General features: G+C 53.8%; 191 protein-coding genes, 7 tRNA genes, 3 rRNA genes and 3 pseudogenes (2 of these 204 running past the window's edge). 84 read left to right on the top strand and 120 right to left on the bottom strand.

Going from position 1 to position 230,686, the window contains the following annotated elements; translation table 11 throughout:
* From CA264_RS02245 to CA264_RS02235, 3 genes are all read left to right on the top strand, one after another.
* A protein-coding gene (locus CA264_RS02245; RefSeq protein ID WP_025604195.1) for a TonB-dependent receptor crosses the window boundary here: on the top strand, window positions 1-1,607 show its 3' portion. The gene continues 724 nt to the left of window position 1, outside the view; the window shows 1,607 of its 2,331 coding nt (coding positions 725-2,331); its start codon lies off the left edge, out of view; it ends in the stop codon at window positions 1,605-1,607.
* On the top strand, window positions 1,607-2,422 hold the full coding sequence (locus CA264_RS02240; RefSeq protein ID WP_025604193.1) for a DUF4249 domain-containing protein: 816 nt from the start codon (window positions 1,607-1,609) through the stop codon (window positions 2,420-2,422). The genes CA264_RS02245 and CA264_RS02240 overlap by 1 nt, the downstream gene beginning before the upstream one ends.
* A gap of 169 nt (window positions 2,423-2,591) precedes the next feature.
* Entirely contained in the window at window positions 2,592-3,371 is a 780-nt protein-coding gene (locus tag CA264_RS02235) for a CPBP family glutamic-type intramembrane protease (RefSeq protein WP_025604191.1), read from the top strand.
* A 253-nt stretch (window positions 3,372-3,624) separates the two neighbouring features.
* Here CA264_RS02235 and CA264_RS02230 read toward each other — a convergent pair whose 3' ends face one another.
* From CA264_RS02230 to CA264_RS02215, 4 genes are all read right to left on the bottom strand, one after another.
* On the bottom strand, window positions 3,625-4,440 hold the full coding sequence (locus CA264_RS02230) for a purine-nucleoside phosphorylase (RefSeq protein ID WP_025604189.1): 816 nt from the start codon (window positions 4,438-4,440) through the stop codon (window positions 3,625-3,627).
* A gap of 259 nt (window positions 4,441-4,699) precedes the next feature.
* Window positions 4,700-6,463 (bottom strand): signal peptide peptidase SppA, encoded by a 1,764-nt coding sequence (gene sppA / locus CA264_RS02225; RefSeq protein ID WP_025604188.1) that lies wholly within the window; start codon window positions 6,461-6,463, stop codon window positions 4,700-4,702.
* Window positions 6,464-6,808: 345 nt separating this feature from the next.
* Complete coding sequence (locus CA264_RS02220; RefSeq protein ID WP_025604186.1) at window positions 6,809-8,077, bottom strand: replication-associated recombination protein A; 1,269 nt, start codon at window positions 8,075-8,077, stop codon at window positions 6,809-6,811.
* A 146-nt stretch (window positions 8,078-8,223) separates the two neighbouring features.
* Window positions 8,224-9,378, bottom strand: a complete 1,155-nt coding sequence (locus tag CA264_RS02215) for an AI-2E family transporter (protein ID WP_025604185.1) — start codon at window positions 9,376-9,378, stop codon at window positions 8,224-8,226.
* Between the two features lie 73 nt (window positions 9,379-9,451).
* On the opposite strand from CA264_RS02215, the gene CA264_RS02210 reads away from it, so the two are divergent.
* Window positions 9,452-10,363: a DMT family transporter gene (locus CA264_RS02210; RefSeq protein ID WP_025604184.1), complete on the top strand. Its 912-nt coding sequence runs from the start codon at window positions 9,452-9,454 to the stop codon at window positions 10,361-10,363.
* Window positions 10,364-10,527: 164 nt separating this feature from the next.
* Here CA264_RS02210 and CA264_RS02205 read toward each other — a convergent pair whose 3' ends face one another.
* The 8 genes from CA264_RS02205 to lpdA form a co-directional block, all read right to left on the bottom strand.
* Window positions 10,528-11,883, bottom strand: coding sequence for a DEAD/DEAH box helicase (locus CA264_RS02205; RefSeq protein WP_025604183.1), 1,356 nt, complete (start codon window positions 11,881-11,883; stop codon window positions 10,528-10,530).
* 315 nt (window positions 11,884-12,198) lie between these two features.
* Entirely contained in the window at window positions 12,199-13,011 is an 813-nt protein-coding gene (ygiD, locus tag CA264_RS02200) for a 4,5-DOPA-extradiol-dioxygenase (protein ID WP_036775041.1), read from the bottom strand.
* A 2-nt stretch (window positions 13,012-13,013) separates the two neighbouring features.
* Complete coding sequence (locus CA264_RS02195; protein ID WP_036775039.1) at window positions 13,014-14,003, bottom strand: YpdA family putative bacillithiol disulfide reductase; 990 nt, start codon at window positions 14,001-14,003, stop codon at window positions 13,014-13,016.
* A gap of 89 nt (window positions 14,004-14,092) precedes the next feature.
* Window positions 14,093-14,617 carry a GNAT family N-acetyltransferase gene (locus CA264_RS02190; RefSeq protein ID WP_025604180.1) on the bottom strand — a complete coding sequence of 175 codons (525 nt, stop codon included), beginning with the start codon at window positions 14,615-14,617 and terminating at the stop codon, window positions 14,093-14,095.
* Between the two features lie 156 nt (window positions 14,618-14,773).
* Window positions 14,774-15,142, bottom strand: coding sequence for a response regulator transcription factor (locus tag CA264_RS02185; protein ID WP_025604179.1), 369 nt, complete (start codon window positions 15,140-15,142; stop codon window positions 14,774-14,776).
* A gap of 313 nt (window positions 15,143-15,455) precedes the next feature.
* Window positions 15,456-16,568: a fatty acid desaturase family protein gene (locus CA264_RS02180; RefSeq protein WP_025604178.1), complete on the bottom strand. Its 1,113-nt coding sequence runs from the start codon at window positions 16,566-16,568 to the stop codon at window positions 15,456-15,458.
* 320 nt (window positions 16,569-16,888) lie between these two features.
* On the bottom strand, window positions 16,889-17,653 hold the full coding sequence (locus tag CA264_RS02175) for a DUF3108 domain-containing protein (RefSeq protein WP_025604177.1): 765 nt from the start codon (window positions 17,651-17,653) through the stop codon (window positions 16,889-16,891).
* A 144-nt stretch (window positions 17,654-17,797) separates the two neighbouring features.
* Complete coding sequence (gene lpdA, locus CA264_RS02170) at window positions 17,798-19,192, bottom strand: dihydrolipoyl dehydrogenase (protein WP_025604176.1); 1,395 nt, start codon at window positions 19,190-19,192, stop codon at window positions 17,798-17,800.
* Between the two features lie 189 nt (window positions 19,193-19,381).
* Here lpdA and CA264_RS02165 point away from each other — a divergent pair, with 189 nt between their 5' ends.
* Entirely contained in the window at window positions 19,382-19,990 is a 609-nt protein-coding gene (locus CA264_RS02165) for a tetratricopeptide repeat protein (protein WP_025604175.1), read from the top strand.
* A 319-nt stretch (window positions 19,991-20,309) separates the two neighbouring features.
* Here CA264_RS02165 and CA264_RS02160 read toward each other — a convergent pair whose 3' ends face one another.
* Window positions 20,310-21,647 carry a peptidoglycan DD-metalloendopeptidase family protein gene (locus tag CA264_RS02160; RefSeq protein WP_025604174.1) on the bottom strand — a complete coding sequence of 446 codons (1,338 nt, stop codon included), beginning with the start codon at window positions 21,645-21,647 and terminating at the stop codon, window positions 20,310-20,312.
* 44 nt (window positions 21,648-21,691) lie between these two features.
* Entirely contained in the window at window positions 21,692-21,928 is a 237-nt protein-coding gene (locus CA264_RS02155; RefSeq protein WP_025604173.1) for a hypothetical protein, read from the bottom strand.
* On the opposite strand from CA264_RS02155, the gene fabG reads away from it, so the two are divergent.
* The 4 genes from fabG (at window position 21,927) to CA264_RS02135 (ending at window position 26,436) form a co-directional block, all read left to right on the top strand.
* Window positions 21,927-22,673, top strand: coding sequence for a 3-oxoacyl-[acyl-carrier-protein] reductase (gene fabG / locus CA264_RS02150; RefSeq protein ID WP_025604172.1), 747 nt, complete (start codon window positions 21,927-21,929; stop codon window positions 22,671-22,673). The two genes, CA264_RS02155 and fabG, sit on opposite strands and share 2 nt — an antisense overlap.
* A gap of 275 nt (window positions 22,674-22,948) precedes the next feature.
* Window positions 22,949-25,027 carry a vWA domain-containing protein gene (locus CA264_RS02145; RefSeq protein WP_025604171.1) on the top strand — a complete coding sequence of 693 codons (2,079 nt, stop codon included), beginning with the start codon at window positions 22,949-22,951 and terminating at the stop codon, window positions 25,025-25,027.
* A gap of 140 nt (window positions 25,028-25,167) precedes the next feature.
* A complete protein-coding gene (locus CA264_RS02140) occupies window positions 25,168-25,737 on the top strand; it encodes a GNAT family N-acetyltransferase (protein ID WP_036775035.1) in 570 nt (189 codons plus the stop codon).
* Window positions 25,738-25,761: 24 nt separating this feature from the next.
* Window positions 25,762-26,436, top strand: coding sequence for a pseudouridine synthase (locus CA264_RS02135; RefSeq protein WP_025604169.1), 675 nt, complete (start codon window positions 25,762-25,764; stop codon window positions 26,434-26,436).
* 255 nt (window positions 26,437-26,691) lie between these two features.
* Here CA264_RS02135 and CA264_RS02130 read toward each other — a convergent pair whose 3' ends face one another.
* Entirely contained in the window at window positions 26,692-27,231 is a 540-nt protein-coding gene (locus CA264_RS02130; protein WP_025604168.1) for an RBBP9/YdeN family alpha/beta hydrolase, read from the bottom strand.
* Between the two features lie 186 nt (window positions 27,232-27,417).
* On the opposite strand from CA264_RS02130, the gene CA264_RS02125 reads away from it, so the two are divergent.
* Window positions 27,418-27,975: a GNAT family N-acetyltransferase gene (locus CA264_RS02125; protein WP_036775034.1), complete on the top strand. Its 558-nt coding sequence runs from the start codon at window positions 27,418-27,420 to the stop codon at window positions 27,973-27,975.
* A 78-nt stretch (window positions 27,976-28,053) separates the two neighbouring features.
* Window positions 28,054-28,680 (top strand): L-threonylcarbamoyladenylate synthase, encoded by a 627-nt coding sequence (locus CA264_RS02120; protein ID WP_025604166.1) that lies wholly within the window; start codon window positions 28,054-28,056, stop codon window positions 28,678-28,680.
* Window positions 28,681-28,763: 83 nt separating this feature from the next.
* Here the strand turns inward: CA264_RS02120 and CA264_RS02115 are convergent, their stop codons facing one another.
* Window positions 28,764-29,684, bottom strand: a complete 921-nt coding sequence (locus tag CA264_RS02115) for a lysophospholipid acyltransferase family protein (RefSeq protein WP_051364287.1) — start codon at window positions 29,682-29,684, stop codon at window positions 28,764-28,766.
* Between the two features lie 254 nt (window positions 29,685-29,938).
* Between CA264_RS02115 and CA264_RS02110 the strand changes: the two genes are divergently transcribed.
* Both CA264_RS02110 and CA264_RS02105 read left to right on the top strand, forming a co-directional pair.
* Window positions 29,939-30,544: a WbqC family protein gene (locus tag CA264_RS02110; RefSeq protein ID WP_025604164.1), complete on the top strand. Its 606-nt coding sequence runs from the start codon at window positions 29,939-29,941 to the stop codon at window positions 30,542-30,544.
* Between the two features lie 119 nt (window positions 30,545-30,663).
* A complete protein-coding gene (locus CA264_RS02105) occupies window positions 30,664-33,261 on the top strand; it encodes an ATP-dependent Clp protease ATP-binding subunit (protein ID WP_025604163.1) in 2,598 nt (865 codons plus the stop codon).
* A 120-nt stretch (window positions 33,262-33,381) separates the two neighbouring features.
* On the opposite strand, the gene CA264_RS02100 is transcribed toward CA264_RS02105, so the two are convergent.
* Window positions 33,382-34,440, bottom strand: a complete 1,059-nt coding sequence (locus CA264_RS02100) for an AI-2E family transporter (RefSeq protein WP_025604162.1) — start codon at window positions 34,438-34,440, stop codon at window positions 33,382-33,384.
* Window positions 34,441-34,540: 100 nt separating this feature from the next.
* Between CA264_RS02100 and CA264_RS02095 the strand changes: the two genes are divergently transcribed.
* From CA264_RS02095 to priA, 6 genes are all read left to right on the top strand, one after another.
* The gene (locus CA264_RS02095; RefSeq protein ID WP_025604161.1) at window positions 34,541-35,839 is read left to right on the top strand and encodes a M20/M25/M40 family metallo-hydrolase; all 1,299 of its coding nucleotides are present in this window, start codon (window positions 34,541-34,543) and stop codon (window positions 35,837-35,839) included.
* 36 nt (window positions 35,840-35,875) lie between these two features.
* Window positions 35,876-36,823 (top strand): restriction endonuclease, encoded by a 948-nt coding sequence (locus CA264_RS02090; RefSeq protein ID WP_025604160.1) that lies wholly within the window; start codon window positions 35,876-35,878, stop codon window positions 36,821-36,823.
* Window positions 36,824-36,905: 82 nt separating this feature from the next.
* Window positions 36,906-37,274: a hypothetical protein gene (locus CA264_RS02085; protein WP_025604159.1), complete on the top strand. Its 369-nt coding sequence runs from the start codon at window positions 36,906-36,908 to the stop codon at window positions 37,272-37,274.
* A 68-nt stretch (window positions 37,275-37,342) separates the two neighbouring features.
* Entirely contained in the window at window positions 37,343-38,356 is a 1,014-nt protein-coding gene (locus CA264_RS02080; RefSeq protein WP_025604158.1) for a hypothetical protein, read from the top strand.
* Window positions 38,357-38,449: 93 nt separating this feature from the next.
* Window positions 38,450-39,481, top strand: a complete 1,032-nt coding sequence (locus tag CA264_RS02075) for an LLM class flavin-dependent oxidoreductase (RefSeq protein ID WP_025604157.1) — start codon at window positions 38,450-38,452, stop codon at window positions 39,479-39,481.
* 247 nt (window positions 39,482-39,728) lie between these two features.
* Window positions 39,729-42,260, top strand: coding sequence for a replication restart helicase PriA (gene priA / locus CA264_RS02065; protein WP_025604156.1), 2,532 nt, complete (start codon window positions 39,729-39,731; stop codon window positions 42,258-42,260).
* A 278-nt stretch (window positions 42,261-42,538) separates the two neighbouring features.
* On the opposite strand, the gene CA264_RS02060 is transcribed toward priA, so the two are convergent.
* The 4 genes from CA264_RS02060 to CA264_RS02045 form a co-directional block, all read right to left on the bottom strand.
* Entirely contained in the window at window positions 42,539-42,721 is a 183-nt protein-coding gene (locus CA264_RS02060; RefSeq protein ID WP_119570412.1) for a hypothetical protein, read from the bottom strand.
* A gap of 250 nt (window positions 42,722-42,971) precedes the next feature.
* Complete coding sequence (locus CA264_RS02055) at window positions 42,972-44,414, bottom strand: SLC13 family permease (protein ID WP_036775030.1); 1,443 nt, start codon at window positions 44,412-44,414, stop codon at window positions 42,972-42,974.
* Between the two features lie 76 nt (window positions 44,415-44,490).
* Entirely contained in the window at window positions 44,491-45,024 is a 534-nt protein-coding gene (locus CA264_RS02050; RefSeq protein WP_036775028.1) for a DinB family protein, read from the bottom strand.
* Window positions 45,025-45,336: 312 nt separating this feature from the next.
* Window positions 45,337-47,889 (bottom strand): M14 family metallopeptidase, encoded by a 2,553-nt coding sequence (locus CA264_RS02045; protein WP_036775121.1) that lies wholly within the window; start codon window positions 47,887-47,889, stop codon window positions 45,337-45,339.
* Window positions 47,890-48,341: 452 nt separating this feature from the next.
* Here CA264_RS02045 and CA264_RS02040 point away from each other — a divergent pair, with 452 nt between their 5' ends.
* Window positions 48,342-49,031 (top strand): TIGR02117 family protein, encoded by a 690-nt coding sequence (locus CA264_RS02040; protein WP_025604152.1) that lies wholly within the window; start codon window positions 48,342-48,344, stop codon window positions 49,029-49,031.
* 69 nt (window positions 49,032-49,100) lie between these two features.
* Here CA264_RS02040 and CA264_RS02035 read toward each other — a convergent pair whose 3' ends face one another.
* Together CA264_RS02035 and CA264_RS02030 are read right to left on the bottom strand one after the other, a co-directional pair.
* Entirely contained in the window at window positions 49,101-49,814 is a 714-nt protein-coding gene (locus CA264_RS02035) for a pirin family protein (RefSeq protein WP_025604151.1), read from the bottom strand.
* A 22-nt stretch (window positions 49,815-49,836) separates the two neighbouring features.
* Complete coding sequence (locus CA264_RS02030) at window positions 49,837-50,397, bottom strand: nitroreductase family protein (protein WP_237151162.1); 561 nt, start codon at window positions 50,395-50,397, stop codon at window positions 49,837-49,839.
* Between the two features lie 326 nt (window positions 50,398-50,723).
* Here CA264_RS02030 and hisC point away from each other — a divergent pair, with 326 nt between their 5' ends.
* Window positions 50,724-52,871 carry a histidinol-phosphate transaminase gene (gene hisC / locus CA264_RS02025; protein ID WP_025604149.1) on the top strand — a complete coding sequence of 716 codons (2,148 nt, stop codon included), beginning with the start codon at window positions 50,724-50,726 and terminating at the stop codon, window positions 52,869-52,871.
* Between the two features lie 144 nt (window positions 52,872-53,015).
* Complete coding sequence (gene thiL, locus CA264_RS02020; protein ID WP_025604148.1) at window positions 53,016-54,041, top strand: thiamine-phosphate kinase; 1,026 nt, start codon at window positions 53,016-53,018, stop codon at window positions 54,039-54,041.
* 161 nt (window positions 54,042-54,202) lie between these two features.
* Here thiL and CA264_RS02015 read toward each other — a convergent pair whose 3' ends face one another.
* Window positions 54,203-54,571, bottom strand: coding sequence for a hypothetical protein (locus CA264_RS02015; RefSeq protein ID WP_025604147.1), 369 nt, complete (start codon window positions 54,569-54,571; stop codon window positions 54,203-54,205).
* Between the two features lie 158 nt (window positions 54,572-54,729).
* Window positions 54,730-56,142, bottom strand: coding sequence for a 23S rRNA (uracil(1939)-C(5))-methyltransferase RlmD (gene rlmD / locus CA264_RS02010; protein ID WP_025604146.1), 1,413 nt, complete (start codon window positions 56,140-56,142; stop codon window positions 54,730-54,732).
* A gap of 150 nt (window positions 56,143-56,292) precedes the next feature.
* Here rlmD and CA264_RS02005 point away from each other — a divergent pair, with 150 nt between their 5' ends.
* A complete protein-coding gene (locus tag CA264_RS02005; protein WP_025604145.1) occupies window positions 56,293-57,102 on the top strand; it encodes an SDR family oxidoreductase in 810 nt (269 codons plus the stop codon).
* Window positions 57,103-57,206: 104 nt separating this feature from the next.
* Here the strand turns inward: CA264_RS02005 and CA264_RS02000 are convergent, their stop codons facing one another.
* Complete coding sequence (locus tag CA264_RS02000) at window positions 57,207-57,944, bottom strand: SH3 domain-containing protein (protein WP_025604144.1); 738 nt, start codon at window positions 57,942-57,944, stop codon at window positions 57,207-57,209.
* 73 nt (window positions 57,945-58,017) lie between these two features.
* Between CA264_RS02000 and CA264_RS01995 the strand changes: the two genes are divergently transcribed.
* The 3 genes from CA264_RS01995 to CA264_RS01985 all read left to right on the top strand — a co-directional run bounded on the left by CA264_RS01995 (window position 58,018) and on the right by CA264_RS01985 (window position 59,145).
* Window positions 58,018-58,090, top strand: a tRNA-Lys gene (locus CA264_RS01995).
* A 137-nt stretch (window positions 58,091-58,227) separates the two neighbouring features.
* Window positions 58,228-58,300 (top strand) — tRNA-Lys (locus CA264_RS01990).
* Between the two features lie 215 nt (window positions 58,301-58,515).
* Window positions 58,516-59,145, top strand: a complete 630-nt coding sequence (locus tag CA264_RS01985) for a DUF4403 family protein (protein WP_025604143.1) — start codon at window positions 58,516-58,518, stop codon at window positions 59,143-59,145.
* Between the two features lie 146 nt (window positions 59,146-59,291).
* On the opposite strand, the gene CA264_RS01980 is transcribed toward CA264_RS01985, so the two are convergent.
* Together CA264_RS01980 and CA264_RS01975 are read right to left on the bottom strand one after the other, a co-directional pair.
* The gene (locus CA264_RS01980; protein ID WP_025604142.1) at window positions 59,292-60,653 is read right to left on the bottom strand and encodes a hypothetical protein; all 1,362 of its coding nucleotides are present in this window, start codon (window positions 60,651-60,653) and stop codon (window positions 59,292-59,294) included.
* An 82-nt stretch (window positions 60,654-60,735) separates the two neighbouring features.
* Complete coding sequence (locus tag CA264_RS01975; RefSeq protein ID WP_025604141.1) at window positions 60,736-61,494, bottom strand: ABC transporter ATP-binding protein; 759 nt, start codon at window positions 61,492-61,494, stop codon at window positions 60,736-60,738.
* Between CA264_RS01975 and CA264_RS22330 the strand changes: the two genes are divergently transcribed.
* The gene (locus CA264_RS22330) at window positions 61,487-61,615 is read left to right on the top strand and encodes a hypothetical protein (protein WP_257791730.1); all 129 of its coding nucleotides are present in this window, start codon (window positions 61,487-61,489) and stop codon (window positions 61,613-61,615) included. The two genes, CA264_RS01975 and CA264_RS22330, sit on opposite strands and share 8 nt — an antisense overlap.
* A gap of 174 nt (window positions 61,616-61,789) precedes the next feature.
* Window positions 61,790-61,871: transfer RNA gene (locus CA264_RS01970), tRNA-Leu, on the top strand.
* 306 nt (window positions 61,872-62,177) lie between these two features.
* Here CA264_RS01970 and CA264_RS01965 read toward each other — a convergent pair.
* The 3 genes from CA264_RS01965 to CA264_RS01955 all read right to left on the bottom strand — a co-directional run bounded on the left by CA264_RS01965 (window position 62,178) and on the right by CA264_RS01955 (window position 65,866).
* Window positions 62,178-64,289 carry a ComEC/Rec2 family competence protein gene (locus CA264_RS01965; protein ID WP_025604140.1) on the bottom strand — a complete coding sequence of 704 codons (2,112 nt, stop codon included), beginning with the start codon at window positions 64,287-64,289 and terminating at the stop codon, window positions 62,178-62,180.
* Window positions 64,289-64,717 carry a GNAT family N-acetyltransferase gene (locus tag CA264_RS01960; RefSeq protein WP_025604139.1) on the bottom strand — a complete coding sequence of 143 codons (429 nt, stop codon included), beginning with the start codon at window positions 64,715-64,717 and terminating at the stop codon, window positions 64,289-64,291. Before CA264_RS01960 ends, CA264_RS01965 begins: the two co-directional genes overlap by 1 nt.
* Window positions 64,718-64,828: 111 nt before the next feature.
* A complete protein-coding gene (locus CA264_RS01955) occupies window positions 64,829-65,866 on the bottom strand; it encodes a PhoH family protein (protein ID WP_025604138.1) in 1,038 nt (345 codons plus the stop codon).
* A gap of 97 nt (window positions 65,867-65,963) precedes the next feature.
* Between CA264_RS01955 and CA264_RS01950 the strand changes: the two genes are divergently transcribed.
* Window positions 65,964-66,740 (top strand): SAM hydrolase/SAM-dependent halogenase family protein, encoded by a 777-nt coding sequence (locus CA264_RS01950; RefSeq protein ID WP_025604137.1) that lies wholly within the window; start codon window positions 65,964-65,966, stop codon window positions 66,738-66,740.
* A 146-nt stretch (window positions 66,741-66,886) separates the two neighbouring features.
* Window positions 66,887-67,177, top strand: coding sequence for a putative quinol monooxygenase (locus CA264_RS01945; protein WP_025604136.1), 291 nt, complete (start codon window positions 66,887-66,889; stop codon window positions 67,175-67,177).
* Window positions 67,178-67,346: 169 nt separating this feature from the next.
* Here CA264_RS01945 and CA264_RS21740 read toward each other — a convergent pair whose 3' ends face one another.
* Window positions 67,347-67,499 (bottom strand): hypothetical protein, encoded by a 153-nt coding sequence (locus tag CA264_RS21740; protein WP_157593616.1) that lies wholly within the window; start codon window positions 67,497-67,499, stop codon window positions 67,347-67,349.
* A gap of 304 nt (window positions 67,500-67,803) precedes the next feature.
* Window positions 67,804-68,442 carry a LuxR C-terminal-related transcriptional regulator gene (locus CA264_RS01940; RefSeq protein WP_025604134.1) on the bottom strand — a complete coding sequence of 213 codons (639 nt, stop codon included), beginning with the start codon at window positions 68,440-68,442 and terminating at the stop codon, window positions 67,804-67,806.
* Window positions 68,443-68,625: 183 nt separating this feature from the next.
* Here CA264_RS01940 and hscB point away from each other — a divergent pair, with 183 nt between their 5' ends.
* The 5 genes from hscB (at window position 68,626) to CA264_RS01915 (ending at window position 71,764) form a co-directional block, all read left to right on the top strand.
* The gene (gene hscB / locus CA264_RS01935; protein WP_025604133.1) at window positions 68,626-69,162 is read left to right on the top strand and encodes a Fe-S protein assembly co-chaperone HscB; all 537 of its coding nucleotides are present in this window, start codon (window positions 68,626-68,628) and stop codon (window positions 69,160-69,162) included.
* A gap of 11 nt (window positions 69,163-69,173) precedes the next feature.
* A tRNA-Leu gene (locus tag CA264_RS01930) sits at window positions 69,174-69,257 on the top strand.
* A 167-nt stretch (window positions 69,258-69,424) separates the two neighbouring features.
* Window positions 69,425-70,015 (top strand): DUF6932 family protein, encoded by a 591-nt coding sequence (locus tag CA264_RS01925; protein ID WP_157593615.1) that lies wholly within the window; start codon window positions 69,425-69,427, stop codon window positions 70,013-70,015.
* Window positions 70,012-70,923, top strand: a complete 912-nt coding sequence (locus CA264_RS01920; RefSeq protein WP_025604131.1) for a hypothetical protein — start codon at window positions 70,012-70,014, stop codon at window positions 70,921-70,923. Before CA264_RS01925 ends, CA264_RS01920 begins: the two co-directional genes overlap by 4 nt.
* A 292-nt stretch (window positions 70,924-71,215) precedes the next feature.
* A complete protein-coding gene (locus CA264_RS01915) occupies window positions 71,216-71,764 on the top strand; it encodes an REP-associated tyrosine transposase (protein WP_025604130.1) in 549 nt (182 codons plus the stop codon).
* A 227-nt stretch (window positions 71,765-71,991) separates the two neighbouring features.
* Here CA264_RS01915 and CA264_RS01910 read toward each other — a convergent pair whose 3' ends face one another.
* The 4 genes from CA264_RS01910 to CA264_RS01895 all read right to left on the bottom strand — a co-directional run bounded on the left by CA264_RS01910 (window position 71,992) and on the right by CA264_RS01895 (window position 76,462).
* The gene (locus CA264_RS01910) at window positions 71,992-73,836 is read right to left on the bottom strand and encodes a PLP-dependent aminotransferase family protein (RefSeq protein ID WP_025604129.1); all 1,845 of its coding nucleotides are present in this window, start codon (window positions 73,834-73,836) and stop codon (window positions 71,992-71,994) included.
* A gap of 470 nt (window positions 73,837-74,306) precedes the next feature.
* On the bottom strand, window positions 74,307-75,098 hold the full coding sequence (locus CA264_RS01905; RefSeq protein ID WP_025604128.1) for a YsnF/AvaK domain-containing protein: 792 nt from the start codon (window positions 75,096-75,098) through the stop codon (window positions 74,307-74,309).
* A 435-nt stretch (window positions 75,099-75,533) separates the two neighbouring features.
* The gene (locus CA264_RS01900; protein WP_025604127.1) at window positions 75,534-75,836 is read right to left on the bottom strand and encodes a hypothetical protein; all 303 of its coding nucleotides are present in this window, start codon (window positions 75,834-75,836) and stop codon (window positions 75,534-75,536) included.
* 170 nt (window positions 75,837-76,006) lie between these two features.
* Window positions 76,007-76,462, bottom strand: a complete 456-nt coding sequence (locus CA264_RS01895) for a hypothetical protein (protein WP_025604126.1) — start codon at window positions 76,460-76,462, stop codon at window positions 76,007-76,009.
* 219 nt (window positions 76,463-76,681) lie between these two features.
* On the opposite strand from CA264_RS01895, the gene CA264_RS01890 reads away from it, so the two are divergent.
* Complete coding sequence (locus tag CA264_RS01890) at window positions 76,682-78,877, top strand: M3 family metallopeptidase (protein ID WP_084196128.1); 2,196 nt, start codon at window positions 76,682-76,684, stop codon at window positions 78,875-78,877.
* Between the two features lie 93 nt (window positions 78,878-78,970).
* Here CA264_RS01890 and CA264_RS01885 read toward each other — a convergent pair whose 3' ends face one another.
* Both CA264_RS01885 and CA264_RS01880 read right to left on the bottom strand, forming a co-directional pair.
* On the bottom strand, window positions 78,971-79,426 hold the full coding sequence (locus tag CA264_RS01885) for a YybH family protein (protein ID WP_025604124.1): 456 nt from the start codon (window positions 79,424-79,426) through the stop codon (window positions 78,971-78,973).
* A gap of 86 nt (window positions 79,427-79,512) precedes the next feature.
* Window positions 79,513-80,076: a glycine zipper domain-containing protein gene (locus CA264_RS01880; protein ID WP_025604123.1), complete on the bottom strand. Its 564-nt coding sequence runs from the start codon at window positions 80,074-80,076 to the stop codon at window positions 79,513-79,515.
* 382 nt (window positions 80,077-80,458) lie between these two features.
* On the opposite strand from CA264_RS01880, the gene CA264_RS01875 reads away from it, so the two are divergent.
* Window positions 80,459-81,358: a YihY/virulence factor BrkB family protein gene (locus tag CA264_RS01875; protein ID WP_025604122.1), complete on the top strand. Its 900-nt coding sequence runs from the start codon at window positions 80,459-80,461 to the stop codon at window positions 81,356-81,358.
* A gap of 104 nt (window positions 81,359-81,462) precedes the next feature.
* Here CA264_RS01875 and CA264_RS01870 read toward each other — a convergent pair whose 3' ends face one another.
* On the bottom strand, window positions 81,463-81,999 hold the full coding sequence (locus CA264_RS01870; protein WP_025604121.1) for a YceI family protein: 537 nt from the start codon (window positions 81,997-81,999) through the stop codon (window positions 81,463-81,465).
* A 385-nt stretch (window positions 82,000-82,384) separates the two neighbouring features.
* Here CA264_RS01870 and CA264_RS01865 point away from each other — a divergent pair, with 385 nt between their 5' ends.
* From CA264_RS01865 to CA264_RS01840, 6 genes are all read left to right on the top strand, one after another.
* Window positions 82,385-83,290 carry a bestrophin family protein gene (locus CA264_RS01865; protein ID WP_025604120.1) on the top strand — a complete coding sequence of 302 codons (906 nt, stop codon included), beginning with the start codon at window positions 82,385-82,387 and terminating at the stop codon, window positions 83,288-83,290.
* A gap of 14 nt (window positions 83,291-83,304) precedes the next feature.
* On the top strand, window positions 83,305-83,931 hold the full coding sequence (locus tag CA264_RS01860; RefSeq protein WP_025604119.1) for a carbonic anhydrase family protein: 627 nt from the start codon (window positions 83,305-83,307) through the stop codon (window positions 83,929-83,931).
* A gap of 274 nt (window positions 83,932-84,205) precedes the next feature.
* Window positions 84,206-84,694, top strand: coding sequence for a DUF4168 domain-containing protein (locus tag CA264_RS01855; RefSeq protein ID WP_025604118.1), 489 nt, complete (start codon window positions 84,206-84,208; stop codon window positions 84,692-84,694).
* Window positions 84,695-84,888: 194 nt separating this feature from the next.
* Window positions 84,889-85,860, top strand: a complete 972-nt coding sequence (locus tag CA264_RS01850; RefSeq protein ID WP_025604117.1) for an aldo/keto reductase — start codon at window positions 84,889-84,891, stop codon at window positions 85,858-85,860.
* 106 nt (window positions 85,861-85,966) lie between these two features.
* The gene (locus CA264_RS01845) at window positions 85,967-87,025 is read left to right on the top strand and encodes an ArsO family NAD(P)H-dependent flavin-containing monooxygenase (protein WP_025604116.1); all 1,059 of its coding nucleotides are present in this window, start codon (window positions 85,967-85,969) and stop codon (window positions 87,023-87,025) included.
* Window positions 87,026-87,265: 240 nt separating this feature from the next.
* Window positions 87,266-87,715, top strand: a complete 450-nt coding sequence (locus CA264_RS01840; protein WP_025604115.1) for a GNAT family N-acetyltransferase — start codon at window positions 87,266-87,268, stop codon at window positions 87,713-87,715.
* Between the two features lie 126 nt (window positions 87,716-87,841).
* On the opposite strand, the gene CA264_RS01835 is transcribed toward CA264_RS01840, so the two are convergent.
* Entirely contained in the window at window positions 87,842-89,092 is a 1,251-nt protein-coding gene (locus tag CA264_RS01835) for a multidrug effflux MFS transporter (RefSeq protein WP_025604114.1), read from the bottom strand.
* Window positions 89,093-89,262: 170 nt separating this feature from the next.
* On the opposite strand from CA264_RS01835, the gene CA264_RS01830 reads away from it, so the two are divergent.
* From CA264_RS01830 to CA264_RS01815, 4 genes are all read left to right on the top strand, one after another.
* Window positions 89,263-89,514: a DUF3820 family protein gene (locus CA264_RS01830; RefSeq protein ID WP_025604113.1), complete on the top strand. Its 252-nt coding sequence runs from the start codon at window positions 89,263-89,265 to the stop codon at window positions 89,512-89,514.
* 185 nt (window positions 89,515-89,699) lie between these two features.
* The gene (locus CA264_RS01825; protein ID WP_025604112.1) at window positions 89,700-90,431 is read left to right on the top strand and encodes a carboxypeptidase-like regulatory domain-containing protein; all 732 of its coding nucleotides are present in this window, start codon (window positions 89,700-89,702) and stop codon (window positions 90,429-90,431) included.
* 2 nt (window positions 90,432-90,433) lie between these two features.
* Window positions 90,434-90,715 (top strand): GNAT family N-acetyltransferase, encoded by a 282-nt coding sequence (locus tag CA264_RS01820; RefSeq protein ID WP_025604111.1) that lies wholly within the window; start codon window positions 90,434-90,436, stop codon window positions 90,713-90,715.
* 16 nt (window positions 90,716-90,731) lie between these two features.
* Window positions 90,732-91,403, top strand: coding sequence for an outer membrane beta-barrel protein (locus CA264_RS01815; protein WP_025604110.1), 672 nt, complete (start codon window positions 90,732-90,734; stop codon window positions 91,401-91,403).
* 86 nt (window positions 91,404-91,489) lie between these two features.
* Here the strand turns inward: CA264_RS01815 and gnd are convergent, their stop codons facing one another.
* Together gnd and CA264_RS01805 are read right to left on the bottom strand one after the other, a co-directional pair.
* The gene (gene gnd, locus CA264_RS01810) at window positions 91,490-92,389 is read right to left on the bottom strand and encodes a phosphogluconate dehydrogenase (NAD(+)-dependent, decarboxylating) (RefSeq protein WP_025604109.1); all 900 of its coding nucleotides are present in this window, start codon (window positions 92,387-92,389) and stop codon (window positions 91,490-91,492) included.
* A gap of 38 nt (window positions 92,390-92,427) precedes the next feature.
* Entirely contained in the window at window positions 92,428-93,951 is a 1,524-nt protein-coding gene (locus tag CA264_RS01805) for a gluconokinase (RefSeq protein ID WP_025604108.1), read from the bottom strand.
* Between the two features lie 144 nt (window positions 93,952-94,095).
* On the opposite strand from CA264_RS01805, the gene CA264_RS01800 reads away from it, so the two are divergent.
* Window positions 94,096-94,413 carry a hypothetical protein gene (locus CA264_RS01800; protein WP_025604107.1) on the top strand — a complete coding sequence of 106 codons (318 nt, stop codon included), beginning with the start codon at window positions 94,096-94,098 and terminating at the stop codon, window positions 94,411-94,413.
* Window positions 94,414-94,891: 478 nt separating this feature from the next.
* Complete coding sequence (locus CA264_RS01790; RefSeq protein ID WP_025604105.1) at window positions 94,892-95,332, top strand: hypothetical protein; 441 nt, start codon at window positions 94,892-94,894, stop codon at window positions 95,330-95,332.
* A 45-nt stretch (window positions 95,333-95,377) separates the two neighbouring features.
* Here the strand turns inward: CA264_RS01790 and CA264_RS01785 are convergent, their stop codons facing one another.
* Both CA264_RS01785 and CA264_RS01780 read right to left on the bottom strand, forming a co-directional pair.
* The gene (locus CA264_RS01785; protein ID WP_162912050.1) at window positions 95,378-95,878 is read right to left on the bottom strand and encodes an META domain-containing protein; all 501 of its coding nucleotides are present in this window, start codon (window positions 95,876-95,878) and stop codon (window positions 95,378-95,380) included.
* A gap of 144 nt (window positions 95,879-96,022) precedes the next feature.
* A complete protein-coding gene (locus CA264_RS01780; RefSeq protein WP_025604103.1) occupies window positions 96,023-96,925 on the bottom strand; it encodes a hypothetical protein in 903 nt (300 codons plus the stop codon).
* A 283-nt stretch (window positions 96,926-97,208) separates the two neighbouring features.
* Between CA264_RS01780 and CA264_RS01775 the strand changes: the two genes are divergently transcribed.
* Together CA264_RS01775 and CA264_RS01770 are read left to right on the top strand one after the other, a co-directional pair.
* Entirely contained in the window at window positions 97,209-99,008 is a 1,800-nt protein-coding gene (locus tag CA264_RS01775; RefSeq protein WP_025604102.1) for a M61 family metallopeptidase, read from the top strand.
* Between the two features lie 115 nt (window positions 99,009-99,123).
* Window positions 99,124-100,194, top strand: coding sequence for an alkaline phosphatase D family protein (locus CA264_RS01770; protein WP_051364286.1), 1,071 nt, complete (start codon window positions 99,124-99,126; stop codon window positions 100,192-100,194).
* Window positions 100,195-100,502: 308 nt separating this feature from the next.
* Here the strand turns inward: CA264_RS01770 and CA264_RS01765 are convergent, their stop codons facing one another.
* Complete coding sequence (locus CA264_RS01765) at window positions 100,503-101,843, bottom strand: amidohydrolase family protein (RefSeq protein WP_025604100.1); 1,341 nt, start codon at window positions 101,841-101,843, stop codon at window positions 100,503-100,505.
* Between the two features lie 62 nt (window positions 101,844-101,905).
* Entirely contained in the window at window positions 101,906-104,929 is a 3,024-nt protein-coding gene (locus tag CA264_RS01760; protein WP_025604099.1) for an amidohydrolase family protein, read from the bottom strand.
* A 545-nt stretch (window positions 104,930-105,474) separates the two neighbouring features.
* Here CA264_RS01760 and CA264_RS01755 point away from each other — a divergent pair.
* On the top strand, window positions 105,475-106,422 hold the full coding sequence (locus CA264_RS01755) for a YeiH family protein (protein ID WP_025604098.1): 948 nt from the start codon (window positions 105,475-105,477) through the stop codon (window positions 106,420-106,422).
* A gap of 750 nt (window positions 106,423-107,172) precedes the next feature.
* Here CA264_RS01755 and CA264_RS01750 read toward each other — a convergent pair.
* The 13 genes from CA264_RS01750 to murI form a co-directional block, all read right to left on the bottom strand.
* Window positions 107,173-109,068, bottom strand: a complete 1,896-nt coding sequence (locus CA264_RS01750; RefSeq protein WP_025604097.1) for an amidophosphoribosyltransferase — start codon at window positions 109,066-109,068, stop codon at window positions 107,173-107,175.
* A gap of 8 nt (window positions 109,069-109,076) precedes the next feature.
* Window positions 109,077-110,582 carry an NADH-quinone oxidoreductase subunit N gene (locus tag CA264_RS01745; protein WP_025604096.1) on the bottom strand — a complete coding sequence of 502 codons (1,506 nt, stop codon included), beginning with the start codon at window positions 110,580-110,582 and terminating at the stop codon, window positions 109,077-109,079.
* Entirely contained in the window at window positions 110,583-112,325 is a 1,743-nt protein-coding gene (locus CA264_RS01740) for a complex I subunit 4 family protein (RefSeq protein ID WP_036775024.1), read from the bottom strand.
* 206 nt (window positions 112,326-112,531) lie between these two features.
* Window positions 112,532-114,703 (bottom strand): NADH-quinone oxidoreductase subunit L, encoded by a 2,172-nt coding sequence (gene nuoL, locus CA264_RS01735; protein ID WP_051364300.1) that lies wholly within the window; start codon window positions 114,701-114,703, stop codon window positions 112,532-112,534.
* Between the two features lie 120 nt (window positions 114,704-114,823).
* Entirely contained in the window at window positions 114,824-115,138 is a 315-nt protein-coding gene (gene nuoK, locus CA264_RS01730; RefSeq protein WP_025604093.1) for an NADH-quinone oxidoreductase subunit NuoK, read from the bottom strand.
* Window positions 115,139-115,140: 2 nt separating this feature from the next.
* A complete protein-coding gene (locus CA264_RS01725; protein ID WP_036775023.1) occupies window positions 115,141-115,668 on the bottom strand; it encodes an NADH-quinone oxidoreductase subunit J family protein in 528 nt (175 codons plus the stop codon).
* A 93-nt stretch (window positions 115,669-115,761) separates the two neighbouring features.
* Window positions 115,762-116,364: a 4Fe-4S binding protein gene (locus CA264_RS01720; RefSeq protein ID WP_025604091.1), complete on the bottom strand. Its 603-nt coding sequence runs from the start codon at window positions 116,362-116,364 to the stop codon at window positions 115,762-115,764.
* Between the two features lie 62 nt (window positions 116,365-116,426).
* Window positions 116,427-117,074 (bottom strand): NUDIX hydrolase, encoded by a 648-nt coding sequence (locus CA264_RS01715; RefSeq protein ID WP_025604090.1) that lies wholly within the window; start codon window positions 117,072-117,074, stop codon window positions 116,427-116,429.
* Between the two features lie 195 nt (window positions 117,075-117,269).
* Complete coding sequence (locus CA264_RS01710; RefSeq protein WP_025604089.1) at window positions 117,270-118,373, bottom strand: complex I subunit 1/NuoH family protein; 1,104 nt, start codon at window positions 118,371-118,373, stop codon at window positions 117,270-117,272.
* Window positions 118,374-118,530: 157 nt separating this feature from the next.
* Window positions 118,531-119,289, bottom strand: coding sequence for a type I methionyl aminopeptidase (gene map / locus CA264_RS01705; protein WP_025604088.1), 759 nt, complete (start codon window positions 119,287-119,289; stop codon window positions 118,531-118,533).
* 26 nt (window positions 119,290-119,315) lie between these two features.
* Window positions 119,316-120,494, bottom strand: a complete 1,179-nt coding sequence (locus CA264_RS01700; protein WP_051364285.1) for a glutathionylspermidine synthase family protein — start codon at window positions 120,492-120,494, stop codon at window positions 119,316-119,318.
* Between the two features lie 15 nt (window positions 120,495-120,509).
* Window positions 120,510-121,055, bottom strand: a complete 546-nt coding sequence (locus CA264_RS01695; protein WP_025604086.1) for a Cj0371 family chemotaxis-regulating polar lipoprotein — start codon at window positions 121,053-121,055, stop codon at window positions 120,510-120,512.
* A 206-nt stretch (window positions 121,056-121,261) separates the two neighbouring features.
* Window positions 121,262-122,077 (bottom strand): glutamate racemase, encoded by an 816-nt coding sequence (gene murI / locus CA264_RS01690; RefSeq protein ID WP_025604085.1) that lies wholly within the window; start codon window positions 122,075-122,077, stop codon window positions 121,262-121,264.
* 359 nt (window positions 122,078-122,436) lie between these two features.
* Here murI and CA264_RS01685 point away from each other — a divergent pair, with 359 nt between their 5' ends.
* The 4 genes from CA264_RS01685 to CA264_RS01670 all read left to right on the top strand — a co-directional run bounded on the left by CA264_RS01685 (window position 122,437) and on the right by CA264_RS01670 (window position 126,614).
* Window positions 122,437-122,940 carry an RDD family protein gene (locus CA264_RS01685; RefSeq protein ID WP_025604084.1) on the top strand — a complete coding sequence of 168 codons (504 nt, stop codon included), beginning with the start codon at window positions 122,437-122,439 and terminating at the stop codon, window positions 122,938-122,940.
* 89 nt (window positions 122,941-123,029) lie between these two features.
* Complete coding sequence (locus tag CA264_RS01680; protein WP_025604083.1) at window positions 123,030-123,419, top strand: SPW repeat protein; 390 nt, start codon at window positions 123,030-123,032, stop codon at window positions 123,417-123,419.
* 136 nt (window positions 123,420-123,555) lie between these two features.
* A complete protein-coding gene (locus CA264_RS01675; RefSeq protein WP_025604082.1) occupies window positions 123,556-125,433 on the top strand; it encodes an ABC-F family ATP-binding cassette domain-containing protein in 1,878 nt (625 codons plus the stop codon).
* A 419-nt stretch (window positions 125,434-125,852) separates the two neighbouring features.
* On the top strand, window positions 125,853-126,614 hold the full coding sequence (locus CA264_RS01670; RefSeq protein WP_257791738.1) for a phenylalanine 4-monooxygenase: 762 nt from the start codon (window positions 125,853-125,855) through the stop codon (window positions 126,612-126,614).
* Window positions 126,615-126,708: 94 nt separating this feature from the next.
* Here the strand turns inward: CA264_RS01670 and CA264_RS01665 are convergent, their stop codons facing one another.
* The 3 genes from CA264_RS01665 to CA264_RS01655 form a co-directional block, all read right to left on the bottom strand.
* Window positions 126,709-127,389, bottom strand: a complete 681-nt coding sequence (locus tag CA264_RS01665; protein ID WP_025604080.1) for a hypothetical protein — start codon at window positions 127,387-127,389, stop codon at window positions 126,709-126,711.
* A gap of 244 nt (window positions 127,390-127,633) precedes the next feature.
* Window positions 127,634-128,743, bottom strand: coding sequence for a CaiB/BaiF CoA transferase family protein (locus tag CA264_RS01660; RefSeq protein ID WP_025604079.1), 1,110 nt, complete (start codon window positions 128,741-128,743; stop codon window positions 127,634-127,636).
* Window positions 128,744-129,050: 307 nt separating this feature from the next.
* Window positions 129,051-129,806 (bottom strand): YebC/PmpR family DNA-binding transcriptional regulator, encoded by a 756-nt coding sequence (locus CA264_RS01655; protein ID WP_025604078.1) that lies wholly within the window; start codon window positions 129,804-129,806, stop codon window positions 129,051-129,053.
* Between the two features lie 651 nt (window positions 129,807-130,457).
* Between CA264_RS01655 and CA264_RS01645 the strand changes: the two genes are divergently transcribed.
* The 4 genes from CA264_RS01645 to CA264_RS01630 all read left to right on the top strand — a co-directional run bounded on the left by CA264_RS01645 (window position 130,458) and on the right by CA264_RS01630 (window position 136,567).
* The gene (locus CA264_RS01645) at window positions 130,458-131,930 is read left to right on the top strand and encodes a DEAD/DEAH box helicase (RefSeq protein ID WP_025604076.1); all 1,473 of its coding nucleotides are present in this window, start codon (window positions 130,458-130,460) and stop codon (window positions 131,928-131,930) included.
* A 253-nt stretch (window positions 131,931-132,183) separates the two neighbouring features.
* Window positions 132,184-132,795, top strand: coding sequence for a bifunctional nicotinamidase/pyrazinamidase (gene pncA / locus CA264_RS01640; RefSeq protein WP_025604075.1), 612 nt, complete (start codon window positions 132,184-132,186; stop codon window positions 132,793-132,795).
* Between the two features lie 335 nt (window positions 132,796-133,130).
* Window positions 133,131-135,587, top strand: coding sequence for a TonB-dependent receptor (locus tag CA264_RS01635; protein WP_025604074.1), 2,457 nt, complete (start codon window positions 133,131-133,133; stop codon window positions 135,585-135,587).
* A gap of 368 nt (window positions 135,588-135,955) precedes the next feature.
* Entirely contained in the window at window positions 135,956-136,567 is a 612-nt protein-coding gene (locus CA264_RS01630; RefSeq protein ID WP_025604073.1) for a hypothetical protein, read from the top strand.
* Between the two features lie 196 nt (window positions 136,568-136,763).
* Here CA264_RS01630 and CA264_RS01625 read toward each other — a convergent pair whose 3' ends face one another.
* From CA264_RS01625 to rocF, 4 genes are all read right to left on the bottom strand, one after another.
* Entirely contained in the window at window positions 136,764-137,657 is an 894-nt protein-coding gene (locus CA264_RS01625) for a 1,4-dihydroxy-2-naphthoate polyprenyltransferase (protein ID WP_025604072.1), read from the bottom strand.
* Window positions 137,658-137,816: 159 nt separating this feature from the next.
* Complete coding sequence (locus CA264_RS01620; protein ID WP_036775094.1) at window positions 137,817-138,320, bottom strand: glutathione peroxidase; 504 nt, start codon at window positions 138,318-138,320, stop codon at window positions 137,817-137,819.
* Window positions 138,321-138,506: 186 nt separating this feature from the next.
* A complete protein-coding gene (argS, locus tag CA264_RS01615; RefSeq protein ID WP_025604070.1) occupies window positions 138,507-140,297 on the bottom strand; it encodes an arginine--tRNA ligase in 1,791 nt (596 codons plus the stop codon).
* Window positions 140,298-141,269, bottom strand: a complete 972-nt coding sequence (gene rocF / locus CA264_RS01610) for an arginase (RefSeq protein WP_025604069.1) — start codon at window positions 141,267-141,269, stop codon at window positions 140,298-140,300.
* Between the two features lie 78 nt (window positions 141,270-141,347).
* On the opposite strand from rocF, the gene CA264_RS01605 reads away from it, so the two are divergent.
* Window positions 141,348-142,742, top strand: a complete 1,395-nt coding sequence (locus tag CA264_RS01605; protein ID WP_025604068.1) for a type III PLP-dependent enzyme domain-containing protein — start codon at window positions 141,348-141,350, stop codon at window positions 142,740-142,742.
* A 92-nt stretch (window positions 142,743-142,834) separates the two neighbouring features.
* Window positions 142,835-142,999 (top strand): hypothetical protein, encoded by a 165-nt coding sequence (locus tag CA264_RS01600; RefSeq protein ID WP_157593613.1) that lies wholly within the window; start codon window positions 142,835-142,837, stop codon window positions 142,997-142,999.
* A 127-nt stretch (window positions 143,000-143,126) separates the two neighbouring features.
* Here the strand turns inward: CA264_RS01600 and CA264_RS01595 are convergent, their stop codons facing one another.
* Together CA264_RS01595 and CA264_RS01585 are read right to left on the bottom strand one after the other, a co-directional pair.
* Entirely contained in the window at window positions 143,127-143,555 is a 429-nt protein-coding gene (locus CA264_RS01595) for a hypothetical protein (protein ID WP_157593612.1), read from the bottom strand.
* A gap of 457 nt (window positions 143,556-144,012) precedes the next feature.
* Window positions 144,013-144,534, bottom strand: coding sequence for a D-glycero-alpha-D-manno-heptose-1,7-bisphosphate 7-phosphatase (locus tag CA264_RS01585; protein WP_025604064.1), 522 nt, complete (start codon window positions 144,532-144,534; stop codon window positions 144,013-144,015).
* Window positions 144,535-144,675: 141 nt separating this feature from the next.
* On the opposite strand from CA264_RS01585, the gene hemG reads away from it, so the two are divergent.
* The 8 genes from hemG to CA264_RS01545 all read left to right on the top strand — a co-directional run bounded on the left by hemG (window position 144,676) and on the right by CA264_RS01545 (window position 153,244).
* A complete protein-coding gene (hemG, locus tag CA264_RS01580) occupies window positions 144,676-146,022 on the top strand; it encodes a protoporphyrinogen oxidase (RefSeq protein WP_025604063.1) in 1,347 nt (448 codons plus the stop codon).
* A gap of 17 nt (window positions 146,023-146,039) precedes the next feature.
* Window positions 146,040-146,774 (top strand): polyprenol monophosphomannose synthase, encoded by a 735-nt coding sequence (locus tag CA264_RS01575; protein WP_025604062.1) that lies wholly within the window; start codon window positions 146,040-146,042, stop codon window positions 146,772-146,774.
* Between the two features lie 223 nt (window positions 146,775-146,997).
* Window positions 146,998-147,939, top strand: coding sequence for a TerC family protein (locus CA264_RS01570; RefSeq protein WP_025604061.1), 942 nt, complete (start codon window positions 146,998-147,000; stop codon window positions 147,937-147,939).
* Between the two features lie 330 nt (window positions 147,940-148,269).
* On the top strand, window positions 148,270-149,376 hold the full coding sequence (locus CA264_RS01565; RefSeq protein WP_084196126.1) for a chorismate mutase: 1,107 nt from the start codon (window positions 148,270-148,272) through the stop codon (window positions 149,374-149,376).
* Between the two features lie 220 nt (window positions 149,377-149,596).
* The gene (locus CA264_RS01560; protein WP_025604059.1) at window positions 149,597-150,463 is read left to right on the top strand and encodes a prephenate dehydratase domain-containing protein; all 867 of its coding nucleotides are present in this window, start codon (window positions 149,597-149,599) and stop codon (window positions 150,461-150,463) included.
* Window positions 150,464-150,467: 4 nt separating this feature from the next.
* Window positions 150,468-151,649 carry a pyridoxal phosphate-dependent aminotransferase gene (locus CA264_RS01555; RefSeq protein WP_025604058.1) on the top strand — a complete coding sequence of 394 codons (1,182 nt, stop codon included), beginning with the start codon at window positions 150,468-150,470 and terminating at the stop codon, window positions 151,647-151,649.
* Window positions 151,650-151,651: 2 nt separating this feature from the next.
* Complete coding sequence (locus CA264_RS01550) at window positions 151,652-152,773, top strand: chorismate mutase (RefSeq protein WP_025604057.1); 1,122 nt, start codon at window positions 151,652-151,654, stop codon at window positions 152,771-152,773.
* 147 nt (window positions 152,774-152,920) lie between these two features.
* Window positions 152,921-153,244, top strand: a complete 324-nt coding sequence (locus tag CA264_RS01545) for a DUF3817 domain-containing protein (RefSeq protein WP_036775019.1) — start codon at window positions 152,921-152,923, stop codon at window positions 153,242-153,244.
* 713 nt (window positions 153,245-153,957) lie between these two features.
* On the opposite strand, the gene CA264_RS01535 is transcribed toward CA264_RS01545, so the two are convergent.
* A complete protein-coding gene (locus tag CA264_RS01535) occupies window positions 153,958-155,001 on the bottom strand; it encodes a bile acid:sodium symporter family protein (RefSeq protein WP_084196125.1) in 1,044 nt (347 codons plus the stop codon).
* Window positions 155,002-155,086: 85 nt separating this feature from the next.
* Window positions 155,087-157,069: a biosynthetic peptidoglycan transglycosylase gene (locus CA264_RS01530; RefSeq protein ID WP_025604053.1), complete on the bottom strand. Its 1,983-nt coding sequence runs from the start codon at window positions 157,067-157,069 to the stop codon at window positions 155,087-155,089.
* A 372-nt stretch (window positions 157,070-157,441) separates the two neighbouring features.
* Here CA264_RS01530 and purB point away from each other — a divergent pair, with 372 nt between their 5' ends.
* Both purB and CA264_RS01520 read left to right on the top strand, forming a co-directional pair.
* A complete protein-coding gene (purB, locus tag CA264_RS01525) occupies window positions 157,442-158,794 on the top strand; it encodes an adenylosuccinate lyase (RefSeq protein WP_025604052.1) in 1,353 nt (450 codons plus the stop codon).
* Window positions 158,795-159,090: 296 nt separating this feature from the next.
* The gene (locus CA264_RS01520; RefSeq protein ID WP_036775078.1) at window positions 159,091-160,266 is read left to right on the top strand and encodes a sensor histidine kinase; all 1,176 of its coding nucleotides are present in this window, start codon (window positions 159,091-159,093) and stop codon (window positions 160,264-160,266) included.
* A gap of 53 nt (window positions 160,267-160,319) precedes the next feature.
* On the opposite strand, the gene CA264_RS01515 is transcribed toward CA264_RS01520, so the two are convergent.
* The 18 genes and pseudogenes from CA264_RS01515 to CA264_RS01430 form a co-directional block, all read right to left on the bottom strand.
* A complete protein-coding gene (locus CA264_RS01515) occupies window positions 160,320-160,841 on the bottom strand; it encodes a GNAT family N-acetyltransferase (RefSeq protein ID WP_025604050.1) in 522 nt (173 codons plus the stop codon).
* Between the two features lie 46 nt (window positions 160,842-160,887).
* Window positions 160,888-161,427: a YceI family protein gene (locus tag CA264_RS01510; protein WP_025604049.1), complete on the bottom strand. Its 540-nt coding sequence runs from the start codon at window positions 161,425-161,427 to the stop codon at window positions 160,888-160,890.
* Window positions 161,428-161,534: 107 nt separating this feature from the next.
* The gene (locus CA264_RS01505; RefSeq protein ID WP_025604048.1) at window positions 161,535-162,683 is read right to left on the bottom strand and encodes a glycosyltransferase; all 1,149 of its coding nucleotides are present in this window, start codon (window positions 162,681-162,683) and stop codon (window positions 161,535-161,537) included.
* Complete coding sequence (locus CA264_RS01500; protein ID WP_025604047.1) at window positions 162,683-163,657, bottom strand: glycosyltransferase family 2 protein; 975 nt, start codon at window positions 163,655-163,657, stop codon at window positions 162,683-162,685. The genes CA264_RS01505 and CA264_RS01500 overlap by 1 nt, the downstream gene beginning before the upstream one ends.
* Window positions 163,658-163,660: 3 nt before the next feature.
* Window positions 163,661-164,179: a DUF4199 domain-containing protein gene (locus CA264_RS01495; protein WP_025604046.1), complete on the bottom strand. Its 519-nt coding sequence runs from the start codon at window positions 164,177-164,179 to the stop codon at window positions 163,661-163,663.
* Window positions 164,180-164,208: 29 nt separating this feature from the next.
* The gene (locus CA264_RS01490) at window positions 164,209-164,718 is read right to left on the bottom strand and encodes a DUF4199 domain-containing protein (protein ID WP_036775076.1); all 510 of its coding nucleotides are present in this window, start codon (window positions 164,716-164,718) and stop codon (window positions 164,209-164,211) included.
* A gap of 60 nt (window positions 164,719-164,778) precedes the next feature.
* Window positions 164,779-166,044 (bottom strand): dihydroorotase, encoded by a 1,266-nt coding sequence (locus CA264_RS01485; RefSeq protein ID WP_025604044.1) that lies wholly within the window; start codon window positions 166,042-166,044, stop codon window positions 164,779-164,781.
* Between the two features lies 1 nt (window position 166,045).
* Complete coding sequence (locus CA264_RS01480; protein WP_237151161.1) at window positions 166,046-167,749, bottom strand: COG1361 family protein; 1,704 nt, start codon at window positions 167,747-167,749, stop codon at window positions 166,046-166,048.
* Window positions 167,750-167,824: 75 nt separating this feature from the next.
* Window positions 167,825-168,052: pseudogene (locus tag CA264_RS22475) on the bottom strand (BatA domain-containing protein); the annotation flags it as partial.
* Between the two features lie 402 nt (window positions 168,053-168,454).
* Window positions 168,455-168,566: ribosomal RNA gene (gene rrf, locus CA264_RS01475) — 5S ribosomal RNA — on the bottom strand.
* Window positions 168,567-168,656: 90 nt separating this feature from the next.
* Window positions 168,657-171,548: ribosomal RNA gene (locus CA264_RS01470) — 23S ribosomal RNA — on the bottom strand.
* A 217-nt stretch (window positions 171,549-171,765) separates the two neighbouring features.
* A tRNA-Ala gene (locus CA264_RS01465) sits at window positions 171,766-171,839 on the bottom strand.
* Between the two features lie 13 nt (window positions 171,840-171,852).
* Window positions 171,853-171,926 (bottom strand) — tRNA-Ile (locus CA264_RS01460).
* A 100-nt stretch (window positions 171,927-172,026) separates the two neighbouring features.
* A 16S ribosomal RNA gene (locus CA264_RS01455) occupies window positions 172,027-173,548 on the bottom strand.
* The 16S, 23S and 5S rRNA genes sit together here with 2 tRNA genes alongside, the layout of an rRNA operon.
* 809 nt (window positions 173,549-174,357) lie before the next feature.
* Window positions 174,358-175,641 carry an adenylosuccinate synthase gene (locus CA264_RS01445; RefSeq protein WP_025604042.1) on the bottom strand — a complete coding sequence of 428 codons (1,284 nt, stop codon included), beginning with the start codon at window positions 175,639-175,641 and terminating at the stop codon, window positions 174,358-174,360.
* A gap of 8 nt (window positions 175,642-175,649) precedes the next feature.
* Window positions 175,650-176,000, bottom strand: a complete 351-nt coding sequence (locus CA264_RS01440; RefSeq protein WP_025604041.1) for an STAS domain-containing protein — start codon at window positions 175,998-176,000, stop codon at window positions 175,650-175,652.
* The gene (locus CA264_RS01435; RefSeq protein ID WP_025604040.1) at window positions 175,978-176,472 is read right to left on the bottom strand and encodes a Fur family transcriptional regulator; all 495 of its coding nucleotides are present in this window, start codon (window positions 176,470-176,472) and stop codon (window positions 175,978-175,980) included. The genes CA264_RS01440 and CA264_RS01435 overlap by 23 nt, the downstream gene beginning before the upstream one ends.
* Before the next feature lie 27 nt (window positions 176,473-176,499).
* Entirely contained in the window at window positions 176,500-178,692 is a 2,193-nt protein-coding gene (locus tag CA264_RS01430; RefSeq protein ID WP_025604039.1) for a RelA/SpoT family protein, read from the bottom strand.
* A gap of 248 nt (window positions 178,693-178,940) precedes the next feature.
* On the opposite strand from CA264_RS01430, the gene CA264_RS01425 reads away from it, so the two are divergent.
* The 4 genes from CA264_RS01425 (at window position 178,941) to clpX (ending at window position 182,792) form a co-directional block, all read left to right on the top strand.
* Window positions 178,941-179,022: transfer RNA gene (locus tag CA264_RS01425), tRNA-Leu, on the top strand.
* 82 nt (window positions 179,023-179,104) lie between these two features.
* The gene (tig, locus tag CA264_RS01420) at window positions 179,105-180,427 is read left to right on the top strand and encodes a trigger factor (protein WP_025604038.1); all 1,323 of its coding nucleotides are present in this window, start codon (window positions 179,105-179,107) and stop codon (window positions 180,425-180,427) included.
* A 91-nt stretch (window positions 180,428-180,518) separates the two neighbouring features.
* Window positions 180,519-181,217 carry a ClpP family protease gene (locus CA264_RS01415; protein ID WP_025604037.1) on the top strand — a complete coding sequence of 233 codons (699 nt, stop codon included), beginning with the start codon at window positions 180,519-180,521 and terminating at the stop codon, window positions 181,215-181,217.
* A 351-nt stretch (window positions 181,218-181,568) separates the two neighbouring features.
* On the top strand, window positions 181,569-182,792 hold the full coding sequence (gene clpX / locus CA264_RS01410) for an ATP-dependent Clp protease ATP-binding subunit ClpX (RefSeq protein WP_025604036.1): 1,224 nt from the start codon (window positions 181,569-181,571) through the stop codon (window positions 182,790-182,792).
* A 401-nt stretch (window positions 182,793-183,193) separates the two neighbouring features.
* Here clpX and lpxB read toward each other — a convergent pair whose 3' ends face one another.
* The 4 genes from lpxB to CA264_RS01390 all read right to left on the bottom strand — a co-directional run bounded on the left by lpxB (window position 183,194) and on the right by CA264_RS01390 (window position 186,709).
* Window positions 183,194-184,315 (bottom strand): lipid-A-disaccharide synthase, encoded by a 1,122-nt coding sequence (lpxB, locus tag CA264_RS01405; protein ID WP_025604035.1) that lies wholly within the window; start codon window positions 184,313-184,315, stop codon window positions 183,194-183,196.
* A 73-nt stretch (window positions 184,316-184,388) separates the two neighbouring features.
* Window positions 184,389-184,811, bottom strand: a complete 423-nt coding sequence (locus CA264_RS01400; RefSeq protein ID WP_025604034.1) for a 6-pyruvoyl trahydropterin synthase family protein — start codon at window positions 184,809-184,811, stop codon at window positions 184,389-184,391.
* Window positions 184,812-185,822, bottom strand: coding sequence for a FecCD family ABC transporter permease (locus tag CA264_RS01395; protein WP_237151160.1), 1,011 nt, complete (start codon window positions 185,820-185,822; stop codon window positions 184,812-184,814).
* Window positions 185,819-186,709, bottom strand: a complete 891-nt coding sequence (locus CA264_RS01390) for an ABC transporter substrate-binding protein (protein ID WP_237151159.1) — start codon at window positions 186,707-186,709, stop codon at window positions 185,819-185,821. The genes CA264_RS01395 and CA264_RS01390 overlap by 4 nt, the downstream gene beginning before the upstream one ends.
* A gap of 87 nt (window positions 186,710-186,796) precedes the next feature.
* On the opposite strand from CA264_RS01390, the gene rfaD reads away from it, so the two are divergent.
* Window positions 186,797-187,762, top strand: coding sequence for an ADP-glyceromanno-heptose 6-epimerase (gene rfaD, locus CA264_RS01385; protein WP_025604031.1), 966 nt, complete (start codon window positions 186,797-186,799; stop codon window positions 187,760-187,762).
* A gap of 27 nt (window positions 187,763-187,789) precedes the next feature.
* Here rfaD and CA264_RS01380 read toward each other — a convergent pair whose 3' ends face one another.
* The 20 genes from CA264_RS01380 to CA264_RS01285 form a co-directional block, all read right to left on the bottom strand.
* Window positions 187,790-188,260 carry a hypothetical protein gene (locus CA264_RS01380; RefSeq protein WP_157593611.1) on the bottom strand — a complete coding sequence of 157 codons (471 nt, stop codon included), beginning with the start codon at window positions 188,258-188,260 and terminating at the stop codon, window positions 187,790-187,792.
* Between the two features lie 138 nt (window positions 188,261-188,398).
* A complete protein-coding gene (locus CA264_RS01375; protein ID WP_051364281.1) occupies window positions 188,399-191,887 on the bottom strand; it encodes a hypothetical protein in 3,489 nt (1,162 codons plus the stop codon).
* Window positions 191,880-195,587 carry a sensor histidine kinase gene (locus tag CA264_RS01370; protein ID WP_237151158.1) on the bottom strand — a complete coding sequence of 1,236 codons (3,708 nt, stop codon included), beginning with the start codon at window positions 195,585-195,587 and terminating at the stop codon, window positions 191,880-191,882. The genes CA264_RS01375 and CA264_RS01370 overlap by 8 nt, the downstream gene beginning before the upstream one ends.
* Window positions 195,588-195,653: 66 nt before the next feature.
* Window positions 195,654-196,040: a DUF983 domain-containing protein gene (locus CA264_RS01365; RefSeq protein ID WP_071784560.1), complete on the bottom strand. Its 387-nt coding sequence runs from the start codon at window positions 196,038-196,040 to the stop codon at window positions 195,654-195,656.
* A complete protein-coding gene (locus CA264_RS01360) occupies window positions 196,037-196,303 on the bottom strand; it encodes a hypothetical protein (protein ID WP_025604026.1) in 267 nt (88 codons plus the stop codon). The genes CA264_RS01365 and CA264_RS01360 overlap by 4 nt, the downstream gene beginning before the upstream one ends.
* A 28-nt stretch (window positions 196,304-196,331) precedes the next feature.
* Complete coding sequence (locus CA264_RS01355) at window positions 196,332-196,886, bottom strand: DUF420 domain-containing protein (RefSeq protein ID WP_025604025.1); 555 nt, start codon at window positions 196,884-196,886, stop codon at window positions 196,332-196,334.
* Window positions 196,864-197,484, bottom strand: a complete 621-nt coding sequence (locus CA264_RS01350) for an SCO family protein (RefSeq protein WP_025604024.1) — start codon at window positions 197,482-197,484, stop codon at window positions 196,864-196,866. The genes CA264_RS01355 and CA264_RS01350 overlap by 23 nt, the downstream gene beginning before the upstream one ends.
* 56 nt (window positions 197,485-197,540) lie before the next feature.
* Window positions 197,541-197,885 carry a cytochrome C oxidase subunit IV family protein gene (locus CA264_RS01345; protein WP_025604023.1) on the bottom strand — a complete coding sequence of 115 codons (345 nt, stop codon included), beginning with the start codon at window positions 197,883-197,885 and terminating at the stop codon, window positions 197,541-197,543.
* Between the two features lie 81 nt (window positions 197,886-197,966).
* A complete protein-coding gene (locus CA264_RS01340; RefSeq protein WP_025604022.1) occupies window positions 197,967-198,713 on the bottom strand; it encodes a cytochrome c oxidase subunit 3 in 747 nt (248 codons plus the stop codon).
* A 23-nt stretch (window positions 198,714-198,736) separates the two neighbouring features.
* A complete protein-coding gene (locus CA264_RS01335; RefSeq protein ID WP_025604021.1) occupies window positions 198,737-199,321 on the bottom strand; it encodes a cytochrome c oxidase subunit 3 in 585 nt (194 codons plus the stop codon).
* Between the two features lie 8 nt (window positions 199,322-199,329).
* Window positions 199,330-200,184, bottom strand: coding sequence for a heme o synthase (cyoE, locus tag CA264_RS01330; protein ID WP_237151156.1), 855 nt, complete (start codon window positions 200,182-200,184; stop codon window positions 199,330-199,332).
* A 44-nt stretch (window positions 200,185-200,228) separates the two neighbouring features.
* Window positions 200,229-201,305, bottom strand: a complete 1,077-nt coding sequence (locus CA264_RS01325) for a COX15/CtaA family protein (RefSeq protein WP_025604019.1) — start codon at window positions 201,303-201,305, stop codon at window positions 200,229-200,231.
* Window positions 201,306-201,312: 7 nt separating this feature from the next.
* Window positions 201,313-203,139, bottom strand: a complete 1,827-nt coding sequence (locus CA264_RS01320; RefSeq protein ID WP_025604018.1) for a cytochrome c oxidase subunit I — start codon at window positions 203,137-203,139, stop codon at window positions 201,313-201,315.
* Window positions 203,140-203,158: 19 nt separating this feature from the next.
* Complete coding sequence (locus CA264_RS01315) at window positions 203,159-204,232, bottom strand: cytochrome c oxidase subunit II (RefSeq protein WP_025604017.1); 1,074 nt, start codon at window positions 204,230-204,232, stop codon at window positions 203,159-203,161.
* Window positions 204,233-204,256: 24 nt separating this feature from the next.
* Entirely contained in the window at window positions 204,257-205,528 is a 1,272-nt protein-coding gene (locus CA264_RS01310) for a hypothetical protein (RefSeq protein ID WP_025604016.1), read from the bottom strand.
* Window positions 205,529-205,552: 24 nt separating this feature from the next.
* Window positions 205,553-206,239, bottom strand: coding sequence for a c-type cytochrome (locus CA264_RS01305; protein WP_025604015.1), 687 nt, complete (start codon window positions 206,237-206,239; stop codon window positions 205,553-205,555).
* Entirely contained in the window at window positions 206,239-206,763 is a 525-nt protein-coding gene (locus CA264_RS01300) for a DUF3341 domain-containing protein (RefSeq protein WP_025604014.1), read from the bottom strand. The genes CA264_RS01305 and CA264_RS01300 overlap by 1 nt, the downstream gene beginning before the upstream one ends.
* Entirely contained in the window at window positions 206,756-208,198 is a 1,443-nt protein-coding gene (nrfD, locus tag CA264_RS01295) for an NrfD/PsrC family molybdoenzyme membrane anchor subunit (protein WP_025604013.1), read from the bottom strand. The genes CA264_RS01300 and nrfD overlap by 8 nt, the downstream gene beginning before the upstream one ends.
* A gap of 19 nt (window positions 208,199-208,217) precedes the next feature.
* On the bottom strand, window positions 208,218-211,208 hold the full coding sequence (locus CA264_RS01290) for a TAT-variant-translocated molybdopterin oxidoreductase (RefSeq protein ID WP_025604012.1): 2,991 nt from the start codon (window positions 211,206-211,208) through the stop codon (window positions 208,218-208,220).
* A gap of 45 nt (window positions 211,209-211,253) precedes the next feature.
* On the bottom strand, window positions 211,254-212,579 hold the full coding sequence (locus tag CA264_RS01285) for a c-type cytochrome (RefSeq protein ID WP_025604011.1): 1,326 nt from the start codon (window positions 212,577-212,579) through the stop codon (window positions 211,254-211,256).
* Between the two features lie 529 nt (window positions 212,580-213,108).
* Between CA264_RS01285 and rpsF the strand changes: the two genes are divergently transcribed.
* From rpsF to CA264_RS01250, 6 genes are all read left to right on the top strand, one after another.
* Window positions 213,109-213,477, top strand: coding sequence for a 30S ribosomal protein S6 (rpsF, locus tag CA264_RS01275; RefSeq protein ID WP_025604010.1), 369 nt, complete (start codon window positions 213,109-213,111; stop codon window positions 213,475-213,477).
* A complete protein-coding gene (gene rpsR / locus CA264_RS01270) occupies window positions 213,477-213,728 on the top strand; it encodes a 30S ribosomal protein S18 (protein ID WP_007652662.1) in 252 nt (83 codons plus the stop codon). The genes rpsF and rpsR overlap by 1 nt, the downstream gene beginning before the upstream one ends.
* A 12-nt stretch (window positions 213,729-213,740) precedes the next feature.
* Complete coding sequence (gene rplI, locus CA264_RS01265; RefSeq protein ID WP_025604009.1) at window positions 213,741-214,184, top strand: 50S ribosomal protein L9; 444 nt, start codon at window positions 213,741-213,743, stop codon at window positions 214,182-214,184.
* 99 nt (window positions 214,185-214,283) lie between these two features.
* A complete protein-coding gene (locus CA264_RS01260) occupies window positions 214,284-215,264 on the top strand; it encodes a GSCFA domain-containing protein (protein ID WP_025604008.1) in 981 nt (326 codons plus the stop codon).
* Window positions 215,265-215,491: 227 nt separating this feature from the next.
* Window positions 215,492-217,555, top strand: a complete 2,064-nt coding sequence (locus CA264_RS01255) for a thioredoxin domain-containing protein (RefSeq protein WP_025604007.1) — start codon at window positions 215,492-215,494, stop codon at window positions 217,553-217,555.
* Between the two features lie 177 nt (window positions 217,556-217,732).
* Complete coding sequence (locus CA264_RS01250) at window positions 217,733-221,032, top strand: amidohydrolase family protein (RefSeq protein WP_036774982.1); 3,300 nt, start codon at window positions 217,733-217,735, stop codon at window positions 221,030-221,032.
* Window positions 221,033-221,157: 125 nt separating this feature from the next.
* Here CA264_RS01250 and CA264_RS01245 read toward each other — a convergent pair whose 3' ends face one another.
* The 3 genes from CA264_RS01245 to CA264_RS01235 all read right to left on the bottom strand — a co-directional run bounded on the left by CA264_RS01245 (window position 221,158) and on the right by CA264_RS01235 (window position 224,383).
* The gene (locus CA264_RS01245) at window positions 221,158-222,339 is read right to left on the bottom strand and encodes a serine hydrolase domain-containing protein (RefSeq protein ID WP_025604005.1); all 1,182 of its coding nucleotides are present in this window, start codon (window positions 222,337-222,339) and stop codon (window positions 221,158-221,160) included.
* Between the two features lie 238 nt (window positions 222,340-222,577).
* Window positions 222,578-223,345: a tellurite resistance TerB family protein gene (locus tag CA264_RS01240; protein WP_025604004.1), complete on the bottom strand. Its 768-nt coding sequence runs from the start codon at window positions 223,343-223,345 to the stop codon at window positions 222,578-222,580.
* 90 nt (window positions 223,346-223,435) lie between these two features.
* Window positions 223,436-224,383, bottom strand: a complete 948-nt coding sequence (locus CA264_RS01235; RefSeq protein WP_025604003.1) for an NAD(P)-dependent alcohol dehydrogenase — start codon at window positions 224,381-224,383, stop codon at window positions 223,436-223,438.
* A gap of 448 nt (window positions 224,384-224,831) precedes the next feature.
* Here CA264_RS01235 and CA264_RS01225 point away from each other — a divergent pair, with 448 nt between their 5' ends.
* The gene (locus CA264_RS01225; protein ID WP_025604001.1) at window positions 224,832-226,721 is read left to right on the top strand and encodes a CocE/NonD family hydrolase; all 1,890 of its coding nucleotides are present in this window, start codon (window positions 224,832-224,834) and stop codon (window positions 226,719-226,721) included.
* A 172-nt stretch (window positions 226,722-226,893) separates the two neighbouring features.
* Here CA264_RS01225 and CA264_RS21735 read toward each other — a convergent pair whose 3' ends face one another.
* The 4 genes and pseudogenes from CA264_RS21735 to CA264_RS22465 form a co-directional block, all read right to left on the bottom strand.
* Window positions 226,894-227,625 carry a T9SS type A sorting domain-containing protein gene (locus CA264_RS21735; protein WP_162912049.1) on the bottom strand — a complete coding sequence of 244 codons (732 nt, stop codon included), beginning with the start codon at window positions 227,623-227,625 and terminating at the stop codon, window positions 226,894-226,896.
* A gap of 171 nt (window positions 227,626-227,796) precedes the next feature.
* Window positions 227,797-228,639: pseudogene (locus CA264_RS22470) on the bottom strand (immunoglobulin domain-containing protein); the annotation flags it as partial.
* A gap of 610 nt (window positions 228,640-229,249) precedes the next feature.
* Window positions 229,250-230,305 (bottom strand): T9SS type A sorting domain-containing protein, encoded by a 1,056-nt coding sequence (locus CA264_RS21730; RefSeq protein WP_211332060.1) that lies wholly within the window; start codon window positions 230,303-230,305, stop codon window positions 229,250-229,252.
* Between the two features lie 51 nt (window positions 230,306-230,356).
* Window positions 230,357-230,686 (bottom strand): annotated as a pseudogene (locus CA264_RS22465) (immunoglobulin domain-containing protein) (its annotated part continues 426 nt past the right edge of the window); the annotation flags it as partial.

Below are 230,686 nucleotides of genomic sequence, written 5' to 3'. Positions count from 1 at the left end.
CCAGGGGCGGGCTTGGGCTAATCTCCTCCCGCCTTACCGTAGATGGCCCTATTACCAAGGACAAGGGCACCTTCCTGGTGTCGGGCCGGCGAACGTACGTTGATATCTTTACACGCCAGATCAACCGCCTGAACGAGGATGATAAGGAGTACGACCCTATTCCGGACTACTACTTCTACGACCTGAACACCAGGCTGGACTACCCGCTGGGCGAGAAGGATGAGTTGACGCTAAGCGGCTATTACGGCCGCGATTTTTTTGGCTTCAACGACAGCGACTTCACCTTCGGCTTTGACTGGGGCAACAGCATGGCGAACTTGAGCTGGCGGCACAAGTTCAGCAAAAACCTGTTTGCCACCACCTCCGCGAGCACCACCGGCTACAAGTATAACATCAACAACAAAATCGATATTTTCAGCTTTAAGCTGACCTCTGCCATCCAGGACTATACGCTGAAGACAGACGTAGACTGGTTTCTGGAAGGAGGCCACAGCCTGAAGTTTGGGGCCCAGGCCACACGGCACTACTTCACGGTGGGGCGCCTCAACTTCGACTCCGATGACAACAGCCAGCGCTTCAGCTCCGGCAGCAAGCTTCAGGCGAGCGAGTTTGGCGTGTATGCCTCCGACGACTACGCCGTAAATGCCCTGCTCTCGTTTAACTACGGCCTGCGCTTCTCCGGCTTCTACAGCGACGGCAAACTTTACACCGGGCTGGAGCCTCGCGTTTCCGCCAAGTATAACTTCAGCGAAAGCAGCTCCTTTAAGGCCAGCTATGCCAACATGATGCAGTATGTGCACCTGGTGGCAAACTCCGGCGCATCGCTGCCTACCGATATCTGGTTTCCCTCTACCTCGCAGGTAAAGCCGCAGCGCTCACAGCAGGTTGCCCTGAGCTACAGCAAACTCTTCGGCAAAGGCAAGTACCTGCTCACTAACGAGGTGTACTACAAGTGGATGCATAACCAGATTGATTTCCGGGACGGGGCCAACCTGTTTGTGAACGACAGCCTCGAAAACGAGTTCCTGTTCGGCAAAGGCAGAAGCTACGGCACCGAGATATACCTGGAGAAGGTAAAGGGCAAGACAACCGGCTGGCTGGGCTACACCCTCTCCTGGACCTACCGCAAGTTCGACAGCGACAATGAACTGGACGAAATAAACGACGGCCGCTGGTTTCCGACCCGCTACGACCGCCGCCACGACATCAGCCTGGTGCTCATGCACCGGCTCAACAAGCGCCTGAGCCTTACCGGCGCCTTTGTGTACGGCACCGGCAATGCCTACTCGCTTCCGGTAGCCAGGTTCGCCTTTCAGGACGTGGAAGGCAAATCGGCCTCTGTGGTGCCTATTTACGAGGAGCGGAACACCTTCCGGCTACCGGCCAGCCACCGCCTGGACGTAGGGGCGGTACTCAAGCTGAAACCAAAGCGCGGCGAGGCTGACCTGACGTTCAGCGTGTACAATGTGTACAACCGCCGCAACCCCTATTTTGTGTACTTTGAACAGGTAAAGGACGCGAACGGAAAGGAGACGCTGGGCTTCCAGGGCAAGCAGGTGTCGCTGTTCCCGCTGGTTCCTTCGGTTACCTATAACTTTAAATTCTGATGAAGCTGAAGCGCTTTTTATACGCCTTGCTACTGCCTCTTTTGGCCCTGCTATCCGCCTGCGACATGGAGAAGGACATTGAGGTGGACCTACCCGACCACGCCCCTCAGTTAGTGGTGGAGTGTTACCTGGAGCCGGGGAAGCCGCTCCGGGCAACGGTGCTGGAGAGCTCCGGCTACTTTGACGAGCCTGTGCCGCCCCTGGTGCCCGATGCCCGGGTATACATCACGCACAACGGGCAGCGGGTTGAGCTGGAGTATAAACCGACGCTGGTCCAAAACACCGGCCGCTTTTACACCCATACTTCTGATGTTGTGATGGACGGCAAGCCCGGCGATATGTACAGCCTGGAAGTAGCCGACTCCAGGGGCAGGAAGCTCACAGGATTCACGACGGTGCTCAGCATCGTACCGATAGACGAGGTGGAGTGGAAGTTTAACGACAAAGACAAAGCCTACCTGGTCACCTCCTTTTACGACAACGGCAATACCGCAGACTATTACCGCTACATGACGCACATCGACAGCCTCAGCAACGGCTCAGACCGCGATTTTGCCACTTCGGACGAACTTAACAACGGTAAGCGTATTTCCTACGGATCGGCGTATAACTACGAGGAGGGCGACACGCTGATCGTAACACTGTACCATATCGAGAAACAGTACTATCAGTTTCTCTCCTCCATTTCAGACGCCAAGGATGCCAACGGCAACCCCTTTGCGCAGCCATCCAAGGTAAAGTCCTCTGTAGAGGGAGGCCTTGGCATCTTCACCAACATTGCCTTCGACCGGAAAACAGTGGTGCTGACCAAGTAAAGAAACAGACAAGTTCGTGCAGTAGCGGCAGCCGTATCCTATGGCTGCCGCTTTTTTTTACCCCCTCCCCAACCTATACCGCACCGGCGGAGTACGCTCAATAAAGTTGTTTTTATATAAAAAATTTATATATTTATATCTTATCACTTTGTGTAACACTACAGCTCCTATGAAAACACCATACTTTTATGCTGAGGCTCCGCCCTTTGTTCCGCCCCCTTCTGTTTCGGATACACTGAAAAGGCTTTGGCTTTTTGCCAGACACCCCCAGCCCGTACAGCGCGAGCAAAACGTGGTGGAGGTGAAACTGCCCCTGATCTTTCAGCTTTCGCTTATCGAACTGATGCTACAGAGCGTCTTGCTGTTGCTGCTCTCCACTGTGTACAACCTGCTGGACTTGCAGACAGACGGCCAATATATCCCTCAGGAGCTTCTTGACAGCACATCGTTTACGCTGCTCTTCGTGGCGGTGGTACTGGTGGGGCCGCTAAAGGAGGAGCTGATTTTCCGGCTGCCGCTGGTTTACTCAAAAGGCTTTCTGGCGGTGGCCCTGGCTGTGTTCCTGTTCAACTACGGCCCCACAGTTGCCACCGCAGCAGGTGCCGCCCCGCTGCACTTTTTGCTGGCAGCCCTGGCCCTGGTTACCCTGGCGGCAGTCTACCTCCGGTCGAGCAGCCTGCAGACAAGGGTGCACCTGCTTTGGAAGCGCCACTTCGGCCTTGTGTTTTACACTTCCTGCGTGCTGTTTGCGCTGCTGCACCTGGTTAACTACCAGAACATACACCTGCCGCTTTTCCTGGCTCTCCTGCTGGTGCTTCCAAAGTTTGTGGGAGGCTTCTTTCTGGGCTATACGCGCCTGCGCCTTGGGCTGGCGTGGGCTGTGGGGCAGCACATGTTTATCAACGCCATCGCGCTGCTGTTGCTATACGGGTACCTGTCCGGGCTGTAGGAGGCTCCTGGCCTGATTGAGTGCTTTGCACAGAAACCCGGGCCAGCGCTACCCCGCGTGCACCCGACGGTACAGCCTGAACCCCAACGGAGTCTGCTCGACTTGACCGCATAGTTAGCCGCTGCCCTGTGGGACAGCCAGCGGACCACGTTTTGCTTGGCCGAAGGAAAGCCTTTAGCCTAAAACAGCGAAAGCAGGGGCAAACCACCCCTGCTTTCGCTGTTTTACAATGTTCTGCTTGTGTTCTGCCCGCCTAGCTGCGGCGCACCAGCTCACGGATCATCAGCGTCATGCGCGGTTCGGCAATGGCGGCGGCCTCCAGGATATCGGCCAGCACGACTTTCTTCAGGCGGTCTGGCGTGCACATATCCGTAATAACCGACACGGCAAACACTGGCATGCCCATATGGCGGGCGGCAATTACCTCCGGCACCGTAGACATCCCCACGGCATCGGCCCCGATAACAGACAGGTACTTGTACTCTGCCGGCGTTTCCAGCATTGGCCCCGGCACGCTCACATAAACACCTTCGCGCACATCAAAGCCCGCATCTTCCGCAATAACCATGGCCTCACGCACCATGTGCTCGTCATACACATCGCTCATGTCCGGGAAACGCGGCCCCAGTTCGTCCAGGTTCTTGCCGATAAGCGGGTTGCTTGGCTGCAGGTTGATGTGGTCGGTGATAACCATCAGGTCTGACGTGTTGAAGCTTGGGTTCAGGCCACCGGCTGCGTTCGACACAAACAGTTTCTTCACGCCCATCAGCTTCATTACCCGCACCGGAAACACCACCTGCTCCATGCTGTAGCCCTCGTAGTAGTGGAAACGGCCCTGCATGACCACCACACGACGGCCCGCCAGGTGACCCAGGATCAGTTTGCCCGAGTGGCTCTCCACCGTGGATACCGGAAAGTTCGGGATTTCGGCGTACGAGATGGCGTGCTGCACCTCAAGATCGTTTACGAGCGCTCCCAAGCCGGTGCCCAGTATAATACCGAACTCCGGCGCAAAACCGCTTGTCAGCTGCTGTATATAGTTGGTTGTTTCCTGTAACTGCTGCATCATCTTTAAATAAGTGAATGTTGAATAACTGAATGAACGAATCACAAGCGGGTAGCCAGGTAGCCTAGCTGTTGAAGTACAGCAAAGGTTGTTCAGGCTGCCTACCCCGTGATTCACGTGCGGTAAAGTTGCGAAAAATAGCTTTCTGATAAAACAAAAACCGCTTTCGGGCAAAAGGCCCAAAAGCGGTTCGTTGTGTAGAGCGGTTACAGAAACAAACGTGTTCTGCTGCTCCAGAAATCAGTTTCTCAGAAACAATCTTTTATTCCACCACCAGCTCATACGGCATCCGGGCCTGTATGCCTTTTAGCGAGGAGGCTTTTTGGTAGAGCTTGTAGAACGGGTACAGCTCGCCAAGGTCTGCCTTAATGGCTTGCTCCTTGGCCTGTGTTCCCATGCCGCCTAACAGCTCCTCCATGAAAGACTTGCGGGCGGGCAGCTCCTTCAGGCGGTAGTCGTCCTCCACGCCAGCCTTTTTGGCAGCTATGGCCAGTGCCTCTTCCAGTCCGCCGAACGTATCCACCAGGTTGCGCTGCTTGGCCTCAATACCGGACCAAACACGGCCCGAGGCGTACTCCTTCAGCTGGTCCTGCGACATGTTGCGCCCTTTGGCAGCCTTCCCTGTAAAGGTCTCATACACCTGGTTAATCTGGTGCTGCATAATCTCCTTCTCCTGCTCCGTCATCGGGCGGGTGATGGTGGGCATGTCGGAGAACTTACCGGTGCTCACATGGTCCACCGTAATGCCCAGTTTCTCGTTCAGGAAGCCCTGCACATTCGGGATAACGCCGAACACGCCGATACTGCCTGTGATGGTGTTCGGGTGCGCCACAATCGTATCGCAGCCCATGGCGATGTAGTACCCCCCGGAGGCCGCCACATCAGACATAGAGGCAATAACCGGTTTCACTTCTTTGGTGAGCTGTATCTCCCGCCAGATAATGTCTGAGGCCAGCGCACTACCGCCCGGCGAGCTGATGCGCAGCACCACTGCCTTCACATCCTCATCCAGTCGGGCCTCGCGGATAGCGTCGGCAAAGCGGCGGCCGCCGATGCTGCTCTCATCACCCTCGCCGTCCACAATATCGCCCTCGGCATAGATCAGGGCAATGCGGTTTTTAGAGGTGCTGATTTCAGCCTCATGCCGCACTTTCTTATACTTGCTGAGCTGCACCAGCTCCAGCTTCTCGGCCTCCTCTACGCCTATTTTTTCCTTGATGTAGGAGATGGCTTCGTCGTAGTAACCAATGTCGGTGATCAGCTTATACTTCTTTGCGTCTATCGGGTCGCGCACCAGCAGGTTGTCCTGCACGTTTTCCAGCTCCTCGGGCGTAATGCCGCGTGAGGCCGCAATCTGCTTTAACTGATAGCCGTTGATGGAGTTGAGGAAGGAGTTCAGCTGCTCCCGGTTCGCCTCACTGGCCTTCTCCAGGAAGAACGGCTCCACGGCGCTTTTATAAGTACCTACTTTAAAGATCTGCGCCTCGATATTCAACTTGTCGAGCAGGCGCTTAAAGAAGAACAGCTCTGAGCTCATGCCGTTGAACTCCACCGTGCCCATGGGGTTCAGGTAAATTCTGTCGGCCACCGATGCCAGGTAATAGGCCTTTTCAGTGGAGAGGTCGGTGTAGGACACCACGAACTTGCCGGACTTCTTAAACTCGATCAGTTCGTTGCGGATTTCCTCCAGCTTGGCCATGCCAGCATCCACAAAGGTCATGTTCAGGAAAATACCTTCAATATCATCGTCGTTTTTAGCGCGGCGGATGGAAGCCTTGATCTGGTCCAGGCCATCGGTGCTGGAGAAGCCGCCGAAAGAAAAGCCCAACTCTGCAAAAGGATCCTCGGGGTCGCGCTCCGAGATAGGCTTATCCAGCTTTAGCTCCAGCACAGAGTTTGCGGCTACCTCAACCTCACCTTTGGAGGCCGTGCTGGCGGCAATGCCAACCAGCAGCAGAATGCCGATAAAAAAGAATATGAGCAGACCTACGATGGTGGCCAACACATATTTCAGGAAGTTTAGCATGTTATGTAAGGGTTTAAATTACTGTGTTATACTTCGGGAGCATCCAAGCCCCTCAGGCGCATGTGCCACACGTGCCGCCGGCGCTGCCGGAGCGCGCCTTCCGTAGAAGACGGGCATATGCTCTTACTCATCAAGCAAAAATATAGCTTAAAGTTCATCTCCTTCTTCCCTTCTCGACCAACCTCTACTTTTCCTATACAAAACGTATAAGACCGCTGCGTTCTGAGCCTCGAGTGCCGGATGATACAGCTATTGAAGCAAAGCTGAATTTTCGCTTTTTAACAACTCCGACAGACCACGAGCATCTCTAACAGCCCCAATAAACACAGGACTCTGGACGCAGCGTTAATAGTTATACTTCTTGCCCCACTGCGCCTGCAACTGCTTCAGCATCTCGTTTTCGCGCCCGTTTTTGCCCGGCTTGTAAAGAGCGGTGTGGCTTAGCTCCTGCGGCATAAACTCCTGCGGCACAAAGTTGCCCTCGTAGTCGTGGGCATACTTGTAGTTGTTGCCGTAGCCGATCTCCTTCATCAGCTTGGTGGGCGCGTTCCGGATGTGCAGCGGCACCGGCAGGTTTCCGGTCTGCTGCACCAGCGCCCGCGCCTGCTTGATGGCCTTGTACGAGGCATTGCTCTTAGGGGATGTTGCCAGGTAAACCGTGCATTGCGACAGGATGATTTCCGCCTCCGGATAGCCGATCATCTGCACCGCCTGAAAACAGGAGGTAGCCATGAGCAAAGCGTTGGAGTTCGCCAGGCCAATGTCCTCGGAGGCTGCAATCAACAGGCGGCGGGCGATAAACTTAGGGTCCTCGCCCCCCTCGATCATGCGGGCCAGCCAGTAAACAGCCGCATTGGGGTCGGAGCCCCGGATCGACTTTATGAAGGCCGACACCAGGTCGTAGTGCATCTCGCCGGACTTGTCGTACATGACGATGTTCTGCTGCGCCACCTGCTTCACCAGCTCATTGGTCACCACTACCTCCTCGGCTTTCACGCCTTCAGCCACAATCTCGAGCAGGTTCAGCAGCTTGCGGGCATCGCCGCCGGAGATGGTCAGCAGAGCCTCGTACTCCTGCACGCGCACTTTCCGGTGCTGCATCCACTCATCCTGCGCCAGCGCCTTATCCACCAGCTCTATCAGCTCATCCTTGGTCAGGTGCTTGAGAATGTACACCTGGCAGCGCGACAGCAAAGCCGATATCACCTCAAAGGAAGGGTTCTCGGTGGTAGCGCCAACCAAAGTCACCGTGCCTTTCTCTACGGCCCCCAGCAGCGCATCCTGCTGCGATTTGTTGAAGCGGTGGATCTCATCGATAAAGAGCACCGTGCCCTGCCGCTTCCTGGCCTGCTCTATTACCTCGCGGATGTCTTTTACACCCGAGTTGATGGCACTAAGGGCCACAAACGGAACTTTCATCTGGTTGGCGATGATGTTGGCCAGCGTGGTTTTGCCCACGCCGGGAGGGCCCCACAAAATCATACTTGGTATGACGCCGCCCTCTATGTAGCGGCGCAGGATGCCATTGGGGCCTACCAGGTGCTTTTGTCCGTAATACTGGTCGAGGTTATGCGGCCGCATGCGTTCGGCCAAAGGTATGTTCGGGTGAATCATTTCTTCTATACTTTCTCCGGAATCGGTTTAAGACAAAGCTACAAATTTGCGGGCAAAGAGCGGTATGCTGCGGCACCAATGCGCTGGCGGCCTCTGCGCCATACTTGCTGTTGGACTTGCCTCGCTGGCTGGCAGCCCGCGCCAGCTTACGGAGCACCGCCCTCCCCGGGTAGGCCGCCCTGGTTCTCCCACGTTAGCCCCTGCCTCGCCGCTTTGTCTTGCTCCCGGAGCGCGGGGTAGTTCATCGGGCTGTGCTCCGGCCGCTCGTCGCCGAAGAGCACGCCCCACTGCTTAAAGCGCTCGCTACGGTCGAAGATAACTTTCAGCACCGCAATAATGGGCAGCGACAGGAACATACCCGGTATACCGGCCACCTCCCCCGCCACCAGCACCCCTACAATGGCGGCAAGGGCGTTTATCTTCACTTTAGAGCCTACTATGCGCGGCATCAGGATGTTGTTGTCCAGGAACTGCACGGCGGCAATGGTACCGAGCACGACGATAATGGGCCACAGCTCAGCCGCCGAGGCCAGGGTAATCAGCACCCCGATCACGTTGCCCAGCAAAGCCCCCACGTACGGTATCAGGTTCAGGAAGGCAAAGATCACTCCGATAAGCAAAGCGTGCTTAATGCCGATGATCAGCAGGATACCGCCCAGCAGCACCGTCATATAGCTGACCTGGATGAGCAAGCCAAACAGGTAGCTTTTGATGATCACCTCCATTTCGCGCAAGGTCTCCCTCACCCGCCTGTAGTTCTTCGGCGGGAACCACAGAAACACGAAGCGCAGCAGCAGGTTCTTGTAAAACATAATCAGGAAGATGTAGATAGGCAACAGGCCCAGGAACACCAGCACCGAGGTAAGAGAAAGCGCCGCGCCGCTCAGCAGGCCGCCCGCGTAGCTGAGCAGCCTGTTGCTCTGGTCGCGGATAAGGGCCACCTGCTCTGCCGTGGAGTACGGCGTAAAGGAGCCCACCCATTCGCTCAGGTCGTTTAAGTGTTTTGTTACGTTCCGCTGGATGATCGGGAAGTCCCTCACCAAATCGCTTATCTGGGAGGAAAAGAACCAGACGATCAAGCCCATCACCAGTGCCAGCACCAGCAGGCTAATAGCTATCGCTACTGTTTCCGGCACTTTTCTGCTCGTGAAAAAACGGTAAATCGGCAGTAGCATAATGCTGATAAAGAACGCCATCAGCAAGGGGGCCAGTAAGCCGTTGGCCAGCACCACGACCCAGCCCAGGAAAAACAAGCCCATCACCTCTATTGACCTTCTGACAGTTAGGGGCATCTCACTCATACATCGCTTCGTTTATACTTTTTCTTTTTGTCCCTTATACGGAGCAGTCTGAATAAGCGCGTAACTTTGCCCTATGAGTAAACAAATACAGGTGCATGCGGCACTTTTTCTGGTAGCCCTGATCTACGGCAGCAACTACAGCATCGCCAAAGAGGTGATGCCCGCTTACGTGGGGCCCTTCGGACTGATTGTGATACGGGTGGTGTCGGCGGCTGTTTTCTTCGGTGTCTTCTCGAGGATGGTGACGAAGGAGCGGATTGTGGGCCGCGCCGATAACCTGCGGGTTATACTTTGCGGCGTAACAGGGGTGGCCGTAAACCAGCTTTGCTTCTTTGCGGGCCTTAACTTAACAGCCCCCATCAACGCGGCCCTGCTGATGGTGATTGTGCCGGTGGTGGTGCTTGTTTTCTCGGCCATCCTGCTGAAAGAGCGGGTGGGCAAACGCAAGGTCTCCGGTATTCTGCTTGCCTGCACCGGGGCACTGCTGCTGATCTACAACTCACGTGGCGAGAGCGCCACCGGCAACATCTGGGGCGATCTGCTCATCATTCTCAACGCCTCCTCCTTCGGCATGTACCTGGTGCTCGTAAAGCCCCTGATGCAGAAGTACAAGGCCATCACCATTGTGAGCCGCATCTTTACGGTGGGGGCCGTACTGGTGCTTCCGTTCGGTTTTCAGCAGCTTTTCACACCCGACTACAGCACCTTTCCGGTTTCGATCTGGGTGGCGATACTTTTCATGGTGTTTGCGGTGACGATTATCGCCTACCTGCTCAACACCTGGGCCCTGCGCTACGCCAACCCATCGTTGGTGGGCGCCTACATCTACCTGCAGCCGGTGATGGCCATACTTATAGCTGTAGGTGTAGGCAAAGATGTTTTTACTATTGAAAAGGGCCTGTACGCGCTGCTGATTTTTGCGGGGGTGTACCTGGTAAGCCGTACGAAGCAGAAAATACCGGCCAGGGCGGAGGCGGAAGTATAACCCACACCGCGCGTGTACCCCTACAGCTTATGCTCTCACAGGAGCTGCTCAGGTAACGGCCGCGATCCTACAAAACTGAACTACAGGCTCTGATGCGGGCAAACAAAAAGGTCCTGCCGGTTTAACCCGGGCAGGACCTTTTTTATCTTGTGCTTTTGCTAAGCTTAGGCGTTTGTTTTGGGTGCGCCGCTTCGGCTTCTGTTACCGTTGCTTCGGTTACCGCCTCCGTTACGCGGCCCTCCGGCCGGCCTGTTACGGTTTGCGCTTCCGGCGCTACCGCCACCTTCTCCAGAGGGTTTGTTGCCCCAGCGGCTACGGCCACCTCTGCCACCCTGCTTCTTCTGCTCTTTTACCGTGCTAGCTGCCTCGGCAAAATCCTTCGCGGTAAGCGGGTACGGGTGGTTATCGATAACCGGCACATTCTTGGAAATCAGCTTTTGGATGCTGGCCAGGTACGGCACCTCATCGGCACCGCAGAACGACAGCGCAATACCACTCGCTCCGGCACGGCCTGTACGACCGATGCGGTGCACGTAGGTCTCCGGCTCATTTGGCAGCTCATAGTTCACCACGTGGCTCAGGTCGTCCACGTCGATGCCTCGTGCGGCAATGTCCGTCGCCACCAGCACACGCGTTCTGCGCGACTTAAAGTTATCCAGGGCGCGCACACGGGCGTTCTGCGCTTTGTTACCGTGTATGGCTTCGGCTGTTACGCCAGCCTTGGCAATGTCTTTGGCTACGCGGTCAGCGCCACGCTTGGTGCGGGTAAACACCAGCACGCTCTCCATCTCCTCGTCTTTGAGCAGGTGCAGCAACAGCTTGCGCTTGTCCGGCCCCTTTACATAGTACACCGACTGTTGGATCGTGTTGGCTGTAGACGATACCGGCGTTACCTCTACCTTGGCAGGGTTCACCAGGATGGTATCGGACAGCTTCATGATTTCAGGCGCCATGGTAGCGGAGAAGAACAGCGACTGCTTTTGCTCCGGCAGTACTTTCAGCACCTTCTTCACATCGTTCACAAAACCCATGTCCAGCATACGGTCCGCCTCGTCCAGCACAAACAGCTCAATGTGCTGCAGGTGCACGTACTTCTGCGCCATCAGGTCGAGCAAGCGGCCCGGAGTGGCGATCAGAATGTCTACACCGGCGCGCAGGGCATCGGTCTGCTTCTTCTGCGGCACACCGCCGAAAATAACGGTATGCTTCAGGCCTGTGTGTTTGCCGTACGCTTCCATGCTGTCTCCGATCTGCAGCGCCAGCTCGCGCGTTGGCGTCAGGATCAGCGCTTTTATCTTGCGTGGCCCTTTCTCCGCTCCCTGCTTCTCGTGCAGCAACTGCAGAATGGGAATAGAGAAAGCCGCTGTTTTACCGGTACCCGTCTGGGCACAGCCTAGCAGGTCTTTCTTCTCAAGTATAAGCGGGATGGATTTGGCTTGGATGGGTGTTGGGGTGGTATATCCTTCTGTTTTAAGAGCTTTTAGGATTGGCTCAATCAAATTAAGATTCTCGAATGTCATCAAATGGTTTTTCTAATAAAACCGCGCAACACCTTGTGTGCTGCTTTCGCGGTGAGATGGCCGGAATTTGAGATAAATGCAGGATGAGCTGCAAAGAGGCCATTCCCGACCGGTGTTGTTTGTACTAACTCTTAAAACCCAACTATAGTTCTAAGGCGAAAAGTAAGATGCAAAGATAGAGCCAAGTTTGCTGCCATCCTAATACCTCCGTTTCGCCCCGCCCCTGCCCAGTTGTTGCTTTAACCGGTGGCTGTTCGCCCACCGCTTTTCCAGCTGCCTTAGCTTATGCGCCTGCCCGGGAAAAGCTGCGGCAGGCTACCCAATCCTTACAGAGGTCATAGAAATAGAGCCCAGCTGCAGCTTATCATTCAGGAACTGCACCTGCTCCTGCCCTTGCTGCAGGCCCAGGGTGTAGAGAAGCGGCAGGTAGTGCTCGGGAGTGGGAATGGCCAGCGAGGCCGCCTCTCCGAAGCGCTCATACCGGATCAGGGGCTGCGGGTCACCAGTAAGAATCTGCTGCTTTACCTGCTCGTTTATTTCGGTGGCCCAGCCAAACGCTTCGTCGGGCTTGTGCCAGTTAAGCGTGCGCAGGTTGTGCACGATGTTACCGCTGCCTATCACCAGCACCCCTTTGTGGCGCAACTGCGCCAGCTCCTGCGCCAGCTCGTAATGCCACTGCGCCGGCTTGGTATAGTCCAGGCTGAGCTGCAGCACCGGCACATCGGCCTCCGGGTAAATGTGCTTGAGCACGCTCCAGGTGCCGTGGTCGAGGCCCCAGTCATGGTCCAGGTGCAGTTCGGCTTTCTTGATGAGCTGCTGTAGCGCTGCGGCTGTTTCCGGGCTGCCCGGGGCATTGTACTGCACATCGAACAGCTGCTGCGGAAAACCATAGAAATCGTGGATGGTGCGGGGTTGCGACATGGCCGTCACGGCTGTGCCTTTCGTTTGCCAGTGCGCCGATACGCACAGGATCGCTTTTGGCTTGGCGATGCCTGCGGCCATACTTGCCCAGCCACGGGTAAACTCGTTTTCTTCCACGGCATTCATCGGGCTGCCGTGACCTATGAACAGCGCCGGCATTTTGGCCTCCTGCTGCGGCAACTGCTGTAATTTCTTCAGTACGTCCATGCCTATACCCTTTCTGCCTCCTGCTTTATATGGCGCACAATCTTCACGGCGTGCTCCCTGGAGTTCTCAATAAACCACACATGCGTATCCATCCCCCCGCAGATCACCCCGGCCAGGTACACGTTGGGCAGGTTTGTTTCCATCGTCTCCGGGTCATACTGCGGGTACCGTTTCTCGTCCTCCGTCAGATTCACACCCATCTGCTGCAGAAAGCTGAAGTCAGGCTGGTAGCCCGTCATGGCCAGCACAAAGTCATTCTCCAGCGTAAGCTTGCCTTCCGGCGTCTGGATGTCTACCTCGCGCCCGCGCACCTCGGTTATACTTGCGTTGAAGTATGCTTTTATCTCCCCTTCCTTGATGCGGTTCTCCAGGTCAGGCTTGGTCCAGTACTTTATACTTCCGAGCTCGGCCTGGCGCACCACCAGGGTCACGTCAGCGCCTTTGCGCCAGGTTTCCAGGGCCGCGTCGGCAGCAGAGTTGTTGGCTCCCACCACCACCACTTTCTGGCGGTAATAGTAATGGGGGTCAAAATAGTAGTGGCGCACCTTCGGCAGGTTTTCGCCGGGCACGTGCAGCAGGTTCGGGATACCATAGAACCCCACCGCCACCACCACATGGCGGGCGCGGTACTCGCCTTTACTGGTGCTGAGGCGGTAGAGGCCACCCTCCGGCTGCAGCCGCTCTACCGCCTCAAACAGGTGGATGTTCAGGGCGAACTTCTCGGCTACCCGGCGGTAGTACTCCAAGGCTTCGGCACGGGTCGGCTTGGCATTGAGCGAGGTAAAAGGAACACCGCCAATCTCCAGCCGCTCCGATGTGGAGAAGAAGGTCATGTTAAGCGGGTAGTTATAGATGGAGTTTACCAGGCAGCCTTTCTCCACGATCAGGTAGCTAAGCCCCGCCTTCTGCGCCTCCAGCCCCGCGGCCAGCCCAATAGGGCCAGCGCCGATGATTACTATATCGTATGTTGTATCCAAATTCTTCTTGTTCATGAGGTAGCACCGTATGTGCGCACCCTTACAACAGCAAGCGGATACGCAAAGTTTAGTGTAGGTACACTCATTATACCTGGGCAGCGCCTCTACAGCGCCAGCTTCATGATGTGCATGCCCCGGAACTCAGGCTTCATCTGCTCAAAGTCCAGTGTGTGCGTGCCGCACTTCGCAAAGCCGGCCTGCTCGTAAAAATCAACGGACTTGCTGCTGTCCATGGCCTTTAGCCAAACGACCTTCTTTCCCATTTGCAGCGCATACTCTTTTGCAAAGGCCACTGCTTCGCGGCCAATGCCTTTGCCGGAAGCCGCCTTGGTCAGGTAAAGGCGCTCCAGTTCCAGCGCCTCCTGCTCCGATGCCCCGCCCTCCAGCGCCTGGTGTATGTTGAGCTTCAGGTACCCAACCAGCTCTGCCTGATCATAAATCAGGAAAAAGGCTGTGTTCTCGTCTGCCAGCTCCCTCTGCAGGGCAGCATCGCTGAAGCAGCGGTCAATGTACCACATGCCACCGTCGTACCAGAGGTACAGGTAGTGGTCTCCGTAAGCGTTGATGGCGATATCCTGGAGTGTGTGCAGGTCTGCAATGGTGCAGGGTGTGATTCGTGTTGTATTCATCTTGATGTTTATCCTCCCGCAGGCTAATAGCAGGCTGCGTACAGGCACAAATTTACGCAAGCCAGCAGACACATGCGAAGCAATAACGAAAAAGGGCGAAGATATCCCTCTCCACCCTTTGCTCTAAAGCTGACAAGTACATTGCGCGGCCGCTGTTTACACCAGCTCCCCCTCCCGCAGTATCTCTTCCAGCAGCTCCTCCTCCACAGGCTTTACCAGAAACCTGACGACGTTGGGGTAGGCCTCGGAGCGCTGCCGGTCCAGCTCGCTGGTTGATGAGGTGAGGATGTAGACTTTCTGGCGCAGGTTCTGCTCCTGCATTTTCTCCAGAAAGCCCCAGCCGTCCAGCTCGGGCATGTTCAGGTCCAGGAAAACCACGTGCGGGTCCAGCTCCTGCAAGGCAGAAAAGGCCAGCAAAGGGTTCGTAAAGTCATGGACGACGCAGGCGGGGTCTACGTTCTTGATGGACGTCACCATGATGAAGTTAAAAATCTCCATATCGTCCACTAGCAGTATTTTTTTCATCTATTTCCTCTTATGCTCTACGTTTGGTTAAACCTGCGGCACACTTCCCCCTCTGTGCCCAGGCCATGTATAGTATCTGTTGTAAGACAGCGGCACCGGCCTCTTTCCACACTTTCCGGCCATAACGGCTTAAAGCAGGTGCAGGTGTAACTGCGTCACTTTATTAAACACTTTGAATATATAAAAATAAGGATATTTTTTAAGTACGTTGTGTTACAGCATTAAAATTTTATACTTGAAGCTGTAAAAAGCAAAAACGGCGAAAAGCATCCTTTTCGCCGTTTGCAGCTAAACCTACTTTATACTTTAGAGGTCAGGCAATTGCTTCGTTGATGTCAGGCAGCCGGCCAAAGCGGTGTAACGTGGCGATGTGGGAGCGCAGGGCCTGGCCAAACGTTTTGTTCTCCATGTAAGGTATGTTGTACTCTGCAGCCGTTTCACGCACAATGTCGGCAATGGCCGGGTAATGCACATGGCACACGCGCGGGAAGAGGTGGTGCTCGATCTGGAAGTTAAGCCCGCCCACATACCAGGACAGCCACTTGTTGCTGCGCGAGAAGTTAACGGTGGTATTCAGCTGATGGATCGCCCAGTCGTTCTCGATCGTGCCGCCTGCGGATGGCCGCGGATGGCTGGTGCCCTCCACCGTGTGGGCCAGCTGGAACACCACTGTCAGGATAATGCCCGCCACGAAATGCATGAGCAGGAAACCTGCCAGCACCTCTAAAAACGGAATCCCAAGCAGCCAGGTAGGCGCCACCAGCATCGTAAAGAAGTATACGACCTTCAGTACCACCATCTTCAGGAGCACCACCCTGTTCGCAGCGTCTGAGTTGGCATTTACGCCGTTCTTTTTAAAGAGGGCATACTGCACAAAGTCCTTCGCCACCACCCAGTAAAGCGTTAGCAAACCGTAGAACACAAACGCATACACCCACTGCAGCCGGTGATAGTACCTGACGTTGGTGTGCGGAGAGAAGCGCAGCACCAGCCGGTCCTGAATGTCCTCGTCCATCTCCACCACATTGGTATAGGTGTGGTGCAGGATGTTATGCTGCAGTTTCCAGTTAAAGGCAGAGCCCCCCACCAGGTTCAGGGAGTGGCCCATCAGGTAGTTTACAGTTCCGTTCGTGGAGTAGGCGCCATGGTTGGCATCATGCATCACACTCATGCCGATGCCGGCAAGGCAGAGCCCCATAAGCAGCCACAGCAGCATACTCAGCCAGACAGCGGGCTGAAGAACCAGCAGCAGCACAAACGGCAGGATGTACCCTCCCAGCAGCACGGCGCTCTTCACCACCATGGTGGCGTTGGCCGTTTTGGGGATGTTGTTTTCAATGAAATAGGCATCCACCCGCTTCCTCAGCGTCGGGAAAAACGAGCTCTTGTTTTTGTTTACAAACTTTACTTTGCCTTTTAGCTTCATACAAGGAGAAATATGCGTGTTCAGGAACTCACACGATGAGAGGAAAAATACCCAGGAGTGAATTGCAGGCAAACGACCTGCTGCGTTTGTTTCGGCACTGTTTGCGGTGCCCCGATGACCACGGAGCCCCCGTAGCACACTTTACTCTTACCTACCGCGTTACAAGATACCCTTTTATACGTAACTCCGGCTACACAACACAGCCTTCGCAACATATTTAACAAACAGGTAACAAATGAGAAGAGGTGCAGGGAAGCTTCCCTGCACCTCTTTGCCTCCGTTCTCGCACAGAGAGGCCGCTCCTGTGTACCCTGCCCCGCTTACAAATAGCTGCCGGCAGTTGTGCTGAGCTTTACTTTGTGGCGCACAACGCCGTTAAAGCTTTCCTCCATTTTGAGCACTTCGTGCTGCTTTTTGCTGATCCAGAACGTACTGTAGTCTCCCTTCTCCTGATCATAGTCGATGCGCAGTTTCCAGCAGTCGGTGTAGGTGTTGTGTGTGGCAGGGATTTTATCGGAGCCGATGACCTGATAGAGCCGCTTTTCGGGACCGGGCCTGCTGCCGGGGTGGTAGAAGTTGATGCTGTACACGGTATTGTCCTTCAGGGGCAGCACCTCGAAAAACTCCAGGTCCAGTTCCCAGTTAAACGCCTGTTCCGGCGAAGGCACCCGGAACCCCCTGAAGGCATTGTGGCGCGTGGTGTCGGAGCCAACGACCTGCCCCTGCCGAAACTCAAACGCTGCCGTGCCCCTAAAGGAGGTGCTGGTGTGGTACACCGGCCTAAAATCGCTTTCGCAGATAGAGAACACCCGGCGGTTGGCTGTGCTGTCGGCCCCGACCCAGCTTTGGCGCACCACCAGGCGCTCCTTGCCCTTATGGTGCTCGAAGCGCACATCGCGGTTCCACAGCGACTGGTGCAGCACAGCCGGGTTGTCGGGCTTTTGGATGGTGACCACGTACTGCCGCAGGCCGGGCTTCAGCTGGCGCATGCGCAGGTCGCCAGGTGTAACCTGCACTGTGTCGGGCTGGGCCCAGGCAAGGCCGACCAGCAGGCAGGCCCACGTTAAAAGGAGGTACTTTTTCATAGTGTATAGGTTTAGGTTTGTGGCCTTAGCGTATGCCGCGGCAACGCCACAGGCCACACAAAGCTCTCCCGAAAGCCCCATACAAAAAAGGGGTTGGCCGAATACTCGACCAACCCCCTCTATTTTTCGGCACCTTGCCCCTTACTACAGGTGGATCACCTCGTTGTAAGCAGCCGCAGTGGCCTCCATAATTGCTTCGCTCATGGTTGGGTGCGGGTGCACAGCCTTGATGATCTCGTGGCCGGTTGTCTCCAGTTTGCGGGCAACCACTACCTCTGCGATCATCTCGGTTACGTTGGCACCGATCATGTGCGCGCCCAGGAACTCGCCATACTTGGCATCAAAGATAACCTTGATGAAACCATCCTTCGCCCCGGCGGCACTTGCCTTGCCAGATGCAGAGAACGGGAACTTGCCAACTTTGATATCCAGGCCTTGCTCGCGTGCAGCCTTCTCGGTGAGGCCCACAGAGGCGATCTCCGGAGAGCAGTACGTACAGCCCGGGATGTTGCCGTAGTTAAGCGGCTCCGGATCCTGTCCGGCCATTTTCTCCACGCAGATGATACCCTCGGCAGAAGCCACGTGCGCCAGCGCAGGGCCCGGCACGATGTCACCGATGGCGTAGATGCCGTCCACGTTTGTTTTGTAGAACTCGTCTACCACTACGCGGCCTCTGTCTACCTTTATGCCCAGCTCTTCCAGGCCGATGTTCTCCAGGTTCGTCTGGATACCCACTGCAGAAAGCACTACCTCCGCTTCCAGCGTTTCCTCGCCTTTGGCGGTTTTCACTTTCACTTTGCAAACATCACCGCTCGTGTCCACCGACTCCACCGAAGAATCGGTCATGATGTTGATGCCTGTCTTGCGGAACGACTTCGACAGCTGGCGGGACACCTCTTCGTCCTCCACCGGCACGATGTTCGGCATGTACTCCACGATGGTTACTTTCGTGCCCATGGCGTTGTAGAAGTAGGCAAACTCCACCCCAATGGCGCCGGAGCCAACTACTACCATGCTCTCCGGCATCTTATCCAGCACCATTGCCTGGCGGTAGCCGATGATCTTCTTGCCGTCGATAGGCAGGTTCGGCAGCTCGCGGGAGCGGGCACCGGTGGCAACGATGATGTTCGTGGCCTCCACTGTGCTCTTCTTGCCTTCGGCATCCGTCACTTCAATTTTGCCTTTGGCAACCAGCTTGCCCGTGCCCATGATCGCATCGATCTTGTTTTTGCGGAACAGGAACTGGATGCCTTTGCTCATGCCGTCGGCCACGCCGCGGCTACGCTGAATCACTTTATCAAAATCAACCGAAGCCTCCCCTACCGTAATACCGTAGTCTGAGGCGTGGTTGATGTACTCAAACACATTTGCGCTTTTCAGCAGTGCCTTCGTCGGGATACAGCCCCAGTTCAGGCAGATGCCACCAAGCGACTCGCGCTCAATCACACCTACTTTCATACCTAGCTGCGACGCACGAATAGCGGCCACATAACCACCCGGGCCACTACCCAACACTACTAAATCGTATTTTGATGCCATAGTTTCTTTATTATAGTTGACAGACAAAATTAAACGATAATCCCAACTCTGCAAAACCCTCTGCCTTTGGCACTATGGCAAGAACAGCATTGGACCCTGCTGCACAAGCGCCACAAAAACGAAAAAATCCTTTTAAGACTGCCATGCTCTGCTGTACTTTACAGCCCCAAAGTATAACTACCAGTGCATATGCCTAAAATTTTACCCCTGTTCCTCTTTCTTTTCCTGGCCGTGAGCGCCTTTGCCCAGAAGTCGGCCAAGGATTTATTTTTGAGCGGGAACCAAAAGTTTATGGCTGGCAAGTACGCCGAAGCCATCCGCGACTACGACCAGGTACTGAAGCAGGAGCCCAAGCATGCCCCCACCCTCACCAACCGCGGTGTGGCCAAAGACCGCCAGAAAGACTACCGTGCCGCCATCGAGGACTTCACCAAAGCCATCGCGGCCGACCCCAAATACACAGAGGCTTACCTTAGCCGCGGCCTATCCAAGTATAACCTGAAGGACTACCGTGCCGCCTTGCTGGACTTTAACAAAGGGATTGAGCTTGACCCCAAAGACGCCAAGGCCTACAATAACCGCGGCCTGGTGCGCTACGGTTTGAAAGACTACCGCGGCGCCATCAACGACTATACCAAAGCCATACAGCTGGACGCCAGGTATGCCGAGGCCTATTACAACCGCGGCGCCCCCTGCTATAACCTCGGCGAAAAAGCCAATGCCTGCACCGACTGGACAAAGGCCAAGCAGCTTGGCATAAAGGAGGCAGGCCAGTACCTGGATAAATACTGCAAGTAACACCTGCTGACATAAAAAGGGGACCTGAAAGAGACGCAAGCCCATGCGTCTCTTTTCTTTTGCCCGGTAGCCGGCATCACCCGACCTGGTAAAACGGAGCTCACAGCAATGCTTTCAGGTTTCAGGCACTCGCAGGAGCTGCATACACTGTGAGTGGCAAACGAAACATTCCGAGGTATAAATTAAACAGAGCTGCCCCAACTCTATCCCCCTCAGCTAACAAATTGTCCGCTGCTGCCATTGGAGCTGGCTATCCTCAAAAAAGAAAAGGCGCTGGTAGCAGCGCCTTTTCTTTAAATCAAATGTTCACTAGTATAGTCTATGCATCTGTTGCTTGTTTTGATTTGCCCGTGGCTAAAAGTTCTTGCTTTACACTCTTTATGTCGATGGCCTGCATGCGGCGAACGGTCTCTTCTTTTACTGTGGCGAACCGGTCCAGGTTCTTTCTGCTAACAGGGTTGGCGGCGGGCAGCTTCACACGCAGCGCATCTACCTGGCGGCCATTCTTCCAGAAGCGGTAGCACAGGTGCGGGCCCGTTGCCAGACCGGTGCTGCCAACGTAGCCAATGGTTTGCCCCATGCGCACACGCGCGCCTTTGCGGATGCCCTTGGCGAACTTAGACATGTGCAGGTACTGTGTGGTGTAGGTCTTGTTGTGGCGCACCTTCACAAAATAGCCATTGCCACGGGTATAGCGGGCATCCACCACCACCCCATCGCCTACCGTACGGATGGGCGTGCCACGCGGCGCGGCAAAGTCGGTGCCCAGGTGGGCCTTGTAGCGCTTCTGAACCGGGTGGAAGCGGCGCTTGGAGAAGCGCGAGCTGATACGGCTATACTCCAGCGGCTCCTTCAGGAAAGCCCTTTTCAGGCTCTGCCCCTTTTCATCGTAGTAGCTCAGGCCGTTTCCTTCGTCGAAGCCAATGGCATAGATTTCCTCCCCTTCATGCTCAAACACGGCAGACTTCAGTTCGCCGTAGCCGATCGTCTGGCCGTTCACCACTTTCTCGTCGTAGATCAGCTTAAAGTTATCGCCGGGCTGGATGCGGTTCAGGTCGAGGCGCCAGGCATAGATGTCGGCGAACTTGTTTACGAGTTGCGGCGAGCCGCCGGCATCCACGATGCTCTCAAAAAGGGAACTGCGGATTTCACCGGCCAGGGTACGCTCCAGCACCTCTACCTTGCGTTTCTCCAGTGTCACGGCCAGGCTGTCGCGCAGGTCAAAGATCACGTACTCTACCTGGTTCGGCTCATAGATGAAGTAGTTGGCTGTCTGCGCCGAGTCGCGCTGGTGCAAGATCATGTAGTTGCGGCCCGAGGCAATGCGGCGTACATTAAAAACATCCTTCGCCTTCTGGGCCAGGTTGTGCACTGTCGTGGGGTCGATGTTGTACTGGGCCAGCAGCTGCGAGAGCACCTCGCCGCGCTCCACCGTTCCCTCCACAATCTCCAGCGAGTCGGTCGGGATACCGTAGACGACGGGGGCCGGCACATACTTTTCCTCGGTGCTTTCTGCTGCTGCGGAGGCAGCCGGGGTGTCGCTCTGCTCTTGGGCAAACAGCCTGCCCGGGTTAAAATCTAAGGTTTGCGCAGCCGTGATGCAGATAAACAACGACAACGCGATCAGGATGGCAAGTCCTTTACTGCGTTTCAACATGAGTTTAGGGTACCTTTGGTTAAAAATCGACACGAAAATAGGCTTTAACCGATAAAAATAAAAGCCATTTCCCACACAATAATCAGATTATAAATATGTTGCCATATATCCCCCGGAATCATACATAGTACAAACCCGTACTCCGCCCACCCGTTTGCTTCCATTTTACCTTTACCATACTTACCCCAAGGGCTTAAAAGGCAGCCGCTTCCGTTTAGTTTTGCAGCCTGTGTTTTCGCCGCCTTCGGATTATGAAAATCTTTTTTAACTTTGGCTCCCATGAAAGCATTAGAAGGAAAAGTAGCCCTGATCACCGGGGCATCAAAAGGAATAGGGCGCGCCATTGCACAGCAATTTGTGGAGATGGGCGCACAGGTAGCGTTCACCTACCTCTCGAGTGTAGAAAAAGGACAGGCGCTGGAGCAGGAGCTGGCAGCCGGTGGCGGCAAGGTAAAAGGCTACCGCTCCGATGCCTCTGACTACGCCCAGGCCGAGCAGCTGGTAGAAGACGTGGTAAAGGAGTTCGGTAAGATCGATGTGGTGGTGAACAACGCTGGCATCACCCGCGACGGCCTGCTGATGCGCATGAACGAGGAGCAGTGGGACGCCGTGATGAACGTGAACCTGAAATCCGTGTTTGCCGTGACCAAGGCGGCCACCAAGCACATGATGCGCGCCAAGAATGGCTCCATCATCAACATCACCTCGGTGGTGGGTATAAAGGGCAACGCCGGCCAGGCAAACTACGCGGCTTCCAAGGCTGGTATCATTGGCTTCACGAAGTCTGTGGCACTGGAGCTGGGCTCGCGCAACATCCGCTGCAACGCCATCGCCCCGGGCTTTATCGAAACAGAGATGACCGGCGAACTGGACCAGAAGGTGGTGGACGAGTGGCGCAAGGCGATTCCGCTGCGCCGCGGCGGCTCTCCGGAAGACGTGGCCAAAGCGGCCGTGTTCCTGGCCTCCGACAACGCAGCCTACATTACCGGGCAGGTGCTGCAGGTAGACGGCGGCATGCTGACTTAATTCTGCGTAACTGAATTCTGAATGAGTGAACTCTTGGTTTTCTGACATACAGACAACCAAGAATTCGTAATTCATACTTATAAAGGCCAGTGCGGCGGCGTTTTACGTTAGCAGCATTGGCCTTTTTGTTTTAACTTGGAGATGCTTGGCGCGAGCACCCGCTTGTGCCTGCCCACAGCCAGAGGCGGGCGCTCGCACTGCAGAGCCAGGAACCCGCACCCTTACACAATGTGTTGGCGTAAAGTAAACCTAAACTTTCTAACAGCTAGACTTTTTTGAATTCATTCCGCCTCATAACCACCGCCTCACCCTGGCTTATACTTGCCTGCCTGGCCGCCGGCGCCCTGTATGCGTGGCTGCTGTACAGCAAGCAGGCACCCTGGCCCAAGCCCCTAAACTATGCGCTGGCAGGGCTGCGGTTTGTGGTGGTAAGCCTGCTTTGTTTCTTGCTGATGGGGCCGCTGGTGCGGTACGTCTCCAACAAGACCGTGCCGCCTACCATTGTTTTCGCGCTGGATAACTCACAGTCGGTACAGCTTTTCTCAGACTCCGCCGCGCTGCGGGCCACGCAGCGGGAGCTGCAGATGGTACGGGAGCAGCTGGAGGCGCAGGGCTACCAGACAGCCGTGCAAACCCTTAGCCAAAGCCAGGCACAAAGTATAGCGGCAGTAGCCTACGGCGCAGAAACCACCAACCTGAGCCAGCTGCTGCAGCAGGTGCAGGATACCTACACAGACCAGAACCTGGCGGGCGTGGTGCTGCTCTCCGACGGCATCGTGAATCAAGGCACCTCCCCCACATACGCCAACTACGGCTTTACGCTGTACCCGGTGGCTGTGGGCGACACCGTACCGAAGCAGGATGTGCTGGTGGCCTCGCTCCGCTACAATAAGGTAAACTACAGCGGCAACCGCTTTCCCCTGGAAGTGGAGCTGCAGCACCAGGGCTTTGGCGGCAGAACCGTGAATGTGGTCCTTCAGGAGAACGGCAAGACCGTCGCCAGCAAGCAGGTGCTGCTAAAAGACAACCAGCCGATACAGCAGGTAGCGTTTCAGGTGCTGGCCAGCGGCCTTGGCAAGCGCCACTACGTAGTAAAGGCGGAGCCGCTGCAGGGGGAGTTCACTACTCTCAACAACACCAAACATGCGTACATCGATGTGGTGAAGGGCAAAATAAAAGTGCTTATTGCCGCCGCCGCCCCGCACCCGGATATCAAGGCCCTGCGCACGGCCATAGAATCGAACGAAAATTACGAAACGGTACTGTTTATACCCGGCGTACACGAGTTTAAGGAGGGGGATTACGATGTGGCGGTGCTGCACCAGCTGCCGGGCCGCATGGCGGGCGCCGAGCCCGCGCTCAACCTGGTGCGCCAGAAAAACCTGCCCGCCCTCTACATACTGGGCCCGCAAAGCGACCTGCCGAACTTCAACCGCCTCAACGTGGGCCTCAACATCATCAGCTCAGGCCAGACAGACGAAGTAACGGCTGTGGCCAACTCCGGCTTCGGCAACTTTCAGCTGCCCGAGCAGGCCAAGGAGCGCCTGCAGGAGTACCCGCCGGCGCGCGTGCCGTTCGGGGAGGTAAGGCTGGCCCCAAACACCGAGACCATACTTTACCAGCAGGTGGGCCGCGTGCGCACCGACAAACCGCTGCTGGCCGTGCAAACCTCCGGCGACAAGCGCAATGCCGTGCTGCTCGCCTCCGGCACCTGGCAATGGCGCCTGCAGGAGGCCGCCAACCACGAGCAGCCGCAGGTATACAACAAGCTCATCACAAACCTGGTGCAACTCCTCAGCGCGCCGCGCAACAAAAAGCGCCTGAACGTATACCCGGTGCAGACGGAGTACACCAGCTCCGAAGAAATCAGGTTTAACGCCGAAGCCTACAACGAAGCGCTGGAACCCATCTATGGGCAGAACATCACCCTCACGGTTTCCGGGGAGGACGAGGCCCAGCGGACCTTCACCTTCGCGAACGGCGAGAACCAAAGCGGCGTAAACATCGGCACGCTCCCCGGCGGTCGCTACACTTACACCGCCACCGCAAGTATAAACGGGCAGCGGCAAAAAGACGAAGGCGAGTTTGTGGTGGAGGAGCTGCAGCTGGAGGCGCTGAATGCCGTGGCAGACCACAACCTGCTCTTCCAGTTGGCCAGCAACACCGGCTCCAGGCTGTACTTCCCGGGCGAGCTGCGGCAGCTGGAGCAGGACATTCTGCAAGCCGATTATAAGAACGTGATCTACAGCCAGGAGGAGTTGAATGAGGTGGTGGACCTGAAGTGGCTCTTTTTCCTGCTGCTCGGCCTGATCTGTGTGGAGTGGTTTGTGCGCAAGTACAACGGCAGCTATTAACCAGCGGCCAGCCTTTAGTGGCTTTGCACCGCTGCAGTCTGCCCCGCCACCTGAACGCAAAGTATACCATAAACCCCGCCCCGGGGCAACCTGCAAGGGCGACAGAAGTATAAAACCAGCGCCGTTATACACCTGGAATCATGTTTAGCACCTCTCCCACCGTCCTCACCACCGAGCGCCTGCTCCTCCGCGAGCTGACGCCGGAGATCTTCAACCAGCTGTTCCTGACCAAAACCAGGCCCCAGATCATGGAGTACCTGCACCTGCGCAGCGATCAGGAGTTTGAGGACATGGAGGAGCGCTACACCAAAGGCTGGTCCTCCTTCTTCTCCACCTTCAAAGGCTTTCATTTGCTGGACCGGGAGACAAACCGAGTAATAGGCCAGTGCGACTACCACACCTGGGTGCCGGGCCACCGCCGCGCTGAGATCGGCTACACCATACTGGAGGATTCGTACAAAAACAAAGGGCTGATGACCGAAGCACTGGAAAGTATACTTAACTTTGGCTTTGAGCAGATGAACCTCTACCGCGTGGAGGCGTTGGTCTCTCCCAAGAACACAGCCTCCCAAAAGCTGGTAAAGCGTTTCGGCTTTCAGGAGGAAGGGCTGCTGCGCAAGCACTACCTCCTGAACGGGCGGCTGGAAGACGCCAGGGTGTTCTCCCTACTGAAGCCGGAGTTTGAGAAGTGGCAGCAAAAGCAAGTATAAACACACCTATTTACGACCCTTATTTTGAAATACATCATCGTTAACAAGCCTTACGAAGTACTCACCCAGTTTACCGATGAGGCCGGCCGCGCCACCTTGAAGGACTTTGTGCCGGTACCCGATATTTACCCCGTCGGCCGCCTCGACTACGACAGCGAGGGCCTCGTGCTTCTCACCGATGACAAGCAGCTGCAGCACCGCCTCTCAGACCCAAAGTTTAAGGTAGAGAAAACATACCTGGTGCAGGTAGACAACATCCCCACAGACGATGCCCTGACGCGCCTGCGCCTGGGCGTGCAGATCAAGGGCACCAAAACAGCCCCGGCTAAAGTACGCCTGCTAGAGGAGGCGCCACTTGTGTGGGAGCGTTCCAAGCCGGTCCGGTTCCGCAAGGAGATCCCGACGGCCTGGCTGGAGATCAGGATATCACAAGGCATGAACCGCCAGGTGCGCCGCATGACGGCGGCCGTAGGCTTCCCTACGCTGCGCCTGATCCGGCCAACGATAGGGCCGCTCAGCTTAGGCGACCTGCAACCAGGCGAGTACCGCGAACTGACACCAGAAGAAGTGCAGCAGCTGAAAGCCGCCAGGAAGGCAAGCACAGGCAGCAGCAGTAACACCAGAGGGAAGAACTTCGGCGGCGGCAGCAAAGGAAAGCGCAGTGGCGGGAAAGGCGGTTTCCGAAAGCAGATTAACTAACGGGCTGCTGCGGCACCGGCAGTAGCGGTCAGCTACACGAGGGTAGCTGATACTTGTACTTGACCGCTGCGCCCTCAACGGCAAGGTACCACCGCCCAGCAGAGTGACAGGGCATCAGGCCATACTTCTGCAGCTGGTTTGCTGTGAGAGCTTTTAACCGGCACATGCGCCCGGCAGTGCCCCAACACGGCGAGAGCTGGCGCAGCCACAGCAGCTGTAATTTAATGAACCACCGGCAGCTCCTAAAAAACTCCCTTATTGCCCCGTAAGGCCTTTTAGAAGCTCCAGCCCCTCGTTCCATCGGCCGTAGCCGGAAGAAGCGTTAATGTGCCCGGCCATGCCGATGTTCACGTAGCGGCTGCCCCAGGCCTCGGCCAACTGTTGCGCCCGTTGTGCAGACACATAAGGGTCGTTGCTGCTACTGACCACCATACTCCGGAAGGGCAGCCGCTCCATCGGGACCGGGGCAAAACCAGTGGCGCCCGCAGGGAAAGAAGCTGCCTCGGTATCGGCTGGGGCCACCAGCAGGGCTCCCTTTATCTTCAGGGGATGCTGCTGCGCCCAAAATGCCACCGCAATACACGCCAGGCTATGCGCCACCAGCACCACCTGCTCTGGCCGGTGCTGCTGCACGGTTTTGTCCAGCGTCTCTACCCACTCCTGCCTTACAGGCGCTTCCCAGTCGCGCTGCCGTACGCGTTCGAACTCCGGGTGCTGCTGCTGCCAAAGGGTCTGCCAGTGCTCGGGGCCAGAGTCTCCCAGGCCGGGTACAAGTATAACGGTGCTGTGCTGCATAAACTTTTCGTAGGTTGCCCCTACCTATACGTTATCTTTTGACTTCGGCTGCGCTGCCGCCGCCTGCCGGGGCCACTGCTTCGGTTCGGGGGTGGTGTGCTGCCGGGTCACTCTCTGCCCTGTGCCATTGGATGTGTGCCCCAGAGCCCTTATCTTGTATGCGTATTACGCTGTATTGATAAAACTATGAAAGACACACACGCACTGCTCCAGCTTCAGGTGGGGCCGGACCTGTACCTGCGCCGTGCCACGGTTGAAGATGCGCCGGACCTGTTCCAGATCATCGACCGCGACCGCCACTACCTACGCCAGTGGCTCCCCTTCATCGACTTCAGCCAGCAACTGGCAGACACCGAGAGTTACCTTAAATTCATCAGTGCGCCGGGCAACCGAACCGACCTTGTGTTTGTGATCGTGCACGAAGAGGAGGTGTGCGGCCTCATTGGGTTTAAGGACATCGACAACCTGAACAAGAAGCTGGAGATCGGCTATTGGCTGGCAGAGGGAAGGCAAGGCCACGGCATTATGCGCCGCGCCTGCCACACGCTGCTGCAGTATGCCTTCGAAAAGCTGCACATGAACAGGATAGAGATACGGGTAGGCGTGGGTAACAGCCGCAGCAGCAACATCCCCAAAAAGCTGGGTTTCACGCTGGAGGGAATAAAGCGCCAGGGCGAATACCTCAACGGCCGCTTCCATGACCTGGAAGTGTACAGCCTGCTGCGCGGGGAGTTCGGCGGCTAGCCCAGCAGCGGCATTTGTGAAACGCTTCTCCCCCTGAACCAGTATTGCTATCTTATATCAACAAATGAACATACGACTATGAGTAACGCAGCCTTCATCCAGATCCACCCCGAAACACCACAGGAACGCAAGATCAGGGAAGTGGCAGACATTCTCCGCAACGGGGGCGTCATCATCTACCCTACTGACACCATCTACGGGCTCGGTTGCGACATCCATAACGCCCGCGCCATTGAGCGTGTGTGCCAGATAAAGGGGGTGAAGCCCGACAAGGTGAACCTCTCCTTCATTTGCTCTGACCTTACCCACATTTCTGACTACGCCAAGGTAGACACGCCCACCTACAAAGTGATGAAGAAGGCGCTGCCCGGGCCGTTTACCTTTGTGCTCGACGCCACCAGCAACGTGCCCAAGTACGCCAGCGCCAAGAAGAAAACGGTCGGTATACGCGTGCCCGACAACAAAATTGCGCTGCAGTTGGTTAAGGAGCTGGGCAACCCCATCCTGTCTACCTCCATCCGCGATGAGGACGAGGTGCTGGAGTACAGCACCGACCCGGAGCTGATCTATGAGAAGTACAGAAACCTGGTGGATGCCGTGGTGGACGGCGGCTACGGCAATAACATTGCCTCTACCGTGGTGGATGTTACCAACAACTTCGAAGTGCTTCGCGAAGGCGCCGGCGACATTGAGCAGTACCTGTAATCAGTTATGAATTATTAGTACTGAACTATGAATTGTTAGTTTGAAAGTGGTTTAGGAAACATTACTCCATTAGCAACCTCAATTCATAATTCTTCACTGGCCGCAGGCTGTGGCCGCTTGTGCTTCCAGCGCTTGTGGGTCCAGAGGTAATCGGCGGGGGCGCGGCGGAGGGCGGCTTCCAGCTTTTGGGCGAAGGCAACGGTTATCGGGTGGTCTTCGGCCGCTACGGCTGGCTTCTGCTTCCCGTCGGTGATCTGCTCGAAGGTGAGGGCATAGTGGCCGCGGCTGGTACGCTTCACGTCCAGGAACAGCACCGGGTAGCCAAACCGCTCCGAGAGCTTTTCGGCACCGGTGTAGAACGGCGTGTCCTGGTGCATGAACTGGGTCCAGAAGGTAATCTCGCTGCGGAGGGGCGTCTGGTCGGAGAGCAGGGCCACCACGCGCGGCTGCCTGCGCTTGCTCACGAACTCCCGCAGGGTCTCCTTCATTTTGATGAGGTGGGCACCCAGGCGGCTGCGCGTGTGCCGCATAAACGCCTCGAAGAACGGGTTGTTCAGCGGCTTGTACACCCCCTCCGACGGAAAGCCAAAGGTAACGGCAGCGGCCGAGAGGCTCCACTCCCAGTTACCGACGTGCGAGCCAAGTATAAGCACGGGCGTGCCGGCCTCCACATAGCCGGCCAGCAGCTCCGGGTTGGTGAACTTCACGCGCCGCTGCATTTCGGAGCGGCTCATTCCGGCCAGGTGCAGGATCTCGACCACCACATCGGCGAACTGGCGGTAAAACGCTTTGGCTATACTTCGCAGCTCCGTTTCGCTCTTCTCCGGGAAGGCCATGCGCAGGTTCTGCAGCACCACCTTTTTGCGGTATCCCACTACGCGGTACATCAACAGGTACAGGAAATCTGCCAGCACGTATAAAACAGGCAGCGGCAAAGCAGCCAGCCCCTTCAGCAGCAGCCAAAGCGGGTAGTAAAGCGGCGGTATGTCTGTACTTTTCTTCATGGGCCCGGGGAGCAGCCGCAAAGGTACAATCTCTTGGAATTAAAAATTAATGAATTATGGAGTAGAAATTTGGCTGCCTCTACAGGGGCAAGGGACACACAGCAGAAAACAGGCCAGCCCGGCTGGTGCGCGTAATAAGTATGGCACATGCTTTCGCACTAATAAATAATTTCGATTATTTAGCGCCGGGGCACCTCTCCAGGCCAGCGTGCCCGTTTTATTATTTTGATTTCTAATTCCTAATTCAATACGGATTGATCCTCTTAACCGAAACCCAATACAACCCGCCAGTGGCTTTTTTCTGGCACGCTATTCGCTCTGAAAGTATACAAATAGAAGCTCATGAAAATTATATTAAACAAAGTTATCGCAATCGCTGCCACGTACTTACGGCGCAGGGCGTACAGCCGCTCAGCATCCCTGTACGCCATGGCAATAGCAAAATAAAAACACCTGTCACTGAGATTGAAATAGACTACAGCCAGAAATGGCAGCTGGTACACTGGCGCACCATCCAGGCCGCCTACGGGCGGGCCCCCTATTTTGAATTTTACAGCGACTACATCAAGGCCATTTACGAACGGCAGCCCAAATATTTATTTGAGCTGAACGTTGAACTTTTGAAGCTTTATCTTAAATTACTAAAACTGAGCAGGCCGCTGAATTTCACGGAGGTTTACCAGACAGAGGCCCCTGCCAACGTGCTGGATTTAAGAAATAGGATACATCCTAAAATCTATCCTGACAATTTGCACGTAAAACCATATACACAAGTATTTGGCAAACAATTTGCACCAGAGCTTAGTATAATTGACTTGTTGTTTACACAGGGGCCCGCGTCACTCTCATACCTTCAGTAACGGCGCAAAATAAGCTGAACAATTGCACCAAATAGCATGTTCTACAGTAGGCGCTTACTGTTAAGCCTCAATCAGTTATGTAATTTGATTTTTTACAGAATACACGGAGTATAGTATAAATGGAAGCAAAATTCTCAAACCGAGTAAAAGAGGTCATCTCGCTAAGCCGTGAGGAAGCAATCCGGCTCGGACATGACTACATCGGCACCGAACACCTGGTGCTGGGTATGATTCGGGAAGGAGAAGGTACGGCCGTTGCCCTGCTTAAGAAGCTTGGCGTTTCGATAGATGAGTTAAAGTACGCTTTAGAACAGGCTACACGAAATACCGCTTCTCAGAGCAGCAATATCACCGGCAGTATCCCGCTCACGAAGCAGACCGAGAAGGTGCTGAAGATTACGTACTTGGAGGCCAAAATCTTCAAGAGCGACATCATTGGCACAGAGCACCTCTTATTATCCATCCTGCGGGATGAAGACAATATTTCTTCACAAATTTTAGGGAAATTCAACGTGAACTACGAAGCAATAAGAGACTCCCTGGATTATCACAGCAATAATCCACTGGCGTCGTCAGACACCGATGACTCTGACGATTCCGACAAACTGTTTGGTAGCTCGTCGTCCCGCTCTGGCAGCAGCTCTAGCAAGAAACCCGGTGAGAAATCGCGCACCCCGGTGCTCGACAACTTTGGCCGCGACTTGACGAAACTGGCCGAGGATGATAAGCTAGACCCAATTGTTGGTCGTGAAAAAGAAATTGAGCGTGTGGCCCAGGTACTGAGCCGCCGCAAGAAAAATAACCCGATCCTGATCGGTGAGCCTGGTGTGGGTAAAACCGCCATTGCCGAGGGCCTGGCCCTGCGCATTGTGCAGAAAAAGGTTAGCCGCGTGCTCTTTAACAAGCGTGTGGTAACCCTGGACCTTGCCTCGCTGGTAGCCGGTACCAAGTACCGCGGCCAGTTTGAGGAGCGTATGAAGGCGGTAATGAACGAGTTGGAGAAGTCTCCGGACGTGATTCTGTTCATTGACGAGCTGCATACGATTGTGGGTGCCGGTGGCGCCTCTGGCTCCCTGGATGCCTCCAACATGTTCAAGCCTGCGCTTGCCCGTGGCGAGATCCAATGCATCGGTGCCACTACCCTGGATGAGTACCGCCAGTACATCGAGAAAGATGGCGCCTTGGCCCGTCGTTTCCAGATTGTAATGGTAGACCCTACCACGCCAGAGGAGACCATCGAGATCCTGAACAACATCAAGGACAAGTACCAGGACCACCACCATGTAAACTACACCGACAAGGCGATTGAAGCCTGCGTGAAGCTGTCGGACCGTTACATGAGCGACCGTTTCCTGCCGGACAAGGCGATTGACATTCTGGATGAGGCCGGTGCGCGTGTGCACATCAACAATATTGTGGTGCCGGATGACATCCTGAAGCTGGAAGAGCAGATCGAGAACATCAAGGTAGAGAAAAACCGCGTGGTGAAGAGCCAGAAGTACGAAGAGGCTGCCCAACTGCGCGACAAGGAGAAAAAACTCATCGACCAGCTCGACAGTGCCAAAAAGAACTGGGAAGAAGAGACCAAAAAGAAGCGCTACCAGGTAAAAGAGGAAAATGTGGCAGAAGTTATTGCCATGATGACAGGTATACCGGTGAAGCGTATCGCACAGAAAGAAGGCGTGAAACTTCTGAACATGGGCGAAGAGCTGAAAGGCAAAGTAATTGGCCAGGACAAAGCGATCGGCCAGTTGGTGAAAGCCATCCAGCGCACGCGCGTGGGTCTGAAAGATCCGAAGAAGCCGATCGGCTCATTCGTGTTCCTTGGCCCGACAGGTGTAGGTAAAACAGAGCTTGCCAAAGTACTGGCTACCTACCTGTTCGACAAAGAGGATTCGCTGGTGCGTATCGACATGAGTGAGTACATGGAGAAATTCAGTGTATCTCGCCTGGTGGGAGCGCCTCCGGGATATGTGGGCTACGAAGAAGGTGGCCAACTGACCGAGAAAATCCGCCGCAAGCCATACTCTGTGGTATTGCTGGATGAGATTGAGAAAGCGCACCCGGACGTGTACAACCTGCTCTTGCAAGTGCTGGACGATGGTATCCTGACAGACGGACTGGGCCGTAAGGTTGACTTCCGTAACACGATCATCATCATGACCTCGAACATCGGTGCCCGCGACTTGCAGGACTTTGGAGCCGGTATCGGTTTCATGTCGAAGAGCAAGCAGGAGAACGTGGACGACATCATGAAAGGCACTATCGCCAGCGCGTTGAAGAAGACGTTCTCTCCTGAGTTCCTGAACCGTTTGGACGATGTGATCGTGTTTAACTCGCTTAACCGTGAGGACATGCACAAAATCATCGAGCTGTCGCTCAGCAAGCTGTTTACACGTGTGGAGTCGCTTGGCTACACCATTGAACTGACGAAAGAGGCGAAAGACTTTGTGGCTGAGAAAGGCTACGACCCGAAGTATGGCGCCCGTCCGCTGAACCGCGCGATCCAGAAGTACATCGAGGACCCGATTGCCGAGGAGATTCTGAAGGCTGAGGTAAACCAGGGCGATGTGATTCAGGTGAGCCACAAGGAGGGCGAAGAGAAACTGACCTTTACTTCCAAGAAGAGCAACAGCAAAAAAGCTAAAGGCGCTTCTGATGAAGCAGAGGAGACAGAGCCAAGCAAGTCTTCTGACTCAGACAAGACAAAAGAATAAAGCGTACGCTTTAACCATAGAAAAGGCTACCCCCGCGGGTAGCCTTTTTTTATTTACCCGCCGTAAGTCAGAGTAGCACCTTGGGCAGAGAACTGCTGCGCCAAAAATAAAAAAGCGGGTTTAAGCTTGGGCTTTGCCCTTCTCCCCGCTTCCCAGCAGCAGCGACACCGGCCGCATGCCTTCGTGCTTGTCAGCGATAAGCTTCAGAATAGCCAGGAACGGGATAAAGAGAATCATGCCGGAGGCACCCCAGAGTATGCCACCCGCCACAATGGCCAGGAGCGTAAACAGCATATTTACCTGCAGGCGCGCACTTACCGCCCACGGGAAAATCAGGTTCGCCTCCAGGTACTGCACCACCGAGAAAACGATAATCACCCCCAGCGGATACCACACCGAATCATAGGTGACCCAGGCCACCGTCATGGGAAGTATGGCGCCGATCGTGATGCCGACGTACGGGATAAAGGTAAGTATAGAAGCCACCACCCCGAAGAAAACGGCATGCGGCACTCCCATAAGAAACAAGCCCAGGCTGTTCAGCACCCCCACCACCACATACACCACAACCATCCCTTTTATAAAGTTATAGTAGGTGGTAATGGTCTCATGTAATATCTGGTGGATTTTGCGGTGCTCCTCCTGTGAAAAAAGAGAGTACAGAGCGCTTGTAAACTGCTCCCGGTTGTAGAGGATAAGCGCCACGTAAATCGGGATCAGGACAAACAGCACCAGGGAAACAGCGGACGTATACACGACATCCTGCGCCATGGCAAAAGCAGAGGCCGCTATTTCGCCGGCCATGCGCTCCACCCAGGCTATCTGCGCCGCTGCGTCTATGGCGTAGTGCCGCTCCAGGTACGCGCTCAGGTTTTGCCAGGTAGCCAGCAGCTTTGCCTGCAGCGAGGGCCACTCCTGCCCAAAGCGCAGCATTTGCTTGATGAGCAGAAAACCCAGCCCGCCCACCAGCACAACCAGCAGCAGCAAGCACAGCAGAATCGCCGCCCAGCGCGGCAGCCCCTTCCGCTCCAGCCACTTGCAGATCGGGTAAAGCACAAAGCTGATAAGGAGCGCAAAACTTAACGGGATAAACAGCGTGCGCCCCACATACAGGATCAGCGAAAGCAGAACCGTGTACTGCAGCCATTTCAGCCAGTTTATACCTGAGCTATTGTCCATAGAAATGCTATATTTGTTTTACCAAAGCAGCGCGTGCCGCCGCCGACAATATTCTCATTATTTTCTCAAAATCCTAAACTCAACCCGAAGCCTTCATACCATGAAATTCAGACACATTGCCCTTGCGCTTGCCTGCGGATTCGCCGCCACTGCCTCAGCACAGGACCTGAGCACCATCACCCAGGAAAAGACGACCCAAATCGTGTCTGCCCTGAGCGCCGACGACATGGAGGGGCGCGCCTCCTTCACACCCGGCATCGATAAGGCTGCGAAGCTTATCCAGCGCGAGTTCCAGCGCATCGGTCTGCAACCGCTGCCCGGGGAAGACGACCTGATGCAGACGTTTACCATGTACCGCGCCGCACCGAGGGAGAAGGAGGTAAAGCTGGACGGCAAGAAGGTTTCGCCTGAGAACGTATTCGCCATCACTGATAAAAAAGAGCTGGAGTGGAAACACAAGGGAAAGCAGCAGGTGGTAAAGATTGGCGAGAACGACGATTTCCGTACCGCCCTGCGCAGCCTGAACAACGAACAGGATGTAGTGGTGCTGGTGCACCCCAAGCATGAGGACATCTTTAAGCGCTACCAGCACTACATGGGCGAGGGCAGTGTGAAACAGCAGCTGGAAGAAGGCGGCAGCAGCAAAGTATTTATCCTGACCGACCAGCTGAACGCCCGCAAGTATAACATTGAGGTTGAGAACAACATAGAGCAGCTGCAGCTAACCAACGTGGGCGGCATGATTGAGGGCAAGCGCAAAAACGAATTTGTGGTGTTCTCCGGCCATTATGACCACATCGGCATTCAGAAGCCCATAGACGGGGACAGCATTGCCAACGGTGCCGACGACGATGCCGCCGGCACGACAGCCGTAATGCAGCTGGCCGACTACTACAAACAGCAGCCTCAGCCGGAGCGCTCGCTGCTCTTTGTGGCCTTTGCGGCAGAGGAGATCGGCGGCTTCGGCTCCAAGTACTTCTCAGAGCAGCTAAGCCCGGACGAGATCGTGGCGATGTTTAACATTGAGATGGTGGGCAAGCCCTCGAAGTTTGGCCCCAACAGTGCCTACCTCACGGGTTTTGAGCGCTCAGACCTTGGCAAGCTGATGCAGAAAAGGCTGGAAGGCACCACCTACAGCATCCACCCGGACCCATACCCGGAGCAGAACCTGTTCTACCGCTCCGACAACGCCACCCTGGCCCGCCTTGGCGTGCCGGCCCACACCATCTCCTCGGTGCAGATAGACCAGGACAAGACTTACCACACCGTAAACGATGAGCTGGAGCAGCTGGACATGGCGCACCTGACAAACATGATCAAGGCCGTTGCCCTGGCCTCGCAGGGCGTGGTAAACGGAGAGGATACCCCTACGCGCGTAGATAAGTCGCAGGTAAAGTAGGGGAAGCTTTTAAATCTCAGTACACTTCAAAGTATCATGAAAAAAAGTGAAGAGTTTGAAAAGCTAATTGAAAAAATACATAGGATACTTGAGCCTGACGGAAGCACAGTAACATGGAACGAGAGGATACCAGACCCTGACAATCCTAAACAACTCAGACAGATAGACATATTAATTAGCTCAAAAGGACTTAAAAAGTACATCGAGTGTAGAATTCATAATAAACCACAGGATGTTAAATGGATTGAGTATTTACATGGAGAAAAAGCAAGCTTAAACTTGGAAGAAATTGTTGCAGTTTCGGCATCAGGATTTACTGAAGGGGCAATCAAAAAAGCGAAACGCTTTGGCATTGAATTAAAGACTCTCAGCTTATTAACTGAGTCAGAAATTCTCGCATGGAAGCCAAAATCTAGCTGCTCATTAGTTTTTTACAAAGTTGAGGAATTGCTGATCAAAATTAAGCCTTTCCAATTTGTTAAAGATGAATCAACAAAGAAGACAATGATTCACAATTTCACCACAAGTCAATATGCTCTCAGTAATGCTTTAAATAGTTATTTTCACACATTAATGAGCAACAATCATAAAGTTGCTGCGGATGGCACCTATAATATGCTGATTCATACTTATGATAAGTTAACCTTGGCAGGCCTACAAATAGCAGAAATACAGATAAATGGTAGAATTAAACCATTTATCAGAGAAGTTTATATAAATACCATGCAAGAATATAGTTCTTCTATTTGTGGAAAAGGAGAAGTGCACATTGAAAACTTTGAAGAGGCGATAAAAATCATAAAAACAGACACTAAAAATTCTCTCGTTTTAAATTTCGACAATGTAGTCCTGCCAGATAATGTTATTTTTTCTGGTGACTTGATTATAGGACTTGGTAAGGCATCACGAATGGGACCTGTATATTATGAAAGCACTAATGATCCTCAGCCAAATATAAATGTGATTAAATATTGTATCATTTAGCTTAGAGTGCCGTGGCAGCAACATACAGATGCTTGCCATCATATTAAACCATGCTCAGTATCTCACCAAACTTACTTATACCATGAAAATAACCCCGCACCTACTTCTTTCTGTCTCTGTCTTTTGCCTTTTCAGCTGCTCTGAGAGCGAGGAGAATAAAACCACGGGCACTGCGCCCAATGCCCCTGCCGTTACAGCACCCGCGCAAACGCAGCCGGCCAACACCCAGAACACCACGGCCGCTGTTAACCCGCCGCACGGGGCACCCAACCACCGCTGCGACATTCCGGTTGGTGCCTCTCTCAGCCTGCCGCCGCAGCCGAACCTGAGGCCGGTGCCGCAGTTCACGCCTCCCGCGCAGGGCGGCACAGTAGCACCGGGCATGAACCCACCGCACGGGCAGCCGGGCCACGACTGCTCTATCGCTGTAGGTGCCCCTCTGAACAAGTAAAACATTAAAGCGCCGCACCCAGCCCCTGAAAAGGCTGGGTGGCAGAACCGGCAGAACCTCCTGAGCACATGAAGCACATACTTGCCATTGCCGTACTTTGCTGCATCGCGTACTGCAGCAGCGCCCAGCAGCAGTACTACAAGCCAAAGAAAATAAAGCACAAGGGAGCTTATGCTCTCAAGCAGGCAGGCGTCGTTTTCCCCGAGTCGATAGAGAAGTATAAAAAGCTGGATGTTTACGCCTTCAACGCTGAGAAGACAAATGTGGGCGTTACCTACGAGGTCAGGAACAACTATGAGAAGACAACCTTCACCATCTACGTTTACCCGGCAGACAGCAAGGCCGAAGGCCGTTTACGCGGAGAGTACCTGCAGGCGCTACAGTCCGTTGCCAACGCCTCCTACCGTGGCGTCGGGGCTGTACAGTATCCTGTTTCCTTTAAGGAAGACGGCTATAAGGTAAATGGCTTCACGGCCGACATCAACAGCAAGTTTGCCAAGGACCGCTCGCGCCTCACCGTGTTTGAGTGCGGCAACTGGTTCCTGAAAGTAAGGCTGTCTTCTGAGGACCTGGACTCGCTGGCGTTTCATACCCTGGAGCAGCAGCTCATTGCCCGGTTCTCTCCCGCAAAGCTCGTGCAGCAGGCACCTCTGTCGGGTACGTTTAACATGCACTTAGCCCCGGCTGCGTATCGCGACTCCACCATGCTGCATGCAACGCTGGGCAGTGCCTACAAGAAAGTGGAGTGGGCCGTAGAGAACCTGGATTCGCTGGAACGCTCCTCCTGCATACCGGATATGTACCTGGAGTTCCACACAGTACCCTTGCAGGAGCTCGTAAAGCTGTGGGAGGAGACAGCGTTCGCCAGCTCCCCCACTACAGACAGCTATATTTCGGAACTGAAGACGGTGACAGAAAGTGGCTTTTTAGAGGAGATGATCATGGACCAGTACAACATGGTAATGATCGTGCCGGATGAGATAGTGTTAGACCTGGCGGAATACAGGGTCTGGCTCAACCAGCACCCGGTCAGTATTAACCTTCATGAGAAGTTCTACGTGCTGAGCAGCAGCGATAAATAAAGCAGAACCCCTGTGGACTTGCTGCCTCCTGCAACCTCTGTTTAAACAATAAACAGCGCTGTTCTGTTAGGTTGTGTAGCTAAAGAGAGAAACATGAGCAATAACAAACAGAAAAAGCTTAACGATATACCTGCGTCCGTACTCGACCTGGTGCATATACTGTCGGGGCAAACAGCCGCAGACTCGTTCCCGAACAGCCTGGACCTTGCCCGCCACGTGGAGAAATGGGGGTTTGAGCGGTACTGGATGGCGGAGCACCATAACATGCCGGGCATTGCCAGTTCCGCCACTTCGGTCCTGATCGGCTACATTGCCGGAGGCACCTCCAGCATCAAGGTCGGCTCGGGGGGCATTATGCTGCCCAACCATGCGCCGCTCGTGGTGGCAGAGCAGTTCGGCACGCTGGCCTCCCTTTACCCGAACCGGATCGACCTTGGTTTGGGCCGGGCACCCGGCACCGACCAGCAGACAGCCATGGCCCTGAGGCGCAACATCGGCAGTGCCGGCGAAGACTTCCCCACAAACGTAAAAGAGCTCCAGCAGTACCTGTCTGCCGATAACCAGACCTCCCGTGTTAGGGCCGTTCCGGGCGAAGGGCTGAACATACCGCTGTGGATCCTGGGCTCCAGCACGTTTGGCGCACAGCTGGCAGGTATACTTGGCTTGCCCTACGCCTTCGCCAGCCACTTTGCACCGGCAAGCCTGCAGGTAGCCCTGAAAGTATACCGCGAGAGTTTTCAGCCGTCGGAGCAGTTGCAGGAGCCTTATGCCATGGCCTGTGTCAACGTTATCGCGGCAGACACCGACGAGCAGGCAATCCACCTGTCCACTACCCTGTACCAGTCCTTTCTGAACGTGATACGGGGCAAAGCACTGCCGCTGCAGCCCCCCGTGGATAGCATGGCCAGCCTCTGGGACGCCAACGAAAGGTATGCGGTAAACCAAATGCTGCGCTACTCCTTTGTCGGAAGCCCGGCAACCGTAAAAGAGGAGCTGCAGGCCTTTCTGGATGAGACCCAGGTAGACGAGATTATGGTGGCCTCCGCCATGTACGACCACCAGGCAAGGCTCCGTTCCTATGAAATCCTGTCGGACCTGTTTAAGCCTGCAGGCAAAACGGCTTAGGGAAACGGTACTACCCTTCCTGCCGGGCCGCCAGTGGCGGATAACAGCAGCCATACTTCAGGCGGAAACCACACAAAGGGCGGCTCCCGAACAGGAGCCGCCTTTTGCTTGAGCTTGTACTGCACTTCTGCCCAGGCACATGCACATGCTGCCAATGTTGAGGCTGGCACCGCCACATGCCCCACATCAGATTGCGAACAGTCATCAATTTTTACGACCTTTGTGTATAGCAAAAGTATAAACACCCTTGTCTGAGCTTTTAAACTTCAACTACCCGCCGGAGCCGGCAACGGACCGCGTCACGCTCTTTGCCGACGTCATCCTGCCCCTGCCCCTCCCCAAGCTGTACACGTACCGCATCCCGTTCGAAATGAACGACGAGGTGCTGGTGGGCGCGCGGGTAATTGTGCAGTTTGGCTCCAAGAAAGTGCTGAGCTGCATTGTGGCTGACATTCACGAAAACGCACCGGCCGACTACCAGGCAAAGTATGTGCTGGATGTGCTGGACGACAAGCCCATTGTTACCGCACCGCAGCTCAAGCTATTTAAGTGGATTGCCGATTATTACATGTGCACGCTGGGAGAGGTTATCAATGCCGCCCTGCCCTCTGCGCTAAAGCTCAGCAGCGAGTCCCGAATACAGCTACACCCGCACTACAACCCCGAGGAAGACGAGCTCGTGCTTGCCGCCCAGGAGGAGAAGATCATCTTTGCGCTGCAGAACAACCAGGCCCTGACCTTTAGCGAGGTCGGCAACCTGCTGCAGCTCAAGAGCTACCATAAGTTCATCAAATCGCTCATCCAGAAGGAGGCCATCATTATTTTTGAACAGGTGAGCGACAGGTTTTCGCCGAAGGTGGTGAAGAAGGTGCGCCTGTCGGAGCACTTTGTGCAGGAAGAGGGCATGCTGGAGGAGCTCTTTAACCAGCTCGCGCCGCAGCCCAAGCAGCTGGACGTGCTGCTGAACTACCTGCAGCTCGTGCCTGTGCACCAGGACATCCACCTCAACTACATGGGCGTGGACAAAGCCGCCCTTACCAACAACCCCCACCTGTCGGCCTCCTCCATCAACACCCTCATAAAGAAGGGCGTGCTGGAGCAGTTTGACAAGATCGTTTCGCGCTTCCCGATGGACCACGGCACGCAACAGCTGCCGATGGCACTGTCGGAGCACCAGCTGCAGGCGAAAGATGAAATTCTGGGGCTCTTCAAGGAAAAGGACACAGTGCTGCTGCACGGCGTAACGGGCAGCGGCAAAACAGAAGTGTACATTGACCTGATAAAGCATGCGCTGGACAGCGGCGGGCAGGTATTATACTTACTGCCCGAGATTGCCCTCACAGCCCAGATCGTAACGCGCCTGATGAAGGTGTTTGGCGACAAGCTGGGCGTGTACCACTCCAAGTTTTCAGACAACGAGCGCGCCGAAGTATGGCAGGGCATTCTGTCGGGCCGCTTTCAGGTGGTGGTGGGGGTGCGCTCCTCTGTCTTCCTGCCTTTCCACGACCTGTCGCTGGTGATTATTGACGAGGAGCACGAGGCCAGCTATAAGCAGTATGAGCCGGCGCCGCGCTACAACGCCCGCGAGACGGGCCTGATGATGGCGCACCTGCAAGGCGCAAAGACCCTGCTGGGCTCGGCCACGCCTTCCATAGAGAGCTACTACAACTGCAAAACCGGCCGCTGGGGCCTGGTAAGTATGACCAAGCGTTTCGGTGAGGCCAGGCTGCCGGACATCGAGCTGGTGGACACGCGCCGGGAGCAGCAACGCAAGAACATGCACAGCCATTTCTCGGCCAAGCTGCTGCAGGATATTGAGGAGCGGCTGAAGCGGCACGAGCAGGTGATCCTGTTCCAGAACCGCCGTGGCTATGCCCCTTTTATTAGCTGCGACGAGTGCTCCTGGATACCCAAGTGCAAGTTTTGCGCCGTTAGCCTCTCCTACCATAAGTTCAACAACGAACTGCGCTGCCACTACTGCGGCTACCACGAGCGCATGCCCCACGACTGCCCCGCCTGCGGTGCCACCACGCTTAGGAGCATGGGCTTCGGCACCGAGAAGGTAGAGGACGAGCTGAAGCTGCTTTTGCCCGACGCCGAGGTGCAGCGCATGGACCTGGACACGACCAAGAAGAAGAACAGTTACCAGCAGATTATCTCTGACTTTGAGTCCGGGCGCACCAATGTGCTGGTGGGCACCCAAATGGTTACCAAGGGCCTCGACTTTGAGAACGTAAGCCTGGTGGGTATACTTAATGCCGACACGATCATCAATTTCCCGGATTTCCGGGCGCATGAGCGGGCCTACCAGCTGTTTGTGCAGGTAAGCGGGCGCGCCGGCCGTAAAGGCAAGCCAGGTTCGGTGATTATCCAGACCCGCGACCCGCTGCAACCTATCTTTAACAAGGTGCGCAGCAACGATTACCAGACACTTTACGAGCACGAGATCGAGGAGCGCATGCGCTTCGGCTACCCGCCGTTCACGCGCATGATCCGCGTCACCGTAAAGCACGCCGATGACAAGATCGCCGAAAACGCTGCCATTGTACTGGCCAAAGACCTGACCGACCGGCTAGGGAAGCAGCAGGTACTGGGGCCGGAGGTGCCGTATATCTTCAAGATCCGCAACCTGTTCCTGCAGGAGATCCACATCAAGCTCCCGCGCGACACCACCAACCTGAAAGCTGCCAAAGGCCAGATCGCGCAGGCCATCTTCAACCTAAAGCTGCTGTCAGACTTTAAAGGAATCAGGGTGGTGGCAGATGTGGACCCGGTCTAAGTCGCCGCCCCTTTCTCAGCTCTGCCACAAATTAGGCGCACCTTTCTTGTACTTATATTGCACCATTGCACAAGGCCTTTGCAGCGATTAACTACGGGAGGAGTGGTTGAGGCAAAACAGGCACGAAAAAATTTTGCAAATATTTTTCCTTCTACAACAACCTTCCGCAAACCACTCGCGTAAATATAGATACCTTTGGCTAAAAGTTGAGAACCTGAAAGTCTGATTGTTCAGAAGGAACAGTATAGACTTTCAGGTTTTTCCTTTATCCCCCCTCCTTATTCCGGCCTGTCTTTTCGGAAAAGCATCAGCAGGTAAATTGCACCGAAAACCAGGAAGACCACCAGCAGGAAAACATCCAGCCACGAATATTCCCCCGTTAAAACCCTGTAGGCATTCAGGCCTGCAAAAACAAAGCAGACAACGGTCATTACGATGCGGTAAGTACGGCGATTTTGCATAAGAAATAGCAATTGTATAAGTGAAAGCTGTTATCGTTTCTACCCCCGGTACAGCAGGAGGCTCCCCAGCAGTAAAAGCAGGGGCAGCGTGTCGGGCCGCGGTGCAGTAAACGTTTGCGTGAAGGTAATGTAGCCAGAAAAAAGGCACAAACCAGGAGCATTTTATTATGCCTGTGTGGAAACAGGCGCTTTAGAACCACACCCCGAAGGTAGGCCATTCCGCTACGGAAAGCACTACCGCTTGCTGGCACTAAACCAGCATGTACAGCATCATCCAGGCTGTGATTAGCAGCGTAGCCACCAGGTTAAGAATAGCGCCGGTTCGCACCATCTGGCCAATGGGCACTTGCCTGCTGCCGTAAACAATGGCATTGGGCGGCGTGGCCACGGGCAGCATAAAGGCCATACTACAGGCAAGCACCGCCCCCAGCACCGGGTACAGCAGCGGCAAGCCCAGCCCATGCAGCACCCCAATGATGATCGGCACAAACGTAATGGCAATTGCTGTGTTAGAACTTACTTCGGTGAGCATCAGCACCAGGAAAACCAGCACCAACACAAGCAAAACCTGTTGGTTAGGGTCTATGAAAGAGGTAATGCTGCGCCCGATCACGTCTGCCAAGCCCGAGGTTACCACCAGCTGCCCCAGTGCCATCCCGCCGCCGAACAGCAGAATGGTGTCCCAGTCTATCTTTACCAGGTCTTCGGCTATGAGCGTACCGGCTCCGCCCGTTTCCTGCCCCGGTGGGATAAGGAACAGCAGCAGTGCCGCCAGCACCGCCACCGTGCTCTCTGCAAAATAGGCGCTCATAAAGGCATAGGCCTCCTCCATGCCGAATAAATTAAACACACCCGGCGCCAGCCACAGCACAACGGCCAGTGTAAACACCCCCATCGTTACCACCTCGCCCTTGCGTAGCTTTTCGCGTTGCTGCTGATGCTTCTCCACATAAGCCTGCACAACCTGTTGGTTGTAGTCGGACTTGCGCAGGAAATAGCGCATGTACAGGAGCAGAAAACCGTACATACTCAGAGAAACCGGCAAAGCCAGGTACATCCACTGCAGGAAATCGATGCGGATGCCCTGTTGCGCCAGGTAATTTACCCCGATCAGGTTAGGCGGCGAGCCAATAATCGTGCTGACGCCCCCGATAGAGGCGCTGTAGGCGATACCCAGCAAAAAGTAAACGGCCGAGCTTTTCCCCGTTTGCTCCGGCGGGCAAACCAGCTGCGTTACCCCCAGCATGAGAGGCAACAGCATGGCAACCGTTACGGAGTTGCTCACCCACATCGAAAGCACAAAAGAGATAAACGAGAAGCCGAGGAACAGGCGGAAGAGGCTCTGCTGAAAGAACGGCTGAGAAAGGATAAAGAGGGCGATGCGCTTGTCCAGGCCATGGCGCGTCATGGAGCGTGCCAGCAGAAAGCTGCCGATAAAAAGCAGAATAATCGGGTGTCCCAGGTTCTGGAAGGCTGTTTCAACCTCTGCCACCCCCAGCATAACCGCCAGGAGCACGCCCAGAAAAGCCGTCATGGAGAGCGGAATTACCTCTGCCATCCAGAAGACCAGGCAGAAGGCCATGATGGTGGCAACCAAGCGCGCCTGGTGCTCCAACATGGGCGTAAGCAGCCACACGAGCAACGCCAGCAGCGGCGCCACCACCATTCCAATGTTGCGACGGGTGAGGTACATAGCAGGTATTTAGCCCTTACAAACGCAAATACCTGGCTGAAGGATATCGTAAAGTAGAAGTATAGCTATACTTACTTTAGCTCTTCAGGTAGCGCTCCCTTAAAATCTTTTGGTGATGCACCTCATGCCCAAGTATGATATACCCCAGCGCCCGGACACTTACCTCTATCCCTCCGGAAATACCCTTCTGCTGCAGGGCCTCTTCATCAAAGCTTTTAAACAGCTCAATGGTGGCGGTGCGCAGCGAAGTGTACTCTGCAATGATAGCGTTGATATCCCGGGCATCGGCTTTGGCGGGTGCGATGTAGGCGTTCTCGTCGAAGCCCGGCAGCTCGGTTTTGTCCTGGCGGGCGAAGCGCAGGGCACGATACGAGAAAATGCGCTCCGTGTCCATAATGTGCACCATCATCTCCTTTATACTCCACTTGCCCGGGGCATAGCGGAATAGCAGCCGCTCCTCGGCCAGGCCCTGCACCATTCCTGTGATAAAGACGTAGCTGGCGGTCAGCCCTTCGATAAGGTCATCGGTTTTGGCCTGCTGCACATAGTTGCTCAGGAAGCCGCTGTGCTCTTCCGGTGTTGGAGGAGTAATTATATGTTGCGTCTGCATAACTCAATATCAATGGATATAGATGCTGTGCAAGGTACAACATTTATACTATAATATATAGGGGCCCATTTTATAGCTGCCCCCCCGTTCCGCAGCAGCGACGCGCCGGGCCTAAACGGGTGTGCCACTGGCTTGTCCGGAAGCCCTGCTTTACTTCTCTGAGCTGCCCGGGCCGCTCCCTTTGCCGCGGCCCCACCTCCTCTCCTGGCCTTAAAACTTCAGAAGGCGCGGCCTCCGTTCATTCGTAAGAACCTAAAAGAAAAGCCCCTGCTCCACAGTGGAGCAGGGGCTTCCTAAGGCATGCAGGCTTTGCTACTGCCCTACCACAAATACGGCGTTGCCAAATAACAGCTTACCGCCCTGCCAGAAACCTCTGAACAGCGGGTTGTCAGCCAGGTACACTACTTGCCCGCGACCCATCTCCTGTGTGCCGATGATGAGGGCGTCCTGCAGCTTCTCCTTCGCCTGTTGCCCTACGAAGCCGGTTGCATGGTTGTCTTTCTTCAAAACGCCCACGTTCCAGCCATTCTCCAGAAACCGGTACGTGTCAGACGAGCGGATGAGGGCGAAGTAGTTATCGCCGTACCCGAACGCAAGCGGGTGTGTCTTGTCCAGGTCCACGCGGTACACGCTTCCCTGCACCTCATCGGCCAGTTCTTCGCGCTCACGCTGCGCGTAGGTGCGCAGGTGCCTGTAGGGATTTTCCTCTTTGTCGGCGCCCTTTTCCTTCTCTGCACTCCCACTCTCTTTCTTCTTCAGGTCGAAGCCCTTCTTGCCGGCCAGGTAACCAGCGGCGCTTTCCATGGCGATTAGCTTGCCGCCGCCGCGCACCCACTCCTGCACCTTCTCCAGCGCCTGCTCGTCCAGCACCTTGCTGTAAGCGCCTGTAGGCAGAATCAGCACGTCAAACTCCTGCAGCGGAACCTGGCTAAAGTATGAGGTATTCAGCACGGTGACCGGGTAGTTTATCTGCTGCTCAAAGAAGTGCCATACTTCCCCGAAGCCGTAAGGAGAAACACCTTCGCCGGACATAACGGCCACCTTGGGCATTTTCAGGTAGCGCACATTTCCTGAGCCAAAGTCCGCGCCGCTCGATACAAAACCAGTGCTGGTGGCATGCAACTGCACGTTAAGCTGTTGGGCCAGCTCGTGCACCGTGCTGTCAAACCCGTCGCCCATGCGCTCGTTGCCGGTGCGTGTAATAACCAAGGTGCCAGGCGTGTATTGCTCGCCACCGATTTCAAACGGGCGCTCCGCCATCCGTACCTTCACTCCTTTTTCCATCAGCTCCGTCATAAACGTTAGGTCCTGCAGGCTGTTCCAGCTGGCCAGGTAGGCGTATGGCTTCGCTATGTCGATAGCGGCCGGCGTAGTGCCGGGCTTGCTGCTGCTCATCGCCACTTTGCCCTTCACGGCATAGGCCTGCACCCCGTATGCGTACGGCAAAGACCAAGAGGTGATGTCGTAGGTGAGGGAGTCCTCCAGCTTGGCGTTGGGCTCAAACAACACCTTCACCAGGGTAGATTTAGGCTGATACATGCTGATTACCACGTCCTGCGGTGCCAGCTTTACACTTTCGGTTTTACCGTTGCTGTAGTTGTAACCTCTCACCGAGCCGTTGTTGGCCGCATAGCCGTACGCGATGCCTTGCTGCTCCAGGTAGTCCGTCAGCATTTTGATGTTGCCAGGGCTGCTGCCGCTCTGTTTAATCACGAAGGACTTGTACTCGCCCTCGGGGTTTCTCAGGCTGCTGTCGTAGTATTTGCGGAACTCCTGCTTCAGCTGGTCGGCCTTCTCGGAGGTAGCCTTGATGGTGGCTTCGCTCGCGGCAACGTGATGGGCGATACGGTCGCTGAGCGTGAGGGTGTCGCCATCCGCCTTTCGGTAGGCCAGGCCGGCACGGCCGGAGCCACCCTGCTCATAGGTCATACCAATGGCACCGTTGTAGGTGGGCCAGGTGTCACCGTAGCTGGGGTAAAACAGGTCGAAGCTCTCGCGGGTGAAGTACAGCCAGTTGTTTTTATCAAAGTACTGCCGGTTGTACTCGCCGATGGTGTTTTGGAACTGGCGCTGCCAGGGAGTTATACTTTCGTGGAAAGGCTTGGCTGCCGGCGAGAAGTAGTAAGGCGCTTCGGGGCCCATCTCGTGAAAGTCGGCGTGCACCTGCGGCAGCCAGCTGTTATACTTCTTTAGCCGCTCCCTTGACTCCACCTGTGTTTGCCAGGCCCAGTCGCGGTTCAGGTCGAAGTAATAGTGGTTCGGCCTGCCGCCCGGCCACGGCTCCCAGTGCTCCCAGGCATAAGGCGAGGCATTGCCGCCCCGGTTCGAGGCCTGCTTGTACCACTGCACGTAGCGCTCGCGGCCATCCGGGTTCACCACCGGGTCCAGGATCACCACTGTGTTCTGCAGCCACTGCTTACTCTGCGCACTTTCCGGGTTCACCAGGTCGTAGAGCACCTGCATCACCGCCTCCGAGCTTACCGACTCGTTGCCGTGCACGTTATAGCTCAGCCATGCAATGGCAGGCTGCTCCCCCTGCACCTGGCCGTTGGTCAGGTTGGCCTGGCGGAGGTTGTTCTCGCGGATCTGCTCCAGGCGCGCCAGGTTTTCGTCAGAAGCGACGTAGGCCAGCACCAGCGGGCGGTTTTCGTAGGTGCGGCCATATTCCTCTACTTTGATACGGTTAGGCGCCTGCCCTGCCAGGTAGGCCACATAATCCAAAATGCGGTTATGGGTAGTGAACTGCTCCCCCAGCTCATAACCGAGGAACTGCGCCGGAGTCTGGAGCCGCTGCTGTGCCACGGCCACCTGCACACTCAGCGTTACCAGCAGCAAAGCGGCAAAACGCTTTAGAGGTTTTATCATGTTTATACTTATAAAGTAGGTGTATAGTGAGTTTGTAATAAGGTACAATCTGCGCAAAAAAGGCGAGTTTGGCAAGCTGCCGCGCAGTTGCCCGCTTATAGGCACTTCCTGCGGCGGCGGATTATCTTTTGGTTAAATTTTAAAGTTGTTTAAACTTTTGCCAGAAAAGCGTTACATTTGTACCCGAATCCCAATCTGGGTTTCCTATCGCCCTACACACCACCGAAAACAACTTCTTACAAGGCGCAGCTTTGCAGTAACCAAGGGGTGCTATGCCCTCCACTGCTCCAGCTTTAGTGGTAACGCAACTACACTATACTTACTGGCAGAGGGCATTAGGGCGATTTTTCAGAGAAACTAAACTAACTAAACTACACTCAGGCCCGGCGCTTTGCTCCGGGCTCTGTTTTTTTATAGCCATACTTCTGCGGCCGCGCCCGTATGCTCAAAGTATGAGGGATGCGCTGAAGAAAATAACAACGGGTGTACTTTGGCTCTTCATGGCGGTGCTCAGTTGTGTGGCAGCCTTCCTGCTGGCCGCTTTTCTGCTCAGCAGCGTGCCGGTGAACAGGGGCTATGCGCAGGCGCATCAGGAACCGGTTGAGATTTTTGTAACCTCGAACGGGGTGCACACAGACATTATTGTGCCGGTGGCCACCGTCTACATCGACTGGCGCCGGAGGTTACCGCTGCACCAGTTCGAGCGCGTAGACAGCAGCTTCCGCTACCTCGCCTTTGGCTGGGGCGACCGGCGTTTTTACATGGAAACACCTGAGTGGAGCGACCTGCGGCCAGGGGTAGCCGTTACTGCTGCGCTTTGGCCAACCCGCTCGGCTATGCACGTTACCTACATTCGCTCCCGCCCTGTACCCAACCGCCGGCAACAGCCCGTGCTCCTCTCCCCGGAGCAGTACCAGCGCCTGATCACCTACATCGACCATTCCTTTGTACAGCAGCACGACGGTTATACCCACATCCGAAACACCGGCTACACCGGCCAGGATACCTTCTACGAGGCGCACGGCCGGTTTTACATCCTGAAGAACTGCAACAACTGGGTTAACCAGGGGCTGAAGCGCGCCGGAGTGAAGACAGCCTTGTGGGCTCCTATCCCCTATGCGGTGATGCGGCACCTGCGCTAAAAGAAAAGCCCCAGCATGTGCCGGGGCTCCTTCTACATCAATCACTAAACACAATAGTTCTATCTGATTCTACTTCATCGGCACTTCCATCAGCAGGACTTCTGCATCGCCGGAGGCTTTCACCGTGACGCTGCTCACATCACTTATCCCCATACCGTCGCGCTTAGACAGCTTCTCACCGTCTATTTCCACCTCACCGTCTATCACGAAGGCGTACAGGCCATTGCCTTGCTTGTGTAGCGTGTACTCCTCAGAGAAACCGCTTTTCAGGGTGCCGAGCGTGAACCAGGCATCCTGGTTAATCCAAAGGGCTCCCTCCTGCTTCTCCGGGGCGATAACGGTTTGGAGTCTGTTCTGGCGGTCTTCGGGCCGAAAGGTCTTCTGCTCGTAGCGCGGCGTGATATCCCGCTCTTTCGGGAACACCCAGATCTGCAAAAAGTTTACAGGGTCTGCCTTGGAGGCGTTAAATTCTGAGTGCGTTAACCCGCTGCCCGCCGACATGATCTGCACCTCGTTGGTCTGGATAACCTCTTTGGTGCCGGTGCTGTCCTGGTGGGCGAGCGACCCCTTGATCGGAATGGAGACAATCTCCATGTTGTCATGCGGATGTGTGCCAAAGCCCATGCCCGGTGCCACCACATCATCGTTCAGCACGCGCAACAGGCCAAAGCCCATGCGCTCCGGGTTGTAGTACTGGGCAAAGCTGAAGGTATGGTGAGAGTCCAGCCAACCATGGTTGGCACGGCCGCGCGTGGCGGCTTTATGCATTACTTTCTGGCTCATAGCTGTATCTTTTTGAGGTTTATTACTTCTGTTCCCAGTGCCCTTTGAACACCAGCTCATTCAGCGGCTTTCGCACGCGCGGCGCCAGCTCACGCTCCCTCAGGTTCTCCGGCAGCGACTCGGGCTCGCCCACGTAGCCTACCGCCCCCATCGAAACCGGCTCAAAACCTTCCGGTATGCCCAGCACCTCCCGGGCCTTGGCCGCGTCGAAACCGCCCATCAGGTGTACATGCAGGCCGAGGTCGGTGGCCTGCAGCAGTAGGTTGCCGGTGGCAAGCCCCACATCGTGCCAGGCGTGGCCGTTAGGGTTTCCGTTAAAGTCGTAGCTCTTTTTGGCAACCGTAATAAACAACGCCGCCGCATTCTTAGCCCAACTGTTACCGGCTACCAGGCAGTTAGCAAGGCGCTCAAAGCTCTCCCTGTTATCGCTGGTGGCATAGATAAAGCGCCACGGCTGCTCGTTCATGGCCGATGGGGCCCAGCGGGCTGCCTCAAACAGCGCCTCCAGCTGCTCTTCGCGCACGGGGCGGTCGCTAAAGGCACGCGGGCTCCAGCGTTGTTCTATCAAAGTATGAATCTTCAAGTTATTTTCTGTTGATGTCTCCATTTTGTTTTCCTTTTGTAAACCTGCTACACTTCTTTTGGTTATGTCACCTGATAAAAAGTAACAGGTACAAATTTAATGTATATACATATAATGTACAAACATATTATTATTTTTGTTCCCGCTAAACGAGATAATTATTACGTGGCGGGCCTGCACCTGCTCGCATCATCAGAAAAATCAATCCAAAAAAAGTTTAAACTAAATCACCTAAAATCAGCTATGTACTTATATTTAGCTATATTAGTAGTCCAAAAAGGTAGTCCGCTAGTGCTACTATCTAATTTAACGCTTCATTATCCCTTATGAAAACTTTTGCCCAGGCTGTTTACAATGGCGCCGCAAACGAGAACTTATTTGGAGCATCCTCAAAAGTTACCGCTGCCTTACAGGATGCCATAGCCCAGGTCCACAGCTACCCCACTCCTGATGCAGCACCGCTTCGGCAGGCGATAGCCTACCACCTGGGCCTGCAGCCGTCTCAGATAGCGGTGGGGAGCGGCTCCGCCGAACTCATCTCACTGCTGGTGCGCGCTTTCTGCCAGCCGTTCGCAGAGAGCAACGTTGTGTCGGTGGCGCCAACGTACCCGCTTTACCAGATGGAGGCCGCCGCGCTGGGCGTTACTTTTAAGCCGGCTCCGCTAAACAGCAAGTATGAGTTTGACATCGATTGCCTGCTGCGGCAGGTTGACGGCAACACGCGCCTTGTTTTCCTCTCAAACCCCAACAACCCCACCGGTGGTTATCTCACTTACGCTCAGCTGGAGCGGCTACTGCAGGAGATACCGCCACAGGTGCTACTGGTGCTGGACGAGGCTTACGTGGAGTTTGTAACCGCCCCGGACTTCGCCAAGGCCCTGCCGTACCTGGCACAGCATGCCAACCTGGTAGTGCTCCGGACATTCTCGAAAGCCTACGGCCTTGCCTCCCTCCGCGTGGGCTACATGGTGGCTCAGGAGCAACTGCTTGCTCGACTACTCCCGGCCAAGCAGCCGTTTAACGTGAACCAGCTGGCGCAGATTGGCGCCGTAATCGCCCTGGAAGACGAGGAGCACCTCGCCTATACTTTAACCGAAACGGCAATCGGGAAAGCCCATTTGCAGCAGCTACTGGATGCCGAAGGCGTGCAGTGGTGGCCGTCTGAGGGTAATTTCCTGTTTGTGGATGCCGGTATGCCGGCGGCTGGCCTGGCCGCGGAACTGCAGCAGCAGGGTATCCACGTGCGCGAAACCGATAGCAGGTTTCACCTGCGGATAACCGTGGGCACCAAAGAGCACCAGCAACACCTGCAGGAGCAGTTAAAAGCTATACTTGCCCCACACAGCGTCTGGCACGACAAAACGCTGGCGCAGATCCTTCACACAGGCTACGCCCTCCCCAAGGCAGACGATGTGTTCAAAGCACTAGCCGCCGTGTCTGAACTGGCCGAAGGCGCCAACAGCATCGGCTCCGCCGCCGAGCGCATTGCCCTGGCCTATGCCCGTGCCTTCAGCACTTGCCTAGGCCCGGAAGGGAACGAACACGCCGGCAACCTCTACAGCAGCACCTACGGCGAAACCGATATGATATCGGCATTCAACGTGCTGGTGAAGGCTACGCCCCTGGTGTCGTTTGGGCACATGTTCGGGAACCTGGCCATTGCCGGGGCCACCGCGCACGCCGACGAGATACACATTTTAGACCTGGGTATAGGCGGAGGCCTCCAGTGGCTGCACCTGCTCGAGTTGCTCGCTGCGCGCCCGGGAACCCCGCCGAAGGTTAGCATCACCGGCGTGGATATCCCCGCTGCAACGGGCAAGCCAGAGGCACGCCTGCAACAGACAGGTGACATGCTACAGCAACACGCCTCCCGCTTAGGGCTGAACTTCACGTACTCCTGCCTGGCAAAGCGCCTGGAGGAGCTAAGCATGCAGGAGCTGTACTTCTCCCCTACCGAGGCCCTGGTGGTTAACTCTGCCTTCACGCTGCACCACCTCCCCGACCAGTTGCTGGGCGAGGTAGACTACCGCGACAGGATTCTGCAGCAGATCAAGGCACTGAACCCAGTTATCTTCACGCTTACCGAGCCCGACTCGGAGCATAACAAGCTCAGCTTCCTGCCACGCCTGCGCGAGTCGCTACGCCACTACTACACGGTGTTTGACGCCCTGGACACGCTGCTGCCACGCCTGCTGCCGGAGCGCCAGGTAATTGAGCAGGAGTTCTTTGGCAGGGAGATCATCAACGTTATTTCCTGTGAAGGCGCCCGCCGAGTGGAGCGCCACGAGCGCCACGAGGCCTGGCGCCAGCGCCTGGTGCGCAACGGCTTTGCCCCTATCGCAGCCGCTGCCCCCACCGATAGCATACAGGAGGCCCTGCAGCTGCATGAGAACTTTCTGCTGCAGCCAAACGGCGCCGGCTATACCCTGTGCTGGAAGGGCACACCCGTGGTGGCAGCCACTGCCTGGGTGTAGCCACGGCCGTACCTTTGTAGTTTAGCTGAAGTGAGGGAGTCGTCGCAAGGCGGCTCTTTTGCTTTAACGCGACGCTAAACCAGGCGCACTCTCCCCTCTCTGTTTCTTATTTTGTATCTTTGCCTCTCCTAAACAGATGTAACTATGAGTGAATATACCCCTTTAAGCGAAGTAGGCGAGTTTGGCCTGATCCGGAAGATCAAAGAGAAGATCGAGCTCCGCAACGAATCAACCGTCAAAGGCATTGGTGATGACGCGGCTGTGCTGCAACCCGGCGAGAAGCAGGTGGTGGTGTCGTCGGACATGCTGCTGGAGAGTGTGCACTTCGACCTGACCTTCTGCCCCCTAAAGCACCTGGGCTACAAGGCCGTGGCCGTGAATGTGTCCGACATTGCCGCCATGAACGCCAAACCAACGCAGATTACGGTAAACATTGCTGTAGGCGCACGCTTTACCCTGGAAGCTGTAGAAGAGCTGTACGAGGGAATCCGCCTGGCCTGCGAGAACTATAAAGTGGATTTGGTGGGAGGCGATACGACCTCATCCAGAGCCGGCCTGGTTATCAGCGTCACGGCGATCGGCGAGGCTGCCCCGGAGGAGATCGTGTACCGCAACGGCGCCAAGGTAAACGACCTGGTGTGTGTAACCGGTGACCTGGGCGCAGCCTACATGGGGCTGCAGATCCTGGAGCGCGAAAAGCAGGCCTTCCTGGCCAACCCGGACATGCAGCCGGAGCTGGAGGAGAAACAGTATATTGTGGGCCGCCAGTTGCGCCCGGAGGCCCGTATGGATGTCATCTACGACCTGAAAGAGCGCGGCGTCCAGCCCACCTCTATGATCGATATCTCGGATGGGCTGGCCTCAGAGCTGTTCCATATCTGTAGCCAGTCTAAGGTGGGTGCCGTGGTTTACAAAGACAACCTGCCCGCCGACCCGCAGATGCTGGAGACAGCCGTGGAGTTTAACATCGACCCGCTTACCTGCATTATGAACGGTGGCGAAGACTACGAGCTCCTCTTCACGGTTCCCCTCTCCGCCTACGACGAGCTGAAGAACCACCCCGACATCACCATCATCGGCAACATCACCCAGGAAGGCGAAGGCGTGAACCTGGCAACAAAGTCCGGCCAGGTATTCCCGCTGAAGGCCCAGGGCTGGAGCCATTTTTAAGACGCGGCGCGTCTTAGACACAAGTAGCAAGACATAAGACACTAGACTTTTTCTTGTATTTGAGGAATAACAAAGGGAGGCTTACTAGTCTCCCTTTGTTATTTTAGTTATGCACAACAATTTGTCTTGCTACTTGTGCCTTATGCCTTGTGTCGCAAAACTCAATCTTCCGGGAAAGGAATAAACACGAAGTTCTGGAAATCGCCGTCCACCACAAAGAGACAGCAGAACTCGTCGGCGTCTTTATAGGCGGCTTTAAACTCCTCCACTTTGTCTTCTGCCACCAACTGTCGGTTTATAAAGTCCTCCAGGTACGAGGCGTTAATATGCCAGTCGAGCGCCACTTCCTCCTTGGCCAGAAACACAGAGCCCACCGGCACCTGCGTGCGGCTAAACACAAAAATAGGGTAATCAGAAATTTTACGCTTGCGCACCTGATACGATGCCTCTTTCAGCGTCTCGGCCACTACCACAAAATTCTTCGAGATAGTGCCGAGGTATTTACCATTCAGTTCCGGATCGTTTTCCATAATATTTTGGGGACACAAGTAGCACGACACAAGACACAAGATTTTTCAGCAAATGACAATTCGGTAATGACTCACAATGTAGCTCATAAAAAGCTGGATCAGCCAAAAGGTTCTACTAAAAAAAAGTCGTGTGTCTTGATACCTGCTACTTGTGTCTTCTATCTAGCTGTTAACAATACTATATTTTCTACGTGGTGCGTCTGCGGGAACATGTCCACCGGCTGCACACGGGTTACGTCATACTTCTCTGAGAGCCACTCCACATCGCGGGCCTGTGTGGCTGGGTTGCAGCTGACATACACAATGCGGTTCGGGTGCACCTGCAGCAACTTCTTCACCACATCCTCATGCATGCCGGCACGCGGCGGGTCAGTGATCACCACATCAGGCCTGCCGTGGCGCTCGATCAATTCATCAGACAGAATATCCTTCATATCACCGGCATAAAAAGTAGTGTTGGTGATGTTGTTGATTTGGGAGTTGATCTTGGCATCTTCGATGGCGCTTGGCACATACTCAATCCCAATTACCTCACGTGCCTGATGTGCCACAAAGTTAGCGATGGTGCCGGCTCCTGTGTAAAGGTCGTATACCAGTTCGTTGCCTGTCAGGTTAGCGAGCTCGCGTGTCTTCTTGTACAGCTCGTAAGCCTGATCCGCATTGGTTTGATAGAAAGATTTAGGTCCCACACGGAACTTGATCCCCTCCATATCCTCGTGGATGTATGGCAGGCCTTTATAACACACCACCTCCAGATCATGGAAGGTCTCGTTGCCTTTGGAGTTCACCACATACTGCAGTGAGGTAATTTCCGGGAAGGTGGCAGCCAGGTGCTGCATCAGCGCCTCCATTTCCTCCGGCCTGTCTTCGTACACCTGCACAATTACCATCACCTCGCCCGTGTTAGCTGTACGGATGATGAGGTTGCGCATATAGCCTTCCTGTTTCACGATATCGAAGAAGGGCAGGTCATGCTTTTTGGCGTAGTCGCGCACCTCCAGGCGAATCGCGTTCGACGGGTCGGGCTGCAGGTAGCAATGCTTGATGTCCAGGATCTTATCGAAGCGGCCCGGGATGTGAAAGCCCAGCGCGTCGCGGTCAAACTCCTGCCCCGACTGTATCTGCTCTTTCGTAAGCCAGCTGGTGTTGGAGAACGTATACTCCAGCTTATTGCGGTAGTAGCGGGTGTTGGCAGAGCCGAGGATAGGATCGAACGCCGGAAGCGGCACTTTGCCGATACGCTCCAGGTTATCCTTTACCTGCTTCTGCTTAAAGTGCAGCTGCGTATCGTAGCCGATATGCTGCCACTTACAGCCGCCACAGGTTCCGAAATGCTCACAGAATGGCTGCACACGCAACTCCGAAAGCTCATGAAAGGCCACGGGTTCGGCTTCCAGAAAGCTCTTTTTCTTGCGGGTAATGCGCAAATCCACCACATCGCCGGGAGCCACCCCGGCAACAAATATCACCATGTTATCGTGGCGCGCCAGGCATTTGCCCTCGGCCACCATGTCCTCTATTTTGATGTGCTCGAGTATCTCGAACTTCTTTTTCTTGCTCTTATTTCTCACAGTGGCACAAAATTACAAAAATCTGGGGAGATAAGTCAGGTGTTTGCATGCCAAACCGAAGTATAAGCCCCGTCCTTTTGCATTCAGCCCCAGGCAATCAAAGATAAAAATTATCTTTGTGGTTGATTGAGTAGAAGAAAAGCTAAGCAAATGAAAAATAAAGTAGTGCTGATTACCGGCGGCACGTCGGGTATTGGCAAAGCGCTGGCCTTCGCCTTTGGCCGTGCAGGCGCAAAAGTAGTGGTTTCCGGCCGCAACCAGCAGAACCTCAGCAGCACCAGCCAGGAGTTGGCAGCGGCAGGCATTGATAACTTAGCCCTGAACGCCGATGTGAGCGTGGAGGAGCAGTGCCAGCGCATGGTACAGGAAACGGTTGACAAGTATGGCCGCCTGGATGTGCTCATCAACAACGCCGGCATCTCCATGCGCGCGCTGTTCGAAGACCTGGACCTGAACGTGATCCGCCAGGTGATGGACATTAACTTCTGGGGCACCGTGTACAGCACCAAATATGCGCTGCCGTATATCAAGCAAGCAAAAGGCTCTGTGATTGGCATCTCGTCTATCGCCGGCTACAGGGGCTTGCCCGCCCGCACGGGATACTCCGCCTCCAAGTTCGCCATGCACGGCTTCCTGGAGACCCTGCGCACCGAGCTGCTGCACTCGGGGGTGCACGTGCTGCTGGCCTGCCCCGGTTTTACGGCATCCAACATCCGCAACACAGCCCTAGCGGCCAACGGCCAGCAGCAGGGCGAAACGCCACGTGAGGAGGAGAAAATGATGAGCGCGGAGGAAGTAGCCGACAGAATCCTGCAGGCGACCATCAAGCGCAAACGTGACCTGGTGATGACCACGCAAGGGAAACTGGCGGTTTGGGTGAATAAGCTCTTCCCGAGCCTGGCCGACAAGCTGGTGTACAACGTGATGGCGAAAGAGAAAGACTCGCCGCTGAAGAAGTAGTTATCTGCTATCGCGTAGCAAGTCAAGTAGCAGGTATCACGACAGCCGCATTCTATGAAAGCCTGCGGTCTTGATACTTGGGCCGTGCTACGCGATAGCTCCTCCTAAGGCAGCTCCAGCAGGTTGCTCTTGCGGATGTAGGCCTTCTCCCCTTTCCACTTTATCTCGTACCAGATATCCTGCTCACCAGTAATGGGCACCTTGTGGCCCTCTGAGGCAGTGGCAAGCCAGTTGGCGCCGGCAGAGGGGGCCGACATGATGGCCACGTGGCTGTTTTTGATAATGCCTTCGTCGCCGAGGTTTAGGAAGTTTATGTAGTAAAGGATAAACAGCAGGTACAGCGTAAAGCCCAGCCGGAAGGGGCCTGTGAACTTGTGCCCCCTGCGCCAGCTGATAAACATAACGGTTACCGTGACCACGGCAGTCAGCAGCAGCAGCTCCAGTATCTGCATGTAGTGCTTGCTGAACTGCGTTTTAAAAAACTGCAGGTCGTTGTACTCATAGCCATGTAAACGGTGGGCCTGCGCCAGCTCCTCCATCTTTCGAAGCGTGGAGCGGCTGGGCTCCTTGGTGTAGAACATGTGCAGGTAGTACATTGCACCGGTGTAGTCGCGCAGCCCCTCTTTGATGTAGGCCATCTTCAGGAGCATCTGCGGCGAGTAGCGTTGCTCATTTTGCAGGATATTCTCATACAAGCCAAAAGCATCGGAGTAATGCTGCTTTTGGAACAAAGAATCTGCTTTAGCCAGTGTTAAATTATCTCCCTGAGCATAAGCCGGTTCCGCCAAAGGCACCAGAAAAATAATCAAAAAGGCAGATATTTTAGACAAGATGTTTTGCATTTAAAATCTTAGCTGTTACTTTTGCATCGCAATTCAGGGAAACGCCTTGAGAACGCAAGTTAAGAAATAAACTGATTCTGTAGCTCAGCTGGTAGAGCAATACACTTTTAATGTATGGGTCCTGGGTTCGAATCCCAGCGGGATCACAAGAAAGCAAGCACTTTTCATAACCTGAAAGTTCTTGCTTTCTCCTTAACAAGGAGGTTGAAAAAAAACGAAATTAAATTTTGCAATTTAAAATAAAGCTGCTAATTTTGCCCTCCCAAACAACAGTAAAACAAACGATTCTGTAGCTCAGCTGGTAGAGCAATACACTTTTAATGTATGGGTCCTGGGTTCGAATCCCAGCGGGATCACTAAGAAAGCCACTCCGAAACGGGTGGCTTTTTTTATTCCCCCACCTACAGCCGCTTTGCCCTGGCAGCGCCCTCCACCCTCGCGAAGCCTGCCCGAATTCTTGCCTGTTATTTAAAGCCCGGGGTATGTGGGCGGTTTTTCCTATTTTTGGCTATCAAACAAGACCCCGTGATGCTGCCAGCCTGTTAACACGGCAGCACGTATACCTTGCGCTATGGAGAACGCTATAAAGATCCAATTGCCCCTATCCGTCTCATACCCCGCCCTGGAGGCTGTACTGCAGCAGCAGTTGGTTGGGCAGTATATCCCGAAGCCAGAAGACGCGTCAGGCACGCCGCCCTATGCCCAGATACTGGACATCGGGATTGCCAAAAGCAGCACAGGCAGCTACGATGTAATGCTTAGGGTGAAAATAAGGATCCTGCGCACCGTTCTGAAGCGAGACGAGGTGGAGCTGTACGTTTTAGCCACACTGGGCTATGACAACACAGCTGAGCAGCTGTTCGTCCGGAAGTTCAACGTTGTTTCCCGCACCTCCAGCGGCTTCTACAACACAGCCCTCGAAGTGCTGGCAAACAAGGTGGCCTACAGCCAAATCCTGAAGCGGGCAAGTATAAACCTGGGCGACATTGTTGCCCAGGAGCTGAAAAAAGCAAACGTACTGCTGGAAGAGGGACTTGAGCTGAAAGGCGCGACACTAACAGGCAAGGTTGAATCGGTGCTGGTGCAGGACATTACCCCTCACCCGGGCAAGCTATCGCTCCTGCTGGAGTTGAAGGGCAATGTTGCGGCAGATGTTTTTGACCTGCTCAGCCTCATGCCAGCGAAACAGGAACAGGGGTAGCGGCGGAGAAGTCCGCACCGCCTATTATTTCAGCCATAGCGCTCCCCACAGCCTGCTACTCCGGCCATACAAACACGGCCGCCGCACGGCCGCTGAAGGCAGCGCAGCTTTCTGCTAGCACTTGCAGCATGCTGCTGCAGGCCGGGTTAGGCCTCTGCCTTGAAGTGCGTTTCGAAGAGCCTGTATTTGTACCTCGGGTACTCCCTTAGCACGGCTACCAGCGCAAACAGCACCCCTCCCACCAGCACCGGGTACACCAGGTAAAGCAGCGGGTGTATGAGCGGCAGAAATAACAGGCTAAACAACCCGATCGAGATAAAGTTGAACAGGTAAGAGGACTTGGCACTGAAGCTAAACAGGCCGCCGGACACGGCTTTCGGGCTGGCGATAGAGGCAATCATACTTAGCGGCGTCATAATCAGCACACCGGCCACGTACATCATTACAATAAAGAAGGCATCCTGGTGGTTGAAGATCGCGACATACACAAAGGTGATGCCGGCATCTAACAGTAGCGGCAGCCGCAGGGCCATCCAGGTGGCCGTGATGAAGCCTTTGCTTGTGCCGCTGGATCGCTCCACTGTCAGCCACAGGTTGCGGTAGAAGCCCCAGACATTGTTGAACACATACGAGAACACCACCAGAGGCCCTACAAAGAGCCACAGCGTCACGATCTCATCAAAGATGTGTTCCCCCTTCTTGGTGAAGGCGAAGGCGTCAGCGGCGAGCACAATGACTTTAAAGGCAAAGCCGAATACAAGCATCTGGCGGGCCAGCTTATGGTTCTTAAACAGGCGCCAGCCCAGGCTGCGGCGGGCGTCGCTGCTATAGTTTACTGTTTTGCGGCGCGGCTCAACGGCAGCCTTCTCCAGAAAGAAGCTTGCGGCAACCAGGGCTCCGAGTGCCGCCATGTGCACCACCAGCATCAGCCATTCGGTAGCCGGCATAAACATGGGGGCGCGCACCTGCAGGGCCACAAACGCTCCCGCCATAACCACGGCGGAGTAAAAGTTCACATCCCGCCAGCGCATCTTCCGCTCCACAAACACCTGCAGCGAGCGCAGGGTTACGTGCGCCGTCAGGATAACCAGCAGGCTTTGCATCAGGTGCAGCACCGTGTACTCCGGCGCCAGCACAAACAGCAACACCAGGAAGATCAGCAGCACAAAGTAAAGCGGCGATACCAGCTCCACGATCACTTCAGTGCGAAAGCGCTGCAGCACCGAGACCGGGTACAGCGGGTGGATCAGGTTTGCTTTGGGCACATACGCAGGAAAGAAGCCCTTCAGGATAATGATCGCCAGCATAAACAGGTTGGTATACTCCAGCACCTTCTCTACGCTGGGGTGAAGCCCGCCCTGCCCTGCCTGCTCCAGCAGAAAGGCGAACATCCAGCTGTAGGTGCCTGCCGCCGCCACGCCGAAAGCCAACAGCAGCAGGCGCTGCAGACGTTTGTGCCTGAATAAGCTGCGGATACGGGCGCGACAGGAGAATGAAATCAGATCCATGTAATTAGTTAAGAGGTTAAAGCGGAGCGAAAAGGGTGACGCCGGCTGTGCTGATGCATTTCCCCTGCACCTTGTAGCCAATTCAGGTGAGCATCCAGTCCAGCTTGGCTTCGGCATTGTGGTGCGGCAACAGCAGCTGGAACAGCGCCTGGTCTATGAGGTTGGCCCCGTTCATGGTAAACTCCTGCACCGACCCGTTGTACATCAGCTGCCCGTCGTTGAGCACGCCGATGTGGGTGGCGATCTTCTCTACATAGTTCAGGTCATGCGACGAGATCAGGATCACACGGTTGCCGTTGCGGTAACTGCGGATAAGCTGCACCAGCAGCTGGGCGGCAATGGGGTCCAGGCCGGTAAAAGGCTCGTCCAGTATCAGCACCCGGGGCTTGTGCAGCATGGCCGCCGCAATGCCCACCTTTTTCTTCATGCCGGTGGAGTAGCCTGCGATGTTCTTGTGCAGGGAGTTCTTGTCTGAGAAGAAGTAGCTCACCAGGCTGCTGATGCGCTCCTCGGCCTCTGCAGGGGGAAGCTTGTACAGCCTGGACACGAAGTTCAGGTACTCCAGGCCGGTAAACTCTTCGATAAGGGGATTGTCTTCGCACAGGGCGCCGAGGTTCTGTTTTACCTCCAGCTGGTGCTGATGGTAGTCTTTGCCGAAGAGCGTAACGTGGCCGCTGTCGGGCTGCACCAGGTCCAGGATGCAATTGAGAAAGGTGCTCTTGCCAACCCCGTTCTTACCCAGCAGGCAGTAAATCTGCCCTTGCTCAATGCTGAGGCTCAGCTCCTGCAGCACATCGTTTTTTCCAAACTTCTTCGACAGTCCACGTATTTCTATGCTCATAACTCCTTTCCGAAAACAGGCCTACATTCAGGTGCTAACCAACTACGGCACAGGCACAAAGGCAAGTATAAACCTTTATTACCTGGAAACCAACAGCTACTTAAACTTTAAAAAGTTATAGTTCCCCCTCGCTTATTGGCTTCACGTTCACCTTTCCTAAGGCTAACAAGCAAGTATAGGCTTAGGTTCTTCTTCTACCTCTTTTAAGCATAAAGTATAAATTAGGTCTAATTTTAGGGTGTTTGCCGTTGCATATGTCAGGTTGCCTCCTTACTTTTGCATCCACCTTTTACCAGCGCACGTGGTGAAATCGGTAGACACGCCATCTTGAGGGGGTGGTGCCTTCGGGTGTGGGAGTTCGAATCTCCCCGTGCGCACATCTCAAAGCTCTGTTCTATCTGAATGGAGCTTTTTGCTTTTTTAAGCCTTTCCAGCCACTTAAGCTCTTGCCTTCTCGTGAGCTAGTCGGTGAACAGGATCAGCCAGATCTGCCAGTTCATGATTGCCGCTACCACACACACTTCTAACCGGCCCATGAGGCAGCTGACACCTGCAGCGAATTGGCAAAAGCGTTTATCGTCCCTGCCAACGTTTCGCTTCGGAGCAGCGGTGGGTTGCCCCTGCAGCGCCACAGCTCCGAAGCCTGTACTTGCTTAGCTCCCGCCTCTCCTTCTGCCACAAGGCTACAGCCGAAGCACAAACGCACCGGAGTCGGCCACATCGTAGTAAGGGATCCCGAGCGTATCGAGTTGCTGGTGCAGGCGCCGGCGGTACCAGGGGGCGCTGGAGGCATCCAGGATCAGCTTCTTGAAAGTATACGCCTGCAGTTCCTCCGGCTTTAGCCGCACGTTATGGCGCAGGAGCAGGTAATCGACGGCAAAGCCGGAGGCAGGCTGCAACCTGGGCGGGTGCGAAAGTATAAGCCAGCGCTGCCCCTGCCACACCAGCAGTTGGTTGCTGTCCGGCAGCGCGGCTACAGGCGAGAAACCGGCCGTAGCCTTCTCAAAAGGAATAAACTCAGGCTGCTGAACACCAACCTGCCACAGATGCGGCTGTACATTAAAAGTATAATTGCCGGGGTGCCGCAGCAAAGAGGAGTCTGCCAGCAGCACCGCCCTTTGCCCCTGCACCAGCCCAATACCTGTGCTGCCGCGCACGCTGTACACAGCCAGCTGCCGTTGCCCCTCCTGCCTTACCTCTTCCCACACCTCCTGCCCAGCCAGGGCAGCCACCACCGCTACTGCCACCACCAGGTAGCGCAGCCTCTTGCGCGCCAGGAAGAGCATAGCCGCGAACAGCAACAGGTAGAGCAGGCAGGTTTGCAGCAGGGAAATATCGATGCCGTTGATGAGTGCCTGCGGCCAGCGCTGCACCCACACGTTAAAGTCGTTCATGAGATAGGTCAGCACCAGGTGCAGGTCGAACAGCCAATCGCTCACCCCGGGCACCCAGCTAAACAACAGCGCCACCATACCCGAATACAGCACCAGCGTCGCCAGCGGCACCACCACAATATTGGCCAGCCAGAAGTACACCGGGAACTGGTGAAAGTAGTACAGCCCGAGCGGGAACGTGGCCAGCTGCGCCGCTACCGCCACCGCAAAGTACGCCCAGATAAAGTCGGCGAGCCAGTGCTTTATCTCCAGCAGGCCGTACAGCTTCGGCTGCAGGTACACGATGCCCAGCACGGCCAGGAACGAGAGCTGAAAACCCACCTCCAGCAGGTTATAGGGGTTAACCAGGAGCAGCACCAGCGCCGCCACGGCCACCGTGTTGTAGATAACGGTTTTCCGCCGGAGCGCCAGCCCGACCGTCGCCAGGCTAAACATCAGCACTGCCCGCAGCACCGAGGGCGACAAACCAGTGACGAAGGCATACAGCCAAAGCACGGCCAGCACCAGCGCCGCGCCCACCCAGCGTTGCCGTGCCGTTGCGTTGAACTTTGCCAGCAGGAGCATCAGCACCGTGTAAATCAATCCGACATGCAGCCCCGACACCGCCAGCACGTGCATAGTGCCCGTGTCGGCGTAGGCTTGCCGGATGCTGTTGTCCAGCTCGTCCTTCACCCCCAGCAGGAGCGCCGAGGCGATGGCATACTCCCGCTTCTCCCCTACCCGCTCGCGCAGCACCCCGTCCAGCCGCCGCCGCAGTTGAATGCTGTAGTATAAGATGGGGTTAGGAGGCTCAGAGGCAACCTTCTGGTACTGGAACGGCTGCAGGTAATGCCGGTGGTAAATGTTTTTGTTCGCCAGGAAGGCGCTGTAATCGAACTGGTTGGGGTTGAGGGGCGGGGCTACCGGCTGCGGCGCCCCTTTCACGAGGAGCACATCGCCATAGTTGAGTTCGAATGGCTGCTCCGAATCATGGGGGACCGAGAGCTGTACTTTGCCGGTGGCCTCCCGCCACTGGCCGTTTACCTGCACCTGCCTTACCTTCAGCACGGTGCTCTGGTAGTCGGGCTTCTGCACCACGTAATCCGCCACCACACCAGTATAGTAGGCTGGCTGCGCCTGCAGGTGCGTCAGGTGGCTGGGCTGATGAAGCTCGGTGCGCTGCTCTGCCACGGCAAGCCCCAGGGCAAACCAGGTAAGCAGGCCAAGTATACCGGCAACATCCCAGGCAAAGGCGGCTTTATACTTCTTGGCGAGCAGGAAAGCCGCTACAAAGCAGGCAAAGAAAAAGGCAAGCAACCCGAGGCTAAACCCGGACTGCCTGCCCAACACAAGGTACAGCAGAACACCTGCCACAAAACTGAGGGTGATGCGCACAAACGGGTATGGCGCCCACCGAAGCATCAGCCTCTGTAAATCATTTTATAGTGGTTGATAGCACACTCGCTGAACATGTCGCCTTCTTCCACAAAGCCGTGGCGCTTGTAGAAGTTTACGGCCGGCAGCTGGGCGTGCAGGTAAATCTTCTGGTGGGGCTGTTCTGCCTGTACATCTTGTAGCACAGCCTTCAATACCGCGCCTCCTACGTTTTTGTTGCGGTAGGCCGGCAGCACGGCAAAGCGCTCCAGCTTAACGCCGGCATCTGTTTTGCGCCAGCGGGCGGCTCCGCAGGCTACTCCCGCATAGGTGGCCAGGTAATGGCTGGCAACCGGCTCATGCTCATCATACTCGGCATCGCGGGGCACTTGCTGCTCCTGCACAAACACTTTCTCGCGAATGGCGAAGGCAGCCTTCAGGTCCTGCTCGTTGTCAACACGCTTTAGCTCAATCATGTAACAGTCTATAAAAACGTCGAGACGCAAGGGCTTGCGTCTCGACGGTATGCTTATCAAGTATAAATCTAAAGAAAACTCCCTGCATCCGGGAAGAGGACAACCAGCTGCTTACTCGGTTACTTTCCTCCTGCTTCGCCCGTTCACCTTTACAGGCTCACCGGCTTCGGCAGCCTTGGCCTCCTCGCGGGCGGCACGGCGCTCCTCCTCCAGTTTGCTGTAGGCGTTCACGATGTCGCGCACCAGGCGGTGGCGCACCACGTCCTCGGCGCTCATCTCCACGAAACCGATGCCCTTCACGCCACGCAGAATGTTCAGCGCCTCCATCAGGCCGGAGCGTTGGTTGCGCGGCAAATCCACCTGCGACCAGTCGCCGTTCACCATCAGTTTGGCGTTCGGGCCCATACGGGTCAGGAACATCTTCATCTGGGCCGGCGTGGTGTTCTGCGCCTCATCCAGCAGCACGAAGGCATTGTTCAGCGTACGGCCACGCATGTAAGCCAGCGGCGCTATCTCAATGATCTTGTTCTCCTGGTAGTACTTCAGCTTCTCCACCGGGATCATGTCCTCCAGCGCATCGTAGATCGGGCGCAGGTACGGGTCCACTTTCTCCTTCATATCGCCGGGAAGAAAGCCGAGGCTCTCGCCCGCCTCTACCACCGGCCTGGATATGATGATCTTCTTCACCTCTTTGTTCTTGAGGGCCCGCACTGCCAGGGCCACCGACACGTAGGTTTTACCTGTACCGGCCGGGCCCAGGGCAAACACCAGGTCGTTTTTCTCCACCGCGTCCACCAGTTTCTGCTGGTTAGGCGTTTTGGCTTTGATAATGCCGCCCTTGCTGCCGTACACGATCACGTCCGGGGAAGTCACGATAACCTCCTCATCCGTCACACCATCCGTTCCGAGATATCTATTTACGCTGTTATGCGTAATCTTTCCAAACTTATGATAATGATCGATCAGCGAAGAAAGGATTTCATGAATTTTAGTGATCTCAGGGGTCTGCCCCTGAATCTTGATCTCATTACCTCTCGATATAATCTTACTGCTGGGGAATGCCGCAGCAAGTTGTTTTATGTTTTGATTCTCTGTTCCCAGAAAGTCAATGAGAGATATATTCTCTAAGGTTATTACTTTCTCTACCAAATGTTTACCCTCTTATATAGTATGTTGGGAATATTTTCTTTAATTTAAATAAATTCAATAATTATTAGACAAATCTACTCAAATTATAGTTCGTAATATGGCTGTAATTACGTTTCTCTCTGATTTTGGATATAGCGACCACTACGTGGCTGCTGTAAAAGCCAAAATTCTCTCGCTAGACCCGCAGGTGCCTGTCGTAGATATCACGCATGCCGTGGAGCCCTACAACATCGCACAGGCGGAGTATGTTTTCGGCGCCGTGTTCCGTGATTTTCCGGAAGGCACCGTGCACCTGATTGCCGTAGACACCCTCGGCTGTAAATATGGCAAATATCATGCTGCAAAGCACAAGGGGCACTACTTTTTACTCCCCGACAACGGCCTGCTCGCCCTCCTCACAGAAGGACGGCCGGAGCAGGTAGTGGAGCTGAAGGCGGAGAACCCGTTGATGCCGTTCCCGGCCAAGGACCTGCTGGCCCCTGCCGCCGTGTTCCTGGCCAAGGGCGGCGACCTGGAGGTGCTGGGCGAGCGCACCAGCGACTTCCGCCATCTGTTTAACCGCCAGCTGCGCCTCGGCGACCACTCCGTTACCGGCCACGTGATCCATGTAGACCGCTACGGCAACCTGATCACCGACATTACCCGCGACAGCGTGGAAACCATTGCCCACGGCCGCACCTTCACCATCCACTTCGGCCGCGAAACCGTTGGCCGCATCTTCCCGAACTACAGCCAGGTAGACGACGGCGACTGCTGCTGCACCTACAACAGCCAGGGCCTGCTGTGCATCGGCATCAACAAAGGCCACGCGGCCGAGCTCCTGGGCCTGGGCTTCGACTCGCAGGTGGACGTGCGCTTTTACCCGGGCAGCTGAGGCAATTTTGAATGGCTGCGTGACTGAATAACTGAATAGTGGTTTGTACATTTGGCAAGATGAATGTCTGGAGCTGCTGTAGAGTGGCAGATTAAGTGTTCAGGCATTCACCTCATTCCATTATTCAAAAGTCAGTTATTCAAACTATGATCGTTCGCATCGTCAGGATGACGTTTAAAGAAGAGAAAACAGCGGAGTTTCTGGAGATCTTCCGCAACTCCAAAGCCAGAATCCGCGCCTTTGAGGGCTGCCAGCATGTAGAGCTGCTGCAGGACCTGCACCAGCCCAACGTGTACAGCACCTACAGCCTGTGGGACTCAGAAGACCACCTGAACAGGTACCGCGGCTCCGAGCTGTTCGGGCAAGTATGGCCCGCCACCAAAACGCTTTTCGCCGATAAGCCGCAGGCCTGGTCGTTACAGCAGGTGGAGGCCTAAGGCCAGCCTGTTGCAGGCGCAGGGAATGCCGTTGCGGTTTCAGCCAAAACAAAACGCAGCCGCTAACCCTTAGCTGTGGGCTGCCGCTGCGCTTTTCTTGTTGCCTGGGGCTAGCAAACTATAAAGTCACCCCAGGCAGGACATTCACCAATCTAACACTAACAATATTTTACATGACTTTAAACGTCATCCTAAGCACTTCTCTGTAGAACCGGGCTACCGCATGGCTCCATTCCAAAACGACAAGCACAACAGCACCAAGCTCCTCTAAACGGCTGTGGCTCTTTGAACGCTGCTGCAGTTTCATGCTGTTGTCTTTCATGTTATGTCGCCTCTTAGCTGGAACGATAACCAATGATACAAAGGTACAGCCGGGCCCGCTGCCCGTCAATCGCTGGTAATAGCCAAAATGGCTGCCGGTGGGCTAGCTAGAACTAGGGAGTTGCCTGTGGCTACGGCTGCCGCCGGGCCTGCTTCTTTTGCTGGGAGTCTCGCCTGCCCCGCGCGCCCGAGCAGCAGCTACGGAGAATGTAAAGCCCGAAACAAGGGAAACCGTACCGCCTATGTATAAGCCGGGCGCCTGCAGGCCAGCGGCAGCCGCCGCCGGGGCGTTGTATGGCAGCGGGTTAACGGTGGGGTTTTACAATGCCCAGGTCCAGGGCCTTCACGATAAGCTCTGCGGGCGACTTTATGCCCAGTTTGCGTAGAATATTCTTACGGTGAGAGTTAATCGTGTGGTGGCTCAGGAAGAGCGTGTCGGCAATCTGCAGCGTGGAGTTACCCTCGGCAATAAGCTGGATGATCTCGATTTCGCGGGGGGTGAGCGGGTGCTCGGCCTCCGGTGTGCTGTCCTCCTTAAACACGGCATCCAGCACCTGGCTGCACATAAAGCGCTCGCCCCGTGCCGTAGCCAGCACGGCGCTCACAATCTCCTGCTCGCCGCATACTTTCAGGACGTAGCCTGTCGCGCCGGCCTTGAGCGCCTCCAGCACGGTATCCTTTCCGCAATCGTCGGTGATCACCAGCAGATGGGTATTCGTAACCAGGCCTTTTAGCGTGGCAAGCCTTGCAAGCTCCAGCAGGCCGGGCTGGTTACAGTCCAGCACCACCACGTCTGGCTCGTGCTGCTGCACCAGCTGCAGCAGTTCATCCTCGCTCTCGGCCTCGGCGATTACCTGTAGCCCTTCCTGCTGCTGTAAGAGCGCAACAATTCCTTTCCTGATCAGCAGGTTGGCATCGGCTACAAGCACTTTAGTTGCGGGCATATCTGTTTTCTTCAGGTTTAGCAGGAGGCTGTTTTCACAAGATGCCCAAATTTATTTAGAAATAGTCTAAATAAAAAATATAACTACGCCGGGATGAAACGTTGTGCAAAGTTTACCTGCGAACATTAGTGTGCCAGTTTCTGTACCTTTGTAGAGCAATTCATACTTTAAACCCTACTGTAGATGAGCAACTACTTCGAATTCTATAATATACCCGAGAGCTTTCTGTTGGATGAGAAGGCCCTGAAGAACACCTACTATAAACTGAGCCGCGAGTACCACCCGGACTTTTTTGCCAACGAGCCGCAGGAAAAGCAGCAGGAGATTCTGCAGCTCAGCACCCAGAACACCAACGCTTACCGCACCCTCTCCGACCCGGACCTGCGCATGCAGTACATCCTGAAGGAGCACGGGCTGCTGGAGGAAGGCGGTAAAAACGAACTGCCTTCTGACTTCCTGATGGAGATGATGGAGCTGAACGAGGAGCTGATGGAGCTGGAGTTTGACTTTGATGCCGACAAACTGCACGAAATCGGGCAGAAAAGCAGCGGCGTAATGGCGCAGCTAGACAATGACGTACTGCCTGTTTTGCAGCGATATCCTGAGCTTCATGGCGTTACCAAGGAGGAGGCCCTGCAGGAGGTAAAAACTTACTACCTGAAGAAGAAATACCTGTTGCGCATTCAAGAAAGTTTATCTAAGTTTGCATCGCGTTCCTGACAGAGGAACATGCCTTGGTGGCGGAATTGGTAGACGCGTTGGTCTCAAACACCAATGAGGTTACACTCGTGCCGGTTCGACTCCGGCCCAAGGTACATTTAGTGAATAAAAAGCCCTGTAAATACTTAATTTACAGGGCTTTTTTTGTTTTCAGGGGACGGTATAGGGGACTGTTTTTTTATTGTACGTATAAATATTATAAATATTATATTGCAATGATTTAAAGTAAAACTGATATAATTTAGATACAGAACAAACTTTTATGCCTCCAATTCCTTCTTTTGATCATAATAGAGTTCTTCCTCCATACCAAGGGAATCACCCAACCTCCTCTTCTCAAGTTTCTCCATATGATTGTACTATAATTGAGCTTTGCAATAGATTTGCTACTTCAAAAGAACGTATAGCAATATTAGAAGGCTTTATTTCTTTTCGTGAGAAAATGACTTTGGAAGATATAATTCTTGGCTATCAGTGGCTTGATGGAAGCTTTTTAGAAGATATTGAGACACTAGAGAAACGACCACCAAAAGATATTGATGTTGTTACATTTTATGCTGGACAACTAGAAAAAACACCTGGCATAGTGATTGACGTGAATAAAAATATAACATCAAATTTTATCGAATTTGCAATGCCAAGTAAGGCAAAAGTAAAATATAAAGTAGATAATCAACCAGTTGATATCGCAACCGACCCGTTCCGTGTAATTGAAGCTACAAGATTTTGGATTCAGCTATTTACACACAGAAGAAATCAAATTTGGAAAGGGATTTTACGTATACCCATAAATACACCTATTGAGGATCAACAAGCGTTACAATACTTAAACTCACAGAAGGGGATTATATGAGTTTGTTTAATAGAATTCAGGAAATAAAAGCTCAAATTGTTGATACAGAGCGAATGCTTAATCTTGTAGGAGATCATCCTATCATGTCTTTGGGTGCAAAAGACAAGTTAGCGCAATTGCAGCAGGAGTTAGAGGGGCTTCCTAAAAATGTAACTGAGGCAAAAGTGCGTTTGCTCTTTAGTGGAAGTGCTGTAAAAGGTTCACAAGGAATTAAATCTCGCTTTGTAAGTAAAACTGTAGACCCATTTCAATCATTAGTCAAGACTCAAACCGCACTTATTCGATTCGGGGCTGCTCAAGGTAAAAATCAGAAAAAAAAGAAAGCAAATACTGATTTGTATTTAACAGCTTTACCTGTTGGGTCATTTGGAGTTGAGCTAAGCCAGTTAGAATCAAGTGATTTATTTGATGAGCAAGAAGTAGGAAAAGCAATTAAGCAAACTATACAGTTAATAAGTTCTGCAGCTGAAGGCGATGAACAATTTGAGTTAGCAACAGCAAATTCTCCTAAAGGTACATTAAGTAATTTGAAGAAATTCTTAGAAGCTGTTTACAAGGAGAATTCAGTTATCAAAATGGAGTCTGGAGATTTCGGAATTCAAATATCAGAAGAAGATGTTAGAGTTGCTTTTGAACGTGTTGACGCTGCAGAAAGTGAAGAGAATGAAATATTTGTTCTAGGTACTTTGCGCGGAATTCTTCTAGATTCAGGAAAATTTGAAATGGTTGATATTGATGGAAAGCCAATTTCAGGAAGTATTGGAAAAGAACTAGGAGAAGAGGAGGTTATTTCATACAAAGATTTCTTGAATCAACTTTGTCGATTTCAATTAAGAATTTATAAAACTATCTATAAGACGGGGAATGAGAAAACCTTGTACGAGCTGATAGGAATTGAAGCAGAATGATGTTGAATAAAAAGACCAGATTATATTTTTGTCTGGTCTTTTACTCTTAGATGTCCTGAATTTCTATAATAGCTGAATACTCCCCCCCTGGCGCAAGCGTCCGCTTGTGCCTTGCGACAGCAAAACAACCCATTTGCCCCGCATCACAGCCAGCAAACTAATAAACCTGTAGCCAAAGCAGTGGCAGCACAAGCGGACGCTTGCGCTATGAGATTACATAGACTTTATGTCTGCCTGGGAAAACCAGCTAGCCTGTAGCCAAGTATGGAAAGGCTAAACCATACTACAGCGTATGAGCAGGAAGTATAAAATCAGGGACCAGCGCAAATTATACTTTGTCAGTTTTTCGGTAGTATACTGGATCGACGTGTTCGGTCGGGAAGAGTACAGGCAGGTGCTACTCGATAGCCTTAACTACTGCACTAGGCAGAAGGGCCTGGAAGTGTACGCCTACTGTATCATGACAAACCACGTGCACCTGATCGTCGGTAGCCAGCAGGAGCCGCTCCAAAACATCCTGCGCGACTTTAAAAGCTATACTTCCACCCAACTCAGAAAGGCCATACAGGATAACCCGCAGGAGAGCCGCAAAGATTGGATGCTCTGGCTGATGCAACGGGCCGGGAAGAAGAACGGCAACAACAACGATTATCAGTTCTGGCAGCAGCACAACCACCCCATCGAGCTTAACACGAACTTTCTGCTGCAGCAGAAGCTGGACTATATCCACCAGAATCCGGTAAAGGCAGGGTTTGTCAGCCTCCCCGAGGCGTATACTTACAGCAGCGCCACTGCCTATGCAGGAGAACCCAGCCTGCTGGATATTATGCTGATTGTGTAAGGTGGAGTACAGTATGCACCGTTAGTACCGCGGCACAAGCGGACGCTTGCGCCAGTGTTTACCCCTCCGTTATTGGTGTTTTTACCAGCAACCAAACCAGCAGCACAAAAGGAAGCATGTATCGTAGCTTTAAAACGCCGTTAGCCGCTACATTACATCGCATAAGCGAGTAACATAGCGGCTAACATACGTAAGAACTGGCTCCGGTTACAATACCTCCACCAGCCTTAAATCTGCTCTACAAAATCTGCAAACACTTTTTTATGAAGCTCAAGATCTAAGTCCGGGGACAGAGATACCCGGGCGATATAGTCTTTGTCGGCTTCTTTGGTGGTGCCTTGCGTGGAGGTGGCAGGTATGGTCCAGTAGCACCCTTTTAGCTGGCCGTAGCTCACACAGTATTTGCTTTCATTAGGGATTTCAGTGATCATCATGTTGATCAACTTATTATTGAGCTCCCGCTTGTAGGCTTCCCTTTCCTCAGCTGTGTTTCCCTTTGTAGGCAAATCCAGCGAAAACACCGATGGCGTAAACCCTTGTTCTGCCAATTCTTCAGAAACGAAATTGATCTTCGCCTCCGGTAAGGTATCCTTAATGAAGTTTACAAACTCGCGCGTATTCCTGTAGGCAGCCTCAATGCGCTGGTTCATAGAAGGCAGCTGTTCTGCCAGTATTTCCATCTGGAGGTCGGTCGCTTCGTTATCGCAAAGCCTCAGGTGCTTGTCTATTTTCTCCAGCAAAGCTTCGGCTTTGCTGTTTGCGACACAGTAACCAGCAGTAGCTTTTCCGCCACTTGGGAACTTGGATCCGCTGGCGTATGAAATGCTTCTGATTGAGGAGAGGATTCCGTCTTTACCAACAAACTGCACATTTGGGCAGAACGTTTGGTCAAGTATAAATACCGGGTCAACAGCAACACTTCCGGTTGCCGTCTTACGCGTTTTGCTCAGCGCCTCCCTTAACTTTTCAAGGTCCGGAACCTCTACTCTTGGGTTGGTTGGAATTTCAGCAATAATGTAAGGCACAGCATCCTGGCTGGCAATTTTCTCCAGCACGGTGTCTATACTTTGCACCATGTTATTCTCCCTATCTACGAGGAGGTCCACCACTTCCACATTATCCAGAATAGCGGCTATGCGCCTTGCCTGGTCGTTTGTGCCGCCATAGCAGTTTGGCGGAACAACAAACTTGATGGCTTTTCCGGTGTGCTTTTCCAGCGCCTCGTGAACAAGGCCCATCATGATCGCATACTGCATAGACAACCCCGAAGAACCAACTAAAGCGTTAGCATTTGTGCCGGTAATGCTTTTGAGTAGGTCTAGCACCTTTGCCTTGTTCGCCGCGGCATCACGTTGCTCCTTACCGGAAAAAGGTTTCCCGATCAGTTGCTGTAAGGCAGCGAAACTATTGGCCGGCGTCATGGCTATACTTTCCCTCCTTCTTACATGCTGGATTTCTGACACGTAACCATTGTTCTTTTCTCCGTTTACCAACAAAACACTTCCAAGGTCACCGTGCACACTTACATAGAAATCAATTTGTGGGGTGAGGGTAGCCTGCCCTACTTCAGCCTCTTGTGAGAAGAAAACGGTGCTGCCGTCAAACGCAGTAACATCTTCTGCTTTCTCAACCCGCTTTAAGTCGAATTTGTACCCATACACACGCTCCAGTACCTCAGCATCGAAAAAGTCCGGCAGCTCACCAGTATAAACAATTTGGGTGTTCTTATGCGTAAGCAGGTTTTTCCTGAGAACGGCTAAAACAGGCATCGTCCGGGAGGAAAAGCTGATGACATTTTCCGGCTTCAGGTTGTGCAGGCTGGCAATTGCCCACTCCAGGATTGAAGACAACGGATGGCCTAAGCGGATATAGTCGAAAGCAGTGGGTAACGCACTGAGCGCTGCTGTTTCCGCATTGCGTGCTTCAAACAAAGCTTCAAACTGCTCCAAGAATTGGGTTTTGGCTAGTTGCTCGTTGTAAATATCCAGCCGATGGGTTGTTAGCCTCAACCAGTCGGCTGGCATGTTTTCTAATACCTCTTCAATATAGTTCAGCACTTTACTGTCTTCCATAATATTTCTATCGTGATAAGCCTTTAATTTAGATAGCTCAAATTTATTAAAAAAATGCTACACCACATTCGTCCCGGCGTAGCACGCTGGCTGCCTGGTTGCCGACTGCGACCTGCTACCTCTTAACCACGCACCTGGTGTTATGTTCGACACGTCGGTACACAAGCCTGTTTACCAACAGGTAAGTACCGCTGTAACGCAAGAAAACCCAGTGACAAGTAGCTGCTGTACTACGTCACAAGCGGACGTGCGCGCTTGTGCTTTTAGCTTACGCTCAAGGGGACACTTCCAGCGGCCTTTGTGCCTGCTTAGAACTACGAGCGCGGCCGTTCGTTCTCCTTCGCCAGGGCTTGCTGCTAAAGGCAAAAATCAGCGGCATACCCGCTCCCGGTGGCGGCGCCTCAGCGTAAACACGAAGCGGAGGCTCTTTGGGAACCTCCGCTTCGTGTTTACGCTGTGCAGCAGCTTCGTTATACATTGCCTGGCCGGTCGCCTTCTGTTCGGCGGCGGCGCAGTTCGTCTTCATCTAGCCTGTCTACTTCCACGTCTGTTTTGCGCACAGTGCCTTTGATGTTCTCGTCGTGCTCTTCTACATCCTTTCCGAGGTTTATCTCTTCCACGACACGGGCCTCTTTGCGCACCACGGGCTCTTCCGCATGCTCCGTCATCTCAACGGAGCCTTCCTTAAAGGCGTTCATGTCTCCTGGTGTAGCCGGTCGGTTTACGGGGTTGCGCTCCACACGCACATGCTCTTCACGCAGGCGCAGGTGCTCCTCAATTGGGCGCTCTATAATGCGGCTGCGTAACCGCACGCCCCCTGTTTCTACTTCCTGCTTCCCTACCTGCATCTCCTCCTCTACCACCGGGATGGTTGTGTCGGTGGCGGAGGTTTCGGGCCTGCCCCTGTCTGCGGCTACAGCACCGGTGCCTTGCCCGGTAGCGCGCTCGTCCAGGTTTACAGCGCCGTGCTCGTCCAGTATATCGGCCGCTTTCTCGGCATCTGCCGCCGACCTGACGTGCACGGTGACAATAGCCCCCGTTCGCGCGTAGTTGGAGTACCGCTCCGAATGGTCTCCGCTACCGAACAGGTTCCGGAAGAAGTTACCTATACTGTCGTCTTTCTTGTCGTGCTCGTCCGCCCCCGCGTTGGTGTTGGGTGCAATATCGATGTTGTCTCTTGAAAACCCGCTGCTAACTAGCTGTTGTAAGGCGGTTTGGGCCTCGTTGGAGGTGTCGAAAACTCCTACTACTGTATGTGACATAGCTTTATTATTAAGTTTGTTTTAAATGGCAGAGCCAACAACCGTTCTCGTATTGTTCCTCCGTAGTAGATAATACGGCCCGCCTTCGGTATCGTTCATAAACAAAAGGCATTCAAACAAATATAAAAGCACTGACACAGGCCATGAAAAGGCCACTTCGGGAAACGTTATGAGGGTAAACAGCAGGAATAAGGGGTGCTGGCGGTACCGCAGGAATGGTTAACGGAAAAACGGCCCGACAACAGGCCGCTTCTGAAACAGAGCTGCCGATACTCCAGGCCTGCAGGTTGGTAAAGGGCAGATCCTAGAATAAGGGCTTCCTGTAGCTCTTGTAGTAAGAAAGGCAACAGTAATGCCAACGCTGCCCCGGCAGTTTCAGGCGCTTACCTGCTACCGCAAAGCAGCGCATCCGCTACCACAAGTATAAAAAGCAGCCTACCCCCGCTCTATCACAATGTACCGGGCAGAGTAGCCATTGCTTTTGTAAAGCACCTGCAGGGCCGTGATGAGGGACTGTATGCCTGTGCCCTTGGTACGCTGGCTGCCGAGCGGCTCCAGGTAGTTCTTATAGCCCTGCCCCCTGATGCGCCATACATAGCTCCGCGCCTCCGACTCCTCCACCTCCACCAGCCCCTTTGCCAGCACCACCCGCCGCATGTAAGGCAGGGCTGCTTTCATGCTCCGGTAATCCGAGAAGGCGTAGAGGCGGTAGTAAGGGCTGAGCTTAATCGAGTTCATGGCAGCAAAGATAGCATGCCCGGCCGTACCGGCGCCACCTGCCCAGGGCAAAGCTTGCGCTGGCAAGGCAGAACGTACGGGCCGCGCGCAAAGGTTTTAAAGCCTTCTAGCTGCTTCCGTCGCTCATGCAGCGAGCAGCACCGCCGTTCAGGGTTGCCAGGCATGTCGGTTTAGGACAGTTTTTCAAGCCGCTGCGTGAGCTCCTCGATCAGTTCCTCGCTCCACTTCTCGGCAATCGTTTCGTACTCTGACTTCTCCCACTTCTGGTGGTACTCTTTTTCAAGCCAGCTGTCGTTTTTGTTGGGGCCTACGGTGTAGCTGTGATGCTCCAGTTTAAAGAGGAGGTCTTTGGAAATGTCGAAGGCCTCGGCCCCGGCTCTCTGGAAGCCCTCCAGCCGCAGCTTTAGCCCCAGTTGCTGCACGTTGCCGTTCTCGACGCTAACGCTCTCGTCCGGGTCGGCGGCGGGGTCTTTGGTCCAGGTATCGATGAGCCGCTCCAGTTTAAAATCGTGAAAGAGAGGTAAAACCGGGGTAATGTTCCGGTGGATGTGCTCTGCCATGGCAGGCAGTACGGTGTTATATAGCTGCAGTGTTGTTTGCTTGTTGCGTGTGCTTTGCTCGTCCATCTTATACGTTGGGTTTAAGGTTGCTATACGTTGGGGCGCACGTGCCGATGCGGGCAGCCAGTGTTTGCCCCCACGGCTTTTACAGCGCCTAATCCACATGGCCAGGCTAACCCACGCGCCTTCCAAGGCCAAATCTATCGGTATTTTTTAGTAACTTGTGCTATAGTTATCGCTAACTATGTCTAAACTCTAACTATTATACCCTTACTACCTACTTATATGGGAAACCAGATGCTGTATGCCGGCAAAAAATCAAGCGTGCTTGTGATGCTGGCCTTACTCGGTTGCACCTCTACCCAACAGGGGCAGCAGTCGCAACAAACACCTACCGCCATGGAGCAACAAAAGCATACCGACAATCCTTTACTGGCCAAGTGGACAGGCCCTTACGGAGGCGTTCCTGCTTTCGACAAGATGGACCTGGCCGACCTGAAGCCAGCCATTGAACAGGGCATGGCCATACAGCTGGCCGAGATCGAGGCCATTGCCAACAACCCTGCCCCCGCTACCTTCGCCAACACCATTGAGCCCCTGGAGAAGGCGGGCGAGGAGCTGAACCGCGCCTTTACCTACTACAGCATCTGGAGCAGCAACAAGTCTTCGCCGGAGTTCAGGGCGATTCAGGCGGAGCTGGCCCCGAAGATTTCTGAGTTCAACTCAAAGATCTCCCAGAACGAGAAGCTGTTTCAGCGCATCAAAACGGTTTATGACAACTCCCAGAAAAAGGCCCTGCCGGCAGACCAGCAACGCGTAGTGCAGCTGGTGTACAAAGGCTTTGCCATGGAGGGCGCCAACCTGGATGCCGCTGCCAAAGCGCGCTATGCCGCTATCAACAAAGAGCTTTCGTCGCTCTACACCGCGTTCTCTAACAACATCCTGGCCGATGAGGAGAACTACGTTACCTACCTGACCAAAGACCAGCTGAGCGGCCTGCCGGAGTCGTTTGTGAAGGCTGCCGCCAAAGCCGCCGCCGACCGCGGCCAGGAAGGCAAGTATGCCGTAACCAACACCCGCTCGTCCATGGACCAGTTCCTGACCTACTCCGACGAGCGTGCGCTGCGCGAGAAAGTATGGAACACCTACTACTCCCGCGGCGACAACGGCGACGCCTCCGATAACAACGAGAACATCCAGAAGATACTCCAGCTCCGAAATGAGCGCGTAAAGCTGATGGGCTACGACAACTACGCCGACTGGCGCCTGCAGAACCGCATGGCTAAAACACCGGAGCGCGCCATGGACCTGATGAACGCCGTTTGGCCGGCTGCCATCGCCCGCGTGAAAGAGGAAGTGGCAGACATGCAGGCGGTGGCCGATGCCAGCGGCAAGAGCATCACGATCAAGCCGTGGGACTATCGCTACTACGCCGAGAAAGTGCGCCAGCAGAAGTATGACCTGGACTCTGACGAGGTAAAGCAGTACCTGGAGCTGAACAACCTGACGCAGGCGCTTTTCTTTACCGCGGGAGAGCTGTTTAACTACAAGTTTACGCCAGTGGCGGAAGGCGCTGTGCCTGTTTTCCACGAAGATGTGAAAGTATGGGAAGTAACCGACAAGACGACCGGAGAGCACATCGGCCTGTGGTACCTGGACCCATTTGCACGCCAGGGCAAACGCTCCGGCGCCTGGGCTTCGCCGTACCGCAGCCACACCACCTTCAACGGCAAGCAAACCGTGCTGGCCTCCAACAACTCCAACTTCATCAAGCCGGCTCCGGGCGAGCCAGTGCTGGTTTCGTGGGATGATGCGACGACCTTCTTCCACGAGTTCGGCCATGCGCTGCACTTCCTGTCGTCTAATGTGAAGTACCCGACGCTGAACGGCGGTGTGAGGGACTATACGGAGTTCCAGTCGCAGCTGCTCGAGCGCTGGCTGTCTACCGACAAGGTGATCAACCAGTTCCTGAAGCACCACAAAACGGGTGAGGTAATGCCGGCGGAGCTGGTGGCGAAGATCAAAAAGGCCTCTACCTTTAACCAGGGCTTTGCCACGACGGAGTACCTGGCGTCGGCCCTGATGGACATGAAGTACCACCTGGCAGACCCGGCAAGTATAGACCCGGATGCATTTGAGCGCGAAACGCTGGCGGCCATGAACATGCCAAGCGAACTGGTGATGCGCCACCGTTCGCCGCACTTCGGACACGTGTTCTCCGGGGAGGGCTATGCCACCGCTTACTACGGCTACATGTGGGCCGATGTGCTGACAGCGGATGCCGCAGAGGCGTTTGAAGAGGCACCGGGCGGCTTCTACGACAAAGAGGTGGCGGCCAAGCTGCGTAAGTACCTCTTCGCGCCTAGAAACTCCATGGACCCGGCCGAGGCTTACAGAAAGTTCCGTGGCCGCGACGCCAAAATCGATGCGCTGATGCGTGACCGCGGCTTCCCGGTTACAGAGCCGCAGTCGAAAAAGTAAAAGACGCGTTTCCTGCCCGCGCAGGAAACCTTCCATAAAAAAGCCTGGCAAGTATACACTTGCCAGGCTTTTTGTTTTCAGTTACTTCGGTGGCTAGTTCTTTGCCTGCACCGGCAAGCCCTCCAGCTGTGCATAGCTGAGCTTCCAGTTGCCGTCGGCTCCCTTTTTCCAAAGCAGGATAAAGTTACCCTCTCCTATCCCGTGCAGCTGGTCTGTGCCGGAGGGGAGCACATCCACAGAGAAAGTACCCGCCTCGTAGGCGATCTGCTCATCGGCACCTGTGCTTACTACATTCGTTTTCAGGTCGCTGATGGTGGGGTAAGTATCCTTTACCCACTTGTTGGCAACTTCAGACTTGCCGTTGAAGTGCGTTTCGCCCTGAATGAACTGCACATCGTCTGCCAGGAAGGAAATCACCTTCTCGGGGTCATCGTTGTTCCAGGCACTGATAAACTCCTGGTTCAGGCGCTGTATGTTTACCGCCTCTTTCTGCTGCGTGCAAGACGAAAGCACAACGGCAAAGAACAGGATAGACAAGTATCGTTTCATAAGTATCATCTTTAGTGTTTGCTTGTAAAAAGCCCAAACCTACAGGTCCGGGCTTAAGGTACATGAAATGCTGCGTATACGTTAGCTTACCAGCTTTTTCTCCTTACCTCAGAGGTGCTGTATGCGGTAGAGGGGTCTCCGTACGTGGGGTTCGGCAGGAAAGCAATGGTCATGATAGGGTCCTGGACCTCTGTGTAGTCGGCATAGGCAACTGCGGCCGGGGCCGGGGCAGCAAGCGCTTGCCTGGCTGGGGCGGCCGCTCTCTTTGCGGCAACTGTTTTTTTAGCCGGCGCGCTGGCAGGGGCACTGGCTGCAGCTACTGCTCTTGTCTCCCTAGCCTCGGCGGCGGCTCTTTCCGCGGCCGCTATACGTTCTGCCTCGGCAGCCCGTTCGGCCTCTTCTGCCTTGTTCTTGTTATCGATGCGCTTGCCAATTACATAGCCTGCGCCGCCACCTACTACACCGCCGACAACACCGCCTACCACGCGGTTGCGCTTGTGTATGATGGCACCTGCGGCGGCACCCGTTGCAGCGCCGATAACAGTGCCTTTTGCCTGTGGGCTTATCTTTCTATCCTGTGCCTCTCCCGGCTTGCTCAGCATGATTGATACTATAAAAACCAGGCTGAAAATGAATGTTCCTTTTTTCATAAACGTGTTATTTAGTCTTTAAAACAAACTGTCACGCATTTAGAGCAGTCATTTACAATTTGTATGCCACGCCGCCTCCGGCACATGCGCCAAAGCAGAGGCAGCTAGCTTCTAAAAAGCACAAAAAGCAACCTATCACACTGATTATCAACAGAAACAAACCAAACTAACGGGAGCAAAAAATGATACCAGAAACAGCGCGGCTGTACGGTTGCAGCTTAAAAGCAGCAGCAACGCTCACGCCTTTTACCGTACAGCCGCCTTCACCACCTAATGGTGCTCCTCTGCCCCACTGGGGTAAGTCGCTTTCCGGCAATGCCACCAACCAATGCGCCCGGTAAGCGTTATTCAACAGAGCCTGCAGTAAAGGCGGTAAAAGGGCATGGTAAAAAAACTGAAGCATTTCTTTACAAACACCTGGGAGATATTGAAGTACTCCAGACGGAACTTCCTGCAGGGCGAGCCGATCGTCTACAGTGCCGCTATTGCCTTCTTCACCATTTTCTCTCTTCCTGCCATCCTGATCATTCTTATGTTTGCCGGTTCTATTTTCTTTTCGGAAAGCACCGTGCGCTCCCAACTTGTGAAAGAGGTGGAAAGCCTGGTTAGCGAGCAGGCAAGCACGCAGGTGAGCTCCATACTGGAGAACGCCGTAGAGGCCCCCACCGGGTTCTGGGGAATAACCATAGGCCTGGTCATTATCATCCAAAGCTCTACCATCACGTTCTTTATTATACAGAAGGCGCTGAACGCCGTGTGGCAGGTACGGACAAAACCTGGGGTGGGGTTGGTGCAACTGCTGAAAAACAGGCTTTCAGCGCTGGCGATGGTAGCGAACCTGGGCCTGCTGTTTGCCCTCAGCCTGCTGTTCGACACCCTGGTGGCGATGCTTGGCGATCAGCTGCGGATGCTGCTGGAGGAGCACTTCTCCTCCACCATCCAGGTTGTAAACACCGTCTTCTACCTAACGATAGTGTACGTCTTCTTCACTGCGATACTCAAGATCCTGCCCGATGTGAAGGTGCCCTGGAAGGATGCCTTGATGGGTGGGGCCATCACGTCCCTGCTCTTCCTGATCGGCAAGCAGATCATTAACTTCCTGCTCGGGCGCATGGTTATCTCCGGTATCTATGCGGCGGCGGGCTCTTTGGTCATACTGCTGCTGTGGGTCTTCTACTCCTCCGTTATCCTGCTGTTGGGTGCGGAGGTTACCAAGGCCTATGCCCACAACCGGGGCCGCGAAGTGCAGCCCAAGCCGATCGCTACCAAGTATGAAAAGTAGCAGCAGTACAAGCCGCCCATCCCCGGCCCGTAAACAAAAAGAGCTGCCTTACCTGAAAGCAGCTCTTCCTGATTATCTCCACTTAGCTCTATAAGGCAAAGTGCTTAGCCTTGCTTTACCAGCTGGATGTCGCTGTTGAGTTTGATCTCATCGCTCACCACCACACTACCGGCTTCTGTTACCGCGTCCCAGGACAGGCCGAACTCTTTACGGTTGATCTTGCCGGTGACGGTAAAGCCCGCTTTTGTCTGCCCGTACGGGTCCACAACGATACCACCGAACTCCACATTAACCGTTACCGGCTTTGTAGTGCCACGGATGGTGAGGTCCCCGTGCAGTTTGTACTGGTCGTCGGAGGCTTTCTCGAACTTGTTGCCTTCAAAGCGAACCTGGGCATGGTTGGCAGCGTCGAAAAAGTCGGGCGATTTCAGGTGCGTGTCGCGCTGCTCGTTATTGGTGCTGATAGAGTCCACATCAGCCGTAAAAACAATGCGCGAGGCCTTTGTGAAGTCCTCGTCTTCTGTCTCCACCTCTACGTTATACTTGCTGAAATACCCCGTTACGGTCGTAATCATCAGGTGCTTCACCTTAAACTGTACCTCGCTGTGCGTCGGGTCTACGACCCATTTTGTTGTAGCCATAATCTGTGATTTTTAGGTTTGTTGTATCTTCAAACGCCGCCGGCATGCCTGCGGCATGGGTTAGCTGCGCTCGTGTGTCTGAGGATTGGCAGGCATCGATTAATAATACCTACATAAAATGTATGTACATTAAAATCAAGGCAAATGTTGCAGAGCTATTAAAAGCTCTGCAACCACCCTGTTAATTAGCGCCTTATTAAGCAAAACGTTGGTTTGGGCCGCTAAGTTGGCAAGGCCGACTTGGTGGCATAACACAGACCGACACAAGCCGCTTTGGGCTACAGGTGCGTCTAACTATTCCCGAAAAGATGGCGTAGAATAGTTTCCGGCACACCGCGCTGTGCGCTTTTACAGGCGATTCTTAGAAACTCGATAAACACTCCGTATGCTCATAGACAAAACGATTCCCTTCAGCTACATGCTCAACAAAGTAAAGTATGACGTGCTGCGGGTATTGCTTTTTTCTGTGGCTTTCCACCTCCTGAAACATTTTTTCACCGATTACTTGCCGCCTGTTCCGTTTCAGCTGCCGGCTATCCTGGGTACCTCCATCTCCCTTATACTTGCTTTTAAACTTAACCAGTCGTACGACCGCTGGTGGGAGGCCCGCAAAGTATGGGGTGCCATTGTAAACGACTCCCGCTCCCTGGTGCTGCAGCTAAAAGGCTTCGTGGACGAGGAGCGGACGGAGCCGCGGCAGCTGCTGCACCGGATGGCCTACCGCCAGATTGCCTGGTGCTACAGCCTGGGGGAGTCGCTGCGGGGGAACGAGCCCATTAAGGAAGAGCAGGAGGCCAACCTGTCGCCGGAGGAGATAAACTACATCCGGAAGCACAGCAACAAGCCGCTGGCCCTGCTCATGTGCCACGTGCACGACCTGAAAGCCCTGCTTCGGCTTGAGGCGGTAAACCCGTACCAGCAGGTGCAGCTCGACAGCACCCTCACCCGCCTCTGCGAGTCGATGGGCAAGGCCGAGCGCATCAGGGGCACCGTGTTTCCCGTTACCTATAAGCTGATCGTGCACTTCTTTATTTACCTCTTCCTGGTGGTGCTGTCGCTGGCCCTGGTCGAGACGATAGGCGTGTATGAGATTCCGGTCCTGACTTTTATCGCCACGACCTTCTTCCTGATAGAGAAAACGGCGCGGCACATGCAGGACCCCTTCCGCAACAAGCCCACTGACACACCCGTCACGGCTATTGCCAGAACCATCGAGATCAACATTAAGCAGATACTGCACGACGCGGATGTGCCCAAGCCTTTAGCCGCAGAGAAGTACTACATTATGTAACCAACTACCATACCATGAGAACACATACCAAAGAAACGCAGAGCAGCATGACGCCGGAGAAGGCGATTCAGTTTCTGAAGGAGGGAAACGAGCGCTTTGTCAACAACCTGAAAGCCAACCGGAACCTCCTGCAGCAGGTGAACGAGACCTCTACGGGCCAGTTTCCCTTCGCTGTCATACTCAGTTGCATCGACTCCAGAACTTCGGCCGAGCTGATTTTTGACCAGGGCCTGGGAGACATCTTCAGTATCCGGATTGCCGGCAACATTGTAAACGAAGACATACTGGGCAGCATGGAGTTTGCCTGCAAGGCAGCGGGGTCCAAGCTGGTTGTGGTGCTGGGCCACACAAGGTGCGGCGCCATTACGGGGGCCTGCGACCATGTGGAGCTGGGGAACCTGACAGGGCTGTTGAAGAAGGTGGAGCCGGCCATTGAGCGCGAAACACAGACCCAAACAGAGCGGAACGGCAAAAACACAGACTTCGTAACGCATGTAACCGAGAACAACGTACACCTGGGCATGGAGCAGGTCAGGAAGCAGAGCCCCATCCTGGCGGAGATGGAGCAGAACGGGGAAATCCGTATTATCGGGGGCATGTACGACGTGGAGACCGGCAGAGTCGATTTTTACGAAGCATAGCCAACCGCTGTCGCCAGCCTCACCCTGCGCAGCCGCTGCCACACCAGCCGCGCACGCCGCCAAAACATAAGGAAAAGAGCATAAGCTTTGACTTACAGGAGATTATTTTGCCTTTGGCGTCATAATTGTTTATACTTAACTAGGTGCGGATTTCTGTATGGCCGTTCAACTGGCCGTTCCACAGCCCATTCTTTCGTTGGTGCACCTCACCGGCAAATGGTATCCGTACCTGCCCTAAATTTATTTTTAACCCAATCCTAACCAAAACCACTATATGGTATTATTCAAGAAAGGGACCATTGCAGCTGCCTTTGTCGCGACTTCTCTTTGCTTCGGGCAGGCAGCCTTCGCACAACAGACAGCGGCTCCGCAGGAGCAGCAAACCTCACAGACCTATTCTGACGAAGAGCTGAGAAGCTTTTTAGACGCGAACACCAAGGCGACCGAGATCCAGAAGGAGAGCCGCACGGCCCTGGTGTCTGCCATTGAGGAGCAGGACCTCAGCGTTGACCGTTTTAACGAGCTGGCAAAGGCTCACCGCCAGAAAAAGCTGGAAGAAGTGGCCGAGAACCCTGAAGAGATCGCCGCTTTCAGCACGGCGGCCCAGGCTATTGTACAGCTGCAGCCCGAGGTGAAAGAGAAAGTAGAGCAGGCCATTGAAGAAGAGGGCCTGACGATGGAGGAGTATAACAACATCCTGAAAGCCTATAAAGAGGACCCTGCCGTACAGGCACAGATCCGAAAGGTAATGGCAGCTGAGTAGCAGCAGCCAAGCCGAGAGAAGCGCTTCCCTTACCAGAGGAGCGCTTTTTTTGTTTTGTTAGGGCATGCAACCGCACCTCCGCCAAAGACCTTAAAACTATTCGGGCAGGGCGGCAGTACTCCTGACAGGCTGGCGGACCCTCCATCGCCGGATTTATTTTATACCTTAAGGAGACAAACATAAAGAGACAGGCAATGCAATACAGACGATTTGGCCGCACAGGCTGGAAAATAAGCGAGGTAGGCTACGGCATGTGGGGCATGGCCGGCTGGAAAGAGTCGGATGACCGGCAGTCGGAGCGCTCCCTGGATTTAGCCGTAGAGAACGGCTGCAACTTTTTTGACACGGCCTGGGGCTACGGAGAAGGCCACAGCGAGAAGCTGCTGGGGCAACTGCTGAAGCGCCACCCGGAAAGGCAGCTGTACATGGCCACGAAAATACCGCCCAAGAACTTTACATGGCCCTCCAAACCGGAGTTTAAGCTAGAGGATGTTTTCCCGGCGGAGCATATCATCGCGTACACCGAGAAAAGCCTGAAAAACCTGGGCGTGGAGACGATCGGCCTGCAGCAGTTTCATGTGTGGGAAGATGCCTGGGCGGATAACGAGGAGTGGCAACGTGCCGTGGAGAAGCTCAAAGCCGACGGTAAGATCCAGCACATGGGCGTGAGCGTGAACCGCTGGGAACCGCAGAACGTGCTCCAGACCCTGCGCACCGGCCACATCAGCGCCGTGCAGGTTATCTACAACATCTTTGACCAGGCGCCGGAAGACGAGCTCTTCCCGCTCTGCGAGCAGCTGGATGTGGGCATTATTGCCCGCGTGCCCTTTGATGAAGGCACCCTGACCGGCAACCTCACCAAAGGCACCACGTTTCCGGAAGGTGACTGGCGCAACTCCTACTTTGTACCGGAAAACCTGAACAGCAGTGTGGACCACGCAGAGGCGCTTCGGCCGCTGGTGCCGGAAGGGATGACCATGGCCGAGATGGCGCTGCGCTTTATCCTGAGCAACCCGCAGATCAGCACCACCATACCCGGCATGCGCAAAGCCAACCACGTAGCGGCCAACCTCGGCACCAGCGACGGCAAGGGCCTGCCACAGCAGCTGCTGCAAGAGCTAAAAGGCCACCGCTGGGACCGCCAGCCAACGGAGTGGTCGCAGTAAGCACGTAAGCCGGATATCCTCCTGCGGGAGCTTCCGTATGAACACGTAGCACAAGAGCCCTGACTTTTAAAACGGTTGGGGCTCTTGTGTATAAGCAAGGCAAAAAATGCAAGAAACATTTGATACGATCATAATCGGGGGAGGCCAGAGTGCCCTTGCCTGTGCGTACTATCTCAGGAGGACGGGCCTCTCCTACCTCCTGCTCGATAACCAGCCGGAAGCGGGCGGCTCCTGGCTTAAGGCCTGGGACTCCCTTAACCTCTTCTCCCCCGCCGAGTTCAGCAGCCTGCCGGGCTGGCTCATGCCCAAAACGTCCCATGTGTACCCTACGCGCGCGGAGACGATCTCATACCTCCAGAACTATGAGGACAGGTATAAATTTCCGGTGCAGCGGCCTGTACAGGTGCAGGATGTTTGTTTTAAAGAAGGGATCTTTGAGCTGAAGACGGATAAAGGCACTTACTATGCCCGTACCGTCATCAGCGCGACGGGCATTGTACAGCAGCCTTACATTCCCTCCTATCCAGGCCAGGACACCTACAAGGGCGCTTTGCTGCACTCCTCTGAGTACAGAAACCCGGAACAGCTGCAAGGGAAACGGGTATTGGTAATAGGAGGCGGAAACTCCGGTGCACAGCTCTTGGCAGAGGTCTCGAAGGTAGCCGATGCGACGTGGGTAACTTTGCGGGAGCCGTCCTTTCTGCCAGACGAGGTGGACGGCAGCGTGCTATTCGACATAGCCTCTGCGAAATACTACGCCCTGCAGAAAGGGGAAGCCTTAGACCCGGACAAGTATAACCTGGGGAGTATTGTGATGGTACCCTCGGTGATAGAGGCGCGGGAGCGCGGTGCGCTGCAGGCAGTGCGCCCTTTTGATGCCTTTTATGAACAGGGCGTGATCTGGCCAGACGGCCACAAAGAAGCTGTGGACGCGGTTATCTGGTGTACAGGCTTTGGCTATGCCCTCGATCATTTGCAGTGCCTGGGCCTGGTGAAGGCAAGCGGAAGGGTGGTTACAGAAGGCACCAAGGCTGTGGAAAGGCCGGGGCTGTGGCTCGTAGGATACGGCGGCTGGACAGGCTTTGCCTCTGCTACCCTTATCGGCGTGGGCCGCTCTGCCAAAGAAACCGTTAAACAGGTGCAGGCATACTTACAGCAGGCTTAAGGCTCCCTCCCAATCGCGGCTCCAACCACTACATCTTGCCCGCTTCTGTCAGCAACGGGCAAGATGCGGGATAAGCCTCTCGCTCTACTCGGGCTTACATTTCGTTAGGGTCCACCCCGTTTTGTGCCTCCGATTGCTTACATTTGAAGCTTTAAGAAGACAGACACCCTAAACGCAAAGCCCACAGCAACACCTGAGCGGCTGTTACTGCCGTGGCTGCCCTTACGACACCTGACAGACATGGAACCAACGTTTATCTGCAAGCCCTTTGCAGAACTTACCCCTTTTGAGCTTTATGACATGCTTCGGCTGCGGAGCGATGTTTTTGTAGTGGAACAGACCTGTGTGTTCCTGGACATGGACAACAAGGACCAGAAGTGCCAGCACCTGCTGCTATACAGGGGCAGCGAGCTTGTTGCCACGTCGCGCCTGGTGCCCCCGGGCCTCTCTTACCCCGACGCCATGTCTATCGGGCGCATTGTGAGCAGCAGGGCAGTGCGCGGAACAGGCGTGGGCAAGGTGCTCGTGGAGCGGTCCATTGAAGCGTGCTACCGCCTGTACGGCAACGGCCCCATTAAAATCGGGGCGCAGCTGTATGCCAAGGGCTTTTATGAGAGCTTTGGATTTGTACAGTCGGGCCCGGTGTATGACGAAGACGGCATTGACCACATAGAGATGACAAAGGCCTGATAAGCGCCTCTAAGCTAAAAAAGCCGGTTTGCAGCAGTTGCAAACCGGCTTTTTCGTTCCTGCCCCCGCGCAGGCCGGGGCTTCATCTGTTAGGGATAAGGTTCTCTTAGAGCGCCTTCTTTGGCATTAGTGCTCCATGCGGGTAGATACCAGCACAGAGGTATCGTCTTCCACCGCCCGGCGGCTGGCGCGGTGGCGGATGGTGCGCTTGCCCAACAGCAACAGCACCAAGCCCGTAACAGCGCAGCCAGCCATCACACTAACCATCGGTAAGGTAGTGCCCGTGTGAAAGATACTCACCGCCGCCGACATCAGGCCGCCCATGGCCATCCGGAAACTGCCGAGCAGTGCCGCGGCGCTACCGGTGTTCTTGGTGAACGGAGCCAGCGAAAGCGCGGTGGCGTTCGGGTTTAAAAGCCCCTGCCCCGTCAGGAAGATGAACAGCAGCGCGATAAGACTGTATTTGCCGTACCAGCCGTAGTAAGAGCCCACCACCAGCAACACAGCCACCACCGTCTGGTAGATCAGTGTGAAGTTGATCACCTGCTCGCTTTTATACTTGTTCAGGATGAAGTGATTAAGCTGTGTAGAGCCGATCATGGCAAAGGCCAGGAAGGCGAAGATCCAGCCGTACTCTTTCTCGCTCACGTGGTAAATGTTCATAAACACATCCGAAGAGCCCGCGATGTAGGCAAACGGAGCCGCAGTGGCAATGCCGCCAGCCAGCGCATATAACAGAAACTGCTCCTGCTTCAGCACCGAAAGGAAGTTTTTGATCACCGGCTTTGGCTTCAGGGAGATCGACTGGTCAGGTTGCTGGCCCTCTGGCAGCGCCACGTACACGCCCACCATTATCAGCGCCGTAATAGCGGCCAGTATGATAAACACGGCATGCCACCCGAAAGCCGCCGTTACGTAACCGCCCACCGTTGGCGCGATCATCGGCGAAACGGCGATCACCAGCGTAAGCAGCGAAAAGGCCTGCGCCGTTTTGTTCACCGGGAAAATATCCCGCACCAGCGCCTGCGCCGCCACCATGCCCGCGCAGCCTCCCACGGCCTGTATAAAGCGCATCATGATCAGCGAGTTGACAGAATCTGTATAGGCACAGGCCAGCGAGGCCGCTATGTAGATCAGCAGGCCGGCGTAGAGCGGGTTCTTACGCCCAAAGCGGTCGAGCAGGGGGCCGTAAAGCAGCTGCCCCACCGAGATGCCCACCAGGTAAGCCGTCAGCGAGAGCTGCACCTGCGCTATGGTAGCGTTCAGATCCTTCGAAATGGCCGGGAAGCCCGGCAGGTACATGTCAATCGAAAACGGGCTGATCGTGGCGAGCGCCCCCAGGATAAGTATGATAATGAAGTACTCTCTTTTTGTCATATATCGGATTTAAAAATCAAACCAAAGTTAAAACATCAATACAAATAAACCACCGCCTCTCCTGTAGCTTTGCCGGGGTGCTGTGCATGTATGACCGGGCAAATGGCAGCGGCGCAAGTTTATCTAACACCCAAACTTGGCACAATGTTCTCAAATTTTTACCTTGCCCCATGCAAACACCCGACGCCTCCCCAAACCCTGCCATTCTGCAGGAGCTCGTGAAGCACCAGATGCCCTTCGGCAAGTATAAAGGAAAGCTGCTCTGCGACTTACCGGTGTCTTACCTGGAGTGGTTCTGTAGCAAGGGGTTTCCGCCCGGAAAGCTGGGCATGCAACTGGCCACCATCTATGAGATCAAGATAAACGGGCTGGAATACCTGCTGGCGCCACTCAAGCGGCAAGCAAAAGGCCCGCAAAGGTAGTGCTTTTCTGCCACTCCGCAGCCCCCTGCCTTTACAAAACCAGCCCGACAGCAGCCTCCCTTCCGGGGCCGCCGCACAAGGGGCTGCGCCTCTCCCCGCCGGGCAAATATTAAAGTATAGGAATATGCATAATATTCCCGCTAATTTCCTATCTTGAAGTATAGAACCATTCTTAGCTTCTTCTGATGATAGCACCTGGCAAGCTGCAACGGTACCTCTTGGCGCTGGTTTTACTTTGCTGCGCCCCGGCCTGCAGCAGGCAAGAGGATGACTATATCAGCAAGTACTGCCCCGGCTCCTGCACCGTTATAAAAGGGCACCTAACAGATGCCACCGGCACCCAACCTGTGGCAGGTGTTACGCTGCTGGCCAGGTGGCACAAATCCTACAGCCCGGGGAGCAGCCTCAGTCGTAAGAAAGCATTTGCAGTAAGCGACGCAGACGGCAACTACACGCTCCGGTTTCTGTTGCGGGATGATGAACTAAGCGAGGGCGTTTTTGAACTCGTCACCAGTCTGGAGCAGGAAACCTACACCAGCTGCTTTCCCTTAGCGAGCGTTTACATCGGCGATATCGGCCGCGATACCACCGTAATTCAAAACATCACCCTGGCTCCCACAGCCTCCGCCACACTTGATTTTACTGTTGCGCCTGAGCAGGGGCTCCGGCAGGGCGACCGCTTTCAGGCAATGTTCACGTACAAACTTAGCCCCACCGACCCGGACAGCTGCAGCCAGGCTTTCGAGTTCCTCCTCAGCAGCCAGGAGGCGTACGAAACCACAAGAACCTTCTTGCTGCCGGCCAACATACCGCTGGCCCTGTACATCGATAAAACAAAAAACGGCGTAAAGAGCAGGGAAAAGAAAACGATAACGCTGCGGCCGGACGAGCGCAGCACCTACGAAGCAAGATTTTAAGGATGGATTACCCGATTGTACACGAAGAGAAGTACCAGCAGTTTACCGCTAAGCTGGGCGGTGACAAAGAAGCTGAGGTGGCTTATGCAAAGCCAGAGGAAAACGTGCTTAACCTGCTGCACACCTATGTGCCCGATGCTTACCGGGGGCAGGGCCTGGCCACGGAGCTCATCACCACGGCGCTGCAGTACGCCCGGCAGCACAACTACAAGGTAATGGCTACCTGCGGGGCAGTGAAGAAGTTCATGCAGCAGCACCCTGAGTACCAGGACCTGCTGCACTAGATTTATACCTGTGCCGATGAAGCCGTTTATACTTTGCCTGTGTGCAGCTTTCCTGGCCTTTACGGCCACAGCCCAGAGCCAACCTTTGCCTGAGGCCCGGCACCGGGTGAGCCTGCAGCTGGGCATTGCCTATCCGAACGGCGAGTACAACAGCTCTTCTTTTGAGGATGACTACCCGGCTTTTGCGCGGGAGGGCCTGCTACTGACGGGCGAATACCGCTACAGCCTTCACAAGCACTGGGCAGCCGGCGTGTCGGTGGCCTACCGAAACAACGGCTACGACCTGGATGCCCTTGTGCAGAGTGCCGATGAGCTGGTGACAGCAAAGGACTCCGAAGCCTGGCGTTCGGTTTTTACACTGGCCACGCTCTACTACACGCTGCCGCTTGGTTCTGCCGAGCTTTACGCCAAAGGCGCTGCCGGGGCCTCCTTTAACCGCAGCGCCTCCTGGCAAGTGAGCACCACCTACGGCAACATACGCATGCCCGAGGACAAGGCCACCGCCCTGGCACTGGGGTGGGCCGCAGGCTTTAACGTCCCTATCAGGCCGCTAATAGTCGGTTTTGAAGCCGGTATACTTTACACCAGGCCTACATTCACGGTGCAGGATGCGCAGGGGAATCCTTTCCGGCACCGGCAACCGATGCACTCGTTTAACACCAGCGTAGGGCTCAGCTATGCTTTCTAACGTATGGCTGTGCAAGGCTCATACTTCCGGTCACACAAACCTATAGATAGCGTTGCCTGTTCGTGCCGCTACACCAGGTTGAGCCCCTACTCCGCCTGCTCCACTTTGTGCCCGCCAAACTCGTTGCGCAGCGCCGCCACCACTTTTCCTGAGAACGTATCGTTCTCCTGCGAGCGGTAGCGCATCAACAGCGAGAGCGCAATAACAGGGGTGGGCACCTCCATTTCCAGGGCCGCCTCCACGGTCCATTTTCCCTCGCCGGAGGAGTGCATGATGCCCCTGATTTTAGAAAGGTCCGGATCTTTGCCAAAGGCGTTTTCCACCAGCTCCATAAGCCAGCTGCGCACCACCGAGCCGTGGTTCCACACCCGCGCCACCTCTTTGTAGTTGAGGTCGAAATCGCTTTTATGGAGCACCTCGAAGCCTTCGGCAATGGCCTGCATCATGCCGTACTCCACGCCGTTGTGCACCATCTTCACAAAATGCCCGCTCCCCGACTTACCGGTGTACAGGTAACCTTTCTCCACCGACACATCCCTGAAAATCGCCTCGCAGTGGTCAAACGCCTCCGCATCGCCCCCGACCATGGTGCAGGCGCCGTGGCGGGCGCCGGAAAGGCCGCCGCTGGTGCCGCAGTCCAGCAGGTGGATGCCCGACAGCTTAAGCTTGGTAGCGCGCATCACGGTGTCTTTGTAGTTGGAGTTCCCGCCATCGATCACGATGTCGCCCATCGCTAAGTAGGGCGCCAGCTCCTTCAGCACGGCATCGGTGGGAGCGCCGGCCGGCACCATCACCCACACCACTTTACGGCCCTGCAGTTGCTGCGTCAGCTCCCCTATGGAAGGGGCCGTGGCAACGCCTTCCTTCGAGATAGCCTCCATCGTTTCCGCCGAAATATCGAAGGCAACCACTTCGTGCTGGTGATCGCGGAGGTTCAGGGCCAGGTTGTAGCCCATTTTACCCAGTCCAATTAGTCCTATCTGCATGTCTTTCTCTTTTTCTGATGTATCAGCTTTATGTATACTTATGCGTTGTTGAGCTGTTCGAAACTTTCCTTCAGCTTGGGGTAGAGCGCCTCAAAAACGGCGTAGCCCTTGGCATAGGTTCTGTGGCTTTCCATATCCGGCTCGTAGGTTCTGCTTACCCGGATCATGTGCTCCGCCTCCTCCAGCGAGGGGAGCAGCTGAAGGGCGTACATGCCCATGAGCGCAGCCCCGAAGGCCGAGCCCTCGGGCGTCTCCGTAAGCTGCACCTTTTTACCCGTCACATCGGCCAGCATCTGCACCCACAGCTCCGAAAACGAAAAGCCCCCGTTGGCATAGATGCACGAAATCGGGCCTACCGTCTGCTCCAGCGCCTGCACCACGCTGTTCACGCCAAAGATCACCCCTTCCATGACCGCCCGCAGGAAATGCGCCCGGGAATGGTTGTAGTTCGCCCCGATAAAGCAGGCGCGGGCCGCGCCGTCCCAGATCGGTGCCCGCTCCCCCAGCAGGTAAGGCAGAAACAGCAGCCCATCGGCACCCGCACTAATGGACTCAGCCACCTCGTTCAGCAGCTCATAGATATCCTGATCCTTGGCCATGGCTTCTGCCGTTTCGGCGGCGTAAAACGTGTCGCGGAACCAGCGCAGGGCCACTCCGCCGTTGTTTACCGCCCCTCCCAGCACAAAGTGGTCCTTGTTTAAGGCATAGCTGAACACGCGCTCCTGCAGGTCGGTGGCCGGCTTGTTGGACATGACGCGCACGGCACCGCTGGTCCCTATCGTGACAACGGCCTCGCCGGCGCGCACGGCATGGGAGGCCAGGTTAGCGAGGCACCCGTCGCTTGCCCCGATCACAAAAGGAGTATCGGCAGGGATTTTAAGCAGCGACGCATAGGCCGGTTTGAGCTCCCTGAACGTGTAGGTGGGCGGCACTGGCTCTGGCAGTTGCTCCGGCTTTACGCCCGCCACCTCCAGGGCATCCTGGTGCCACTCAAACTCAAAGATGTTGAACAGCCCCATGGCCGAGGCAACAGACTGGTCTACTTTATACTGGCCGAACAGCCGGTAGAGCACATACTCCTTGATACCGATGAATTTGGCCGCCTGCCCGAACAGCTCCGGCTGCTCCTGCCGCAGCCAGCACAGCTTGGGCAACGGCGACATGGGGTGCACGGGTGTGCCCGTCTGCAGGTATATCTTGTGCCCGACGGGGCTGTTCCGGATTTCGTCGGCGCAGGCGTGGCTGCGGGAGTCGGCCCAGATCAGGCAGCGGGTCAGCGGCTCGCCAGCGGCATCCATCAGGATCAGGCTGTGCATGGCGCTGCTGAAACTCACGCCCTCCAGTTTGCAGCCGCGCTGCTGCTGCCACTCGAGCACCTTGCCAAGCGTGCTCAGCACCGCCTCCAGCACCTGCTCCGGTTCCTGCTCGGCCTGCCCCGGCTCCTCGCTTAGAATCGGGTACTCTACCGTCTGGTAATACAGCACCTCCCCCGTTAGCCCGAAGGCCACGGATTTGGTGCTGGTTGTGCCGATGTCTACGCCGATAATAGAGCTTTGCTGCATGTGGTTCCGCTTTTACAGTAGCTTACGTAGTTACGGGTTTAGGTTATACATACAGGGCGTTATACTTCGAAAAACACGCTTCAAGGCTTATCTGCGTACTTACTTTCCCGTATACTCCCTGCTGCCCACCTGCAGCGGCTGCCTATGAACCTGCTTCTATCCCTTTTCCTGTTCTGCCTGTCTGCGGCGTGGCCACAGCCGCCTGTGGCCTGCCCGGGCAATTGCGCCGCAACAGTACAGCCCGGGCAGCGCGGTGAGGCAAAGCCGGCGCACAGGCAGGCCCTGCAAAACGACACCGCTCTGGCCCTGCTGCAAAACGCGTCTTCTGCCGTGCCTGCTCTTTGTGTAAGGCTTTCGTGCATGGCCGCTCCGTTTCTGGCGGCAACCGACACAGGTTTTACACAGCAGCGCTACCTGCTGCGCTCCTGCACCCAGTGGTGCCTCAGGGCGGAAGGCCCGTAACCACACATTACCACCTGATCTACTGCACCTTGCCCGGCAACTGCTTCTGCACGTTTACCTGTAGCCGCGCTGAGCCGGCATGTGCTGGTTTCCAAGTATCCACCTTGATTTTTATACACAGATGGGATATCTAACCTTATTAGCCATGCTGGCCTTACTGGGCCTGCTGACGGTGTATTTCCGCTATGAGGAGCGCCAACGGCTGAAGAAGCAGAAGTAACCGCCTAAAAAAGGTCTCCGGGCACAGCGCCCGGAGACCTTTTTTAGGCGCGGCAAACGCCTGTGCAGCTGTGGATAGCTGTGGATAAAGTATGGAAATGTAGATAAGCTGTGGGTAGCGCGAAAGATGCAAACGTATAACATATTGCTTTTCAGCTATTTTTATCCCATAGCCCCGGCGCGCCCTCTCCCAGGCGTGTAAAATTTGTCCACATTCACATTTCATACATACTGATTACCTATTTTTGTAAAGGAAAACATGCTTACACAAACAGGTAACGAGCTGCAGACAATGATCAAGACAAACACACACAGAGGCGAAGTAATACGCGATGCCATTAAGGCAAGTGGGGTAGCGATAGGTGTAGTGGCCGAGAAGATGGGCATCAGCCGCAAAACGCTTTACAACAAGTTTAAGGAGTCGAGCATTCCGTACAGCTTTATCCTGAAGCTGGGCGAGATTATCCACCACGACTTTTCACAGGATTTCCCGCATCTGAGTAAAACTGTAAAAAAAGAGGCTCCCAAGCCACAGCCCCAGATGAGCACCAACCTGCTGCTGCCCTTCGACGGGGAGCCACAGGAAGTGTACAAGCCCAACAACCTGCGCGAGTGCGAACAGGAGCTTGTAAACCTGCAGCGCAAATACATCAGCCTGCTCGAGAAGTTTAATGAGCTGCTGCTGAAAACGCAGGTGTAGTAGCCCGCCGCTCCGGCCTGCAGCAGCGGGCCTTGCCTTCCTGTTTTAATAGATGCTCACGCTGTCCAGCTCCGGCACAATGTCCTCGGGCACTTCGTTGTCGATGCTCTGCTCCGTGCCCGTCATAAAGGTGGCCACGGCGGTGCCTTTGTTGTACAGGATAAGTATGTTGTCGGTAATGCGGTAGCTGTCCACGCTCCGCAGTACGTTCATAAGCTTGTTTTCCTGCTCCATATCCGGGCAGGCCATGCGGGTGGTGCTCAGGTTAACGAGCTGCAGGCGCTCGCCGCCCTCCTCATACTTGCCGAAGAATTTGTTGCACCCGGTAAAGCCGTGCACATCGTTCTCGTTCTCCTGAAAGCGGATGAAAGCGGTTTTGGTGTCCTGCGGGCGCTGCACATCCTGCCCCTCCAGCGATACAAGGCTCCAGTAGGCATCCTTGATGGTGTATACTTCTGAGGCTAACTGCGCCTTTTGCGCCGTGCAACCTGCGCCCACCAGGATGGGCAGCAGCAGGGCCGGCAATATTCTTATCAATCTTTTCATAGTTGCTTTATTCTGTCTAAACATAGGCCACGGCCCTTTGCTTTGGGCAGCGGCTGCATTCTGTTTACGCAAGCACCCGGCTAAAGTATGGCACAAAAAAAGTCCACAGGGCTAGCTGTGGACTTTCTGTTGGAGTGGCGGCTGTTACGCACGCGGGGTTTCGTTGCCGTAGCTGCTAATGCCGGAGTTGGCTCCGTAGTCTGGCCCGGAGGTCTCGCCGGGGCGGCGGTATCGGCTGCTGCGCTCGCTGTAGTCGTTGTTATCGCTTACATATGAGCGGTTGTTGGCGTAGAGGCCGGTGGCGTAGTTCTCGTCGCGGCCGGAGTTGCCTCGGTCCGTTCTGCGGATCTCGCCACGGTCGCTGTAGTCGTCGCGGTCGCTGCGGCCCTCGTACATGCTGCGCCTGTTGTCTCTGTCGTAGTCGTTTTCCCAACGGCTGCGCGGCTGGTCGCCACGGTCGTAGTAGGCATCCGTACCCAGCATGTTGTAGCCTCGGTCTGAGCGCCCTCTGTAGCTTTTGTTGTCCTCGTCGCGGTTAAAGTCATCGTACCTGCGGCCCTGCCCGCTGTAGCGGTAGCTGTTGTCCTGGCGGCTGTAGCGGTCACTGTCTGAGGAGCCGGCGCTGTAGTTGGTGCCGCGCGATGTGCCGGTGGTGCCGTAGTTATCGTGGTCTTCCCAGCCTGTGCCCCTGCTGCTGCGGTAGCCTCCCCCGCTGCGGCGGTTGCTCATGTACGGGTTCGGGTCGCCGTAGTGATAGTGGTCGTTGCTGTCGGATGCGCCGCGGTAGCTGCTGGCGTCATAGCCTGCCACTGGCCCGCCGCCGTAGTTCACGTTGGAACCCGTGCTGCGCACGTTGCGGTACTCTGCATCCTCGTCCCGCATGCCGTAGTAATTGCCACGGTGGTTGCTGTAGCGGTCTCTGTAATTCTCAAAGCTTTCGTCGCGGTCGCGGTTGCTGTAGCGGTCGTTATAGTACCTGTCGTCGCGTTCGTTGTGGTGGAGTTTATACTCAAATTCGCGGTGGTACCGTGGGTCGTTTCTTTCCATAGGTATAGGTTCTTTTAATTTTAAGTTGATACTCTACCTATAAACGCACCGCAGCCGCTTACGTTGGGTTCTACCGCCCCGTCGGCCCCGGATTCGGCCTTTTTTGCGTGGCGGGCTCTCCTGCTGCCAGCCACCTGCGCCAGTCTTTACCCTGCTCCTGCCCCGCCGCTCCCCGTACTGTTCCGCCAGGTTGGTCGATATCTTTGGCAGGTTCATCTAGTTCGTTAGTTTCAGAAAAATGATGTTTATACTTTTAGATAGATAAACCGCCATTTCCAAGCATATGAAGAAACTATCTGCAGCACTTGGCCTGTTAGCCCTACTTTCGCTGGCACCCAATGCAGAGGCTGCCAAAGGCCCTGAACTTACTTACAGCGTAAACTTAAACGACCGTGCTGACGACCGTTTTAAAGTAGCACTGGAAGTAAAAGGCCTGAGCGCCACCAACAACATTTTTCAGTTTGCCTCAACAGCACCCGGCACTTACCAAACCATGGACATTGGCCGCTTTGTGCATGAGTTTAAGGCCTACGACAAGAAAGGCCGTGAACTGGAAGTAAAGCAGGTAAGCACGAACCAATGGGAACTGAGCAAGCCAGAGAAAGTACGTAAAATCACATACCAGATTTCTGAAACCTGGGACACCCCTGTTAAAGAAAACAAGATTTACGGCATGTGCGGTACCTCTCTGGAGCAGGACCATGCTTTGATTAACGGGCAAGGTGTGTTTGGCTACTTGCAAGGCTTACAGGCACAACCCATGCGCATCAAATTAGAGCACCCGCAGGAATGGCTGGTAGGTACAGCATTGGCAAAAGACGCCAAAGGTTACTACACAGCCAACAGCTATGACCATATCGTGGATTCGCCAATCCTACTGGGCAACCTGACCAAGGCCGAAACCAATTACGAAGGCACCACCATCGATATTTATACTTACTCTAAAACAGGTAAAATAAAGTCTGAAGACCTGCTGCAGAATATGACAACCATGCTGGGTGCTGCCCATAAGTTTGTGGTTGATTTTCCGGTAGACCGCTATACTTTCCTGTATCATTTTGAGGATGCATCCTGGGGAGCATGGGAGCACTCTTACAGCTCAGAGTATGTGATGAAGGAGCAGAATTTAACGCCTGCTTATGCACAGCATCTGACAGATATCGCTGCGCATGAATTCTTCCATATCATTACGCCGCTCAACATTCATTCAGAAGTTATTGAGCGCTTCAACTTTGTGAAGCCAACGCCATCGCAGCATTTGTGGCTATACGAAGGCACTACCGAATGGGCTTCTGACATGATGCAGCTACGTGGCGGCATGATGGACCTTACTGCTTACCTTGACGACCAGCGTGAAAAGCTGACGATAGATGAGCAGATGGATAAAAACTATAGCTTGCTGAAGCTAGCGCTTACTTCTTATACCCCCGAAGGGCAGCAGCAGTACGGCAACATTTACATGCGTGGTGCAGTAGTAGCCACTTTGCTAGATATCCGTTTGCTAGAGTTGTCTGATGGCAAGCGTGGGCTGCGTGAAGTAATCAATGAGCTGTCTAAAGAGTATGGCCCTAACAAGGCTTTCCCTGAGAATGAATTCTTCGATGTATTTGCCGTCAAAACCTACCCAGAAATAGGTGACTTCTTTAACCGCTATGTTAAGAATGCAGAGCAGCTTCCGTTAGCCGAGTACTACAGCAAACTAGGCATTGACTATGTTGCTTCTGAAAAAACAGGTAAAAAAACAAAAGCATTAGGCTATACTTTCGCTGTGCCAGATGGAAAGCTTCGCCTGGTAAAAGTAGAAGGAGCCGCGCAACAGTTTGGCCTGCTGGAAGGAGATGCCTTGGTAGCACTAAACGGAAGCGAAATCACGCTACAGAATGCAAGCCAGGAGCTGCCAAAACTCGTTGCCCTGAACCCCGGCGACGCTTATACTTTAACGGTAGAGCGCAGCGGTAAAAATGTAGAACTGCAAGTAAAAATACTGGAGCAGGAAGCCGAGCTGAAGCACCAGTTTAAAGTGAATGAAGAGGCTTCGCCGAAGCAACTGGCCCTGCGCCAGGCCTGGATGAAGAATATGTAACAAAGAGTTTGTTGTTTGTTTATAATTTCCCTGGGTTAACCCCTGTGCCGCTGGCCCAGGGGTTTTCTTTTTAACGCACAGGAACCTTAGCTGTATTGCTACGTGTAGTGTTCGTATGCAGAAAAAACTCTTTATTAAAAGCTATTTAGGTGCTGTGGCACTTTCTCTGTTACTGCTTTTGGCTCCAGAACTTTATGCTACTGCTCTGGGTAAGGGCAATGCAAAGTCAGGTAATACCCGAATAGCGTTCGGTTCCTGCAACAGCCAGGCAGAGCCTCAACCGCTGTGGCCGAGCATTGTGGCCACCAACCCCGACCTTTGGGTGTGGCTCGGAGACAATATCTATGCTGATACCCATAACATGGATACTTTGGCTGCCAAATATGGCAAGCAGCTCCAGCACCCCGGCTACCAGGCACTACTTCAAACTACCCCTATAACCGGCACCTGGGACGATCATGATTTTGGCTATAACGATGCTGGTAAAGAGTTCGAAAAGAAAGCGGAAAGCCAGCAGCACTTCTTCAATTTTATGGGTGTGCCTGACACAGCAGCTGTACGAAAACAGGAGGGCGTATTCCGCAGCTACACGATAGGAGAAGGTGAGCAAAAGGTTAAGATATTTCTGCTGGATGTCCGTTACCACCGCGATAAGTTTAACAGGCTGTTTGGTCTTTACCTGCCTAACTTTGGCGGCGATGTGCTAGGAGAGGCTCAGTGGCAATGGCTGGAAAAAGAACTGAAGAGCAGCGATGCTAAGATTAACTTGATAGCAAGTGGTATGCAGATTTTACCAAATGGCCACGCATATTCCAGTTGGTCAGCCTTCCCGAAGGCTCGTAAACGCCTCCTGCACCTAATCGAAGCCACACATCCTGCTAATCCTATCCTGCTCTCCGGCGACAGACACGTAGGCGAAATAGCCAAGATAGAGCTGGAAGGTTACGAGCAACCTGTGTTTGAAATAACGTCCAGCGGCATGACCCACTTCCGTAACCCAAGTAAAAAAGGAAACAAGTTTAGAGTAGGCGAACAGGCCGGAGCGTTGAATTTTGGAGTACTGGATATAAACTGGGGCGACGAAGCCACCAAGGTGACTATGCAAATAAGAGGCTTGGAAAATAAAGTGTTGCTGGAACAGAAACTGGTATTCGAGCAAAAAGCAAATCCGCACGCACACCTCTAGCACTTGTCATAGTATAACTCGGCTCAGGCAAGTATAAAGCTGGTCACTTGCTACTCCCCCTTGGTTTAGAAAATTGTCCGAAACAGCTATACTTAAGCTTAGCTTCAGACCTAATTTTGGCCCCGGGGTGCGCAAAGTGATAGTCAAGAAACAGCTATACTTAAGCTTAGCTTCAGACCTAATTTTGGCCCCGGGGTGCGCAAAGTGATAGTCAAGAAACAGCTATACTTAAGCTTAGCTTCAGACGCAGTAAAATAAAAAAGGAGCTGCCAATTATGGCAGCTCCTTTTTTATGATGTAAGTATAAATTAGTGCCCTGCAGATGAGGTAGCACTGGCTGGCACTTGCTGTTGCTGCGCTTTATACTTGTTTTCGAACTTCTCGTACAGGTACTTCTGCTTGTTGTTCAGGTCCACATCACGGCCTTGTATGTAGGCATGCGTTACATTGTTGGTTCGCATATCCAGCAGGTCGCCGGTTGATACAACCAACGTGGCATCTTTACCAACTTCTACAGAGCCAACCTGCTTGTCTATACCTAAAATTTTAGCCGTGTTCAGTGAAACAGATGCTAAAGCCTGCTCTTTATCTAAGCCGTAAGCAGCAGCAGTGCCTGCTATAAAAGGCAGGTTACGGATACCATGTATAGCCAGGTCATAATCCAGCGCAAACGGAACACCAGCCTTGTGCAGCAGGTAAGGCGTTTTGTACGGCATATCCACATCCTCCTCCGCACGAGACGGCAAAGCATGTACGCCTGAGTAAATCACGGCAACGTTATTTGCTTTCAGGAAGTCAACTACAGAAAAGGCATCGCGGGCACCAACTACCACAATGTTCTTCACACCTTGCTTTTTGGCAAAGTTCACTCCTTCTATGATTTCCTTACCATAGTTGGCGTGGATGTATAACTTTTGCGTGCCGTCGAACAAGCCAGTCATAGAGGCTAATTTCAGGTTCTCGCTGTCGTGTTTGCCCGATTTGTAAACAGAGGCATCACGGAAAAGCTTTTCCAGCTCCAGCATCGTTTTCTCACGCTCCTCCGTCATACGCTTCAGGCGTTCATCGCCACGGCCTCCGGTTTCAATCAGCATGTTCGGCCAGTTCAGGTGCATGCCCTCATCAGCCTTCACAATGGCATCTTCCCAGTTCCAAGCATCCAGCTGCACGATAGAAGATGAGCCAGAAATAGTACCGCCAACTGGTGTAAGCTGCGTCATCAATACTCCGTTCGCTCTTACTGTTGGGATTATATCGGAGTCAGTGTTGTAGGCTATAACAGAACGCACGTTCGGGTTCATCTCCCCTACTTCGCGCCAGTCAATGGTAGCGCGTACACTCTCTACCTCGTTCAGACCAAGGGCTGCGTTTGGCTGAATCAGGCCTGGGTAAATGTGTTGCCCAGATACATCCACCACATGGTAGCCACTCAGGTTAGCACCGCTTGCCGGGCCAGCATACGTAATTTTACCATTATCAAAGCCTACAGCAGCATTCTCTACTACTTGCCCGTTGCCTATGTGCAGGGTAGCTCCTTTTAACAGCAACGGCTTGCTTTGTTTAGGGGCAGGTGCCGGAACCTGTGCCATAACTGGCACTGCAAATAGCAGCGCCACTAAAGCAGAAATATATCTTTTATGAATCTTCATGTTTTTCAATTTTGATTTGACCACAAAAAGTCTTGTGTCTAAAATCTAAGATCTTGCGTCTATTAATATGCGAAGTATGACTCTTCCTCGTTATGCGCTACGTCTTCGCAATGCACCACGTGCACTTTGCTGCTCTTAACGGCCTGTGTTTTAGCACCGCCTGTTTTTTCGTTCAGCATTTTCTGCACCAAGCGCATACGCTCTTTCTCCAGGTCCTGGCGCATCTGCTCGTCGCGCTCCACATCGTAGTAAGCAACACCATCCACAAAAGTCTTCAAAGGCTTAGCGTAAATAGACAGCGGGTTATCGTTCCAAAGCACCACGTCAGCGTCTTTGCCTTCCTTAATGCTACCCATTCTGTCGTCGAGGTGCAGGAGTTTAGCTGGGTTCAGCGTCACCATTTTCAGAGCGTCTTCTTCACTCATGCCTGTATACTTCACAGACTTAGCAGCCTCCTGGTTCAGGCGGCGCGCCATCTCAGCATCATCAGAGTTGATGGCTGTTACAATACCCATCTGGTTCATGATGCCCGCATTCTGCGGAATCGCATCTTTCACCTCCATTTTATAAGCCCACCAGTCGCCAAAGGTAGAGCCGCCAACGCCATGCTCTTTCATTTTATCAGCCACTTTGTAGCCTTCCAGAATGTGCGTGAACGTGTTTACTTTAAAGCCCATTTCATCCGCTACTTTCATCAGCATATTAATTTCTGACTGCACGTAAGAGTGGCAGGTGATAAAGCGCTTGTCATTTAAAATTTCCACTAAGGCTTCCAGTTCCAGGTCGCGGCGAGGAGCAGCTGTTTTAGATTTCTCACGCTTGCTTAGCTTGTTATAGCTCTTCCAGGCTTGCTCATACTCTTTGGCACGGGTAAAGGCATCTACATATACCTGCTCCACACCCATTCTTGACTGCGGGAAACGGATCGTCTGTGTACTACCCCAGTTAGACTGCTTCACGTTTTCACCTAAAGCAAACTTGATGTATGGGTCAGCATCTTTCACCAGCATTTCTTCCGCACTCTTGCCCCAACGCAGCTTCACGATAGCCGACTGCCCACCAATCGGGTTAGCAGAGCCGTGCAGCAACTGAGACGTTGTTACGCCACCTGCCAATTGGCGGTAGATGTTAATGTCCTCTGGGTTCACTACATCGGCCATTCTAACTTCTGAAGTTACAGACTGTGTACCCTCGTTTACATCATCCAGGGCAATGTGAGAGTGCTCATCAATGATGCCCGGTGTTACATGTTTGCCCGTACCGTCAACCACTTTAGCACCGTTTTCGCTCAGGTTCTTACCTACTTTGGCTATTTTGCCATTCTTCAGCAACACATCAGCGTTCTCCAGTTTGCCATCCTTCTCGTTCGTCCAGACAGTGGCATTCTTGATAAGCACGGTTTCTTGCTTTGGCAGCTCAGTCTGTCCGTATGCACGGAAAGGGAAGATCATACTTCCTACGCTGGTGTCAGCTTCTTTCTTAGCACGGTCTTTCTTCTCCTGCTCCGTCATAGCCTCAGAGTAAGCAGCTACCCATTTAACGGAAGAGGCATTTGGCAGCTGACCTTCCCCTTGCAGGTTTTTATCTGCTACCCAACCGCTCAGGCGGATACTCTCTTTACTGTCTTTGTTCTCTGCAAAAGAGATGGTAACCAAATTTCCTTTAAAGCTGATGTTGCCTTTCACAGTATCCTGTGCAATCACTTTCAGTTCAGGTTTTTCGGCTGAGCCTGCAATAAGCAGTTTACGCTCTGCTCCGTTTCCTAATTTTAAAGTATAAACACCACGGTAATCGGCTGGAACTTCTGATATCTTGTATTGCTCACCCTGTACCCAGTTTTCTAAGATGACACCCTCTTCAGAGAAAAGATTGTCGGTGGTGATGATGAAGTTAGCCAGCATACCTTTGTTTAAGCTACCCACCATGTTATCAGCATTTAGTAATTTAGCTGGTGTAGCTGTTAAAGCTTTCAAGGCCTCTTCTTCGCTCAAGCCATACTTCACGGCTTTGCGCAGGTTTGGCAAAAAGTCTTTCTTGTCCTTCAGGTCGTTCGCTGTGAAGGCAATGGTAACACCGGCTTTCTGCAACAGGGCAGCGTTGGCTGGCGCCATTTCCCAGTGCTTCATATCTTCCAATGACACACGGCGTGCATCAAACGGGTCTTCGACGTTGTAAGCACTTGGGAACTCCAGCGATAGGATGATGGGTGCGTTTGTAGCTTTAATCTGCGGCAGTGCCTGGTACTCATCACCTGCACCTTTTATAATATACTGCTTGCCAAACTCATCGCCTACTTTATCGGCACGAAGCGCATTCAGTTTATTTTCAGCCTCAAAAATCTGCGGATAGCTGTTAGACTGCGAGAAAGCTTTTAGCGAAATGTTCTGCTCTTTGCCCGGGTTCTGCGCATTCCACTGAGCATCTAAATAGGTCTGGCGAAGCAATGCCACAGATCCCATCAAGGAGTTTGGGTAATCCTGCTTAGAAGTACCTTTATCAAAAGATAGTGCGCCGGCGGCTTTGTCTTTCAATATTACTTCGTTCTCGCGTTTTTCAGCTAATGTTACCAGTGCAGCTGTTCCGCGGGCAATACCATCGCGGTGTACGGCCAACACCGTACCGAAGCCTTGCTTGCGCAGCTCTGCAGCCTGTTTGCTGTCTATTTTGAATAGTTCTACTGCGTTTGTCTCCGGTCTGATGGCCTCATTCCAGTTAAAGGCTCCTTCTTTGGTAGATTCCATTTGTGGGGCTGCGCGCCAGTTCCTGCGCTCTGCCTTCACTTCTGGCAAACCATAGCTGGTGTACATATCCACAAGGCCCGGATAAATATGTTTGCCCTTTGCATCCATTACCACAGCTCCTGCAGGTACTTTCAGGTTAGCACCCACCGCCTCTACTTTGCCGTTACGGATAATAAGTGTAGCGTTAGGGATGGCTGTTTTATAATTGGTGTGGACGGTGGCGTTGGTAAAGGCCACAAGCCCGGAGCGCTCATCGTACACTCCATTGCGCGGAAAAGTCTCCTGCGCCATCACACTGCCTGCTCCTAAAGCAAGACAGGCCGCAATGGTAAAGATTTTCTTCATTCGTTGTAAGGTAAGGTGGTAGATATAGTTAGGTATCCAAATATACAAATTGAAGGCTACAGTTTCTAGTCTTCGATCACATTAAATCCGGCCACGCGCAGGCTGCGGTTTCTTACGCCGAAAGTGCGCCCTTAAAACGCCTGCCAACTCACAAGCGGCTTATTCACCACTGACTCACAAGCACTTGCAAAACACCACCTGTCATCCAGAAGCTGCTCTAAGAAAGAACGAGCGCTTTTTCTCAGCTCCGATGGGCAGGCGCAGTTTCTGTGTTTGTGGCCAAGGCAGGCTTGTACTCTCTGCTGCTGTTCCTATTGGGCGGGAGTGAAAACAGACAGAGTCGCTCCTGTGTTAGGACCTAGAGCAGGGGCTACAGCTGGCGCAACAAAAAGGACTAACAGGCGATGGCAAAAGCACAGTTGTGCGGGCACCTATTTCTGAGGCTGCAATGCTTTTCAACCTCCCAAAATAACTCTACCTTCGGCTTTTCGCAGCGTATACAGACGGCACGGCCTGTATCGCCACTACTTACGCGTAACCATACTATGCCCCTGACGAAGAACCGCCCTTCTCTCCTGCTCCAAAAAGCGGCTTTTATACTTGCTGCCATTCTCATACTTTTCTCCCCGTGGTTTAGCTCCCCTGAAGCACTTGCGCTCGGGCTGTTTGTCGGGCTTGTACTGGGAAACCCTTTTCAGGAGTGGTCTGATGCGGCCTCCAAGTATGTGCTGCAGGCAGCGGTGGTTGGTTTAGGCTTCGGCATTGATCTTTACCAGGTTGCCGAAACCGGCCTGCGTGGCCTTCTTTACACAGCTGTCTCGCTCACGGTAACCATGGCCCTTGGTTTTTTGCTGGGCAAGCTGTTGCACACAGCCCCTAAGCTCACACATTTGATATCGTCGGGCACCGCCATTTGCGGCGGAAGCGCCATTGCGGCCGTGGCCCCGGCTATAAAGGCAAGCGCACAGGAAATCTCTGTTTCGTTAGGCGTGGTGTTTATCCTGAACGCGGTGGCGCTGTTCGTTTTCCCGGCCGTAGGCCATGCCCTCGGGATGACGCAGCAGCAGTTTGGCACCTGGGCCGCCATTGCCATCCATGACACCAGCTCTGTTGTAGGCGCTGCCTCCAAGTACGGCCCGGAGGCGCTGCAACTTGCCACCACCCTCAAACTGACGCGCGCGCTCTGGATCGTGCCGCTGGTCCTGGTGTCGGGTATGGCTTTTAAGGCGGGCGGCGCCAAGGTAAGCGTGCCGCTGTTTATCCTGCTGTTTGTACTTGCCTCTGTGCTTGTCACTTTTGTACCTGCCGTGCCGGCCATTGCACCGCCGATACTTTTCGCCGCTAAAAAAGGCCTGCTGCTTTCGCTCTTCCTCATTGGCGCCAACCTTAACCGCAACACGCTCCGCAGTATCAGTGCCCGGCCCTTTTACCATGGAGTTATACTCTGGGTGTTGGTTGCTGCGGGTTCTCTGGGCGCGATTGTTCTACTGTAGCCAAGGAGTTGTAAGTGTGTGGCTAACCTATAGAACTTATAGCTAGCAGTATCGCGCGTCGACAGGTCGCGACTTGTCCCTACAAAGCTTTACAGGAGCAGCGTCAGCTTTGGCTACTAAAAATAATTATCCCAGGCCTTGGGTGGGGGTAGGGGCCCTCGAAAAGAGCGCCTTGTGCGAGTTGCGGTGCCCGCTAGGGCAGCCTGCAGCGGAGCGAGGGCAGCAGCTTCAGGCACACAGCGCAATGCCCTTATCGAGGGGCCCTAACCCCAGTACGAACCCTCGCGGCCGTGAGCGCTCCAAAGCAAGAAGTGAAGCGTTGGGTGTTTGAGAGCTGGAGGATGAACGGGAACTAGAAAAGATAGCTTGCTTGGAGATGCGGAAAGCAGTGTTTTAGCAAGTATAGCCAAGGCAGTTGGAGGCACAAGCGGACGCTTGCGCCAGAGAAGCTGTTTCGAAAGTCAGCTGCAAGTATGGCTCTGCGAGCCAGTTGAGTTGCAAACTCAGCATTATTTTAAAGCACGAGTTACAAACTCGCGCCAGCAGGAGGCCAGCAGGGGGTGTTTAAGTATAAACAGAGGCAGTCAACGGCACAAGCGGACGCTTGCGCCAGAAGGAGAGACTTGCGCCAGAGAGCACGAAAACAGAGGTAGTTAATAAAGGGCAGGGCCGGTGCAGTAGTTGCACCGGCCCTGCCCTTTATTATTGCGTAACAGAACTGCTGATTATGCAGCCTGTCTATAATTTACCTTAATAAGCCCTTCCAGACTTGTTCTCCACAAAGTTCATGAAGGCTCTGTTTACTACGCCTGTACCGCCCGGTGTTGGGTAATTGCCGGTAAAGTACCAGTCGCCTTTGTGGCTCGGGCATGCCTCGTGCAGGTCTTCGATGGTTTGGTAGATCACCTGTACCTCGGCTTTCACCTCCGGTGCCTTCACGATCTCGGCCACTTTATCCGCCAGCTCATAGTGCGTGAACAGGTCGTACAGCTCCTGCACATAGTTGGTCTGCTTGAAGGCCGGGGTGCCGGCGGCGGCAAGGCACTTGTTGTAGGTTTCCTGCAGTTTATCCCATTGACCTGTGTCTTTCAGCAAGCCCAGCAGTGCCCTGAAAGCCACAAACTCCTTCATGCGGGACATATCAATGCCGTAGCAGTCCGGGTAGCGGATTTGCGGGGCACACGATACGATGATAATCTTCTTCGGCTCCAGCTTGTCCAGCATCTTAATAATGCTTTTCTCCAGGGTAGTGCCGCGCACGATAGAGTCATCGAGTACCACCAGCGTATCCACGCCTTTCTTCACTACCTCATACGTCGTGTCGTACACGTGCGTCACCAGGTCGTCGCGGCTGTCGTTGTCGGTAATAAAGGTGCGCAGTTTGGCATCCTTAATCACCAGTTTCTCGGCGCGCGGCTTGAACTGTAGAATCTCGTCGAGCTGCTCCTCCGACAGGCTCTGGTTCAGAATGGCTTTTTTGCGGTAGTCGCGCAGGTAGTTTTCGATGCCCTTCATCATGCCCAGCCATGATGTCTCGGCTGTGTTCGGGATGTAGGAGAAAACCGTGTTCTTGAGGTCGTAGTTAACAGCCTCCAGAATTTGCGGACAAAGGCGCCGGCCCATGTTCTTGCGCTCCGTGTAAATCTCCGGATCGTTGCCGCGGGAGAAATAAATGCGCTCAAAGCTGCACGACAGTTTCTCGCGGGGCTCCACAACCTCCTTCAGCTCCGGGTTACCGGCTTTGTCAATGATCAGGGCATGGCCGGGGCTAATCTCCTTGATCTCGCTGTAATCAATACCGAAGGCCGTTTTGATCGCAGGCTTCTCGGACGCAACAACCACGACCTCCTCATCCATGTAATAGTAGGCAGGCCGGATACCGTTCGGGTCGCGCATCACGAAAGAGGCGCCAAAGCCCGTCAGGCCAGCCATGGCATAGCCCCCGTCGAAGTCTTTGCCAGCCCGCTTGAGCACACGCTGCATGTCCAGATTCTGCTCAATCAGCTGCGTGATCTCCTTGTTGGTATAGTCGCCTTTTTTATAGTAGTCGAAGAGGCGCTGGTTCTCCTCGTCCAGGAAGTGGCCGATCTTCTCCAGCACCGTAATGGTGTCTGATTTGTGCTTCGGGTGCTGCCCCAGGTCCAGCAGTTTGTTGAACTGCTCATCCACGTTGGTCATGTTGAAGTTACCGGCCACGGCCAGGCTGCGGCTGCGCCAGTTGTTCTCGCGCACCATCGGGTGGCAGTTATCCACGCTGTTAAGGCCGTGGGTACCGTAGCGCAGGTGGCCCAGGTACACATCGCCCAGGAAAGGCATGTTCTCCCACACCCACTCCACGTCTTCCGCTCTTTCGGGGTAAGCCTCCTGCAGGCCTTTATACTCCTTCCCGATCTTGCCGAAGATACTGTCGATGGCACGGGTCTTTACGGAGCGGAACCGGCTGATGTAGTCGATGCCCGGCAACGCATTGATTTTGATGCTGGCAACTCCCGCCCCGTCCTGGCCGCGGTTGTGCTGCTTCTGCATCAGCAAATACAGCTTATTGATGCCGTACATCGGTGTGCCATACTTCTCAGCGTAGTAGGAGATTGGTTTTCTGAGCCTGATCAGGGCTATACCACATTCGTGCTTTATTGCGTCGCTCATGAGTACGTTTATAGTGTATGGGCAAGCAGTTGCTCTATCCAGCGCAGCAGCAGGTCGGGTTTAAAGAACAGGACCAGCAGCGGCAGGGAAAACAGTGCCAGCAGCAGTTTATTCGACGGTGAAATAACTAAATTTTCCTGAGTTTGATTCCTTTTAAAGAAAAGGTAGTATGGTATCTTGATATAATAGAAAAGCGCCACGCCCGTCAGCAGTATGCCGGTGATAAGCAGCACTAGTAAAAGCGTGTTTCCGCTCAACGTGTAAGCCTCCCATACATTACTGAACACCAGTAATTTGCCCATAAAGCCACCCAAAGGCGGCAGCCCCGTTAAGGACAGCAGGTACAGCACCGCCATCACGCCCAGGTACGGCTGCAGACGCCCCAAACCAGAAAAATCCTCCAGCGTTTTTACTCCGAACCGCTCCTCTGCCACCTGCAGCACCAGGAAGATACCGAAGTTCATGAACAGCAGCACCGTCAGGTAGAACAGCACCGCCGAAGTGTAGCTGGAGCCAAAGGCCAGCAGCGCCATCAGTAGGAAGCCGGCGTGCGACACCGACGAATAAGCCAGCAGCCTGCGCGGCGTTTTCTGCCACAGGGCCGTAAAGTTACCGATCACCAGTGTGGCTATGGCTGCAATGCCTAGCAGCAGCTGCACATCGGCGAAAGTCGTAGCGTCGGCAAAGTTTGTGACAAAGCGAAGTATAACCAGTATGCCCGCCATCTTCGGGGCGGTAGAAAACAGCGCCACCACCGGCAGCGGTGCTCCCTGGTACACATCGGGTGCCCAGAAATGAAACGGCACCGCCGATATCTTAAAGAAAAAGCCAGCCAGTACAAGTACGGTGGCCACGGTTACCAGCAGCCCGTCCGCCTGCATCAGGCTAAGTGCAAACACATCCGAAGTATAGTTTAACGTGCCCGTAAGACCGTAGAAAAAGGACATGCCGTAGAGCATCACCCCTGCCGACAAGGCCCCGTAAAGCACGTACTTCAGGCCTGCCTCTACGGCGCGTTTCTCCTGCTTAAAAGTTAGCGTGAGGATGTAGGAAGCAATGGACACCGTTTCGATAGCCAGGAACACCATGAGCAGGTTCACCGACTTCGCCATCAGGTTGAGGCCCAGCACCAGCACCAGCAGCAGCGCATAGAACTCCCCCCGGCCCTCTTCCAGCTTCTCCAGCCCGCGGTGCTGCAGGGCCATGAAAACAGTGAAGATGCCGGCGGCGCTAAAGAGGATGCCGCCGTAGCGGGCCACCCCGTCGGATACCAGCAGGTTCAGGAAAGGCTCCTCTACACCGGCGTAGCCTCCGAGCACCTGCAGCAGCAGCCCCGAAAAAAGGCCAGTGAGCGCCAGCCAGGGCAGCAGCCGCTTGATGGCTTTTGATTTGAAAAGGTCGAGGGTAACGAGCAGCAGGAAGAAGAAGGCCAGCAGGAACTCGGGCAGCAGTGTGCCTGCCCCAGCAATAATGGCGTTCAACTGATCTGCTAAATATACTGCCTGCTCGTTCACTTACTGTAGTCTTGAAAAAATGAGGCCCAGTTGCTCCTGCCCGCGCTGCAGTAACAGCTCTGTAAAGCCGGTTACGGTCAGGCTTATTTTGTCGAGGAGAAGGTGCGGGAATATGCCAAACAGTAGCGCCAGCACCGCCAAGGGCACCAGCATCAGGTACTCTCTTTTGTTAAGGTCGGTCATCACGGCCTCGGCCCTTAGTTCCGGAAAAATCCAGTACTTGCCGAAGAACATGCGCTGCAAGGCCCATAGGTAATAAGCTGCTGCAAGCAAAAGCCCGAATACAGCCACTACGGTTAGCCAGCGCGGTAGCAAACCCGTAGCCTCCGGTGCTCCAAAGCCACCCACCAGCACCAACAGCTCGGCAATAAAACCGGAGAAGCCGGGCAAACCGAGCGAGGCGAAAAAGGCGATGACCACAAAGGCCGTGTAGGCCGGCATCACGCTGGCAAGCCCCCTGAAGTTCTGAATCATGCGGTCATGGGCGCGGTCATAAATCACCCCTACCACCAAAAAGAGCATAGCGGAGATGATGCCGTGGCTGAACATCATGTAAATCGCGCCGTTCACGCCCTCAATCGTGAGCGAGGCTAAGCCCAGCAGCACAAAGCCCATGTGCGATACCGAAGAGTAGGCAATCAGCTTTTTGAGGTCGTTCATGGCCAGCGCATTCAACGCGCCATAGATGATGGACAAGACGCCTAAGCCGCCCACCAGTACGGCAAAGTAGGCCCCGGCATCCGGGAAAACAGGATACACAATGCGAATCAGGCCATAGCCCCCCACTTTAAGCAGCACAGCCGCCAGCAAAACAGAGATTGGTGTAGGCGCTTCCACGTGCGCGTCTGGGAGCCAGGTATGCACCGGCACTGACGGCACCTTGATGGCAAAGCCGGCGAACAGCAGCAGGAAAGCGATAAAGCGCAAAGGCAAATCCCAGAGCATCGCGCCCGAAAGCACATGCAGCAGGCTACCCGGGATAAAGTTGGCTGGCTCCATCATGGCCGGTATGCTGAAGGTGTGCACCAGGTTGTAATTGCTGATCTGGCTGCGCTGTAGCATCTGCTGTACCTGCTTCAGCACATCCGCTCCTACCGCAGTTCCCTGATCCAGTAGCCCCATCTGTGCCGCTGTAGCCGCAGGGTCTATCACCGACGTGTACAGCCCGATCATCACCAGCAGGATGAAGAGAGAGCCGACCAACGTATAGATAAAGAATTTAATAGCTGCGTATTCGCGTTTCGGGCCGCCCCAGATGCCTATCAGGAAGTACATCGGCAGCAGCATAAACTCAAAGAAGAGGTAGAACAGGAAGAAGTCTAAGGCCAGGAAACAGCCCATGACGCTGGTAAGCAGCAGCAGGTAAAGCAGAAAATAACCCTTCACGTTTTTGGTGATGGCCCAGGAGGAGATCACGCCAATAACGCCCACAATGCCTGTGAGTAGCACCATGCTGATGCTTACCCCGTCAACGCCCACAAAATAGTCTATCTGGAAACGGCCCAGGCTGCCCAGGGCAAAACCGATCCAGTTTACTTTCTCTACAAACTGATAGCCCTGCTGCCCGTTGGCAACGGTGGAACCATCAAACCGGAAGTATAGAAGTATGGAAAGCCCCATCTGCACCAGCGCGCCCACCAGCGCCACGGCCTTTACAGGCTTCTGCAGGCGTGCGGGCAGCAGTAGCACGATCAGTGCGGCCAGCAGGGGTGTAAAAATGAGGCTACTAAGTATAAAATTCATGTTTATGAGACACAGTCTTTTTTAGACACAAGTATCAGGTATCAAGACACAAGACTTTTCCTTTTATGATTGATACACTTGCGCAGGATTTTCAAAGTACTGTCTTGTTTAGCTGTTAACACCTTCTGCTAGCTAAGCATTGATGTAATATTTCCCTAAATCCTGCCAATCTTTTAATCCTGAAAATCCTGATCGCGAAATTAACATCAAAACAGGATGATATATAGCAGAAGTAAAATAAATCCGAATAAAGAGTAGGCGTAGTAGCTCTGCACCTTTCCGTTCTGAAAGCCTCGTCCAACGCGCCCCAGCACTTTCGATAGCGCCCCGACCAGCCACACCAGCCCATCCACTACCCAACGGTCGAACCAGGCGACGATCTTTGCCAGGATTACCAGGATTTTGCTGCCGTTGTCGAGGGTGTAGTCAATTACCCGCTTGTCGGTGCGGTAAAGGCCTTTGCCTAACAGCAGCGTCGGCTGCACAAAGGCTTTATGGTAAAGCTCGTTTAACCGGAAGTGGTTGTGCGACAGAACAGCTATTCTGCTGCGTGGCGCTTCCTGCTGTAGCTGTTGCGAGCTTCTGCTTTTATACTTCAGGATAGCCCAGCTAATTCCTGCTATCCCTAATAAGGTAGACAGCACCCCGAAAACAATATGCAGAGTATGGTTTGCCGCGTCCTGTGCCTTTACGGCCTGTAGCAGGGCGCCTGAAAGTATAGCTGAACCATTTAGTTTATCCAGACTTATACCTTGCATGAGCCAACTGCTTCCAAAATTTAGCGGGTTCAGGGAGAAGAAAATGCCCAGGGAAAGTATAGCCAATAAGATAACCGGCAGCGCCATCACATGCTCTACCTCCTGCCCTACTTTCAATCGTAAATCCTGCACACTAAAAGGAGCTCTAAACTCACCAAAGAAGATAAACCACATGTGACGCGCCATGTAAAAAGCCGTCAGCAGCACCACCGTAAACCCAATAATCGGCACGATATATAAGAAGCTGCTGCCATGTGCACTCATGGTTTGTGCCCAGGCCCAACTGCCGGAAAGGATAGCGTCTTTAGAAAGAAAACCCGAGAATAAGGGAAGACCTACAAGTGCCGCCGTAGCTAACAAATAAGTATAAAACGTAAGCGGCATCGCTTTGCGCAGGCCGCCCATGTTGCGGATATCCTGCGCATCCAGGTGCAGGTGGTGGCGGTGCAAACCACGGTGCATAGCATGAATGATGATGCCAGAGTTTAAGAACAGCGCTGCTTTGAAAAAGGCATGTGTTGCCAGATGGAACAAGGCAGCATCGTGTGCGCCTGTGCCCATTCCCATCACCATATACCCTAGCTGTGAAATGGTAGAGAAAGCGAGTACAGCTTTGATATCGTTTTGCGTAAGGGCCACCAAGGCTCCCACTAAGGCTGTCACGGCTCCAACTACTGCTATCACCACCAGCGCCTGCGGCGTAAAAAAGGCATAGCAACGGGCCACCAAGTATACACCGGCTGCCACCATAGTTGCGGCATGTATCAGTGCTGAAACCGGAGTTGGCCCCTGCATCGCATCGGGCAGCCACACTTGTAAGGGGAACTGAGCAGACTTACCTACACAACCCATAAACAGCCCCAGTCCTGCCATTGTCAGGAAAATCGGCCCTAGCTCTACCTGCCAGTCCTGCCCGTTTAAAGTGTAAGTAGCGATAAAACTACCACTGTCCCAGGTGCCGTTGCCAATCAAAAGGCGTAGTGTCTCCAGGTCGAACGTGCGGAAGTAAGTATAAAAGGCAAACAGGCCAAGCAGTAGCCCTATATCACCAATGCGGTTTATGAGGAATGCTTTTTTATTCGCTGCAACAGCTGCAGGCTTTTTAAACCAGAAGCCAATCAGCAGGTATGAGGAGAGGCCTACCAACTCCCAGAACATGAAAAGCAGCAGCAGGTTATCAACCAGCACAATACCTAACATGCTAAAGGTAAATAGCCCCAGGTAAGCAAAATAGCGGCTATAGCCCCTGTCGCCGTGCATATACCCAACTGAGAATAGCTGCACCAACAGGGATATAAATGTAACGATGAACAGCATGAGCACCGTCAGGTTATCAAGCAGCACGCCGGCTGTAAAATGAGTTAAGGAGCTGCCCGGTAAGCTAAACCAGGTAACTCGACTGTGATAAGTGGCTGTGTTCCAGGTTTGGGTAAAGAGCCATGCTGATAGTATAAAAGCTATGGCTGTTAAGCCTATACTTAACCAATCGCCATGGCGTGGGAAGCGTTTGCCGAACGGGTACAAAATCAGAAAACCTAACAGCGGCAGTAACAGCACAACCAGAGCGGTTGCGGTTTCGGGTGTGCCTGCCAAAGGCTGTAATAGGTCGGATAGCTCCAAAGCAAAATCGATTACAGTTTCTGATGTTAGTAGCTGCTGCTGGCTAACAGCGGGCAAAGTTACATATATTGCCTAAAATTAATACCTATTGTTTAGAGGAGATTAAGAGCGCAGCAGGTGCTATTTATTTTCGGGGCTAACAATTTCGTTTAGGTTGGCCGTTTTAAAGTATTGGTATACCCGCAGCACAATAGCCAGCGCAACGGCTGCCTCGGCTGCAGCCACTACAATCACGAACAGCGAGAACATTTGCCCCTGCAACAGCGACGGGTCATAACGGCTGAAAGCTACCAGGTTCAGGTTAGCTGCGTTAAAGATCAGTTCAATTCCCATCAGCACCACCACGGCATGGCGTTTAGAAATAACGGCCAGGATACCGAGGCTAAACAGTACAGCACCTAGCAGTAAGATATGTTCTAAAGGGACAGCTTCCATGGTTACGCTTTCTGGTTATCCGTGGCAATATAGGCAGCACCTATCAGGGCGATCAGCAACAGCAGCGAGGCCAGTTCAAAGGGTACTACTACATCCGTCATCAATTTTATACCTATACTTTGCACGGTACTTTTTTGCAGGCCAAGCACATTTACTTCTGTGGTTTGCAGCCAGGGCAGCGCACTGATGTTTGATTTAAGTATAGTATAGCACATGCCAACAAGTATAAGGCCTGCCACCGTTGTGCCCCATACCTTGTTTACACTCTCCGACAGCACTGACTTATCCTGTACACGGCTGCTAAGCATAATGCCAAACAAGATCAGCACCAACACCCCTCCCACATAAACCATCAGCTGGGTTACGGCCACAAAATCAGCAAAAAGCAACACATATATTCCGGCTAAGCTTAGCAGCGTAATGAGCAGCGAAAAGCCTGCGTACAGCAGGTTGCGTGTTAGCACCATGTAGGCTGCGGAAAGTATGGCAAGTATGGCGAAGATGTAAAAAAGCATGTTTATGTTATCCATTAACATTAATCAATTAGATTTCGTAAGGACCTCGCAGTGTCCGAAGGGTCTGTGAGTATCTGAGGCTATTTGCTTCTTAAATGGAAAGACGCTTTACCCCTGCTTTCGTGCGGCCAACGCAGCGGCTTTAGCTGCTGCCATTTCCTCCTGCTGCTTCGCAAACTGTTGCTTCTTCTCTTCTGCCTGCTCTGGTGTGAGGTCGGTGAAGTGGTAGACCATGTTTTTAATATCCACTTCAGAGAAATCGTACACTGGCGTCATGGTGAGGCAGTCGGTTGGGCAAACTGTGGTGCAGAGGCCGCAGTAGCAGCACTTCGCTAAGTCTATATCAAAGGTAGGCGCGTAGAGGCGCTTCTTCGTGCCGTCCGAGGTAGTGTCAATGTCCTCCGTAGCCTTTACCGACTCGATGGTAATGCAGTTAACGGGGCAGATCTTAGCGCAAAGGTCGCAGACAATACAATCATCTATCTCGTTATGCAGGCGGTAGCGGCCATTGTCAGGCACAGGTATGGCTTCGTACGGATACTTGAGCGTTACCAGCCCATCTGCCTGCTTAAAGTAATTCTCATCCGACACATACTCTGGCGTACGGCGTTTTCGGGCACCGGTAAAGTGCTTCCACGTCAGGCGCATGCCACTTGCCAGTGACTTTACGCCGCTCCAGAATCCGGTTTTAGCTCGAAAAGCTTCTTTCATCCTTCAAAGTTAAAAGGTTAGCAGGTTAAAACACGCATGGCGCAGTTAAACAAGTACTGTTTTTAAGATGGAAGGCTTTCATCCCCCAGCTCATTAATTATAGTGAGCAACTCACTCAACATCATAGCGGTGGCACCCCACACGGTATGACCGTCCACATCAAAGTAAGGTGCAGAAATCTCCATGTTGCTAGACACTACAATGTTGGTGATGCCCCTGATACTTTTATCAAGCAACGTGGAGAGCGGTACTTCTATCAGCTGGTCTACTTCCCTGGGGTCAGTTAAAAACGCTGGCTTGTGGTTTATATAACCAACCACCGGATGCACCATATGGTTGCTGGCAAACACAAACAGATCACTCAGGTGGCCAACAACTGTCACATCTGCCGGGTTGATACCAATTTCTTCCTTCGCTTCTCTCAAAGCTGTTTGGTAGAAATCTGCATCCGCCTTTTCTCTTCTGCCTCCAGGTAAGGCTATCTGGCCGCTATGCACTCCCTCATAAACAGGTCTCAGAATCAATGGCAACTTAATTTTACCTTCATCCTGATAGAACAATATCAATACTGCACTCTCCTTGGTCTGGCTATCAGGCTTTGTCCTGAATTTGAGATTACTCCTTGTTGTACTTGCCATTAGATTATGGGCTGCTTCACCAGGTAGTGGTTCCTGCAATCTCTTCCTAAGTACTTCAATGAATTTGTGCATTGCTGAGTATGGAGACTAAATTAGTTTAACCAATTTTTTGTTGTCATCCTGAAAGGGTCTTGGTTAAAGAGGGCCCCTACCTCCGCGAGCGGTATCTGCGCTCTATAAAAGCCATTCTAGTTCGCCCACAAGATCCTTTCAGGATGACAGTATAGTATAAAAGTAATCCTGTCTTTCTACTTGCTTGTGTCTAACTTAAATCATTGATAGTCGCCAGATGCCTGCCAGCAGCACAATACCCAGCGCAATGGGTGTCAGCACTTTCCAGCAGAGGTGCATGAGTTGGTCTACGCGCAGGCGCGGATAAGTCCAGCGTATTTGTAACTGCAGAAACAGCAGCACGAAGGTTTTGCTCAACAGCCAGAAAATGCCCCAAAGTATACCTGATAATTCGCCGGGCGTGCCGGTGGTCCAGTAAGCTAGGCTTATAAGGCCGATGTTTGGTAAAGGTGTATTCCAGCTGCCTAAAAACAGCACGACCGCAACCAAACAAACCAGCACCATCATACTATATTCCGCTAAAAACAGCACCGCAAAACGGAAGCCCGAGTACTCCACATGGAAACCCGCCACCAACTCCGACTCTGCTTCCGGAATGTCAAAAGGAGCTCGATTGCTTTCAGCCAGCGAGGCAATAAAATAGATCACGAAGCTAACCAGCAGCATAGGTGCCCGAAAGATATTCCAGGTAGTAATGCCACCAATGGTTGTAGTATTTATACCTAAAGCCTCCACACCGAATAGCCAGTTCATGTCATACTCCAAGCCCGGAAACTGATTCATTAACGCCCCCTGCTGATAGCTGATTTCCTGAAAGTCCAGCGATTGGCAGATCATGACAGCAGATAGTATGGCCAAACCAGCCGGAATCTCATACGACACAATTTGCGCCACAGAGCGCATGGCCCCCAGCATGGCATACTTGTTATTAGAGCCCCAACCTGCCATCAGCAACCCAACCACATCCAACGACACGATGGCTAACAGGTAAAACACACCTATACCGATACCTGCTGGCACCATAGTGGGTGTGAATGGAATTACGGCAAAGCCCGCGAATACAGCCGCAAAGATCAGGATGGGTGCCAGCTTGAACAGCTTTTTGTCTGCTGCAGCAGGTATGATATCTTCTTTCTGCAACAGCTTCAGCACATCGGCTACCGCCTGCAACGAGCCTTGCAGCCCCGCTTCTGTCGGTCCCATACGGTCTTGCATAAAAGCAGCCACCTTGCGCTCAGCATACGCCAGCACAATCACCACCCCTAGCAGAGCACCTAATGTCAGCAGAAAAGCAAGCATACGTGTTTGTGTTTGTTACCCCAAAGGTAGGGCAAACTGTAGTTAATTAAGAATTATGAATTAAGAATTATGAATGGGAGGGTTTGCTAAAAGAAAATCCCGACACCTTTTGAGTTAAGGATGTCGGGCTAGATCTGCTAATGTGCTCTACTAAAATTTATATGCCGTTTTCCTTTGTCAGGATGATGGGCTCACCGTCTGTTATAAGGATGGTGTGTTCGTGCTGCGCTACATAGGCACCTTCATCAGCTAGTAAGGTCCAGCCGTCGCCTTTTTCGCGGGTATAACTGCCTTTGGTTGAGATGAACGTTTCTACCGCTACCACACTGTTCTTCCGGAACCGCTGCGTGTTGTCTTTGTCGTAGAAATTCGGGATTTCGTCAGGCGCCTCATGCAGGCTGCGCCCTACGCCGTGGCCCACCAGGTTCTTAATTACTTTGAACCCATTCTTTTTAGCTTCCTGCTCAATGGTACGGCCAACCTCTGCTATTTTCTTTCCGCCTTTGATTTCACTCAGTGCTTTGTGCAGTGCCGTTACGGAGACATCAACCAGTTTGCTTAGCCCATTGATATCCTCGCCAAGTATAAATGAGCCACCGTTATCAGCATAAAAACCATCTAACTCCGCAGACACATCAATATTTACTAAATCGCCTTCTTTCAAAATGGTGTCTTCGGAAGGAATACCATGCGCAGCCTCGTTGTTGACGCTGATGCAAGTATAACCCGGAAAATCGTACTCTGATTTAGGCGCAGACTTGGCTCCAAACTCTTCCAGTCTTTTATTTCCATACTCGTCCAGCTCTTTAGTGGTGATACCTACTTTGGTATACTCCCTCATTTTTCGGAGCGTAACGGCAACGGCTTCACTTACTTTCTTTATTCCTTCCAGGTCTGCTTCTGACTCTATGATCATGTCTCTTTTTAACTTTTATATTTTACTTACTCTACCAGGTGCGGCACAAACTGCGAGAGGTTAGTGATAATACCTTTCTCCCGCCTAAAGCCAATGGCACAGCCTTCTCCTGCCCAAAACACGCCTGCCTGGTACTGGTAGTTTTTGTCATCTTCAGGTAACTCCACCCAGCGCTGGTATACTTGCTGCTGATCGTCGTACTCACCTTCTACTTTTAACACACGCACCTTATCCATTACCTCCACGCTCTGTCCTTCGCGGCCAAAGTATGGCTTGCGGATATACTTGCCGCTAATCGGGGTAAGGTCTGTTTCCAGGAGAAGTGGGTGGTAGGGGTACGCCTTCCAGAGCCAGGCCAGCATGCCTTTGCTCTGAAACAGCAACGTATAAGCAGGGTTTGCAACTATCACATTTCGGGTAGCAGACAGTTCGGCAAGGCTATGGCAAAGTTCAGGTTCTTCCCAGGCAATCTGCTCCCAGGGCAAAAGCTTAAACAGGAACGGAAACTGCTGCCATTGCTCGTTAGCTACTTGCGCCCATACGCCGCGCTCCGTTCCCTCTGTAGACACGCTTACATTTTCTATCGGGCAAAGGTGCGGATCAAAACCAGCTTCGGTTGCGGCCTGTGCTATAACAGCACAGTTAGCCTCGTCTTCGGCACTCTCGCCAATGTAGGTGAGTAAAAGCGCAGGGGCAAGGTCATCGTTCAACATGCGCCAGGTTTTCAGTTGCTCTACCAGCTCCTCGTATAAACCGGAATACTGCTTCGCCTCTTTTTTGCCGGCCGCCGCCAAGCTCGCCCACTGCACCACAGCAGTTTCAGGTATAGAGGTAGCCGTGTCCGCATTAAACTCCAGCAGCTTGGGCCCCTCCGGTGTTTGTACCAGATCAAAACGGCCGTACAGATGCCAATGCCGTTCATCGTTCCAGGAGTGGCGAACCATTTTCCAGAGGTTCTCTGGTATGCCCAGCACTTTCAGAAACTCATCGGGCAGGTCGTCGGGGATGGCGTTCACCATCATTTCGTACAGCGTATCGGCAGCCTCGAGTAAGGCATCAGCTTCATTTTCGGGCAACACAACGGCCTCGCCCGGCACATAATTGGCACAGCCATCCTCCACACACCAATCCCAGCCAAGGCCTCGCACAGCAGTCTCTATATCGCCTTTGTGCGTCTGCAGGCGCATTTTGCTTTTATCTTGCATGAATACAATCAGGTTTTAGGCTCCCGCTCCTCCGCTTCGACCTCTGAAAAAACCGCTGCGGCCAGACCTTGGTGCGGTGGCACGCTGGCGGTAGGTTTGTACGTTCTGTCGCCAGGCGCTGGTATTGTTCATCAGGCCCGGGTTGGCATAATAGCCTGCGCGCGGTGCCATGTTACGGCCAGCCATATAGCCAAGGGCGCTCCACCAAAGCACATTGCCCATGCCAAAACCGCCCTGCTGGTACTGCTGCTGGTTATTGGCCAATGCCTTCATCTGGTTTTCCAGTTCCAGGCCCTTCAGCGTGTCCACGCGGCCATCGTTGTACTTCAGTATGGCCATGCTCTGGCCCGGTGTCGTGGTCTGCTCATCGGTTATTTTCCACTGGTCCGGCGCTTCCTCCGTCAGTTCTGTGATAATGCCGTCGGGCACGGCCACCTCTTCTCCGGCATTCCATTCTTCATTGCGGTTGGAGCCACAGGCGCTAAGGCCCATACAGGCTGCCGCCGCCACGATAAAAGCATTTCGCTTCAGGTCTCCTATGGTCAGGTATTTTTTCTTCATCGGGATGATACTTGCGTGTAGCTTAAAGATACGCTTTTTACGGGGAACTAGGCGTGTAAAACAGAGCCCCGCTTATACTTTCAACAGTCCTATTAGGTAGCGCGCACCTTTTATTCCCCCATGCTCAGCAGGGGCGTTTACATGGCCTGCTCCAACTCTTACTCTTCGTTCATCATTTATAACGCGCAGCCAATGCTACGCGCCACCTACTCCCACAGCGGGTAGTGCTCCAAGTTTACCTTTCGCTTAAAGAAGATACGGGTGCTTTCTTCAAACGAGCGGGTAAAGTCAGACACATAGAACGTGTGGTCGCCGGAAGGCTTGTCGGCCGCCAGATTGTGCTCCTCCAGGTAAGCCTTCACATACTGGGCCACAATCTGGCTGGCATCGAGCACATCCACTTTGCCCTCGTAGTAGCCCTCAATCTGCTTTTTGATGAGCGGGTAATGCGTGCAACCCAGTATGAGCGCCTCGATGTGGCGCAGTTGCGGGTCTGAGAGGTAGGTGTGAATCACACTCTCCGAGATGGAATCGTTGAAAAAGCCCTCCTCTATCATGGCCGCCAGCAAGGGCGTGGCCAGAGACCGCAGCTCAACACCCCGGTCCAGCTCGTCGACCTTCTTGCGGTAAACGTTGGAGTTCACCGTCTGCTTTGTGCCGATAAGGCCGACGGTTTTTTGGGCGTAGGCCTGCCCGATGTAGTGCACTGTCGGGTCGATTACATTGAGCACTTTGGCTTTGCTGCCCACGTACTCTTTAACCAGCTCGTAGGCCGCCGCCGAGGCCGAGTTACAGGCAATCAGAATAACCTTGCAGTTCTGCCGGATCAGCAGGTCGCATATCTTTACCGCGTAGGCTTGTATCGCCGCCGTAGACTTGTCGCCGTAGGGCAGGTGAGCCGTGTCGCCGAAATACACGATGCGCTCGTTGGGCAGCACGTTTATAATTGCCTGAGCCACAGTAAGCCCACCAATGCCGCTATCAAAAACCCCAATGGGTCTATCCTTCTTTTCCTGAGTCATAATAAGCGAAATTAACGAAAAGCAGGCCAAATCATACTTTCGCCCTCCTATTTAGGCCATTCACCATATTTTGTAACCTTTTCGAATTAATCATTTCAATAAAAAGTTACATCCTTAACAAAGTTATTTATACAACAAGAGGCTGTAAATTAATTATATCAAAGTATTTGTTGGTTTAAAACAAATAGCTATTTTTATAACCTCAACGCTCCACACTTAGCTTTCACCCGGAAGCTAAACCTTGGCAAAGGTCTTTACAGATGGTGTAAAACGTACTTGTTTTCTGGTGAGCTCTTTCGCACTTACCTTTCCAGTGTAAACAAGCTGTTTACTGCTGCTTTACCCTTAAAATGTTACCCATGCAAACAGCTTATACCCTACCCAACGCCCCTACCATCAAGCGATCGGCCCTGTACGGCAGCCTGTCTATCCGTTTTGTTTCTTTCCTGGTAGACACCACGCTGCTCGTGTTCTCTTACACGTTTATATTGTACGGGTTAAGCTCAACACCGGAGCAACTCTACACCTGGAAAGACCTCTCGCAGGACAGCTTTAGCCTGTCCGAAATGCTGGTGGCCGTAAAAATGCTCTTCCTGAACCCCTACTTCCCTATCATCCACTGGGCTTACTATACCCTGCTGGAGTCGTCGCAGAAACAGGCCACGATCGGTAAGTTTACCCACGGCCTCAAGGTGACCGACCTCCGCGGCAAGCGCATCTCTTTTGCACAGGCAAACCTGCGTTATTTCTCCAAGCTGGTGTCGGCTGTTCCGCTGGCCCTGGGCTTCCTGCTGATGCTAACGTCCCGCCGGCATCAGATGCTGCACGATTACCTGGCGCGCACCTTGGTCGTTACAGACTAACCATTCACTAAAAAATTGTACTGTTTCCTCCCTCTGCATACCTTCTTGCGTATACAAAAGTCTGAACCAAAGACGAAAGGAGGATTATTATGAGATTTATCCCAACCCGATTTCACGGGATTATAGATTATGTTGTAGGCCTGGTGTTTATAATTGCCCCCTGGCTGTTTGATTTCTCAGACGTAAGCTGGGCAACCTGGACCATGGTGATTGCAGGTATTATTGTACTCTTACAGGCGGCATCCACAGACTACGAGGTCGGTGTCATTCATAAGATTCCGATGAAAACACACCTGATGCTTGACTTCGGACTCGGTGTGATTCTCGCGCTGTCGCCGTGGATGTTTAACTTTGATGAGCGTGTCTTTATGCCACACCTGATTGGTGGTATATTCTCTATACTGGCCTCGCTGACCACGCACCGCGTGCCGAGCGAATCGTACCGCACCCGACACGCCACCGAAAGCACCATGCACTAGAAAACAAGTCTTAACCACACGCAACAGAGAGGCTGGCCCCGCAGGGCCGGCCTTTTTTGTACCCGCAGCCCCAGGTTACCCGCTGTTTTATGGCCGGCAGCTATCTTTTGTGTCGGCACATCGCTAACTTTGCCTTATGAATTATCTATCAGCAGAAAACATATCCAAGAGTTTCGGCGACCGCTGGCTTTTCAAGAACCTTAACTTTGGCATCAGCCAGGGGCAGCGCGTGGTGCTGGTGGGCGTAAACGGCTCCGGCAAAACCACCCTGCTCAACGTATTGGCAGGCAAGTTGCCGCCTGATGAAGGCAGCGTAAGCGTTCGCAAGGAGGTGCGCATCGGCTACCTGGGCCAAAACCCGGAGTTCGACGAGGAACTGACGGTACAGCAGACGATCTTCTCTATGCAGAACGAGACGCTGGAGCTGATAAAGGCCTACGAGGCGGCCATCGCCAACCCGAACACCAGCGCCGAAAAGATGCAGCAGCTGATGGAGCGCATGGACGAGCTGCAGGCCTGGGACTTTGAGGTCAAGGTAAAGCAGGTCCTCTCCAAGCTGGGCATCAACAACCTGGATGTGCAGATCAAGAAGCTCTCCGGTGGGCAGCGCAAGCGGGTGGCCATGGCCCGTGTACTGATAGAGGAGCCCGAAATGCTGATCCTTGACGAGCCTACCAACCACCTGGACCTGGACACGATTGAGTGGCTGGAGGGGATGCTGAGCACACAGAACACCACGCTGCTGATGGTTACCCACGACCGCTACTTCCTGGACAAAGTGGCCAACGAGATCGCAGAGCTCGACAACGGCGAGATTTATACTTACAAAGGCAACTACAGTTACTTTCTGGAGAAAAAAGCGGAGCGCGAAATGTCTGCCGCCGCCGAAACCGAAAAGGCCCGCAACCTGATGCGCAAGGAGCTGGAGTGGATCCGCAGGATGCCAAAAGCACGCGGCACCAAGGCCAAGTACAGAGTAGACGCCTTTGAGGACCTGAAGGAGAAGGCGGCCAAAAAAACCAGCGGCCCGCAGCTGGAGCTGTCGGTAAAGACCACGCGCCAGGGGGGCAAGATCATCGAAGTCGACCATATTTCGAAATCCTTTGGGGAGAAGAAGATCGTGGATGACTTCAGCTATATATTCAAAAAGAAGGACCGCATTGGTATCGTTGGCCCTAACGGAGCCGGCAAATCCACGTTCCTGAATATGCTGACGGGCAAGCTGCAGCCGGATGCGGGCACGATAGAAGCCGGCCAGACCACCGTTTTTGGCTACTACACACAGGATGAGCTGGTGTACAAGGAGGACCAGCGCGTGATCGATATCGTGAAGGAAATAGCCGAAGTAGTGGAGATGGCCAACGGCGAGGTGATCACGGCGAGCCAGTTCCTCCAGCACTTCCAGTTTGCGCCGCCACAGCAGTACACGTTTGTAAGCAAGCTGAGCGGTGGGGAGAAGCGCCGCCTGCAGCTGCTGCGCGTACTCATCAAGAACCCGAACTTCCTGATCCTGGATGAGCCCACCAACGACCTCGACATCATTACGCTGAACATACTCGAGGACTTCCTGCTGAACTTTGGGGGCTGCCTGATCATTGTCAGCCACGACCGCTACTTTATGGACAGGCTGGTAGAGCACCTGTTCGTGTTTGAGGGCGAAGGCCGGATACGCAACTTCCCGGGCAACTACACCGACTACCGCGAGTGGCAGAAAGAGCAGGAAAAGCTACAGCAGGAAGAAGCCAAAGCCGCCCCCGCACCAGTCGTTGAAAAAAAGCAGGAGCAGCCAAACGCCAAGCGCAAAGCCACATTTAATGAGAAAAAGGAGTACGAGCGCCTGGAGCAGGAGATCGAGCAGATGGAGACCCGCAAAAGCGAGATCATCGAAACCATGAACAGCAACACCCTGACAGACCACGAGGAGCTGACGGCCCTGGCCAAAGAACTCGAGCGCATCAACGAGCAGTTAGAGGAAAAAGAGTTCCGCTGGCTCGAGCTGGCCGAGCTCATGTAGCCCTAAACCATACTTTAAAACCACAAAAGGCGCCGCATGCGGTGCCTTTTGTGGTTAAGGGCCCTACCGGCTTCCAGTGCCGCACGGCAAAACCATAAAATAAAGTTTGCGTTTAAACCAGAAGTTTGCATTATTGCAGTACACAGAATCTGAATGCACAAACCAGCAGCCATAGCGACAACTCTTTCTCTGCCAACTTCCCTTGGCATGGCGCTGCTGTATACTTCTTATTCTTATTGCCTGAGCGTGTATAGCTATTACAGCTATTATTACCGCTATTACAGCAACCGCAGCTAAGGCAATCACCACACCCATTTTTTAGGACTCGGAGAACACTCTCCCACCACCGGTGAACCTGCCAAAGCAGCGGCTCAAGCCCCTGCTTTTTTCTTTTTGCACCTAATTCAAAAACAACGACAATATCAACCACAGAACCTATGAACCTGAAACAGAACTACAGCTCCTACACCGCAGAAAACCATAACGTATGGACCATCCTGTTTGACCGCCAGCTAGAGAACCTGCCTGATAAAGCCATCCCAGAGTTTATGGACGGCCTGCAGAAAGTGGGCTTCACCCGCGAGCGCATCCCGAACTTTGAGGAGGTAAACCAGCGCATAAAGCCGATCACCGGCTTTGAGGTGGTGGCCGCCCCCGGTATTGTAGACGATGCCCTGTTCTTCCAGCTGATTGCCAACAAGCAGTTCCCGGCAACCGTTTGGGTGCGCCGCATGGACCAGCTCGACTACCTGGAGGAGCCCGACATGTTCCATGATGTGTTCGGCCACGTGCCGCTCCTCACCATTCCGGTTTACTGCGATTTCCTGGCCCGGCTGTCGGCAATGGCGCTGCAGCACATCGACAGGCCGGACATCATAGACCGCCTGACGCGCATCTACTGGTACACCATTGAGTTCGGCCTGTTCCGCAAACCGGGCGAGCAAGCGAAGATTTACGGCGCCGGCATCCTTTCGTCCGTCGGGGAAAGCAAGCTGTCGGTTTCTGAGGAGAGCGTGAAGTATGATTTTGACGTCAAGCACATCCTCGACACCTCTTACATCAAGGAGACCTTCCAGAGCCAGTACTTCTGCATTGAGAGTTTTGAGCAGCTACTGCACAGCCTGCCGCAGATCGAAGAGGCTATTCAGCAGCTGCGCGAGGAGCCAGTGGAGACGTGCTAAGCCAATCTTGAAAGAAATTTTGTTTAAAGATGAGCAAAAAAGGCCCGGGTGTTGCCCGGGCCTTTTTTATACTTCTCCCTCGTGGTTATCGTGGTTAGTTCGTTAGCTCATGGCTGACCTGGAAGCCCAGCTTGCGCGGCTTGGTCAGGTGCATGTTCTCCAGTTTCTGCTTTAGGGTGATGCGCTCAATATCACTCACATCCTGCCCCATCAGGTCGTTGTTAACGGAGGCAACCATCGCGCTCTCCACGATAATGCGCAGCACGCGGTCGTTCAGTTTGTTGTTTGCAAAGTCTGTTATCTTTTCGAACGGCAGGTCCAGCTGCTTTACGCCTTCCACGCAAAAGTGATTTTCGATGTTCACCAGCATACGCCCCACCAGGTACCCGGGGTCGTCCAGGCGGTTATACTTCACGGTGTCTGCCATAAAGTTGTAGGCCATGATATGCCCGAAGAACCTCCTTCTAAAATCCTCCTCTACGTAGGGGTTGCGCATAATCTCGTAGTCGTCCGGGAAGGTGATCACGTTCGTGTGCATCACAAACACCAACAAATCGCCGGAGAATTTCACCTGAAACTCATGCTCACTTATGCTGCGGTACTCCATCTCCACATCCGCATCCTGCTCCGCAACCCGCTCCTTCAGCTCCTCCACCAGCTGCTGCGAAATAAGCTTCATACGCTCAAAGGTTTCCTTGGTATTGCGGTAAATGATCTGCTTTGTTTTGGACTTGTGATGCAGCCCGTTTATGATATCATCTAATCTGTCTTCCATGTTGTGTGCGCTGTTGATTTATTTCTTAGCTTCTGTTTTTACCGCTCTTCGCCACACTTTGTTTAGTTTAGAAGAGAAACAGCCATACCTACAGGAGGCTCATAGGCGGGTGCGCCGGCCTGTGCAGCCCTTGCCCGGGCCGAGCCGGCAACCGCTCCAGCGCACCGCCCGCCGATGCCTTTCCCTCCGCTGGGTTTCCATGCAGGGCTTCTGCAACGCACCCCTGCCTTTCCTTTATGTTACGTTAGTCCTGATAGCTCGGTGGTGGGGTAAGCGCCTGATTTTCCTGGCCCTGTAGCTGAAACGCGACCTGCCGCAGCCCTGGCCTGGCGCCCTGGCAGTGCAGGAGCATCTGCTGCGCCTGGGGGAGCGCGAAAACCTCCGGGATGGTGCGCACCGCCCCCGCAGGCACATGCTGCGCGTGCAAGCGCTGCAGCAGCTCCTCCCGCCCGTGGCGGCCAATTAACTGGCGCAGCTTTTCGTTTACCTCCTGCCGGTGCAGCACCCGCGCAGCGTTCGTTTTATACTTGGGGTCAAGGGCCATCTCCTCCGCGCCAAGTATGGCACAGAGCCTGCTAAACTGCCTGTCGTCGCCGATAGCCAGCACCAGTTGCTTTCCGCAGCGACCCGTGTAAACCGACCCGTAAGGCACAATATTCGGGTGCTCAGAGCCCATCCGCTGCGGCTCCTGCCCTGCCACCAGGTAGTTCGTCGCCTGGTTTGCCAGTGCCGATACTGCTGCCTGCAGCAGCGACACCTGCACCAGTTGCCCCTGCCTGGTACGCTCCCGCTGCAGCAGCGCCACCAGCAGCCCCTCTTTCAGCTGGTGCGCCGTCAGGATGTCCATCAGCGCCACCGGCATCTTTACCGGCGGGCCGCCTGCCTCCCCGTTCAGGTACATGAAGCCGCTCTCCGCCTGCACGACCGCATCGTAGCCTGCCCGTGTATCGTGCGGGCCGTAGCCGGTAATGTGCCCATAAAGCAGGCGCGGATTTATGTTTTTCAGCGTATCGTAGCCTACCTGCAGCTTTTCCGCATCGCCGGGCTTGTAGCTGGCAATCACTATATCGGCCTGCTGCACCAGGCTGTAGAGTTGCTGCAGTTGCGCGGCCTGTGTCAGGTCCAGGGCCAGGGAGGCTTTGCCCCAGTTGGCGGCGCAGAAATAAGCGGGCGTGTCGGTGCCGGAGGGTTCGGATGCAAGCTTCCAGTTGCGGGTAACGTCGCCGCGGGTGGCGGCATTCTCTACCTTAAGAACCTGGGCGCCTAGCTCCGCAAAGAACTGCCCGACGCTTGGCCCGGCCAGCACGCTTGCCAGTTCGAGCACCAGCATGTCTTTAAAGATGTGTTCCGCCATTGTTAAACGTGAGTTCTACTGTACGCTGATGAAAGATAAGAAACCGCAGAACAGAGGCTGCGGCCTGATAAGGGTACGGGAATGCAGGCGGTTAGTCGCCACTTCAGCAGCTTTGGCACGGTAGCCTTGGCTGCTCAGCCACGAAAAGAAAGCCCCCTGGCACTGCACACGCCCCTTCCCGAAAGCTTGTGTCGCACCTAACGCCCTAGCGGGCGGCTGTTACAGCGCCCTGGATCACCAAAGGCTAGTCCAGGCAAAGCGGCATCGCCAGCAGGGGCAGCACTAAAGTGTGGTATTATGCTGGCTGCTACTCCAGCGCTGCCATCACCTCCTCACTCAGCTCCAGGTTATGGTATACCTGTTGCACATCGTCGTCGTCCTCCAGCGAGTCGATCAGCCGGAGCACCTTCCGCACCGCCTCCGGGTCCTCTACCTTTACGGTGGTTTGCGGCAGGCGCTGCAGGTCTGCGCTCTCCAGGTCCAGGTTCAGCTCCTCTACCTTTTTCTGCAGTGCCCCAAAGTCTTCCATGGCACTGTAGATGGTCATGTAACCCTCCTCGAACTCAACCTCTTCGGCACCGCCGTCCGCCAGCTCCAGCAACAGCTCGTCCTCGTCTATCGGCTGCTCCGGGTTGCGGTGTGCCACAAACACGCCTTTCCGGTCGAACAGGTACTCTACCGAGCCACTGGTGCCCAGGCTGCCGCCGCTTTTGTTGAACATGGTGCGCAGGTTCTGCACGGTACGGTTAATGTTGTCTGTGAGGCACTCCACGTATACGGCCACGCCGCCGGGGCCGTAGCCTTCGTAGTTTACCTGACTGTAGTCGCTGGCGTCGCCTCCCTCTCCTTTTGATACGGCACGCTCAATGTTGTCTTTGGGCATGTTGGCCCCCTTGCTCATCTGTATGGCAAGGCGAAGGCGCGGGTTGGCATCCGGGTCGGCGCCGCCTTCTTTCACGGCTACCGTTATTTCTTTGATGAGTTTGGTAAATATCTTTGATCGCTTGGCGTCCAGGGCTCCTTTCTTGCGCTTGATCTGCGACCATTTGTTGTGTCCTGCCATAGAAAAGTCTGCGTTACTGCGTTTCCTGAATTCGGGGAACGCCCCCTCCTCCTCAAAACAAAATAAAGAAAATTTTACCTGAAAGACACAAAAAGAGCGGCTCCGCTTGTGGCGAGGCCGCTCTAATCAGGTGGTGGTGTATTTAAGATGCTGCGCTAAAGGAGCAGCATGAAGATAGCATTGATAATGTTAAGGCCTAACAGTAGTGAGAAGTTAGGAGACTCTTGTACAAATTTTTTCATGGCTATATTTATGATTTTATATATAGTTTTTATTATGTTTTATATCTCTTTTCCTGTTGGTATGTACGCTACTTGTAAGGCAATGTTGCAACAAATAGTACTCAACTAATAAGCATTAACATATATCGATATTCATACATTCCCTTAAACAGCCCTAAACCAACAAATAACACGCGCCACAAAAAGACAAGAATTGAATAATCGAGGCATTCGTTTATTGCACAACCCACTACCCTGTGCAACTTTTTACAAACATAATACATTGTTCTATATATTCGCAACATTATGCAATAAAATATTTGAATTAAAGCATATATTTTTCGTACTCATATTTATAGTATCTTTACTCTGCAAAAGCGGCTGATGGAAAAAGATGGCCGCCATGTAGTAAAACCAAAATTTATAAGCATTGGACTTCCATTCTTTTAACTTACACGAAGACGTACTGACAGGCATTAACTCGATGGGTTACAACCAGCCCACCCCAGTACAAGAGCAGGCAATACCGTTGATTCTGGAGCAGAAGGACCTGATTGCCTGTGCCCAGACGGGAACGGGCAAAACAGCCGCCTACCTGCTGCCGCTTATTGACCGTATTTCGCATGAAGGCTACGAGCACACCAGCACCCTGATTCTGGTGCCTACACGCGAGCTGGCCAAACAAATAGATGAGCAGGTGGAAGGTTTCGGCTACTTTGCCTCGGTAAGCTCTATCGCCATTTACGGCGGCAACAAAGGAGACGACTGGGAGCAGCAGAAACGTGCCCTCACCACAGGCGCCGACATTATTATCGCCACGCCAGGCCGTTTGCTCTCGCACATGGCCATGGGCTATGTAAAGCTGAACCAGCTGAACCACCTGGTGCTGGACGAGGCAGACAAAATGCTGGACATGGGCTTTATGGATGACCTGATCAAGATCATCAGCCAGCTGCCCAAGCAGCGCCAGACGCTCTTGTTCTCGGCCACCATGCCGCGCAAGATCCGGGACCTGGCACAGCAGATCCTACAGCAGCCCGCCGAGGTAAACCTGGCCATCTCCAAGCCTGCAGAAGGTATAGACCAGCGCTTCTACCTGACGTACGACAACCAAAAGCTGCCCTTGCTGGAGTACCTGCTCCGGGAGCTGGACGTTCAGAGCATGATCATCTTTACCTCCCGCAAGTCGAACGTAAGCCAGATTGTGCGCTCCCTTAAAAAGATGGGCTTCACGGCGGAAGGCATTTCCTCCGACATGACGCAGGATGAGCGTGAGAAGGCGCTGCAGGGCTTTAAGAACAAGCAGTACCAGATAGTGGTCGCCACCGACATTCTCTCCAGAGGCATCGACATCGATAGCCTGAGCCACGTGGTGAACTTTGACATGCCACAGGACGCCGAAGACTACGTGCACCGTGTAGGCCGCACCGCGCGTGCCGCCTCTACCGGTATGGCCATTACCTTCGTCAACGAGAAGGACATGTTCCGTGTGCAGAAGGTGGAGCGCCTCATTGAGCGCGAACTGCCGAAGCTGCCCCTGCCGGGCGACTTCGGACCAGGGCCGGCCTACGACCCGACGCGCCGGGACGGCGGTAGCCAGCGCCAACGCGGCGGCGGCAGACCGGGCACAGGAAACAAAGGCAGCAAAAACAGAAGCAAGCACCACAGAGGCCCTAAACCGGAAGGAAACGGTGCAGCCCGCACAGACGAGGCTCAGGCAAACAGGCCAAAGCGGGAAGCAAACCCACGGCCACCACGTGCCGAAGGCCAGGCTGCCGGAGAGCAGCAGGGCGAAGGCAGAAACAAGAGCCGCAACAGGAACCGTAACCGCAACAGAAAAAGCAATAAGCCACAAAACGCCCAGGGCAGCCCTAACCCACAGGTTTCCCAGGACAACAGCTAATACAAAACAGCAAGAGCCGCTTTTAAAGCGGCTCTTGCTGTTTTCAGGCCTGCACGGCAACCTTTACTACCCCTCTTTACTCCTCCAGCCATGCCCCCTTTCCCGGAGCCTGCTGGTTTGCCGGATCAGCCGGGCCCGGCGGCTGCTTCAGCTGTACGAGGGACGAGGGAATGGCAGAAATTCGCTAACTTGGCGCTGAGCAGAACGGCTATATAAAGCCCAGACAGTACCCTTACACCTATTACCCCATACTATGCGTGCTTTACTCCTAGTAGATATACAAAACGATTTCCTGCCCGGCGGCTCCCTGGCTGTGCCGCAAGGAGACGCCATACTTCCCATCGTGAACAGGCTGCAGGACCAGTTTGACCTGGTGGTAGCGACCCAGGACTGGCACCCACCGCAGCACAAGAGCTTTGCCTCCAGCCATGCAGGTAAAAACGTGTTCGAGGTGATAGACCTGAACGGCCTGGAGCAGGTCTTGTGGCCGGACCATTGCGTACAGGGCACCGCGGGCGCAGCCTTTTCCGAAGCGCTGGATCAGAACCGCATCGAGGCCATCTTCAGAAAGGGAACCGACCCAGCGGTAGACAGCTACAGCGGCTTCTTCGACAACGGGCGGCGGAAGAGCACGGGCCTGGCGGATTACCTGCGCGGTAAATCCGTAACGGAAGTCTACCTGGCTGGCCTTGCCGCTGATTACTGTGTGTTCTTTTCTGCAAAGGATGCCTTAACCGAAGGCTTCCAGGTATACTTTATAGAGGATGCCACGCGCGCCATTGACGCGGATGGCTTCTCCCGGGCCAAAGCTGAGCTACTGCAACGGGGAGGGCACCTTGTGCAAAGCCATACGCTGTTACCGTAAAACCGGTCTGTACACTTCTATACTTGAAAGCCGCTTCCTTGCTGGAGCGGCTTCATCGTTTCCACCCGGTGCCCCCTTATCACCTCCCGAGACAATACGGCCGCATTTATACTTAATTTTAGTGTTTTACCACGAATTTATTTCTCAACCACAGTCATAGTTATCGTATTTTACATATATTGTCTCCTCAAAATCATAATACAACTGATTTTGTAATTCCGTTGTGAGCTTTTAGGAGAGGAGAGTGTACAACTCCGTGTGTAAGGAAGGAGCGTGAGAACCTAAAGGGAATACCGACTGGATGCATCGCGTGCTCATTTTACCAACCTATACACATGAAACAGACGATACTGCTGGCCCTGTGCCTGCTGTTAAGCTCCTTCTCCCGGGCACAGAGCCCGGCAACCGGCACCATCAAAGGCGTGGTGGTAGATTCCCTCAGCCAAAAGCCACTCAGCTATGTAACCGTGGTAGTCAGCAAACCCGAGAAAGACGAGCCGGTTAAAAGCACCTTCACCCAGGATAACGGCAGCTTTACTGTCTCCGGTTTGCCGCTGGGCAAGTATAAGCTCATCCTTACCTACGTGGGCTACAAGCCCTTTTCCATGGAGCTGCCTACCCTGGAGGCAGGCAAGGACGTGGCGGACCTGGGCAACATAGCTATCGCCAGCTCTGCCAAACAGCTGCAGGAAGTGGAGGTAACGGCAGAGAAGATGCTCATCACCCAGGACATCGACAAGATCAGCTACAACGTGGAGCTTGACCCGGAAAGCAAAACCCTCACGGCCCTGGACATGCTGCGCAAAGTGCCCATGCTGAGCCTGGACTCGGAAGAGAACATCAAGCTGAACGGCAGCAGCAGCTATAAGGTACTGGTGAACGGCAAGGCCTCTACCCTTTTTGCCCGCAACCCCAAGGATGTGTTCCGCAGCATGCCTGCCAACACCATTAAGCGCATCGAGGTTATTACAGACCCGCCGGCCAAGTATGACGCAGAGGGCATCGGGGGCATTATCAACGTAATTACCCACAACGAGCCGAATAACGGGTACAACGGCAGCATTTACCTTTCGCAGAGCACGCCGAACAGCCGCTACGGCTCCGCCAACGTAACCGCAAAAATGGGGAAATTCGGTATTTCAGCCTACGGGGGAATCAGCCAGTACACCAGCCCCAGCTATAACTCCTCTTTTGAACGCCTGAACAAGGAAACAGGGGCGCTGCTGCTACAGGACGGCGGCGGTAAGGAAGAGAACTTCTTTAAATACGTGGACGGTGAGATGAGCTACGAGATTGACACCCTCAACCTGCTGTCTGCCAAGTTCAGCTTGAATAGCAGCGACTGGGAAGCAACGGCGCTACAGACAGTGGAGGAACTCGACAGGGTCGGCAACCGCACCAGCGCCGTTAACCGCAACAACGCCAACACCGGCGGCTGGGGCAACTATGAGCTGGGCCTGGACTACCAGCACACCTTTAAGCGCAACAAGAACCAACTGCTCACGCTCTCCTACAAGATCGGGGACGAAACCAGTGACAACAAATCAAACCTCTCGTTTACAGACGTCTTTAACTACAGGGGTCCGGCGGACACCCGCACGCTCAACAACGGCAGCTCGGTGGAGCAAACCCTGCAGGCAGACTATGTACACCCGTTTAAGAAACACACACTGGAGGTAGGCGCCAAAACTATTCTGCGCGACAACGCCAGCGATTACTACTACCGCAACTACAACCCGGAGACCGATTCTTTTGTAGAAGTGCCAAGCCTGACCAACGAGTTTGACTACAGCCAGGATATTTACGCGGGCTATACCTCCTTTAGCCTGCGCTACGACAAGTGGGGCCTGCGGGCAGGCGCGCGCCTGGAGCAGACCGTGGTAGACGCTGACTTTAAATCCTCGGAGGCGGCGGCAAAGCAGGACTACCTGAACCTGATCCCAAGCGTCTCCCTGACCCGCACCCTGAAGAATATGGCCAGCCTGAAACTCTCCTACACGCAGCGCATTGAGCGGCCAAGCCTGTGGTACCTGAACCCCTACGTAGACCGGACGAACGAAAAGAGCATCTCCTACGGTAACCCGAAGCTGGACCCGGCCACCAGCCATGTGTTCAGCCTGTCCCACAGCCTCTTTAAGGGCAGCAACTCGCTAAACAGCACCCTGACCCACGCCTTCACGAACAGCGCCATCCAGAGCTACACGCTTTTTAACCCGGCAGACTCCGTGAGCACCACCACATACGGCAACATCGGCAAAAACGCCACCACCACACTCTCGCTCAGCGGCAACAGCACGCTGTTTAAAAAGCTTAGCCTTAACCTGAACGGCACACTGTCCTACAGCCAGCTAAGTGGCAATATTGGCGGGGAGGATCTGGAGAACAGCGGCATCAGCGGCTATATGTACAGCAACGCCAGCTACCGGTTTGAGAAGAACTGGCGCGCCGGTGTAAACATCGGGTATTATGCGCCGCGGGTACTGCTGCAGGGCGAGTCGTCGGGGCGGGTCTGGCACGGGCTGTCCCTGAGCAAAAGCTTCCTGAAGGACGAGAAGGCGAGCCTCAGCATTTCGGTGCAGAACCCGCTGAACAAGTATATCTCCAACTATAATGAGCTGAACGGCCCTGATTTCTACCAGCGCAGCGAATACCGCAACATGACCCGCCGTGTGAGCATTGGCTTCAACTACAAGTTCGGAAAGCTGAAGGAAGATATTAAGCGCACCAAGCGCGGCATCAAAAACGATGACCTGAAAGGCGGCGGCGACAGCAAAGGGGGAAGTGGCAGTTAATTCCTAACAGCCGACATAACAAAGTATAGCCTGGCTGTTTTGCGGAACTGCCAGGCTATACTTGGCCTCCCCGGCTGCGTAGTACAACTGCCTGCAAGCACAGGCAGCCAACAGAGCCAGAGAAGACACCCCTGTACTACTTCAAAAAGCTTAGCTGGGAAGAGTATGTTCCTTTGATTGCCCTAGTACGCGCCCTTTCGCTTTCCACCCGCGTAACAAACGGGAGAAAACCTGGAGCGATGAGCGAAGTCAAACGGGTGCTGCGTGGGGAGTATCCCCTAAAGATACCACGGCTTATTCTCGGGCCGGATACAAGCCTGCTGCAATAACAAGTAACATGACCTTTACTTTACCAACACATACGCAATATGAAAACGAACTTTTTAGCAGCCGCTTTATCCATCATCAGCTTTGGTGCGCTCGCGCAAACTGCCTCTCCTGCCCAGCCCAGCACAAAGCTGGAAAGTATGAGCAAAATCGAACTAGGACTCCATGGCCTCGGACTCGCTTACGAAGTGCCGCTTAGCGCAAGGTGGTCTGCTAACCTGAGTGCTGGCTTGGGCGGCGGGTACGCTATAGAGCAAAACGACTTCGAGAATGGCTTCAACAGCACCTGGATCATCAATGAGCCTGTTGCTTACTTCCGGTCAGAGTTCAAGTATACCTATAACCGCGACAGAAGGCTTTCAAAGTCTAAATCCATCCTAAACAATGCGGGGAACTACGTTGCCTTCCAGGTAAAATACACCACGAACCGAGTGTTTGAAGGCAACGACTACAGTTTTCTGGAAGAACCGCTGAACAGGACGCTCCTAAACGAAGCCCATTGGGGGATGCAACGGCCACTCGGGCAGAAGTTCATTTTTAACCTGCACCTTGGCTTAGGCTATGCCACCGACTTCGATTTCGACAACAGTCAGCTTTATCCGGCGGCAGGTGTTCAGTTTTCCTACGTTATCTCAAAGCGCGCTGCCTTATAGCTGCCCGAGCTGGTTGCAGGCACAGTACCGCTAAATGGAATCCGGAGCATACACCTTTTTGTGCCGGAGACTTCTACATACTGACGCGGGAAGGAAAGAGAAGAAACAGGCTAACCCTCTTGCTGATGCCATTACAATAAAGAAGCCGCCGGTAGGTTACCCTACCGGCGGCTTCTTATTTATACTTCATGCTTGCTTACAGCACCTGCCCCAGGCCAAACAGCAGCACAAACAGCAGCGTAGTCATCGCCATCTGCTTCAGGTAAGGGTCTAGCTCCTTCGAGCTTTGCTTGCGCCACACGTTTACGGCATTCACGAGCACCAACGGCAGGGCCAGCACAAACAGGAACTGCCAGGGGCTTTCGTAGTTGAGCAGCACGTAGGCAAACGCACTGGTTACCCCGCCCAGCAACAGCAGCAGGTGGTAAATGCGCGCCCGTTTAGGCCCCAGCCGCACAGGAACAGAGCGCTTGCCTGCCAGCACATCAGACTTAATGTCGCGGATGTTGTTTACGTTGAGTACTGCCGTGGAAAAGAAGCCGCACACCAGCGCCGGCAGTATAACCACCCCCTGCAGCTCCTGCGCCTGCAGAAAGTAAGTGCCCAGCACACCCACCAAGCCGAAGAAAACAAAGACGAAGATGTCGCCCAGCCCCGCATAGCCGTAGGGTTTGTCGCCGGCAGTGTAATTGATAGCCGCCCAGATAGAGGCCACGCCCAGCGCCAGGAACAGCAGGAAAAGGAGTATGCCCTCGGCACCGAAAGCCACCCACAGGAGCAGCAGCCCCGACACAAGCGACAGCAGGCTGAAGGCCACCATTCCCTTTTTCATCTGCTCTGCCTGTATGTGCCCCGCCTGCACGGCCCGCATGGGCCCTTCGCGGTGCACGCTGTCGGCCCCGTGCTTGGAGTCGCCGTAATCGTTGGCCAGGTTAGAGAGAATTTGCAGGAAGAGCGTTGTAAGTACGCAAAGGCCTACCACTGTGGCATCGAAGGCGCCGTTAGCTGCCGCCATAAAGCCGCCCATGCCAATGCAGGAGAGCGCCAACGGCAGCGTGCGCGGCCTAAAAGCCGAAATCCAAGCCTTCATAAGACCTGGATTCGGGGTTGTTGTGTGTGATGATGTATTCAACGTTGTATACGGTGCTAAAACCTGGCCCGGGCATACGCCTGCGCCAGAACGCTCTATGAGCGCTATACTATAAAAGGCACAAGCAAACGCTTGCACCGGGCAAAACCACTCTTGTACCTACTGCTTTATCGCGCTTAACAGCTCCTCGTCCATCGGCTTCACCTTAGACGGGTAGAAGGCCTGCACCTGCCCGTTCTCGTTTACCAGGTATTTGCAGAAGTTCCAGTTCGGCTCCTCGTGGTTCGGCGCGTTCTGTGCCAGCCACACAAACAAAGGGTGCTTGTCGTCGCCCACCACCGATACCTTCTCGAACATAGGGAAGCTTACGCCATAGTTCTTCTGGCAGAAAGAGGCGATCTGCTCGTTAGAGCCTGGTTCCTGCCCGCCGAAGTTATTCGCCGGAAAGCCCAGGATCGCCACATCGCTGCCATGCGTTTCGTGCAGCTGCTGCAGGTCTTTGTACTGCGGGGTGTAGCCGCACTCGGAGGCGGTGTTAACCAGCAGTACCTTCTTGCCTTTGTACTGCGAGAAATCCACTTCTTTCCCGTCAAGCGACTTCATCTTAAAGCCGTAGAAATCGCTGGTCTGGGAGTTGGGGGTTGAGGTTGTTTCAGTTGCCATTGCTTCTGTGTTAAGGTTAGCTGTGCCACGCTGCTGGCAGGCTGCTGCTGTACATAACAGCCCCAGCAGCAGCGCTGTTTGCAGCGCGTGTGTAAACGTTTTAAGCATACGAGTTTCGGTTGATGTTGCGTTGCAGGAACAACCGTCAGCTTTACACTTTGTTGCCCTGCAGCGCAATTATACTTATTACATTCTCTCCGGCACCTCAATGCCCAGCAGTTTCATACTTTCGCGCACAAAACGGGCCACCATGGCCGACAGGGCAATACGGAAGTTGCGCGCCTGCTCGTCTGTTTCGTTAAAGATGGAGATCTCCTGGTAAAAGCGGTTGTAGGACTTGGCCAGTTCGTAGGCGTAGTTGGCGATAATAGACGGTGCGTACAGGTTACCGGCCTCTTTCACCACAGCCGGGAAGTTCACCAGCTGTATGATTACCTCCTGCTCTGTCTCGTGCAGGTTTCCGAAGTTTTCAAACGAAGCCGCATCCACGCTGATGCCCATCTCACCGGCCTTACGAAGTATAGCCGAGATACGGGCGTGGGTGTACTGCACAAACGGCCCAGTATTGCCACGGAAGTCGATGGACTCCTGCGGGTTGAACAGCATGCGCTTCTTCGGATCTACCTTCAGCAGGAAGTACTTCAGGGCGCCCATGGCCAGGGTGTGGTACAGGTGCTGCGCCTCTTCGGCCGTAAAGCCCTCTATCTTACCCAGCTCCTCTGTCTGCTGGCGTGCGGTATCCACCATCTCCTGCACCAGCTCATCGGCATCCACTACCGTACCCTCGCGGGATTTCATTTTACCCGAAGGCAGGTCCACCATGCCGTAAGACAGGTGGTAGATGCCTTCGGCATAGGGCTTGCCCAGCTTCTTCAGCGTGGCCTTCAGCACCTGGAAGTGGTAGTTCTGCTCATCGGCCACCACGTACACCGACTGGTCGTACGGGAAGTCGTTATACTTGAGCTCGGCCGTACCCAGGTCCTGGGTGATGTACACAGAGGTACCGTCAGCTCGTAGCAGCAGCTTCTCGTCCAGCCCTTCGTCCGTCAGGTCTACCCACACAGAGCCGTTGTCTTTCTTAAAGAAGACCTCTTTCTGCAGGCCTTCCTCCACACGCTCTTTCCCCAGGGTGTAGGTCTGGGACTCGTAGTAGTATTTATCAAAGTCAACGCCGATGGTGCGGTAGGTCTCGTCGAAACCGGCGTACACCCAGCTGTTCATCATCTTCCAGAGGTTCACCACGTGCTCGTCGCCCTGCTCCCACTTCAGCAGCATGTCCTGCGCCTCCAGCATGAGCGGCGCCTTTTTCTTGGCTTCCTCTTTGTCCATGCCCTGCGCCACCAGCTCGTCTACCTGCTCTTTGTAAGCCTTGTCGAACAGCACGTAGTACTTGCCCACCAGGTGGTCGCCTTTTATGCCGCTGCTCTCCGGTGTTTCGCCGTTGCCCATCTTCTCATAAGCCAGCATCGACTTGCAGATATGGATGCCGCGGTCGTTCACCAGGTTCACCTTCATCACCTCATGGCCGTTTGCCTTCAGGATCTCCGACACGGAGTAGCCCAGGAAGTTGTTGCGCAGGTGGCCCAGGTGCAGCGGCTTGTTCGTGTTCGGCGAAGAGTACTCCACCATCACGTTGCGGCCGCTCGGCTCGCCGTAGCCGTAGCCCGGGTTGGTCATGATGCCGCGGAACAGGCGCAGCCACTCGCGCTCCTGCACCTCCAGGTTCAGGAAGCCCTTCACCACGTTAAAGTCTTTGATCTCGCTGGCGTTCTCCTTCAGGTGCTCACCCAGCGCCTGGCCGATCTGCTCAGGCCCTTTGCCCACTTGCTTGGTATAAGGAAACGTAACGAAGGTAAACGAACCTGCAAACTCCTTGCGTGTGGGCTGCAGGGCTATTTCAGAGGCATCAACAGTGATTCCGAACAAGGCATGCAGCGCCTGGCTGATGCTCTGGCTAATGGCGTGTTGTAATTGCATTTAATGTGTGGCTGTACTTTTAGATTCTTTTTGTAGGATCGCCTCTGTGGCGGCTTCCAGTATATCGAAGGCATTCTCTGCCATGGTGTTTTCCGTATCCAGCGTCGGGTTGATCTCGGTCATCTCGTAACACACCACGCGCGGGTCCTGCAGCAGCAGGTAGTTCAGCTCTTTGGCCTGCGTTACGGTAAGGCCGGTCTCCACGGGGGTGCCCGTTCCTTTGGAGAACTTGGAGTCCAGGCTGTCCACGTCGAAAGACACGTAGATAATGTCGCAGTCTTTTACGCGCTCCAGGGCCTCCTGGGCCACCTGCGGAATGCCTTTCTTGTTTACCTCATCGTAGGTGAAGTTCTTGATGCCGTACTTCTTGATAAAGTAGTCCTCCGGCTCCTCGGTGTCGCGCACCACGATGTACACCAGGTGCTCCGGCTTTAGCTTGGGGCCGTCGTAGCCCAGTTTCTTCAGCGAGTTCCAGAAGAAGACCGTTTCCGGCGCCGGGTCGTTTATCTGGCGGTCCAGGTTGTCTACGTTCAGGGCCATGGCCAGCGGCATGCCGTGCACGTTGCCCGAGGGCGAGGTGTAGGGCGAGTGGATGTCAGCGTGCGCGTCGATCCAGATCACTCCCAGCGTTTTATCCGGGTAGGCGGCTTTTATACCGGCAATGGTTCCGTGCGCGTTAGAGTGGTCTCCGGCCAGCACCAGCGGGAACATATCCATGGCGATGGTTTGTTCTACAGCCCTGGCAATGTTTTTCTGAACGGTTAGTATACTATCAATGCGGTGCGCATTGGGGAAAACATCCGGATCAAATAAAGTATAGTTTAAATCTGGTACGCTGACAGAGTTGAAGCGCTTGAAGTAATCGGATCCCTTGTCCCAGCAAGCTACCCGTAGTGCCTCAATTCCCATGCTGGCTCCACGTGTTCCGGCCCCCAGCTCAGACCTGACTTCTATCAGTTTTACTTTTTTCATACTTTTTAAACAAACTTTTTGCAAAGATGGTAAAATACCAACAATATTGCATGTTTTCTTAATTGCCTAACCAACAGAATGGATAAATACACAGACCTCATTCACCAAACGTTTGACTTTCCCACAGAAGAGTTTACCGTAGAAAATAATGAGCTGCTTTTTAATGGCATTCCGCTTATGGATATCATCAAAAAGTACGGCACCCCACTCAAATTAACATACTTACCGAAGATCAGTTCACAGATCCAGCGTGCCAAGCGCCTGTTTAAAGAGGGCATGGAGAAGCTGGATTACCAAGGCACCTACACCTACTGCTACTGCACCAAGGCGTCCCATTTCTCCTTCGTGATGGAAGAGGCCCTGAAAAACGATATCCATATCGAGACGTCGTCAGGCTATGACATGCAGATTGTACGATCCCTTTACAAGAAAGGGAAGATAAACAAGAATACTTTTATCGTTTGCAACGGCTTTAAGCGCGAGCGTTACCGCCAGTGGATCTCTGAGCTCATTAACGAGGGCTTTGTGAACTGTATGCCTATCCTGGACCACCTGGGCGAGATAGAGTACTACAAGGAGCACGTAAAGGAGAAGACCAAGGTGGGCATTCGCCTGGCATCGGACGAGGAGCCGAAGTTCGAGTTCTATACTTCGCGCCTGGGCGTGCGCTACAACGACGTGATCGACCTGTACGAGCAGCAGATTAAGTCGGACGAGCGGTTTGAGCTCAAGATGCTCCACTACTTCATAAACACCGGCATTAAAGACACCTCCTACTACTGGTCAGAGCTTAGCCGCTTTGTGCATAAGTACGTTGAGGTGAAGAAGGTGTGCCCGGAGCTGGACACGATCGACATCGGCGGCGGCTTCCCGATCAAAACCTCCATCCAGGCCGATTACGATTACAAGTACATGACGGAGGAGATCCTGCGCACCATCAAGCGCATCTGTAACGAGGGAGGCGTGCCGGAGCCAAACATCTTTACGGAGTTCGGCATTTTTACCGTAGGCGAAAGCGCTGCCAATATTTACTCCGTTCTGGACGAGAAGCTGCAAAACGACAAGGAGCTCTGGTACATGATCGACGGCTCCTTTATCACCAACCTGCCGGATGCCTGGGCCCTGAACCAGCGCTGGCCGCTGCTTGCCATAAACCATTGGGACAAGGAATACCGTAAAATACAATTAGGCGGCATGACCTGCGATAGCCAGGACTACTATAACTCGGAGATGCACTCGTTCCAGGTGTTCCTGCCGAAGACACCAAAACAGCAGCCTTTGTACATCGGTTTCTTCCATACAGGTGCTTACCAGGAACAATTAAGCGGTTATGGCGGTATAAAGCATTGCCTGATCCCATCGCCTCAGCACATTCTGGTGGACCGCGATGAGAACGGCGAGATTAAGACCTGGCAGTTTGCACCGGAGCAAAGCAGCGAGTCGATGATGAGAATTCTCGGCTACGAAGTATAAATCAGTGCAATTGAAGTTTTTAGCCGGGTTGTTTTGCTTTTAAAGTATTTAAACTATTTTTGATGCAGAATCCTCCAAAAAATCACATAATCATGAAGAAAGTAATCTTAATGGGGACCCTATGCCTGGCGCTTGGCATGGCCTCTTGCAAAACCTACTGCCCGGCGTACAATTACGCCAAGGTAGAGAACCCAGTGAAGGGAAAGACAACAGGAGCTACCTCAGCTGAGAAAGCGACTGAACAAGTGAACAGCTAATCCGTTCCGAAGAACTAAACCATACATAAGAAAACCGGCCCTGGCGCCGGTTTTTTTATGCCTCATGCGCTGTGATAATGTTTGCTTGTTGTACTTTGTCGGCAGTAAAAAAGCCTGCGGCCAGGGCCTACTGCAGCAGAAACACCAGGTAACTGTACCCTGTTGAGGGGTTTATGGGCACGTAGTATTTAATCTGTGTCTCAGACTCCTCTGCCAAAGTATAGCTAAAGCCATCAATTACCAGCTCCTTGGTGTCTTTGTTGTAGCTGTAAGGCACCGTCTTTGTCGCGGGTGCGTCAGGGTCGCATTTGGTAGCTCCCTCGCTAATGGTGAGGGAGCCGTCGGCGCCGAAGTTGTACACATCATCCTGCTGGCAATCCGGCACGGGGGAGTATAAAACACCCCCGGGTGGGTTGCTGGCCTTGTTCTTGTCTGTCAGCGCGGGAGACCAGCTTTTGGAAACCAAAATGCTGACCGGCACCTTTTCATCTTCATCGTCCTTGTCGCAGGCAGTTAAGAGAGTGATGCAAAGGGCAAGCTGAAGTAACAGCCTCATTTTTTTCTCCATCATTATGTTATTTTAACTGTTTCCGCGCTTTTTATCTTACTGCTACTTCTGGTATTGTTGGTGCCAGCCTGCCTGTTTAGGCTACACTGCCTGCAGCTGGGCCTCCCCCGTAAACTTCGGCTATCCGATACTTTACCGCAGGTGCCATTCTCCAAATTAAGCCTATACAATATAAAAATATTTTTATCCCCCCCACACTTCCTGCACCTTTTTAGGCGCTGCATGGCAAAAATAAAAACAGGCAAAACGTCCGCCGCCAAACGCCACATAACACCCCATAGCAGGGCTGGCACCTTTTGCAGCAGCAAGGCACCCGCCAACAGGGCTTAAAATGCACTTACAGCCGGAAAACTATTCCCGGCAGCTCACTAACGGTAAGTGGTAGGTAGCACCAGTCATCTGCAACAAGTATTGTCAGCAAGAGCAAGGGAGACAGTTAAGCAGCTCAGGTGTTCTGCGCCAGTATAAGCTGGGTGGCTTCCCACAGGTCCTGCACCTGGTTGGTGTGGGTGCCGGGGCCGTACTTGTCCCCGACTAATACAGAACGCACCCCCACCTTGGCAGCCGCCTCTATGTCGCGCACAGAGTCGCCCACCATCCAGCTTGCGGCAGGGTCAATATTATACTTTGCCATGGCCTTCTCCAGCATCAGGCTGTCCGGCTTGCGGGCAAGCGAAGCGGAAAAATTCGGGTGATTCGGTGCAAAATAGATGGCATCCAACAGGGAGCTGCACGCGTCCTGCAATTTACCGTGGCAAGCCAGCACATCATCTTTTTTGTACAATCCTTTGGCGATGCCTGCCTGGTTTGTAACCACAATCAGCAGATAGCCGTTCTTCTTCAACAACCTAAGTGCCTCGGGCACACGGGGCAGCACCTCAAAATCATCCAGTTTATAGGTATAGTCGCCTCGCTCCCGGTTTAGCACGCCATCGCGGTCCAGGAAAATGCACTTTTGCTTTTGCATGCAATTCTAGTCTAAGTGGTGGAGGCGCTAATTTACAGAATTAAACGTTTTACCTGTGGCTGGCTGTAAAGCTACAGCACCTTGCCGGTGCAAAATCGTAAACTATACTGGCTACAGCCAACATATCAGAAACAGGAGCACATGAGAGTAGCAATAGTAGGAGCGGGAATTTCAGGGCTGGCGCTGGGGTACTACCTCCAGAAGCGGGGCGTCCCCTACGATCTGTTTGAGGCAAGCACACAGGTGGGCGGCAACATGCGCTCCCTAAAGGTGGGAGACTACTTGCTGGAGCTGGGCCCTAACTCGCTGCAGTGCTCACCCGAGTTAGACGAGCTCATTCGCGAGCTAAAGCTCGAGCAGGAAGTGCTGCCAGCCGCCACCCACAGCCACAACCGCTTCGTGCTGCGCAACGGAACTTACCAGCAGCTGCCCCTCACCCCTTTCTCGCTGCTCTCCAACAACCTCTTCAGCTGGAAGACAAAGTACCGCATTCTGCAGGAGAAGAACATCCCGCCGGCCGACTACGACTACGAAACCATTTCGCAGTTCTTTGAGCGCCGCTTCGGCACCGGTGTGCTCGACTATGCCGTACACCCCTTGGTTACCGGCATGTACGCCGGAGACCCCGGCAAGCTCTTGCTCCGGAAGGCGTTTCCGCAGCTGAAGGAGCTGGAGCAGCAGTACGGCTCCGTGCTGAAGGGGCTGGCGCAGGAGGAGAAAAGCACGGACCGCCGCGAGGTCTTCTCCTTTGTGTCGGGCATGCATACCTTACCCGAAGCGATCGCCGAAAAGCTGATTTCGCTGCACACCGAGCACCAGGTGGAGATGATCACGCGCAGCGCGGGCAAATATGTCATCAGCTGCTCCTCCCCTTCCGACACCGACGCAGAGGAGTACGACCTGCTGGTGCTGGCACTGCCCGCCTATCGGGCGGCGGAGCTCCTGCACTATACTTTCCCGGGCATGGCCGCAGCGCTACAGAACATCCACTACCCCCCGCTAGCCATCGTGCACAGCATCTATAACCGCCGCGACGTGAGCAACAGCCTGGACGGCTTCGGGGTGCTGCACCCCAAGGCCGAAGACACCTTCGCTGCCGGCTCTATCTGGAGCAGCTCCGTGTTCAGCGGCCGCTGCCGCCCGCACGAGGTACTGTTTACCACCTTTGTGGGCGGGGTGCAGTCGGCGCAGCATGCCCTGGCCGAGCGCACCGTCCTTATGCAGCAGGTGCACAACGAGCTGAAAGAACTGCACGGCATAGCGGCCGATAAGCCGAACTTCCAGTACGCCCACCTCTGGGAGCACTCCATCCCGCAGTACGACATGCACATTGAGGACGCCCACAACATAGCCCAGGACCTGGAGGCGGAGGGGATGTTCATCGCCGCCAACTGGTACAACGGGGTGTCGGTGCCGGGCTGCATCCGGGCAGCCAAAGAGCTGGCGCATAAAATTAATTTGAAGATGCCCCATGCCCTCAATAGCTGATTAGCTATATTTGAGGCATGAAAGATTCGTTGGTGATTATCCCAACTTACAACGAGCGGGAGAATATTGAGGCGATGGTACGCAGGGTGATGACGCTGAGTCACCCGTTCGACCTGTTGATCGTAGACGACGGCTCGCCGGACGGCACCGCCGACATTGTGCGCCAGCTACAGCAAGAGTTTCCGAACCGCCTGCACCTGGAGGTCCGAAAGGGCAAACTGGGTTTGGGTACCGCTTATATTCACGGCTTTAAGTATGCTTTGCGCCACGGCTACGAATACATCTTTGAGATGGATGCCGACTTCTCCCACAACCCCGCCGACCTGGTGCGCCTCTACCACGCCTGCGCCACCGACGGCTACGATGTTGCCATCGGGAGCCGCTACGTGCAGGGGGTAAACGTAGTAAACTGGCCGATGAGCCGCGTGCTGATGTCTTACTTCGCCAGCTCTTACGTGCGCGTGGTAACAGGCATGCCGATCCACGATACCACGGCCGGCTTTAAATGCTACCGCCGCAAGGTACTCGAGACCATACAGCTCAACAGAATCCGCTTCGTGGGCTACGCCTTCCAGATCGAGATGAAGTTCCTGGCCTACAAGTATGGCTTCAAGATCAAAGAAGTGCCCATTATCTTCACCGACCGCACCAAAGGCACGTCCAAAATGTCGACAGGCATTTTTAAGGAAGCCGTTATGGGGGTGCTTCAGATGAAGGTGAGTAGCTATTTCCGTCACTTCGACCGCTACTAGCCGAATCCCTCTTACTTGTTTTTCTGCCACTTCCGGTTTAACTCACACAAAACCCGGTGCGGTTTCTGGTGCCCTGCAGGCTAGGGCACGGCCATGGAACCCGGCTGCGGCGCAGATGTGAGCAGGAGGTGTACAAGCAATGCAATTTCAAACTAAATTTGCCGGTTCTGGTATAGTATACTTTCAACAGGCCTTCTGAAAAAGACGCACCACGCGTACCCCTATGGATGAAATCTTCTTCTGGATAATCTTTAACGCCTTCGTGCTCCTGCTGCTCGGCCTGGACCTGTTTGTGTTCCACCGCAAAGAGCATGAGGTAAAGATCAAAGAGGCACTGCTCTGGAGCTTGTTCTGGATTGTGCTCTCGCTCTGCTTCAATGCGCTGATCTATTTCTGGGAGGGGCCTGCCGCCGCCCTGGAGTTCCTGACCGGCTACCTGATCGAGAAGTCCCTGAGCGTAGACAACCTGTTTGTCTTCATCATGATCTTCAACTTCTTTAAGGTCCCGCTCAAGTTTCAGCACAAAATCCTCTTCTGGGGGATTATCGGGGCTTTGGTGCTGCGTGCCATTTTCATACTGGTAGGCGTAGCCCTCATTGCCAAGTTCCACTTTATCATCTACATCCTGGGGGCGTTCCTGGTGTTTACAGGTATCAAGATGGCCTTCTCGCACGGCGGTGACGAAGTACACCCGGAGAACAACCCGCTTGTGAACTGGGTAAGCCGGCACATCCGCGTCACGAAACAGCCGGTGGGGGGCAAATTCTTCACCAAGATTGACGGCAAGTGGTTTGCCACGCCTTTGTTCCTGGTACTGGTGATGGTGGAAAGTACCGACGTGGTGTTCGCTGCCGACTCCATCCCGGCCATTCTGGCCATCTCGAAAGACCCCTTCATTGTGTACACCTCCAACGTGTTTGCCCTGCTCGGCCTGCGGGCGCTGTACTTTGCCCTGGCAGGCATTATGCAGCTGTTCCACTACCTGCACTACGGGCTATCGGTTATACTGGTGTTTATCGGTGCCAAGCTGCTCCTGAGCGACATTGTAGAAGTTGACATGCGCTACGCGCTGCTGGTGGTCGGTGCCATCCTGGCTGTCTCTGTCATTGCCTCGCTTCTGTTCCCTAAAAAGGAGGAGCTCCCCAAGCCGCCTACAGAGGAGTAAACGCCTGTGTAACAGCCCCGAAAGAAGACGCTCCGTATATCGGAATAAAAAAATATTTTCAGGCAAAAGCTTGCAAGTATGCATCTTTATTGTTTTACTTGCTGAAAATTAGAACACAGACATGCTACAACTACTAGCCAGCATTTATACGAATTCCTTTAAGGTGCCTCATCCGGGGCTTCTGAGGTAGCGTATTGTGCAGCGTAATGAGTTGTAATATATACACCACCAAGGGAGCCCCGCCACAAGCGGGGCTTTTTTGTTTTAAACCTATTTCAAACCAAAATCTACAGTAAAAACCAAAACAGATTTTTTTAACATGCCAAAACCATGAAAGCAAGTAGAACACCCATCAATGTAGCACAAGACAGCAGCTTCCGACACGCAGACGGCAAGCTCGTGCTGATTGCGGGACCATGCAGTGCCGAAAGTGAAGAACAAATGCTGAAAACAGCCCAACAACTAAAAGCCATCAACGGCATCAATGTGTTCAGGGCAGGTATCTGGAAATCGCGCACACGCCCCAACTCATTCAAGGGCGTCGGTACGGTGGGGCTACAGTGGCTTAACATGGTAAAGCAAGAAACCGGCCTGCGCACCACCTGCGAGGTGGCCAACGCGCAGCATGCCGAAGAGGCGCTGAAGCACGGCGTGGACATCCTGAGCATCAGCGGCCGCGCAACGGTGAACCCCTTCGCGATGGAGGAAATTGCCGCCGCCTTGAAGGGCACCCGGATGCCGGTGCTGGTAAACAACCCGGTTTACCCGGACCTGCGCCTGTGGCTGGGGGCGTTGGAGCGCCTGAACCATGCCGACATCACGGACCTGGGCGTGATTAACCGCGGCTTCAGCGCCGATGAACAGTACCCGTACCGCAGCCACCCGCGCTGGGACCACATGCTGCAACTGCAGCAGATGCACCCGGAGCTGCCTCTGCTGTGCGACGCCGCGCACATCGCCGGCCGCCGCAGCCTGCTGTACCCTGTTAGCCAGAAAGCGGTGGACCTGGGCGCGGATGGCTTGCTGTTCGAGTCGCACGTAAACCCGGCCGCCGCCCTGAGCAGCCCCCAGCAGCAGCTGATGCCGCAGGAGCTGGACCTGCTCATCAACGCCATCGAATCGAAGGTAAGGCTGGAGGGCACCAACTACCTGGTAGAGCAGCTTGACGACCTGAGCCAGCAAATGGACAGCGTGGACAAGGAGCTGGTGGACCTGCTGCTTCGCCGCCGGGAGGTGTCGCAGAAGATCAGCCTGCACCAGATGGGCGATGTACAGGAGAGCCTGCAGGTTAGCCGCTGGCAACAGGAGCTTGATGCCTGGCTGCAGCGCGAGGACTATACCCAAATGGATAGCGGCTTCGTAAAATCGCTGATGGAGGCCCTGCAGCAACACCGTAAAGGCCCGGCCGACGGAGTAGAGTCTTCGGCGGTGGCATAAATTAAATTAGTTTTATGTTGGAGTTGTAGTTAACACCAGTTAGATTGAGCCATAATTAGAAAACACCGATGTCGCACAGCACTTTTTATTTTAGCTATTACTTTTTTGGTACTCCGCCGGGGCTCCACAGGTAATGCTATTGTGTTTGCGAACAAACAAAGTATAAACCAGAGAAGCCCCGCCAAAAGCGGGGCTTTTTCTTTTTACCCCACACAGCAACATGAACAGAACCAGAATCGCGATCCAGGGTGGCCCGGCCTCGTTCCACGATGCGGCGGCAAGGCAACTGCACCCGGCGCAACAGGTAGACACCGTGCCCTGCACCTCCTTCCGCAGCCTTTGCACCACCTTGGCCAACAGCGAGGCGGATGCCGCCATGATGGCCATTGAAAACACACTGGCCGGGAGCCTGCTCCCGAACTACACCCTGTTGCAGGAGTTCCGCCTGCTGGCAACCGCGGAGCTCTGGCTCCCGATAGACCAGAACCTGCTGGCCCTGCCCGGGCAACGGCTGGAGGACGTGCATAGCGTTATTTCGCACCCCGTGGCGCTGGCCCAATGCAGCAGCTTTCTGCAGCGGCACCCCCACCTGCAGGCACAGCCTTCCCACGACACGGCCGACAGTGCCAAAGCCATTCGGGAGGGTCAGCTAAAGGGCACAGCGGCCATCGCTGGCAAAGCAGCGGCAGCGCTTTATGGCCTGGAGGTACTGCAGGCAAACATTGCCGACTCCCCCACTAACTACACCCGCTTTCTGTTTCTGCAGCGCGCGCAGCCGGAAGCTCCGGCCACAGCCAACAAAGCCATTGTTGTGTGCCGAAAGCCGCTTCGCACCGCAACCCTCACCTTGCTCCTGAGCCAGCTGCAGAAGCACCAGGTAGAGCTGAAGCTGCTGCAAACGCTCCCCTCCGGCAATCAGCAGCCTTACCTGGTGGCAGAACTGGAGGCCGCCGGTAAAGAGCAACTGCAGGAGGCAGTTACGCACATCCGCCCGCTGGTGGAAGACCTGCACCTGCTGGGGCTGCTGCAAAAAGCAGCCCTACCGACACCTACGGCAAGAGAACCACAAGAGGCAGCTACAGTTTAAAACCATGATCATACCTAAAGCAGAGCGGCTACAGCAGGTGCAGGAGTACTACTTCTCCCGGAAGCTGGCGGAAGTCCGAGCCTTGCAGGCGCAGGGAAAGCACATCGTCAACCTCGGCATTGGCAGCCCCGACCTACCTCCTTCCGCAGCGACAGTGCAGGCCCTGGCCGCCTCGGCACAGCAGGCAGTGAGCCACGGCTATCAGCCTTACAACGGCACCGCCCGGTTGCGGCAGGCCATGCAGCAGTGGTACCAGCAGCTGTACAAGGTATCCCTCACGGAGCAGGAGGTGTTACCGCTGGCTGGGTCTAAAGAAGGTATCTTTCATATTTCCATGGCCTTTCTGAACCCGGGCGATAAGGTGTTGGTGCCCAACCCCGGCTACCCGGCCTACGCCGCCGCCGCACGACTGGCCGGTGCAGAAGCCGTGAGCTATACTTTGAGCGAAGCAACAGACTGGCTTCCGCAGCAGGAAGAACTGGAAGGGCTGCTAGCGCAAGGCGGTGTAAAGATGATGTGGATCAACTACCCGCACATGCCCACCGGAAAGGCAGCTGACCGCAATACCCTGGCAAGGCTGGTAGAACTCACCCAAAAACATAGCCTCTTGCTCGTCAACGATAACCCCTACAGCTTGGTGCTGCACCAGCAGCCGCCGCTCAGCCTCTTAAGTATAGCCGGTGCCAAAGCCAACTGCCTGGAGCTAAACTCCCTGAGCAAGTCGCATAACATGGCGGGTTGGCGCGTGGGCATGGTGCTGGGCGGGCAGGAGTATCTGAATGCTGTACTTGCCGTGAAAAGCAACCTAGATTCGGGGCAACTGCTGCCTGTGCAGGAAGCCGCCGTTGCCGCCCTGCAGAACAGCCACGCCTGGCACACCGAACGCAACGGGCTTTATGCGGCACGGCAACAACTCGCCCAGCGGCTCTTAACAGAGATAGGCTGCACGTTCCAACCTGAGCAGGTCGGCATGTTTGTGTGGGCGCGCGTGGGCGAAGATGTCGCCGATGTAGAAGCCTACCTGGACGAACTGCTTTATGAGCACGGAATTTTCCTGACGCCCGGAAAAATATTCGGCAGCCAGGGCGAGCGGTACCTGCGGGTGTCGCTTTGTGCCCCTGCCAGCGAGCTTGAAGAGGCCATTCAAAGAATAAAATCAACCAAAGAAATCATAACCAAAGTATAACCATGAGTACATCTAACGCTACCTTACAAACAACCGCTAAAACCAAGATTCTGAACGGCGGCCCTTTGCCTACCGTTATCGCCGGCCCCTGCAGTGCAGAGTCGGAAGAGCAAATGCTGCAGACCGCGCAGGAGCTGAAGAAAGACCACCGGGTATCCATTTTCAGGGCAGGCATCTGGAAACCCCGCACCCGCCCGGGCATGTTTGAGGGAGTAGGCACAGTAGGGCTGGAGTGGCTGAAAACGGTGAAGGAGGAAACAGGGCTGCTAACAGCTGTAGAAGTGGCCAACACACAACATGTGGAGGAGGCGTTGAAGCACGGTGTGGACATCCTCTGGGTTGGCGCCCGCACCACGGTAAACCCGTTCTCGGTGCAGGAAGTGGCTGATGCCCTGCAGGGCGTAGATGTGCCTGTTATGGTGAAGAACCCGGTAAACCCCGATATTCAGCTGTGGCTGGGTGCGCTGGAGCGCCTGAACCGGGCCGGCATCACGGACCTGGGGCTGATACACCGCGGCTTCTCCACGCCAAACAACAAGCCTTACCGCAACCACCCTAAGTGGCAAACCATACAGGAGATCCGCAGTCTGGCCCCGGGCATTCCGCTGATTTGTGACCCCAGCCATATTGCCGGCCGCCGCGACCTGCTGGAAACCGTAAGCCAGCAGGCGCTGCACCTGGGAGCGGATGGCCTCATGATCGAAACCCATATTAACCCGGATGTGGCGTTGAGCGACGCTTCGCAGCAGGTAACCCCAGCAGGCCTCGACAGGCTGCTGACGGCACTGGACCTGGAGTCGGAGCGCGTGGCACAGCCGGAGCAGCTCCAGGACCTGCGCTCGCTTATCGACAAACTGGATAACGAGCTGCTGAACGTGCTCTTCCTGCGCTCCGATGTATCCAAACGCATTGGTGAGTACAAGCGAACGAATGGGCTGGATATTTACCAGGCCAACCGTTGGCAGCAGCTGCTACAGAACCGCCTCCAGACCGCCACCGACACCGGCCTCGATCAGGATTTTGTTAAAGCTATTTTCGATGCCATCCATAGCTTCTCGCTCGGCATTCAGAACGAGGTGTTTGCCACACAGGCCCCTGGCCAGCCTGTGTCCCAGGTACAGTAAGAGTCGCAGCGGTTCAGTTGCTTGCGTGTGGTTTATGGCAGAGCAACAGCCCACAGCTGCCTTCCGTCGAATTTTGGGTAATTTGCATGGCACGTTTTGTACCTTTGGCGTGTTGCAAGGCAGCAACCACACTAAATCATTAAGCTGATGAACACTCCGATTTCTCGCCTGCGCCTGGTGGGCACCCTGGAAGGTATTTCTTACCTTCTGCTGCTCGGTATAGCTATGCCGCTGAAGTATATGTTTGATATGCCGGCCATGGTCAAGTACACCGGCTGGGCGCACGGCCTGCTGTTTGTGCTCTACATTCTGGCGCTGCTGCACGTTACGCTGGCGCACAATTGGGGCTTCAAAAAGCTTGCGGCCGGTTTCGTTGCCTCGCTGCTCCCATTTGGCCCGTTTATCTTCGATAAAAAGATACTTGACCAGGAAGAGCCGAAGACTCAGGAAAGACAAAAGCAAGTAGCGTAAGCTGCGCTGTTTATAGATATAAAAAGCCACCTGCTTTCACGGGTGGCTTTTTGCTTTTTGTGATTTGCTCGCGTTCCTTCGCTCCAGAGCTGCCGCTAATCTCCTTCTGCCGATGCTCCTTTCTGGCGCAAGCGCCCGCTTGTGCCTGTGACTGCCTCTGCTAACTGTAGTTTATACTTTCCCCGCTGGCGCGAGTTTGCAAACGTGTCTTACTATGATGTTGAGTTTGTAAATCAACTGGCTCGCAGAGCCAAATTTTCATTTGATGGTCGAAACAACCTCCCTGGCGCAAGCGTCCGCTTGTGCCTCCAACTGCCTTGGCTATACTTACTACAGTTATACTTCCATAGTAACTGCTTTCCGCATCTCCAACCAAGCCATACTTTCTAACCTCCGTTCATCCTCCAGTTCCCCAAATACCAAATGTTTTACTTTATACGTTGGAGCGCTCATGCCCGCGAGGGCTCGTCCTGGGGGTAGGGGCCCTCGATAAGGGCATCGCGCTGCTTTCGCTTCCTGCCCTCGTGCCTCGGGCTGCCTCGCTCGCGCTCGTCACCGGAAACTCTCGAGGCGCTCAACCCAAGGACTGGGATCAGTTCGATAGCAAAGGTTTTCTGTTTTAAATACAGGACCTTCCCTTTAGGCAGAAGGAAACCCTCCTGAACAGCTCAGGTTACAGTGCTTAACACGCAGATAGCGCTTGCACCGATGAGCTATCCGGCATCAGCCGCTGCTTTTCGTGCCTCGGCCTGTGCAATAATGCTGGCGGCTAACAGTTGCAGGGCATGGTACATCATGATGGGCAAAAGTATTATCCCCACCATATTCGCACCCGGAAACAGCACCTTCGACATGACGGTGCCGTGCACCAGCGACTTCTTTGAGCCGCAGAAGATGGCGGTAATTTGGTTTTCGCGGTTAAAGCCCAGCAGTTTGGTGATGCCGTAAATAATGCTGTACACCAGGAAGAATAAGCCGATCATGGCTCCGCCAAGTATAAGGATGTCTCCCACGCTGTAGCCGCTGAACATCTTGCGGGCAAACGATTCGCAGAAGGAAGTATACACGATCAGCAGGATAATAACCTGGTCGAAGACACGCAGGCGGCCTTTGTGACGCTCGGCAAACGCACCCCAGTAACGGTGCAGCACAATGCCCAGCACCACCGGCAACAGCACCTGCAGCACCAGCTTGCCCATCACACTCCAGATATCAAACCCTTCCGTACTACTCGTCAGGAACAGGCCCATCCAGAGCGGTGTGAGGAAAATACCCATCAGGCTCGAGATGCTTGCGTTAAAGATGGCCCCCGGTATGTTGCCGCCAGCAATTGAAACCATCACAACGGAAGAGGAAACCGTGGACGGAAGCGCAGCCAGGTAAAAGACGCCCAGCCACAACAGCTCCTGCGGCGTGCCCTCAAACAAACTGTGCAACGGCAATATGAGCAGCGGGAACAAGACAAAGGTGCTCAGCTGCACCACCGTGTGCAGGCGCCAGTTGCTTAGCCCAGCCCGAAGCTTATCGGGGCTCAGGCGCAGCCCATAGAAGAAGAAAATAACCGACACGCCATAGTTCGCGACATCCCCAAGCGAAACCGGCTCCCGGTCCACGCCCACCTGCGGCCACAGGTAGGCCAGAAAGATCATACTTATCAGCGCGAGCAGAAACCAGTCCAGCCCCGCGCGGGCGGCCAGTTTACCGATGCGCGGCACAAGCCCGACCGGCTCAGGAGCTATTTTCTCTTTTTGTTCCATAAGAGCAAGTATACGCAATCTTCCTCTTTTAAAGCAAAAAGCCTCTGTAACCATAGCTACAGAGGCTTTTTTATACTTTCAGGCTCTAAAAGTCCAGCAGATCGATGCTCTCCAGCTCAAACTGCGTGGTGTCTTCCTCCTCCACTACGCTGCTGTCCTGCGCCGTCACAATCAGGTCGCGGGCACGGCCGTAGAGGCGCACGTTCGGGTACAGGTTCTCATACTCCTCCTGCGAGATAAGGCCGCGGCGGCGCATAATCCCCCCGATCATGCGGTAGTAGCCGGCTTTATAGTTGCGGAGGTTGCCGTAGCTGTCAAAAGAGGAGCGGTACCGCTTGGGGCTTGGAATGATGCTGGTCAGGAAGATGGCTTCCGCCAGGTTCAGCTCCGACGGCTGCTTCCCGAAATAAAACCGGGACGCATCCTTGGCACCGTACACATTTGGCCCCCACTCAATAATGTTCAGGTATACTTCAAAAAGGCGGTTTTTCGACACTAGGTCCAGGTTCTCAATCATCCACACAATAATCGCCTCCTCTACTTTACGGGCCACTGTTTTCTTGCGCGTCAGGAACACGTTTTTCACCAGCTGCATGGAGATCGTGCTGCCGCCCCGGGCGAACTCGCCCTCTTTCAGGTTCTTGATGATCGCCTGCCGGAACGCCTCCTCATGGAAGCCGTTGTGGCTGTAGAAGCCTGCATCCTCGGCAGACAAGATAGCGTTGCGCAGGTAGGGCGACACCTCTCCTATCGGGCTATAAAAAGGGTTAGAAGGGCCAACTGTGAAGGTTCGCACCGGCTTCCCGTACTCATACACCGTGTGCGAGAACGAGCCTTTTATCTTCTCTATATTCGTGTTGCCCCACTCCAGAATCCTGAAGTCATCAGAGGCATCCAGATCGGAGTTAAACACCACCTGCTCCAGGCTGTCCATGTTTACATGGAAGTTCAGGTTGTACTGCAGCCATCCTTTCGCCTTTATCCCCTCCAGGTTCTCGAACAAACCGGCCGGCAATGAGCCGAAAAAGTCGTTGGCAGGCACCTTCTCGGTCTTCACCTTCAGGTCTATGATCTTTGCGTCTTTGTTCTCGTAGGCAGCGTAGATGTTGGCGCGGGCCTTGTTTACCCGCACTTCCGTCAGGCTGTCGATCACATACAGGTCCGGCCCCAGCGTTACCACGTAGTCCACGGCGCTTTCGCTCACCTGAATGTCCTCAGAGGCGAGCTTTGGGTGGTTCAGCACGAGGTCGTCCACTACGGCGCGGCCACTTACAGTCAGCTTATCGTTGCGGAAGCGCTTGTTATCCAGGCTGATGTGCAGCGTATCAAAGGCTACCGTTGCATCAAACTTCTGCTGTATGTAAGGCAGGCGTATCCCGTTGGTGTCTGCGGCATACAGGCTGGTAGCGATACGGTAGTCGCGCGGGTCAATGGTGCCGCGCACGCGCATGTTGTTCACCAGAGAGTCTGTGCGCACATATACTTCCGACTCAATGTGCCCGTCGTCTACCAACAGGAAAGGCATCCTGAAATCGATCGTGCGGTTAGGCGAGACATAAGAGGCATTGAGGTTCTTAAAGTCCACCTGGTCCGGCACATTGTCAAAAGCAGTTTCGATCACCCGGTTGAGCAAAGCGCCGTAGTTGCGCCCGGTATCGGCCGTGTCGGCTGGCTCCGCCGTCTCCCCATCTTTGAAGAGAAAGGCAAAGTTGGTCTGGTTGCCCTTTTTCACAGCGGTCAGGTAGCCGTCGGTCACCTCCAAGCGCTTAAACACAATGCGGCCCTGGAAGATCGAGCGGAAACTCACGGTGGCGTATACATTGTCGGTGGTGAAGAGGGTGTCGAGCTGGTGCGGAACGAAGGAAATATCCGACAGCACCACGGAGTTCCAGTCCACAAACTCGGCATTGCCAATGTTGAGGTCGGCCGGGTACTTGTTTTCCACCTTGGCGACAATACGATCAATGGTATAGCTCAGAACCCTGCTTCTGAATATAAAGAGCAGCAGCACGAGCAGTAAAAGGAAGGCCAGCACGCCGCCAGCCCATGCGAGAATTCTGTTTTTCAAACGATGGTCCAAAATATAATCCGATGCGAATTAAGTAATAAGATCTGTATCTAAAAAAGTAGCGCGTATTTAAAAAGACATTATACGATATAACCCTGTGGGTTGAAGTATAACTTCTACTATATACCCCACCTATTACGGCTACAGGCCTTATAGGATATGTCTACAACGGCCGTATACGCAATCATAGTGCCAAACAGTGTCTTTAAGAGTACGACTCAGGCACAATACCACCTATAAATCAACATCTTACCGCACCCATCAACACCCGGGCAGCGCAGCAGCAGCAGGGTGCGCATAACTGTTTGCCTGATTTTTGGCTTACTGTGGCAAACCTGTGTATCTTTGAACAGGAGAACCACAGCCCTTAACATGAACTTAACAACACTTACTGCTATCTCGCCGGTGGATGGCCGGTACCGCCGCCACACCAGCGCCCTTGCCCCGTATTTTTCTGAATTTGGCCTGATCCGCTACCGAGTGCTGGTAGAGGTGGAGTACTTCATCTCCCTTTGCGAGTTGCCGCTGCCACAGCTGCAAAGCATCGACAGCAGCCTGTTTGCGAAGCTGCGCGCCATATATGAGCACTTCTCCGAGGAGGATGCCCTGGTGATCAAGGAAACGGAGAAGACCACCAACCACGACGTAAAGGCAGTAGAGTACTTTTTAAAAGAGCAGTTTGATCAGCTGGGGCTGAGCGAGCACAAGGAGTTCATCCACTTCGGCCTCACCTCCCAGGACGTGAACAACACGGCTATCCCGCTATCGCTGCGCGAGGCACACGAGCAGGTGATACAGCCGGCATACCAGGCTATATACGAGACGCTGAGCGAACTGGCCCGGCAGTGGAAGGATATCCCGATGCTGGCGCACACCCACGGCCAGCCCGCCTCCCCTACCCGCCTGGGCAAGGAGATCATGGTGTTTGCCGAGCGCCTGCAACAGCAGCTTTCCCTGCTGCAGCAAGTGCCGTTCTCGGCCAAGTTCGGTGGCGCCACCGGTAACTTTAACGCCCACTCGGTGGCCTACCCAAGTATAGACTGGCCGGCGTTTGGCAACCAGTTCGTGCAGCAGGCACTGGGGCTACAGCGCAGCCAGTACACAACCCAGATTGAGCACTACGATAACCTGGCAGCGTACTTTGACGGGCTTAAGCGCCTGAACACCATCCTGCTGGACTTCGCCCGCGATGTGTGGCAGTACATCTCGATGGGTTACTTTAAGCAGAAGATCAAAGCAGGCGAAGTGGGTTCCTCTGCCATGCCGCACAAGGTAAACCCGATCGATTTTGAAAACGCTGAGGGTAACCTTGGTATAGCCAACGCCATACTGGAGCACCTTTCCGCCAAGCTCCCGATCTCGCGCCTGCAACGCGACCTCACCGACTCTACCGTGCTCCGCAACGTGGGGGTGCCTTTGGCGCATCTCCTTATCGCGCTAAAGTCACTGGAGAAAGGGATTGGAAAACTGGAGCTGAACGAAGCCGCACTGCACAACCACCTGGAGGATAACTGGGCCGTAGTGGCGGAAGGCATCCAGACTGTGTTGCGCCGGGAGGGCTACCCGCAGCCGTACGAGGCCCTGAAAGAGCTGACCCGCAAAAATGAGAAAATGACGGAGCAGCGTATCCATACCTTTATTGACACGCTGCAGGTAAGCGATGAAGTAAAGGCGGAGTTGAAAAGCATTTCCCCTTTTAACTACACCGGAGTACAGCTGATATAGGTACAGGCTTTTCTTAAAGCAGAACGTATAAATCCCCGGGAGCTGCGGTTCTCGGGGATTTTCTGTTTTCGCCTGTACCGCTTCTCTCCCCTTCCGTACACTACGGTAGCACGGTTATACCAAACCTTGCAATAATTCTTTTCTACTCAAAACATACTCCCGTGTGGGCGCCCTCGTTTAAAGTATAAAGTTACCTGCTATTACACGCCTCCCTATTTGAACTTTTCCAATTTAAATTTAATTTAACAACCGTACCAAACTTTACCGCGACCATGGTTGCAGAAGATACGAAAACGATGCAAGAGTCAGAACGCCTGGAAGAGCTGAACAGCCTCGATATTCTGGACACGCCGGCCGAGCAGGAGTTCGACGAGCTGACACAGCTGGCCTCCCAGATCTGCGGTACGCCTATTTCCCTTATCAGCCTGATAGATGAGAACCGGCAGTGGTTTAAGTCCCGGTTAGGCATTGGCATTCCGGAAACACCCCGCTCTATTTCGTTCTGCCAGCACGCCATTCGGCAAAGCGAGGTGTTCGAAGTACAGGACACGATGGAGGACCAGCGCTTTAAGAATAACCCGATGGTCACCGACGACCCGAACATACGGTTTTACGCCGGCTCTCAGCTTGTCACCGCGAGCGGCCACAAACTGGGCACGCTCTGTGTGCTCGACACCATCCCGCGCCGCCTTACACCGGACCAGAAATACGCGCTGGAGGTGCTCTCCAAGCAGGTGATTACCAACATGGAGCTACGCCTGAAGCAAAAGCAGCTCGAAACCGAGAAGCAGCAACTGCAGGTGGCCAACGAGAAGCTGGACCAGTTCGTGCACATGGTATCGCACGACCTGAAGGAGCCGATTATGAACATGCAGGCAGTGACGGAGTGGCTGCAGGAGGACCTGCAGGAGAAAGACTACGGCAACCTGGGCAGTAACCTGCACCTGCTAAAAGAGCGCATCTCCACCATGGAAAAGCTTGTGACAGGGCTGCTGGAGTATTCTATGACGAACGTACGCGACCTCCCGAAAGAGAACGTTGACGTGGAGCGGCTGGTACGGCAGGTGTTATCGGAGCTGGAGAGGTCCGGTAACTTTACGGTTGTCGTTGCCCCGGGGCTTCCTACCTTTCAGACGGAGAAGGTGCTGCTGCAGCAGGTGTTTGCCAACCTCATCTCCAACGCCATTAAATACCACCACACAGGCCGCGGCCACCTATCCATAGGTATGGAGGCGGAGCAAAAGGGCATGTACACGTTCTTTGTGCAGGACGACGGGCCGGGCATCGCGCCGGAGCATCACCAGAAAGTATTCGGCCTGTATGAGCGCCTCCTGCGGGATACCAGCAGAACCAAAGGCACCGGAATCGGACTGGCCACGGTTAAAAAGATTGTGGAAGACAAAGGAGGCCGCATCTGGATAGACTCTGCGCTTGGGCAGGGCGCCCGCTTCTCCTTTACCTGGCAGAAGTAACCGCAAAGGCCTGCTACAGTGGCTGCCTTTGCGGCTATTACACAAAGGTGAAGCTACCAGGGCAGGCCGTTCAGGTTTATGTGCTGCGGGCGGAAAGAGTGCTGCTGCCCAGGCGACAGCAGCATAACGTTGGAGTCGTACAACTGCTCGCCCGACGGCTGGTGGTAGCGCAGAGAGCAGTTTTCCAGCTTATACCAGCCCAGGCGGCTGTAGAACGGCAACAGGGCATCGGCGCAAAGCAGCAAACCGTGGGCACACTCTAACTCCTCAAAAATAAACTGCTCGGTTTCGCGCAGCACCTGGCTAGCGTAGCCTCTGCCCCGGAAGGCCCTGGGTGTAATTACGTTGTTGATGCCTGCCACGGTGTAAAGCTGCCCGTCCATGAGTACCCTGCGCAGCACCACGTTGCAGAAAGTAGCCAGTTCCTTCCCTTCATACTTTGCCAATACCCAGTCCGGCTGCGCCCACTCGCGCTCCTGCACAAAGGCTACGTGCCCAAACTCCTCATCAATGCAATGCGCCAACTGCTGCCTAAGCGCAGGTGCTAGCCCGCTATACTGTTCTGCTTTAACCATGGGGTAATTTTTGGCAAATATAGCTGCAATTCTATTCTTGCCCGCGCTACTTCAGCACATAACACTTGATGGACACCCTCACCTCATTTCCCACGATCAGCGGGCTTATCCCTTCCCCCAAACCAAAATCCTGGCGGTTAAGCACAACGTGCCCCTCCAGCAGCTGCTCCTGCTCATGGTTGAGAATTGTAAACGGAATTCGGATTTCTTTGCTGCGCCCTTTTACCTCCAGGGTGCCTGTGGCAACGTAGCCGAAGCTACTCCGCACAATATGGTCGCATAAGAAGGTTGCCACCGGGTAGGTCTCCACATCAAAGAACACAGCCTGGTGCAAGTGCCTGTCGCGCATTTCCATGCCCGTACCAAGCGATGTGATGTCTACCACGGCCTCTATCTGCGCCTCTGCCAGGTGCAGGGGGTCCAGCAGAACACGGCCATAAATACTGTTAAATTTACCTTCTGTGTAGTCCGTGCCCATGTTTTCAACGGTAAACGAAACAGAGGAGCGGCGGCTATCGATGGTTTGGGCAAAGGCTGGCAGGCAGCCTAAGAGGTACAGAAACAGTAGTAGTAGGTAAGTCTTCATCGTGATTGAGCGCAAAACGGTACAGCTACCACCTGTACTGTTTAAACAAAGCTAGGCTCCGAAGAATTACCCTGAATACCGGGAAGTGAGTGAACGCAGTATAATCCTTAGCTACGAACCTTGTCTGCCAGCTCACGGACAGCGGCCACAAAGCGGCTCCAGCTAAAACGCTGCTTATACTTGCTGATGTTCCGGGAAAAGGTGGCCGCAGCGCCTGAAGTATAGAACTGGCGGATAGCGGCGGCGATGGCTTCCGGTTGCGGCTCTACCACATAGCCCACCTCCCCGTCCGGCACCAGTTCTGACAGGCCTCCCACGCGCGTCACCACCATCGGCTTATCGAAATGGTAGGCAACCTGTGTTACGCCGCTCTGGGTAGCGTGCCGGTAAGGCTGCACCACCAGGTCAGCCGCGCAGAAGTAGTGGCGCACCTCGGCATTGGGTATAAAGTCGGTGCGGAGCACCAGCCTATCCTGTAGCTGCAGCTGCTCTATCTGTTGCAGGTAGGGGGCAGCATCTTCGTAGTACTCCCCGGCAACGATCAGCTTAAGCCCCTGCAACTCCTTTACCTGTGGGTCTGCCATAGCCTGCAGCAGCAGGTCCAGGCCTTTATACGCACGGATAAAACCAAAGAAAAGAATGTAGTTACACGTTGGGTCGAGGTTTAGAGCGGCGCAGGCGGCCTCTTTGGGCTCCGCCTCTCCAAAGTTATCGTAGAGCGGGTGCGGCAGATAGGCGCTGGGCTTGCGGGGCTCAAACTGCTGCAGGTCCTCCTGCACCGAGCGCGACATGGTTACAAAGCCATGGCAGGAGCTGAAGAAATACTTTGTGAAGGGCACATCGCCGGGGCGCTTCTCGTGCGGCACCACATTGTCGGTAATAGCCAGAACACGGCTGTACTTATTCCGGCGGATGAGCCGGGCTATGGTGCCGAGCGCAGGCCCCATAAAGGGCAGCCAGTACCGGAAAATCACCAGATCGGGCCGTTGCTGCTGAATGTAGCGCCCTGTACGCCACCAGCTCAGCGGGTTTATCGAGTTGATCAGCGCCTTGATCCGAAGGCCGGCAGGGGCTGGCTCCGTGGTATACTGGCTCTTGCCCGGGAAAAGAAAAGAGGGGTACTGCAGGCTGAAGGTAACGATCTCCACCTCGTCGCCGGCCTCCTGGAAAGCATAAGCCAGGCGCTCGTTAAAGGTAGCCATACCTCCGCCGCGCAGCGGGTGCGCCGGCCCTACGATGGTTACCCGCCTCGCCATTACTTTTTCAGGGCACCCACCCTATCACGGACCAGGTACTCGTTACGCTTGTTGGATGCCATAGAGATCATCTCGGCCAGGAAACCAGCCAAGAACAGCTGCACCCCCAGCACCACCGCTACCAGCGCCAGGAAAAACAACGGCTGGTCCACAATGTCACGGGCACGGCCGTTAAAGTACAGGCCGAAGAGCTTCTGGGCGATGAGCCAGAACGTTATGCCAAGGCCAACCACAAACATAAGCGTACCCATTGTTCCGAAGAAGTGCATCGGGCGCTTCTTAAAGCGGCTCACAAAGGTAATCGAAAGCAGGTCCAGAAAGCCGTAGACGAAACGCTCCAGCCCAAACTTGGTGGTGCCGTACTTGCGCTCCTGGTGCTGCACTACCTTCTCGCCAATCTTGGTAAAGCCATTCCATTTGGCAATAACCGGAATGTAGCGGTGCATCTCACCGTGTACCTCTATGCTCTTCACCACCAGCTGGCGGTAAGCCTTCAGGCCACAGTTAAAGTCATGCAGCTGTATGCCAGACAGCTTGCGGGTGGCGGCGTTAAACAGCTTTGTAGGGATAGTTTTGCTGAGCGGGTCGAAGCGCTTTTTCTTCCAACCGCTGATCAAATCATACTTCTGGTGCTTAATGAGGTCGTAAAGCCCCGGAATCTCCTCCGGGCTGTCCTGCAGGTCGGCGTCCATGGTAATCACCACTTCCCCGGTACAACGCCGGAAGCCCTCGTTAAGCGCGGCAGACTTGCCGTAGTTACGGTTAAAGCTGATGCCTTTCACGGCTTTGTCTTCCTCTCCAAGGGCGTGAACCACGTCCCAGGAATGGTCGGTGCTGCCGTCATCCACCAGAATAACCTCGTAAGAGAACTCGTGCGCGTGCATCACACGTTTGATCCAGCGCACAAGTTCAGGCAGCGACTCCTCCTCGTTATACAGCGGAACTACTACCGAAATATCGTAAGCGTATTGCATGTTCTATTCAAACTCCGGTCGCTTGTTTTTCATCACCGCAGAGATGATCAGCGACAGGATAAACCCTATAATCAACGTAACAATGGTGGCTCCCAGAATCATGGTCACCGGCCCCTGGAAGTTCTCAGCCATCGCCATACCGGCATCGATCTGCTCGTCGGTCAGGCCCTGGCGGATCATCTCCTCGCGCTGCTGCTCCATTACGCGGCCCATGTACTCTGTGTCCACAAACTCCACATACAGCCAGGTAAACAGGCCGGACAGGAAGCCGAACACCCCTGAAACAATGGTGCCGATCCCGAGGCCCTGCCCATAGGACATATAGCCATAGTTCTGCTCCTTGTAGTTTTTCATGGCCACCACGATGCCTGCAATCAGGATAAGGTACGCCAGGCTGGACAGCCAGCGGTTTTCCGCCAGGCCGGAAACCATCAGTATAAGGCTAAAAATAACGCCGACAAGCGCGAAGATAAAGCCCCACTTTAAGGCTACAGATCCAACAGAGGGTTCTTTCTCAGTCATAGTGTTTAGTTTTAAAAGGTTAGAGGTTGCTATTTCCTGAAAAATACGGCAGCCACCAACGAAAAAATCCCCCCTGCAAAAATCCTCCGCACAAAATCGTCCGCGGCCAACATACTTGGTGATACCGAATCCAGGGCCTTGAAGCCCTCCTCATACATTTGCTGCCCCAGCAGCTTTATCTGCTCCTCGCGCGTCTCTTCCAGCAAAGCCTTCATTTCTGCCACGTGCTGCTGTATAATCTCAGGGCCCACCAAAAATATAAAGATAAACACCAGCATGGCGGCACAAAGCGCTGTGTAAAACGAAACCGCCAGCCCTAGCCGGATGCCCTTCCCGAAGCTCAACTCACTATCGTTGTACTTCTTATAGTTTCGGATGCCCAGGAAAATAAACACCGGGATGGGCAGGTACGTCAGGCGCCCCAACTCGCCGAAGGGGTTATAGCCTAAAAAATAGATCAGGGCCACTAGTGCAAAGCACGCAATGCCACACAGTACGCCGTAGCGTATCCCCTCCCGCACAATTGTTTGATTGAACATAGTCTCTACAGGAGCAGCCTCGTACAGGCCCTGCTCCAATCCAATATAAGTATAAATATATTAAAAAGAATCGTTGAGCACTAATTGCCCTCTGTGAATCGTGCCGAGGGCCCTGCCTTTTAGCTGCTGCCCAAAGAAGGGGCTGTTGTAGGACTTTGATTTGGTGTTTTCTGCCGTAGGCTCCCAGGTGATATGCGGGTTAAAGAGTGTCAGGTTGGCGGCCTCTCCTACAGCCAGGCGCACCTCCGGCAGCCCCAGAATACGGCGCGGGTTGGTGGTCAGCTTCTCAAGCAGGGCCCCCAGCGGCAGCTCCAGGGTGGTGTGAGCCACGGCAAAGGCTGTCTCCAGGTTAATGATGCCAAATTCCGCCAGGTCAAACTCCAGCTTCTTGGCCTCCACATCCTGCGGCACATGCCCCGACACCAGCACATCAATCGTCCCGTCCTTCAGTCCTTCCTTAATCGCCGCTGCGTCTGCTGCGCTGCGGAACGGCGGTGCTACTTTGTAGTTTGTATCGAAGGGCTCAATGGTTTCATCTGTAAAGGCGGCTTGGTAGCTGGCCACATCGCAGGTTACCTCCAGCCCTTCCTCTTTGGCCTTACGAATAGAGGCGACGGCAGCCGCAGTGGAAATAAGGGAGAAGTGCAGCTTTCCGCCGGTGTAACGCAGCAGCTGCAGATCGCGGGTCACCGTTACCTCTTCGGCCAGTGCCGGAATGCCTTTCATGCCGAGGCGTGTACTGGCTTCGCCCTCGTGCATCTGCCCGTTCTCAGTCAGGCGGGTGTGCTCCGGCTTGTTCAGCAGCACACCGTTGAACGTCTGCAGATACTGCAGTGCCTTCAGCATTACATCCGCACCCTGCAAGGGATGCGTGCCGTCCGTGAATGCAACAGCGCCGGCGCGGTGCAGGTCAATCATCTCTGTCAGGTCTTTTCCTGCTGCCTCTACGGTTACGGCACCGGCTGGCAGGAATGTTACCGGCAAACTCTGGCTTCTGTTTTTGATGTAGCTAATGGCGCTCTTCGTCTGCACAACCGGCTCCGTGTTAGGCAGCAGCAGCACCTCCGTAAAACCGCCTGCCACGGCAGCGGCAGCAAGGCTTTCCAGATCTTCTTTGTACTCCAGCCCCGGTTCCCCGGCAAAGGCATGCATGTCTACCCATCCCGCCGACACGCACAGGCCATCTCTGGCAATAACTTTATCGGCGTGCTGTTCATCCGGTCCTATGTAGGCAATGGTACCGTTCTCTATCAGGATGTTCTGTTGCTGCAGGTGAAACTCGGACTGTGGATTGTAAATAGTTGCTGCTCTGAGAAGTACTTTCATGTTAGAGGAATCTAATAAGTGCTATTTCGGCCATCAGGAAAAACAGACACAATATTAGGCAATATTTCCAAAGCTTAACGCCAAAATATCTTTTTTCGAACTCACCTTTCACAGAAAAGGCATCTCCGTACGCATACACATGCACATTGGGCCTCTCCTCACCTACTAAAGCGCGAAGCTCTTCGGGGGTATACTGCTCTAGCTGAGACTCTTTTTTTCCGTAGTTAAACGCCAAAGTCGCTATGGTGGAGTCCTGTAGCTGCAGCGTGGAAAAGCCCGCCTGCCCCATATCCGCAGGCACATTAAAGTATAGCTTGCCCCCTCGCACCTGCTGTTCCGGAATAAAGGCCACGGTATCCTGCTGCAGTTTGTATACGCCCTCCTTTTTGCTCAGCGACACAGCCGGCACCTGCACTGTACCACCACCCAAGGCATAAGCCAGCTGTTGCTCCTGCTTATAGCTGCTGATAGCCAGCCGGTACATCAGCGGCACAAAGAGCGCGTGGTTCGGCAAGGAACTCAGCTCCTCATCCAAGGGTGCCGCCATCAGGTACACTGCGCCACTGCCCCTGTCAAAGCGCGAAAAGAAGGGAGCACCGCCTCTATACTTCAGAACGTCCTCTGACGCCCGGGACCAGGCTATACTTCTGGCTGCGGAAGGCATCTGCATCTTCGGGTCAAAATCAGAGAAAATGCTCCTGAAAAAAGGGCTGTTAGGGTCCGGGGGAGCCAGACTAGTTTTTGGCGCTGTGGCGCTGCTCCCGGTAAACGAGGCCGTAAGGCCCAGGTTCTGAAAAAGAGACGCGTAGGCTCCTCCTTCCTGCCCTGCAGGAGGGAGCACAGCCAGTGTTCCGCCTGCCTTCACATAATTTGCCAGGGTAGCTGCCAACCCTGGCGAAAGTGTCTCTATGCCGTTCAGTAGTACCACATCGGAGGCGGCAAGTGCGGCATAGTCTACATTGTTACTGCTGTAGGCTCTGTAATCAAAGAAAGGCTCATTACGGTAAAGGCGCTGCAAAGAGGTATTGGCCTGGTCCGTGATTTCTGTAACGGAGATCGGGGATGACGGGGACAGGACAAAATAGTAGGTGTTATCGAACTCCACCGGGTAGTCCTCTACCTGTAGATAGGCCTTTTGCACGCCGCTACCCGCTGCCCTAAACGCCATAACAGCTTCCGTAGACTGTTGGGCCGGCAGGTCTATACTTAACGCTGAAACCTGCTGGTCGTTGATAAACAGCTTTACAGGCACATCCTCCACCGGCTCAGAGCCGGTGTTTGCCAGTAACACATGCAGTACGCTTTCAGTGCCGGGCCTAATAAACTCATCCTCCAGGTAAACAGAGTCAACCGTGATGTTCACGGTATTGGCGGCCGCCAGTGGCACCAGGTGTACCTGCGTTAAGGTGTCAAATGCATCGAGTGCAGCGGGAGAGAACGTCTCTTTCTGAAAATCGGAAAGGATAAACGTGTGAGCAGGCTTCTCACCTACCGCTACAGCAGGAGAAAAAGATTTCGCTGAGAAGTTCAGCCGGTCAAGATAAGCAGGCACTTCACTTTGCTGCACAGCAGCTCCATGGTTAACCTTATCAGTAGAAAAGAGTTTGAAAGCAGATGAGGGAGGGAAAAGATCCGCGATGGCTTTAGCACGGTCTGTGGCAACATGCAGCAGGGTGAGCTCCTCCTCCTCATGTAGGTTCTCCATACTATAAGAGTTATCTACAGCCACAGACACCTCTGCATCACGCGCTCCAGCCGCTGCGTCAGCAGCAGGCAGAAAGGGTTGCGCAAAGGCCAATACCAGGAAAACAATAAAGAGGATGCGGCACAACAAGATCAACAGCTCCTTTAGATTTCGCTGGCTAGCTGTCAGGTCTTTGGAAACCTGTATAAACTTGACATTGCTAAAAACTACTCGCTTAGCCCGCCGCAGCTGCACCAGGTGCAGGATTATCGGCACTGCAACAGCTGCAAGCGCAAAAAGAAAGGACGGATATAAGAATGTCATATTTCAATTTATGGAGGAGCAGGGGAAAAAGCAACTGCTCCACACCTATACTCCTAAATCATCCTTGTAGTTCGGGTAAAGAAAATGCGGAAGGTGGTCTGTCTGCTGTTTCGGACGAGGTGTTCTCGGTGGAGAACCTGATCCACCCGCGCTTCATCAACAGCTAACCCGTCCGGCCCTGAAAAAGGCAAAGGCCCCGGCGCTCTTTCGCGCCGGGGCCTTTGTGTTTGTTTCCGTTTGCTCTCTGCCACGGGCTTGTTGCTCTGGCGGCTGCTTGCTGTGCTGCTGCACGCGCCACCGCTCCTCCTTCAGGCCCTGCCTGGTGCGGGTGGTGCGGTTTCGGGACGGGGGTAAAAAGGGAGCGCCCCGCTCCGCGGCTGCGGAGGGGGCGCTCTTTGTTGGGGTTGGCGGCCACCTACTCTCCCGGGTGTGACCCCAGTACCATCGGCGCGCCCGGGCTTAACTTCTCTGTTCGGGATGGGAAGAGGTGCTCACCGGGGCCATAGCCACCATTATCTTGCGCACGGCTGTTATGCGTGCCGGATGCTTTATGACATGACTTGTGGGGGAGAAACAAAATCGAGAGCGGCGGGCCGGTGCTGCTGACCGGACGCGCTCGGGCAATTAGTACCGCTCGGCTTTGCCATTCCTGGCTTTACACCTGCGGCCTATCGACGTCATCGTCTTTGACGGCCCTTAAGGGAGATCTCATCTTGGGGCGGGTTTCGCGCTTAGATGCTTTCAGCGCTTATCCCGTCCGAGCGTAGCTACCCTGCGCTGCGGCTGGCGCCACAACAGGTCCACCAGAGGCTCGTCCAACCCGGTCCTCTCGTACTAAGGTCAGGACCCCTCAAATCTCCTACGCCCACAACAGATAGGGACCGAACTGTCTCACGACGTTCTGAACCCAGCTCGCGTGCCACTTTAATCGGCGAACAGCCGAACCCTTGGGACCTTCTCCAGCCCCAGGACGTGACGAGCCGACATCGAGGTGCCAAACCTCCCCGTCGATATGAGCTCTTGGGGGAGATCAGCCTGTTATCCCCAGAGTACCTTTTATCCTTTGAGCGATGGCCCTTCCATGCGGAACCACCGGATCACTATATCCGCCTTTCGGCCCTGCTCGGCTTGTGGGCCTCACAGTCAAGCGCCCTTATGCTATTGCGCTCTGCGCACGGTTACCAAGCGTGCTGAGGGCACCTTTGAAAGCCTCCGTTACTGTTTTGGAGGCGACCACCCCAGTCAAACTACCCACCAAGCACTGTCCCCTGTCTTACAAGGTTAGGCGCCAAGCAACTCAAGGGTTGTATTTCAAGGACGGCTCCACGACGCCTGGCGACGCCGCTTCAAAGCCTCCAACCTATCCTACACATGAGTTACCCAGCGTCAATGCTAAGCTATAGTAAAGGTTCATGGGGTCTTTCCGTCCCGTTGCGGGTACTCGGCATCTTCACCGAGACTACAATTTCACCGAGCTCACGGCTGAGACAGCGCCCAGATCGTTACACCATTCGTGCAGGTCGGAACTTACCCGACAAGGAATTTCGCTACCTTAGGACCGTTATAGTTACGGCCGCCGTTTACCGGGGCTTCGATTCAGAGCTTCGCCTTACGGCTAACCCCCCCTCTTAACCTTCCGGCACCGGGCAGGTGTCAGGCCTTATACTTCATCTCTCGATTTCGCAAAGCCATGTGTTTTTGTTAAACAGTCGCCTGGGCCTTTTCACTGCGGCTTCTGCTATTGCTAGCAGGAAGCGCCCCTTCTCCCGAAGTTACAGGGCCATTTTGCCGAGTTCCTTGGCCGTGATTCACTCGAGCACCTTAGGATTCTCTCCTCGACCACCTGTGTCGGTTTGCGGTACGGGCGGCAAGCCATTTAAACGCTTAGCGGGTTTTCTAGGGAGCCTGATTAGGGACGATCTCCTTGGCCGGGGCCGCGGAGTACTTTCGGGTTTCAGCTAGGTCGGCGTACTTCACAACCGTCCTACTACCTACGCCCTTAAACGCGCTATTCCGTCAGCGCGCCGTCCTTTCACTTCTCCGTCACCGCATCGCTATGACGTGCCGGTACTGGAATATTAACCAGTTGTCCATCGACCTGCGCTTTCGCCTCGGCCTTAGGACCCGACTAACCCTGATCCGATTAGCGTTGATCAGGAAACCTTGGTCTTTCGGTGTGCGGGTTTCTCGCCCGCATTATCGTTACTTATGCCTACATTTGCTTTTCCAAGCGCTCCAACGCCCCTTGCCGGGACGCCTTCGTCGCCCTTGGAATGCTCCCCTACCAGTGTATAAATACAATCCGCAGCTTCGGTGCTGTGCTTGATGCCCGATTATTATCGATGCCCTGTCGCTCGACCAGTGAGCTGTTACGCACTCTTTAAAGGAATGGCTGCTTCCAAGCCAACCTCCTGGCTGTCTAGGCAACTGGACCCCCTTTGTTCAACTTAGCGCAGACTTTGGGACCTTAGCTGGCGGTCTGGGTTCTTTCCCTCTCGGCCTGGGACCTTAGCACCCCAGGCCTCACTGCCGTGTATATCAAATGGCATTCGGAGTTCGTCAGGATTCGGTAGGATGTGACTCCCCCTAGTCCTATCGGTAGCTCTACCTCCATATGACTCCACCACGACGCTGCCCCTAAAGGCATTTCGGGGAGTACGAGCTATTTCTCAGTTTGATTGGCCTTTCACCCCTACCCACAGGTCATCCAAATACTTTTCAACGTAAACTGGTTCGGACCTCCAACTGGTTTTACCCAGCCTTCATCCTGCCCATGGGTAGATCACAAAGTTTCGCGTCTACCCCCCCTGACTGCGCGCCCTGTTCAGACTCGCTTTCGCTGCGGCTCCGTGCTTTCAAACACTTAACCTCGCCAGGGAGGAGTAACTCGTAGGCTCATTATGCAAAAGGCACGCCGTCACCACACGAAGTGGCTCCGACCGCTTGTAAGCGCACGGTTTCAGGATCTGTTTCACCCCGTTATTCACGGTGCTTTTCACCTTTCCCTCACGGTACTGGTTCACTATCGGTCTCTCAGGAGTATTTAGCCTTACCGGATGGTGCCGGTGGATTCAGGCGGGATTTCTCCGGTCCCGCCCTACTCAGGATACCACTAGGGCCAAGCAGCTTACGCACACGGGACTATCACCCCCTATGGTCAGGCTTCCCAGCCTGTTATGCTTCAATACTTGGTCCCACGACGTGGTCCTACAACCCCAGGGCTGCCGTAACAGCACTGGTTTGGGCTAATCCGCGTTCGCTCGCCACTACTTGCGGAATCACTGTTGTTTTCTCTTCCTCCGGGTACTTAGATGTTTCAGTTCCCCGGGTTCGCCCCCCGTAGGGTAGTGTATCTTCAATACACTGGGTTGCCCCATTCGGAAATCTTCGGATCAACTCGTATGTGCCGATCCCCGAAGCTTATCGCAGCTTGTCGCGTCCTTCATCGCCTCTGAGAGCCTAGGCATCCCCCGTGCGCCCTTCTCTGCGTCTTCGGCCGGCCCCACAAGCGTGGGCCGGCCCGCCTCTCTCGCACTAGGGCCCTATCGCTAGGGCCTAGTCTATTTCTTTTGTCTCTCTCCCATCATGTCAAAGAACTTTCTCCTGAAGACGCTGGACATTAGACGCTAGATGTTAGACATCTAGCCCTTTTGCCAACTCTTTAAGATATGAAGCAAGAACCTGTCGTTCCTGCCTTGTGTTTACTCTCGGTGTGGAGAATAACGGAGTCGAACCGTTGACCTCCTGCGTGCAAAGCAGGCGCTCTAGCCAGCTGAGCTAATCCCCCAGGTAATTCGCGGTGGGCCTGCGTGGACTCGAACCACGGACCTCTACATTATCAGTGTAGCGCTCTAACCACCTGAGCTACAAGCCCGCTTCTCTGGCCGGGCCTGGCCGCCCGAGTAAGTGAGTTTTGAGCAATTGCCGAGACAGACGTTAACGTAAGCCTTAGGGGAGCCGAGGGCCGTCCCTAGAAAGGAGGTGATCCAGCCGCACCTTCCGGTACGGCTACCTTGTTACGACTTAGCCCCAGTTACCAGTTTTACCCTAGACGGCTCCTTTGAGGTCACCGGCTTCAGGTCTCCCTGACTTCCATGGCTTGACGGGCGGTGTGTACAAGGCCCGGGAACGTATTCACCGCGTCGTTGCTGATACGCGATTACTAGCGATTCCGGCTTCACGGAGTCGAGTTGCAGACTCCGATCCGAACTGAGACCGGCTTTTTGAGATTGGCGCCCCATCGCTGGGTGGCAACCCTCTGTACCGGCCATTGTAGCACGTGTGTAGCCCTAGGCGTAAGGGCCATGATGACCTGACGTCGTCCCCGCCTTCCTCGCTCCTTGCGGAGGCAGTCTCTCCAGAGTCCCCACCATGATGTGCTGGCAACTGAAGATAGGGGTTGCGCTCGTTGCGGGACTTAACCCAACACCTCACGGCACGAGCTGACGACGGCCATGCAGCACCTTGCTTTGTGCCCCGAAGGGAGGCTCCATCTCTGGAGCGGTCACGCGCATTCTAGCCTAGGTAAGGTTCCTCGCGTATCATCGAATTAAACCACATGCTCCACCGCTTGTGCGGGCCCCCGTCAATTCCTTTGAGTTTCACCCTTGCGGGCGTACTCCCCAGGTGGATGACTTAACGCTTTCGCTTGGACGCTGACAGTGTATCGCCAACATCGAGTCATCATCGTTTACGGCGTGGACTACCAGGGTATCTAATCCTGTTCGCTCCCCACGCTTTCGTGCCTCAGCGTCAGTTTCGGCCCAGCGAGCTGCCTACGCAATCGGGGTTCTTGGCGGTATCTAAGCATTTCACCGCTACACCGCCAGTTCCGCCCGCCTCGACCGAACTCAAGCCCGCCAGTATCAACGGCAGTTCCACGGTTGAGCCGTGGGATTTCACCGCTGACTTAACGGGCCGCCTACGCACCCTTTAAACCCAATAAATCCGGACAACGCTTGCACCCTCCGTATTACCGCGGCTGCTGGCACGGAGTTAGCCGGTGCTTATTCGCATGGTACCGTCAGTTACCCCCGCAGGGGCGTTTTCTTCCCATACAAAAGCAGTTTACAACCCAGAAGGCCTTCTTCCTGCACGCGGCATGGCTGGGTCAGCCTCTCGGCCATTGCCCAATATTCCCTACTGCTGCCTCCCGTAGGAGTCTGGTCCGTGTCTCAGTACCAGTGTGGGGGACCATCCTCTCAGAACCCCTAGCCATCGTAGCCATGGTGGGCCGTTACCCCGCCATCTAGCTAATGGCACGCATGCCCATCTTCCACCGCCGAAGCTTTTACCACGGTCGGATGCCCTCTCGTGGTCACATGCGGTATTAATCCGGATTTCTCCGGGCTATCCCCCTGTGGAAGGTAGGTTGCATACGCGTTACGCACCCGTGCGCCACTAACCAGGTCCCCGAAGGAACCTGATCCGTTCGACTTGCATGTATTAGGCCTGCCGCTAGCGTTCATCCTGAGCCAGGATCAAACTCTCCATTGTAAGAATATGCTTCCTGCGGCATAAAACCGCAAAATGTGTCTGTCCGACCCCGGCTCCCCTTGTGTCTGGCCCCCGAGGGGGCCGCAAGGTCTTACCTTAATTTCTGTCTCAAGCAATCTCTCAAAGAACTTTCCGAGGACCTGTTGTCCTCGCTTGCCGTCCTGCGACGTTATCTTCCTTTCTTTCCTCTTTCCCCTTCAGAGCCGTTCGCTCCGTGGCGGGGTGCAAAGGTAGCGGCTTTATTTCGAACCGCAAAACTTTTTTTGAACTTTATTTTCCCGGCCTCCGTAGCGCGGCTCGCGTTGGAAGCGGCTGCAAAGGTAAGGGGAAACTTCCGGAAAACAAGAAAAACTTTCTTTCTTTTTCTCTCCCCGGCCCGTCCCTCCAAAGGGGCGGAAGCCGGTGGCCGTCTCCTTCCGAGGCGGGCTGCAAAGGTAAGCAAAGCTTTCCGTTCCGCAAGGCCCCGGCCAAGTTTTTTTTTCAGTCTCTCTTTCTCCGCCGGGGGCCCAAAACCGCGGCCGCAGCCTGTGTTAGCGTCCCCCCTTCTCTCCCGTCCCTGCTGAACCGGGATGCAAAAGTAGCAAACTTTCCCCGGCCCGCAAGCGCATGCCGCCAAATAAAACCGCAAAATACGCAACAGCCTGGAGCTGAAGGGGATTATTTTCGCCCGTTCCCCGAAAGGGCCGCCCGGCGCTCGGAAAGATCCCGGCACGGCCTCCCCCCTCTCCCCCGGAAGCAAAGCAAGAGGGGCCCGCAGCTTATGCCACGGGCCCCTCCTGCTTTGATCGCTCAGGCTTCTGCTGTGCTACCTATGCGTTTATTGCTTCTCTTTTGAGTGTGCTCTTTCTGTCTGGCCCTACTGATACAATAGTAATAGGCACTTGCAGGTGCTTCTCCAGGAAAGTTAAGTAGTTGTTAAACGCCTCCGGCAGTTCATCAACCGATTCAATCTTATTCAGATCTACTTTCCATCCTGGCAGCGTTTCGTATACAGGCTCCAGTTCTCCCGCCTCCATGGAGTGCGGCACTCTGTCTGTAATCTCACCTGATGGCAACTTGTAGTGCGTGCAAACACTTATAGTATCAAACTCCGTCAGCACGTCCGCTTTCATCATGTTCAGCTGTGTTACGCCATTTAGCATGATGCTGTACTTCAGGCTAGGCAGGTCTACCCATCCGCAACGGCGCGGGCGGCCTGTAGTTGAGCCGAACTCACGCCCGGCTTGTCTGATCTCCTCCCCTACTTCATCCAGAAGCTCTGTCGGGAAAGGCCCACTGCCTACACGCGTGCAGTACGCTTTAAATATACCGTAGACTTCACCTATGTACTTTGGTGCCACGCCCAGGCCCGTGCAGGCGCCTGCCACCACAGTGCTGGAAGACGTAACATATGGATACGTGCCAAAGTCCACATCCAGTAACGCTCCCTGTGCTCCCTCTGCCAAGATGCGCTTTCCGCTCTGGATGGCATCGTTGATCATGTACTCAGAGTCGATCAGCTTCAGGGTGCGCAGGTATGCCACGGCATCAAAGAAGTCCTGCTCCTGGTCGCCCAACTCCAGCTCTTTTCCATAGAACTCCACCGCCTGGCGATGGCGGCTTACCAGGTTGTTGTAGCGGTCCTGGAAGTCATCTGCCAGGATATCGCCCACCCGTAAACCTACACGGCCAATCTTGTCCTGGTAGGTTGGGCCAATGCCTTTTAAAGTAGAGCCGATCTTGCCGGTCCCCAGTGCTTCTTCTGATACACGGTCCAGCGCTTTGTGCGACGGAAGTATAAGAGACGCCTTTTTAGAAATGTACAGGTTGTTGGCAGCGTCTACCCCGCGGTCCTTCAGTTTCTGCATTTCGGTACGGAACACGATTGGATCGAGCACCACACCGTTTCCGATGATGTTTTGGATATGCGGATGGAAGATACCGGAAGGGATCTGGTGCAGCACGTGCTTCGTGCCTTCGAACTCTAATGTATGCCCTGCGTTCGGGCCTCCCTGGAAACGGGCTACAATATCATAGGTCGGAGCCAGTACGTCAACGATTTTGCCTTTGCCCTCGTCGCCCCACTGCAGCCCTATTAAAATGTCAACTGCCATTTAAGTATTTAATATGTTGATTCCTTTAAGAATTGCGCTGCGAAGTCGTCGTTCTCAGCGATCGTAAAGATAGCGTTCAGCTTTGTTACGATCAAAAGCTTGCGGATATGGTCGGATGGCTTAATCAGTACCAGCTCGCCGCCGCGGTTTCGGAACTTCGTCAGCAAAGACACCAGCACTCCCATGCCGCTGCTGTCCATGAAACGCACGTTAGACAGATCCACGGCACAGAGCAGCACCTTGCCATCGTACAGTCCGTCCACGCCGTCAATCAACTGCTGCGTGTCTGTGCCTGCAATCAGGTCGCCCTCCAGCCGGATAAAGAGGATGTCCTCCTTAAGTTCTGTCTGATACTTCATGCTTTGGTTCCTCTGTCGCTTTTTTTGCGCGGCAATCGCCGCAGACACCATATAGGTTCAGGGAGTGATGCAAGATATGAAAATTTAACAGCTCCCCCACCATCGTCTGTATATTATGGATGCGCGGATCGCAGAACTCCACTACCTTGTGGCACTCGGTGCAGATCACGTGGTCGTGCTGGCGGTAACCGTACGATTTCTCGTACTGCGCCAGGTTACGCCCAAACTGGTGCTTGCTCACCAGGTCGTTCTCTACCAGCAGGTCGAGCGTGTTATACACAGTGGCCCGGCTCACGCGGTAGTTCTTGTTCTTCATGCTGATGTAGAGAGACTCCACATCAAAATGCCCGTCACGGGAGTAGATCTCCTCTAAAATGGCATACCGCTCAGGTGTTTTACGCAAACCTTTGCTTTCTAAGTACGCCGTGAAGATCTTTTTTACCTCTTCAAATTTAATATGATCTAATGCCATTATCTATAGTGTATATATAGCCCTCTCTTAATCGAAACGCTCTACGGTAAGTATACCGTGGACCCTGCCCATGCGCTGGATGAGCTTGTCGAGGTGGCCGGTGTCGTTTACAAAAACCATGATGTTCCCTTCAAAGATACCGTCGTTGGAGTCGATGGTGATGGAACGCATGTTCACTTTCAAGCTGGTCGAGATCACCTTCGTCAGGTCGTTTACCAAGCCAACGCGGTCGGTGCCCTTGATGCGGATCCCCACCAGGAAGGCCAGCTCCTTCTGCTCTGTCCACTTCGCCTTGATAATGCGGTTCCCGTAGTTGGACATCAGCTCCATGGCGCGCTTGCAGCTGGTGCGGTGTATCTCAATGCCATCGTCCTCCGTCTGAAAACCGAACACATCGTCTCCCGGAATAGGGTTGCAGCACTTCGACATGCTGTACTCCCAGTTGGAGGTGGTTTCGCCGATCACCAGCATATCCGAGTTCACGCCCCGTATCTTCTGCACCTCCTTGTCAAAGGACTTGAGGTCGAGCATGGAGCTGCCTTTATCGGCAGAGGCCGTAAAGATCACCTGCTTGATGTTCTTGATGTCGATATGCCCGGTGGCGACTCTATAATACAGGTCCTGCAGCGTCGGCGTGTTAAAGAAGGCCTGGAGCTTGTTGAGGTTCTGCTGCGTGTCCGGCACCTCCAGCAGTTGCAGCCTCGCCTCCAACATGGCTTTGCCTTGCTCCGCTTTGTTCTTCCGCTCCTCCCGCAGGGCATCCTTAATGCGCGTGCGGGCTTTGGAGGTTACCACGTACTGCAGCCACTCCTCGTTCGGCTTTTGCTTCTGCGAGGTCAGGATCTCCACCTGGTCCCCGTTTTTCAGCTTATAGCTGAGCGGCACCAGTTTCTGGTTTACCTTGGCCCCGAGGCACTGCAGCCCGATCTGGGAGTGTATCTCAAAGGCAAAGTCCAGGGCGGTGGATTTATCAGGAAGTATAATGAGTTCGCCTTTCGGTGTAAACACAAACACCTCCTCCACGAAAAGGTTTTTGCGGAACTCGTCCATGAACTCCAGCGCGTTGGAGTTATTGGTCTCCAGCATGTCGCGCACCTTGTTTATCCACTGCTCCAGGCCCGACTCCGCCGAGGCAGCGCCCTCTGTTTTATACTTCCAGTGGGCAGCATAGCCGCGCTCGGCAATCTCGTCCATACGCTTGGTGCGGATCTGCACCTCCACCCACTGGCCCGATTTGCTCATCACCGTCGTGTGCAGGGATTCGTAACCGTTTGCCTTCGGGGTGTTCACCCAGTCGCGCAGGCGGTCGGGGTTGGGCTGGTAAAAGTCTGTTATAATAGAGTACACCTGCCAGCAAGCCGCCTTCTCGTTCTCCAGCGGCACATCCAAAATGATCCGGATCGCGAACAGGTCGTAGATTTCATCAAAGGTGATGTTCTGCTTCTTTATCTTTTTAAGGATGGAGTAGATGGATTTTGGCCTGCCCTTAATGTTGAACTTAAAGCCATACTTGTTCAGCTCGTCCTCTATCGGGTGGATAAAGTCTTTGATGAACTTGTTGCGGGCGCTGCGCGTCTGGCGGATCTTGTTGGAGATGTCCTTGTATATATCCGTGTCAGTGTACTTCAGGTACAGGTCCTCCAGCTCCGACTTAATGGCGTACAAGCCCAGGCGGTGCGCCAGCGGGGCGTACAGGTACATGGTTTCGGAGGCGATCTTGAGCTGCTTGTGGCGCGGCATGCTGTCCAGCGTGCGCATGTTGTGCAGGCGGTCGGCCAGCTTGATCAGTATCACGCGCACGTCATCGCTCAGCGTGAGCAGCATCTTGCGGAAGTTCTCCGCCTGCTGCGAGGTGCCGTAGTCGAAAACGCCCGAGATCTTGGTAAGCCCCTCTATGATCCGGGCCACGCTCGGGCCGAACTCCCGCTCGATATCGGCCGTCTCCAGTTCGGTGTCCTCCACCACGTCGTGCAGCAGCGCCGCCACAATGGAGGTAGTGCCAAGGCCAATCTCCTCCACGGCGATCTGCGCCACGGCCAGCGGGTGCAGGATGTATGGCTCCCCGGATTTGCGGCGCATGTCTTTGTGCGCCTCCAGCGAGGTGTTGAACGCTTTTTTGATAATCTTGGCGTCATTGTCCTTCAGGAAAGGCTTCGCATAGCGGAGGAGCCTTCTGTAGTGCCGTAGTATCTCTTTGCGTTCTGTTTCTAGATCGATCATTTTAAACAACTATAATATAGTGTGGCTACCCCTTATGCGGCGCACACTATAAGTATAAATAACATGGCTGCTTTATAAGTTTCAAATATAACTGATTATAAGATGCAACCAATACCATTGCCCCAAAGCAACCATGCAGGCGCCGCTATATGCAAACCGAAAAATATTTGAGAAAATTTGAACCGTGGTATTGCATTTATAAAAACGTTGCTTACCTTTGCATCACTATTACAAACAAGCACACTCAAGCGGATGTGGCGAAATTGGTAGACGCACTAGACTTAGGATCTAGCGCTGCGAGGCATGGGGGTTCGAGTCCCTCCATCCGCACAGAACAACATGAACCCTCAACATACCCTGTTGGGGGTTTGTTTTTAGTAGGTATTTCTAAAATCTTAAATTTTTATAAGCCTTGAATATTACATTAAACCAAACCGACAGCACCAATGCGCAACTGAAGGTGGTACTGGAAGAGGCGGACTACGCACCGAAAGTAGACCAGCAGGTAAAAGAATACAGCAAAAAAGCCCAGATTAAAGGCTTCAGACCTGGCAAAGTACCTGCGGGGCTTGTAAAGAAAATGTACGGCAAGAGCATCCTGGTGGAGCAGATCAACAAGACGCTTCAGGAGGAGATCTCTAAGTACCTCCGTGAAAACGACGTGAAACTGCTGGGCGAGCCCCTTCCGGAGCCAGACCAGGAGCAGATTGACTGGGATAACCAAAAGACATTTGAGTTCAACTACGCCGTAGGTCTGCTACCAGACTTCAACCTTCCGCTGGATAAAAGCGTAGAGGGCTACAAAGTTGAGCTGGACCAGAAAACTATCGACGAGGCTTACGAAAACCTGAAGCGCCAGTTCGGCAAAACAGCCAACCCGGAGACGTCTGAGCAAGGCGACTTTATCTCAGGTGAGCTGAAGCAGGTAGACGGCGAGTTCCAGTCGAAGACACTGATCCCGACAAACCGTGTTGTAGAAGGACAGGATAAGTTCACAGGTGTGAAAGCCGACGACGTTATCCGTTTCGATATCCGTAAAACTTTCGGCGATGACAACGCTGCCCTGGCCCACGTAACCGGCCTGAGCAAAGAAGCTGTGGCTGACCTGAACGGCGAGTTCGAGTTTACTGTAGAGAAAATCAACCGCACAGAGCCTGCTGAACTGAACCAGGAGCTTTTCGACAAGCTTTTCGGTAAAGACGAGGTGAAGACAGAGGAAGAGTTTGACGCCAAGATCCGTGAGACAATCATGGAGAACTATGAGCGTGAGGCCGACAACCTGATCTACCGCGAAATCATCGACACCCTGGTGGACAACGTAGAGGTAGAGCTTCCTACAGCGTTCTTCAAGCGTTGGATTCAGGTGACAAACGAAGGCAAGCTGACTGAAGAGCAGATCGAAGAGAACTTCGACAAGTATGTGCGCGAGCTGAAGTGGTCCATGATCAAGAACAAGGTGGTTGAGGAGAACGAGCTGAAAGTGACGAACGAAGAAGTAGTGGAAGCTACCAAAGAGAAGATGCTGGCGCAGTTCAACATGCCGGAAGTACCTGAAGAACTGAAAGAAAGCATGAACAACTATGCTCAGCAGTATCTGCAGCAGGACAACGGCCGTAACTACATTAATGAGTACGAGCAGCTGCTGGCCGAGAAGGTGCTCGCTAAACTAAAAGAGCAGATGACTGTTGTGGAGAAAACCATCTCCTCAGAGGACTTCAGAAATATGTCGCTCTAATAAAAGCGCATACATATAACTTACTAAAAAAGTCCTTCGAAATTAGAAGGACTTTTTTATTTTTGAGTAAACCGTAAACCTAAACAACATGATGTTTAACAAAGACGAGTTCCGAAAATTTGCCGTAAAGGGCCAGGGCATGAGTAGCCTGGGCGTAGACCAATATATACACCACGTGGAAGGCAGAGCCATGCACAACATCGAAAGCATGACACGCTCCGTAATTGAGGAACGCCCGACCAACTTCCGTGAGATTGACGTGTTCTCCCGCCTGATCATGGACCGCATTATTTTCCTGGGCACGCAGGTGGATGACTTCATCGCCAACATTATCACGGCGCAGCTGCTGTTCCTGGAGTCTGCCGATGCGAAGAAAGATATCCTGCTGTACATCAACAGCCCGGGAGGCTCGGTATACGCCGGCCTCGGCATTTATGATACTATGCAGTACGTAAGCCCAGATGTGGCAACGATCTGCACAGGTCTGGCTGCCTCTATGGGTGCGGTGCTGTTGGCCGGTGGCGCAAAGAACAAGCGCTCTGCCCTGCCACACGCCCGTATCATGATTCACCAGCCAATGGGCGGCGCGCAAGGCCAGGCATCTGATATTGAGATCACTGCCCGCGAGATCCTGAAGCTAAAGAAAGAGCTGTACGAGATCCTTGCCGACCACTCAGGCAAGTCTTACCAGGAAGTGTACGACAACTCTGACCGTGACTACTGGATGCGTGCCGAAGAGGCCAAAGAGTACGGCCTGATCGACGAGGTGCTTACGCGCAAGACTAGCTAAGGCTTAATATATTATAGCTTACAAAAACCCGCTCCGGCCTACCGGAGCGGGTTTTTAGCTTCCAGATTGCACTTAATTGGGTAGCCTGCAGTAGCCTTGGGTTGGCTTGCATGCGTTATAGCTAAAAAACTTATCCACATACCACTGTGGATACATTCAAAGCATAAATCACTTAGAACAAGCCAATTACCTAAAAATAGTAAAATATTTATCTTAAAATAAATACCCCGTTTCCTGGAGTGCATCCACATTGGCTCCAAAAGTTTTCTATCAGTTTAACTCTTCAATTTTGTACCTTTGCTTTACACATCTGAAAAAGATGCGTAAACTACTCTGGATCAATCGTTTCTTATGGCAGAAATTACGTGCTCATTTTGCGGCAAAAACAAGAAGGATGTATCGGTGATGATCTCCGGTATCAACGCGCACATCTGTGACCGTTGTATCGGACAGGCGCAGCAGATATTGAACGAGGAGAACAAGATTCGCGCAAGCAGTCGCGCTCCCAAGTTCAACCTGATGAAGCCGAAGGAAATGAAAACTTACCTCGACCAGTTTGTGGTTGGGCAGGACGAGGCCAAGAAGGTGATGTCGGTGGCGGTGTATAACCACTATAAGCGCCTGATGCAACAGCCGACGGAAGATGATGTGGTGATTGAGAAATCCAACATCATTATGGTGGGCGAAACGGGTACCGGTAAGACGTACCTGGCCCGTATGATGGCCGGCATCCTGCAGGTTCCTTTCTGTATCGCCGACGCAACCGTATTAACCGAAGCCGGTTATGTAGGCGAGGATGTGGAAAGCATACTTACCCGCCTGCTACAGGCCGCCGACTATAATGTGGAGGCTGCAGAACGCGGCATCGTCTACATCGATGAAATAGACAAGATCGCCCGCAAGAGCGATAACCCGTCCATCACGCGTGATGTGAGCGGCGAGGGTGTACAGCAGGCCCTGCTGAAACTGCTGGAAGGAACCTCTGTAAACGTACCACCGCAGGGCGGGCGCAAGCACCCGGAGCAGAAGATGATTACGGTGAACACCGAGAACATCCTGTTTATCTGCGGCGGCGCATTCGTAGGCATCGACAGACTGATCAAAAACCGCCTGAACACCCGGCCTATCGGCTTCTCTAAGTCTAAGCTGGATGACATGGAGGAAAACGAGAACTTCCTGAAGTACCTGACTGCTCAGGACCTGAAGAACTTCGGTCTGATTCCGGAGCTGATCGGTCGATTGCCGGTAGCCACACACCTGAACCCGCTGGACAAAGAGACGCTACGCCTTATTCTGCTGGAGCCGAAGAACTCTATCGTGAAGCAGTATAAGCGTTTGTTTGAAATGGAAAACATCAACCTTTCCTTCGACGAAAGCGCTCTGGAATACATTGTGGAGAAAGCGGCGGAATATAAACTGGGAGCCCGTGGCCTGCGCTCTATCTGCGAAGGCATCATGACAGACGCCATGTTTGAGCTTCCATCCGAAGAGGGCACCAAAGAGCTGGTTATTACCGGCGACTATGCCCGCGACAAGTTTGAGAAATCAGGATTAAAGCAACTGAAAGTTGCTTAACGACAGACGCACACACAGTTTGGAAGTAGCCTGAAACGGTACTCCATAAAAGATAAAAAGCCCCGGCCTTAAAGCCGGGGCTTTTCGTTTTAAAGTACCCTATGTGCAAGCGCAACAGGTATAAAAACCACCAACATGCTCCACATGCCCTTAGCTGCCTGTGAGGAGGCAGCGGCCCCTACAGTAGTAAAAGCCTCTGACGCGTTGCTCTCCCAAAAAAAAAGCTACCTGCTCAACGGGAAAGGGCATTAGCTTTTGACTCACGCACACAAGTGTGGCACAGAGTTGTTTACAGGTATGGCTTTACGCGGTAGGCTTACAACGGCGCCTTTACCTGACAGGCCATAACGCAAAAAGTCCTGGCGTGGGGCCAGGACTTTCCGTTGCTGTACTAAGCAATGCTATACTTTCTCTTCCTTCAGATAGTGCACCATCAGTTCGGCGGCGCGCTCGGCAGTGCGAAACTCCCCTATCTTTTTGCGCACAAGGGCATATCCCTCCTGCTGCTTCTGCATAAAGTGCCTGTCAAAGAGAATCCGCTTCAACTCCGCCACAATCTGTTTTGCCGTAAACTCGTCCTGAATTAACTCTGTTACCACCGGCTTGTTGGCAATGAGGTTCACCAGCGAAATATAAGGCACTTTGATAACCATTTTCCCGATGTTGTAGGAAATGGCGCTCGTTTTATAGCACACGACCTGCGGCACCCCGAACAAGGCCGTCTCCAGTGTGGCTGTACCCGATGTTACCAATGCGGCTTTGGCATGGGCAAGCAGGTCATAGGTCTGGTCGTAGATGATCTTGATGTTTGGGTCCTTGTTGTACTGCTCGTAGTACTCTTTCGAAAAATTGCTTACCCCGGCCACCACAAACTGGTAGTCGCGGAAGTTGGGCAGCACACTGAGCATGACGTGCAGCATGTTCTCAATTTCCTGCCGGCGGCTCCCCGGAAGTATGGCAATGATCGGCTTGTTATTGTAGAGCTTGTTTTTTGCCCGGAAGTCATTGCTCGCCACATGGTCCGTTACGGAGTCGTTTACAGGGTTGCCCACATAATCTACCTTATAGTCGAAGCGCGCGTAAAAGTCCTCCTCAAACGGCATGATCACGAACATGCGGTCCACTACCTTTTTGATGCCATGCACGCGCCCCTGGTTCCAGGCCCAGATTTTAGGGGAGATGTAATAAAACACCTTCATCCCCTGCTTTTTGGCGAAGCGGGCAATGCGCATGTTAAACCCGGCATAATCCACCAGGATAACAACATCCGGCTGGTAGCGTTTGATATCCGCTTTAGCCTCGCTCAGGAAGCCCATGATCTTGCGCAGGCTTTTAAAGACCTCGGCAAACCCCATAAAAGCCATCTCCTGGTAATGGCGCACGAGTTCCATCCCGGCAGCCTGCATCATATCGCCTCCCCAGCCTCTAATCTGCGCATCCGGGTCTTGTTTGTGGAGCTGCTTGATGAGGTTAGACGCGTGCAGGTCGCCGGAGCGCTCCCCGGCTATGATGTAATATTTCATGGGTATTTTTCTTTTGGAGCTAGTAAGTAAAGTCAGCTACGGCAGCAGTGTAAGAACGCCGCCGCACCCAAACTTATTCTCCGAAGTACTCTACGTAGTTGCGCGGGGTTTCATACAGCTTCAGGCTGTGTAGCGCAGCAATGTTGTTTGATATTTCGCGGACGCGCGGCTCCAGAATCTTCCAGAACTCCACCACCAGGTTTTCGGTGCTGGCCAGTTTATCCTCCATAAAAGACACATCCAGGTTCAGGTTCTTATGGTCCACCTTCTCAATGATGTGGGTGCGGATGAGTGTGCTGAGCTTTTTCAGGTCAATCACAAAGCCTGTGTCCGGGTCGGGCTTTCCCTTCACCGTCACGATCAGCTCATAGTTGTGCCCATGCCAGTTGGTGTTGGCGCACGGCCCGAAAACCTCCTTATTCTTTGCCAACGACCAGTTCGGGTTGAATAGCTTATGAGCGGCGTTGAAGTGCTCTAACCTGCTAACGTAAATCATTTATCCTCTAAAATTGTAATTCTTTCTGAACAGCAAATATACAAAGAAAGGAACACCAAAGAACGAAGTAATGATTCCAATAGGCAGCCCGGCGGGCGGATAAATAATTCTGGAGAGTAAATCGCAGAGCAGCATAAACAAACCGCCCACAAAAGCGCAGAAAAGCAGGTTGGAGCGGCCTGTGGTACCCAGCAGCCCGCGCGTGATATGCGGAATAATCAACCCCACAAAACCAATGGGCCCGGAGGTGGCCACCGCAAAGCCCGTTACCACCGACACAGTGCCCAGGATAACCCAGCGCGTTTGCGCCACCCGGATGCCTAACGCCTGCGCCCGCTCCTCCCCTAGTAGCAGCACATTCAGCTGCTTCTGGTAAAACGCAAACACCACCAGGGCCACTGCCAGCGCCACCGTAGGGTAAGGCACCAGGTTCCAGCTGGCACGCTCAAAGCTCCCCATCGACCAGAAAATAACCGACTTCAGCTTGCCCTCCGAATCCGACAAAAAGGTGAGCAGCCCTACTATGGCCGTTACAAGCGAGCTAAGTGCGATGCCTCCCAAAAGCAGTTGCGAGGGGATGATCTGGCCCTTCCGATAGCCCAGCAGCACCACCACCAGGGTTACCAGGAAGGCTCCGGCCAGGGCAAAAACCGGCGGCAAGTAAAAGCCAGCCACGGCAATGGGCACAAAGCCGAAAAAAACGACGACGGCCCCCAGCGAGGCCCCCGCAGCCGTGCCCAGCAGGTATGGGTCGGCGAGGCCGTTATTTACCATGGCCTGCATCAGGTATCCGCAGAAAGCAAGCGACGCCCCAACCACAAGTGCAAGTACAAGCCGTGGCAGGCGCAGGTGCAGTATGGCAAACTGCGTGGTGTCTGCCGGGTTGTAGTGCATGAACGCGTTGAATACGGTTGCGATGCCGGTATCGAAAGAGCCGACCTGCAGCCCCAGCACCAGCACCACCAAAATCAGCAGCAGGGCAAGTATAAAGTATGAGACGCGCCGCATCATGGGTACAGGAAGCCCTCCAGCTCCCGCAGCGACTCCACCACTCTCGGGTTTGGCCGCGACATTAGGTCATCCGTCGGTTTGTAGATCCGGTTGTTCTGGTAAGCCTTGATTTTCCGCAGCTCCGGGTAAAGGCTGAAAAACTTCTCCTCCATCTCCTCCTTTGTGCCGCCCAGCAGCACGTCGGGGTTTAGCTTTAAGATGTACTCCCGCGTGAGTGCGGGGTAAGGCTGCTCAAAGGTTTCTTTTACGGCGTTCTCAGCCCCTAAAATGCGGAGCTTATCTGTAAGAATGGTGTTCTGCCCGTGCACATAGATCGGGTCGGTCCAGGTGATGGCCAGGACTTGCAGCGGCTTTTGCTCCTGCTGGTGCCGCTTCTTCAGCACTGCCACCTCCTGGCGCAGCGAATCCGTCAGCTGCTTTGCCTGCTCCTCGCGCCCCATAATGCGGCCAATGTCCTCCAGGCCGGTCAGCACATCCTCCACCGACTCATACTTCTGGTAGTACAGCGGCACCCCCAGCTCCTCCAGCCGCTCGGCCACCTCCATTGGTGTAATGCCCTCCACCGAAAACACCAGGTCCGGCTTCAGGGCCAGCACCTGCTCATAGTCTACCGGGTAATTGCTCACCACCGGCTTTTGCAGCACGGCGGCAGGATAATCATCCTGAGGCGTACGCGCTACAATAGTGCTGGTGTCGAGCACGGCAAACAGCATTTCGGTTAGGGAGGAGGCAAAGGAGAAGACCCGCTCCGGCTGCCTCTGCAGCGTCAGCTCGCGGCCCAGGTCATCGTGCAGTACCAGGCTCTCCTGCACTTTCTGCTCCTGCTGGCCGCACGAGAAGAAAAACAGGCAAAGAAACGTATGAAGTATCAGTCGTATATTTTTCACAGTAACAGATGGTGCCGCCGTCGCGCAGGTGGCTCGGTTTATTTTTGTAAATTTAGCGCAAATTTAAGAACAGCATAGCAATCACGCATGATAGTAGTAACAGGTGCCGCCGGTTTTATCCCAAGCTGCCTCGTAGGCAGATTAAACCAGGATAATTTTAACGATATAGTGGTAGTGGACAACTTCTCCGTTGCCAAGAAAGAAAACAACCTCAAAGGTAAGAAGATAAAGGAGTTCGTGGACCGCGAAAACTTTTTCGACTGGCTGGAGGAGCACTACGAGGAAGTGGAGTTTATCTTCCACCTGGGTGCCCGCACCGACACCACTGAGTTCAACAAGGAGGTGTTCGACCTGCTGAACCTGAACTACTCCAAGAAAGTGTGGAACGCCTGCGCGGAGTACCAGATTCCGCTGGTTTACGCCTCTTCGGCGGCCACCTACGGCTCCGGCACCCTCGGTTATGACGATAACGAAGCCACCATTCCATTGCTAAAGCCCCTCAACCCTTACGGCGAGTCTAAGAACGATTTCGACATTTGGGCGCTGGAGCAAACGGCAAAGCCTTTCTTCTGGGCCGGCCTGAAGTTCTTTAACGTGTATGGCCCCAACGAGTACCACAAAGGCAAAATGGCCTCCGTTATTTTCCATGCCTACAACCAGATAAAGGAAAAGGGCAGCATGACGCTGTTCCGCTCGCACAACCCGGACTACGCCGACGGTGAGCAGATGCGCGACTTTGTGTATGTAAAGGATGTGGTGGAGGTATGCATGTTCCTGATGCACCACCGCAAGAACTCCGGCATCTACAACCTCGGCTCCGGCAAGGCCCGCACGTTTATGGCTCTGGCCCTTAACACATTCGACGCCATGGGCATAGACCCGAACATCGACTTTATGGACACCCCGGAGAACCTGCGCGATAACTACCAGTACTTCACAGAAGCCAACATGAGCAAGCTGCGCGCCATAGGCTACGACAAACCTTTTTATACGTTAGAGGAAGGCGTGAAGGACTATGTGCAGAACTACCTGATGGAACGCAAGTACTATTAAGAGTCGCTCCTTACCAGAGTTTATACTTTACACAGAACAACGCCCTGCCTCTGAGTCCGGAGGCAGGGCGTTGTTCTGTGTAAGCACACTGCTATACCATAACTTCTGAATTGACTTCGTTAGATTATGGCCTTCAATAATGTAAGCGTGGGTCCGGTTCAGGGAGTCCAGCAACACTAGTTTAAACTTGTACTTCTGGTCTTTCTTGTATCCTACACCACTGATAGTAAAAGACGGAGAACGCAGCGACTGTGCCGTTGGGGCAGGCTTCGGTAAGTCTTCAGACCAGTTAACACTTCCTTCAAGGTTCTCAATGGCAATAACCTGCGCTGGCCAGCCATAGTTACAAAGGCTCAGGCGAATGTTGTTTCCACCGTACGCACCTGTGCCCACGTCATGTAAAACAGGGCCAGACAAGCGCTCTACAAACTTGATCTCAAACTTTCTGCCATCCCGCAGCAGCTCCACACTATTTCGCCTGTCAGTCTTCGCCTTCATAAGATTATACTATTTATTCAGGATTCTTGGGAGAACGATGTGTTGAAGCACCCACACTTTATACTTGATGCAGCCACCGAAAAGAAGTAGGAAAGCTTGGTGGCCGGCCCGGCTGCTTAGGCAGAAGCGACACAGCCCTTAAAACAGCACCGATACCTGCGTTCTGCCGGTGTGCACGGCTCCTACTCCGTTTGCTTTGCGGCCATCGTAGTTCAGGGATATGTTGAGGCCGTTGCTCAGGCGCTGCTGCACGACCAGCGACCAGGTCATGTTGTTGCCGGGGCGCAGGGCGTTTAGAATTTCGTAGCCCACATAGGAGCTCTCGTCGCCATCAAAATCGATGTTGACATACTTAATGTTGCCCGCCACCGTGCGCTTGCCTACCTGGCTCAGCTTTGTCTCCAGCCCCAGCTCATGAAACACCCCCTCCTGCTCCACATCAGACAACGCCAACACATCCTGCTTGAGCGAGTACTGGTATTTACCGGTAAAGCGCAGCTTTGCGTTAGGTTGATAGGCCAGCTCCGGCGAGAGCTCCCGCGCCTGTATCTTAAAATTCTTTGAGCTCAGAAAATTAGACTGGTTCTCCCGCACATTATAGCCCACACTCAGTTGCGAGCTCAGCACCTCGTTCAGGTTCAGCCGGCCCACCACCACATGGCTCAAGGTATTGCGCGTTTCCGAGCCATTCTTTAGCAACTGCTTCTGCTCGTTCTGCTGCACCGTGTACTCCATACCGTACTTGGGGCTACTGCGGTTAAAGTACACGGTGTGGCGCAGCTGCTTCACCAGCGATATCAGGTACAGGTCCTCCACCTCCTGGCTGAAGGGGTTAAACCGCTGGCTCAGGTCATTATCCGTTGTTTTTTTGTTGATGCTGATAAAGCTGAGCATGGAGAAGTTAGACAGCGTCGCCTTTATGCCCGGCTCACTGCGCCAGGTACGCGGTGCAGCCGTGGTCAGCCGGTACGAAAACGTGTTGGTGTAGGCGTTGATGTACTCATCCGTAGGCAGGTAGATCTTTATGTAGCGCCGCTGGTCCACTGTCTGCGCCTCCAGGTAATCGTTGAGGTTGTTCGGGTCGCCGCCTTCCCGCAGGTAGTGCGTTCCCTGCCCCGGCAGCGTTTCCTGAAAAATGTAGATACGCTTCAGCTCACGCCCTGTGCCTGTGGCGTAGCTTAGCTCCGAGCGGAAACTGCCGTCCACAAAGCTCCCGTTCCAATCTACCCGCGACTGGATAGTTTCCTCGTTCTTGCCGTTTCGCACTTCCAGCTTACGGTAGGTGGCCTGCACGGTCAGGTCCTGGTTCGGGTTCAGGCGCGACTGCATCATCGCGTTATAGGTTTGCCCTACCTCCTGGTTACCCATGGTCCCGGCCTCCGTCGCAAACCTGTCGGTGCGGTGGCTGTAGTCCAGCCTGAACTTTGTGGTGGTGGTATCGCCGCTTTCCAGGTAAAACAGGTGCTGCTCAAAATACTGTGCAGAGCCGATCACAGAGTCAGAGTTAAGAGCCGTTATACGGTTCTTGTCAAAGCTATACACGTAACCGGGAGACAGGCGCCCGATGCCATACTCCAGGTTCACGTCGCCGCGGTACCACTGCGACTCCCGCTCGCCCTGCGTACTGTTGAGCAGGAAGAAATGGTTGCGCGACACCAGCTTTCCGAGCTTCTTCTTTACATCCAGGAAGTGCTGCACCCCATCCAGCTGGTCTTGCCGGTAGCGGCGGCTGATGCGGTAGTTAACCAGGTTGGCAGCATCTTCTGCGGCCCCTACCGAGAAGTTAAAGATATGGTCCTCGGCCTTTTCGGTGGCGGTTAGGCTCCAGTCGCGGTCAAACTCTATGGGACGGTAGCGGTCTATGGGTTCAAAGTGCTCGTCTGTATACTCATAGTTCAGGGTACTGCTGAGCTTGTACTTGCCAAGCAGCGGTAGTTCCTTGTCCTGCACAATGTAGCCCAGGCGCAGGCCTTTGCCGTTGTCATCCTGCGCGTCCAGGTCAGAAAAGCGGTTGATGTCATACTCGGAGGCAGCCCCCTCCACAAAGAAGCTGATGCCTTTCTGCAGTTCATAGTTACCGCCAAAGGTGATGAGCTGTTTCTTTTTAGGCGTCGGCAAAACACGCACAGGGGCATAGTTCCCCTGCTTTACACCATTTACAGGCGCCACCCACCGGTACGCCCGCCCGTTTACAGCGCCGTTCACTGCCACATAGTCACCGTTTCCGGGCCCTACGTTCGTAAAGCTAACGCTGTAGTGGGCCGAGTCGGGGTTGGTGGAGTAGACGTAAATGCGTTCGGAGCGCTGCCCGTTGTTGTACAGCGTATCGCGCCGGGCATACAGTACCTGCGCCGGGTCGTAGGTCACACTGTCTGCCCCTAGCGTTATGGCTTGCTGCAGGCTGTCGCCTATGCTGGAGAGCAGCCGCTTCTGCTCCGCATCCAGGTTCAGGTTAATCAGGCTGTTGGGGTTATCACTTTCGTTATAGTAGTTGGCGTACACCTGCAGCTTGTCCAGGTTCTGGTAGTGGCTCAGGTGGTAAATGCCCCGGCTGTAGTTCTGGTCCGAGTATTCAAAATCCACCTTCACGCGCGAGTTCTTCGTGATGACGTGCCGTGTTGTGAATGTAATCTCCGCCTGATTGTAATCGATCACATAGTCGTAGTCATACCCCCGTTTAAGCAGTACGCCATCCAGGAAGACTCGCTCTGAGTTAGCCAGCACGATAATGTAGAGCTCGTTGTTCGGGCCTCGCAACCGGTACGGGCCAAGCACGCCCTCCTGCGTCGGCAGGGTTTGGGAGGCAAACTTGCCCTTCGACACTGAGGCTGCCACCGTGGTCACCCCCTGCCGCTTCGGGTCTTCGCCGAACTTATAGCTAAAGGCTCCCCCCTGCACGTTTTTGTAGAACTGCATAAAGTAGGAGGGCTTGCTCCGGAGCACCACGTCGCCGGCAGTCAGCTGCCACAGCCGGTGCTGCAGGGTAATGTATACTTTGTCGAACTCCTGCAACTGCTGTGTGTTCCCCTCGGGCTGGAAAGGAATATTCTGGTCTGTGATGGCGGCCGTTATACTTATATCGTCGGTCAGCTTGCCATCCAGCTGCAGGTTAAGGGCGGAGTTCACGAAAACGTTCTGCGTGTTACCAAACGAAATGCCCCGCGAAATGCTACCCGTTTTATTTAGCCCGGGCGTCCGGAAAATCTCTTCTTTGGTGCTGATGTCCTCCTGATAATAACCGTCCTGGGAGGTCTTCAGCTGCAGCTGCGTAATATCGCGTTTAAAAGCGGGCTTCGTGAGGTTCAGCGGCATTACCCGGAAGCACACCAGCACCGAGTCGCGCACGACCCGCATCGTGCCAAGTGAGTCCAGTGCCACGGAGTCCGGGGCAGGAAAGCTGGTAAACCGGAACTCGTTGCGGGTAAAGTTATAGTCGAACGTAAACTGCTCTTTTTTAGGGTGCTGCAGCGTGACGGAGCTGGGCATGAGGGTGAGCGAATCGAGCTGCTGCGGCATGCCGTGCACATACACCCATTTGCAGCGTTTGTTGCTGAGCGGCGCCTGCGCCAACAGCGGTAAGCTTAGCAGCCACAGGCACAGCACCAAAGGCCAGCTCCGCTTAGGCATCGGCCAGCGGTAACTGAATGTAGAACGTGGTTCCCTGCCCCTCCTCCGTCTCAAACCAAATACGGCCACCAGCATTCTCAATACCGCGCTTTGCCACGGCAAGCCCAATGCCCGAGCCGCTGTACTTGGTACTGAAGTTCGGGATGAACACCTTGTTCTGTATTTCTTTCGGGATGCCGCTGCCATTATCTCTGATGGAGATTAACACCTGATGTTCGTCTTGCAGTTCCAGCTTCACCCGTATGTTTGGCCTGCGGCTCGCCGGCACCGCCTGAATGGCGTTAATCAGCAGGTTATTGAACGTGCGCACCATCAGGCTCTCATCCGCTTTCACAACCACCTCCTGCTCCGGAATATCCTTGGAGAGCATGGCCGTGGCCGGATCGTTGTGCAGGTCCACCGCTTTGTGCAGGGAGGCAGCCACATCCATCGGCTCCGCTTTCGGCTCCGGCATGGAGGTAAAGCTGGAGAAGGAGGAGGCAATGTCGTTCAGTATGTTTATCTGCGTAATCAGCGTGTGCGAAATCTTCTGGATGAGCTGCTCGGTGTTCGGGCGGTTTTCGGCAATGGCCTTCTGCAGGTACTGGAGCGAGAGCTTCATCGGCGTCAGCGGGTTCTTGATCTCATGGGCCACCTGCCTTGCCATCTCGCGCCAGGCCGCCTCTTTCTCCTGTATCGCCAGGTCCTGCTTGTTCTGCTCCAGCGTAAGCAGCATCCGGTTATACTCGTTCACCAGCATCCCGATCTCATCGGCCCCTTCGTAGGCCAGCATCTCGTTCTTGCCTGTCAGGGAGGTGCGCTTCAGCTTTTCTGCCAGCACCCGCAGCGGCACGGTTAAAGCGCGGGAGGCGAAAAAGGTCAGCACCATAAACACGATGAACATAACCGTGAAGATATTCATCGTCGTCGTCACCAGCTCGATCAGCTTCAGGTCCAGCTCCTTTTCAGAGTCAAAGAACGGGATACCGATAAAGCCCGCCAGCTCTGCCGGGTTATCCTCATCGCGCAGCGGCAGGTACACCGAGTTAAAGTTCAGGTTGCCCGCCTGCTCCTCCAGCAGCACGCGCAGGGCCTGCCGCTCGGAGATGGCCGCAAAAGCGTAGGGGTTGACGAGTTTAGAGAGCAAGCCCGTCTCGAATATCAACGGCTGGCTTGTCACCAGCAGCTTTCCGTTGCGGTCGTAGAGGTTGATGTCTGTTTCGGAAATGGAGGCAATCTCACTTATACTTCGCTCCAGGCGCTGCTTCCGCTGTAGCAGGCGCTGGCTCAGCTGCTGCGCCAGGTGCTCCTGTATGGCTTCTCCCCGCTGCTCATAGGTCTGCATAAGATCCTTTTTATAGGAGGTGGTGACCAGGCCGGCCGTGGCTATACTTACCAGCAGCATCGGAAGCAAAATCCCGAAGTTAAGGAAAAGCTGGATCTTCGCGCTGAAGTTAGGGCTGAACTCCCGCAGGCGGTGGCGCTGCAGAAAGAGGTACAGCAAGCCCAGGCAAACAAAGCCCGCCACAAACACCAGGAACAGGAACGAGAAGTTCGACAGTATCTCCCGGCCGCCATACTTCTCGGTCGTTATGATCAGCGTTTTCCCATCCTCGCTGCGCAAGCCGTAATGGTGAAAGCTATCCTGTGTTAGCCCCTGCCGATAAAACTCCGTTCGCTGCATGAGCTTGCGGTTAAAGTTGGTGGCATAGTCGTACTCGCCCTCGCTGTAGCGCAACTTGCCTCCTTCATAAATGGCATAGCTCAGCATATCCCGCCTAAAGGGCTGGTCGTACTTCTGGTCCACCAGCAGCTCAGGCACCACACTGTTGGGGAGCAGCTTCTTTAGCGTCAGCTGCAGGCCGATCGTACCTGTCTGCAGATTGCCCATCGGCACTTCGATCAACTTTAGATAGGTGCGGGCATTGTACCGGGCCGGGTCTTTCAGCAAAAACAGCTCATGATGCTCTGTCTGCGCCTGTGGCTTGTCGAACTGTGCCCGTAGCTCCTGGAGCGAAGTCGCCGCTGTGTCAGCGCTTTCCAGGGACCTGCCGCTGTTATCGAACAGCATCACGCTGATTTCATACTTGTCAAAATAGTCGTTGAGGTACTGCTTCGTGATTTTACGCTTGATAAAGGACTCATCCACATAGGGCCCCATCATCTTCATCTGGATCAGCTCGTCGGCGGCGATCTGGTCCGCCAGCTGGTTCAGTTGGTACTCTCCCAGCACATCGTTCTCCTGCAGGATGTTGAAGGCCAGGTTTTGCTTGTAGGTTTTCAGGTCGTTGTGATAGTGGGAGAACAGGGAGTAAGCCCCCGTCAGGGCACTCACAATGATGACCAGGAAGAAGAACAGGTAAGTGCGGTAGGCAAAGCTCACCGCATGCTGGTACTGCGCCGCCAGCACAATAATGGTCCAGAACACGAAGCCAACGAACACCACTGTAAAGAGCTCTGCCACAAACACAGCGGTCAGCAGCAGGAGCAGGCCGGCAACAACCAGCAGCATTTTATACGGCCACACGCGCGACACCCTCGGCACCAGCACCGACACCACCGTGGCCAGCATGTACGTAAACATGCTCAGCGCCACCGTGTGCACCAGCATTACCCCGTACATCACGGCTTTATACTTCGTAATATCCAGCGACCTGGTGATATCGAGCACGAGCGGCGTGTTGTGGTAGATGTTGTAGTAAAACTGAAACAGGACCAGCAACAGGAAGAAGAAGGTTAGCACACAACCTACCTGCAGCAGGCGGGCCTGCTCCTTCGGAAGCTTGTTGAGCTGGATCACCACGTGGTTACGCCTGAAAAGGTACAAACCACAGCCGGCCACCACGCTTAGCAGCAGCATGTTCAGGAGAAGGTCACCGACAGAGGGCGACCAGAAAGAGGCGGCGTAAAGCTTTGAATCGAAGAGTTCGGTCTCCGCTATGGCGAAGGGCAGGTTCAGCAGCAAAAGCGACAGGCGCAACCCGCCGAGCAAAGCCAGGAGAAGCAGCACGCCCTGGCTGTACTCCCGCCTCCGGATATAATACTGGCAGACTGCAACGGCAAAAAGGATGAACAGCAGCACGCCCAGCGTAAGAAAGGTCAGCTGTAGCTTTGCGTGCGTATCTGTTTTGGTGGCTTCCTGAAAATCCAGGGCAAACAGGAAGTCGCCATTCTTGCTCAGCACGTGCGGCTGCGGTGCGTCCGGGTCAAGTATAATCCGAAGATCGCTTCGCTTAAACACCTCCTCGTCGAGCTTTGGGGTGAGGTATGAGTTGTTGATGTTATACTCTACCTGCAGCGGAATGTAAACATCCACCTGGTATTGCTTTACCTGGTGCGGCACCACAATAAAGCGGCCGTACTCATTCTCCGTCACCAGAGCCCGGTCGAACCGCTGGGGTGTATTCAGCTGGGGCACCAGCGTGTGGTTAGACCAGAACACCAGTTGATCGGAGCGGTAAACGAAAACAGGATAGTCTGCTGCTTTCAGCAGCTTTGAGAAGGAAACAGTGTTATCCCCCAGCCCTGGCTTAAGAGCCTCGGCCTGCCCTGTGGCTTTGTCAATGCACTGGTGGACGCGCTGCGTAATTTCCTGCACTTCCTTCTGGTGGTCCTGCTCTGACGCACGGGTAGAAAACACATTGAAGTACAGGGCTGCTGTAGCTAGGAAGAACAGCAACGAAAGGGCCAGTAAAACTATAGGGGTAAATTTCCGGTTCAAAGCAGCGCAGTTTATCTACGAATTTAAGCAAAACGTAGCATAACCGCCATAGATTCAAGAATCGTGCTAGCCTTTTATGGCGTTGGGGTTATAACGCACCCCGGAAAAGAAGTGAAGCATTAGAATACGGGCGTACCGAAACGACAGCGGGGTAAGTACAACAACGGTGGCAGCCACTGTAACCAGATACACCCACATATCCGGGTCGTTGGCCAGATAATAGAGCAATACCCCGACTGTAAGTACAATAGCTACCGAGAAAGCATAGCTGATATACATCGCCCCCCAGAAAAAACCGACCTCCACCTCGTAGTGAAGCCCGCAAACGGCACAGTCTTCATACATCTCATCAAACTTGGTGAGGTTCAGAAAAGAGTGTTTGAAGACAACGCCACGGCGGCAGCGCGGACAACGGCATTTCAGGACGGCCCCCAGTTTAGAGGGTTCGCTCATGCCTTCTTCGCGTTTTTGCGGCTGTATCTGTACCACAGGAAGCCAACAGAGCCGAGCAGCACGTACGGTACGGCCATCAGGTAAAGTATACCCGAGTTAAGGCCAGAGCCTACTTCGTTATCCTGCTCCGTACCGCCTGTCCCCACGTTAGACTCTACCGTGGCGCGGCACATAGCGCACTGGCTGTAGGCATCTGTGGTGGCAAACATCATAACGAAAGCAACTGCCAACACAGCGAAAAATCTGTTTACCGTCTGTTTCATGTCTTTTATACTTTAAAATTCCCGGCGCTTAGGCGTAGTATGGCGAGATCATCAGGTATACCAGCACCCCCGTCACAGCCACATACAACCAAATAGGGAATGTCCATTTAGAAATACGGCGATGGCGCTTGAGTTGATTCGAGATACCGTAGTACACCGACAGCAGCACAAGCGGCACAATAGCGGCTGCTAACACAATGTGTGTCAACAGAATGAAATAATAGATATACTTTAACGCTCCTTCTCCACCGTAGATGGTTCGCTGGCCCAGAAAATGATAGGTAACGTAGGAAACCAGGAAGATGGAAGATAAGCCGAAAGCCGTCAGCATAGCCGCCCGGTGCGCCTTGTTATTTCCCCGTTTCACATTAAAGTAGCCAACGAGCAGCGCCACGGCCGTCAACGAGTTCAGGATAGCGTGGAAGGCAGGCAGGTACGATACATCCAGGCCCGGTGTGTGTGCCTTGGGCATAAAGAACAGCACCGCCACTACCACCGGGATCGCGACTGAAAGTACGGCAATTACGGTGAGGTACTTCTTATCATTGTCGCTCGTGAGCTTATTTTCTTTTACTGTATTCATCCAGCAATACATTAATTTCTAACACCAGGCGGTCCACCTCCAGCTGATCAGCTCCCTGGTAGACGCCACGAATCTTCTTATCCTTATCCACCAGCACCAGGCGCTGATTAAACTGCGGCTCCCCGTCCACTACCTCCACAGGTTGGTGAAAGCCCTGCTCCGCCAAAGTATGGATTTTAGCACTGTCTCCCGTTAGCAAGAGCCATTTAGCTGGCTTTATCCCATACTGCGCGGCAAAACGCTGCAGGGCCTGCACACTGTCTTCAGAAGGGTTTACCGAGAAAGAAACAATTTTTAGCTCCGGTATGTTCGCAAACTTCTCCTGCACGCGCACTAATTCAGAAAAAACCTCCTGGCAGGAGTCCTGGCAGGCTGTGGTAAAGAAATTAGCGATGTAAAGGCTGCTGTCTAGGTCCGTTTGCGTCACCTCCTGGTTTTGCTGAGAGGTGAGTTTGAAGTATGGAACCCGCTGATAAACGGTGTCGCCGGCCGCATCATACACTACTTCTCCGCTATCGTCCAGCATCGGGTACAAGGTCTGCAGCGAGAAGTGATGCGTGCCAAAAATATTGATAAATATAAAAATAAGAATAGGCACTAATAATAGGATTCCTAGTATTAGTGCCTTTACAGGTTTCATCAATGATGTATTCCTTAGTTGAAGTAGTTCGTAACCGATTCGAAGTAATAGCTTCCTTCAGACAGCAGTGCAACCATAAGCCAGATAACCAAAGCCATCGGGATGATGATGGACCAGATCAGGGTTTTGGTCTCATGCTTTAAGTGCATGAACTCCGCTACGATAAAGAAGGCCTTGAACAGCGTCAGGATAATAAAGATGGCGTTACGCGCCGTACCTGCGTCCATAAAGAAAGCGAAGACGAACTCAAGCGCAGTTAGAGCAACAAGAATTCCAAACGTTTTCCAGATAGCTTTGGTCTGTGGCTCCGGAATGTCGCCTGTTCTGTTAAAATCGTTGTCAGTATGATGATGTGCCATAATACAGTAGTATCTATTTAGGTAGCGCCTGCCCCGCGGCTAAACCACGGGCGCAGTACGCCTGGTTATTATCTGTTAGAATTAGATCAGGTAGAAGAATGTGAAAACGAACACCCACACCAAGTCTACAAAGTGCCAGTACAGACCTACTTTCTCAACCATTTCGTAGTGGCCACGCTTCTCGTACACCCCGTTTACGGTGTTGATGAAGATCATCACTAGCAGCACAACGCCAGAGAAAACGTGCGTACCGTGGAAACCTGTGATAAAGAAGAACAGGTCGGCAAACAACGGCGGGCCGTACTGGTTAATGGTCAGGTTGGCGCCAATCACACGGGTACCGTCTGACAGGATCATGCCTTCTTCAGTACCAGAGATAAAGTGAGCCCACTCCCACGCCTGGCAGCCCAGGAAGGTAGCACCAAACAGGATTGTCCACAGCAACCATTTCTGCACGTCGTTTTTGTCCATGCGGTGACCTGCCTCCACAGCCAGCACCATGGTAACTGAGCTCAGGATCAGGATCATCGTCATCAAAGCCACGAAAGCAAGCGGAAGATCTACCCCGTGAAAACCAGGGAAAGCGTTGAAGACTTTCTCCGGAATTGGCCACCATTGAGTTGAGAACGTGAACGCCTCAGGTTCGCCGGTGTAAGGCAAGTGCTTGTGTCGAGACAGTCCATAGACAATTAGAAAAGCACCAAAAGTAAACGCATCAGAGAGCAGGAAAAACCACATCATGAGTTTACCATAGCTCGCTTTCATTGGCTCATTGCCACCGTCCCATGTACCTGAATTAGGTGCTTCCAGCGTAGTTGAAGTAGACATAGTTTATATAATGAAAAACGTGTTTAGTGATTTATTCTTAAGAATATATACAAATATAGCCAAAGTCCACCTAAAAAGTGCCAGTAGATCGTGCACAATTGTATCCGCAGCATGTTTTTAGAATGTACTTTATACTTCAGGCTGCTCAGGAACACCAGCAGGACAAAGATAAGCCCTGTTACCAAGTGAAATCCGTGCACACCTGTTAATACGTACAGAAAAGAGCCCGAAGGGTTACTTCCTGTGCCGCCAAAGTAAATGTTGTTCTGCACCAGGTTTGCCCAGCCATACCACTGGCCGATCAGGAACGCTGTTCCTAAGAGCAGGGTCGCCAGCAGCATCGCCTTTAGCGTTCCCAGGTTGTTCTTGCGGGCAGCGTTATGCGCCAACTGCATCGTAACAGAACTCAGGACAATAATGATCGTGTTTACCAGCAGGATGCTCGGCAGGTCAAACTCCAACCAGTTGCCTTCCTCTCTCCTTACAATGTAAGCGCTTGTAAAAGCTGCAAACATCATAATAATAGAAATAATAATCAACCACAGCGAAAACTTTAGTGGGTGTATCCCACTGCGGCTGTTTTGTTCGTCAATATGAAAGTTAGCCATGGCTACAACTAAATTTTATCTAACACAAAGGCTATCTGCACGATCGGCAGATACAAAAAGGAGCCGAACATGATACTCATCGCCGCCTTCTTAGAGCAAGTGCGCATGAGATAAAACGTCTGAGCTAAGAACAGCACTCCGCATACTACAGCAACCATGGCTGAGGTCGCTCCGGTCATACCGAACTGCAGCGGCAACAGGCTCAACGGGATCAGCACCAGAGTATAGATCATGATCTGTATCGCCGTCTTCAGATTTTTACCGCCAGCCATTGGCAGCATCTTAAAGCCTGCTTTCTTGTAGTCGTCATCCAGCACCCAGGCAATAGCCCAGAAGTGCGGGAACTGCCAGAAAAACTGAATGCCAAAAAGTATAATCGCCTCTATCTCGATGGCTCCCGTCGCAGCAACCCATCCGATCAAGGGGGGCATACCGCCCGGTATCGCCCCCACAAAAACACAGATGGGGTTCATCCTCTTCAGCGGTGTATAGACAAAGCCATACAAGACCAGCGAAAGTAAGGAGAGCGCAGCCGTAAGCGCATTAAAATAAAAGCCGAGAAGCGCTAAGCCCGCCAGCCCTAGCATCACGCAGAACACAGCGGCCTCTGTTACGCTTAACTGCCCGGTTGGCAGTGGGCGCTTTGACGTTCGCTTCATCAACTTGTCCAGGTCCTTCTCCAGAATCTGGTTGATGATGTTAGCTGAGCCAGTCACCAGCATCCCTCCCAGCATCACAAGCAGAATGTCGTACCAATGCGTGTTCGGGTAACCAAGTATAAAACCGATGGCGCTGGAGAAAGCAACAGTCAGACTTAGGCGAAACTTGAGTAACTGAAAGTATGCTGATGCTTTAGTAGCCATGGTGGAAGCGTGCAGTAGTGTATCTGACTTTTGTTGTGTGTACATTAATGTGGAACAACTACTTGCGGTTTTGCTGCCTCGCGAGAGGCATAATGGTAAACAATAAGAAGCTGGAACTGAACCCCGAACAACAGGGACCCGAGGGTAAGGTGCAGCGGTTGCAGTACCGGAGGTATGGCAAAATACGCCATGATAATACCGATAACTATTTCTGCACCGACCAAAACCAGCATGACATTCGTCAGCCTTGCTATCTGTTTGTTACGGAGTTTGTACAGCAGGGCGGCCACATACACATGAAGCGCGACAACCACGATCGAAAACGAGCGGTGTACATAGAAGCTGGTTCCCAGCTTATCCACCCACAGTTCTCTGTTTGCGCCGTTCATCATGTAGGCAACCAAGTCAACTTCTTCGCGCACCTGCGTTCCTAACAGGATCTGCCCAAAGGTTACCACCGCTATAATCCACAACAACCAGTTAACCTGGCCTGAATACCTTAATTCAGCTTGTACTTCGTCTCTGTGGGCCCTGGCAACAGCGTACTGGAGCATGGCAACAATTACCAGCGCCAGTGCCATGTGTACGGTAATGGTTACCGGGAGAAGGTTCGTGGATACCACAATGGACCCTAACCAACCCTGAAACCCTACCAGCACAAAACTGCCGAGCGCCAGAAAGAAGACGACCTTATCTGACTTTAGGTATGGGAAAGCATAAACTACCGTCAGTAAAATAAAAAAACCTATCAGTACACCTACCAAACGATTCACATACTCGATCCAGGTTTTCGTGACGTTGAACTCTGTCTCTATAAACTGGCTCGGGTGGGAGAAAATAGCCGCCGATACTTCGTCAAAGCCAAGCTTATCTAACTGACCTGCGAGCTTCTCGTTTTTCTCGATTCGTTTCTGCTTGTATACCTCTAGGTAATCCTCCGGTAGTTGGCTAACATCAGTCGGAGGAACCCAACTGCCGAAGCACTTAGGCCAGTCCGGGCAACCCATGCCTGAACCTGTGCTACGAACGATTCCTCCGACCAATATCAGAAAGTAAACGGCAATAACCGTGATTACTCCAATACGCTTAAATCTTTTGTACTGAAAAGATTTGTTAGCCATCAATCTTTTATTCTAACTCTTTCTCGTGCGGCATGTTTGAAGATGCTGTCTGAGAAAAAGGTACTGTTTGCGGGATGTAATCTTCAGCAGCACCAGGCTTGCTGTAGTCATAAGGCCATCTGTACACTACCGGAAGTTCTCCAGGCCAGTTGCCATGTCCTGGCAGTGCAGGCGTAGTCCATTCCAGCGTGTTAGAGTGCCATGGGTTAGCCGTAGCTCTGCGGCCACGGAAAATGCTGTAGATAAAGTTGAACAGGAAGATCAACTGTGCCGAGAAACCAAGAATAGCCGAAATACTGATGAACGTGTTCAGGTCAGTAAAGATATTGAAGGTCTCGAAGCCCGTCCAGTTATAGTATCTTCTTGGGAAACCGGCGATACCGATGTAGTGCATTGGCATGAACACCAGGTATACCGCTACGAACGTGAACCAGAAGTGTACATAGCCCAGCTTCTCATCCATCATGCGTCCGAACATTTTCGGGAACCAGTGGTAAACACCAGCAAACATACCGAAGAAGGCCGCAGCACCCATTACAAGGTGGAAGTGAGCTACTACGAAGTAGGTATCGTGCAGCTGAATGTCCAGAGAGGAGTTACCCAGGATAATACCTGTCAGACCGCCCGAGATGAAGAGCGACACGAAACCAACTGCGAACATCATCGCGGCTGTGAAGCGAATGTTACCTCTCCAAAGTGTTGCAATGTAGTTAAACACCTTCACCGCCGAAGGCACGGCAATGATCAGGGTCAGGAACATAAAGACGGAGCCCAGGAAAGGGTTCATACCTGTTACGAACATGTGGTGCGCCCACACAACGAAAGACAGCACAGAGATACCGATCAGTGAACCGATCATGGCGCGGTAACCGAAGATTGGCTTACGTGCGTTCGTGGCAATTACTTCTGACACGATACCGAACGCTGGCATAATTACGATATACACCTCCGGGTGACCCAGGAACCAGAACAAGTGCTGGAACAGGATCGGGCTGCCACCTGTGTTTGTTAATGCTTGTCCTGCGATGTAGATGTCAGACAGGAAGAAGCTGGTACCGAAGCTACGGTCGAAGATCAGCAGCAATGCGGCAGAGAACAGTACCGGGAAGGCCAAAAGACCAAGAACGGCAGTCAGGAAGAATGCCCAGATCGTCAGAGGCATTTTTGTCATAGACATACCTCTTGTTCTCAGGTTGATAATGGTAGTAATGTAGTTCACACCGCCCAGCAGCTGCGACACAATGAACAGCGCCATCGCGATCAGCCACATCGTCATACCGTCACCTGAACCTTGAATAGCTTCCGGCAACGCGCTCAGCGGAGGATAAACTGTCCAGCCACCGGCTGCAGGGCCCGTCTCTATAAATAAAGAAGAGAACAGAATAATGCTGGAAACAAAGAAGATCCAGAAAGAGAGCATGTTCATGAAGCCAGAGGCCATGTCACGCGCACCAAGCTGCAGTGGAATCAGGAAGTTGGAGAAGGTACCGCTCAGGCCGGCTGTCAGTACGAAGAACACCATGATGGTGCCGTGCATCGTAACCAGCGCCAGGTAAAACTCCGGATTCAGTTTACCGTTCTCGATCCAGCCTCCCAGGATTGGCTCCAGGAAAGTGAAGGTGGCCTCAGGCCAGCCCAACTGCAGGCGGAAGAGTATAGACAAGAAGCCACCGATGAAGGCCCAGGCAATACCCATGAAAAGGAACTGCTTGGCAATAACTTTATGGTCCTGGCTAAAGATGTACTTCTCGAAAAAGTTCTGATCGTGGTGATGATCATGCTCCTCGTGGGCATGATGCACCTCCTCATGAATAGAAATATCAGTACTAGACATATTTAAAGGGATTTGAATGCTACAACTCAGTTTTTACTTCTTCTGCTGCATGCTCCGCAGGTGCCTTAGATGCAAGCTCTTTTTTTGCACCGTCAGTAAACTTCGCTAATACCTGAGGGTTCTGCTCCACAAAAGGAGCTTGTTCAGCTATCCACGCTTCGTAGTCTTCTGGCTCGTCCACCACAATTACATAGCGCATGGCGAAGTGGCCGCGTCCGCATACTTCTGTACAAGCAAGCTCATACTTAAAGTCAGGGTTTCCGGTCTCGTTCTGCATTTCAACGGTGGTCTTGCTTGGTACAAACCAGAATTTGGTTGGCATACCCGGCACAGCATCCATTTTCAGGCGGAAGTGCGGCATAAACACACTGTGGATTACGTCTCTTGAGCGGATCTTCAGGAGCACAGGCTTCCCTTTCGGCACGTGAATCTGCAGCGGGTTGATAATATCGTCCAGCGCATTCTCATCGGAGAAGTCAACACCCAGTTCGTTTGTAGCATCGATCAGGGTATGCTTTGCTACCCCCAGCTTGCCATCTTCACCTGGGTAGCGCACCATCCAGTTAAACTGCTTGCCCATAATCTCAATTACCACAGCATCCTCAGGGGCGGCGCTGGTAATCTTAGTCCAGGTCTTCCAGCCACCGAATACGAGCAGTGCCATTACTACCGCAGGGATCATCGTCCAGACGATCTCCAGCTTGTTGTTGTGCGGGTAGTAGTAGGCGCGCTTATCATCCTTGTGCTGGTACTTGTAAGAGTAAAAGAACAGCAGGATCTGCGTGATAACGAACACCACACCAATGATGATCATTGTCGTCCAGAACAGGTTGTCAGTCCACTCTCCGTGCACCGAAGCCAACGGAAGGTTCATAGTGTCCCACGCATCAGCGAAAGACCATGCGAAAGCAGCACCACCACCTATCAGGAAAAGCAGCAGGAGGGTACCGTTAACGCGATTGCTGGTTTTAGTTGTACCCGCGGGACGTTCTGAAGAGCCTCTGAAAATGGAGGCAAGTGTTCCTATCCTGAAGAGCAGGTACAGGATAACTAATAGTAGAAGGACGGATAAAACTATGGCGATCGTAATCATTATATAACGCTTTTAGTATAATCTCTAAACATGATGATGAACACTCTCCTCTAAGAACGGGTGGTTAACCGGCACCAGAGAAGCTTTGGTCAGGCCTTTTGTGAAGGCAAGCAGGAATATACCCAGGAACATCAACGCAGTACCCACCTCAATGAATCCGATACCGCCATCTGTACGCATGGTACCTGGCATCATCATCAGGTAGAAGTCCAGCCAGTGACCGATAAGGATAGCAATGGTAACCAGTTTCAGCATGATCATCTGACGCTTGGCATCTCTTGTCATCAGAACAAGGAACGGGAACACAAAGTTTACCAGTAGGTTTACAAAAAAGATCCACATGTAGTGCCCTTGGTTACCGCCTAGTCTGTCGATGTAGTAGATCGCTTCTTCCGGAATGTTGGCATACCAGTAAAGCAGGAACTGCGAGAACCAGATGTACGTCCAGAAGATAGAGAATGCAAACACAAACTTACCCAGGTCGTGCAGGTGGTTGGAGTTCACCATTTTCAGGTAACCGTTCTGCTTCAGGATGATTACGGCAAGAGTTACAGCCGCCAAACCTGATACCCACCAACTAGAGAATACATACCAGCCGAACATGGTTGAGAACCAGTGTGTGTCGATAGACAGTACCCAGTCCCAGGCAGATGTAGAGGAAGTAATACCGAACACCACCAGGAACATCGCTGAGATACGGATGCTCTTATGGTAATAGTCTGTACCACCGTTCAAATCCTCATCAATGGAGTTCTTTCTCAACCACATGAAGAAAAGTGTCCACAGGGCGAAGTACGCCACCATACGGATCAGGAAGAAGGCCGTGTTCAGGTAACCTGACTTACCGGCGATGATCGGGTCATAGCGCGGGTCGTTTACATCGTACAGGTACTCGTGTGTCCAGTGGAAAATATCGTGTGAGCCGAACAGGTACACCAGCAGCATTATCACACCGCCGATTGGCAGGTAATAGCTCAGTGCCTCCGGGATTCTCTTGATCAGTACAGACCAACCAGCGTAAGCGACATACTGCACGGCAACGAAGAACGTGCCGATCAGCGCTATGCCTGTAAAGTATACGTTGTTCAGCCAAAGGTTTATGAACAAGCGCTTAGACCATGAAGCAGCTTCGTGCCCCGCAGCTGCGGCTTCTCCATGCCCTTCTGCAGCATGCTCTGCTCCCCCGCCTGCGGCCATAAAAATGATACCTGCTATAAGCAAAACTACACCTACAGCTATCATTAAGAAAAACTTGTTATTCGTTTTTCTGGAAATGATGAGTCTTTCTTCTGTCATTATCCTATTAATTATGCCTTAGACTTAGTTTTTAGGGGTTTCTTTGTTAGGAGTGTCTTCCGGCGTACCTGTTACCGGGTTGTCAGTGATGGCCTCTCCTCCCGCTTCATCTTCGATCTGCTCTCCAGCGGCAGGCACATCAACAATGCCTTGCTGCAGTTGCTGCACGTACATTACGATCTTCCAGCGCTCGGTAGGGTTTACCTGTGAGCCGTGTGGCATCATACGGCCTCTGCCGTACGTAATCACGTGGAAGATGTGCCCTGCAGGAAGCTCGGCAACACGACCGGCTGAGTAAGAAGGAACACCTTTGAACTTTTGTCCAACTAAGCCCTGTCCATCTCCCTCCGGGCCGTGGCACGGAGCGCAAAAGCGCGAGTACAGTACTTTACCCTGTGCCAGGTTCTCGTTGCTGTACGGAAGCGGGTTCTTCAGCTCTACGCCTGCCACCTCTGCCGTATCGACAGACAGGTACAGGTTGTAGCCTTCCTTCCCACGCGCTACAGTGCCTCTTGCCGGCTCGCGCATGTTCATGCCTCCCGGGTTAAACTTATTCTCCTTAATTTGAGAATAAGGGTCCAGTGGAATGGAGTGGTACATGTCCGGAGCATACTCCAGACCTGGGTCTTGCTCATTGCTGCAGGCAAAGAAAACCGCAGAAGAGAAAAGTATAGCAGAGGCTTTTAAACCTAGTGATGTAAATCTTTTCATTATTTTACTACCTCCTTCTCATTAACTTCAATGGCACCGTTAGAGCGAAGCAGGTCGTTAAGAGCAGCCATGTTGGTTACTCCCTCTTTTACTTCTATTGCCATTACAAACTTGTCGTCAGTAGAGCGTTTGTCGAACATATTGACACGTAGTGTCGGTTTCAGCTTGCTTACGATAAAGAAGGTAATCACCATTCCGAACGCAGCACACAGTACCGTTAACTCAAAGGTTACCGGGATAAAGGATGGCAGGGCAATGTGCGGCTTACCACCGATAATCATAGGCCAGTCAAAGCCCAGCATCCAGATCTGCATCCACAGGGCAAACGAAGTACCGAAGAGGCCGCAGAAGAACGCTACGATTGGCAGTCTGGAGCGCTTAATTCCTAACACATCATCAATGCCGTGGATAGGGTACGGAGAAAACACTTCGTGAATTTTAGTACCGGCAGCGCGTATGTTCTCGATGGCTGTTAACAGCACATCTTCATCATCATATATACCTAGAACAAATTTCTTATTCATTGTGATGTGTTTTTGATTTTGTATCTGTTGTCGTGCCGTGTGTGCCGTGCATAGAGTTAGCAGGCGTATGATGTCCGTGAGGCACCTCTGAAGAAGACTTCAGGATGGCTTTCACCTCGGCCATGTTCACTACCGGGAAGAACTTCACAAACAGGAAGAACAGGGTAAAGAAGAGACCGAACGTGCCCACGTAAATTCCAATATCGATGATAGTTGGAGAGAACATCGCCCATGAAGATGGCAGGTAGTCGCGGTGCAGGGAGGTTACGATAATTACGAAACGCTCGAACCACATACCGATGTTCACAAAGATGGAGATGATGAAGGTAGCGGTAAGGCTTCTTCTGATCTTTCTGAACCAGAAAAGCTGAGGCGTAATTACGTTACAAGTCATCATTGACCAGTATGCCCACCAGTAAGGACCGAAAGCACGGTTGATGAAGGCGTACTGCTCGTACTCCACGCCGGAATACCAGGCAATGAAGAACTCTGTTGTATAGGCCACACCCACAATAGAACCTGTGGTGATGATTACTTTGTTCATCGACTCTACGTGCTCCAGCGTGATATAGTCTTCCAGTTTAAACACCTTGCGAGTGATGATCATCAGGGTCAATACCATTGCAAAGCCTGAGAAGATCGCACCAGCCACGAAGTATGGAGGGAAGATTGTTGTATGCCAGCCCGGGATAACCGAGGTTGCAAAGTCCATGGATACGATGGTGTGTACAGAAAGTACCAGCGGCGTAGCCACACCGGCCAGGATCAGGGACACCGTCTCGTAACGAGACCATGATTTAGCTGAGCCAGTCCAGTTCATAGACAGAAGCGCGTAGGCTCTTCTGGCGATCGGGCCAGTTGCACGGTCACGGATGGTTGCAAAGTCCGGGATCAGACCGATGTACCAGAATACCAGTGATACCGAGAAGTAAGTAGAGATCGCGAATACGTCCCAAAGGAGCGGTGAGTTAAAGTTAACCCAAAGCGAGCCAAAGGTGTTTGGCAAAGGAAGCACCCAGTAAGCCAGCCATGGGCGGCCCATGTGCAGTACCGGGAACATCGCCGCACAGATTACGGCGAAGATCGTCATCGCCTCTGCTGCACGGTTAATGGAGCTACGCCACTTCTGGCGGAACAACAGCAATACTGCTGAGATAAGCGTACCGGCGTGGCCGATACCTACCCACCACACGAAGTTGGTGATATCCCATGCCCAGCCTACAGTTTTATTCAAGCCCCACTCACCAATGCCGAACCACAGGGTACGGTATACGGAGTAGAAGAAAATACCTAAGCCAACCAACGACACTGCAAAGGCGGCAGCCCAACGCGGGTTGGGCTTGGCCTCCACTTGTCTGCAGACATCCTCGGTGATGTCATGGTATGTTTTCCCCCCCGTTACAAGAGGCTCTCTTATCGGAGATACATGCTGCATAACGCTATCGAAATTTTATTTAAGCTAAGTTTCTAATTTTAGTCAGGTACGTTACGTTTGGCTGTGTGTTAAGCTCTTCCAGCACGTGGAAAGCACGCTCTCCATTCTGACGAGCCAGGATTTTAGACACACGGCTCTCCGGATCTTTCATGTCACCGAAAACAATAGCTTCCGTTGGGCAAGATTGAGCACAGGCTGTAACGATTTCACCGTCCTTAGGTCTTCTGTTTTCGCGTTTCGCCTCCAGTTTACCCAGCTGCACACGCTGCACGCAGAACGAGCATTTCTCCATAACACCTCTGCCACGTACTGTTACATCAGGGTTAAGGACCATTTTACCTAAGTCGCTGTTCATCGGTTCATTGAAGCCAAACTTGTCGTTGTTGGCGTAAGAGAACCAGTTGAAGCGTCTTACTTTATAAGGGCAGTTGTTTGCGCAATAGCGTGTACCTACGCAGCGGTTGTATACCATCTGGTTGATACCTTCTGAGCTGTGCATTGTGGCAGCCACCGGGCACACAGTCTCACATGGAGCGTGGTTACAGTGCTGGCAAAGCATTGGCTGGAAGATTGTAGATGGGTTTTCTGCCGGATCCTCCATGGCTGCGAAATCCTTCTCCTCGTGCTCTACTGCGCTGTAGTATCTGTCTATACGCATCCAGTGCATTTCACGGCGGTTCAGAACCTCTGCCTTACCTACTACCGGAATGTTGTTCTCAACATTACAGCTCATAGTACAGGCACCGCAACCAATACAGGAGTTCAGGTCGATAACCATTCCCCAGTGGTGGTTCTTGTACTCATAATCATCCCAAAGAGAGATAACCGCTGGCTTTACAGGGCCTTCGTGCGTTGCAATACGGATATACTCCGTTACCTCCTTCGGATTCTCTTTATACTTAGCAAGTGTGCTTGACTGTACTACCAGACGGTCCATGATGGTGTGGTGCGTCTGCGTTTGTGCGATAGGCGACGTAGCACCTGTTTTCTCAAGCGTTACCGGGCCTGTGTAAAGCACAACGTTGTCCACGATTGTAGCAACAGGGTAGGCATTGGCACCCAGTCCGTTGGCAACTGGCATAGACTCCACGTTACGTCCATAGCCCATGGCTATACTTACCGTTCCGTTTGCCTGTCCTGGCTGCATCAGGGCCGGAAGCTCTATGGTTTGCCCGTTCGGCATGGTTACTTTCAGCACATCGCCCTGAACCACTTGCATTTCCTCGGCCATCTTACGTGGCATTGCCACATAGTTACCCCAGGTTGCTTTTGAGATCGGGTCCGGAAGCTCCTGTAACCATGGGTTACCGGTCAGTTCGCCAGTACCGATGCTTACTTTCTCATACAGTACCGCTTCGATTGCGCTTGACTTAATCACTTTTACCGCTCCAGGTACTCCCGGGGCAGCCGTTGTGTTTACTGTCAGCATGCTGGTACCGTTCTCCAGTACACCATCGTGCACTACTTTCTCCCAGAACGTGTTAAAGTCCTTCGCGCTGGACGGCGTAGCCGATCTCCAGTTGTTGCGCAGGTACTCGTAGAAGTTCGTATTGTTGCCGCTCCAGGCCAGCAGGCTGTCCTGCATCTGGCGCGTTGTGAAAATCGGGCTGATAGCCGGCTGTGCCAAGCTCAGGAAGCCTTTTCTCGGCTCAAAGTCGTTCCAAGACTCCAGGAAGTGGTTGTCTGGCGTTACGAACTCTGCAAACTCAGCTGTTTCTTCTACTCTGTCAGCGAAAGAAACTCTCAGCTCTACCTTCTTCAGGCCGCTGATGATCTTCTCTTGCTGTGGATAGCTGTAAACCGGGTTCGCACCGTAGAAGAACACGGCACCAACCGTACCGGCGTTCATCTCATTCACCAGACGGATCATGTTGGCGTCGTTCCCCTGCTTCACATAGAAAGGAGAAGCCGTGTCGATAGTTGTTCCCTCTGCGCCCAGCGCTTTGTTCACAGCAGAAACCATGGCCTGGATAGCCGGGTCGTTTGATCCGCATACTACCAGCGCTTTGCCTCTGTTCGCCTGCAGCTCTTTCACCGCTGAGGCCAGCACTTTTGAATCGAACGCGGCGGCAGAGCCCTGGCCGGTAATAGCGTTGTAAAGCGCCGTTATCAGGGCCGCCTCTTCAGACGGCTTGATTGGCTGACGGTAGTCTGCGTTGGCACCAGTAAGGGAGTACATGGTCTCGAACTGGTAGTGACGCGACATAGTAGGGTTGTCAGCATCTACTTTTCTTGTCTTGATGTACTGCTTCGCGAATGGAACCGGCGCTAACCAGGTACCCAGGAAGTCAGCATTGATGCCGACAATTACGTTGGCCTGGCTAAAGTCATAGCCGGGGATCACGCCGCCGTTAGCCTGCAGCAGGCCGGAAGCAGAGTGCGCATCGTATGTTACGTGCTCGAAGTTGGCAAAGCGCGCTCCGAACTCGTCAATCAGTTTCTTAGTTGTCGGGCTGATGATCGTAGAAGAAACAAAAGCCACTTTGCCTCTTACGTTGGCAAGGCGCGCGCTCATTTGCTTGTCTACTTCCTCCCATGTCGCCTCTTTCCCTTTGATCAGCGGGTAGCGAAGGCGGTTGTTGTCGTACAGGCCTAACAGGGAACCCTGCGCTCTTGGGCTTGTACCTAGTGGTGTTAACGAAGAAGTCGGGTTTGGCTCAATCTTGATTGGGCGGCCCTCACGTGTCTTTACAAGGATGCTGTTGTAGTCGCCGTTCAGGAAATAGGTGGATGCATACCAGTTTGCCACACCCGGCTCTACGTCTACAGGCTTGTTCAGGTATGGGATAGCCTTGCGCACCGGAGTCTCACAAGAAGCCAGCGATACGGCTGCCATACTAAACCCTAGAAGCTTCAGAAAGTCGCGACGACGAGTTTTGCCGTTCGCATCCCCTCCATCCGCTTCATTAACCGGCAGGAATTCTGGAAACTCATTATGAGCATTCTTTTCGAATTCCGGAGTGTTTTCCAACTCCTCAATTCCTTTCCAGTATTTTATTCTGTCTTGCATAATATATCTAGAAAACTCGAATAGACTTAATTGAAATATAGAATATTAATAGTGACACTTAGAACACTCCGTACCACCATTAGAAGACACAGTAAAGGCTCCTTTAGAAGACTCGTCATGCAGCTTCACCAGCTTGTCATAGTACTCGTTTCCTTCTGTGTTAAGAGGAGTTTCACGGTGACAGTCGATACACCAGCCCATTGTTAGTGGAGAATACTGGTAAACCACATCCATCTCCTGGATAGGGCCGTGGCAAGTCTGGCACTCGATACCACCAACCTGCGTGTGCTGCGAGTGGTTGAAGTAAGCCAGGTCAGGCAGGTTGTGGATACGCACCCACTCAATCGGCCTGTTGCGCTCAATGGCTCTATAGATCTTCTGAATTTCAGGGGACTCTGTTTTGATCTGGCTGTGGCAGTTCATACAGATGTTGGCAGATGGGATACTGGCGCTCTTGCTCTTATATACAGTAGAGTGGCAGTAGTTACAGTTAATCTGGTGCTCCCCTGCGTGCAGCTTGTGCGAGAAGGCAATCGGCTGCTTCGGCTGGTATCCTTGCTGGATACCCACTCCCATCACCTTGTCCAGAGACAGGTCCAGCAGCACCACCACAAAAATCAGCACCACCAGTGTGCGAACGGCCTTAGACTTGTATACTTTAGAGAAGTCGAAACGCTGGTTTACAACCTCTGCGTCGTACTCGTTCAGCGTACGGTTCTTGTTCAGGTAGTTCTTCAGGAGCGAAGTGATCAGCAACAGCGTCACAACCAGCACAATCAGCACTATAATCAGCACCACCAGTACGATATCCAGGTAGCTACCTACAGCTCCGATAGCATCAGTACCTACGTTCTCTCCGGCAGTAGCCCCCTCAGGACCTGCAACCGGCGCCGATACCACACCCTGACCTGACTCGATGTAAGCTAGGATAGACTGAATCTCATCATCAGAGAAAGCAAAAGAAGGCATCGCCTGCTTGTTATACTCCTCATAAACAGCAACCGCCTGCGGATCGCCTGCCTGGATCAGAGACTGAGAGTTCTTAATCCACTTCAGCAACCATGCTTCGCTGCGTCTGTCGGTCACGCCTTGCAGGCCAGGGCCCACTATTACGTCGCTCCCGGCAGAGTGACAAACGGCACAGTTGTTTTTGAAGAGAGCCTCGCCTGCCGAAATCACAGCTGGATCCCCTGACGGCACCTCTGCACCCTCAGTTGCACCAGGCACTACTCCTTTCGTTGCTACTTCTCCTTGTTCGCTGGCTTGCCCTTGTTCGCTGGCCTCTTGTGCTAAAGCACCGAATGACACCACCAAGGCAAACAAGAAGGTGTAGAGAACTTTGATTTTAGATTTAAGTATACAGCTAATCATAGCCAAGATCACTTGTGTGTTTAGTATATGGTGAATTTACTTTACGGCCACAAATCTACTATGCGAAATCCATTAATCAAATAGAATAAGTTTATTATTTGGCCTCTGGAGCGCCACCGGCACCCCCTCCCCTCTATGGCCGCTAAAAACCTGTTTCCGTTGTTATTTGAGGCTTTTTATTTAAAACAATTCTAAATAGACCGCCACAACATTAATCTTTTGCATTATACATTCCATCCAACTAAACACCGCTATTATACCACCCTCGCATTGCACTCATCCTTCCCTCAATATTTGACTTTGCACCACAAAATATTGCACTAAAACAACCTCGAGTTTGGCTGCAAAAGAGGCCGCCGTTGCTGCGCCCCCTTTCCTCACACCTTCTATTATAAAGGAGTGTAGCGCACGCCCCTTCCCTTTGCCTGCTACAGCTTCTGTTCTACATAATTATCTATCGCAATTTCTTGCTAAAAACAAAATAGGCCCTTACCTTTGCAGGCTAAAATTATAAACATAATTCGAACCGATGGAATTGAGAAATTACGAAACTGTCTTCATTCTGACGCCTCTGTTGAACGAGGTGCAGATGCAAGAAACGGTCGAGAAGTTCAGAGAGGTGCTTAAGGAAAATGGCGCCGACGTTATCCACGAAGAAAACTGGGGTCTTCGTAAACTGGCTTATCCTATCCAGAAGAAGTCTACAGGTTTCTATCACCTGATTGAGTTTAAGGCTCCTACCAACGTGGTAGACGCTCTTGAGCTGGCTTATCGCCGTGATGAAAAAGTAGTTCGTTTCTTGACAACTGCCCTTGATAAGCACGCAGTGGCTTACAACGAGCGCAGAAGAAACGGCGAGTTCAAATCACAAGCTAAAAAAGAGGAGGTTAAAGGATAATGAGCTTAGTTAACGAAAGAGTACACAAACAAGAAAACCGTCAGAAATACTGCCGTTTCAAGAAGAGCGGTATCAAGTATATCGACTACAAAGATGGTAACTTCCTGCTGAAGTTCGTGAACGAGCAGGGTAAGATCCTTCCTAGAAGACTTACAGGTACTAGCCTGAAGTTCCAGCGTAAAGTGTCTCAGGCGGTTGCCAGAGCAAGACACCTTGCGATTTTACCTTATGTAACGGATTCTTTAAAATAAGGAGGGCTAACGATGGAAGTAATACTTAAAGACGACGTTAAAGGCCTTGGCTACAAGAACGACATTGTTGAGGTTAAACCAGGCTACGGCCGTAACTACCTGATCCCACAGGGTCTGGCTGTTATCGCTGACAAGTCTAGCAGAAAAGTTGTAGCTGAAAACATCCGCCAGGCTGCGCACAAAGCTGAGAAGATCCAGAACGATGCACAGGAGCTGGCTAACAGCATCGGTGCTATCACGCTTGAGCTTCCTGCTAAAGTGGGTGAAACCGGCAAAATTTTCGGTTCTGTAACTACTAACCAGCTTTCAGAGGCTCTGAAGGCAAAAGGATTTGATGTAGACCGTAAGCGTATCTCTTTCGACCAGGATGTGAAAACTGCTGGCGATTACACTGCTACGCTGAACCTGCACAAAGAAGTGAAGCACCAGGTAAACTTCACAGTAGTTGCTGAATAAGCACACCAAGAAGACTACTACTCTAAGCGTCCTGCCCAAACGGCAGGACGCTTTTTTTTCGCCATATTGCCGTATAAACCAAAGAAAAAGCGCTCGAATATGTTCCGAACCGAAGTACAGGTATCCCCCGCAGACCTTAACCTAACGCTAAAGCAGCAGGTGCTGACCATGGGCTCCTGCTTTGCCGAAGTGATCGGCAGCAAATTGCACCAAAACAAAGTGGATGTTCTTGTCAACCCCTTCGGCACCATCTTCAACCCTGTCTCCGTTTGCCTGCTGCTGCAGTCAGCGCTGGGCAAGCCCTACAGCTTTAAGGATAACCTGGTAGCACAAAACGGGGTCTGGTATGCCTACGACCTTCACTCCTCCCTTTCCAGCCAAAGCAAAGAAGCACTGTTACAGACCGTGCAGGAGCGGCAGGCGCAATGCAGGAGTTACCTGCGGCAGGCGTCCCTCCTGATTATAACCCTTGGCACCGCCGTGTCTTACCGCCTGAAGCAAAGCGGCAAGCTTGTCGCCAACTGCCACAAGTTACCCGCCGCCAACTTTGTGCGCGAGCTGCTGCCCCTCGAGGAGATGCAGGCTGCCTTTGAGGAGACATACCAGCTCCTGAAGGCGGAGAACCCAACGCTGAAGGTGCTCCTGACGGTCAGCCCTGTACGCCACACCAAAGAAACCATTCCGGTGAACAGTGTCAGCAAATCGCTGCTGCGGGTGCTGAGCCACCAACTGCAGGAGGCGCATGAGGATGTGCTGTATTTCCCGGCTTATGAGATGATGATGGATGACCTGCGCGACTACCGCTTTTACAAGGAGGACATGCTGCACCCCACGCCCCTGGCAGAAGACTATATCTGGCAAAAGTTTGTAGATGCCTTTTACGCCCCGGAGTTCAGGCAGTTTATGGGCCGATGGGCAAAAGTGCAGCGGGCAGTGGCACACCGGCCTTTCCACCCATACACAGCAGCACACCAAAGCTTCGTGAGAAACACGTTGGAGCAGATCCAGACACTGGAACGCACCTACGGCATCAGTGCCAGTGCAGAAACAAAGGCGCTGCAACAGCAGTTAACGCCGTAGCCCCGCGTGCCTGTCTACTACTTTTACCAGCCCTGTCCGTAAGAAAAGGAAGATAAGGGTACTGCGCACACAAGAAGCCTCCAGCTTTTTATACTTCTACCTTAGTGCAGGCAAGGGAAGCATCGGGCGCAAAACAGGCCAGCGCAACCCTGTGCGTCTGCACCGTGGCCGCATGAAGCCTTGCGCAACCTTAGCCCTTGTCTCACTCACCGAAAACACGTACGACTATGGCAGTAGACAAACAACCCAACCGACTCATACATGAAAGCAGCCCCTACCTCCTGCAGCACGCCTACAACCCGGTAGACTGGTACCCTTGGGGGGAGGAAGCACTGCAGAAGGCAAAGCAGGAGGATAAACCGATCATCGTCAGCATTGGCTACGCCGCCTGCCACTGGTGCCACGTGATGGAGCACCAGTCTTTCGAGAACCCAAAGGTGGCCGCCATCATGAACAAGCACTTCGTTTGCGTTAAGGTAGACCGGGAGGAGCGCCCAGATGTAGACGCCGTGTACATGGATGCGGTGCAGGCCATGGGGCTGCAGGGAGGCTGGCCACTCAACGTTATCCTGAACCCGGAGGCGCAGCCCTTCTACGGCGGCACCTACTTTCAGCCGCAACAGTGGATGCGCCTGCTGCAAAACGTGGCCGAGGCCTATGAGTCTAACCGTGCGGAGCTGGACAGCTCTGCGGCGCAGTTCGTGCAGCATCTCCGCCAGAGCGAGTTAGATAAGTACGGGCTGAAGCAGGGTACGCTGCAGGTGCGTGAGGAGGACTTCAGGCTGATGTTTTACAACTTCAGCACCCACTTTGACAAAAAGCACGGCGGCCTCTCCCCCGCCCCAAAGTTTCCGATGCCAACAAACTACCTCTTCCTGCTGCGCTACCACCACCATACCCGGGATGAGCAGGCACTGGAACACCTGCACCGTACGCTGCGCGAGATGGCGTACGGCGGTATCTACGATCAGGTAGGCGGAGGCTTTGCCCGCTATTCCGTGGACACAGAGTGGCTGGTGCCGCACTTCGAAAAGATGCTCTACGACAACGGGCAGCTTATCAGCCTGTATGCGGAGGCGTACCAGGCAACACACGAAACACTGTACCATGACGTGGTGTATGAGACGATCGGATTTGTGGAGCGTGAGCTGATGAGCAGGGAAGGAGGCTTTTACTCCTCTCTGGATGCAGACAGTGAAGGAGAGGAAGGCCGCTTCTATACTTTCACCAAGGATGAGCTGCACAAGATACTGGGCACAGAAGAGCCTTTGTTTTCCAAGTACTACCATGCCACTGCCGCCGGCAACTTTGAACATGGGCGCAACATCCTGCACCGCCGCATGTCCGACGAAGAGTTTGCCAGGGAAAACGAGCTGGAGCTGGATGTGCTACAGGACATGGTGCAGACCTGGAAAGAAAAGCTGCTGAAAGTACGCGCCAAGCGGGTGCGCCCAGGCCTGGACGACAAAATCCTTACTTCCTGGAATGCCCTGATGCTGAAAGGGCTGGCCGACGCCTACTACGTTTTCGGCAACAAGCGCTTTTTGGACCTGGCCCTGCAGAACGCCCATTTTATACTTGATAAGCTCCGGCAAGGCGACAAACTTTACCGAAACTATAAAAAAGGCCATGCCACCATTGACGGGTTTCTGGAGGACTACGCGCTGCTGGCCCAGGCCTTTATCCGCCTCTATGAGGTAACCTTTGACGAACAGTGGGTACAGGAGGCAAAGGACCTCACGGACTATACCCTGGCGAACTTCTTTGATAAGGCGGAAGGCATGTTCTATTTCACAGACAAAAACGCAGAGAGGCTCATCGCCCGCAAGAAGGAGGTCTTTGACAACGTCATTCCGTCTTCCAACTCCGTAACGGCCCTTAACCTGCACATTCTGGGTTTATACTTTGGGGAGGAACGCTACACGGAGCTGTCTGACAAGATGCTGGCGCGGATGAAAGACCTCGTGGTCAAAGAGCCCTCGCACCTGAGCAACTGGGCAACGCTGTACTTCCACAAGCTTACACCCACAGCCGAAGTCGCCATTGTAGGGCCGAAAGCACCGGCCATGCGCGCGGAGCTCAGCTCTTTTTACCTGCCCAACATGATTCAGGCGGGAAGCCTGGAGGGGGGCAGCAAGCTACCGCTGCTCCAGGACAGAACGGCCATACAGGGCAAAACCACCTTCTACGTCTGCCACAACCACACCTGCCTGCTACCCGTGCACTCAGCGGCAGCCGCCCTGGAGCAACTACAGGAGAAGCCGCCGCAGGACAAATTCCCGGCACTTTAAGCTTATCCCGCCCACTGCCACCGTAAAGCACGCAGTACATAAGCAGCAGCCCTTCGTTATCTGAGCCGGGGCTGCTGCTTCTTGTTTATAGCAGCGGCCAAACAGGCAAACAATGTTTCTCCCAAAGCACTAAATCCTTAACTTAGAGGCTCAACTAACCTAACTCCTACTCTACTCATGAATAAACGCACTTATCTGAGTATATTCCTGGCGGCGGCGCTGGCGCTCCCTTACAGCGCGGCACAGGCCCAGGACAAAAAAGAAGACGCTAAATGGAAGGTGGACGCCGCACACGGGCCACAGAAAGAGGTAAGCATCACGACCAATGAAGGTACCTGGATGAGCGTAGACGTGAGCCCGGACGGCAAAGAGATCGTTTTTGACATGCTCGGCGATATCTACATCATGCCTTTCGCCGGCGGCAAAGCAAAGCTGCTCCGCACCGGTCGCCCTTACGAGGTACAGCCGCGCTTCAGCCCGAACGGCCAGTATATTTCCTTTACCTCGGATGCAGGTGGCGGGGATAACATCTGGATCATGAAGCGCGACGGCTCTGATGCCAAGCAGATTACCAACGAAAGCTTTCGCCTGCTGAACAACGCGGTCTGGACACCGGACGGTGAGTACATTGTGGCCCGGAAGCACTTTACCAACACCCGCTCCCTGGGCGCCGGCGAAATGTGGATGTACCACCGCACAGGCGGCACTGGCGTGCAGCTCACCAAGCGCAAAAACGACCAGCAGGACGCCGGGGAGCCTTTCGCCTCGCCGGACGGCAAGTATGTGTACTACTCCGAAGACATGAGCGGGGGCTCCACTTTCGAGTATAACAAGGACCCCAACGGCCAAATCTACGTGATCCGCCGCGTAGACCGCTATACCGGGGAGATAGAGAACGTAATCACGGGTAATGGAGGGGCCGTGCGCCCGGTCCTGAGCCGCGACGGAAAGTACATGGCCTTTGTGCGTCGCGTGCGCACCAAGTCGGTGCTGTTTGTGCATGACCTGCAGACAGGCGAGCAGTGGCCGATTTACGATAAACTGAACCACGATCAACAGGAAGCATGGGCTATTTTCGGCGTGTACCCGTACTTCTCCTGGACACCGGACAACAAACACCTGGTGTTCTGGGCCGATGGAAAGATCAACAAAATTGACGTAGCCACGCAAAAGGTAAGCAACATTCCTTTTGAGGCAACGGCAACCCACTATGTGGCCGACGCCGTCCGCCACGACCACAGCAAAGACGGCGGCGTTTCGCCAAAGCAATTTACCGCCAAGGCCATTCGCCACGCCGTTACCTCTCCCGACGGAAAGACGCTGGTGTTTAATGCCGCCGGCCACATCTATAAAAAGGAGCTGCCGAACGGGAAGCCGGAGCGCATCACCAAAAGCCAGGACTTTGAGTTTTACCCTGCCTTTTCGTCGGACGGCAAGCACCTTGTGTACTCCACCTGGAGCGACGACAGTTACGGAGCCCTTTACAAGCTCGATATCCGCAGGAAGAACGCAAAGCCTGCCAGGCTCACCGCTGATAAGGGCTTTTATACAGAGCCTACCTTCTCTCCAAACGGCAAGTACATTGTGTACAGCAAAGACGGTGGCAACAACCACATGGGCTATGCGCACGGAAAGCAGCAGGGTATCTACTATATGCCTGCAGACGGCGGTAAGGCTACCCTTGTGCAGGAGCGAGGCTCCTCTCCGCTCTTCAACGCCACTTCAGACCGCGTGTTCTTCACGGGCAGCGAGGGCGACAAGTATGCTTTCAAGAGCGTGGACCTGAACGGGAAGAACGAGCAAACGCATTATACTTCGAAGTACACCGACCAGTTCTACCCCAGCCCGGACAACAAATGGATAGCCTTTGTGGAGCTGTTTAACGGTTATGTGGCTCCTTTCACGGCCAACGGAAGCGGCCTTGACCTGAGCGCCGACACCAAGGCTGTTCCGGTTGCTCGCTTCACCCGCGACGCCGGCACCAGCATCCACTGGTCTGCCGACAGCAAAAAGGTGAACTGGGTGCTGGGCGATGAGTACTTCTCTAACGAGCTAAAAGAGCGCTTCGCCTTTGTACCCGGCGCTCCGGACCAGCTGCCTACCATCGACACCACAGGTACAAAGATCGGGCTGGAGCTGCAAACGGATGTGCCGGAAGGCAAAGTAGCCTTCACCAATGCCCGCATCATTACCATGAAAGGTGACGAGGTAATAGAAGGCGGCACCATCATCGTAGACGGCAACCGCATTGTGGCAGTCGGCAAAGACGTGGACGTGCCGAAGGATGCCAAGGTGATCGATGCCAACGGTAAAACGATCATGCCGGGCATTGTAGATGTGCATGCACACTTAGGCACCTTCCGCCTGGGCATGAGCCCGCAAAAGCAGTGGTCTTACTACGCCAACCTTGCCTATGGTGTAACCACCACCCACGACCCTTCTTCTACCACCGAGATGGTCTTCAGCCAGTCGGAGGCCGTGAAGTCGGGCGCAATGGTAGGCCCGCGTATTTACTCTACCGGCACAATTCTGTACGGCGCTGACGGAAACTTTAAGGCCGTCATCAACAGCCTGGACGATGCCCGCTCACACCTGCGCCGCCTGAAGGCCGTTGGTGGTTTCTCTGTAAAGAGCTACAACCAGCCACGCCGCGAGCAGCGCCAGCAGGTAATTGAGGCGGCCCGCGAGCTGGACATGAGCGTGTACCCGGAAGGAGGCTCCACTTTCTTCCACAACATGTCGATGGTACTGGATGGCCACACCGGCATAGAGCACAACATACCGGTAGCACCCGTATACAAAGACGTGACGGAGCTGTGGAAGGCAACCAAGGTCGGCTACACACCTACCCTGATCGTGAACTACGGCGGCAACTCCGGTGAGTACTACTGGTATCAGAAAACCAACGTGTGGGACAAAGAGCGCCTGCTGAAGTTTACGCCACGCTCTATTATAGACGGCCGCTCACGCCGGGTTACACTGGTGCCCGACGAAGAGTATGAAAACGGGCACATCGCCACCTCCAAAGCTGCCAAGGCCCTGGCTGACAGCGGCGTGAAGGTTAACCTGGGCGCCCACGGGCAGTTGCAGGGCCTGGGGGCACACTGGGAGCTCTGGATGCTGCAGCAAGGCGGCATGACAAACCTGGAGGCTCTACAGTCAGCTACGATCAACGGGGCAGCGTACCTGGGCATGGACAAGGACCTGGGCTCGCTGGAGGTAGGCAAGCTGGCCGACCTGATCGTGCTGGACAAGAACCCGCTGGAAAACATCCAGAACTCTGAGCACGTGAAGTACACGATGGTGAACGGACGCCTGTACGATGCCGCAACCATGGCAGAGGTAGGCAACTATGATAAGAAGCCAAGCAAGTTCTGGTGGGAAAACGACAAGTATGCCACCGCCTTTGACTGGCACGAAGGCACAGACACACGCTTTGAAGGCATTGCCGGCGAGCACTGTGTTTGCCGCCACTAAACTTCTCGTAAGAAGTACAAAAAGAGAGGCCACTCCATCTGGGGTGGCCTCTCTTTTTGTTTACGGCTACACAGCGCGGGCAGCTTCTGTTAGCGCCCTCTGAGGAAACAGAAAGGTCGGCGCTTTTACTCCTTTACTGCCGCAAGCACCCGCTTGAACAGCTCATTCTGGTTGCCGTTATGCCAGCGCCACACTATAACTATACCATGCGCTGGATCTACCCAAACAGTATTTTGACCGGCGCCTAAGGCCGCATAGCTGGTGGTAGGCGCGTCGGGCCAGGCTTCGCCGCCGGTGTTGAGCCACCAGAGGTAACCGTAGTCCGGGCCGACGGGGCCACGCTGCGTAGTAGCCTGTTTCACCCACTCCTCCGACACCAGTTGTTTGTCTTTCCAAAGCCCGTTGCGCAGAAACAGATAGCCAAAGCGCGCTTCGTCGCGGGCGCTGATCCATAGGCCGCCACCCCAGCGCGTGCCACCGCTCACCGACGGCATCAGTTGCTCGTTGATCACCACATTGGAGTTTCGGTAGGGCACCCAACGCCAGGTGCCGGACGCCCCGATCGGGTCCATGACCTCGTCCTTCAGCACTGCTGGCAACGGCTTCTCCCAAAGGCGCAGCAACGAAAGCGCAAAGCGGTTGATGCGCGTATCGTTGTACTCGTAGAAAGCACCCGGCTCCTGTAGCTCCCGCAGCTTTCGCTCGCCCCGTCCGAAGGCTTCTTTACCTACAAAGTCATCCTTCTTGCCCCACATCTCCCCTTGCCACTCCGAGGTCTGGCGGGCATGGTGCTCCCACGTAACCTTCCTGTTATGCTCCGAAGCGTAGCCGCCGTCTTGCACATACTTTGCCACCGGGTCGTTTATGCTCTGGATCATGCCCCGGTCCAGCGTGAGCCCAAGTATGGTTGAGAGAAAACTTTTGGCGACGCTGTAGGTTGGGTCAGGAGCCTTGGTATCGCCCCACTCCGCTACAATGTACCCGTCTTTCAGGATGATGCCGTTCGTGCTGGCCCTACTGGCGGGCAAAGGCCCCAGCGGCTCACCAAAGATCTCGGCCTGGGTAGAGAAGTCTTTGAGCATCTGCTGCGTTTCCTGAGTTTGGGCCCATGTTACAGCCTCCTGCAGTTTGGCGGCATCCAAACCCAGTTCCTCCGGGTTACGGTGCTCCCACGCATCTCCTTGCCCGGGGTAGTAGTACGGTTGCTGCGCCTGCTGCTCCTGTACGGTAACAGCCTGCTGGGGCTGCTGCTGACAGGCGGTAAAGCCCAGCGCCAGGAGCAGCAGGAAGTAAGTGTGTCGAATCATGTGAAAGGATTGGTTTCTTACTAAATCTAGCAAAAAACACCCACTCCCTGAAAGGTAACATAAAGAAAAGCCGCTGCGCAAAGCCTATAAGGGAACAGCGGTATCGCGTAGGCTCCCTTTTGAGCAGTAATAAAAAACACAGAGCTTATAGCCAATGGAGGAGAGAGACTAGTTTGTGAAGCAGCAGCCGGTGCAGGCAAAGAGGCATGGCACCGGCCACCTCTCTTTGCCTTAGAAGCTACCAGCCAAACCCGCCGCGGCGCCTGCCACCGCCCAGGATGCCGCCCAGTAAACCTCCGAGCCCGCCAGACTGCATGCCGCCATAGCCTCTCCGCCCGTTCAGGCCGCCAAGTATGGAGATGATGGAGCCCAGGCCGCCGCCGCTTCTGTACATACCGCCCCCCATCAACCCGCCTAACAGGCCACCGCCATAGCGGCTACGCCTGCGCCCGCCCATCATTTTGGCCAGCACCAGGGGCGCCAGTACGCCTAACATACCCTGTACCATCTGCGGCGATATACCCGCCTTCTTAAACATGTCCCCGAAGCCGTTCTTGTTCATAAAGCTCTGTGAAGTGGGGTCTTCGCCCTGCTTCTGCGCCTCATCCGCTTTGTTTACATACTGCTCCAGTATACTGTACTGCTTCTGGTCCACGCCTAGGTAAGCGGCCATGTCCTCAATGTGCTTCTGCTCATCCGGCGTATACTTCCCGTCTGCCTTCGCAAAGCTGATAATATCTGTGAGGAGAGAAAAGCGCAAGGGGCTGCCCTTCAGCGTATCCAGGCACTTCTGCAGGCTAATCTGCGAGGGGTTCCGGGCTACCTGCTCCACCTCCTGCTGTAGGTTCTCCGGCAGCTCTGCCGCCTCCCCCATCATGTATAAAAACTCAAGCTCCTCCTCCGAAGCGTGCCCGTCAGCGGAGGCCATCGTGGCCAGGGCGCCAAAGTAAGCCCCTTTTTCCTGTATTGGATAATCCTTTAGAAGTGTCGTCTGTTCCTGTTCCATTTGCTTTCGGTTTTGTGTTAGCCTTTGATCTAACGGCTGCTGTAACGGGAAGTTAGCATTTGTGCTCGCCTGATTGCGAGGCACTCACACTTACTCCGACACCAGTATGATTTTGCCGGCAGCATGCCCCTGCTCACTGTAGCGGTGCGCCGCTGCCGCCTCTTGCAGCGGGTACTCCCTGTCTACCACTGGCTTTACCTTACCGGCCTCTATCCAGGAGCTGATCAGCTTCAGGTCTTCGGCTTTGTCGTTGGTGAAGAGGGCTCTGAGCTTTTTGTCAGAGAAAACGGACAGGGCAAAGCCAAAGGCAACATCCTTCGGGTCGGGCACCGTGGTTACGTAGCGGCCGTTATGGCGCAGGCTTGCTTTGCTGTCGAAATACGTGCTTTTGGCAACCGCGTCAAAAATCAGATCATACTTGTCTTTGGCTTCCGTGAAGTCTTCTTTTTTATGATCGATGACGTGGTCTGCGCCGAGGCTCTTTACCAGCTCCACATGGTCTGTGCCACAAACGCCGGATACCTCTCCTGCCCCCAAAGCCTTGGCTAGCTGCACGGCAAAGGAGCCTACGCCGCTGGAGGCACCGTTTACCAGCACCTGCTCGCCCTGCTCCAGCTCCCCCTTGTCGCGCAGCGCCTGTAAAGCGGTAAGAGCGGCCAGCGGCACAGCGGCAGCCTGGGCATAGTTTAGGTTTGGCGGAACCATAACGGCAGTACCCTCCGAGATAACCGCATACTCTGCGTTAGCACCTCCGTTGCGCGTGTCCGTCATGCCGTATACCCGGTCTCCCACCTTAAAGGACAGCACTTTGCCGCCCACCTCCACCACTTCGCCGGCAATGTCGCGGCCGGGTATTTTGGGGAAGTTGAGCCCTGAAACAGGCAGTAGCTTTCCTGCGCGTATTTTCCAATCCACGGGGTTAACGCTGGAGGCGTGCACACGCACCAGCAGCTGGTGGTCATCTATGCCGGGCGTTGGCTGCTCCCCGAACTGCAGCACATCGGCATCGCCGTACTTTTCATAATAAACTGCTTTCATAGTCTCTGTTTTCCTTAGTGTCAGTTCTTATGCGTACGGCCTATACCGCCCGCTGTTGATTTTATACCCGGATAAGCACCTGTGGACTATAAAAAAGCAGCCCAGCGATTAGCCAAAACCCGCCCTACATCCGCAGCCGCCGTTTGGGTGCGTCCTTCCAAGCCGTGCACCGAAACGGCCGAACCTTTCACCGCTCAGGTAGCCTGTGGCTGGCACCAGCAAAAGTAAGATCGCCCGATTAGCCTGGTTCTTGAGCGCTTTGTTTTCATCAGCGGCTTGTTCCAGGGTCTCCACAAAATCAATAAAAAAGCTGTGCACAGGCATGAGGCTCATACTATATAAGTGCTGAAGTATACTTCTACCTCCTTAGCGCCGCCACAGCCATACCATTTAAAGTATAGAATACTTACCTTCAGGGTTTGAACCTTAACTCACTATCACCTAACCTATGACCAGAACAAAAGACCTGCTACAGCCACTGGTGTTGCTGCTGGTGCTTTGCCTGTTTGCCTCCCAAAGTATGGCGCAGCAGGTAAACGAAGACTCGCTCTACATCCGGCAGCACTACGAGAAAGCCACGTTCCAGATACCGATGCGCGACGGTAAAAAGCTATTCACGGTGGTGTACTCCCCGAAGGATAAGAGCAAGAAATACCCGATCCTGATGAACCGCACGCCCTACTCAGTTGCGCCCTACGGTGATGGCATGAAGACAAGCCTTGGCCCCAGCTCCACGCTGATGCGCGACGGCTACATTTTTGTGTACCAGGATGTGCGCGGCACCTTTATGTCTGAGGGTGAGTTTGTGAACATGACCCCACACATCGAGAAGAAGAAAGGCAAAAAGGACATAGACGAAAGCTCCGACACCTACGACACGGTGGACTGGCTGGTAAAGAAGCTGGATAACGACAATGGCCGCGTAGGCCAGTGGGGCATCTCGTACCCGGGCTTCTACACCGCCGCCGGACTGATGAGCAACCACCCGGCCCTGAAAGCAGTTTCGCCGCAGGCACCCATTGCCGATTGGTTCTGGGATGATTTTCACCACAACGGCGCTTTCTTTCTGCCGCACGCCTTTAACTTCCTGAGCGTGTTCGGACTGCCCCGGCCGGAGCTGACCACCGACTGGAACGAGCGCTTTCAGCATGGCACCCCGGACGGCTACGAGTTCTTTATGCGCATGGGCCCGCTTAAAAACGCCAACGCCAAGTACCTGAAAGACAGCGTGGCTTTCTGGAACGAGATGATGGCGCACCCGAACTACGATGCGTTCTGGCAAAAGCGCAACCTGCTGCCTCACCTCAAGAACCTGAAAGGCACTGCCGTGATGACGGTTGGCGGCTGGTATGACGCCGAGGACCTGTACGGCCCGCTCAAAATTTACCAGGCTATCGAGAAGAACAACCCCAAGCTAACGAACATGATCGTGATGGGGCCTTGGGTACACGGCGGCTGGGCCCGCACCGACGGCTCCAGCATCGGCAACGTGCACTTCGGGCAGAAAAACTCACCGTGGTACCAGCAGGAAGTAGAGGCGCGCTTTTTTAACCATTACCTGAAAAACGACGCCAAGCAGCCGGTAAAACTCCCGGAGGCCATCATGTTTGAAGGCGGTAACAACCAATGGCGCGAGTTTGAGGTATGGCCGCCAAAGCAGGCGCAGGACCGCACGCTGTACTTCCATGAAAACGGTAAGCTGAGTTTTGAGGCCCCAGAGGCAGGAGAAGTACAGGCAAGTGAGTTTATCTCCGATCCGGCCAAGCCCGTTCCCTTCACCGAGGAGGTAGCCATCGGCATGACGCGCGAGTACATGACCGACGACCAGCGCTTTGCCAGCCGTCGCCCGGATGTGCTTGCCTTCCAGACGGATGTGCTGACCGAAGACATAACGCTGGCCGGAGCCATACTGGCGCAGCTAAAAGTAGCCACCTCCGGCTCCGACGCCGACTGGGTAGTGAAACTCATCGATGTGTACCCAGACACAGCACAGGCAAACCCGCACCAACCGGACAAGCCCATGGGCGGCTATCAGGCAATGGTGCGAAGCGAGGTTTTCCGCGGCCGTTTCCGCAACAGCTTCGAGAAGCCCGAGCCCTTCACGCCGAACCAGGTAACGCCGGTAAACGTGGAGCTGCAGGACGTGCTGTATACTTTCAAGAAAGGCCACCGCCTGATGGTGCAGATCCAAAGCACCTGGTTCCCGCTGGTGGACCGCAACCCGCAGAAGTACGTGCCAAACATTTATGAGGCCAACGAAGAAGATTTTATCAAGGCCACCCATAAAGTATACCACACGCCGCAGCAGCCAACCAACCTAAAGGTAAAGGTGCTGTAGCCTCTGCTTTGCAGAAGTTTTAAAGCTCCTGCGCAAGTATAAACATAAGGTTTTTGCAGGGGGTGATTCCACTCTGTGCAGTAAAGCCCTAAAACACAGCAAGTACATATTACACATAAAGCAAAAGAGCCAGGTGAAACACCTGGCTCTTTTGCTTTAAACCCTATTAATTCTACTTCTTCAGCAGCTTGAAGCTCCTGACAACGCCGCCCATCTCTGTGCGCACGAAGTAGATGCCCTTTGGCAGCGCCGGCGCCAGCTGGACCCGCTCCAGCGACTCGCCCCTGCCCAGTTCCCTTGCCTGGCTGGCCACCACCCGGCCCATCGCGTCCAGCACCTGCAGCTGCAGCTGCCCGCCGGCCTCCGCCTGCACCGCCACGCTCACCTGGTCCCCCTCCAGCGGGTTGGGGAAGGCCCTGATGCTGTAGCTCACCGCGCCGAAGCTCACCGCCTTGGCCGTGTAGTAGGCAAACTGCCCGTCGCGGTCCACCTGCCTGAGGCGGTAGTAGCGCGTGCCGTACTTGCCGTTCTCCGTGTCCGTGTAGCCGTAGGACTGCTTCACCTGCGCGTCCCCGTTCTGCGTGCCCACGAAGCCCAGCGCGCGGAAAGCCCGACCGTCCTCCGACACCTGCACCTCGAAGCCCGCGTTGTTCTCCTCCGAGGCCGTCGCCCAGCTCAACTGCACGTCCTTCCCTTGCCGCAAAGCCGTGAAGTAGATGATCTCCACGGGAAGCGGCACGATTACTCCTGTCTCTATCGACTGTATACCTGACGCAGGCAAGCCGGAGAAGCAAGCCGTCTCCTGGTTTGGAGTTATATCCACCCTAACTTCATATGACTCCGACGGCACAGAGGCTACACTGAACGTCTGCAAGGAAGCGCCTGGCTGCAGAACCCAATCCACACCTTTGTTTTTAGTGTACCATTTATATGAAGCCGCGTAACCGTTAGTTGTTATCTCTGACTCAGCTGTAAAGGTTGCCGGCTTTCCAACTTCTAGTTTTTCCTCTGGGTGCTCTGTGTCTATGGCTATTCTTCCGGCTGTCACTGTAATTGTCTCCTTTATAGTGACAGTTACAGGCTTTATATCTGAGCAGCCGGTTGAGTTAGTGCCTTTTATGTAGTAAGTGCCCGACGCAGCTACTGCGCCTGGGTTAGCCAAAGCCGTGGTCGCAGTCGCATCTGTAAAGTAGGTGTATGTTAAACCGCTTGTGCTTCCGGTTTTTATAGCTTCAGCAGTCAGGTCAACCGTTGCGGGGGAACACACTGCCGCTGGATTTGTAATGACTACCGTAGCTGTTGGGTTCACTGTAGCAGTAACAGGAGTTCTTGTACTCTCACAACCACCGGGAGCCGTCATAGCTACATAGTAAGAAGCACTTGCCGTTTGGTTAGGTATAGTGTACGTGGAGCCCGTTTCTCCTATGATAACAGTTCCGTCAGGTCTGTACCATTTATAGCTTGCACCTGCCGGGGCACCTGAAGCACTTAGTGTCACTTGGCCAGGACAGCTTTGTACAGGTTGAGCCGTAGGAGGACCTATCACGAATAGTGATTGAGGGACTGATGCTTCCCATTTGTAGTTACCACTGTTACCGTTCGCGTTTTGCACAGTTACTGATAAAACCTGAATAGTGGTGAAGGCTGTTGACGGGATTTTAAATGTCGCAGTTGCCGCAGTAAAGCCCTCTGCTTCTGGATAGACATCAATGCTCAGGCTCGTAGCAGCGTTGGAAACGTTTAACCTAAAGCGTCCATCAGTTTTAGCATTACCTGCTTTTGTATCAAAGTTACTTCCTGTTACTTTCAGTGTTAATTCACCTCTGTTAACAGTCACACAAGAAAAGTCAACAGTAGACAGGACTGGAACACTCTTTTGTGCATAAACATGGCTGAACGTCCCTGAGACTATCAGCATAAGCAACATGTATAACGATCTAATAAATTTCTTTGTAAAAATTGTTCTCATAAGAAAGGGTTTAAAGGGTTTTGGTTGTATAGAGTCAATTATTTATACAAAAAGGTCAATCGGGAAAAATAGAGGCAAAGTAGTAGCACCCACGATTTAAAATCGTGCTAAAACACACCAGAATATCATTATCCTCGGCGTTACTGCGTTAAAATATCGTCGTCTTGTCTCTCAGTAAAGCAGCCCATTTGTAAATGTACTTTTATAAAACTTAATTATAAGCACATCACAAAGGCACAAAAGGTATTAATTGTGTTTGATATATAACTTAAACCACTGCAAGTATACAAAGGAATGTTTCACATTAAAACATACAGATAAATATATTTTTATCTATCAAATATATTATTGCACTATATTAAACATTAAATCAATATAATATTTACATGATGTCAAAACATCGTACACAGACACGGGTCTAAATATCAGACAGATATACCAAATAGGGAATCACGCATGTTAACAAGAAACCTAATATCTATTTGTACCAAAAAAAATTAGTTTAAAGCAAAAGAGCCAGGTGAAACACCTGGCTCTTTTGCTTTAAACCCTATTAATTCTACTTCTTCAGCAGCTTAAAGCTCCTGACAACGCCGCCCATCTCTGTGCGCACGAAGTAGATGCCCTTTGGCAGCGCCGGCGCCAGCTGGACCCGCTCCAGCGACTCGCCCCTGCCCAGTTCCCTTGCCTGGCTGGCCACCACCCGGCCCATCGCGTCCAGCACCTGCAGCTGCAGCTGCCCGCCGGCCTCCGCCTGCACCGCCACGCTCACCTGGTCCCCCTCCAGCGGGTTGGGGAAGGCCCTGATGCTGTAGCTCACCGCGCCGAAGCTCACCGCCTTGGCCGTGTAGTAGGCAAACTGCCCGTCGCGGTCCACCTGCCTGAGGCGGTAGTAGCGCGTGCCGTACTTGCCGTTCTCCGTGTCCGTGTAGCCGTAGGACTGCTTCACCTGCGCGTCCCCGTTCTGCGTGCCCACGAAGCCCAGCGCGCGGAAAGCCCGACCGTCCTCCGACACCTGCACCTCGAAGCCCGCGTTGTTCTCCTCCGAGGCCGTCGCCCAGCTCAACTGCACGTCCTTCCCTTGCCGCAAAGCCGTGAAGTAGATGATCTCCACGGGAAGCGGCACGATCGGGGTAGAGCGTACTTGTAAATAAGTGGCATCGTAGCACGACCCGCTCATCTGTGTCATGTCGCAGCGAAACTGCAGGCTACCTTTAGGCACTCTTGCTAAGCTCAGCTCACTGGTACTACCGGCCTGCTGCACAAACTCGCCACCGTCTATGCTCATGTACCATGTAAAGCTGGCAGCATGCCCCCTGTCTATAATTTCTGAGTTCAACACAATCGTAGCTGGTTTGCCAATCTCTATGTCATCCGGTATCTTAATGTCAGATAGAGCTGTTGTGGGATTTACAACGACAGTGACAGGCTTTATGTCTGAGCAGCCGGCTGAGTTAGTGCCTTTTATGTAGTAAGTGCCCGATGTAGCTACTGCGCCTGGGTCAGCTAAAGCCGTGGTAGCTGCCGCATCTGTAAAGTAGGTGTAGGCCGAAACGTTTGTGCTTCCGGTTTTTATAGCTGCAGCAGTCAGGTTAACCGTTGCGGGGGAACACACTGCCGCTGGGTTAGTGATTTGCACAACAGGAGTTGCAACAACAGTAACGGTTACCTTGCTTTTACTGCTTTCACAATTGTTTTGATTTACTGTGCTTACCCAATAGTCCTTTTTGCTTCCTGTAAGGGGGCCTGTTGTGTATGTTGCCCCTGTTGCCACAGCTATAGCGTTATTTCCGTTGGTATCATACCATTTATACGTACTACCGGCAGGAGCCCCCGAAGCCGTTAAAGTTGCCGACCCCATAGGGCACACGCTTGTATTAGATACAATTGGTGCAGCACTGCCTGTAATCGCTTTCACTAGCACCCTGTTACTTTCACAACCAGTAGCGGTATTCACAATAGACACATAGTAGCGGTATTCACCAGGTGAAAGCGA

Source organism: Pontibacter actiniarum (assembly GCF_003585765.1).
Classification (GTDB): Bacteria; Bacteroidota; Bacteroidia; order Cytophagales; family Hymenobacteraceae; genus Pontibacter; species Pontibacter actiniarum.
The sequence above is the reverse complement of the archived record's forward strand: the minus strand, read 5'-3'. Positions and strand labels throughout refer to the sequence as shown.

Bases quoted from the DNA above. Each gene is read 5' to 3' on its own strand.
- CA264_RS01290 (WP_025604012.1), bottom strand. From the start codon at position 211,208: ATGCAAGACAGAATAAAATACTGGAAAGGAATTGAGGAGTTGGAAAAC.
- CA264_RS02120 (WP_025604166.1), top strand. From the start codon at position 28,054: ATGAGTAACGCAGCCTTCATCCAGATCCACCCCGAAACACCACAGGAA.
- CA264_RS01900 (WP_025604127.1), bottom strand. From the start codon at position 75,836: ATGAACTCGATTAAGCTCAGCCCTTACTACCGCCTCTACGCCTTCTCG.
- CA264_RS01960 (WP_025604139.1), bottom strand. From the start codon at position 64,717: ATGATTGAGCTAAAGCGTGTTGACAACGAGCAGGACCTGAAGGCTGCC.
- CA264_RS01715 (WP_025604090.1), bottom strand. From the start codon at position 117,074: ATGCACAAATTCATTGAAGTACTTAGGAAGAGATTGCAGGAACCACTA.
- CA264_RS01855 (WP_025604118.1), top strand. From the start codon at position 84,206: ATGGTATTATTCAAGAAAGGGACCATTGCAGCTGCCTTTGTCGCGACT.
- CA264_RS01980 (WP_025604142.1), bottom strand. From the start codon at position 60,653: ATGGATCTGATTTCATTCTCCTGTCGCGCCCGTATCCGCAGCTTATTC.
- CA264_RS01240 (WP_025604004.1), bottom strand. From the start codon at position 223,345: ATGGAACAGGAACAGACGACACTTCTAAAGGATTATCCAATACAGGAA.
- CA264_RS01790 (WP_025604105.1), top strand. From the start codon at position 94,892: ATGCTTACACAAACAGGTAACGAGCTGCAGACAATGATCAAGACAAAC.
- gnd (WP_025604109.1), bottom strand. From the start codon at position 92,389: ATGCAGATAGGACTAATTGGACTGGGTAAAATGGGCTACAACCTGGCC.
- CA264_RS01700 (WP_051364285.1), bottom strand. From the start codon at position 120,494: ATGCAAGATAAAAGCAAAATGCGCCTGCAGACGCACAAAGGCGATATA.
- CA264_RS01840 (WP_025604115.1), top strand. From the start codon at position 87,266: ATGGAACCAACGTTTATCTGCAAGCCCTTTGCAGAACTTACCCCTTTT.
- hisC (WP_025604149.1), top strand. From the start codon at position 50,724: ATGAAAACTTTTGCCCAGGCTGTTTACAATGGCGCCGCAAACGAGAAC.
- CA264_RS01720 (WP_025604091.1), bottom strand. From the start codon at position 116,364: ATGAAAGAAGCTTTTCGAGCTAAAACCGGATTCTGGAGCGGCGTAAAG.
- CA264_RS01820 (WP_025604111.1), top strand. From the start codon at position 90,434: ATGGATTACCCGATTGTACACGAAGAGAAGTACCAGCAGTTTACCGCT.
- CA264_RS01245 (WP_025604005.1), bottom strand. From the start codon at position 222,339: ATGATTCGACACACTTACTTCCTGCTGCTCCTGGCGCTGGGCTTTACC.
- CA264_RS01945 (WP_025604136.1), top strand. From the start codon at position 66,887: ATGATCGTTCGCATCGTCAGGATGACGTTTAAAGAAGAGAAAACAGCG.
- CA264_RS02210 (WP_025604184.1), top strand. From the start codon at position 9,452: ATGAGTAAACAAATACAGGTGCATGCGGCACTTTTTCTGGTAGCCCTG.
- CA264_RS01510 (WP_025604049.1), bottom strand. From the start codon at position 161,427: ATGAAGACTTACCTACTACTACTGTTTCTGTACCTCTTAGGCTGCCTG.
- CA264_RS01865 (WP_025604120.1), top strand. From the start codon at position 82,385: ATGCTCATAGACAAAACGATTCCCTTCAGCTACATGCTCAACAAAGTA.
- CA264_RS01815 (WP_025604110.1), top strand. From the start codon at position 90,732: ATGAAGCCGTTTATACTTTGCCTGTGTGCAGCTTTCCTGGCCTTTACG.
- CA264_RS01760 (WP_025604099.1), bottom strand. From the start codon at position 104,929: ATGAAGAAAATCTTTACCATTGCGGCCTGTCTTGCTTTAGGAGCAGGC.
- nrfD (WP_025604013.1), bottom strand. From the start codon at position 208,198: ATGCAGCATGTATCTCCGATAAGAGAGCCTCTTGTAACGGGGGGGAAA.
- CA264_RS01570 (WP_025604061.1), top strand. From the start codon at position 146,998: ATGGATGAAATCTTCTTCTGGATAATCTTTAACGCCTTCGTGCTCCTG.
- CA264_RS02205 (WP_025604183.1), bottom strand. From the start codon at position 11,883: ATGACATTCGAGAATCTTAATTTGATTGAGCCAATCCTAAAAGCTCTT.
- CA264_RS01635 (WP_025604074.1), top strand. From the start codon at position 133,131: ATGAAACAGACGATACTGCTGGCCCTGTGCCTGCTGTTAAGCTCCTTC.
- CA264_RS02105 (WP_025604163.1), top strand. From the start codon at position 30,664: ATGGAAGCAAAATTCTCAAACCGAGTAAAAGAGGTCATCTCGCTAAGC.
- lpxB (WP_025604035.1), bottom strand. From the start codon at position 184,315: ATGAAATATTACATCATAGCCGGGGAGCGCTCCGGCGACCTGCACGCG.
- CA264_RS01775 (WP_025604102.1), top strand. From the start codon at position 97,209: ATGAAGAAACTATCTGCAGCACTTGGCCTGTTAGCCCTACTTTCGCTG.
- CA264_RS01535 (WP_084196125.1), bottom strand. From the start codon at position 155,001: ATGGAACAAAAAGAGAAAATAGCTCCTGAGCCGGTCGGGCTTGTGCCG.
- CA264_RS01505 (WP_025604048.1), bottom strand. From the start codon at position 162,683: ATGGCGAGGCGGGTAACCATCGTAGGGCCGGCGCACCCGCTGCGCGGC.
- CA264_RS01765 (WP_025604100.1), bottom strand. From the start codon at position 101,843: ATGAAGATTCATAAAAGATATATTTCTGCTTTAGTGGCGCTGCTATTT.
- CA264_RS01380 (WP_157593611.1), bottom strand. From the start codon at position 188,260: ATGAAGGCGAAGACTGACAGGCGAAATAGTGTGGAGCTGCTGCGGGAT.
- CA264_RS02045 (WP_036775121.1), bottom strand. From the start codon at position 47,889: ATGATAAAACCTCTAAAGCGTTTTGCCGCTTTGCTGCTGGTAACGCTG.
- CA264_RS01375 (WP_051364281.1), bottom strand. From the start codon at position 191,887: ATGCCTAAGCGGAGCTGGCCTTTGGTGCTGTGCCTGTGGCTGCTAAGC.
- CA264_RS02125 (WP_036775034.1), top strand. From the start codon at position 27,418: ATGAAAGACACACACGCACTGCTCCAGCTTCAGGTGGGGCCGGACCTG.
- CA264_RS01805 (WP_025604108.1), bottom strand. From the start codon at position 93,951: ATGCAGCAAAGCTCTATTATCGGCGTAGACATCGGCACAACCAGCACC.
- CA264_RS01870 (WP_025604121.1), bottom strand. From the start codon at position 81,999: ATGGCTACAACAAAATGGGTCGTAGACCCGACGCACAGCGAGGTACAG.
- CA264_RS01725 (WP_036775023.1), bottom strand. From the start codon at position 115,668: ATGGATAACATAAACATGCTTTTTTACATCTTCGCCATACTTGCCATA.
- CA264_RS01950 (WP_025604137.1), top strand. From the start codon at position 65,964: ATGGCTGTAATTACGTTTCTCTCTGATTTTGGATATAGCGACCACTAC.
- CA264_RS02035 (WP_025604151.1), bottom strand. From the start codon at position 49,814: ATGAGCCAGAAAGTAATGCATAAAGCCGCCACGCGCGGCCGTGCCAAC.
- CA264_RS01920 (WP_025604131.1), top strand. From the start codon at position 70,012: ATGAGTTTGTTTAATAGAATTCAGGAAATAAAAGCTCAAATTGTTGAT.
- CA264_RS02060 (WP_119570412.1), bottom strand. From the start codon at position 42,721: ATGCAAAATCGCCGTACTTACCGCATCGTAATGACCGTTGTCTGCTTT.
- CA264_RS02155 (WP_025604173.1), bottom strand. From the start codon at position 21,928: ATGGGAGCCAAAGTTAAAAAAGATTTTCATAATCCGAAGGCGGCGAAA.
- CA264_RS01555 (WP_025604058.1), top strand. From the start codon at position 150,468: ATGATCATACCTAAAGCAGAGCGGCTACAGCAGGTGCAGGAGTACTAC.
- CA264_RS01910 (WP_025604129.1), bottom strand. From the start codon at position 73,836: ATGGAAGACAGTAAAGTGCTGAACTATATTGAAGAGGTATTAGAAAAC.
- CA264_RS01925 (WP_157593615.1), top strand. From the start codon at position 69,425: ATGCCTCCAATTCCTTCTTTTGATCATAATAGAGTTCTTCCTCCATAC.
- CA264_RS01480 (WP_237151161.1), bottom strand. From the start codon at position 167,749: ATGGAGAACCTACATGAGGAGGAGGAGCTCACCCTGCTGCATGTTGCC.
- CA264_RS01675 (WP_025604082.1), top strand. From the start codon at position 123,556: ATGAATTATCTATCAGCAGAAAACATATCCAAGAGTTTCGGCGACCGC.
- CA264_RS01595 (WP_157593612.1), bottom strand. From the start codon at position 143,555: ATGAGGCTGTTACTTCAGCTTGCCCTTTGCATCACTCTCTTAACTGCC.
- CA264_RS01310 (WP_025604016.1), bottom strand. From the start codon at position 205,528: ATGACAGAAGAAAGACTCATCATTTCCAGAAAAACGAATAACAAGTTT.
- CA264_RS01435 (WP_025604040.1), bottom strand. From the start codon at position 176,472: ATGGCATTAGATCATATTAAATTTGAAGAGGTAAAAAAGATCTTCACG.
- CA264_RS01695 (WP_025604086.1), bottom strand. From the start codon at position 121,055: ATGAAGAAAAAATACCTGACCATAGGAGACCTGAAGCGAAATGCTTTT.
- CA264_RS02230 (WP_025604189.1), bottom strand. From the start codon at position 4,440: ATGATGCAGCAGTTACAGGAAACAACCAACTATATACAGCAGCTGACA.
- CA264_RS01320 (WP_025604018.1), bottom strand. From the start codon at position 203,139: ATGTCTAGTACTGATATTTCTATTCATGAGGAGGTGCATCATGCCCAC.
- CA264_RS02220 (WP_025604186.1), bottom strand. From the start codon at position 8,077: ATGATTCACCCGAACATACCTTTGGCCGAACGCATGCGGCCGCATAAC.
- CA264_RS01575 (WP_025604062.1), top strand. From the start codon at position 146,040: ATGAAAGATTCGTTGGTGATTATCCCAACTTACAACGAGCGGGAGAAT.
- CA264_RS01880 (WP_025604123.1), bottom strand. From the start codon at position 80,076: ATGAAAAAAGGAACATTCATTTTCAGCCTGGTTTTTATAGTATCAATC.
- CA264_RS01345 (WP_025604023.1), bottom strand. From the start codon at position 197,885: ATGGCACATCATCATACTGACAACGATTTTAACAGAACAGGCGACATT.
- CA264_RS01260 (WP_025604008.1), top strand. From the start codon at position 214,284: ATGTTCCGAACCGAAGTACAGGTATCCCCCGCAGACCTTAACCTAACG.
- CA264_RS01660 (WP_025604079.1), bottom strand. From the start codon at position 128,743: ATGGCGGAACACATCTTTAAAGACATGCTGGTGCTCGAACTGGCAAGC.
- CA264_RS21740 (WP_157593616.1), bottom strand. From the start codon at position 67,499: ATGAAAGACAACAGCATGAAACTGCAGCAGCGTTCAAAGAGCCACAGC.
- CA264_RS02040 (WP_025604152.1), top strand. From the start codon at position 48,342: ATGAGGGATGCGCTGAAGAAAATAACAACGGGTGTACTTTGGCTCTTC.
- ygiD (WP_036775041.1), bottom strand. From the start codon at position 13,011: ATGGACGTACTGAAGAAATTACAGCAGTTGCCGCAGCAGGAGGCCAAA.
- CA264_RS01335 (WP_025604021.1), bottom strand. From the start codon at position 199,321: ATGGCTAACTTTCATATTGACGAACAAAACAGCCGCAGTGGGATACAC.
- CA264_RS01625 (WP_025604072.1), bottom strand. From the start codon at position 137,657: ATGAAGGCTTGGATTTCGGCTTTTAGGCCGCGCACGCTGCCGTTGGCG.
- CA264_RS01225 (WP_025604001.1), top strand. From the start codon at position 224,832: ATGACCAGAACAAAAGACCTGCTACAGCCACTGGTGTTGCTGCTGGTG.
- CA264_RS02005 (WP_025604145.1), top strand. From the start codon at position 56,293: ATGAAAAATAAAGTAGTGCTGATTACCGGCGGCACGTCGGGTATTGGC.
- CA264_RS02115 (WP_051364287.1), bottom strand. From the start codon at position 29,684: ATGAAGAAAAGTACAGACATACCGCCGCTTTACTACCCGCTTTGGCTG.
- CA264_RS01365 (WP_071784560.1), bottom strand. From the start codon at position 196,040: ATGAGCGAACCCTCTAAACTGGGGGCCGTCCTGAAATGCCGTTGTCCG.
- CA264_RS01500 (WP_025604047.1), bottom strand. From the start codon at position 163,657: ATGCAATACGCTTACGATATTTCGGTAGTAGTTCCGCTGTATAACGAG.
- argS (WP_025604070.1), bottom strand. From the start codon at position 140,297: ATGCAATTACAACACGCCATTAGCCAGAGCATCAGCCAGGCGCTGCAT.
- fabG (WP_025604172.1), top strand. From the start codon at position 21,927: ATGAAAGCATTAGAAGGAAAAGTAGCCCTGATCACCGGGGCATCAAAA.
- CA264_RS01985 (WP_025604143.1), top strand. From the start codon at position 58,516: ATGGAGAACGCTATAAAGATCCAATTGCCCCTATCCGTCTCATACCCC.
- CA264_RS02050 (WP_036775028.1), bottom strand. From the start codon at position 45,024: ATGCAGACGCAACATATAATTACTCCTCCAACACCGGAAGAGCACAGC.
- CA264_RS01680 (WP_025604083.1), top strand. From the start codon at position 123,030: ATGAGATTTATCCCAACCCGATTTCACGGGATTATAGATTATGTTGTA.
- CA264_RS02215 (WP_025604185.1), bottom strand. From the start codon at position 9,378: ATGAGTGAGATGCCCCTAACTGTCAGAAGGTCAATAGAGGTGATGGGC.
- CA264_RS01785 (WP_162912050.1), bottom strand. From the start codon at position 95,878: ATGAAAAGATTGATAAGAATATTGCCGGCCCTGCTGCTGCCCATCCTG.
- CA264_RS01495 (WP_025604046.1), bottom strand. From the start codon at position 164,179: ATGACTGAGAAAGAACCCTCTGTTGGATCTGTAGCCTTAAAGTGGGGC.
- CA264_RS01860 (WP_025604119.1), top strand. From the start codon at position 83,305: ATGAGAACACATACCAAAGAAACGCAGAGCAGCATGACGCCGGAGAAG.
- clpX (WP_025604036.1), top strand. From the start codon at position 181,569: ATGGCAGAAATTACGTGCTCATTTTGCGGCAAAAACAAGAAGGATGTA.
- map (WP_025604088.1), bottom strand. From the start codon at position 119,289: ATGATCATAGAGTCAGAAGCAGACCTGGAAGGAATAAAGAAAGTAAGT.
- CA264_RS01520 (WP_036775078.1), top strand. From the start codon at position 159,091: ATGCAAGAGTCAGAACGCCTGGAAGAGCTGAACAGCCTCGATATTCTG.
- CA264_RS01905 (WP_025604128.1), bottom strand. From the start codon at position 75,098: ATGTCACATACAGTAGTAGGAGTTTTCGACACCTCCAACGAGGCCCAA.
- CA264_RS02195 (WP_036775039.1), bottom strand. From the start codon at position 14,003: ATGAACAAGAAGAATTTGGATACAACATACGATATAGTAATCATCGGC.
- CA264_RS01300 (WP_025604014.1), bottom strand. From the start codon at position 206,763: ATGAATAAGAAATTTGTTCTAGGTATATATGATGATGAAGATGTGCTG.
- CA264_RS01395 (WP_237151160.1), bottom strand. From the start codon at position 185,822: ATGATGCGGCGCGTCTCATACTTTATACTTGCCCTGCTGCTGATTTTG.
- CA264_RS22330 (WP_257791730.1), top strand. From the start codon at position 61,487: ATGCTCATAACTCCTTTCCGAAAACAGGCCTACATTCAGGTGCTAACC.
- CA264_RS01750 (WP_025604097.1), bottom strand. From the start codon at position 109,068: ATGAGCGACGCAATAAAGCACGAATGTGGTATAGCCCTGATCAGGCTC.
- CA264_RS02160 (WP_025604174.1), bottom strand. From the start codon at position 21,647: ATGTTGAAACGCAGTAAAGGACTTGCCATCCTGATCGCGTTGTCGTTG.
- rplI (WP_025604009.1), top strand. From the start codon at position 213,741: ATGGAAGTAATACTTAAAGACGACGTTAAAGGCCTTGGCTACAAGAAC.
- rpsF (WP_025604010.1), top strand. From the start codon at position 213,109: ATGGAATTGAGAAATTACGAAACTGTCTTCATTCTGACGCCTCTGTTG.
- CA264_RS02165 (WP_025604175.1), top strand. From the start codon at position 19,382: ATGCCTAAAATTTTACCCCTGTTCCTCTTTCTTTTCCTGGCCGTGAGC.
- CA264_RS02090 (WP_025604160.1), top strand. From the start codon at position 35,876: ATGAAAAAAAGTGAAGAGTTTGAAAAGCTAATTGAAAAAATACATAGG.
- CA264_RS01285 (WP_025604011.1), bottom strand. From the start codon at position 212,579: ATGATTAGCTGTATACTTAAATCTAAAATCAAAGTTCTCTACACCTTC.
- CA264_RS01800 (WP_025604107.1), top strand. From the start codon at position 94,096: ATGAACCTGCTTCTATCCCTTTTCCTGTTCTGCCTGTCTGCGGCGTGG.
- CA264_RS01550 (WP_025604057.1), top strand. From the start codon at position 151,652: ATGAGTACATCTAACGCTACCTTACAAACAACCGCTAAAACCAAGATT.
- CA264_RS01400 (WP_025604034.1), bottom strand. From the start codon at position 184,811: ATGATTTACGTTAGCAGGTTAGAGCACTTCAACGCCGCTCATAAGCTA.
- CA264_RS01975 (WP_025604141.1), bottom strand. From the start codon at position 61,494: ATGAGCATAGAAATACGTGGACTGTCGAAGAAGTTTGGAAAAAACGAT.
- CA264_RS01250 (WP_036774982.1), top strand. From the start codon at position 217,733: ATGAATAAACGCACTTATCTGAGTATATTCCTGGCGGCGGCGCTGGCG.
- CA264_RS01315 (WP_025604017.1), bottom strand. From the start codon at position 204,232: ATGATTACGATCGCCATAGTTTTATCCGTCCTTCTACTATTAGTTATC.
- CA264_RS02015 (WP_025604147.1), bottom strand. From the start codon at position 54,571: ATGGAAAACGATCCGGAACTGAATGGTAAATACCTCGGCACTATCTCG.
- lpdA (WP_025604176.1), bottom strand. From the start codon at position 19,192: ATGGCATCAAAATACGATTTAGTAGTGTTGGGTAGTGGCCCGGGTGGT.
- CA264_RS02175 (WP_025604177.1), bottom strand. From the start codon at position 17,653: ATGAAAAAGTACCTCCTTTTAACGTGGGCCTGCCTGCTGGTCGGCCTT.
- CA264_RS02095 (WP_025604161.1), top strand. From the start codon at position 34,541: ATGAAATTCAGACACATTGCCCTTGCGCTTGCCTGCGGATTCGCCGCC.
- CA264_RS01875 (WP_025604122.1), top strand. From the start codon at position 80,459: ATGGTAAAAAAACTGAAGCATTTCTTTACAAACACCTGGGAGATATTG.
- CA264_RS01655 (WP_025604078.1), bottom strand. From the start codon at position 129,806: ATGGCAGGACACAACAAATGGTCGCAGATCAAGCGCAAGAAAGGAGCC.
- CA264_RS02055 (WP_036775030.1), bottom strand. From the start codon at position 44,414: ATGTACCTCACCCGTCGCAACATTGGAATGGTGGTGGCGCCGCTGCTG.
- CA264_RS01825 (WP_025604112.1), top strand. From the start codon at position 89,700: ATGATAGCACCTGGCAAGCTGCAACGGTACCTCTTGGCGCTGGTTTTA.
- CA264_RS02085 (WP_025604159.1), top strand. From the start codon at position 36,906: ATGAAAATAACCCCGCACCTACTTCTTTCTGTCTCTGTCTTTTGCCTT.
- CA264_RS02180 (WP_025604178.1), bottom strand. From the start codon at position 16,568: ATGAAGCTAAAAGGCAAAGTAAAGTTTGTAAACAAAAACAAGAGCTCG.
- CA264_RS01755 (WP_025604098.1), top strand. From the start codon at position 105,475: ATGCCCCTGACGAAGAACCGCCCTTCTCTCCTGCTCCAAAAAGCGGCT.
- CA264_RS01740 (WP_036775024.1), bottom strand. From the start codon at position 112,325: ATGAATTTTATACTTAGTAGCCTCATTTTTACACCCCTGCTGGCCGCA.
- CA264_RS01585 (WP_025604064.1), bottom strand. From the start codon at position 144,534: ATGCAAAAGCAAAAGTGCATTTTCCTGGACCGCGATGGCGTGCTAAAC.
- hscB (WP_025604133.1), top strand. From the start codon at position 68,626: ATGAGCAACTACTTCGAATTCTATAATATACCCGAGAGCTTTCTGTTG.
- CA264_RS02075 (WP_025604157.1), top strand. From the start codon at position 38,450: ATGAGCAATAACAAACAGAAAAAGCTTAACGATATACCTGCGTCCGTA.
- hemG (WP_025604063.1), top strand. From the start codon at position 144,676: ATGAGAGTAGCAATAGTAGGAGCGGGAATTTCAGGGCTGGCGCTGGGG.
- CA264_RS01850 (WP_025604117.1), top strand. From the start codon at position 84,889: ATGCAATACAGACGATTTGGCCGCACAGGCTGGAAAATAAGCGAGGTA.
- CA264_RS02000 (WP_025604144.1), bottom strand. From the start codon at position 57,944: ATGCAAAACATCTTGTCTAAAATATCTGCCTTTTTGATTATTTTTCTG.
- CA264_RS01355 (WP_025604025.1), bottom strand. From the start codon at position 196,886: ATGAATACAGTAAAAGAAAATAAGCTCACGAGCGACAATGATAAGAAG.
- CA264_RS01255 (WP_025604007.1), top strand. From the start codon at position 215,492: ATGGCAGTAGACAAACAACCCAACCGACTCATACATGAAAGCAGCCCC.
- rpsR (WP_007652662.1), top strand. From the start codon at position 213,477: ATGAGCTTAGTTAACGAAAGAGTACACAAACAAGAAAACCGTCAGAAA.
- CA264_RS01830 (WP_025604113.1), top strand. From the start codon at position 89,263: ATGCAAACACCCGACGCCTCCCCAAACCCTGCCATTCTGCAGGAGCTC.
- CA264_RS01895 (WP_025604126.1), bottom strand. From the start codon at position 76,462: ATGGACGAGCAAAGCACACGCAACAAGCAAACAACACTGCAGCTATAT.
- sppA (WP_025604188.1), bottom strand. From the start codon at position 6,463: ATGCTAAACTTCCTGAAATATGTGTTGGCCACCATCGTAGGTCTGCTC.
- CA264_RS01630 (WP_025604073.1), top strand. From the start codon at position 135,956: ATGAAAACGAACTTTTTAGCAGCCGCTTTATCCATCATCAGCTTTGGT.
- CA264_RS01445 (WP_025604042.1), bottom strand. From the start codon at position 175,641: ATGGCAGTTGACATTTTAATAGGGCTGCAGTGGGGCGACGAGGGCAAA.
- rfaD (WP_025604031.1), top strand. From the start codon at position 186,797: ATGATAGTAGTAACAGGTGCCGCCGGTTTTATCCCAAGCTGCCTCGTA.
- CA264_RS01440 (WP_025604041.1), bottom strand. From the start codon at position 176,000: ATGAAGTATCAGACAGAACTTAAGGAGGACATCCTCTTTATCCGGCTG.
- CA264_RS01965 (WP_025604140.1), bottom strand. From the start codon at position 64,289: ATGCTTCGGTGGGCGCCATACCCGTTTGTGCGCATCACCCTCAGTTTT.
- CA264_RS01600 (WP_157593613.1), top strand. From the start codon at position 142,835: ATGAAGAAAGTAATCTTAATGGGGACCCTATGCCTGGCGCTTGGCATG.
- CA264_RS01485 (WP_025604044.1), bottom strand. From the start codon at position 166,044: ATGAAAGTACTTCTCAGAGCAGCAACTATTTACAATCCACAGTCCGAG.
- CA264_RS02080 (WP_025604158.1), top strand. From the start codon at position 37,343: ATGAAGCACATACTTGCCATTGCCGTACTTTGCTGCATCGCGTACTGC.
- CA264_RS02190 (WP_025604180.1), bottom strand. From the start codon at position 14,617: ATGAATACAACACGAATCACACCCTGCACCATTGCAGACCTGCACACA.
- CA264_RS01665 (WP_025604080.1), bottom strand. From the start codon at position 127,389: ATGGAAGACAGATTAGATGATATCATAAACGGGCTGCATCACAAGTCC.
- purB (WP_025604052.1), top strand. From the start codon at position 157,442: ATGAACTTAACAACACTTACTGCTATCTCGCCGGTGGATGGCCGGTAC.
- CA264_RS01845 (WP_025604116.1), top strand. From the start codon at position 85,967: ATGCAAGAAACATTTGATACGATCATAATCGGGGGAGGCCAGAGTGCC.
- CA264_RS01340 (WP_025604022.1), bottom strand. From the start codon at position 198,713: ATGTCTACTTCAACTACGCTGGAAGCACCTAATTCAGGTACATGGGAC.
- CA264_RS01560 (WP_025604059.1), top strand. From the start codon at position 149,597: ATGAACAGAACCAGAATCGCGATCCAGGGTGGCCCGGCCTCGTTCCAC.
- CA264_RS01685 (WP_025604084.1), top strand. From the start codon at position 122,437: ATGCAAACAGCTTATACCCTACCCAACGCCCCTACCATCAAGCGATCG.
- rocF (WP_025604069.1), bottom strand. From the start codon at position 141,269: ATGAAAAAAGTAAAACTGATAGAAGTCAGGTCTGAGCTGGGGGCCGGA.
- CA264_RS01915 (WP_025604130.1), top strand. From the start codon at position 71,216: ATGAGCAGGAAGTATAAAATCAGGGACCAGCGCAAATTATACTTTGTC.
- CA264_RS02130 (WP_025604168.1), bottom strand. From the start codon at position 27,231: ATGCAGCACAGCACCGTTATACTTGTACCCGGCCTGGGAGACTCTGGC.
- CA264_RS02140 (WP_036775035.1), top strand. From the start codon at position 25,168: ATGTTTAGCACCTCTCCCACCGTCCTCACCACCGAGCGCCTGCTCCTC.
- CA264_RS01545 (WP_036775019.1), top strand. From the start codon at position 152,921: ATGAACACTCCGATTTCTCGCCTGCGCCTGGTGGGCACCCTGGAAGGT.
- CA264_RS01360 (WP_025604026.1), bottom strand. From the start codon at position 196,303: ATGAAACAGACGGTAAACAGATTTTTCGCTGTGTTGGCAGTTGCTTTC.
- pncA (WP_025604075.1), top strand. From the start codon at position 132,184: ATGCGTGCTTTACTCCTAGTAGATATACAAAACGATTTCCTGCCCGGC.
- CA264_RS01305 (WP_025604015.1), bottom strand. From the start codon at position 206,239: ATGAAAAGATTTACATCACTAGGTTTAAAAGCCTCTGCTATACTTTTC.
- CA264_RS02100 (WP_025604162.1), bottom strand. From the start codon at position 34,440: ATGGACAATAGCTCAGGTATAAACTGGCTGAAATGGCTGCAGTACACG.
- CA264_RS01940 (WP_025604134.1), bottom strand. From the start codon at position 68,442: ATGCCCGCAACTAAAGTGCTTGTAGCCGATGCCAACCTGCTGATCAGG.
- CA264_RS01780 (WP_025604103.1), bottom strand. From the start codon at position 96,925: ATGGAAAGAAACGACCCACGGTACCACCGCGAATTTGAGTATAAACTC.
- CA264_RS02235 (WP_025604191.1), top strand. From the start codon at position 2,592: ATGAAAACACCATACTTTTATGCTGAGGCTCCGCCCTTTGTTCCGCCC.
- CA264_RS01235 (WP_025604003.1), bottom strand. From the start codon at position 224,383: ATGAAAGCAGTTTATTATGAAAAGTACGGCGATGCCGATGTGCTGCAG.
- CA264_RS01325 (WP_025604019.1), bottom strand. From the start codon at position 201,305: ATGGCTAACAAATCTTTTCAGTACAAAAGATTTAAGCGTATTGGAGTA.
- CA264_RS02240 (WP_025604193.1), top strand. From the start codon at position 1,607: ATGAAGCTGAAGCGCTTTTTATACGCCTTGCTACTGCCTCTTTTGGCC.
- murI (WP_025604085.1), bottom strand. From the start codon at position 122,077: ATGACTCAGGAAAAGAAGGATAGACCCATTGGGGTTTTTGATAGCGGC.
- thiL (WP_025604148.1), top strand. From the start codon at position 53,016: ATGAGTGAATATACCCCTTTAAGCGAAGTAGGCGAGTTTGGCCTGATC.
- CA264_RS01430 (WP_025604039.1), bottom strand. From the start codon at position 178,692: ATGATCGATCTAGAAACAGAACGCAAAGAGATACTACGGCACTACAGA.
- CA264_RS01415 (WP_025604037.1), top strand. From the start codon at position 180,519: ATGTTTAACAAAGACGAGTTCCGAAAATTTGCCGTAAAGGGCCAGGGC.
- nuoK (WP_025604093.1), bottom strand. From the start codon at position 115,138: ATGGAAGCTGTCCCTTTAGAACATATCTTACTGCTAGGTGCTGTACTG.
- CA264_RS01835 (WP_025604114.1), bottom strand. From the start codon at position 89,092: ATGACAAAAAGAGAGTACTTCATTATCATACTTATCCTGGGGGCGCTC.
- CA264_RS01490 (WP_036775076.1), bottom strand. From the start codon at position 164,718: ATGTTCAATCAAACAATTGTGCGGGAGGGGATACGCTACGGCGTACTG.
- CA264_RS01605 (WP_025604068.1), top strand. From the start codon at position 141,348: ATGGATAAATACACAGACCTCATTCACCAAACGTTTGACTTTCCCACA.
- CA264_RS01885 (WP_025604124.1), bottom strand. From the start codon at position 79,426: ATGAAACGATACTTGTCTATCCTGTTCTTTGCCGTTGTGCTTTCGTCT.
- CA264_RS01710 (WP_025604089.1), bottom strand. From the start codon at position 118,373: ATGCTTGCTTTTCTGCTGACATTAGGTGCTCTGCTAGGGGTGGTGATT.
- CA264_RS02185 (WP_025604179.1), bottom strand. From the start codon at position 15,142: ATGAAAAAAATACTGCTAGTGGACGATATGGAGATTTTTAACTTCATC.
- CA264_RS01890 (WP_084196128.1), top strand. From the start codon at position 76,682: ATGGGAAACCAGATGCTGTATGCCGGCAAAAAATCAAGCGTGCTTGTG.
- CA264_RS01620 (WP_036775094.1), bottom strand. From the start codon at position 138,320: ATGGCAACTGAAACAACCTCAACCCCCAACTCCCAGACCAGCGATTTC.
- CA264_RS01515 (WP_025604050.1), bottom strand. From the start codon at position 160,841: ATGGTTAAAGCAGAACAGTATAGCGGGCTAGCACCTGCGCTTAGGCAG.
- CA264_RS01770 (WP_051364286.1), top strand. From the start codon at position 99,124: ATGCAGAAAAAACTCTTTATTAAAAGCTATTTAGGTGCTGTGGCACTT.
- CA264_RS01565 (WP_084196126.1), top strand. From the start codon at position 148,270: ATGAAAGCAAGTAGAACACCCATCAATGTAGCACAAGACAGCAGCTTC.
- cyoE (WP_237151156.1), bottom strand. From the start codon at position 200,184: ATGGCTACTAAAGCATCAGCATACTTTCAGTTACTCAAGTTTCGCCTA.